218 protein-coding genes, 9 tRNA genes, 1 other RNA gene and 1 pseudogene (2 of these 229 cut by a window edge) are annotated in these 230,686 nt (G+C 39.9%); 121 read left to right on the top strand and 108 right to left on the bottom strand.

The features are described from left to right. Positions 1-888: the end of an ATP-dependent chaperone ClpB gene (clpB, locus tag NE848_RS02250; RefSeq protein ID WP_252110582.1), read on the top strand. It extends 1,728 nt beyond the left edge of the window; 888 of the gene's 2,616 nt are visible here — the last part of the coding sequence; the start codon falls outside the window, past its left edge; its stop codon occupies positions 886-888. A gap of 62 nt (positions 889-950) precedes the next feature. Here clpB and NE848_RS02245 read toward each other — a convergent pair whose 3' ends face one another. Beyond that, positions 951-1,136, bottom strand: a complete 186-nt coding sequence (locus tag NE848_RS02245; protein ID WP_252110581.1) for a CsbD family protein — start codon at positions 1,134-1,136, stop codon at positions 951-953. A gap of 119 nt (positions 1,137-1,255) precedes the next feature. On the opposite strand from NE848_RS02245, the gene NE848_RS02240 reads away from it, so the two are divergent. Together NE848_RS02240 and NE848_RS02235 are read left to right on the top strand one after the other, a co-directional pair. Then, positions 1,256-2,353, top strand: a complete 1,098-nt coding sequence (locus NE848_RS02240; RefSeq protein ID WP_252110580.1) for an esterase-like activity of phytase family protein — start codon at positions 1,256-1,258, stop codon at positions 2,351-2,353. 51 nt (positions 2,354-2,404) lie between these two features. Next, a complete protein-coding gene (locus NE848_RS02235) occupies positions 2,405-2,929 on the top strand; it encodes a phosphoglycerate mutase family protein (RefSeq protein WP_252110579.1) in 525 nt (174 codons plus the stop codon). A gap of 4 nt (positions 2,930-2,933) precedes the next feature. On the opposite strand, the gene NE848_RS02230 is transcribed toward NE848_RS02235, so the two are convergent. Further along, positions 2,934-3,680 (bottom strand): DUF6503 family protein, encoded by a 747-nt coding sequence (locus tag NE848_RS02230; RefSeq protein WP_252110578.1) that lies wholly within the window; start codon positions 3,678-3,680, stop codon positions 2,934-2,936. A gap of 113 nt (positions 3,681-3,793) precedes the next feature. Here NE848_RS02230 and smpB point away from each other — a divergent pair, with 113 nt between their 5' ends. After that, on the top strand, positions 3,794-4,249 hold the full coding sequence (gene smpB, locus NE848_RS02225) for an SsrA-binding protein SmpB (RefSeq protein WP_252110577.1): 456 nt from the start codon (positions 3,794-3,796) through the stop codon (positions 4,247-4,249). Between the two features lie 39 nt (positions 4,250-4,288). Beyond that, complete coding sequence (locus NE848_RS02220; protein ID WP_252110576.1) at positions 4,289-6,754, top strand: DUF5686 and carboxypeptidase regulatory-like domain-containing protein; 2,466 nt, start codon at positions 4,289-4,291, stop codon at positions 6,752-6,754. Between the two features lie 58 nt (positions 6,755-6,812). On the opposite strand, the gene NE848_RS02215 is transcribed toward NE848_RS02220, so the two are convergent. The 3 genes from NE848_RS02215 to ruvX are packed head-to-tail and all read right to left on the bottom strand — an operon-like array spanning position 6,813 to position 8,336. Next, complete coding sequence (locus NE848_RS02215) at positions 6,813-7,235, bottom strand: DUF5606 family protein (protein ID WP_252110575.1); 423 nt, start codon at positions 7,233-7,235, stop codon at positions 6,813-6,815. Positions 7,236-7,292: 57 nt separating this feature from the next. Next, complete coding sequence (def, locus tag NE848_RS02210; RefSeq protein ID WP_252110574.1) at positions 7,293-7,883, bottom strand: peptide deformylase; 591 nt, start codon at positions 7,881-7,883, stop codon at positions 7,293-7,295. A gap of 45 nt (positions 7,884-7,928) precedes the next feature. Beyond that, the gene (ruvX, locus tag NE848_RS02205) at positions 7,929-8,336 is read right to left on the bottom strand and encodes a Holliday junction resolvase RuvX (RefSeq protein ID WP_252110573.1); all 408 of its coding nucleotides are present in this window, start codon (positions 8,334-8,336) and stop codon (positions 7,929-7,931) included. An 86-nt stretch (positions 8,337-8,422) separates the two neighbouring features. On the opposite strand from ruvX, the gene NE848_RS02200 reads away from it, so the two are divergent. The 3 genes from NE848_RS02200 to NE848_RS02190 are packed head-to-tail and all read left to right on the top strand — an operon-like array spanning position 8,423 to position 11,299. Then, positions 8,423-9,238 carry a 2,3,4,5-tetrahydropyridine-2,6-dicarboxylate N-succinyltransferase gene (locus NE848_RS02200; protein WP_252110572.1) on the top strand — a complete coding sequence of 272 codons (816 nt, stop codon included), beginning with the start codon at positions 8,423-8,425 and terminating at the stop codon, positions 9,236-9,238. 17 nt (positions 9,239-9,255) lie between these two features. Beyond that, a complete protein-coding gene (locus NE848_RS02195; protein ID WP_252110571.1) occupies positions 9,256-10,227 on the top strand; it encodes a glycosyltransferase family 2 protein in 972 nt (323 codons plus the stop codon). Positions 10,228-10,231: 4 nt separating this feature from the next. Next, positions 10,232-11,299, top strand: a complete 1,068-nt coding sequence (locus NE848_RS02190; RefSeq protein WP_252110570.1) for a glycosyltransferase family 9 protein — start codon at positions 10,232-10,234, stop codon at positions 11,297-11,299. Here the strand turns inward: NE848_RS02190 and NE848_RS02185 are convergent. Beyond that, positions 11,296-12,051 carry a lipopolysaccharide kinase InaA family protein gene (locus NE848_RS02185; protein ID WP_252110569.1) on the bottom strand — a complete coding sequence of 252 codons (756 nt, stop codon included), beginning with the start codon at positions 12,049-12,051 and terminating at the stop codon, positions 11,296-11,298. The two genes, NE848_RS02190 and NE848_RS02185, sit on opposite strands and share 4 nt — an antisense overlap. A 125-nt stretch (positions 12,052-12,176) precedes the next feature. On the opposite strand from NE848_RS02185, the gene NE848_RS02180 reads away from it, so the two are divergent. Further along, entirely contained in the window at positions 12,177-13,304 is a 1,128-nt protein-coding gene (locus NE848_RS02180) for a CDP-glycerol glycerophosphotransferase family protein (protein ID WP_252110568.1), read from the top strand. 5 nt (positions 13,305-13,309) lie between these two features. On the opposite strand, the gene NE848_RS02175 is transcribed toward NE848_RS02180, so the two are convergent. Further along, the gene (locus NE848_RS02175) at positions 13,310-14,104 is read right to left on the bottom strand and encodes a glycosyltransferase family 2 protein (protein ID WP_252110567.1); all 795 of its coding nucleotides are present in this window, start codon (positions 14,102-14,104) and stop codon (positions 13,310-13,312) included. A gap of 180 nt (positions 14,105-14,284) precedes the next feature. Between NE848_RS02175 and NE848_RS02170 the strand changes: the two genes are divergently transcribed. The 6 genes from NE848_RS02170 (at position 14,285) to NE848_RS02145 (ending at position 20,160) form a co-directional block, all read left to right on the top strand. Beyond that, entirely contained in the window at positions 14,285-15,391 is a 1,107-nt protein-coding gene (locus NE848_RS02170; protein WP_252110566.1) for a glycosyltransferase family 4 protein, read from the top strand. Next, positions 15,378-15,947 (top strand): L-threonylcarbamoyladenylate synthase, encoded by a 570-nt coding sequence (locus NE848_RS02165; protein WP_252110565.1) that lies wholly within the window; start codon positions 15,378-15,380, stop codon positions 15,945-15,947. The genes NE848_RS02170 and NE848_RS02165 overlap by 14 nt, the downstream gene beginning before the upstream one ends. Positions 15,948-15,951: 4 nt before the next feature. Further along, on the top strand, positions 15,952-17,397 hold the full coding sequence (locus NE848_RS02160) for a CCA tRNA nucleotidyltransferase (RefSeq protein ID WP_252110564.1): 1,446 nt from the start codon (positions 15,952-15,954) through the stop codon (positions 17,395-17,397). Between the two features lie 36 nt (positions 17,398-17,433). Then, complete coding sequence (locus NE848_RS02155; RefSeq protein WP_252110563.1) at positions 17,434-18,447, top strand: COX15/CtaA family protein; 1,014 nt, start codon at positions 17,434-17,436, stop codon at positions 18,445-18,447. Positions 18,448-18,497: 50 nt separating this feature from the next. Beyond that, on the top strand, positions 18,498-19,010 hold the full coding sequence (locus NE848_RS02150) for a plasmid pRiA4b ORF-3 family protein (RefSeq protein ID WP_252110562.1): 513 nt from the start codon (positions 18,498-18,500) through the stop codon (positions 19,008-19,010). A 91-nt stretch (positions 19,011-19,101) separates the two neighbouring features. Next, entirely contained in the window at positions 19,102-20,160 is a 1,059-nt protein-coding gene (locus tag NE848_RS02145; protein ID WP_252110561.1) for a nucleoid-associated protein, read from the top strand. Positions 20,161-20,280: 120 nt separating this feature from the next. Here the strand turns inward: NE848_RS02145 and NE848_RS02140 are convergent, their stop codons facing one another. Then, the gene (locus NE848_RS02140; protein ID WP_252110560.1) at positions 20,281-21,345 is read right to left on the bottom strand and encodes a hypothetical protein; all 1,065 of its coding nucleotides are present in this window, start codon (positions 21,343-21,345) and stop codon (positions 20,281-20,283) included. Positions 21,346-21,440: 95 nt separating this feature from the next. Between NE848_RS02140 and NE848_RS02135 the strand changes: the two genes are divergently transcribed. The 5 genes from NE848_RS02135 to NE848_RS02115 all read left to right on the top strand — a co-directional run bounded on the left by NE848_RS02135 (position 21,441) and on the right by NE848_RS02115 (position 28,268). After that, entirely contained in the window at positions 21,441-22,346 is a 906-nt protein-coding gene (locus NE848_RS02135; protein WP_252110559.1) for an ABC transporter ATP-binding protein, read from the top strand. Then, the gene (locus NE848_RS02130; protein WP_252110558.1) at positions 22,346-23,182 is read left to right on the top strand and encodes an ABC transporter permease; all 837 of its coding nucleotides are present in this window, start codon (positions 22,346-22,348) and stop codon (positions 23,180-23,182) included. The genes NE848_RS02135 and NE848_RS02130 overlap by 1 nt, the downstream gene beginning before the upstream one ends. 18 nt (positions 23,183-23,200) lie before the next feature. Continuing rightward, the gene (locus tag NE848_RS02125) at positions 23,201-24,802 is read left to right on the top strand and encodes a T9SS type B sorting domain-containing protein (protein ID WP_252110557.1); all 1,602 of its coding nucleotides are present in this window, start codon (positions 23,201-23,203) and stop codon (positions 24,800-24,802) included. 150 nt (positions 24,803-24,952) lie between these two features. Next, positions 24,953-26,956 (top strand): excinuclease ABC subunit UvrB, encoded by a 2,004-nt coding sequence (uvrB, locus tag NE848_RS02120; RefSeq protein WP_252110556.1) that lies wholly within the window; start codon positions 24,953-24,955, stop codon positions 26,954-26,956. 94 nt (positions 26,957-27,050) lie between these two features. Next, positions 27,051-28,268: a hypothetical protein gene (locus NE848_RS02115; RefSeq protein WP_252110555.1), complete on the top strand. Its 1,218-nt coding sequence runs from the start codon at positions 27,051-27,053 to the stop codon at positions 28,266-28,268. A gap of 55 nt (positions 28,269-28,323) precedes the next feature. Here NE848_RS02115 and NE848_RS02110 read toward each other — a convergent pair whose 3' ends face one another. Next, positions 28,324-28,767: an Hsp20/alpha crystallin family protein gene (locus NE848_RS02110; RefSeq protein ID WP_131396208.1), complete on the bottom strand. Its 444-nt coding sequence runs from the start codon at positions 28,765-28,767 to the stop codon at positions 28,324-28,326. Positions 28,768-28,967: 200 nt separating this feature from the next. Here NE848_RS02110 and NE848_RS02105 point away from each other — a divergent pair, with 200 nt between their 5' ends. Next, entirely contained in the window at positions 28,968-30,287 is a 1,320-nt protein-coding gene (locus tag NE848_RS02105) for a DUF2254 domain-containing protein (protein WP_252110554.1), read from the top strand. Then, positions 30,271-30,525 carry a DUF1456 family protein gene (locus NE848_RS02100; RefSeq protein WP_252110553.1) on the top strand — a complete coding sequence of 85 codons (255 nt, stop codon included), beginning with the start codon at positions 30,271-30,273 and terminating at the stop codon, positions 30,523-30,525. Before NE848_RS02105 ends, NE848_RS02100 begins: the two co-directional genes overlap by 17 nt. A gap of 115 nt (positions 30,526-30,640) precedes the next feature. On the opposite strand, the gene ettA is transcribed toward NE848_RS02100, so the two are convergent. From ettA to NE848_RS02085, 3 genes are all read right to left on the bottom strand, one after another. Continuing rightward, positions 30,641-32,332 (bottom strand): energy-dependent translational throttle protein EttA, encoded by a 1,692-nt coding sequence (ettA, locus tag NE848_RS02095; protein ID WP_252110552.1) that lies wholly within the window; start codon positions 32,330-32,332, stop codon positions 30,641-30,643. A 67-nt stretch (positions 32,333-32,399) separates the two neighbouring features. Then, positions 32,400-32,879, bottom strand: coding sequence for a DinB family protein (locus NE848_RS02090; protein WP_252110551.1), 480 nt, complete (start codon positions 32,877-32,879; stop codon positions 32,400-32,402). A gap of 9 nt (positions 32,880-32,888) precedes the next feature. Beyond that, positions 32,889-33,068, bottom strand: coding sequence for a CAL67264 family membrane protein (locus NE848_RS02085; protein ID WP_252110550.1), 180 nt, complete (start codon positions 33,066-33,068; stop codon positions 32,889-32,891). Between the two features lie 186 nt (positions 33,069-33,254). Between NE848_RS02085 and NE848_RS02080 the strand changes: the two genes are divergently transcribed. The 4 genes from NE848_RS02080 (at position 33,255) to NE848_RS02065 (ending at position 38,823) form a co-directional block, all read left to right on the top strand. Continuing rightward, complete coding sequence (locus tag NE848_RS02080) at positions 33,255-34,883, top strand: acyl-CoA carboxylase subunit beta (RefSeq protein WP_252110549.1); 1,629 nt, start codon at positions 33,255-33,257, stop codon at positions 34,881-34,883. Positions 34,884-34,891: 8 nt separating this feature from the next. After that, complete coding sequence (locus tag NE848_RS02075) at positions 34,892-36,529, top strand: M1 family metallopeptidase (RefSeq protein ID WP_252110548.1); 1,638 nt, start codon at positions 34,892-34,894, stop codon at positions 36,527-36,529. A 56-nt stretch (positions 36,530-36,585) separates the two neighbouring features. Next, positions 36,586-38,334 (top strand): glycoside hydrolase family 13 protein, encoded by a 1,749-nt coding sequence (locus NE848_RS02070; protein ID WP_252110547.1) that lies wholly within the window; start codon positions 36,586-36,588, stop codon positions 38,332-38,334. A 66-nt stretch (positions 38,335-38,400) separates the two neighbouring features. Then, positions 38,401-38,823: a DoxX family protein gene (locus NE848_RS02065; protein WP_240100626.1), complete on the top strand. Its 423-nt coding sequence runs from the start codon at positions 38,401-38,403 to the stop codon at positions 38,821-38,823. 22 nt (positions 38,824-38,845) lie between these two features. Here the strand turns inward: NE848_RS02065 and NE848_RS02060 are convergent, their stop codons facing one another. The 8 genes from NE848_RS02060 to holA form a co-directional block, all read right to left on the bottom strand. After that, positions 38,846-40,171, bottom strand: coding sequence for a M24 family metallopeptidase (locus NE848_RS02060; protein ID WP_252110546.1), 1,326 nt, complete (start codon positions 40,169-40,171; stop codon positions 38,846-38,848). Between the two features lie 16 nt (positions 40,172-40,187). After that, positions 40,188-41,285 carry an AMP-binding protein gene (locus NE848_RS02055; RefSeq protein WP_252110545.1) on the bottom strand — a complete coding sequence of 366 codons (1,098 nt, stop codon included), beginning with the start codon at positions 41,283-41,285 and terminating at the stop codon, positions 40,188-40,190. 60 nt (positions 41,286-41,345) lie between these two features. After that, positions 41,346-42,287 (bottom strand): CPBP family intramembrane glutamic endopeptidase, encoded by a 942-nt coding sequence (locus tag NE848_RS02050; RefSeq protein WP_252110544.1) that lies wholly within the window; start codon positions 42,285-42,287, stop codon positions 41,346-41,348. A gap of 5 nt (positions 42,288-42,292) precedes the next feature. Then, on the bottom strand, positions 42,293-43,327 hold the full coding sequence (locus NE848_RS02045) for an o-succinylbenzoate synthase (RefSeq protein WP_252110543.1): 1,035 nt from the start codon (positions 43,325-43,327) through the stop codon (positions 42,293-42,295). A 99-nt stretch (positions 43,328-43,426) separates the two neighbouring features. After that, on the bottom strand, positions 43,427-43,789 hold the full coding sequence (locus NE848_RS02040; protein WP_252110542.1) for a four helix bundle protein: 363 nt from the start codon (positions 43,787-43,789) through the stop codon (positions 43,427-43,429). A 28-nt stretch (positions 43,790-43,817) separates the two neighbouring features. After that, complete coding sequence (locus tag NE848_RS02035; protein WP_252110541.1) at positions 43,818-44,498, bottom strand: metal-dependent hydrolase; 681 nt, start codon at positions 44,496-44,498, stop codon at positions 43,818-43,820. Positions 44,499-44,590: 92 nt separating this feature from the next. Beyond that, positions 44,591-45,493, bottom strand: a complete 903-nt coding sequence (gene menA, locus NE848_RS02030; RefSeq protein WP_252110540.1) for a 1,4-dihydroxy-2-naphthoate octaprenyltransferase — start codon at positions 45,491-45,493, stop codon at positions 44,591-44,593. A gap of 3 nt (positions 45,494-45,496) precedes the next feature. Further along, the gene (gene holA / locus NE848_RS02025) at positions 45,497-46,501 is read right to left on the bottom strand and encodes a DNA polymerase III subunit delta (RefSeq protein ID WP_252110539.1); all 1,005 of its coding nucleotides are present in this window, start codon (positions 46,499-46,501) and stop codon (positions 45,497-45,499) included. 82 nt (positions 46,502-46,583) lie between these two features. Here holA and NE848_RS02020 point away from each other — a divergent pair, with 82 nt between their 5' ends. The 4 genes from NE848_RS02020 to NE848_RS02005 all read left to right on the top strand — a co-directional run bounded on the left by NE848_RS02020 (position 46,584) and on the right by NE848_RS02005 (position 50,198). Beyond that, the gene (locus tag NE848_RS02020) at positions 46,584-47,033 is read left to right on the top strand and encodes a type I restriction enzyme HsdR N-terminal domain-containing protein (RefSeq protein ID WP_252110538.1); all 450 of its coding nucleotides are present in this window, start codon (positions 46,584-46,586) and stop codon (positions 47,031-47,033) included. Further along, a complete protein-coding gene (locus NE848_RS02015) occupies positions 47,030-48,022 on the top strand; it encodes a glycosyltransferase family 2 protein (RefSeq protein WP_252110537.1) in 993 nt (330 codons plus the stop codon). The genes NE848_RS02020 and NE848_RS02015 overlap by 4 nt, the downstream gene beginning before the upstream one ends. 98 nt (positions 48,023-48,120) lie before the next feature. Next, the gene (locus tag NE848_RS02010; RefSeq protein ID WP_252110536.1) at positions 48,121-48,966 is read left to right on the top strand and encodes an OmpA/MotB family protein; all 846 of its coding nucleotides are present in this window, start codon (positions 48,121-48,123) and stop codon (positions 48,964-48,966) included. 131 nt (positions 48,967-49,097) lie between these two features. After that, positions 49,098-50,198 (top strand): neutral zinc metallopeptidase, encoded by a 1,101-nt coding sequence (locus NE848_RS02005; RefSeq protein ID WP_252110535.1) that lies wholly within the window; start codon positions 49,098-49,100, stop codon positions 50,196-50,198. Here NE848_RS02005 and NE848_RS02000 read toward each other — a convergent pair. The 3 genes from NE848_RS02000 to NE848_RS01990 form a co-directional block, all read right to left on the bottom strand. Then, on the bottom strand, positions 50,193-50,816 hold the full coding sequence (locus NE848_RS02000; protein WP_252110534.1) for an L-threonylcarbamoyladenylate synthase: 624 nt from the start codon (positions 50,814-50,816) through the stop codon (positions 50,193-50,195). The two genes, NE848_RS02005 and NE848_RS02000, sit on opposite strands and share 6 nt — an antisense overlap. A gap of 64 nt (positions 50,817-50,880) precedes the next feature. Then, on the bottom strand, positions 50,881-51,093 hold the full coding sequence (locus NE848_RS01995; RefSeq protein ID WP_252110533.1) for a hypervirulence associated TUDOR domain-containing protein: 213 nt from the start codon (positions 51,091-51,093) through the stop codon (positions 50,881-50,883). A 67-nt stretch (positions 51,094-51,160) separates the two neighbouring features. Continuing rightward, the gene (locus tag NE848_RS01990) at positions 51,161-53,482 is read right to left on the bottom strand and encodes an ATP-dependent helicase (RefSeq protein ID WP_252110532.1); all 2,322 of its coding nucleotides are present in this window, start codon (positions 53,480-53,482) and stop codon (positions 51,161-51,163) included. A 159-nt stretch (positions 53,483-53,641) separates the two neighbouring features. Between NE848_RS01990 and NE848_RS01985 the strand changes: the two genes are divergently transcribed. The 5 genes from NE848_RS01985 to NE848_RS01965 are packed head-to-tail and all read left to right on the top strand — an operon-like array spanning position 53,642 to position 58,872. Continuing rightward, entirely contained in the window at positions 53,642-54,178 is a 537-nt protein-coding gene (locus NE848_RS01985; protein ID WP_252110531.1) for a DsrE family protein, read from the top strand. Positions 54,179-54,184: 6 nt separating this feature from the next. Beyond that, positions 54,185-55,456 (top strand): amidohydrolase, encoded by a 1,272-nt coding sequence (locus NE848_RS01980; protein ID WP_252110530.1) that lies wholly within the window; start codon positions 54,185-54,187, stop codon positions 55,454-55,456. A 4-nt stretch (positions 55,457-55,460) separates the two neighbouring features. Then, positions 55,461-56,741: an amidohydrolase gene (locus tag NE848_RS01975; protein WP_252110529.1), complete on the top strand. Its 1,281-nt coding sequence runs from the start codon at positions 55,461-55,463 to the stop codon at positions 56,739-56,741. A 1-nt stretch (position 56,742) separates the two neighbouring features. Continuing rightward, the gene (locus tag NE848_RS01970; protein ID WP_252110528.1) at positions 56,743-58,338 is read left to right on the top strand and encodes an FMN-binding glutamate synthase family protein; all 1,596 of its coding nucleotides are present in this window, start codon (positions 56,743-56,745) and stop codon (positions 58,336-58,338) included. A 12-nt stretch (positions 58,339-58,350) separates the two neighbouring features. Continuing rightward, positions 58,351-58,872 carry a DUF7935 family protein gene (locus tag NE848_RS01965; protein ID WP_252110527.1) on the top strand — a complete coding sequence of 174 codons (522 nt, stop codon included), beginning with the start codon at positions 58,351-58,353 and terminating at the stop codon, positions 58,870-58,872. Here the strand turns inward: NE848_RS01965 and NE848_RS01960 are convergent. From NE848_RS01960 to NE848_RS01950, 3 genes are read right to left on the bottom strand one after another with little or no spacing between them, the layout of a single operon-like run. Next, positions 58,856-59,779 (bottom strand): patatin-like phospholipase family protein, encoded by a 924-nt coding sequence (locus tag NE848_RS01960; RefSeq protein ID WP_252110526.1) that lies wholly within the window; start codon positions 59,777-59,779, stop codon positions 58,856-58,858. The genes NE848_RS01965 and NE848_RS01960 overlap by 17 nt on opposite strands. Next, positions 59,779-60,681 carry a patatin-like phospholipase family protein gene (locus NE848_RS01955; RefSeq protein WP_252110525.1) on the bottom strand — a complete coding sequence of 301 codons (903 nt, stop codon included), beginning with the start codon at positions 60,679-60,681 and terminating at the stop codon, positions 59,779-59,781. Before NE848_RS01955 ends, NE848_RS01960 begins: the two co-directional genes overlap by 1 nt. Position 60,682: 1 nt before the next feature. Continuing rightward, positions 60,683-62,797, bottom strand: a complete 2,115-nt coding sequence (locus NE848_RS01950; protein ID WP_252110524.1) for a M1 family metallopeptidase — start codon at positions 62,795-62,797, stop codon at positions 60,683-60,685. A gap of 126 nt (positions 62,798-62,923) precedes the next feature. Here NE848_RS01950 and recG point away from each other — a divergent pair, with 126 nt between their 5' ends. Further along, the gene (gene recG, locus NE848_RS01945) at positions 62,924-65,023 is read left to right on the top strand and encodes an ATP-dependent DNA helicase RecG (protein WP_252110523.1); all 2,100 of its coding nucleotides are present in this window, start codon (positions 62,924-62,926) and stop codon (positions 65,021-65,023) included. Positions 65,024-65,160: 137 nt separating this feature from the next. Continuing rightward, positions 65,161-65,946 carry a hypothetical protein gene (locus NE848_RS01940; RefSeq protein ID WP_252110522.1) on the top strand — a complete coding sequence of 262 codons (786 nt, stop codon included), beginning with the start codon at positions 65,161-65,163 and terminating at the stop codon, positions 65,944-65,946. A gap of 20 nt (positions 65,947-65,966) precedes the next feature. Here NE848_RS01940 and NE848_RS01935 read toward each other — a convergent pair whose 3' ends face one another. Then, a complete protein-coding gene (locus NE848_RS01935; RefSeq protein WP_252110521.1) occupies positions 65,967-66,134 on the bottom strand; it encodes a hypothetical protein in 168 nt (55 codons plus the stop codon). Positions 66,135-66,171: 37 nt separating this feature from the next. Between NE848_RS01935 and NE848_RS01930 the strand changes: the two genes are divergently transcribed. Both NE848_RS01930 and pheT read left to right on the top strand, forming a co-directional pair. Next, on the top strand, positions 66,172-67,071 hold the full coding sequence (locus tag NE848_RS01930) for a tetratricopeptide repeat protein (protein ID WP_252110520.1): 900 nt from the start codon (positions 66,172-66,174) through the stop codon (positions 67,069-67,071). 134 nt (positions 67,072-67,205) lie between these two features. Then, positions 67,206-69,632 carry a phenylalanine--tRNA ligase subunit beta gene (pheT, locus tag NE848_RS01925; RefSeq protein ID WP_252110519.1) on the top strand — a complete coding sequence of 809 codons (2,427 nt, stop codon included), beginning with the start codon at positions 67,206-67,208 and terminating at the stop codon, positions 69,630-69,632. A gap of 54 nt (positions 69,633-69,686) precedes the next feature. Here the strand turns inward: pheT and NE848_RS01920 are convergent, their stop codons facing one another. Together NE848_RS01920 and NE848_RS01915 are read right to left on the bottom strand one after the other, a co-directional pair. Then, positions 69,687-70,268, bottom strand: coding sequence for a DUF4136 domain-containing protein (locus NE848_RS01920; RefSeq protein WP_252110518.1), 582 nt, complete (start codon positions 70,266-70,268; stop codon positions 69,687-69,689). Positions 70,269-70,404: 136 nt separating this feature from the next. Next, complete coding sequence (locus NE848_RS01915; protein WP_252110517.1) at positions 70,405-70,971, bottom strand: fasciclin domain-containing protein; 567 nt, start codon at positions 70,969-70,971, stop codon at positions 70,405-70,407. A gap of 183 nt (positions 70,972-71,154) precedes the next feature. On the opposite strand from NE848_RS01915, the gene NE848_RS01910 reads away from it, so the two are divergent. The 3 genes from NE848_RS01910 (at position 71,155) to NE848_RS01900 (ending at position 72,400) form a co-directional block, all read left to right on the top strand. Further along, on the top strand, positions 71,155-71,880 hold the full coding sequence (locus NE848_RS01910; protein WP_252110516.1) for a hypothetical protein: 726 nt from the start codon (positions 71,155-71,157) through the stop codon (positions 71,878-71,880). 72 nt (positions 71,881-71,952) lie between these two features. Next, positions 71,953-72,198: a DUF2007 domain-containing protein gene (locus NE848_RS01905; RefSeq protein WP_252110515.1), complete on the top strand. Its 246-nt coding sequence runs from the start codon at positions 71,953-71,955 to the stop codon at positions 72,196-72,198. Next, on the top strand, positions 72,191-72,400 hold the full coding sequence (locus NE848_RS01900) for a hypothetical protein (RefSeq protein WP_252110514.1): 210 nt from the start codon (positions 72,191-72,193) through the stop codon (positions 72,398-72,400). The genes NE848_RS01905 and NE848_RS01900 overlap by 8 nt, the downstream gene beginning before the upstream one ends. Before the next feature lie 138 nt (positions 72,401-72,538). Here the strand turns inward: NE848_RS01900 and NE848_RS01895 are convergent, their stop codons facing one another. Next, positions 72,539-73,549 (bottom strand): 3-oxoacyl-ACP synthase III family protein, encoded by a 1,011-nt coding sequence (locus NE848_RS01895; protein WP_252110513.1) that lies wholly within the window; start codon positions 73,547-73,549, stop codon positions 72,539-72,541. A 135-nt stretch (positions 73,550-73,684) separates the two neighbouring features. On the opposite strand from NE848_RS01895, the gene NE848_RS01890 reads away from it, so the two are divergent. After that, on the top strand, positions 73,685-76,147 hold the full coding sequence (locus NE848_RS01890) for a S9 family peptidase (RefSeq protein WP_252110512.1): 2,463 nt from the start codon (positions 73,685-73,687) through the stop codon (positions 76,145-76,147). A gap of 122 nt (positions 76,148-76,269) precedes the next feature. On the opposite strand, the gene NE848_RS01885 is transcribed toward NE848_RS01890, so the two are convergent. Further along, positions 76,270-77,577, bottom strand: a complete 1,308-nt coding sequence (locus NE848_RS01885; protein ID WP_252110511.1) for an ABC1 kinase family protein — start codon at positions 77,575-77,577, stop codon at positions 76,270-76,272. Between the two features lie 13 nt (positions 77,578-77,590). Further along, positions 77,591-78,262, bottom strand: coding sequence for a TetR/AcrR family transcriptional regulator (locus NE848_RS01880; RefSeq protein ID WP_252110510.1), 672 nt, complete (start codon positions 78,260-78,262; stop codon positions 77,591-77,593). A gap of 216 nt (positions 78,263-78,478) precedes the next feature. Between NE848_RS01880 and htpG the strand changes: the two genes are divergently transcribed. Continuing rightward, positions 78,479-80,365 carry a molecular chaperone HtpG gene (gene htpG, locus NE848_RS01875; RefSeq protein ID WP_252110509.1) on the top strand — a complete coding sequence of 629 codons (1,887 nt, stop codon included), beginning with the start codon at positions 78,479-78,481 and terminating at the stop codon, positions 80,363-80,365. Between the two features lie 99 nt (positions 80,366-80,464). Continuing rightward, positions 80,465-81,280, top strand: coding sequence for a DUF6503 family protein (locus tag NE848_RS01870; RefSeq protein WP_252110508.1), 816 nt, complete (start codon positions 80,465-80,467; stop codon positions 81,278-81,280). A 2-nt stretch (positions 81,281-81,282) separates the two neighbouring features. Here the strand turns inward: NE848_RS01870 and NE848_RS01865 are convergent, their stop codons facing one another. Beyond that, positions 81,283-83,517, bottom strand: coding sequence for a tetratricopeptide repeat-containing hybrid sensor histidine kinase/response regulator (locus NE848_RS01865; RefSeq protein WP_252110507.1), 2,235 nt, complete (start codon positions 83,515-83,517; stop codon positions 81,283-81,285). 148 nt (positions 83,518-83,665) lie between these two features. On the opposite strand from NE848_RS01865, the gene NE848_RS01860 reads away from it, so the two are divergent. Beyond that, the gene (locus NE848_RS01860) at positions 83,666-84,025 is read left to right on the top strand and encodes a DoxX family protein (protein WP_252110506.1); all 360 of its coding nucleotides are present in this window, start codon (positions 83,666-83,668) and stop codon (positions 84,023-84,025) included. 2 nt (positions 84,026-84,027) lie between these two features. Further along, positions 84,028-84,612: an alpha-ketoglutarate-dependent dioxygenase AlkB family protein gene (locus tag NE848_RS01855; RefSeq protein WP_252110505.1), complete on the top strand. Its 585-nt coding sequence runs from the start codon at positions 84,028-84,030 to the stop codon at positions 84,610-84,612. Here the strand turns inward: NE848_RS01855 and NE848_RS01850 are convergent. After that, a complete protein-coding gene (locus tag NE848_RS01850) occupies positions 84,609-85,391 on the bottom strand; it encodes a S1/P1 nuclease (protein WP_252110504.1) in 783 nt (260 codons plus the stop codon). The two genes, NE848_RS01855 and NE848_RS01850, sit on opposite strands and share 4 nt — an antisense overlap. 122 nt (positions 85,392-85,513) lie before the next feature. Between NE848_RS01850 and NE848_RS01845 the strand changes: the two genes are divergently transcribed. The 7 genes from NE848_RS01845 (at position 85,514) to NE848_RS01815 (ending at position 90,909) form a co-directional block, all read left to right on the top strand. Next, on the top strand, positions 85,514-86,374 hold the full coding sequence (locus NE848_RS01845; RefSeq protein ID WP_252110503.1) for an SPFH domain-containing protein: 861 nt from the start codon (positions 85,514-85,516) through the stop codon (positions 86,372-86,374). 1 nt (position 86,375) lies between these two features. Continuing rightward, positions 86,376-86,852: a hypothetical protein gene (locus tag NE848_RS01840; RefSeq protein ID WP_252110502.1), complete on the top strand. Its 477-nt coding sequence runs from the start codon at positions 86,376-86,378 to the stop codon at positions 86,850-86,852. Position 86,853: 1 nt separating this feature from the next. Then, complete coding sequence (locus tag NE848_RS01835; protein WP_252110501.1) at positions 86,854-87,792, top strand: alpha/beta hydrolase family protein; 939 nt, start codon at positions 86,854-86,856, stop codon at positions 87,790-87,792. Positions 87,793-87,795: 3 nt separating this feature from the next. Continuing rightward, entirely contained in the window at positions 87,796-87,966 is a 171-nt protein-coding gene (locus NE848_RS01830) for a type II toxin-antitoxin system antitoxin (protein ID WP_252110500.1), read from the top strand. After that, a complete protein-coding gene (locus tag NE848_RS01825; protein ID WP_252110499.1) occupies positions 87,966-88,772 on the top strand; it encodes an HAD family hydrolase in 807 nt (268 codons plus the stop codon). The genes NE848_RS01830 and NE848_RS01825 overlap by 1 nt, the downstream gene beginning before the upstream one ends. A gap of 68 nt (positions 88,773-88,840) precedes the next feature. Then, entirely contained in the window at positions 88,841-90,106 is a 1,266-nt protein-coding gene (locus NE848_RS01820) for a DUF819 family protein (RefSeq protein WP_252110498.1), read from the top strand. Between the two features lie 53 nt (positions 90,107-90,159). After that, positions 90,160-90,909 (top strand): DUF4369 domain-containing protein, encoded by a 750-nt coding sequence (locus NE848_RS01815; protein ID WP_252110497.1) that lies wholly within the window; start codon positions 90,160-90,162, stop codon positions 90,907-90,909. 119 nt (positions 90,910-91,028) lie between these two features. Here NE848_RS01815 and NE848_RS01810 read toward each other — a convergent pair. From NE848_RS01810 to NE848_RS01785, 6 genes are all read right to left on the bottom strand, one after another. Further along, positions 91,029-91,102: transfer RNA gene (locus tag NE848_RS01810), tRNA-Thr, on the bottom strand. Between the two features lie 10 nt (positions 91,103-91,112). Then, positions 91,113-91,379, bottom strand: coding sequence for a hypothetical protein (locus tag NE848_RS01805; protein ID WP_252110496.1), 267 nt, complete (start codon positions 91,377-91,379; stop codon positions 91,113-91,115). A gap of 64 nt (positions 91,380-91,443) precedes the next feature. Beyond that, positions 91,444-91,896 (bottom strand): peroxiredoxin, encoded by a 453-nt coding sequence (locus tag NE848_RS01800; protein ID WP_252110495.1) that lies wholly within the window; start codon positions 91,894-91,896, stop codon positions 91,444-91,446. A 1-nt stretch (position 91,897) separates the two neighbouring features. Then, positions 91,898-92,308 (bottom strand): 6-pyruvoyl trahydropterin synthase family protein, encoded by a 411-nt coding sequence (locus tag NE848_RS01795; protein WP_252110494.1) that lies wholly within the window; start codon positions 92,306-92,308, stop codon positions 91,898-91,900. Beyond that, positions 92,305-92,823, bottom strand: a complete 519-nt coding sequence (gene idi / locus NE848_RS01790; protein ID WP_252110493.1) for an isopentenyl-diphosphate Delta-isomerase — start codon at positions 92,821-92,823, stop codon at positions 92,305-92,307. Before idi ends, NE848_RS01795 begins: the two co-directional genes overlap by 4 nt. A gap of 165 nt (positions 92,824-92,988) precedes the next feature. Further along, positions 92,989-94,497, bottom strand: coding sequence for an OmpA family protein (locus NE848_RS01785; protein WP_252110492.1), 1,509 nt, complete (start codon positions 94,495-94,497; stop codon positions 92,989-92,991). Between the two features lie 152 nt (positions 94,498-94,649). On the opposite strand from NE848_RS01785, the gene NE848_RS01780 reads away from it, so the two are divergent. Continuing rightward, positions 94,650-96,239: a peptide chain release factor 3 gene (locus tag NE848_RS01780; protein WP_252110491.1), complete on the top strand. Its 1,590-nt coding sequence runs from the start codon at positions 94,650-94,652 to the stop codon at positions 96,237-96,239. 150 nt (positions 96,240-96,389) lie between these two features. Continuing rightward, complete coding sequence (locus NE848_RS01775; protein ID WP_252110490.1) at positions 96,390-97,757, top strand: alanine/glycine:cation symporter family protein; 1,368 nt, start codon at positions 96,390-96,392, stop codon at positions 97,755-97,757. A 1-nt stretch (position 97,758) separates the two neighbouring features. On the opposite strand, the gene NE848_RS01770 is transcribed toward NE848_RS01775, so the two are convergent. The 21 genes from NE848_RS01770 to rpsU all read right to left on the bottom strand — a co-directional run bounded on the left by NE848_RS01770 (position 97,759) and on the right by rpsU (position 115,923). After that, complete coding sequence (locus NE848_RS01770; RefSeq protein WP_252110489.1) at positions 97,759-98,814, bottom strand: aminotransferase class I/II-fold pyridoxal phosphate-dependent enzyme; 1,056 nt, start codon at positions 98,812-98,814, stop codon at positions 97,759-97,761. Then, positions 98,811-99,824 (bottom strand): dipeptide epimerase, encoded by a 1,014-nt coding sequence (locus NE848_RS01765; protein WP_252110488.1) that lies wholly within the window; start codon positions 99,822-99,824, stop codon positions 98,811-98,813. Before NE848_RS01765 ends, NE848_RS01770 begins: the two co-directional genes overlap by 4 nt. Positions 99,825-99,924: 100 nt before the next feature. Beyond that, positions 99,925-100,239 carry a DUF3467 domain-containing protein gene (locus NE848_RS01760; RefSeq protein ID WP_252110487.1) on the bottom strand — a complete coding sequence of 105 codons (315 nt, stop codon included), beginning with the start codon at positions 100,237-100,239 and terminating at the stop codon, positions 99,925-99,927. Between the two features lie 51 nt (positions 100,240-100,290). Then, positions 100,291-100,746 (bottom strand): DinB family protein, encoded by a 456-nt coding sequence (locus NE848_RS01755; RefSeq protein ID WP_252110486.1) that lies wholly within the window; start codon positions 100,744-100,746, stop codon positions 100,291-100,293. Positions 100,747-100,815: 69 nt separating this feature from the next. Continuing rightward, complete coding sequence (gene rpoC / locus NE848_RS01750; RefSeq protein WP_252110485.1) at positions 100,816-105,117, bottom strand: DNA-directed RNA polymerase subunit beta'; 4,302 nt, start codon at positions 105,115-105,117, stop codon at positions 100,816-100,818. Between the two features lie 72 nt (positions 105,118-105,189). Continuing rightward, positions 105,190-109,002, bottom strand: coding sequence for a DNA-directed RNA polymerase subunit beta (gene rpoB, locus NE848_RS01745; protein WP_252110484.1), 3,813 nt, complete (start codon positions 109,000-109,002; stop codon positions 105,190-105,192). Positions 109,003-109,132: 130 nt separating this feature from the next. Beyond that, a complete protein-coding gene (gene rplL, locus NE848_RS01740) occupies positions 109,133-109,510 on the bottom strand; it encodes a 50S ribosomal protein L7/L12 (RefSeq protein WP_131396086.1) in 378 nt (125 codons plus the stop codon). Between the two features lie 59 nt (positions 109,511-109,569). After that, complete coding sequence (gene rplJ / locus NE848_RS01735; RefSeq protein ID WP_252110483.1) at positions 109,570-110,091, bottom strand: 50S ribosomal protein L10; 522 nt, start codon at positions 110,089-110,091, stop codon at positions 109,570-109,572. Between the two features lie 9 nt (positions 110,092-110,100). Then, a complete protein-coding gene (gene rplA / locus NE848_RS01730) occupies positions 110,101-110,799 on the bottom strand; it encodes a 50S ribosomal protein L1 (RefSeq protein WP_252110482.1) in 699 nt (232 codons plus the stop codon). Positions 110,800-110,818: 19 nt separating this feature from the next. Further along, positions 110,819-111,256 (bottom strand): 50S ribosomal protein L11, encoded by a 438-nt coding sequence (gene rplK / locus NE848_RS01725; RefSeq protein ID WP_252110481.1) that lies wholly within the window; start codon positions 111,254-111,256, stop codon positions 110,819-110,821. Positions 111,257-111,329: 73 nt separating this feature from the next. Next, positions 111,330-111,881 (bottom strand): transcription termination/antitermination protein NusG, encoded by a 552-nt coding sequence (gene nusG / locus NE848_RS01720; protein ID WP_252110480.1) that lies wholly within the window; start codon positions 111,879-111,881, stop codon positions 111,330-111,332. Between the two features lie 11 nt (positions 111,882-111,892). Then, positions 111,893-112,090 carry a preprotein translocase subunit SecE gene (gene secE / locus NE848_RS01715; protein ID WP_026933824.1) on the bottom strand — a complete coding sequence of 66 codons (198 nt, stop codon included), beginning with the start codon at positions 112,088-112,090 and terminating at the stop codon, positions 111,893-111,895. Positions 112,091-112,108: 18 nt separating this feature from the next. Then, positions 112,109-112,181 (bottom strand) — tRNA-Trp (locus NE848_RS01710). 57 nt (positions 112,182-112,238) lie between these two features. After that, a complete protein-coding gene (gene tuf, locus NE848_RS01705; RefSeq protein WP_252110479.1) occupies positions 112,239-113,426 on the bottom strand; it encodes an elongation factor Tu in 1,188 nt (395 codons plus the stop codon). A 57-nt stretch (positions 113,427-113,483) separates the two neighbouring features. Then, positions 113,484-113,555, bottom strand: a tRNA-Thr gene (locus NE848_RS01700). Between the two features lie 197 nt (positions 113,556-113,752). Beyond that, positions 113,753-113,825, bottom strand: a tRNA-Gly gene (locus NE848_RS01695). A gap of 123 nt (positions 113,826-113,948) precedes the next feature. Further along, a tRNA-Tyr gene (locus tag NE848_RS01690) sits at positions 113,949-114,031 on the bottom strand. A 202-nt stretch (positions 114,032-114,233) separates the two neighbouring features. After that, positions 114,234-114,307 (bottom strand) — tRNA-Thr (locus tag NE848_RS01685). Between the two features lie 103 nt (positions 114,308-114,410). Continuing rightward, a complete protein-coding gene (gene hpf, locus NE848_RS01680) occupies positions 114,411-114,713 on the bottom strand; it encodes a ribosome hibernation-promoting factor, HPF/YfiA family (protein ID WP_252110478.1) in 303 nt (100 codons plus the stop codon). A 33-nt stretch (positions 114,714-114,746) separates the two neighbouring features. After that, positions 114,747-115,637 (bottom strand): tyrosine-type recombinase/integrase, encoded by an 891-nt coding sequence (locus NE848_RS01675; protein WP_252110477.1) that lies wholly within the window; start codon positions 115,635-115,637, stop codon positions 114,747-114,749. A gap of 91 nt (positions 115,638-115,728) precedes the next feature. Then, the gene (gene rpsU, locus NE848_RS01670) at positions 115,729-115,923 is read right to left on the bottom strand and encodes a 30S ribosomal protein S21 (protein WP_252110954.1); all 195 of its coding nucleotides are present in this window, start codon (positions 115,921-115,923) and stop codon (positions 115,729-115,731) included. Between the two features lie 139 nt (positions 115,924-116,062). Between rpsU and NE848_RS01665 the strand changes: the two genes are divergently transcribed. Further along, positions 116,063-116,944, top strand: a complete 882-nt coding sequence (locus NE848_RS01665) for an MBL fold metallo-hydrolase (protein ID WP_252110476.1) — start codon at positions 116,063-116,065, stop codon at positions 116,942-116,944. A gap of 40 nt (positions 116,945-116,984) precedes the next feature. Here the strand turns inward: NE848_RS01665 and NE848_RS01660 are convergent, their stop codons facing one another. The 9 genes and pseudogenes from NE848_RS01660 to NE848_RS01620 all read right to left on the bottom strand — a co-directional run bounded on the left by NE848_RS01660 (position 116,985) and on the right by NE848_RS01620 (position 127,063). Then, positions 116,985-118,151: an acyl-CoA dehydrogenase family protein gene (locus tag NE848_RS01660; RefSeq protein ID WP_252110475.1), complete on the bottom strand. Its 1,167-nt coding sequence runs from the start codon at positions 118,149-118,151 to the stop codon at positions 116,985-116,987. A gap of 83 nt (positions 118,152-118,234) precedes the next feature. Next, positions 118,235-119,101, bottom strand: a complete 867-nt coding sequence (locus NE848_RS01655; RefSeq protein WP_252110474.1) for a ComEA family DNA-binding protein — start codon at positions 119,099-119,101, stop codon at positions 118,235-118,237. A gap of 17 nt (positions 119,102-119,118) precedes the next feature. After that, positions 119,119-121,209: pseudogene (locus tag NE848_RS01650) on the bottom strand (amino acid carrier protein). 148 nt (positions 121,210-121,357) lie between these two features. Further along, complete coding sequence (locus NE848_RS01645) at positions 121,358-122,368, bottom strand: potassium channel family protein (RefSeq protein WP_252110473.1); 1,011 nt, start codon at positions 122,366-122,368, stop codon at positions 121,358-121,360. Then, positions 122,365-122,595: a PspC domain-containing protein gene (locus NE848_RS01640; RefSeq protein ID WP_252110472.1), complete on the bottom strand. Its 231-nt coding sequence runs from the start codon at positions 122,593-122,595 to the stop codon at positions 122,365-122,367. The genes NE848_RS01645 and NE848_RS01640 overlap by 4 nt, the downstream gene beginning before the upstream one ends. A 9-nt stretch (positions 122,596-122,604) precedes the next feature. Next, positions 122,605-123,888 (bottom strand): DUF2851 family protein, encoded by a 1,284-nt coding sequence (locus tag NE848_RS01635; protein ID WP_252110471.1) that lies wholly within the window; start codon positions 123,886-123,888, stop codon positions 122,605-122,607. 49 nt (positions 123,889-123,937) lie between these two features. Continuing rightward, positions 123,938-124,636, bottom strand: a complete 699-nt coding sequence (locus NE848_RS01630; protein WP_252110470.1) for an SGNH/GDSL hydrolase family protein — start codon at positions 124,634-124,636, stop codon at positions 123,938-123,940. Between the two features lie 128 nt (positions 124,637-124,764). Next, positions 124,765-125,745, bottom strand: coding sequence for a PLP-dependent cysteine synthase family protein (locus tag NE848_RS01625; protein WP_252110469.1), 981 nt, complete (start codon positions 125,743-125,745; stop codon positions 124,765-124,767). A gap of 85 nt (positions 125,746-125,830) precedes the next feature. Further along, on the bottom strand, positions 125,831-127,063 hold the full coding sequence (locus NE848_RS01620; RefSeq protein ID WP_252110468.1) for an ABC transporter permease: 1,233 nt from the start codon (positions 127,061-127,063) through the stop codon (positions 125,831-125,833). Between the two features lie 6 nt (positions 127,064-127,069). Between NE848_RS01620 and NE848_RS01615 the strand changes: the two genes are divergently transcribed. Further along, positions 127,070-128,305, top strand: coding sequence for an exo-beta-N-acetylmuramidase NamZ family protein (locus NE848_RS01615; RefSeq protein WP_252110467.1), 1,236 nt, complete (start codon positions 127,070-127,072; stop codon positions 128,303-128,305). Positions 128,306-128,312: 7 nt separating this feature from the next. Beyond that, positions 128,313-128,504 carry a PLDc N-terminal domain-containing protein gene (locus NE848_RS01610; RefSeq protein ID WP_252110466.1) on the top strand — a complete coding sequence of 64 codons (192 nt, stop codon included), beginning with the start codon at positions 128,313-128,315 and terminating at the stop codon, positions 128,502-128,504. Here NE848_RS01610 and NE848_RS01605 read toward each other — a convergent pair whose 3' ends face one another. After that, positions 128,505-128,996, bottom strand: a complete 492-nt coding sequence (locus NE848_RS01605) for a YkgJ family cysteine cluster protein (RefSeq protein WP_252110465.1) — start codon at positions 128,994-128,996, stop codon at positions 128,505-128,507. It abuts the gene before it with no gap. Between NE848_RS01605 and NE848_RS01600 the strand changes: the two genes are divergently transcribed. Both NE848_RS01600 and NE848_RS01595 read left to right on the top strand, forming a co-directional pair. Continuing rightward, complete coding sequence (locus NE848_RS01600) at positions 128,996-129,697, top strand: class I SAM-dependent methyltransferase (RefSeq protein WP_252110464.1); 702 nt, start codon at positions 128,996-128,998, stop codon at positions 129,695-129,697. The two genes, NE848_RS01605 and NE848_RS01600, sit on opposite strands and share 1 nt — an antisense overlap. Positions 129,698-129,740: 43 nt before the next feature. Continuing rightward, positions 129,741-130,520, top strand: coding sequence for a hypothetical protein (locus tag NE848_RS01595; RefSeq protein WP_252110463.1), 780 nt, complete (start codon positions 129,741-129,743; stop codon positions 130,518-130,520). Between the two features lie 55 nt (positions 130,521-130,575). Here the strand turns inward: NE848_RS01595 and NE848_RS01590 are convergent, their stop codons facing one another. Then, the gene (locus NE848_RS01590) at positions 130,576-131,496 is read right to left on the bottom strand and encodes an FKBP-type peptidyl-prolyl cis-trans isomerase (RefSeq protein WP_252110462.1); all 921 of its coding nucleotides are present in this window, start codon (positions 131,494-131,496) and stop codon (positions 130,576-130,578) included. A gap of 80 nt (positions 131,497-131,576) precedes the next feature. Here NE848_RS01590 and NE848_RS01585 point away from each other — a divergent pair, with 80 nt between their 5' ends. Genes NE848_RS01585 through NE848_RS01575 form a run of 3 tightly spaced genes read left to right on the top strand, consistent with a single transcriptional unit; the run spans position 131,577 to position 133,052 of the window. Beyond that, complete coding sequence (locus NE848_RS01585; RefSeq protein ID WP_252110461.1) at positions 131,577-131,984, top strand: RNA-binding S4 domain-containing protein; 408 nt, start codon at positions 131,577-131,579, stop codon at positions 131,982-131,984. Further along, on the top strand, positions 131,977-132,558 hold the full coding sequence (locus tag NE848_RS01580; protein ID WP_252110460.1) for a TPMT family class I SAM-dependent methyltransferase: 582 nt from the start codon (positions 131,977-131,979) through the stop codon (positions 132,556-132,558). Before NE848_RS01585 ends, NE848_RS01580 begins: the two co-directional genes overlap by 8 nt. After that, on the top strand, positions 132,555-133,052 hold the full coding sequence (locus NE848_RS01575; protein ID WP_252110459.1) for a phosphoribosyltransferase family protein: 498 nt from the start codon (positions 132,555-132,557) through the stop codon (positions 133,050-133,052). Before NE848_RS01580 ends, NE848_RS01575 begins: the two co-directional genes overlap by 4 nt. Here the strand turns inward: NE848_RS01575 and NE848_RS01570 are convergent. Further along, the gene (locus NE848_RS01570) at positions 133,044-133,565 is read right to left on the bottom strand and encodes a shikimate kinase (protein WP_252110458.1); all 522 of its coding nucleotides are present in this window, start codon (positions 133,563-133,565) and stop codon (positions 133,044-133,046) included. The genes NE848_RS01575 and NE848_RS01570 overlap by 9 nt on opposite strands. Positions 133,566-133,692: 127 nt before the next feature. Here NE848_RS01570 and NE848_RS01565 point away from each other — a divergent pair. The 8 genes from NE848_RS01565 (at position 133,693) to NE848_RS01530 (ending at position 139,099) form a co-directional block, all read left to right on the top strand. Continuing rightward, positions 133,693-133,765, top strand: a tRNA-Lys gene (locus NE848_RS01565). A gap of 106 nt (positions 133,766-133,871) precedes the next feature. After that, positions 133,872-133,944 (top strand) — tRNA-Lys (locus NE848_RS01560). Between the two features lie 74 nt (positions 133,945-134,018). Beyond that, positions 134,019-134,102: transfer RNA gene (locus NE848_RS01555), tRNA-Leu, on the top strand. Between the two features lie 159 nt (positions 134,103-134,261). Beyond that, complete coding sequence (locus NE848_RS01550; protein ID WP_252110457.1) at positions 134,262-135,170, top strand: MerR family transcriptional regulator; 909 nt, start codon at positions 134,262-134,264, stop codon at positions 135,168-135,170. Between the two features lie 9 nt (positions 135,171-135,179). Next, positions 135,180-136,646, top strand: coding sequence for a phytoene desaturase family protein (locus NE848_RS01545; RefSeq protein ID WP_252110456.1), 1,467 nt, complete (start codon positions 135,180-135,182; stop codon positions 136,644-136,646). Between the two features lies 1 nt (position 136,647). Further along, complete coding sequence (locus tag NE848_RS01540; RefSeq protein ID WP_252110455.1) at positions 136,648-137,487, top strand: phytoene/squalene synthase family protein; 840 nt, start codon at positions 136,648-136,650, stop codon at positions 137,485-137,487. A 12-nt stretch (positions 137,488-137,499) separates the two neighbouring features. Beyond that, positions 137,500-137,949 carry a sterol desaturase family protein gene (locus NE848_RS01535; RefSeq protein ID WP_252110454.1) on the top strand — a complete coding sequence of 150 codons (450 nt, stop codon included), beginning with the start codon at positions 137,500-137,502 and terminating at the stop codon, positions 137,947-137,949. A gap of 13 nt (positions 137,950-137,962) precedes the next feature. Next, entirely contained in the window at positions 137,963-139,099 is a 1,137-nt protein-coding gene (locus NE848_RS01530; RefSeq protein WP_252110453.1) for a lycopene cyclase family protein, read from the top strand. Between the two features lies 1 nt (position 139,100). On the opposite strand, the gene NE848_RS01525 is transcribed toward NE848_RS01530, so the two are convergent. From NE848_RS01525 to NE848_RS01505, 5 genes are all read right to left on the bottom strand, one after another. Then, entirely contained in the window at positions 139,101-139,661 is a 561-nt protein-coding gene (locus tag NE848_RS01525; RefSeq protein WP_252110452.1) for a TlpA family protein disulfide reductase, read from the bottom strand. Positions 139,662-139,747: 86 nt separating this feature from the next. Next, positions 139,748-142,015, bottom strand: coding sequence for an aconitate hydratase (locus tag NE848_RS01520; protein WP_252110451.1), 2,268 nt, complete (start codon positions 142,013-142,015; stop codon positions 139,748-139,750). A 272-nt stretch (positions 142,016-142,287) separates the two neighbouring features. Then, the gene (locus tag NE848_RS01515; protein WP_252110450.1) at positions 142,288-143,238 is read right to left on the bottom strand and encodes an AAA family ATPase; all 951 of its coding nucleotides are present in this window, start codon (positions 143,236-143,238) and stop codon (positions 142,288-142,290) included. Positions 143,239-143,244: 6 nt separating this feature from the next. Then, the gene (locus NE848_RS01510; protein ID WP_252110449.1) at positions 143,245-144,693 is read right to left on the bottom strand and encodes a peptidylprolyl isomerase; all 1,449 of its coding nucleotides are present in this window, start codon (positions 144,691-144,693) and stop codon (positions 143,245-143,247) included. Beyond that, positions 144,656-145,516, bottom strand: a complete 861-nt coding sequence (locus NE848_RS01505; RefSeq protein WP_252110448.1) for a peptidyl-prolyl cis-trans isomerase — start codon at positions 145,514-145,516, stop codon at positions 144,656-144,658. Before NE848_RS01505 ends, NE848_RS01510 begins: the two co-directional genes overlap by 38 nt. Before the next feature lie 196 nt (positions 145,517-145,712). Between NE848_RS01505 and NE848_RS01500 the strand changes: the two genes are divergently transcribed. Both NE848_RS01500 and NE848_RS01495 read left to right on the top strand, forming a co-directional pair. Beyond that, complete coding sequence (locus NE848_RS01500) at positions 145,713-146,165, top strand: SRPBCC family protein (protein ID WP_252110447.1); 453 nt, start codon at positions 145,713-145,715, stop codon at positions 146,163-146,165. A gap of 71 nt (positions 146,166-146,236) precedes the next feature. Continuing rightward, positions 146,237-146,779, top strand: a complete 543-nt coding sequence (locus NE848_RS01495; protein WP_252110446.1) for an OmpH/Skp family outer membrane protein — start codon at positions 146,237-146,239, stop codon at positions 146,777-146,779. Between the two features lie 72 nt (positions 146,780-146,851). Here the strand turns inward: NE848_RS01495 and guaB are convergent, their stop codons facing one another. Further along, complete coding sequence (gene guaB, locus NE848_RS01490) at positions 146,852-148,324, bottom strand: IMP dehydrogenase (protein WP_252110445.1); 1,473 nt, start codon at positions 148,322-148,324, stop codon at positions 146,852-146,854. Positions 148,325-148,533: 209 nt separating this feature from the next. On the opposite strand from guaB, the gene NE848_RS01485 reads away from it, so the two are divergent. Continuing rightward, on the top strand, positions 148,534-148,776 hold the full coding sequence (locus NE848_RS01485; RefSeq protein ID WP_252110444.1) for a hypothetical protein: 243 nt from the start codon (positions 148,534-148,536) through the stop codon (positions 148,774-148,776). On the opposite strand, the gene NE848_RS01480 is transcribed toward NE848_RS01485, so the two are convergent. From NE848_RS01480 to NE848_RS01450, 7 genes are all read right to left on the bottom strand, one after another. After that, positions 148,766-151,231, bottom strand: coding sequence for a TonB-dependent receptor (locus tag NE848_RS01480; RefSeq protein WP_252110953.1), 2,466 nt, complete (start codon positions 151,229-151,231; stop codon positions 148,766-148,768). The two genes, NE848_RS01485 and NE848_RS01480, sit on opposite strands and share 11 nt — an antisense overlap. Beyond that, positions 151,212-152,573 carry an HTTM domain-containing protein gene (locus NE848_RS01475; RefSeq protein WP_252110443.1) on the bottom strand — a complete coding sequence of 454 codons (1,362 nt, stop codon included), beginning with the start codon at positions 152,571-152,573 and terminating at the stop codon, positions 151,212-151,214. Before NE848_RS01475 ends, NE848_RS01480 begins: the two co-directional genes overlap by 20 nt. A 4-nt stretch (positions 152,574-152,577) precedes the next feature. After that, positions 152,578-153,681, bottom strand: a complete 1,104-nt coding sequence (locus NE848_RS01470; RefSeq protein WP_252110442.1) for an imelysin family protein — start codon at positions 153,679-153,681, stop codon at positions 152,578-152,580. A gap of 53 nt (positions 153,682-153,734) precedes the next feature. Continuing rightward, positions 153,735-154,943, bottom strand: coding sequence for a DUF4856 domain-containing protein (locus tag NE848_RS01465; protein ID WP_252110441.1), 1,209 nt, complete (start codon positions 154,941-154,943; stop codon positions 153,735-153,737). A gap of 131 nt (positions 154,944-155,074) precedes the next feature. Beyond that, a complete protein-coding gene (locus tag NE848_RS01460) occupies positions 155,075-155,938 on the bottom strand; it encodes a hydroxymethylglutaryl-CoA lyase (RefSeq protein WP_252110440.1) in 864 nt (287 codons plus the stop codon). A gap of 122 nt (positions 155,939-156,060) precedes the next feature. Further along, a complete protein-coding gene (locus NE848_RS01455; protein WP_252110439.1) occupies positions 156,061-156,675 on the bottom strand; it encodes a LysE family translocator in 615 nt (204 codons plus the stop codon). Between the two features lie 13 nt (positions 156,676-156,688). Continuing rightward, a complete protein-coding gene (locus NE848_RS01450; protein ID WP_252110438.1) occupies positions 156,689-157,711 on the bottom strand; it encodes a quinone-dependent dihydroorotate dehydrogenase in 1,023 nt (340 codons plus the stop codon). 201 nt (positions 157,712-157,912) lie between these two features. On the opposite strand from NE848_RS01450, the gene pepT reads away from it, so the two are divergent. Both pepT and NE848_RS01440 read left to right on the top strand, forming a co-directional pair. Continuing rightward, positions 157,913-159,160, top strand: coding sequence for a peptidase T (gene pepT / locus NE848_RS01445; RefSeq protein ID WP_252110437.1), 1,248 nt, complete (start codon positions 157,913-157,915; stop codon positions 159,158-159,160). Between the two features lie 9 nt (positions 159,161-159,169). After that, positions 159,170-159,763 carry a YdeI/OmpD-associated family protein gene (locus NE848_RS01440; RefSeq protein WP_252110436.1) on the top strand — a complete coding sequence of 198 codons (594 nt, stop codon included), beginning with the start codon at positions 159,170-159,172 and terminating at the stop codon, positions 159,761-159,763. A 52-nt stretch (positions 159,764-159,815) separates the two neighbouring features. Here the strand turns inward: NE848_RS01440 and yajC are convergent, their stop codons facing one another. The 4 genes from yajC to NE848_RS01420 all read right to left on the bottom strand — a co-directional run bounded on the left by yajC (position 159,816) and on the right by NE848_RS01420 (position 162,761). Next, positions 159,816-160,109 (bottom strand): preprotein translocase subunit YajC, encoded by a 294-nt coding sequence (yajC, locus tag NE848_RS01435; RefSeq protein WP_252110435.1) that lies wholly within the window; start codon positions 160,107-160,109, stop codon positions 159,816-159,818. 8 nt (positions 160,110-160,117) lie between these two features. Further along, entirely contained in the window at positions 160,118-160,576 is a 459-nt protein-coding gene (locus NE848_RS01430; protein WP_252110434.1) for a DUF1573 domain-containing protein, read from the bottom strand. Positions 160,577-160,629: 53 nt separating this feature from the next. After that, positions 160,630-161,574, bottom strand: coding sequence for a transcription antitermination factor NusB (nusB, locus tag NE848_RS01425; protein WP_252110433.1), 945 nt, complete (start codon positions 161,572-161,574; stop codon positions 160,630-160,632). An 83-nt stretch (positions 161,575-161,657) separates the two neighbouring features. Then, the gene (locus NE848_RS01420; RefSeq protein WP_252110432.1) at positions 161,658-162,761 is read right to left on the bottom strand and encodes a Glu/Leu/Phe/Val family dehydrogenase; all 1,104 of its coding nucleotides are present in this window, start codon (positions 162,759-162,761) and stop codon (positions 161,658-161,660) included. Between the two features lie 131 nt (positions 162,762-162,892). On the opposite strand from NE848_RS01420, the gene NE848_RS01415 reads away from it, so the two are divergent. The 5 genes from NE848_RS01415 to NE848_RS01395 all read left to right on the top strand — a co-directional run bounded on the left by NE848_RS01415 (position 162,893) and on the right by NE848_RS01395 (position 170,365). Beyond that, on the top strand, positions 162,893-164,650 hold the full coding sequence (locus tag NE848_RS01415) for an ABC transporter ATP-binding protein (RefSeq protein ID WP_252110431.1): 1,758 nt from the start codon (positions 162,893-162,895) through the stop codon (positions 164,648-164,650). A gap of 73 nt (positions 164,651-164,723) precedes the next feature. Continuing rightward, the gene (locus NE848_RS01410; RefSeq protein ID WP_252110430.1) at positions 164,724-165,110 is read left to right on the top strand and encodes a PUR family DNA/RNA-binding protein; all 387 of its coding nucleotides are present in this window, start codon (positions 164,724-164,726) and stop codon (positions 165,108-165,110) included. A 78-nt stretch (positions 165,111-165,188) separates the two neighbouring features. Continuing rightward, entirely contained in the window at positions 165,189-167,705 is a 2,517-nt protein-coding gene (locus tag NE848_RS01405) for a M14 family metallopeptidase (protein ID WP_252110429.1), read from the top strand. 154 nt (positions 167,706-167,859) lie between these two features. After that, complete coding sequence (locus NE848_RS01400; protein WP_252110428.1) at positions 167,860-169,650, top strand: TrkH family potassium uptake protein; 1,791 nt, start codon at positions 167,860-167,862, stop codon at positions 169,648-169,650. 7 nt (positions 169,651-169,657) lie between these two features. Next, complete coding sequence (locus NE848_RS01395; protein ID WP_252110427.1) at positions 169,658-170,365, top strand: potassium channel family protein; 708 nt, start codon at positions 169,658-169,660, stop codon at positions 170,363-170,365. On the opposite strand, the gene NE848_RS01390 is transcribed toward NE848_RS01395, so the two are convergent. Further along, the gene (locus tag NE848_RS01390) at positions 170,366-170,704 is read right to left on the bottom strand and encodes a tRNA-binding protein (protein ID WP_252110426.1); all 339 of its coding nucleotides are present in this window, start codon (positions 170,702-170,704) and stop codon (positions 170,366-170,368) included. Between the two features lie 76 nt (positions 170,705-170,780). Between NE848_RS01390 and NE848_RS01385 the strand changes: the two genes are divergently transcribed. Beyond that, complete coding sequence (locus NE848_RS01385) at positions 170,781-171,338, top strand: thioredoxin family protein (RefSeq protein WP_252110425.1); 558 nt, start codon at positions 170,781-170,783, stop codon at positions 171,336-171,338. Positions 171,339-171,433: 95 nt separating this feature from the next. Continuing rightward, positions 171,434-172,078, top strand: coding sequence for a peroxiredoxin (locus tag NE848_RS01380; protein WP_252110424.1), 645 nt, complete (start codon positions 171,434-171,436; stop codon positions 172,076-172,078). Between the two features lie 23 nt (positions 172,079-172,101). On the opposite strand, the gene NE848_RS01375 is transcribed toward NE848_RS01380, so the two are convergent. From NE848_RS01375 to NE848_RS01365, 3 genes are all read right to left on the bottom strand, one after another. Further along, positions 172,102-172,647 carry a YfiT family bacillithiol transferase gene (locus NE848_RS01375; protein ID WP_252110423.1) on the bottom strand — a complete coding sequence of 182 codons (546 nt, stop codon included), beginning with the start codon at positions 172,645-172,647 and terminating at the stop codon, positions 172,102-172,104. A 65-nt stretch (positions 172,648-172,712) separates the two neighbouring features. After that, positions 172,713-173,645, bottom strand: a complete 933-nt coding sequence (locus tag NE848_RS01370; protein WP_252110422.1) for a peptidylprolyl isomerase — start codon at positions 173,643-173,645, stop codon at positions 172,713-172,715. Between the two features lie 36 nt (positions 173,646-173,681). Continuing rightward, entirely contained in the window at positions 173,682-175,313 is a 1,632-nt protein-coding gene (locus tag NE848_RS01365) for an amidohydrolase (RefSeq protein WP_252110421.1), read from the bottom strand. 147 nt (positions 175,314-175,460) lie between these two features. Here NE848_RS01365 and amrB point away from each other — a divergent pair, with 147 nt between their 5' ends. Together amrB and NE848_RS01355 are read left to right on the top strand one after the other, a co-directional pair. Then, positions 175,461-176,519 carry an AmmeMemoRadiSam system protein B gene (gene amrB / locus NE848_RS01360; protein WP_252110420.1) on the top strand — a complete coding sequence of 353 codons (1,059 nt, stop codon included), beginning with the start codon at positions 175,461-175,463 and terminating at the stop codon, positions 176,517-176,519. A 10-nt stretch (positions 176,520-176,529) separates the two neighbouring features. Continuing rightward, the gene (locus NE848_RS01355; protein WP_252110419.1) at positions 176,530-177,921 is read left to right on the top strand and encodes an amidohydrolase family protein; all 1,392 of its coding nucleotides are present in this window, start codon (positions 176,530-176,532) and stop codon (positions 177,919-177,921) included. Between the two features lie 3 nt (positions 177,922-177,924). Here NE848_RS01355 and NE848_RS01350 read toward each other — a convergent pair whose 3' ends face one another. Next, a complete protein-coding gene (locus NE848_RS01350) occupies positions 177,925-179,646 on the bottom strand; it encodes a TonB-dependent receptor (protein WP_252110418.1) in 1,722 nt (573 codons plus the stop codon). A gap of 26 nt (positions 179,647-179,672) precedes the next feature. Then, positions 179,673-182,693, bottom strand: coding sequence for a tetratricopeptide repeat protein (locus tag NE848_RS01345; protein WP_252110417.1), 3,021 nt, complete (start codon positions 182,691-182,693; stop codon positions 179,673-179,675). Positions 182,694-182,854: 161 nt separating this feature from the next. On the opposite strand from NE848_RS01345, the gene NE848_RS01340 reads away from it, so the two are divergent. Together NE848_RS01340 and ppgK are read left to right on the top strand one after the other, a co-directional pair. Next, the gene (locus NE848_RS01340) at positions 182,855-183,538 is read left to right on the top strand and encodes a cell division ATP-binding protein FtsE (RefSeq protein ID WP_131395959.1); all 684 of its coding nucleotides are present in this window, start codon (positions 182,855-182,857) and stop codon (positions 183,536-183,538) included. Positions 183,539-183,898: 360 nt separating this feature from the next. Further along, complete coding sequence (gene ppgK, locus NE848_RS01335) at positions 183,899-184,645, top strand: polyphosphate--glucose phosphotransferase (protein ID WP_252110416.1); 747 nt, start codon at positions 183,899-183,901, stop codon at positions 184,643-184,645. Here ppgK and NE848_RS01330 read toward each other — a convergent pair whose 3' ends face one another. Continuing rightward, positions 184,646-184,897, bottom strand: coding sequence for a PQ-loop repeat-containing protein (locus NE848_RS01330; RefSeq protein WP_252110415.1), 252 nt, complete (start codon positions 184,895-184,897; stop codon positions 184,646-184,648). 57 nt (positions 184,898-184,954) lie between these two features. Then, the gene (gene typA / locus NE848_RS01325; RefSeq protein WP_252110414.1) at positions 184,955-186,757 is read right to left on the bottom strand and encodes a translational GTPase TypA; all 1,803 of its coding nucleotides are present in this window, start codon (positions 186,755-186,757) and stop codon (positions 184,955-184,957) included. Positions 186,758-187,098: 341 nt separating this feature from the next. Between typA and NE848_RS01320 the strand changes: the two genes are divergently transcribed. Then, a complete protein-coding gene (locus tag NE848_RS01320; RefSeq protein ID WP_252110413.1) occupies positions 187,099-187,659 on the top strand; it encodes a superoxide dismutase family protein in 561 nt (186 codons plus the stop codon). Between the two features lie 43 nt (positions 187,660-187,702). On the opposite strand, the gene NE848_RS01315 is transcribed toward NE848_RS01320, so the two are convergent. Further along, the gene (locus NE848_RS01315; RefSeq protein WP_252110412.1) at positions 187,703-188,191 is read right to left on the bottom strand and encodes a DinB family protein; all 489 of its coding nucleotides are present in this window, start codon (positions 188,189-188,191) and stop codon (positions 187,703-187,705) included. Positions 188,192-188,322: 131 nt separating this feature from the next. Between NE848_RS01315 and kdsA the strand changes: the two genes are divergently transcribed. The 12 genes from kdsA (at position 188,323) to NE848_RS01255 (ending at position 197,912) form a co-directional block, all read left to right on the top strand. Next, positions 188,323-189,141: a 3-deoxy-8-phosphooctulonate synthase gene (kdsA, locus tag NE848_RS01310; protein ID WP_252110411.1), complete on the top strand. Its 819-nt coding sequence runs from the start codon at positions 188,323-188,325 to the stop codon at positions 189,139-189,141. An 83-nt stretch (positions 189,142-189,224) separates the two neighbouring features. Continuing rightward, on the top strand, positions 189,225-190,382 hold the full coding sequence (locus tag NE848_RS01305; protein WP_252110410.1) for a hypothetical protein: 1,158 nt from the start codon (positions 189,225-189,227) through the stop codon (positions 190,380-190,382). A 21-nt stretch (positions 190,383-190,403) separates the two neighbouring features. Beyond that, positions 190,404-192,029, top strand: a complete 1,626-nt coding sequence (locus NE848_RS01300; RefSeq protein WP_252110409.1) for a BCCT family transporter — start codon at positions 190,404-190,406, stop codon at positions 192,027-192,029. A 2-nt stretch (positions 192,030-192,031) separates the two neighbouring features. Continuing rightward, positions 192,032-192,886, top strand: a complete 855-nt coding sequence (locus NE848_RS01295) for a universal stress protein (protein ID WP_252110408.1) — start codon at positions 192,032-192,034, stop codon at positions 192,884-192,886. Positions 192,887-193,056: 170 nt separating this feature from the next. Beyond that, complete coding sequence (locus NE848_RS01290; protein WP_252110407.1) at positions 193,057-193,674, top strand: hypothetical protein; 618 nt, start codon at positions 193,057-193,059, stop codon at positions 193,672-193,674. Next, positions 193,674-193,994 carry a winged helix-turn-helix domain-containing protein gene (locus NE848_RS01285; protein WP_252110406.1) on the top strand — a complete coding sequence of 107 codons (321 nt, stop codon included), beginning with the start codon at positions 193,674-193,676 and terminating at the stop codon, positions 193,992-193,994. Before NE848_RS01290 ends, NE848_RS01285 begins: the two co-directional genes overlap by 1 nt. 62 nt (positions 193,995-194,056) lie before the next feature. Then, positions 194,057-195,301: a hypothetical protein gene (locus NE848_RS01280; RefSeq protein ID WP_252110405.1), complete on the top strand. Its 1,245-nt coding sequence runs from the start codon at positions 194,057-194,059 to the stop codon at positions 195,299-195,301. A gap of 24 nt (positions 195,302-195,325) precedes the next feature. After that, positions 195,326-195,610: a hypothetical protein gene (locus NE848_RS01275; protein WP_252110404.1), complete on the top strand. Its 285-nt coding sequence runs from the start codon at positions 195,326-195,328 to the stop codon at positions 195,608-195,610. A gap of 19 nt (positions 195,611-195,629) precedes the next feature. Continuing rightward, positions 195,630-195,920 (top strand): hypothetical protein, encoded by a 291-nt coding sequence (locus NE848_RS01270; RefSeq protein WP_252110403.1) that lies wholly within the window; start codon positions 195,630-195,632, stop codon positions 195,918-195,920. A gap of 10 nt (positions 195,921-195,930) precedes the next feature. Beyond that, on the top strand, positions 195,931-196,701 hold the full coding sequence (locus NE848_RS01265; protein WP_252110402.1) for an oxygenase MpaB family protein: 771 nt from the start codon (positions 195,931-195,933) through the stop codon (positions 196,699-196,701). 31 nt (positions 196,702-196,732) lie between these two features. Next, complete coding sequence (locus NE848_RS01260; protein ID WP_252110401.1) at positions 196,733-197,455, top strand: DoxX family protein; 723 nt, start codon at positions 196,733-196,735, stop codon at positions 197,453-197,455. A gap of 55 nt (positions 197,456-197,510) precedes the next feature. After that, positions 197,511-197,912, top strand: a complete 402-nt coding sequence (locus tag NE848_RS01255; RefSeq protein WP_252110400.1) for a ribosomal maturation YjgA family protein — start codon at positions 197,511-197,513, stop codon at positions 197,910-197,912. Here the strand turns inward: NE848_RS01255 and NE848_RS01250 are convergent. Next, positions 197,876-198,706: an endonuclease/exonuclease/phosphatase family protein gene (locus NE848_RS01250; RefSeq protein WP_252110399.1), complete on the bottom strand. Its 831-nt coding sequence runs from the start codon at positions 198,704-198,706 to the stop codon at positions 197,876-197,878. The genes NE848_RS01255 and NE848_RS01250 overlap by 37 nt on opposite strands. 63 nt (positions 198,707-198,769) lie before the next feature. On the opposite strand from NE848_RS01250, the gene NE848_RS01245 reads away from it, so the two are divergent. Beyond that, entirely contained in the window at positions 198,770-200,386 is a 1,617-nt protein-coding gene (locus NE848_RS01245; RefSeq protein WP_252110398.1) for a sulfatase family protein, read from the top strand. Positions 200,387-200,392: 6 nt separating this feature from the next. Here the strand turns inward: NE848_RS01245 and NE848_RS01240 are convergent, their stop codons facing one another. Continuing rightward, a complete protein-coding gene (locus tag NE848_RS01240; RefSeq protein ID WP_252110397.1) occupies positions 200,393-201,616 on the bottom strand; it encodes an NAD(P)-dependent oxidoreductase in 1,224 nt (407 codons plus the stop codon). Between the two features lie 111 nt (positions 201,617-201,727). Here NE848_RS01240 and ssrA point away from each other — a divergent pair. Then, positions 201,728-202,127, top strand: a transfer-messenger RNA (tmRNA) gene (gene ssrA / locus NE848_RS01235). A 169-nt stretch (positions 202,128-202,296) separates the two neighbouring features. Here ssrA and NE848_RS01230 read toward each other — a convergent pair. Next, on the bottom strand, positions 202,297-203,541 hold the full coding sequence (locus NE848_RS01230; RefSeq protein ID WP_279343948.1) for an NAD(P)/FAD-dependent oxidoreductase: 1,245 nt from the start codon (positions 203,539-203,541) through the stop codon (positions 202,297-202,299). Positions 203,542-203,855: 314 nt separating this feature from the next. Next, on the bottom strand, positions 203,856-204,308 hold the full coding sequence (locus tag NE848_RS01225) for a methyltransferase family protein (protein ID WP_252110396.1): 453 nt from the start codon (positions 204,306-204,308) through the stop codon (positions 203,856-203,858). Between the two features lie 163 nt (positions 204,309-204,471). On the opposite strand from NE848_RS01225, the gene NE848_RS01220 reads away from it, so the two are divergent. Then, on the top strand, positions 204,472-205,530 hold the full coding sequence (locus NE848_RS01220) for an NAD-dependent epimerase/dehydratase family protein (RefSeq protein ID WP_252110395.1): 1,059 nt from the start codon (positions 204,472-204,474) through the stop codon (positions 205,528-205,530). A 107-nt stretch (positions 205,531-205,637) separates the two neighbouring features. Here NE848_RS01220 and NE848_RS01215 read toward each other — a convergent pair whose 3' ends face one another. After that, positions 205,638-206,801: a serine hydrolase domain-containing protein gene (locus NE848_RS01215; protein WP_252110394.1), complete on the bottom strand. Its 1,164-nt coding sequence runs from the start codon at positions 206,799-206,801 to the stop codon at positions 205,638-205,640. A 261-nt stretch (positions 206,802-207,062) separates the two neighbouring features. On the opposite strand from NE848_RS01215, the gene NE848_RS01210 reads away from it, so the two are divergent. Then, positions 207,063-208,505, top strand: a complete 1,443-nt coding sequence (locus tag NE848_RS01210) for an exonuclease domain-containing protein (RefSeq protein WP_252110393.1) — start codon at positions 207,063-207,065, stop codon at positions 208,503-208,505. A gap of 32 nt (positions 208,506-208,537) precedes the next feature. On the opposite strand, the gene NE848_RS01205 is transcribed toward NE848_RS01210, so the two are convergent. Beyond that, positions 208,538-209,344, bottom strand: a complete 807-nt coding sequence (locus NE848_RS01205; protein ID WP_252110392.1) for an alpha/beta hydrolase — start codon at positions 209,342-209,344, stop codon at positions 208,538-208,540. Between the two features lie 203 nt (positions 209,345-209,547). On the opposite strand from NE848_RS01205, the gene NE848_RS01200 reads away from it, so the two are divergent. The 7 genes from NE848_RS01200 (at position 209,548) to NE848_RS01170 (ending at position 220,870) form a co-directional block, all read left to right on the top strand. Continuing rightward, positions 209,548-210,240, top strand: coding sequence for a DUF4097 family beta strand repeat-containing protein (locus NE848_RS01200; protein WP_252110391.1), 693 nt, complete (start codon positions 209,548-209,550; stop codon positions 210,238-210,240). A 186-nt stretch (positions 210,241-210,426) separates the two neighbouring features. Beyond that, the gene (locus NE848_RS01195; RefSeq protein WP_252110390.1) at positions 210,427-211,317 is read left to right on the top strand and encodes a YitT family protein; all 891 of its coding nucleotides are present in this window, start codon (positions 210,427-210,429) and stop codon (positions 211,315-211,317) included. Next, a complete protein-coding gene (locus NE848_RS01190; RefSeq protein WP_252110389.1) occupies positions 211,310-211,885 on the top strand; it encodes an HD domain-containing protein in 576 nt (191 codons plus the stop codon). The genes NE848_RS01195 and NE848_RS01190 overlap by 8 nt, the downstream gene beginning before the upstream one ends. 115 nt (positions 211,886-212,000) lie before the next feature. Beyond that, positions 212,001-214,871, top strand: a complete 2,871-nt coding sequence (locus tag NE848_RS01185) for a M16 family metallopeptidase (protein ID WP_252110388.1) — start codon at positions 212,001-212,003, stop codon at positions 214,869-214,871. 320 nt (positions 214,872-215,191) lie between these two features. Next, positions 215,192-216,532, top strand: coding sequence for a TolC family protein (locus NE848_RS01180; protein ID WP_252110387.1), 1,341 nt, complete (start codon positions 215,192-215,194; stop codon positions 216,530-216,532). A 12-nt stretch (positions 216,533-216,544) separates the two neighbouring features. Next, entirely contained in the window at positions 216,545-217,753 is a 1,209-nt protein-coding gene (locus tag NE848_RS01175) for an efflux RND transporter periplasmic adaptor subunit (protein WP_252110386.1), read from the top strand. Positions 217,754-217,756: 3 nt separating this feature from the next. Continuing rightward, positions 217,757-220,870: an efflux RND transporter permease subunit gene (locus tag NE848_RS01170; protein ID WP_252110385.1), complete on the top strand. Its 3,114-nt coding sequence runs from the start codon at positions 217,757-217,759 to the stop codon at positions 220,868-220,870. 211 nt (positions 220,871-221,081) lie between these two features. Here the strand turns inward: NE848_RS01170 and NE848_RS01165 are convergent, their stop codons facing one another. From NE848_RS01165 to NE848_RS01155, 3 genes are all read right to left on the bottom strand, one after another. After that, entirely contained in the window at positions 221,082-221,765 is a 684-nt protein-coding gene (locus NE848_RS01165) for an outer membrane beta-barrel protein (RefSeq protein WP_252110384.1), read from the bottom strand. Positions 221,766-221,927: 162 nt separating this feature from the next. Then, the gene (locus NE848_RS01160) at positions 221,928-223,148 is read right to left on the bottom strand and encodes a S8 family peptidase (RefSeq protein ID WP_252110383.1); all 1,221 of its coding nucleotides are present in this window, start codon (positions 223,146-223,148) and stop codon (positions 221,928-221,930) included. Between the two features lie 172 nt (positions 223,149-223,320). Beyond that, positions 223,321-223,635, bottom strand: a complete 315-nt coding sequence (locus NE848_RS01155; protein WP_252110382.1) for a rhodanese-like domain-containing protein — start codon at positions 223,633-223,635, stop codon at positions 223,321-223,323. 152 nt (positions 223,636-223,787) lie between these two features. On the opposite strand from NE848_RS01155, the gene NE848_RS01150 reads away from it, so the two are divergent. From NE848_RS01150 to trpB, 9 genes are all read left to right on the top strand, one after another. Further along, on the top strand, positions 223,788-224,240 hold the full coding sequence (locus NE848_RS01150) for a MarR family winged helix-turn-helix transcriptional regulator (protein WP_252110381.1): 453 nt from the start codon (positions 223,788-223,790) through the stop codon (positions 224,238-224,240). Continuing rightward, positions 224,224-224,874 carry an NAD(P)H-dependent oxidoreductase gene (locus tag NE848_RS01145; RefSeq protein ID WP_252110380.1) on the top strand — a complete coding sequence of 217 codons (651 nt, stop codon included), beginning with the start codon at positions 224,224-224,226 and terminating at the stop codon, positions 224,872-224,874. Before NE848_RS01150 ends, NE848_RS01145 begins: the two co-directional genes overlap by 17 nt. Positions 224,875-224,893: 19 nt before the next feature. Then, positions 224,894-225,463: a YceI family protein gene (locus tag NE848_RS01140; RefSeq protein WP_252110379.1), complete on the top strand. Its 570-nt coding sequence runs from the start codon at positions 224,894-224,896 to the stop codon at positions 225,461-225,463. Positions 225,464-225,684: 221 nt separating this feature from the next. After that, positions 225,685-227,079: an anthranilate synthase component I family protein gene (locus tag NE848_RS01135; RefSeq protein WP_252110378.1), complete on the top strand. Its 1,395-nt coding sequence runs from the start codon at positions 225,685-225,687 to the stop codon at positions 227,077-227,079. A gap of 55 nt (positions 227,080-227,134) precedes the next feature. Continuing rightward, positions 227,135-227,776, top strand: coding sequence for an anthranilate synthase component II (locus NE848_RS01130; RefSeq protein ID WP_252110377.1), 642 nt, complete (start codon positions 227,135-227,137; stop codon positions 227,774-227,776). A gap of 3 nt (positions 227,777-227,779) precedes the next feature. Next, a complete protein-coding gene (gene trpD / locus NE848_RS01125) occupies positions 227,780-228,775 on the top strand; it encodes an anthranilate phosphoribosyltransferase (protein WP_252110376.1) in 996 nt (331 codons plus the stop codon). 5 nt (positions 228,776-228,780) lie between these two features. Then, a complete protein-coding gene (gene trpC / locus NE848_RS01120) occupies positions 228,781-229,569 on the top strand; it encodes an indole-3-glycerol phosphate synthase TrpC (protein ID WP_252110375.1) in 789 nt (262 codons plus the stop codon). Position 229,570: 1 nt separating this feature from the next. Beyond that, a complete protein-coding gene (locus tag NE848_RS01115) occupies positions 229,571-230,284 on the top strand; it encodes a phosphoribosylanthranilate isomerase (RefSeq protein WP_252110374.1) in 714 nt (237 codons plus the stop codon). A 1-nt stretch (position 230,285) separates the two neighbouring features. Beyond that, positions 230,286-230,686 carry the start of a tryptophan synthase subunit beta gene (gene trpB / locus NE848_RS01110; protein ID WP_252110373.1) on the top strand. Its footprint extends 781 nt past the window's final position, so only the first 401 of its 1,182 coding nucleotides appear in the window; the start codon lies at positions 230,286-230,288; the stop codon falls past the right edge of the window.

Raw genomic sequence — 230,686 nt, 5'->3', positions numbered from 1 at the left:
GCCGTAAGTGACGCTATTCGTAGAAGCCGTGCCGGACTTCAGGATCAGAACAGGCCTGTTGGATCATTCCTGTTCCTAGGTACTACCGGAGTTGGTAAGACGGAATTAGCAAAGGCCCTGGCAGAGTATCTTTTCGATGACGAATCGGCCATGACGCGTATCGATATGAGTGAATACCAGGAAAGGCATTCGGTAAGCCGACTTGTAGGAGCACCTCCGGGATATGTGGGTTATGACGAAGGAGGACAGTTAACCGAAGCAGTCAGGAGGAAACCATATTCTGTAGTCTTGCTGGATGAGATTGAAAAAGCGCATCCCGATACATTTAATATTCTTTTACAGGTACTGGACGAAGGTAGACTTACAGATAATAAGGGACGTCTTGCCGATTTCAAGAACACCATCATTATTATGACCTCCAATATGGGAAGCCATATCATTCAGGAGAAATTTGAGAATATCAAGGATCTGGATACAGCCATGGAAGCCGCTAAGACAGAAGTTCTCGGCTTGCTAAAACAAAGTGTAAGACCGGAATTCCTGAACAGGATAGATGATATTGTAATGTTTAGTCCGTTGACTCAGAAAGATATCAGGCAGATTGTAGGACTTCAACTAAAAGGAGTTAAGAAAATGCTTAGTAAACAGAATATCGTTTTGGATGCCACGGAAGAAGCTATCAGCTATCTTGGAGAGAAAGGTTTTGATCCTCAGTATGGTGCCAGACCCGTAAAAAGGGTTGTACAAAGAGAGGTATTGAATAAACTTTCCAAAGAAATTCTTGCAGGTAAGATAAGTACAGACAGTATAATTTTGCTTGATGAATTTGATGGACAACTGGTCTTTAGGAATCAGGAAGAACTCGCCGGAAAGGACGACGAAAAGTAATAACCAATAAAAAAGGCGGTAGAGTGATCTACCGCCTTTTTCATTCTCTAATTCATCAATCATCACCATCTATCTATTTCTGCTTTTAATTCTTCTTTGGATCTTCCGGTTTTCTCCTGCAAACGACCAAGCATTTCGTCAAATTTGCCTTCTGAAAAGGTCACATCATCATCGGTTAGTCTTCCATACTTCTGCTTAAACTCTCCTCTGATCTGTTTCCATTTTCCTTCTAACTGATCCTCATTCATAATATATTGGTTTTAGGTGTTAATAGTTTAAAGATATTTATTAAACATTTTTTACCCTCCTAATAAACTCACATTTTTATCTTAAACATTTGTTATTTTTGACCACCTAAAATCACCCAATGAAGAAATTCCTTCTCCTAAGCCTTAGTTCATTCATTTTAACCAGTTGTGCGGTAAGCAGAAAGATCGAAAACCAGAATATTGAAGTTGCTTTTCTGGACGAATATGTACTGGACAAAAACCTTCAATTTAAAGACACTGAAATAGGTGGAATTTCCGGGATTGATTTCAAAAATGGATATTATTTCCTCGTCAGTGATCAGGCTTCAAATCCAAGGATCTACAAAACGAAGATCGAAATTCAGAACAATTCATTTGATACCATTTATATAGAGGACCTTTTAAAGATCGATAAGACAAAAGAGTTTTCAGAGATCGTACTGGACCTGGAAGCGATTCGGCTAGATTCCCAAAGTAACGAGATACTCGTTACCAGTGAAGGGAGTATTGATGAAAAAAGAGACCCGGGTATTTTTCGTCTTAATGAGAACGGAAAAATACTGGAATCTTTCAGTATTCCGGAGTATTTCCAGGCTAGCGGAGAACAAAAACCAAGGCATAATGGAGTCTTCGAAGGTTTAACCGAAACTTTCGACAAGTCAGGATTTTGGGTAGCGACTGAGCTACCTCTGGAACGAGACGGCGCAAAACCTAAAATATATCCAACAAGGTCCCATATCAGGCTCACCAAATTCGATAAACATACAGGAGAGCCCATTAAACAATACGCCTATAAACTCGATGGTATTTCAAAGCTACCTATCAATTATTTTGCGGTAAATGGAGTAACTGAAATTCTTGAATATGCCCCAGACAGGTTCCTCGTGCTTGAAAGAGCTTTTTCTGCCGGATATGGCTCTCATGGCAATACAGTAAAGATCTTTGATGTCGACGCTTCAAAAGCGACCAATACTCTGAATTTTGAAAACCTTAAAAAAGCAGATTATCAGAAGGTTAAGAAAAGTCTGATCTTCAATTTTAAATCGGTAGAAGATCAGCTGACTGATGAGATCATAGACAATATAGAAGGCATGTGCTTTGGACCGGAATTAAGTAATGGAAAGAAGTCTCTTATCCTGGTGGCAGATAATAATTTTAATACTTATGTAAAACAGCTCAACCAGTTCATTTTGCTGGCGATAGACTTCAAAAAATAGTGGTCTGTAACACTTCAGCAAAAATGACGTCAAACTAAAAATATACAGATCATGGCAAATATCCTAATTCTTTTTACTTCCTTAATTTTAAGTATTGGTAATCCTTCAGCAAAAATGAAAGAAAAGCTACAGGAAAATAAAGTCACTACTTATTATCTTATAAGGCATGCTGAAAAAGACAGGACACAGGCAGGTAACCGTGATCCCCTATTAAATGAGCAAGGCCAGAAAAGGGCTCAGAAATGGGCAGAAGTAATGAAAGATGTAGATTTTGATGCCATTTACAGCACGAATTACAAAAGAACCATAGAAACTGCAAAACCGCTGGCAAAGCTTAAAGAGCTTGAAGTTCTCAATTACGATCCAAGGAATTTATACAATGAGGATTTTAAAAAGGCTACTTCAGGAAAAACCGTGCTTGTGGTGGGTCACAGTAACACCACACCTCATTTTGCAAATGCCATCCTGGGAGAAAAAAGATACCAGGATATCGACGATAAAGAAAATGGAGCTTTATTCATCGTTCAGGTACAACCAGACGGATCGGCTACCTGCCAGGTTCTTTATATCAACTAAAAGATCAGGAACCTAAAGTAACCTCAACATCTTCGGTCTCGATCACAGAAAGAAGCTCCAGTTCCCGTGCTTCAAATAAACTATCCAGCTCTGACAATGGGGTGGAAAGATCTTCATATTTGTAGTTTTGATAATCCACAAACCTGATCCCCTTTATGATACGAGGATTATAAGCTTTTCTAAACCTTATCCCTCCATCATTGGTCTCAAAATTATAGGCCAGGTAATCTACCTTAAAGGTTTGTGTATCTATCCAGTATAGATATTCATCCTCGTGATCGGTTCCACCTCCATTTTGCGAAAAGGTCACCTTTACTTCGTAATATTCCCTTTCTCCTATGCTGTCCTTACCAACAAGCTTTTTATTCGCTGCAGGAGCATTAAGGCCAAAAGGAAGATGAACAAAATAATGAACAGAGTTCACCGAATTTCCAATAGGTGTCTTTAAGGAATCGGGAAGTTGTATAGCAGAATCATTTACATATCGTTCAAGTCCTTCATTATCCAGAATATCACGAATCTCATTTCCGGTAGAGTCGGTCATGATCCTTTCAAGTTGAAACTTTCCTCCTTCACGTTTGCTCCGGTACTTTCTTTTCCTGAAAACAAAATCGATTTCAGCATTATTATAGCGATCCCCCCCGGCATTTTCAATTGCCTTATCCACTATTTCATCTGCCGTAAGGTCTCCACTGTTATCAGCACAGGAGACTAACAGAAATGCAAATAATAATATTATAACATATTTCATAAGAGGCGATTTTAAAGGCGTACAAATATAATTATTTGCTCAGAAATTACACAGGCCTAATTTTAAAATCGCTTTAGTATGAAATTAGCTTAAAGCTTGTATTTTTGTGCTATATGAAGAATTCTATCAACATTAAAAACCGTAAGGCAAAGTTCAATTATGAATTCCTGGACAAGTACGTTGCCGGAATTAAACTGGCAGGGACCGAGATAAAGGCCATACGGGAAGGAAAGGCTAGTATTGCTGAAAGCTTTTGTGAATTCAATAATCATGAGCTTTTTGTGATAAATATGCATGTTGAAGAATATTCCCACGCCACACACTTTAACCATGACCCCAAGAGCGAGCGAAAACTTTTGCTACAGCGCAGGGAGCTTAGAAAACTTGAAAAAGAAGTAACGAATTCAGGTTTAACCATTATTCCGCTTAGATTGTTCATCAATGACCGCGGACTTGCGAAACTACAGATAGCCCTTGCCAAGGGTAAAAAGTTATACGATAAAAGGGAAACCATTAAAGACCGGGAAAACAAGCGCCGTTTAGATCGTATCCAAAAGGATTATCGATAATTTACCTTATCTTTTCGTTCATTCTAAACCCCTGATTGAATGCTAAAAAAGCTACTTAGCCTGATTCTCTTTTTTGCGGTTTTCCAGGTGCATTCCCAAATATCTGGCCTGGTAAAGGATGAGAACGGTACTCCCCTTCCCTATGTGAATATTTATACCGAATCGGGATCTACCGGCACCACTACTAACGAAGAAGGAATCTATGAACTGAAAATCAACCAGGAAGGCACTTATACCCTGGTCTATCAGTTCCTGGGATATAAAACTCAAAGGAAAAGGGTAGAGTTCATAGGCTCTCCTCTGAAAATTGATATTAGCCTTATCCCTGAAAGTACTACACTGGATGAAGTGAGTGTAAATAGTGGTGAAAATCCAGCCAACAGGATCATAAGGAATGTAATTGAGAACCGGCAGGCTAATTCCGAAAAACTTGAATCTTTTACTGCCGATTTCTACTCTCGCGGTCTCTGGCGTATTAAAAATGCTCCCGAAAAGATACTTGGCCAGGACGTGGGGGACCTTGGAGGCGGACTGGACTCTACCAGAAGTGGGATTGTTTATCTTAGTGAAACAATCTCGAAGATCGCTTATCAAAAACCGGATGACTTTAAAGAAAAAATTATCGCCTCAAAAGTAAGTGGAGATGATAATGGTTTTAGCCTGAATTCGGCTCAGGAAGCTTATTTTTCTTTTTACGAAAACACCCTGGATATTAACAGCGAGATCATCTCCCCTATTGCCGATTATGCCTTTAACTACTACCGCTATAATCTGGAAGGCAGTTTTTTTGACGATAAGGGCAAAATGATCAACAAGATTATGGTAACCCCAAAAAGAGAGAACGACCGGGTGTTTTCTGGTTATATCTATATAGTTGAAGACCTCTGGCAGATCTATGGCATTGAGCTTACCACTACTGGCCAGGCCGTTCAGGTCCCCCCGATAGAAGAATTAATATTTAAGCAGAATTATAAATATTCTGAAGAAAACGATCGCTATATCCAGATCTCCCAAAGCGTTGATTTCAGTTTTAAGATATTTGGCTTTGGTGGCGACGGAAGATTCACGGCGGTGTACAGTAATTACAATTTCAATCCTAATTTTGACAGAGGCACATTTGGCCCTGAGATCCTGAGTTTTGCCAGCGAGGCCAACAAAAAGGATTCTTTATACTGGGAAGAAGTAAGACCAGTACCGCTTACTACGGAAGAGATTAGGGATTATATTAGAAAAGATAGTATTCAGCAGGTTAGAAACACTAAAAAATACCAGGATTCGGTAGATGCCGCAAACAATAAATTTGAGTTGACAGATATCCTGTTTGGATATACTTACCGAAATTCATGGAAAGACCGAAGCTTTAGCATCAGTGCACCCATCACAGGGGTAGCATTTAATACGGTGCAGGGATGGAATATCGACCTGGATGTTGACTACACTCAACGAACCGGTGACGACCAGGAGAATTACTGGAAGTTCTACTCCAACCTCAACTATGGTTTTAGTGAAGAACGTTTCAGGTTAAGTGGAGGTTTCGAAAAGAAATTCAACAATTTCACACGGCCATATCTTAGGATAGAAGGTGGGATCGCAGCAGAACAAATAAATAACCGGGAACCTATTTCTACGATCCTAAATGATATTACCACCATTTTCTTTGAAAGGAACTATCTGAAGTTATACGAAAAAAGCTATGCTTCTATTGGTTACGGACAGGAGGTGCTTAACGGCCTGCGTTTATTTGGTAAATTTAGCTGGGAAAACAGGCAGGCACTGATAAACCACACCGATCATGTTTTTGTTGAATGGGGCGATAGAACCTACACTTCTAACAATCCATTAGAACCACAGAATTTCGGGAGCCTCCCATTTGAAGAACATTCCCTGGCAAAATTCGGCTTTGTTGCGGATATCACCTTTGGCCAAAAATATATGAGCTATCCAAATGGTCGCTACCGGGTTTATGAATCAAAATTTCCCAATCTTAAATTAGGCCTGGAAAAAGGATTTGGAGGCAGTGATGAAAAATACAATTTCGACCAGTTTAAGGCTGAAATAAGTCAGACCTTAGGACTTGGCAACAAAGGGGAATTCAGGTATCTCATAAATGGTGGGATCTTTTCCAACGCTGAAGATATAAGCCTGGTAGACTACCGGCATTTTGATGCCAACCAAACCAGGATAGGTTTTGGCAGTTATGTAGGAAAGTTCAATTTAATGCCCTATTACAGCTTCAGCACCAATCAGAATTATGCCGAGCTGCATGCCGAACACGACTTCCAGGGCTGGGTTTTGGGAAAACTGCCATTGATCAACAAACTTAATTTCAACCTTATTCTTGGAGCTCACAGGCTTACTTCTGAAGGAAGAAATCCATATTCAGAATATTCAATAGGAATAGACAATCTTGGCTTTGGCAAATACAGGATATTGAGACTTGATTATGTGGTTTCAGAATTTGGCGGAGAACGGGAAGGTGCTTTTATCTTCGGACTCAAATTCTAGAATAAAAAAAGCCGAAATCAAAATTTCGGCTTTTATATTTTTCGTTTTGAGGAGCTCACTATTCCTCTTCCTTCTTAGAGTCTTCTTTTTCTTCTTTCGAAAAATCAGTAAAACCGTTCTTGATCAAGATATTATACCACTGTACGATTTTCTTCATATCGCTGGCATAAACCCTGTCTTCATCATAATCTGGCAGTATCTCAGAGAAGAAATCTTCAAGCTCTTTCTTGGAAGATTTATGACTTATAGTCTCCTCTCCATTCTCCTTCTCCTTAATTTTTTCAAAAACTTCGCCCAGAGGAATCTCTTCGGTATAGGTATATATAGCAATTTCACTCAGGATACTCACATTGTGACGCATATTCACCGCGATCTTCTTTCCGTCAAGTAAAGATTTAGCAATAAACCCACCTCTTGTTTGTGCAGTAAGCTCATATAAACCGGGTTTTCCCGAAATAGCCAGAATTTTATCTAATCCCATAGTATTTTTTTATTTAGATTGGCAAATATCATTTCCCTGAATTAATTATCAAAACCCTTAACGAGCTTTTTTTGCCAGAGGAAAACGCATTTTATAATCTACCTGGACTTTGCCTTTAGAAATATTTGCCAGCTTGCTTTTTATAAGTCTCTTTTTCAGGCTTGAAAGTTTATCGGTGAAGAGAATACCTTCAATATGGTCATATTCATGCTGAATTACCCTTGCTGCCAGTCCTGAATATTTTTCGGTGTGCTTTTCGAAATTTTCATCATAATACTCTATGGTGATATCAGGCTGACGGAATACATCTTCCCTGATCTCCGGGATACTCAGGCAACCTTCACTAAATGCCCATTCTTCACCTTCTTCTTCAATGATCTGAGGATTGATGAAAACCTTTCGCATATTTTTTAACTCTTCCTGTTCTTTTTCATCCATCTCTTCATCTTCAGCAAAAGGTGCGGGATCTATAAGAAACAACCTGATTGGTAATCCAACCTGAGGGGCAGCCAGTCCGACACCATAAGCATTGTACATTGTATCCCACATATTGTCTATCAATTCCTCAAGTTTGGGATAATCCTTATCTATCTCTTTTGCCTTTTTCTTCAGCACCGGATCTCCATATGCTACAATTGGTAAAATCATTTTATATCAGTTTTCAGCTTAAAGCATTAAGCTTAAAGCTTTTTATTACTCGTAAAGCCAGGTTTGCAATATTATTGTTGCACTAATCTCATCAACCAGGGCTTTATCTCTTCTTTTTTTCTTTTTTAGACCGCTATCGATCATACTCTGAACGGCCATTTTACTTGTAAAACGCTCATCCACCCTTTCCACAGGCATACCAGGAAATTTTTCAGAAAACTTCTTTAAAAATTCCTGGATATATGATTCACTCCGGGAAGGTGAATCGTCCATTCTCTTTGGTTCACCGACCAAAACACGTTCCACTTTTTCATTTTTAAAATAATCTTCCAGGAAACTTATAAGCTCAGGGGTTTGAACAGTAGTAAGCCCCGATGCGATCATTTTGAGCTCATCGGTAACGGCGATTCCCGTTCTCTTTGTTCCGTAATCCAGTGCTAGAATCCTGGCCATTTCAAAAATTTACGCAAAGGTAAGGTTTATATCGGTTTGTCCATAAATATTGTCTTATAGCTGTTATATTTGAAAAAAAATTGAAAATGGACCAATTACAAGCGAAAATTGAAAATGCCTGGGAGAACAGGGACTTATTAAAAGATTCAGAAACCACCGATGCTATCAGAAAAGTGATCGACCTTCTTGATAAAGGTGAATTGCGCGTCGCTGAACCAACTGCGGATGGCTGGCAGGTGAACGAATGGGTTAAGAAAGCGGTAGTACTTTATTTCCCCATTCAGAAAATGGAAACGCTGGAAGCCGGAATTTTTGAGTATCATGATAAGATCCCTTTAAAGAAAGGATATAAGGAGAAAGGAATTCGTGTAGTGCCAAATGCCGTTGCGCGACATGGTGCTTATATCTCTTCTGGCGTGATCATGATGCCGAGTTATGTAAATATTGGTGCCTATGTTAACGAAGGTACCATGGTAGATACCTGGGCAACCGTGGGAAGCTGCGCGCAGATCGGTAAAAATGTACATTTAAGTGGAGGTGTTGGAATTGGCGGCGTACTTGAACCTCTACAGGCGGCACCTGTAATCATTGAAGACAATGCGTTTCTGGGATCCAGAAGTATCGTGGTTGAAGGAATCAGGGTAGAAAAAGAAGCTGTCTTGGGAGCAAATGTAGTGCTTACCGCATCTACCAAGATCATTGATGTGACAGGTGATGAACCTAAAGAATTTAAGGGTTATGTCCCATCGCGATCGGTGGTTATCCCAGGAAGCTATACCAAAAAATTCCCTGCAGGAGAATTTCAGGTTCCCTGTGCCCTGATCATAGGTAAACGTAAGGAAAGCACTAACAAGAAGACATCATTGAACGATGCGCTACGCGAATATAATGTAGCTGTTTAAAAACGAGATCGGTCTCTTTGGATATATCAGTCATAATAGTCAACTACAGATCATGGGATTCTTTAAAGGAATGTTTAGACTCCTTCAAGGAAATTGATGCTAAAAGCTATTCCTTTGAAATAATAGTAGTTGACAATGATTCAGCTGATGGAAAGCTGGAAGATTTTGAAAGTAAATATCCGGAAGTAAACTTCATAAAGAATTCTGGCAACAATGGTTTTGCCAATGGATGTAATACGGGAGCTTCCCATGCAAAGGGAAGCTTCTTCCTTTTCCTGAATCCTGACACAAAGATTGAAGAAGGAGTATTACAGGAATTACACCTTACTTATATAGACAATCCTGAAATAGCCATCCTCTCCTGTTTGCAGGTAAATGAAGTCGGTAATTACTATAAACAGAAGAACTCATTTCCTTCTTTCTCCAGATTCTTTGGACTGACAAGAGCAGCTTACCGGCTGTTCAACAAAAAAGCTATCGAGAAAAAGTTCGAATTGAAGAAAAACATTTTTTATCCGGATTGGGTAACGGGAGCCGTTGTTTTTATCTCAAAAGAATGGTTTGAAAAGATAAATGGGTGGAACGAAGATTACTGGATGTATCTTGAAGATGTTGATCTCTGTAAAAAAGCGGTCTCTTTTGGAGGGCAAGTGGCCGTAACTACCGAAGCCACCATTTTTCATAAACACGGTGGTGCCTCCAGGACCAATTACAGGACGAAGGCCATTACAAAGGGGGAAGTAATCATCTCAAAACATGTCTATATTTCCAATCATTTTTCAGGAATTAAAGGTGCACTATTACATCTGCTTTTGATCCTCGGGGTATTATCTGAAAAGATCATATTATCGATTTTACTTCTCTTATTTGTTCCATCAAAGGCAAAACTGAACTTTTTCATCTTAAAAAAACTTTTTGCTTATTATTCTAATGTGATAAGCAATAACACCTGGCTTAGCAAACGATCTGTGAATTATCAAAAATCATGAAATCTTGAAGATACTGGTAATACAACAGAAAATGATAGGCGATGTCCTTGTAAGCAGCATTCTTGTTAGCAATCTTCGACAAGCATATCCAAACGCACAGATCGATTATATGGTTTATGAATCCACTACTCCTGTGCTTCAGGGAAATAAGGATTTTGACAATCTGATACTTTTTAAACCAGAACATCGCAAAAATAAAATGGCTTTTTTCAGACTACTGAAAGCTATCAGAAAAGAAAATTATGATGTAGTTATTGATGCTTATGCGAAACTGGAAAGTTATCTTATCAGTACATTTTCCGGAGCTGGAAAAAGGATCACTTATAAAAAGACTATCACCGATATTTTATATACCGATACGGTTGAAAGGGAAGATAATCCCGATTCAGAAATTGGTTTGATTATTGAACATAGGCTTGCTTTACTTAAACCTCTCAATCTTAATGTAGAACTTGAAACCAGGCCAAAACTTCAGGTTACGGAAGAGGAAAAAAACTATGCCAGGGAATTGTTTAAGAAAAATGGAATAGACAATTCCAAAATGACCATTATGCTTAGCATAATTGGTAGTATGGATACGAAGACCTACCCTTTTGAGTATATGTCGCAATTAATAGATCATATTGCGAGCAAGGGAGAAATGAATCTTCTCTTTAATTATATCCCTTCCCAGAAAGAGCAGGCAAAGCAACTTCTATCCATGTGCAAAGAAAGTACTAGGGAAAAGGTATATTTTGATGTTCTAGGTAAAAGTCTTCGGGAATTCATCGCCATTATGAACCAGTGCGATATGATAATTGGCAATGATGGAGGTGCGATCAATATGGCGAAAGCTCTGGGTAAACCATCGTTCATTCTATTCTCTCCATGGATCGATAAAAAAGGATGGGCTACTTTTGAGGATGGAGTGAATAATATTTCTTTGCATTTGAAAGACTTCAGGGCGGAAGCGTTCGAGAACAAGTCTGCTTCAGAAATTAAAAAAGAAACTTTTGAATTATACAGGCAGTTCACTCCCGAACTCATAATCCCCGCACTCTCAGAGTTTTTAAAAACTCATCTAAAGACCTAGCTCTTTCCAGGCTTTAATAAGCTTTTTATCTTCTGTTTCTTCCAGTATTTTTTCTGAAACCTGTCTGTAAAAAACCACATTTTCGCGAAAACCTCCGAAGATGGCCTCTCGATAAGCTTAGCATATTCATCGGCCATTACCTCCACCATTTCACGCTTTGGTGTAAGCCGGGAAAAATTCAGATATCGTTCAGTATCGGTAAGTTCTTTGAAAACCATTCGATTCAGGTCCACCAGATAGAAGTCATAATCGCCATTATTTCGCCGGACAAGGGTATTCCCGGGCGAATGATCCAGAAATAGAATATCATTTTCGTGCAACGAATACGTGAAGCGTGTAAAGGCACGAAGTATTTCTTCGTGCTCGGGCAAATCAGGATCGTCTACCAGTTCACGAAAAGTCAGATCGTAGTCTACCTGTTGGCTTACATAAAAGCTCCTTTTAAATGCCAAAGCTGAAGTTTCTTCAAAATAGGCTATGGGATCTGGGGTCCCTATTCCTTTTTCCTTTAAAATACTGGCATATATAAATGATCTTTCGGCCTTGGATTTCCTGAAAAAGCGGTAGGCTATCTTATTGACAAGGTTGGGAATCCTGAAAGATTTAATATTGATTTTGATACCATTAACCTCAAAGGTTTTGATCATATTTCTCCCATCATAAAGGATCTCACCTTCTGAATGGAAGTTTTCAACACACTGTAAAATCCTCTCTTTCTGAGACTCGTAAGCCTGATTCCACTTAGCTTTCATACTGCAAATCTACTATAAATGGAATTATGGAAAGTTTAATTGTAAAAAGAAATAAAAGAAAGTGTTTACAAAGATTATTTCTTCCAAATTAATTTTGTAAAATCACAAAATTTGAGACTTAATATATGCAGCAAAAAAAGAAAAGAATCGGTTTTTTGTACCTGGATGAAATACATCATCTTTTTCATTTTATAAGTGTTGCTGCTGAATTGGCCAAGACGGAAGATGTAGAAATCCTGACCCATCCCCGATGCGATGACCTGTTATTTGAAAGCATTGAAAAGTTAGGAGATACAAATATTAAGGTAAGGCGGCTGGAAACCAAACGCTTCAGAAGATTTACTGACAAGCTAAAAAACAGGGACTTGCCAAGAAAAGGCTTCTGGATAAAGAAACATAAGAAATACCTGCTGGAAAATTTCGATGCGCTGATCTTTACCGATTATTTTCATCACTATCTATTAAAATGGAGAACCGGAGCTTATCCCAAACTTATCAAATTTGGCCATGGTCCTCCCGGAAGGGCCTATAGTTACAATAAAGACCTGTTGGATTTTGACGCTCAATTACTATACGGGCAATTTAATTATGACCAGTTTGAGGAGATGGGAATACTGGGACCGAAACCTATGACCATTGGATATCCCAAAATTGATGTTGTGGAAAAAGATGAAAAAAAGGAGTATTTCAGCAATCAAAAACCAACGGTGATCTACAATCCCCATTTTGATCCTGAATACACTTCCTGGGATAAGGAAGGACTAAAAGTGCTCGAATACTTCTACAATCAGGATCGTTACAACCTGATCTTTGCACCTCATTTGAATCTGTTCCAGGAATTAAAGGGAAACCGAAAATTAAGTGAAATCCCCGAAAAATACTTTAAAGCCGATCACATTCTGATCGATCCTGGCAGCGTTGATAGTGTAAATATGGCCTATACCAGGTACGCAGATATCTATTTAGGTGATGTCTCCAGCCAGGTATTCGAATTTATTATCGAGCCAAGGCCCTGCATATTCCTCAATCCTAACAATTTTGATTACAAAAATGATATTTCTTTCAGATTCTGGAAATTAGGAGAAGTTATAAGTGGAGCAGAAAAACTTGACCAGGCCTTAAAGAACACACAACATAACTTTAAAGAATATAAGCCGATTCAGGAAAAAATGACCGCTGAGAATTTTTATTCAGAAAAGGGCAGTACAGCATCCGAAAGGGCTGCAAAGGCTATAAGGGATTTTCTGAATTAAGAATGTTATTTTGGAGCAGACAGATATTGATCTATTCCATTTTCGCACCGGGTTAATTTATTCTCTATGGCTTTGGCCTGGATGCCGGAATTTATCACTTCTCTTTCCCGTGATTTTTCGATATGCCAGATATGATAGACTATTCCGGCATATCGAAGTCGTCGACCATTTATCCCATTATTCAAAAGTCTTACCACCATTTCAGAATCTTCTTTCCCCCAGCCGGTCATAGCTTCGTTATAACCATTAATGGCAATAAAATCTGACCTCCAGTAGGAAATATTACAGCCTCTTACTTTTTTGCTAAGAATATCAGTTTCCTTATAAAACGAGCTTAGAAATGGAACACGAAGATTCCTGGTTCTTTTCGATATTTTCCCTGAAAAGAAGCTGAATTTTATTTTTCTTTTAGGTAAGACCTTTTCAATAGCATCCTCTTTAATATTCACCCTACTCCCAAACAGAAAATTCCCTATTTCTGCATTTTGCTTATGATCTTCTACAAAGTTCCGGTGAAGTATACAGTCTCCGTCAACCTGAATTATATAATCTGATTTGGCACCAGCTATAGCCTTGTTCAGGATTTGAGATTTCCTGAATCCTTTATCTTCCTGCCAGAAATGTTTTATTGGAAGTCCCTCCTCTTGAAACTTCTCAATAAGCTTTTTTGTTATTTCGGTAGAACCATCATCGGCGATTAAAATTTCATTAGGCATTACAGACTGATTTTTCACGCTCCTGAGAACAAGATCAAGCGCTTCGGGCCAGTTATAAGTAGAAATCAATAAGGCTACAGTCATCCCTGTTTTTCAATCATATGTGAGATAGTGGTACAAGTTCTAAACTCAGCCAAAATTAAGAATAATTATGATCATAGATGTTTTTACTGAAAATCAGGAAAAGACGAAATTCTTTAATTTCTGATATTGGCTTACTTTTGCTCTTCTTAACTTCGTGATCACATTAATGATATTGTTAATATGAAAGTTCTGCATTTATCTGCTGTAAAAACCTTTGGAGGCGGGGAGAATCATATCCTTAACCTTTGCAGAGAAATGAGTGATTTTTCAGGAGTTGAGAATTTCATATTAACGGTGAAAAACTCTACTTTTTCTAATGTTCTAAAGGATCATGATATTAGACATATCAGAGCTCCGCTGAGCATAAAATTTGACCTCCGATATTCTATTAAGATCATCAGCATCTGCAAAAAGGAAAAAATAGATCTTATCCATATTCACGATCCTACAGCTCTTACGCTGGCCGTTTCAGCAACAAAACTGGCAAAACTTCCGCCTTTTATCTTAAGTAAGAAAACTTCCTTCCCTATAAAAAACAGGAAAAGAACTTTATATAAATACAATCACCAAAACATAAAAAAAGTTCTTTGTGTATCTGAAGAAACAAAAAGGATAACCAGCGAAGGGATCAAAGATGGCTCAAAGTTAGTGACCATCTATCACGGTACAACGAACAATAAACCGGGGACCGCTCCTTTCAGGCTAAGAGAAAAACTCAATATTCCTTCAGATAAGATCATCGTTGGGACTGTAGCTAACCATATTCGCGCTAAGAACCTGGAAACATGGGTTAAGCTGATAGATCACCTTATCAATATAAAGGAACAGAAACATTTTCATTTTATTCAGATAGGTAGTTTTACCAAAAGAACGAAGATCTACACTGAAATGATCAAAGAGAAAGGACTGGAAAACGCTATAAACTTCATGGGTTTCCTGCCAAATGGCTCTGATTTTATCCCACAATTCGATATTTCTTTACTCACTTCCCAGAGTGAAGGTTTACCCCAGTTTATCTATGAAAGTTTCTATCATAAGGTTCCGGTGGTAAGCACCAATGTTGGAGGTATCCCGGAGGTCATTAAAGATTCTGAAAATGGTTTGTTAACCAATCCATACGAAATAGAGAGTTTAGCAGATAAATTGATAGCTTTGTCGCGGGACAGGGAATTACAGCAAAAGTTTGCAGAAAAGTCATATAAAATACTTGAAGAGAACTTTACAACTAGCGTAATGGCCGAAAGAACCCTGTTTGAATATAAAAATGTGCTCTATGGAAAGAATTGATCAGGAGATAAGAAATTGTCTGGAAGTAATAAAAAAAGGAGGCATTATCCTCTACCCTACAGACACTGTATGGGGAATTGGCTGTGATGCCACCAATGCAGAAGCTATTGATAAGGTCTACAAACTTAAAAAAAGAGAAGAGTCTAAAGCACTGATCTGCCTGGTTTCCAATTTCAAGATGCTAGAGCAGTATGTAGAGGACGTTCCCGAAATGGCCTATGATATCCTGAAATATGCAAAAAAACCAACCACTGTGATCTATGATAAACCCATACGCATTGCAGAAAATCTTGTTGGTGAAGATGATACACTGGGCATAAGGGTAGTTAGGGATAAATTCTGTTCTGAACTCATTAAAAAAATGCGAAGACCGCTCGTTTCTACTTCGGCAAATATAAGCGGTCAGCCTACTCCACAATCCTTCGATCAAATCTCGCCTCAAATTTTAAAAGGTGTGGACTATGTAGTAAATTTGCAGCGTTCAAAAAAAACACCTCAACCATCGGCAATCATCAAATTGAGTAACGATGGCCAGGTGAAAGTGATACGCAAATAGACAGATGCCGAAATACCACAATTACAGTAAAGCTTTACACCACCAGATTTTCAATGTTATTTCAGAAGCTGCGGATGAACTTTCTGTGGATGCCTATGTGATTGGGGGCTATGTTCGCGATCATATTCTGGAAAGAGGGGAGCCTAAAGATATCGATATTGTCGCAGTTGGCAGCGGTATCGAATTGGCTAAAAAGGTTTCTGAAAAACTTCCAAACAAACCCAAGGTTCAGGTATTCAAGAATTTTGGAACTGCAATGCTGCGGGCAGATGATCATGAAATAGAATTTGTTGGAGCAAGAAAAGAAAGCTATCGCAAAGACAGCAGGAAACCTATAGTTGAAGATGGCACACTGGAAGACGATCAAAACCGAAGGGATTTCACCATAAATGCCCTTGCTCTTAAACTGAATAAAGACGGCTTTGGTGATCTGTTAGATCCCTTCAATGGTTATGAGGATCTTAATAAAAAGGTCATCAGGACACCCCTGGATCCCGACATTACCTATTCTGACGATCCTTTAAGAATGTACCGCGCCATTAGGTTTGCAACACAGCTTAATTTCATCATTGAAGCAGAATCCCTAAAGGCCATTAAAAGGAATCGCGACCGGATAAAGATCATTTCAAAAGAGCGTATAGTAGATGAGCTCAATAAGATCCTTCTTAGCGAAAAACCTTCGAAGGGTTTTGCCCTGCTTTATAAGACCGGCCTATTGAAGAAGATCCTTCCGGAACTTACGGCCCTGCAGGGAATTGATGAAGTGGAAGGCCAGAAACACAAGGATAATTTCTGGCACACCCTCGAGGTAGTAGATAATATTTCAGAAAACACAGATGACCTTTGGTTGAGATGGGCCGCCCTGCTTCATGATATTGGAAAAGCCCCGACCAAGAAGTTCCATAAAAAGATCGGCTGGACCTTTCACGGCCATGAATTTGTGGGCGCCAAAATGGTTTATAAACTTTTTAAAAGGCTAAGACTACCGCTTAATGAAAAGATGAAATTCGTTCAGAAGATGGTATTGCTTAGCTCAAGACCTATAGCCATTGCCGATGAAAACGTAACCGATTCAGCCGTCAGAAGACTAGTGTTCGATGCTGGAGATAATATCGAAGATTTGATGACGCTTTGTGAGGCTGATATCACCACAAAGAATCCAAAACGCTTCAAGAAATACCATAATAACTTTCAAAAGGTCAGGAATAAAATAGAAGAGGTGGAAGAACGGGACCATATCCGTAATTTTCAGCCTCCGGTTAGCGGTGAAGAGATCATGGAAACCTTCGATATAAAGCCAAGTCGTGAGGTCGGACTGATTAAAGATGCTATAAAAGAAGCGATCCTGGAAGGAGATATTCCGAATGAATATGGACCGGCCCGTGATTTTATGCTGAAAAAAGGAAAAGAACTGGGCCTAAGTGTCCCAAACAACCCAACCACCAAATAAGATGATTTTGAGTTTTTTATACTTAATATTATTTCAATGAAAGACAACAAAAAGGTAGTTTACTGGCTGCTAACCGGGTGCTTACTGATTTTTCTTATGGTGATCGTGGGCGGAATTACAAGACTTACAAATTCCGGACTCTCTATCTCGAATTACAAACTTATAAGCGGAACCATCCCTCCCATGAACGAACAGGAATGGCAGGAAGCTTTTGAGCTTTACAAACAATATCCTGAATATCAGAAATTGCATTATCATTTTGGCCTTGAGGAATTTAAGGACATTTATTTCTGGGAATGGTTACATAGAGTGATTGGAAGGTTTATCGGGGTGGTTTTTATAATTCCATTTCTGTATTTTCTTATCAAAAAACAACTTTCGCGTTCCACCATAAAAAAGTCTTTAATCCTTCTGGGACTTGGAGCCTTCCAGGGCTTTCTGGGTTGGTATATGGTGAAGAGCGGCCTGGTAGATATGCCCTGGGTGAGCCATTACAGACTTGCCATGCATCTTACAACTGCCTTTATCACTTTTGCTTATGCCCTATGGGTGGCGCTGGATATAATTTATCCTGAAAAGAAGAATATCGATTTCGGTTTCAGGAATCTTCTAAGATTAGGAATGGGGATCTTGCTCATCCAGATTATCTGGGGTGCCTTTGTCGCTGGTCTTGATGCCGGTTTTATCCATAATTTCTGGCCTATGATGACCGAAGGCAAGCTTATCCATGAAACCGTTTACACCGAGCAGAGTCCTGTATGGCGTAATTTTATTGAAGGTAAAAGCGGGGTGCAATTCGTTCACCGATATCTGGCCTATATTGTAGTAGCTGTGATTGGATATATCTGGTATAGATCCAGAAGTATACAGCTTACACATTTACAGAAGAACGGAATTAATTTCCTTCTGGCTATGGTATTTGTGCAATTCATTTTAGGAGTTTTCACCCTTATTTATGCGGTTCCAATCTGGCTTGGTGTATTGCACCAGGTAGGTGCATTTATGCTGCTGGCAGGGATGACCTACACGCTGCACAGATTTAGCAAATAACTTCAATTTCCCATCTAAAAACGTATCTTTGTAGTCCAAATTTAATTGTTATGGTCTATAGATTCAGAGTAATTCTCGATGCAGATGAAGATGTGTTCAGGGATATAGAGATGCTTCAGGAAAGTACCCTGGAAGATCTTCACAATACCATTGTGCAGTCTTTTGGTTTCGATGGAACCGAAATGGCCTCTTTTTATATTAGCGACGACGAATGGAACCAGGGTGAAGAGATCCACCAGTTCGATATGAGCGGTCATGATACTTCCATCAAACTGATGAATGAGACCACGCTGGATAGTGTACTTTCTGAATCCCAGACCAAACTTATCTATGTTTACGACTTTCTGAAAATGTGGACATTCTTCGTTGAGCTGGCACAAATAGCCGAAATCGAAGAAGGACGCGATTATCCAAATCTTATGTTCGTCCATGGTCAGATCCCTGAGAATGCACCCGATAAGGAGTTTAAAGGTGAGGATGACGGATTTCTTAACGGAGATTATGACGACGATTACGATCCGGATGATCTGGACAATATGTCTTTTGACGATCACTGGAATTAATTTCCCAAATTCATTTTTCTAATTTTTCTTCTGAAAAGCACTTTCAGAATTAATTTTTTTCTGCTTTATTTAGCCAAAATACAGGATATAAATGATCAATCTTTATAACGCTCAAATTGAATCCCTTTCCATTCACCGTGTTGGAAACAAAAGCCGTGGTGAGAACATTTTTCTTTCGGCCTCTACCTTTCATCTAAATGATGAGATAAAACCTTTGATCAAGGAATATTTTCTTAAGCCCTTCCGTGAAAAGGAAGAGTCTTATTATCGCTTTCAGCATGAGTCTGATCTTGAATTTCATGAGTTTTATAATCTTTCGAATTCAATTTTTGATGATCCGCTGAACACTCATGAGTATTCCAAGAGGATAGCCACTGTACTTTATGAGCAATCAAGCCATCCTCATATAAAAAGCGGGGAAGTCTATGTGGTTTACTTTGAAAATATGCAGATAGACAATGAAAAGGTTTCTGCTATTGGGATCTTTAAATCGGAATTGAAACATGACTTCCTTCAGTTTGAACAAAAAGCCAGTAACCTTGAAATGATCGTTCAGCAAGGAGTGAATCTAAACAAACTGGATAAGGGAGCGATCATTTTTAACATGAACCGTGCTGAAGGTTACAAGATTTTATCGGTAGATTCCAATCGCTATGATGCAAAATACTGGCTGGAAAACTTCCTGGGTGTAGATGTACTGGCCGACGAGAACTACTTCACCAAGAATTATCTGAATTTTGCCAAGAACTTCGCAAAAGATGTGGTTCTTCCGGCAGAAGACAAAAAGCAGGAAGTTCTTTTCATGAACCGAAGTATGGATTACTTTGCCAAGAATGATGATTTCGAGGAATCGAACTATATCAATTCGGTGATTGACAATCCGGCTTTGATCCCTGAGTTTCAGAATTACAAAACTGAAAAGGCTCCAAAATATAAGGTTGAAGATCTTACCAATTTCCCCATCGCCAACAAGGCGGTGACCGATGCCAGGAAAAAGATCAAAAACGTGATCACTCTAGACACCAATATCCAGATCAAAATGGACTTTGTGAATGCCGAGTCAGCCGATAAGTTCGTGGAAAAAGGCTGGGACGAAGAAAAGCAGATGTATTACTACCTGGTTTATTTCAATAAGGAAGAAAAGAAATAGTTATAAGCTATAAGTTTTAAGCTTTAAGCTCATTCGAACCGTCATTCCGAGCGAAGCGAAGGAATCTCACCTTGAGACTGCTTCACTATGTTCGCAGTGACTATCTGGAAAGGCTTAAAACTACTCCAGCATTCGCTGCATATTCACATTCTCATAGTTGCGCTTTACAAAATCCAGCGCCGTTCTTAGAATCTGCCCCATGGTGCTGGCGCGTTTGAATTTCATATCCTTAGAAAAGGCATAAAGATCGGTGCGCAATTCCTTTACATTTTCTTTGGTAGAAACGTGGTCATTGATCATACATCTTATAAGCTCCTTATACCTGCTTTTGGTGTTGATCATCCTTTTTGCCAGGAGAGAGCGTTCCTCTTTACGGTATTGCTCGATGGATGACTCTTCAAGCTTTTCAGAGACAAGCTTTACCATTTTGTAATTTTCCTTGAAGAATTGAGGTTGGTATACCTTCAGTTTACCTTCATAACATTGCTGGTCAAAATCTATAGCCCTTATCTGGTATTCAACATGATCAAAATCGTGGGTTGGGATCACCACATAATTATAAGAACGCATGTCCCCCAGAAGTCTGACGGTACAGCGTTCATTGAATTTCACAAATTGCTTGGCGATCTGCGTTTGCGCTCTCAGGTCACATTCAGGTAAATGATCTTCAATAAAAACATCTCCCGGAATCCCTGCTATATGTGCCTCAATAAGTGTGTCTTTATAAACTAGGAAGTTGATCCTGTGAGGGGAAAGCAAATGTTCAAACTCCAGCCCGTATAAGCGGGAAGCATCTGCCTTTTTTACATAAAAATAGGTAAAACTATCATTCAGGATGTTCCTCACCTTAATCCTGAAAGGTTTGGAATTTCCAAAAGTGCAATAATCAATTGCATCAACATTCAGCCATTCCAGCGAATCATCACTACCATCTGAATGCAAAATGGTATATACCTTTTTCAGGCTATTATCTATCTCAATACGTTCATGATCGGGATAGTAACAACGCACCCAGAATGTATCTTCGTCATGCTGATCATAAACCACTATGGATCCGGAAAACCTAAGAAGGTCATCATAGAATACCGGGATCCTGGTATTTCGGTTATATTTTGCCAGATATCGATTGAAGCGTTCATTTACAGGAAAAGAAGGCTTCTTTTTAGACATCAGTTTTTCTTCCATAGATATAGCTCGTTTTTCTCAAAATTAAGCTTATTATAGCGAAACATGTAACAAAATCCTATTTTAGACGTCGTATTTTAAACACTTCATCAATCTTGGAAACAATTTTAAGTTTAAATAACCTTACCAAAAGATTTGGCAAACTCACCGCTGTTGATAATCTAAGCTTTAGTATAGAAAAAGGGAATGTCTACGGAATTTTAGGCCCTAACGGAAGCGGAAAATCAACAACGCTGGGAATGGTACTGAATGTTGTCAACAAAACTTCGGGAGATTTTAAATGGTTTGACGGAACGCTTTCAACGCATGAAGCACTGAAAAAAGTGGGCGCCATTATTGAGCATCCCAATTTCTATCCATACATGACTGCTGAACAGAATCTTGCCCTGGTATGCAAAATAAAGGGAACCGATTCTGAAAAAATTCGTGAGAAACTTGAGATCGTTGGCTTACTGGACAGAAAAGACAGTAAGTTCAGGACCTTCTCCCTTGGAATGAAACAGCGACTCGCCATCGCCTCTGCCCTACTGAACGATCCGGAAATCCTGATCCTGGATGAACCGACTAACGGACTGGATCCTCAGGGAATCCATCAAATTAGGGAGATCATCAGGAAGATTGCAGCTGGCGGCACTACTATCCTACTGGCCTCCCACCTGCTTGATGAAGTTGAAAAGGTATGTTCTCACGTAGTGATCATTCGTAAAGGAGTGAAACTATACAGCGGTCCGGTTGATGAAATCGTAAACAGCCACGGATTCTTTGAGTTAAAAGCCCCTGATATGGAGAAGCTTGAGGAACTTCTCGAAGCACATCCCAAAATCGGTAAGATAAATCATAAAGATGGGGTGCTCACAGCATTTCTGGATGAACCCATGGATGCCGAAGAGATAAATGCTTATCTATTTAAAAAAGGTCTTTCACTTTCTTATTTGATCAAACGCAAAGAAAGCCTAGAAGAACAATTCCTTCAGTTAACCAATCAAACCGCTCAAGCCTAATGTTACGTTTACTCGATATAGAATATAATAAATTACGGTACAGCCGCTCGGCAAGGATACTTATTATCACCTATTTTATCCTCATCACTTTTATCGCCCTTATTGCCTCAATTGAATTCAATATTGGCCAAATAGAGTTTCGGGTAGCCGACCAGGGAATATTTAACTTCCCTTATATATGGCATTTTAACAGTTATATAGCTGCGCTTCTTAAATTGTTCCTGGCTATCGTGATCGTCTCGATGATGTCTAACGAATACAGCAACAGAACAATCAAACAAAACCTTATTGATGGGCTTAGCAAAAAGGAATTCATTATGTCAAAATTCCTTACAGTTCTTGTATTCTCAGGAATTTCCACTCTTTTCCTTTTAGTGGTTTCCCTAATTCTTGGCTATTCTTTTTCTGATTATACCGAATTCTCTATAGTTTTCTCAGACCTCGAATACCTTTTTGCATATTTTATTAAGCTCACCGGATTCTTCGCTTTTTGTATGTTTCTTGGGATACTTGTAAAAAGATCGGCTTTTGCCTTAGGTTTTCTTGTAGTCTGGTATATATTCGAAAATATCCTTTTTGCAGTACTTAATTTCAAGGTTTTCAAAGGCACCGATATTGCCGAAAAGATCATGCAGTTCTTCCCACTGGAATCCATGAGCAACCTGATAGTGGAACCATTTTCAAGATTGAATGCTGTACAGACAGCCGCCAGCCAGATAGGTTCGGTATTGAATAAAGACTATGGTATTCACTGGTACCAGTTACTCATAGTAATCATCTGGATCGCAATATTTGTTTATTTATCTTTAGGCTTGTTGGAAAAGAGAGATCTTTGATCTGTTAAGCCACTTCTGATGAGAATAAGCCTGGTCATTTTTCTTTTTTTGTTTAGTCTTCCATGTATTTCACAATCGAATGCGAACGACTGTAGCGGAGCAATTCAAATTTGCGGGAATGGCGCTATTTCCAGTAATGCGGATGGTATGGGACGGCAGGAGATCTCTAACCTGAATTCGTGTTCCAGCCAGGAACATAACAGCCTATGGCTTTTTATCAAGATCACTAAAGAAGGAACCCTGGGTTTTACGCTTAAACCAACCAGCAGTGATATTATGATAGACTATGATTTTTTTATCTATGGTCCAAACAGCAGCTGTGGTGATCTTGGCTATGCGGTTCGATGTTCCACAACCAATCCAAACGCTGCAGGTCTAACCAGCAATCAGACCGGGATGAGGGATAATGAATCAGATACCAGCGAGGGCCCTGGCCCTCATGGTAATAGTTATGTAAAATCCCTCGACGTCCTGCCAGGTGAGACGTATTTCATTGTTATTGACCGACCGATAGGGAATAGTCCGTTTGAACTTAAATGGACAGGAACTGCTACCGTTGGAGGTTTTCCTTTCCCCGAAGGTCCGGAAATTATGGAGCCTAATGACCTGCAAACCTGTAATTCAAATATAACAGCTGATTTTGATCTTAGTGTCCAGAACTCAGATATTACAAACCAAAGCAATACGACTTTAACCTATCATGAATCACTGGAAGACGCCTCAGACAACCTGAATCCTATTGACGGGACCTATACAAGCAACCAGTCAATAAAGACGATTTATGCACGGGTAGAGAATGATCTGACCGGCTGTGCAAAAATTACAGATTTCGACCTTATCATCAATGAAGGACCATTAATCCAGTCAAATTACACCTGGGAGAAATGTGACCTTGATTATTCCGGGAATCAAAACTTCCATTTAGATGATATTAATACAGATATCCTAAATGGTCTAAGTTCTGCCCAGTATCAGATTGAATATTTTGAAAATTCTTCAGATGCTATTGCTAATTTAAATCCTCTTCCTTCTACTTATATTTCCGAGGGAGACCAACTATATGCTCGTGTATGGGAAAATGGAAACCCGGACTGTTTTAATATTTCTGAAATTGAACTTATTCTAAATACTCCTCCTCAGATTCAGTCAATTTCCATTAACCAGCCTACAATAAATTCAAATACCAATACGGTAACACTCAATGTTGAGGCTGGGGCTAATTACGAATACTCAATTGGAAGCATCGATGGTCCCTATCAGACAAGCACCACTTTCCAGGAGGTAGAATCCGGTTTTCAGACTCTCTATATTCGGGATCTTGAAGGATGCGCAATCCTTGAGGCTGAAATAGCCATACTGGGCTATGATAATTTCTTCACTCCTAATGGTGATGGAATCAATGACTATTGGCAAATTAAAGGAATCCTGGCAGATACAGCTAGAGAAAACCTAATCTCTGTGTTTGATCGTTATGGAAAATTACTCTACAAAATGGATGCACTGGAACAGGGCTGGGATGGAACCTTCAAAGGAAAAGAAATGCCTGCCGATGATTACTGGTTTAGGGTCCTCTTACAAAATGGCCAGGAATTCAATGGACATTTCTCGCTGATCCGATAAAAAATTGATTTCGGTGCGATAATTGCTTAATTTCGTGAGGCTATGAAATGAGGCATTACAATTCTTCATAGTTTGCAGAATAATGAATGGTGAATTGCATCTGACCGCTAAATAGGGAATATTATAACAGATGAATATGAAAATTGCTGAATGAAGTTCAATATAGAATCAGATTATAAACCCACCGGAGACCAGCCTGAAGCGATAAAGCAACTGGTCACAGGAATCAATAAAAATGAACAGTATCAGACTTTACTGGGCGTTACCGGCTCAGGAAAGACCTTTACTGTTGCTAATGTAATTGAAGAAGTCCAGAAACCCACGCTTGTCCTGGCTCATAATAAGACTCTGGCCGCTCAGCTTTATTCAGAGTTCAAGCAGTTCTTCCCTGATAACGCTGTTGAATATTTTGTGAGTTATTATGATTATTACCAGCCCGAAGCATTTATACCCACATCTGGAACCTATATTGAAAAGGACTTATCGATAAATGAAGAGATCGAAAAGTTAAGGTTAAGCACCACCTCTTCCCTTTTAAGTGGAAGACGGGATGTATTGGTGGTTGCATCGGTATCCTGTTTGTATGGTATCGGAAACCCGGTCGAATTTAGAAAAAATGTGGTTTCCATAGAAAGAGATATGGAGATCTCCAGAACCAAATTTCTTCACAGCCTGGTTCAGAGCCTTTATTCCAGGACCGAAGCGGAATTCAGCCATGGAAATTTCAGAATAAAAGGAGATACGGTTGACGTTTTCCCCAGTTATGCAGATAATGCATTCAGGATACATTTCTTTGGGGATGAGATAGAAGAAATAGAAGCTTTTGATCCGGGCACCAATGATGTAATTGAAAAGTACGACCGACTGAACATTTATCCTGCAAATATGTTCGTGACCTCGCCTGATGTACTGCAGAATGCAATACATGAGATACAGGATGATCTTGTAAAACAGGTGAGTTATTTTCAGGATATAGGCAAAACCCTTGAAGCGAAACGGCTGGACGAAAGGACGAATTTTGACCTGGAGATGATCCGTGAACTTGGATACTGTTCAGGAATCGAAAACTATTCAAGATATCTTGACGGAAGGAAACCCGGTACGCGGCCTTTCTGCTTGCTGGATTATTTCCCTGATGATTACCTGATGGTGGTAGACGAAAGCCACGTAACCATTCCGCAGGTGCATGCCATGTATGGTGGTGACCGTTCCAGAAAAGAGACATTGGTGGAATATGGATTCCGACTACCTGCGGCAATGGATAACCGGCCTTTGAAATTCGAGGAATTTGAAGCCTTGCAGAATCAAGTAATCTATGTAAGTGCAACCCCGGCAGATTATGAACTTCAGAAAAGCGAAGGTGTGTATGTGGAACAGGTAATACGTCCCACCGGACTGCTTGATCCTGTAGTGGAAGTAAGACCAAGCCTGAATCAGATAGATGATCTTATAGAAGAAATACAAAAAAGAGTTGAAAAAGACGAAAGAATCCTGGTCACCACTCTTACAAAACGAATGGCAGAAGAGCTGACGAAATATCTGACTAGAATAGATATCCGCTGCCGCTATATACATTCAGACATTGACACCCTGGAAAGAGTTGAGATCATGCAGGATCTTCGTAAAGGCCTTTTTGATGTGCTGGTGGGAGTTAACCTTCTAAGGGAAGGGCTTGATCTTCCTGAAGTATCCCTGGTGGCCATAATCGATGCCGATAAGGAAGGTTTTCTTAGAAGCAACCGTTCCCTTACGCAGACGATTGGACGGGCTGCCCGTCACGTAGAAGGAAAAGCAATCCTTTATGCTGATAAGATCACAGACAGTATGCAAAAGACCATAGACCAGACTGAATACCGTCGTGAAAAACAAATCGCATATAACAAGGAAAACAATATTACTCCTAAACCACTGGTTAAGAAATTCAATAGTGTTCTCATCAAGGAAAAACTTGATATTTACGAGCATGAAAAGCGTCCTGACCTTAAAGCCGCTGAAGAGGAAGCCGAGTATCTTACTAAACCTCAGATGGAGAAAAAGATCAGGGAGAAGCGAAAAGCCATGGAAGCAGCGGCCAAAGAACTGGACTTTATGCAGGCTGCAAGGCTAAGGGATGAGATCAAAATACTGCAGGAAAAAATTAAGGAACTGGTATAAAATTTTTTGTTTTACGTATCAGAAATTAATATATATTTGACTGATCCTAAAGCATTTCACCCTTACTTAAATGGCAAACAAAATCTGTTTGTCAATGAGAAATTTTTATGTTTTTTTACTCGTCCTGCTTCCGCATTTTCTTTCTTCGCAAGTAGGCATTGGAACTTCAAATCCAAACGCGCAACTGGATATAGTTGCGACTGACAAGGAAAATCCTGCAAATATTGATGGAATTCTCATTCCCAGAATTGAAAAATTCCCTGCCGAGAATCCCGGAAATGAGCAACATGGGATGTTTGTTTTCTTGAATAAGAACATTCCCGGTTATAATTCTGGTTTTTATTACTGGAATGCACTAGAGACAAAGTGGAAGCCCATGCTTGCCGATGCATCTTCATCTAATTTTTACAAACCGGGTACCACCAGCAGTCCGAATAACCTCACCGATCTTATTTACAGGGATGCCAGTGTAGGTATAGGAACAGACCAGATAACTTCAAGATTACAAATCGCAATTGGTACAGGTAAAGATCTTGGCCTGAAAAAAGGTCTGGAAGTAGATAATGCCAACTCCGCCACAGATAATCTGACCACCTATGGAATTATTAATGACAACCGGAGCGCTACAAACGGAACCAAATATGGGATCAAGACCAATGTAGGCGGAGCCGGAACCGGAATTCACTATGGTATTTTTAATGAAACCTATCAGAACACAGGAACCAATGATATCTATGGAATTTTCAACCGGGTTGGACGCACTTTTGGAGCGAAGAGCAATAATTATGGGATCTATTCAGAAATTGGAAGCGTTCAGGGGGTTGGAAATATATACGGCATTTATAGTATTGCTTTGGGAGATGCCAATAGTAATGTATTCGCCGGATATTTCGCAGGAAGACTTGGAATTGGGCTGACTCCCGAAACAGAATATGTCTTCCCCACGGCGAGAGGGACCGAAGGCCAGGTAATGATGACCAATGCGAATGGGCAGGTTTCATGGGCAAATGCAGGATTTGAAAACTACTCCTCTACCACCAGTTCAACAGGAGATTTTACGATTACTGATGAAATAGGGACCCTGAGAATTAACAATCAGATATCGGGATTGATCATTCCTCCCTCGGCAGCCAATAAAGGAAGGATCATCCGATTGTTGAACTGGCCGGGGAATTCTGAAAAACCCTTTATTTTCCAGGGAGGAGATGATCTTTTCGATATAAGGACCAATTCCAAGGTGCTGAGCATCAAACCTCAGCAGGTTTTTACAATACAAAGTGCCGGGAATCGCTGGATATTGCTGGATTACTAAAATAAAAAAGCGTCCATTTGGACGCTTTTAATATAACTAATTAAACTTTTTCAGGTTAGGATATATCTATCATTCTCTTAGCCTGAACTTTCGCTTCTTCTTTTTTAGGAAGAGCAATTTCCAATACTCCATTATTATAGGAAGCGGAAATCTTTGAACTGTCTACCGAATCTGGAAGGCTGAAAGAACGTTTAAAGTTGCTGTAACTAAATTCTTTTCTTGTAAAACGGCCATTCTTATCGGTAGTTTCATTTTCTCTTTTTTCCTCAGCAGAGATTGTCAATACATCATTGTCCAGTTCAATATTGAAATCCTCCTTGGATTTACCCGGGGCGGCAACCTGTACATTGAAACTATCATCATCTTCCCTGATATTTACAGCAGGAATGCTGGTTCCAATACTGTTCACATTTGTAGTTCCACCAAGCCAGTCAGTTCTGAACATATCATCGAATACTGATGGCAGCCAATTTGTGTCGTTTCTCTTAATTAAACTCATAGCTCTATATTTTTTAGGTTATTAATCTATTTTTTGATTTCATTAATACTATAACAATTGAAATACCATTTGAAAAATACTGCCTTTTTGTCCTGTATTCTAACTAAAAACAAGACATTATGTCGTACTAAGCCAAATAAATATTAAAGTCTCCTGTCTTCTCAAAGTTTCATTAACTTTAAATAATTGAATGCATCCTCATGAAGCAGCTTTACAATCGAACTATCTCCTTCTTTAATGTACTGGAAAGTCGTATCGCGTTCTACCCAACTCTTTTGGCCTTTCTGGGTTTTTTATTCGCGGTATTCATGTTATTTCTTGAAAACAAGGGGATCTCCAGGTATCTGGTAGAACATGCCCCTATCCTTGTTGTAAATAACGGGGATACAGCCATGACAATTCTCAGCGCTTTGATTTCAGGGCTTATTTCTGTAGTGGTATTTAGCTTCTCGATGGTGATGTTGCTGCTTAGCCAGGCATCTAATAATTATTCGCCACGTCTTCTTCCCGGGTTGATAAGTGACCGCCGCCACCAGATTGTTCTGGGAACCTATTTGTTTACCATCCTTTACTGCATATTTATTCTGTTTTCCATCCAGCCTACAGGTGACAAATATCAGATCCCAGGTTTTTCAGTATTACTAGGAATCATTGAAACGGTGATATGCATCTATGCTTTTATCTATTTTATCCATAATATCTCTCAGAACATCCAGATAAGTAATATCCTGCAGCGGATTTTCAATACTGCTAAATCCAGACTCCAGGAACTAATTGACCAGGAAGAAGATGACCTGGAAGATTTTGGCGATACTTCAAGCTGGTATGAGTATCATTCTGAGAAAAGCGGTTACTTGCAAAATATGTCCTTTAAGAATCTAATCGATATTTGCGAAAAGGAAGAAACTCAGCTGCATATAATTCCCGTCAAAGGAATTTTCGTACTTCATGGAATCCCCCTTTTTAGATCTAAAAAGGAACTTGATGAGGATACTGTTCAGACCATATTGTCTAATTTCAATTTTGCTAGGGAAGAACTTGTCTCAGATAATTATACTCTTGCATTCAAACAGATCACCGAAATTATTGTAAAGGCCATGTCGCCAGGCATTAATGATCCTGGAACAGCCATCAATGGTATTGATTATCTTACTGAACTGCTTGCTTTAAGAATGCGCAAGAAGGACACCAGTAAGATAGCAAGAGATGAAAAGGTCTATATTAAAATAAATACGATTGATTTTGATGAACTCCTCTATTATGTCATGGCTTCTATACGTTCCTATTGCAAACATGATATTATTTTAATTCAGAAACTTCTTTTAATGTTTCACTACCTGAAGAAACAGGAACCCGATGATTCTAACTATATTGCCAGCCTTGAAAGGGAAGCCAACAACCTTCTAAAAGATGCTGAATTGGCTATCGATAATAAAAAAGATTTGCAAAGAGCGCAGGATTATGCAGCTAATCTAAACCTCAACATCAGTAATAAAAACAAAAATGGGACTAACGAATAACGATATTTTCAAGAAACTGAGAGTAGCGCATAAATTGACAAACGATGATATAGTAAAGATCTGCGCACTGGTTGATTTCAGGGTTTCAAAAAGTGAATTAGGAGCGATCTTCCGCAAAGAAGGACACGAAAAATATATGGAATGCGGAGATCAGTTCCTGCGGAATTTTCTGGATGGTCTCATCATACATCTTCGGGGACCTATGCCTGAAAAGAAGGCTAAAAGCTCTAAGCAGTAAGTTAGAAGCTGGAAGTTAGAAGTTAAAAAAGAGACTTTAGACAAAACTAAAAAAGGAATGATTTTCACCACTCCCTTTTTGCCTATTGCTTTAAGCTTTTAACTTATAGCTATTCTTATCTAACCAGCTTTTTATACTTAATTCGCTTCGGCATCACATCTCCACCTAGTCTTTTCTTCTTATTCTCCTCATAATCTGAGAAACTACCTTCAAAGAAATACACCTGGGAATCACCCTCAAAAGCCAGGATGTGTGTACATATCCTGTCAAGGAACCAACGGTCGTGAGAGATTACCACTGCACAGCCCGCAAAGTTTTCCAGACCTTCTTCAAGCGCACGAAGTGTGTTCACGTCCAGATCATTAGTAGGCTCATCCAGCAGAAGTACGTTTCCTTCCTCTTTCAGAGTCATCGCCAGATGAAGTCTGTTTCTTTCTCCTCCGGAAAGCATACTCACCTTTTTGTTTTGCTCACTACCACTGAAATTAAATCGGCTTAAATATGCCCTGGAATTTACCTGACGACCACCCATCATGATCAGCTCCTGTTCATCACTGAAGTTTTGCCAGATAGTCTTTTCAGGATCTATATTCGCATGGCTTTGGTCTACATAGGCAATCTTTGCAGTTTCACCAACTTCAAAACTTCCCTTATCAGGCTCCTCTTCACCCATGATCATTCTAAATATCGTAGTCTTTCCTGCACCGTTGGGACCAATAATACCAACGATCCCTGCCTGGGGCAGATTGAAATTCAGATCTTCATAGAGCAACTTATCACCATATGCCTTGCTTACACCTTTAGCTTCAATCACATTAGTACCCAGCCTTGGACCATTTGGAATATAGATCTCCAGTTTCTCATCCATCTGTTTCTGGTCCTGACTTAGAAGTTTATCATAGTTCTTAAGCCTTGCCTTTTGTTTCGTTTGCCTTCCTTTTGGAGACATTCTCGCCCATTCAAGCTCTCGCTCCAGGGTTTTCTGGCGTTTGCTCGCCTGTTTTTGCTCCTGGGCCAGTCTCTTCGATTTCTGGTCCAGCCAGGAAGAATAGTTCCCTTTCCATGGGATTCCTTCTCCTCTGTCAAGTTCCAGGATCCACCCTGCGACGTTATCAAGGAAGTAACGGTCGTGAGTTACAGCGATCACCGTTCCTTTATACTGTTGCAGGTGATGTTCCAGCCAGTGTACAGATTCTGCATCAAGATGGTTGGTAGGCTCATCCAAAAGAAGAACATCCGGCTCTTGCAGCAATAAACGGCAAAGAGCCACCCTTCTTCTTTCCCCGCCGGAAAGGACCGAGATCTTCTTATCAGATTCAGGAGTTCGCAGGGCATCCATAGCGATTTCCAGCTTGGTATCCAGTTCCCAGGCATTACTGGCGTCTATTTTATCCTGAAGTTCGGCCTGCTTATCCATTAGCTTCTGCATCTTATCGGCATCTTCATAAACTTCCGGCAAACCAAACATATCATTGATCTTGTTGTATTCATCCAGAACAGCAACCGTATCGGCCACCCCTTCTTTCACCACTTCAAGAACGGTCTTATCCTCATCAAGTTCGGGTTCCTGCTCGAGAAGCCCTACACTGTATCCAGGAGAAAAAACAACATCTCCCTGGAAGTTCTGGTCTCTCCCTGCGATGATATTAAGTAAGGTGGATTTTCCCGAACCGTTAAGCCCCAGAATTCCAATTTTTGCTCCATAGAAGAAACTCAGATAAATATTTTTCAAAACCGGAGTGTTCGCCTTCGGAAAGGTTTTGGTCACCCCAGACATTGAAAAGATCACTTTTTTATCGTCTGACATATATTAGTAAAATTTAATTTTCAATAATTAATTTAAGACTGCAAATATCCTGAAATTTTCAGAGAATTCAATTATTGTATACCCCTAATAATCTCTGAATTAACAGTAGCTGACCCGTATGATAAGCCGAATGTTCAATAACGAGAAGTATTTCCCTTAAGAGTGTATGCTCTTCAGAATTTCTGACCGGTGTATTCAGATCATTTTTGAGATCCAGGATAAATTCCCGTAATATCCTTCGGTCTTCAAAATATTCTGCCTTGAGATCTTCCCACTCGGCTTCACTCTCAGGCTCCAGGGCATTTGGCCAGTAATCATCGGGCCATTTTGCGGTTTCATATTCACCTGAAATGGTATATTCAAGTATATCCTTTTGAGCAAATGCTATATGAAAAAAAATCTCATAGAATGAATAAGGTAATCCCGGAGGCCTAATCCCAATCTTTTCAAAAGGAATATTATCAAGAAAACTATCAATTGAGGCAAACGCCATCCCACCATCAAGGTGTTTTGCAAGCTGTTCCCTTTTTGTTTTTTCAGCAGTCATAATATTATTTTAAACTCTTCCCTTAAGAGCATTGAATACCCAGGAGATAAAGAAAAATCCGATGCCGGTGGTTGAAAACCCAATAGCATAGTCTTTATACTTTAACACCCCTAAAAGCACCAATGCTGTTCCTACAAGAAACATTAAAAATGACGCCCAGCCAAAAATGGTATTTTTATTCATTTTCATTCTATATGGTTTAAGAGCAAATATCGGCTATTTTAATGATTCATATTATCGGTAAGAGTTCTCCCGATTTTGTATTTTAGCCGAAAGCCTTTTCTGAATTAAAACTCTCAAAAATTCTTCAGAAAACGGAATAATTTAAGATGAATCACATTAATTTGTTCAAATTATTGTAAAAAATTCAAACTAATGGATATTAACTTCAATAAAAATGAAGACCACAATAAGCTTTTGGCCTCTTCAATGAGACAAAGGCTCGCAAAAATAAAATTAGGAGGCGGGGAAAAGAGAATAGAAAAACATCACTCCAAAGGTAAGATGACAGCCCGGGAAAGGATCGATTTTCTGCTGGACGATTCAGAAAAATCTATTGAGATAGGTGCCTTTGCTGGAGATGGGATGTATGAAGAGCATGGCGGTTGCCCAAGCGGTGGTGTTGTTGTAAAGATCGGCTATATTTCCGGGAAACAGTGTATCGTGGTAGCGAACGATGCTACCGTGAAAGCTGGTGCCTGGTTTCCGATCACAGGAAAAAAGAACCTGCGAGCACAGGAAATCGCCATAGAGAACAAATTACCTATAATCTATCTGGTAGATAGCGCCGGAGTTTATTTACCTATGCAGGATGAGATTTTTCCTGATAAGGAACACTTCGGAAGAATTTTTCGAAACAACGCCGTAATGAGCAGTATGGGAATTACCCAGATCGCCGCGGTTATGGGAAGCTGTGTTGCAGGAGGTGCCTACCTCCCTATCATGAGTGATGAGGCGCTTATCGTTGAAAAGACCGGAAGTATCTTTTTAGCTGGAAGCTATCTTGTAAAAGCTGCGATTGGGGAATCTGTAGACAATGAAACTTTAGGCGGTGCTACAACCCACAGTGAGATCAGTGGAGTAACCGATTATAAAGCCAAGGACGATAAGGATGCGCTTACCCGTATTAAAAATATCATGGATAAGATCGGTGAGTTTGATAAGGCAGGTTTCAATCATTCAAAACCTAAAAAACCGAAAAAGAAAGAGGAGGAAATCTATGGAATCCTCCCCAAAAAGCGCAGTGATCAGTATGATATGCACGAGATCATATATCGCCTGGTAGATGGCTCGGAATTTGAAGAGTATAAAGAAGGATATGGCCAGACTATAATTACCGGCTATGCAAGAATTGACGGCTGGGCCGTGGGTATTGTAGCGAATCAACGTAAGATCGTAAGAACAAAGAAAGGTGAAATGCAGTTTGGCGGAGTGATCTATTCAGATTCTGCCGACAAGGCCACGAGATTTATTGCTAACTGTAACCAGAAGAAAATTCCACTGGTTTTCCTACAGGATGTGACCGGTTTCATGGTAGGCAGCAAAAGTGAACATGGCGGAATCATTAAGGATGGTGCAAAAATGGTGAGTGCAGTGAGTAATTCAGTAGTACCCAAATTCACTGTTATCATAGGTAACTCATATGGTGCCGGGAACTATGCAATGTGCGGAAAGGCTTATGATCCACGACTGATAGTTGCATGGCCAAGTGCAGAGCTCGCAGTTATGGGAGGAACACAGGCAGCTAAGGTGCTTGCCCAGATAGAGACTTCAGCTATGGAGAAAAAAGGAGAAAAAGTAGATAAGGAAAAAGAGAAAGAAGTATTTGATAAATTAAAGGCCCGTTACGATGAACAAACCTCTGCGTATTATGCCGCGGCAAGGTTATGGACAGATGCGATCATCGACCCTATGGATACCAGGAAATGGATCTCTATGGGAATAGAAGCGGCCAACCATGCACCAATCGAAAAAGATTTTAATCTGGGTGTAATTCAAACCTGATTATTTAAATGAAGAATATATTTTTAAGTCTGGCGACCTTCTTGATCGCCATTGCGACGAATGCCCAGATAGTAGGCTCAAATCATACTAATTATACCGAGGCGGACACTCTTAGAGGTTCACTTCGGCCTGAAAGGACAAATTTTGATGTTCATAAATACCATTTGAAACTCAGGATAGAGCCGGAAAGAAAATTTATTTCAGGGTCAAATACCATCACCTTTAAGGTTAAGGACGATTTACCGGTAATGCAAATTGATCTCTTCGAGAATATGGAGATCGACTCCATCATGCATCATGGTGAAAAGCTAAGCTATGAAAGAAAGTTCAATGCTGTATTTATAGAATTCCAGGAAGTGCTTAAAAAAGACACTCAGGATTCCATCCAGTTCTTTTATCACGGGAATCCGATAATTGCAGAAAATGCTCCCTGGGATGGCGGATTCGTTTGGACAGAGGACAAGGAAGGAAATCCATGGATCGCTGTTGCCGTGCAGGGAACGGGAGCCAGTCTCTGGTATCCTAACAAGGATCATCAAAGTGATGAACCTGAAGAAGCAAGAATGGACATAGCAGTTCCTAATGGACTCATGAACGTCTCGAATGGCCGTTTTGTAGGGAAAACTGACCTTGGAAATGGATTTACAGAGTGGAGCTGGAAAGTTGTTAATCCTATCAACAACTATAATATCATGATCAATGTGGCAAACTATGTCCATTTTTCAGATAAATACAAAGACCTTGACCTTGATTATTATGTTCTTCCCTATAATCTTGAGAAAGCCAAAACTCAGTTTGAGCAGGTAAAAGGAATGATGGAATGTTTCTATGAAAAAATGGGACCGTATCCATTCGAGGAAGATGGCTTTAAACTGGTGGAAACGCCTTACCTGGGAATGGAACATCAAAGTGCCGTAGCTTATGGAAACAAATATGAAAATGGATATCTAGGCAGTGACCTTTCAGGCACCGGTTATGGCCTGAAATGGGATTATATAATTATTCACGAGTCGGGCCATGAGTGGTATGGAAACAGCATCACCGCAGCCGATATCGCTGATATGTGGATACAGGAAGGCTTTACAAGTTATACCGAAGCTATTTATGTGGAATGTAATTGGGGAAAGGAAGCTGCTCTGGAATATCTTAAGGGTACCCGCAGAGGTGTACGCAATTACAGTACGATCATAGGAGATTATGGCGTGAATGCAGAAGGTTCGCCAGATATGTATTTCAAAGGTGCCAATCTTCTGAACACTATAAGAAGCATCTACAATAATGATGAGTTATGGTGGAACACTTTCAGGGATTATTCAGAAACATTTAAACATAAGACCATTTCAACAAAGGATACCGAAGCCTTTTTTGATCAGGCTATCGATGCTCACCTTTCGCCGGTATTTGATCAGTATTTAAGAAACCCTGCCTTACCTATACTTCAGTTGAAGGAAGAAGATGGTAATATTTTTTATCGCTGGAAAGCCGATGTAGAGAATTTCAAAATGCCGGTAGATATTTTTATTGATGAGAAAGAAATAAGACTGAATGCAACTTCAGAATGGCAAATTTTTAAAGATGAAGATGATCTTGATGAGATCAAAATTAACGACCTGGAATTCTATATAAATACTGAGATCCTGGATTAAGAGTACTTGATTGTAATAATTTCAGTATTTTACGCTGTAAATCAACATTCTAATCCATGAAACGTATACTCCTTCTTCTTGCCCTTCTAATTTTCACTATTTCCTGTGGAGATGTAGAGAAAAAGTCCAATAAAAATGACGACCTGAATAATGAAGTTCACCGAACCTGGTGGAAGGAGGCAGTTATTTACCAAATCTACCCGCGAAGTTTCAAGGACACTGATGGCGATGGAATTGGAGACCTAAAAGGCATAATAGAAAAGCTTGATTATATAGAGAGCCTTGGGGTAAACATGGTCTGGCTCAATCCAATTTACAGCTCTCCCAATGCCGATAATGGTTATGACATCAGTAATTATCGGGAGATAATGGACGAATTCGGTACCATGGAAGATTTTGACCTTATGCTCCGGGAAATGCATAAAAGGGATATAAAATTCGTCATGGATGTTGTGGTGAATCATAGCAGTGATGAGCACAGATGGTTTCAGGAATCGAGAAAATCCCGGGACAATCCCTACCGCGACTACTATCATTGGTGGCCGGCCGAAAAAGGAAAACCTAATTACCGTTACAGCCTCTTCGATCCCAAAGGAGAAGCCTGGAAATATGATTCCATAACAGATGCTTACTATCTGCATTACTTCTCCCAGAAACAACCAGACCTTAACTGGGAGAATCCAAAAGTACGCCAGGAGGTATACGATATTATGAAATTCTGGGCCGAGAAAGGTGTGGATGGATTCCGTTTAGATGCTTTTCAGTTCGTTTCAAAAGACACCAGTTTCCCTCCCCTTCCAGAAGGTTATGAAAAGGAAGTTATCAAATACTATGGAATGGGCCCTAATCTGCATAAATACCTGAAAGAACTCAATAAAGAAGTTCTTAGCCAGTATGATGTTTTTGCAGTTTCTGAAGGAGCCGGAAGCACTTTTGAAGATGCTCATTCCTTAGTGGACGCTGACAGGAATGAACTGCAAATGGCCTATCATTTTGAAGGCATGGATGTAGGCAATAGCCTGGATGGCTACAAATTATCTGAATTCAAAGAGGTTTACACTAAATGGGACAGTGCTTTCGCTGAAAAAGGCTGGCTTTCGATCTTCCTTGCCAATCACGATGTTCCCAGAATGGTGTCTAAGTTTGGCAATGACAGTCCTGAATTCCGTAAAGCTTCCTCAAAGATGCTGAACACCTTTATCCTGAGTATGAGAGGAACGCCCTACTGCTATTATGGCGATGAACTTGGAATGACCAATATTGGTTTTGAAAACATCGAACAGTATCAGGATATTGTTGCTAAAAATGGTTATGAGAAAACCCTGAACGAAGGTGGGGATATTTCGGAATACATGGCACGCCTTAAATTCCTATCCCGCGACAACGGTCGTACCCCAATGCAATGGAATGATTCAGAACATGCCGGATTCACAGATGGCACGCCCTGGTTGCCTGTAAATGACAATTACAAGACAGTAAATGTTGAAGCAGAAGAAAAAGATCCTAACAGCTGCCTGAATTACTTCCGGAAAATGGTCGACCTGCGAATGAATTATCCAGTGCTGGTTTATGGAGATTACAAACTTCTCTTCCCCGATCACAAACAAGTTTATGCTTATACCAGAGAACTTGAAGGACAAAAGATGCTAGTCCTGCTTAATTTTTCAGAACAAACTGCCAACCTTGAACTCCCGGATAATTTAACTTTAAATAAGCCTTTAATAAACAATCTTGAAGAACTGGTCCAGGAAGGTTCACAAATCGAGCTGCAAGCCTATCAGGCAGTGATCTTTGATCTTAAGTAATACAAAAAGCAGAGAAAAATATTCTTATAAGACTGTTTTTTAGTAACTTAAGGTAAATTTTCCATTATGTTAAGTATTAAATCACTTAATAAGTGGGCCAATGCGCACACTTACTACTGGTTAGACATTCTGAGAATCGCCCTGGGTGTTTTCTTCTTTATTAAGGGAATCCAGTTTATTTCCCAAACCGAAAAACTCGTTGAACTCATCGAGCCTCTCAGAGGTTTTGGCGGAATAATGCTGGTTGTTCATTATGTTGCACCCGCACATCTTGTGGGCGGACTGTTAATTGCTTTCGGCTTACTTACGCGGTGGGCTTTGATCGCCCAGTTACCAATTTTAGTGGGGGCTATCCTAATCAATTTCGTAGGTGTCATGAACCCCGGCGGTTTGATAGAGGCCGCAGTAGTACTTGTGTTTACCATTTTCTTCATTTTCTACGGATCCGGAAAACATTCGGCCGATTATAAGATGAAAATGGGTTATTAAGACTGGCCCTTTCTCAGCTTTTTTAATCTTGTTCCGAAGGAATAAGAATAAGTTCGTTTTGCCTTTTGTTTACATATCTAAAACCTTCCTCACCCCAGAAACCTGCTTCCTCAAGCATAATTCTGATACTTTTTTCCCATTCAGGGATCTCTACTTCGGTATTTAATTCAATAGCATACACCGTATTTTCATATAATGGATAATCACCAGTGCCCGGAACCCCACCCTGCTGATCCCACATACCTATGGTTGGCCCTGCTGAGTGCCCATAAAGCCCTAATGGATGAGTATAAATGGAAGCTTTTAAGCTTTGTTCTTTAGCTTCCTGAAGACTTTCTTTCAGGATTTCATTACCGGTAGCCCCGGTTTCAAAATTTGAAGTGAGTATATTCTGCAACTGATTCCCTTTATTGAATGCCTCCTGAAGAAATTCCGGTGCGGTTTCCTCTCCTTCTTTAAGCACATATGCCATTTGCTGGCAGTCGGTATTAAGCCGTAGATAAGTAATGCCAAAATCACAATGCAAAAGATCACCAGGAAGGATCACCATACTCCCGTTCTCATCTGAAAAAGCTGTAATATGATCTACAAGTTTCTCTTTGCTTCGCTGAATGTCCACTGTAGGATGAAACCAGGTTTCCAGCCCCATATTTGTGACCTTTTGCCTCATCCACCATACCACATCATCGGTTGTGGTAATTCCTGGCTGGATAACATTCGCACTAAAAGCTTCAGCAATTATATCATGAGTAATCTCTACCAGACTACTGTAAAGCACCATCTCCCGAAGGGTTCTTGTTTCAATCCAGCCTACGGCAAGATCTTCTGCAGAAACGATTTTATCCTTATATGTCTCAGGTAAGGCTTCCGTGAATTCGTCAAAATCGGTTTTAACAAGTCCGTCGGCGATCCCAAAATTTTCAGAAATATTAAGACCTATCTTTTCAGGATCCCTTTTTTTGATGATGTCTACCAATGCCTGCCACTGATCGGGCTCTTCTTCCTTATTCCAGGCCGACTCGATATTGTCACCAATATTATAGCGTGCTATCGCCAGCTTTTCAATGCTACCATTCTCCTGATCTCTGTAAAAAACCAGAATGGTCCTTCTCCGTGCATTCAGCCAGGTAGCGGGAAGCATAGTTTTTAAGACAGGATCTTCATTATACTCACGGGATATAATCACCCACATATCGATCTCCGCTCGATCCATTAGTTCGGGTAATACAGTATTGAATCTCTCTCCAAGTATCTGATCAACAATTTTAGCTCTCTCTCTTTCAGCCAGGACCTGACCTTGAACAATAAAATGGAATAGCAGTGCGCTTAGCAGCAGTAATTTTTTCATAAATAGATGGGGATTATTAACTCACCTTACTTTTAATGGTATTCTCGCGGTGAATTTTGCCATTGGGTGTTTCTTCAAACTTTTCGATAAGATAAATCTTTTTGGGCCTTTCATATTTGCTAAGAGACTTCATCTCACTGATTGTCTTTTCGAGCTCAGCCAGGGTTTCTTCAGAAAAATCATCTTCCACGAAAAGAACGAGTTTTTCTCCTAATGAATCGTCGGGCATGGAAGTAACAAAAAACCTGTGATCCAGTTCCGTATTCAGCTTTCTTTCTATCTCTTCAGGGTATAATTTAATACCTCCGGAATTTATAACATTATCGTACCTGCCTTTCCACAGGAACTTTTTATAAGTAATGATTTCAACCACATCATTAGTGACTATCTCTTCATCCAGGATATTCGGAGCCTTAATAATGAGGCAACCTCTTTCATCCTGGGATATACTGATGTTAGGCAGTAATTTAAAAGGGCGAGGAGACTTTTTCTTTTTTCTTGGGTTCAACCGCTTTGCAGCAATATGACTGGAAGTCTCAGTCATCCCGTAGGTCTCATATATTTTGGTATCGATATCAGACAGCATTTCTTTGATTCTTGGGGATACGGCTCCCCCGCCAATAATAAGCTTCCTTACCAAATGCAGGCGTGCGATCGAATTATCAAGCTGGAAGGGTGTCATAGCCGAAAAATCATAGACCTTGAAGACCTGATCAAGTGGATTGGATGATGGTGGCACCGTATCAAGTTGCCAGCCAAGATACATGGCTCTTAACAACATCATTTTGCCGGCAATATATTCTGCAGGAAGGCATAATAACGCAGTGGTCCCGGCAGGAAGATCAAAAAATCTTGAAGTAGCGATAGCCGAATTGATCATATGCTGCTTTTTCAAGCGTATTTTTTTCGGCTTTCCGGTAGAACCTGAAGTATAGACTTCAACGTATGCCGTAGGTTTCAACCAGTCTAAAAGAAAGGCACCTATTTTTTCTTCATAAGGCTCCCCTTCTTTTATAAAACTATAAGCCACCTGTCGAAGTTCAGAATTGGTGAAATGCTGTTTATTCAGTCTGAACTCCGGATGAGTCTCAGGTATTTTATATTTATTTGCCATACGTTATGTTAAGTTGAAAAAACGCTTGTTTCTTAAAGTTAACAAATTGATATGAAAGTCTTAATTCTCTTCAGAAACATTTAGGAGTTGTGGCTTATGAACTTTTCCCATTAATCTCTCTTTCCAGTTACTCCACTTATACTTTCTTCCCATGATATATAGGAAAACCGGATAGATTATAACCACCGGGATCAACACATCCCAGCCAACAGAAGGTTCTGAAACATCCTTGAATATCGAATTGGTCTGAAAAGCGGTCCAGTCAGCCGTGACAATTAAAGCAGTTAAAAGGTTATTTGCCGCGTGAAATCCAAGAGCCAGTTCTATTCCTTCATCCATTAAGGTCATTATTCCCAGCAAAAAACCGGTACCTATATAATGGATCATGATGATATTACCCAGCTTGGTAACTTCAGGATTAAAAAAATGTAATCCTCCGAATATCACGGAAGTTATAATGAGTGGAAGCCAGCGGTTTCGTGAAAGAGCTCCTATCCCCTGCATGAGATAAGCCCTGAAGAAATATTCTTCAAAACTAGTTTGCAACGGGACAAATATTACCGCTATCACTAACAATATAAGAAAAGGCTTTAGTTCAAAATTCAACACATAATCACCGGGATTAGTAAAGTAATCTCCAATAGTAGTGATGAGGATGAAAATGGAAACCAGGCCAAAAGCGAACCAGAAACGGCTCCAGTCGATCTTCTCTCTGGACGTAGTCAAAGCTCTAAGTGGCTGTTCATGAAGTTTCTTAACAATAAAAAGAAGGAACAACAATGCCACCGCATAAGTAAGAAGCATTAAAAAAAGAAAGTAATTGGAGTCCAAGGCCGTCATCATTTCCGAGTCGGTCATGCTTAAAACTTCATAGCCCTTCTCTGCAAATAAAGCAATGACCAAAGGAATTTGCCCTACTATGATTCCAGCAACTACGGTAACAACTCCTATGATATAACGCCAAAAATCGTGCTGATACTTAAAAACCTGACTTATAAACATCTGTTTCAATAATTAATTTCCCACTCCCTGGCGGGGTTATAATGAATATTTCCGTTTTTCACTTCCAGCGGACTCTCAAAATTATTGGTATACAAACTTCCTGTTCCCAGCCCCTGAGGCAATTCGGGATCAAGTTTATACGTCCACTGTGCAATCGCATTAAGACCTATATTGCTCTCCAGAGCACTGGTGATCCACCAGTCTACATTGTTTTCTTCGCAGATTTCCTTCCACTCTATTGTTCCCCTGAAACCTCCGATCAAACTTGGTTTAAAAATGGCGAATTGCGGGTTTATTGTTTGTATAAGCTTTCTCTTTTCTGTTACATCGGTTACTCCGATTAATTCTTCATCCAGCGCGATTGGAAGTGGAGTTCTTTTGCAAAGAGCTGCCATTTCCTCGATTTGTCCCTGCTTTATAGGCTGCTCGATACTATGAAGATCATATTTTGAAAGCTTGTCTAATTTTTCAAGAGCATTTTCAGGTGAAAAAGCCCCATTAGCATCTACCCTTAGTTCGATCTGCTCAGCCGAAAAATTTTCTCTTATCGATTTTAAAAGCTTCAGTTCGGTCTCAAAATCAATAGCTCCTATTTTCAGTTTTATACAATTGAAACCTGCCTGGATCTTTTCAGAGATCTGTTTCTTCATAAAATCTTTATCACCCATCCAGATAAGGCCATTAATGGGAATAGATTTCTCTCCGGAAGTAAAATCGGATGGAAAAAGAAGATAAGGATCTTTAGACTTCAAACTCTTAAAGGCAATTTCAACTCCGAACTGTATGCTCGGAAATTCCCGCAGTTCTTCCCAAAGTTTTTCTTCCCCGAGTTTTATATTGTCGCAGGCCCATTTCAATTTTTCCTCATACCCCGGCCGATCATCATAGCTCAGACTTCTCAGAATTCCACACTCGCCAATTCCAAAGTTTCTACCATCAGATATCTTTATAAACCAGGTTTCTTTTTCAGTAAGAACGCCCCGCGAAGTTCCGCTAGGGCGTTTGAAGTTGAGAATATACTTTTTATAACTGGCAGTCATTAGACTTTTGGATTATAGGATTGCTGGATTGCTGGATTGCTGGATTGCTGGATTGCTGGATAATTTAAAATTTAAAAATATACCAATAGCTTAATCATGTCATTTCTGGTTGTTTTTAAGACTAGTCCTGAATTTAGAAATCATTTTAATGATAGAAGTTAGCTTCAACTGTAATACACTTAGTTCCTCATCACTTAAAAAACCCAGATCGTTAGAAATTAATAATTGTGTTTCTATCTCATAACAGGAACCAGTCGCAATTTCAAGAAAACGATCAAAATCTCTCTGGGATTTCCTTGAAGCACCTTCTGCAATATTGGAAGGAACAGAAACACTGCTTCTTCTCAACTGATTTACAAGTCCGAATTTTTCCGCTTCAGGAAATTTAAGAGTTACCTGATAAATATCTATACAAAATTCGCGACTTTGCTTCCAAATCTCTAAATCCTTAAATCTGTGCATCTAAATATCCAATGATCCAAAGATCAAATTACAACTCTATAGATTCCCCAATCTCAAGCAACATAAGATCCTTACCTTTTTCGTAGAACTTCCTTTTTGCTTCCTCATGGTCTATCTCAATATAACCAAAGGTATCGTAATGGCATCCAAGGATCTTGTCACACTGTATAAAATCGCTTGCCACAATTGCATCATCCACTCCCATAGTAAAATTATCTCCTATAGGTAAGACAGCCAGATCCAGTTTGGTTTGCATAGGGATAAGCTTCATGTCCATGGTAAGAGCAGTATCACCGGCTATATAGATATTCTTATGCTCTCCTTCTATCACGAAACCTCCGGGTTGCCCGCCATAACTTCCATCAGGAAAGGAACTGGTATGAATGGCATTCACATATTTCACATTTCCGAATTCAAAATCCCAACTTCCGCCATGGTTCATAGGATGTACTTCAAAGCCTTTCGCCTCATAATGATTGGTGATCTCAAAATTGCTCACGATAACGGCACCCGTATTTTTAGCGATCGCTTCGGCATCCAGGGTATGATCCTGGTGGGCATGTGTTAAAAGAATATAATCTGCTTTAAGATCATTTATATCAACCTTATCCTTTGCGAGGTCATTGCCGGTAATAAAAGGGTCCACAAGGACATTTATGTCTCCTATTTTGAGCGCCAGTGTATTCTGGCCATAAAAAGTAATTATCATAATTCCAGTTTTTCGGTTTTTTATAAAAATAGAAATTAGTCTAAAAACCTTTTGTGCACACAGTATATAATTTTGTTAAAGCCCTAGAAAATCTACCATATAAGTCCTAAAGCAAATAAAAAGGAAATCCCGAAAGTCGAAAGAGCTACAATTTTTAATTCGGGATCAAGCAATGTAGGATTCTCATTATTAACCACTCTTTGAAGATGAAAAACAAGGGGAATAAAGGCAAACAGATAGATAAAGTCATTAAGATCCTGGGAAGTGATCACCGAATAAATGACCAGGCAGAATAAAGCTCCAATGATCAAAATATAATGATAATCCTTAGCCCTATTCTCACCCAGTTTGACCACCATCGTTATCTTTCCTGCTTTTTTATCTGAAATTCGGTCTCTAAGATTATTTAAATTAAGTACTGCTACGCTTAGAAGCCCAATGGAAATAGCGGGAAAAAGACTAATAAAACTATGGTCATGGCTATACAGATAATAAGACCCGTAAACGGCTACCAGTCCGAAAAACACAAATACGAACAGGTCACCAAAGCCGCGATAACCATATGCCGAATCTCCCATGGTATATTTTATCGCCGCGATTATGGCTCCCACTCCCAGAATGAAAAAAACAAGAGAAGTGAGCATCATTTCACTTCCAAAAGCGGCATAGATCAAAAGCACTGCTAACAAAAGGGTTGTTATTGCGGTGATTATAATAGCTAACAGCATATCTTTTTGGGTAATAAGGCCGCTTTGTATTGCCCGGGCCGGACCTATTCTTTCCTCATTATCGGTTCCTTTAACCCCGTCTCCATAATCATTCGCAAAATTGGATAAAATTTGCAGGCCTAAAGTTGTCCCCAGGGCAAGACTGAAGATAGCAATATCAAAATAACCTTCACTTCCTGCTATACTACTGCCAACAATGATTCCCGAAATAGATAAAGGTAAAGTTCTTAGTCTGGCCGCCCCGATCCAGGATGATAATTTGCTCATTCCTTAATTCATTATTTTAACCAAGAGTTCCTTCAGCAGGTCTCCATGTGAAACATTAGCTGCCCCAACCCCTTTACTTTTTACATCTGTTTCCTGAAGCAGACTTATAGCTTTACTTACCTTTTTCATCGGATAATTCCTCGCGGCCACAGCATAGTCACTCACGAAATACGGATTCACTTTCAACTGCTTTGCCACACTCCCTTTGGATTTATCGGTTAGGCCATGATATTGAAGTATCTGCGAGAAATAGGAAAAGAGAAGTGAAATTGTAACTACCAAAGGATTATCCTTAGGGTTTTGCGCAAAATAATTAATTATGCGATGAGCTTTCAACGAATCCCTTTCTCCAATTGCCTTACGCAATTCAAAATTATTGAAATCCTTGCTTATCCCTATATTTTCCTCAATAATCTCAGGACTAAGGGTAGTTCCCTGAGGACAGATAAGCTGTAATTTTTGAAGTTCATTATCGATCTTTCCGAGATCGGTTCCCAGGAATTCAACCAGCATCTGAGCGGCTTTAGGAGAAACCACGTAGCCCCTGCCCTTCATGGTCTTTATGATCCAATCACCAACCTGGTTTTCATAAAGGCGTTTTCCTTCAAAAATCACCCCGCTCTTCGAGATCGACTTATGCAATTTTTTTCGTTTGTCTATCTTCTTATACTTGTAACAAACAACCAGAACAGTGGTAGGCTGGGGATTTTCAGCATAATCGGCCAGTTTTTCGATGGTCCTTGAGAGGTCCTGCGCTTCCTTCACGATCACCACCTGTCTTTCGGCCATCATGGGATAACGCTTGGCGTTGCTCACAATTTCATCAATACTGGTATCCCTTCCGTAGATCAGCATCTGATTAAAACCCCGTTCTTCTTCGGTCAAAATGTTTTCTTCAATAAAATCGGAAATCTTATCTATATAGTAAGGCTCTTCGCCCATCAGAAAATAAATGGGTTTGATATTTCCCTTCTGAATTTCGGTTACAATTTGTCTTGCTTCATCCATATGGATCACTGCGAGGTTTTGAACAAGGGAAAACTTAAAAAGTAAATTGCAGGCCTGTAATATTCTTTATTACTTTTGAAGCATGCAAAAATTGAATTTTCCCCCATATTCGTTTCGGTTCAAAAATAATCAAAATAAAATAGCCGTTTTTGACGATCTGAGGAAAAAATTTGTGATCCTTACTCCCGAAGAATGGGTTAGGCAGCATTGCGTGAAATTTTTGCAAATTGAAAAGAAATATCCATTAAGTCTTATAAACGTCGAAAAACAGCTGAAAGTCGCCGGGCTTACCAAAAGATATGACGTAGTTGTCTTTGAACCTAACGGTAATATTCAGATAATTGTTGAGTGTAAAGCTCCTTCGGTTAAGATCACACAGGAAGTTTTTGACCAGATAGCCAGGTATAACCTAAGCCTGAAGGCTGATTTTTTAATGGTTACCAACGGTATGGAACATTACTTCTGCCAGATGGATTATGAGAATGAAAACTATATCTTTTTAAGAGATATCCCTGATTATTCCCGATCATGAAAGTAGCCGTTGTCATACTTAACTGGAATGGAAAGCAATTGTTGAAACAATTTCTGCCATCAGTTATTCGATATTCTGAAAAAGCTTCAATCTATGTCGCCGATAACGATTCAAAAGATGAGTCAGTAGAATTCTTAAAAAATGAGTTTCCGGAAGTAAAAATCATTCAGAATAACCGCAATGCTGGATATGCCGGCGGTTACAACTTGGCTTTGAAATCTGTGGAAGAGGAGATACTGATCCTTTTGAACAGCGATGTAGAGGTCACTGAAAACTGGTTAGAACCAATAATTGAAGTTTTTGAAAAGGAAACACAAACTGCCGCAGTGCAACCGAAAATACTGGATTACAAAAAGAAAGACCATTTTGAGTATGCCGGTGCCGCAGGCGGATATATCGATAAATACGGCTATCCCTTTTGTCGTGGACGTATCTTTCAGCACTTGGAAGAGGATCACGGGCAGTATAATGACGACCAGTATATATTCTGGGCCAGCGGTGCTTGTCTGGCGGTAAGAAGATCGGCTTATAGCGAAGTTGGAGGGCTGGATGAGGATTTCTTTGCTCATCAGGAAGAGATCGATCTTTGCTGGCGGCTTCAGAATAAAGGCTATAAGATCAAATATGTAAGTAATTCCCGCATATATCACGTTGGTGGTGCCACTTTGCAGGAGATGAATCCAAAAAAGACATTTTTTAACTTCAGGAATAGTCTTTTTCTTCTTCTAAAAAATGTGGAAGGTTTAAAGGTTTACCTGATTTTATTTATCAGGATGCTTCTTGACGGCCTGGCAGGAGTGAAATTTCTTTTTGAAGGAAAATTCAATCATTTCTTTGCGATTCTTGAAGCTCATGCCAGCTTTTACAGGCATTTTAGAAAGATGAGAAAAAAAAGGCCTAAAAAGTTCCTGATCGGGAAATATTATGTAATCCCCTCCGTTGTGTACTCTCATTTTATAAGGCAGAAAAACAAATTCAGTCAGCTTTAAAAATAAATAAAAAAGGAAATGTTAAAATAGCTTTTCGGCTTACTATTTTTTTGATATTTTTGGGCATTCTAACAATTTAAATTTATAAGAAACGAATTATGAAAAAAATCATGCTTTTGTCGGCTACAGCTGCCATTTTGCTATCTTCATGTGTTTCACAGAAAAAATACAATGAACTAGAGGCAAAGCAAAGAGAAACTCAAGATCAGTTAAACACTGCCACTGTTAAGCTGAACTCCTGTCTTGATGAAAAAGACAGAATGAACCAGGAAATCACCAGACTTAACAATACAAATGCTGCGTTACTGAACAATGTAGGAGATCTGGCTACACTTTCTAAGAAAGAAGCAGAAAACCTTGAGCGTTCATTAGAGAGCATCAAAGAGAAGGATCTAGCCATCCGTTCTATGCAGGAAGCTATGAACAAGAAGGATTCTGTAACTCTTGCACTTGTAACCAGCCTTAAAGGAGCTTTGGGTAACATGAGCGACGAGGATATCGAAATCAATGTTGAAAAAGGTGTGGTTTACGTTTCTATCTCTGATAAGCTTTTATTCGACAGTGGTCGTTACAACATTACTCCACGTGCTAAGGAAGTACTTGGAAAAGTTGCTACTGTTGTTAAGAACAAGCCAAATATCGAGTTTATGGTTGAAGGTCATACCGACAACAAACCTATCAAAACTTCTATGTTTGAGGACAACTGGGATCTTAGTGTGAAGCGTGCTACTTCTGTAGTAAGAGTACTTCAGGACGATTTTGGTGTTGAACCATCAAGAATGACTGCAGCTGGTAGAAGTTACTACATTCCTGTAGCCACTAACGAAACTGCTGAAGGACGTGCCAAGAACAGAAGAACAAGAATCGTTGTTCTTCCAAAACTTGATCAGTTCTACAGCATGATCGAAGAAGGAATGGAAAAAGCCACTACTGGTCAGGAATAAGAAAATAATTTTCCGAAATATCATGAAAAGCCCTGCATTTGCAGGGCTTTTTTATTTTTAAGACTCAATCGACTGACTAAGAGGTATTTATGCGTAAATTTACAGATCCTGATCACCAAAAGTTTTTAGCAATGAAGAAGAAATTCTACTGTTGGTGTATTGGTATGCTCATAAGTACATTTCTCTTTCTGGCTTGTTCAGAAGAAGAATTCAGCCTTAAAGACCCTGTATTTCATCCTTATCTTGAGCAATCTGTTCATCAATTAAAGAGATTACAACTTTCCTTGAAAATCCAGCAGTTTTCATGCGACCTTACCACACCGTATTTTAATGATGGCCTGGATATGCCAGCCTGCCAATTTACCGATTTTGCACGTATTTTGCTTGGTTATTTCGAGAGCTTTTTTAACGATAAATATTTCGATTTTGAATTGGCTCAGTATTACACAGAGCTACACAGGAAGTATGTAACCCATTATCGTGGTGAGAATTACTATGGAGCTAATGGAGAATATGACCAACTGGCAGCTAAGAGGATGCGAGAACTTACTTCTTTTTGGAATCTTGACCGTAAGATGGTCTTAAATGGTCAGCATACAGCATCCCTTGACGACAGGGAGATCCTTACTGATATGATAGAGAGTTTTGACCGGTCTGTTCGCAATCGCACTGAGGCTTATCGCAAAGCCGATGAACTCCTTGAAATAAATATGCTTTCACCAAGCCTTCCTGAAAGTCCCTATTTTGCGATGGATGCTTTTACGCTACCCAATGGTTTGCTTGTAATTGGGGACGGATTAATAGAGACTCTAATTGAGGCCGGAACCGATGGCCAGATAGCTTTTTCTGCCATTCTTGCTCACGAGTGGTGGCATCAGGCACAGTATGAAAATGCCGAGACCTGGACAGAAATTGATGAATATAGTGAAACCTGGCAAGTTTCCAGATTCATAGAACTGGAAGCCGATTATGCAGCTGCCTATTTTCTCACACATAAACGCGGGGCTACCTATAACTGGAAAAAAATAGAAGAATATTTTCGACTCTCATTCAACGTAGGTGACTGCCTCATGGAAAGTAACACTCACCACGGCACTCCGACTCAAAGAATGAATGCCGCAGAATTAGGATTTGAACTGGCCTCTTCAGAAAAAAAGAAAGGAATGATCTTAAGACCAGATGAGGTGCACGCTTTTTTCATCAAAAACCTAGATAAGGTTTTAGACCTATAATATATCAACACTTCCCTTACCTTCTCTTATAACTTCAGGTTCATCGGTTGTAAGATCTATAATTGTTGACGGAATATTGTCTCCATATCCACCGTCAATAACGATATCTACGAGATTATTCCATTTTTCCCTGATAAGTTCAGGATCTGTACCATATTCCAGCACCTCATCATCATCTCTTATAGAAGTAGAAACTATCGGGTTTCCGAGACCATTTACAATTGCCCGGCAGATATTATTATCCGGAACGCGAATTCCCACCGTTTTCTTCTTCTTGAACACATTTGGAAGGTTATTCCCTCCCGGTAAGATAAAAGTATATGGCCCCGGAAGGCATCGCTTCAGTATCTTAAAGGTGGCTGTATCTATTTGCTTAACATAATCAGACAGGTTGCTTAGGTCTTCACAAACAAAGGAAAAGTTTGATTTTTCCAGTTTCACATTCTTGATCTGTGCTATTTTTTCAAGAGCTGAAACATTCGTGATATCACATCCTAAGCCATAGATCGTATCTGTGGGGTAAATAATAAGTCCTCCTTTTTTGAGGACTTCCACAACTTTATTAATATGCTTTGGAGCGGGGTTTTCATCGTAAATTCTTATTAATTCAGCAGCCATAATAGTATTTTTTACTCATTAAAATTTACAATTTTAAAATGTAACCAGCTGAGGATTCAGAAACCTAATCAGCCTTTTCAACTTCTCTTTCCAGCTTTAAAACCTTACTTCCATCTTCCTGCTGATTTAACAAAGCCTTATTTCCTTCTTCGCCATTCCGTGTAATCTCACTTCCATCAATTGTTTTAGTGATTTTGCCTGTGTAGGCGGAGATCACCTCACCACTGGCTTTACCGTTTCCCCAGTTCCATTTTACTTTACTTCCTTCCCTTATCATCTTTTCATTTCAAGGTAAAAATAAAGCCGCTTTTCACGGTTCTAAATAACAGAAGTTTAACGGGGGGTTAGGATATCACTTTAAGCTTAGCAAACCGCAGTAATAGCTTTTTTATCCCGCCTTCGTCAAAATCGATTTCGGCTTTCTTATCCTGCCCAACGCCTTCAAGGCTCAACACCTTTCCCCTTCCAAAACGCATGTGCTCCACTTCATTACCTTCAACAAGCTCAATGGAATTTCTGGCTTTTGCAGGCTCACTCGAAGCAGGCTTCAGTTTCCTAAGTTTTCGCAATTGCTCTTCGGAAGGCTTATGGGAAGGCGGCGGAGTTCCATTCTTTGGTTTTGTTTGTCTTAGTTTACTCTTATCTACCTCATCTCCAAAAATATCTGTATCTACCAGTGGTTTATACTTATAGTCGTCCTGAGGCACCATCATATCCAGATACTGTTCATCTATCTCCTCAATAAATCGGCTTGGTTCAGCATCTACAAGTTTCCCCCAGCGATATCGAGATAAAGTATAAGTTAGGTATGCCTGTTTTTCAGCCCTGGTAAGAGCCACATAGAAAAGTCTTCGCTCCTCCTCCAGTTCGCTTCTTGTATTCATACTCATGGCCGAAGGGAAAAGGTCTTCCTCCATTCCTACAATATAGACATACGGGAATTCAAGTCCTTTTGCCAGGTGAATGGTCATAAGTGCCACCCGGTCATCATCTCCGGTATCCTTGTCCATATCGGTTGCAAGAGCTACGTCTTCAAGAAATTCAGAAAGAGAACCACTGGCATCTGCAAGCTCTTTTTGTCCTTCCACAAAGTCTCGGATACCATTCAATAATTCCTCGATATTCTCGATTCTGGCAATTCCTTCTGGTGTCCCGTCTTTTTTCAATTCCTGAACCAGACCGGTCTTACGGGTAACCGTTTCAGCTAACTGAAAAGCATCGGCACTCTCATTCATGATCGCGAAACTTTTGATCATGTTCACAAAATTCTCAAGCTTGGTTTGAGTTCCCTTATTGATCTTGAGATCAAGCCTGTCCAGATTTTCAATGATCTCAAAGATCGACCTGTTATGCTGATTGGCTGCCACAGATAACCTGTCCATGGTTGTCTGACCTATTCCACGGGAAGGATAATTAATTACCCGCTTGAGCGCTTCCTCATCTTTAGGATTTAGTATTAACCTGAGATATGCCAGTACATCCTTGATCTCCTTTCTTTGATAGAAAGAAAGCCCGCCGTATATGCGGTATGGAATATCCTTTTTTCTCAATGCGTCCTCCATTGCCCTACTCTGGGCATTGGTTCTGTAGAGAATTGCAAAATCACTGTTATTCAGTTGGTTTTGCATCTTATTTTCAAAGATGGAGCTTGCCACATATCTTCCTTCTTCCCCATCGGTAAGCAGCCTATTCACTATTATCTTGGGCCCATCATCATTTGCAGTCCAAACCACTTTTTCCAGTTTGGTCTTATTCTTATCTATGATTGAATTCGCGGCATTTACAATGTTCTTAGTAGAGCGGTAATTCTGTTCCAGCCTGTACATTTGCACATCTTCATAATCTTTCTGGAAGTTCAGAATATTATTGATATTTGCTCCACGAAAGGCATAGATACTCTGGGCATCATCACCCACCACACAAATATTCTGAAATTTATCGGAAAGCGCACGAACTATCAGATACTGTGAATGGTTGGTATCCTGGTACTCATCCACCAGTATATATTTAAACCTGCTCTGATATTTATGAAGTACATCCGGGAAACGATTCAGAAGCTCATTGGTCTTAAGCAGAAGGTCGTCAAAATCCATAGCCCCTGCCTTAAAACACCGGTCAACATATTCCTTATAAATTTCGCCCAGCCTCGGTTTTTTAGACATGGCATCAGCTTCCTGAAGTTCGGGATTCTGGAAATATGCTTTTACCGTAATCAAACTGTTCTTATATGAAGAGATGCGGTTATAGACCTGCTTATATTTGTAAACATCCTTATCCAGCCTCATATCCTTAATGATGGCCCTGATCACACTATGAGAATCCTGGGTGTCATAAATGGTGAAGTTCGAGGGATAACCAAGTTTATCGGCTTCGAATCTTAAAATTTTTGCGAAAACCGAGTGAAATGTACCCATCCAAAGATTTTTAGCCTCGCTATTACCCACGATCTTAGCAATACGATGCTTCATCTCCCGCGCCGCCTTGTTGGTAAAAGTAAGCGCCAGAATATTGAACGCGTCTACGCCCTGGTTCATCAAATAGGCGATCCTATAGGTAAGCACCCTCGTTTTACCGGAGCCCGCACCGGCGATAACGATCATTGGCCCGTCTTTTTGTAGCACCGGAGCCCTCTGTGCGTCATTCAATTCAGCTAAATAAGCTTCCAATTTTTCCTCCGTTTTTAAAAAGCTGAAAGGTAACCAAAATGAGCAAAAAAGTAAACCCGATTCCTTTCCTTTTTTGAACAAATCCCTTTTGCTAGTCCATCATTTGAAGTATAATTTAATATCTTTAAAATTCTGAACCCTAACTATCATAGTACCCCCATGAAAAAAAGTCTTTGGTTGCTTGCTTTCCTAATTTCATCTTTTGTTTTTGCACAGGATTACGGCCCGGGAAATGTTATCCCAGATTATGGCAAAACCTTTACTGTTGAATCTCCGGAATTCAAAACTAATACTTCAGGAGAATTAAAGGCGGTAATAGATGTGGACAGGAGTTTTGATCCGTCCCAGCCTAATAAGCTTATAGAAACAGCAGCCAGATATCTGAACATGCATGAAAAAGCAGGCGTGGATCCAAAGAATATGAAAATAGCCCTGGTACTTCACGGCAATGCGGTGTTTGATATAATGAAGGATGAATTTTATACTGAGAAATATCCGGAGGTAAAGAAAAACCCAAATCTTCCTTTGATCGATGCCCTTACAAACAAAGGAGTGCAGGTGATCCTGTGTGGACAAAGTGCAGCTCATCATAAGGTTACAAGGGAGAAAGCTGATGAAAATGCCCATTTCGCCCTGTCGGCAATGACGGCTTTGGTACAGCTTCAAAATGACGATTACAGACTTATTAAATTTTAATTGATTATGAAAAGTTATTTATTGGCCACCTCAATCTTATTTTGCGGATTACTTTCGGCGCAGACGGATATTCCCGCAGAAGAATTCGCAAATATTGAAGATAAGGTGATAGAATGGCGACGAGATATTCATGAGCATCCCGAACTCTCAAACCGGGAATTCAAAACAGCAGAAAAAATTGCCGAGCATCTTCAGTCGTTAGGAATAGAAACTAAAACAGGAATAGCCAAAACCGGGGTGGTAGGAATTCTTAAAGGAGCAAACCCGGGAAAAACTGTTGCTTTGAGAGCAGATATCGATGCCCTTCCGGTAACCGAAACCAATGATCTTCCGTTCAAATCGGAAGTGACTACCGAATTTTTAGGCCAGAAAACGGGCGTAATGCATGCCTGTGGCCATGATACTCATACGGCAATTCTTATGGGCGTGGCCGAGATACTTTCAAAACATAAGGATCAGATAAACGGGACCGTAAAATTCATTTTCCAACCGGCTGAAGAAGGACCTCCACCGGGCGAAGAAGGCGGAGCTTCTTTAATGATCAAGGAAGGGGTGCTCAAGAACCCTGATGTGGATGCCATTTTTGGTCTTCACATCAACGCCGCCACCCCTGTTGGGACCATTAAATACAAACCCGAGGGAACAATGGCAGCAGTTGAAAGGTTTGTGATCAATGTACAGGGAAAACAGGCACACGGCTCTGCTCCCTGGAGTGGAGTGGATCCAATTTTGATCTCGGCCAAGATCATCGATGGACTACAAACCATAGTAAGCCGAAATGCTGAATTAACCGAATCGGCTTCTGTTATCACTGTCGGAAAAATCACCAGTGGAGTAAGATTCAATATCATTCCTGAGTCGGCCGAAATGATCGGGACAGTAAGAACCCTTGATCCTGAAAGCAAAAAACTTATTCTCAAGAGAATGAGGGAACTGGTACCTGCCATCGCCGAAGCTTACGGTGGTGAAGCTACTATTGAGATTCAAAACAACACTGCGATTACTTTCAATGATCCAGGGTTAACCGAAAAAATGGTTCCTACCCTCAAAAAAGTAGCCGGTGAAGAAAATGTAAAGCTCATGAAAGCAACCACCGGTGGGGAAGATTTTTCATTCTTCCAGGAAGAAGTTCCAGGCCTTTACTTTTTTCTTGGTGGAATGCCGGTCAATGGAGAGCCCACAAGGCATCATACTCCTGAATTCTTTATTGATGACAGTGGCTTACTACTAGGAGTCAAAACAATGACACAGTTAACCCTGGATTATTTAAACAATTAATCATATGAACATTAAAAAAATCCTGTTCCTTGGAGCTGTCCTTTTTATTTCAGGACTTATAAATGCCCAGGCAACCTTAAAGGAAGAAATTAAGGAAATTGAACCTAAGGTGATTGAATGGCGACGTGATTTCCATCAACATCCCGAATTAGGCAACCGTGAATTTGAAACAGCTGAAAAAATTGCGTCACACCTGGAGTCTTTAGGTATAAAAGTGCAAAAAGGGGTCGCAAAGACAGGGGTGGTTGGTATCCTGGAAGGAAACAGGCCGGGAAAGGTAGTTGGACTTCGCGCAGATATTGATGGTCTTCCGGTAAAGGAGCGAACCGATGTTCCATTTAAGTCTGAAGCCACCGGTGAATTTCGAGGTGAAGAAGTACCTGTAATGCATGCTTGTGGGCATGATACCCATATTGCTATTTTAATGGGGGTAGCCGAAATTCTATCTAAAAACAAAGACTTTCCGGGAACTGTGAAATTCATTTTCCAACCAGCTGAAGAAGGGGCTCCCCCGGGGGAAGAAGGAGGCGCTGAACTAATGGTAAAAGAAAATGTTCTTAAAAACCCTGATGTGGATGTAATTTTTGGACTGCATATTTCAGCAGATCAGGATATAAATACGATAGCTTATAAGCCCGAAGGCATTATGGCTGCATCCCAAAGTTTTGAGATCATAATAAAAGGAAAGCAAAGTCACGGTTCCACACCCTGGACAGGTGTAGACCCCATCATGGCCGCCGTTAAGATAATTGATGGTTTACAAACGATCATTTCCCGGGAGTCCAAACTTACCGAAGAAGCAGCGGTTCTTTCCATCGGAAAGATTGAAAGTGGTGTAAGAAGTAATATCATTCCTGAAGAGGCCACTATCATTGGTACTTTAAGGACGCTTAATGTAGATATGCAAAAAATGATTAACAGGAGAATGAAGGAGATGGTTCCCGCCCTGGCAGCTGTTTATCGTGCCGAAGCTGAAATCGATATTGCTAAAGGTTACCCAATCACCTATAATGATCCCGAGCTAACAACTCAAATGCTACCTACATTTGAAAAAGTTGCAGGAAAAGAAAATGTAAAGCTTATTAAAGCAATTACAGGTGCAGAAGATTTTTCCTTTTTTGCCCAGGAAGTTCCAGGGCTCTATTTTTTTCTGGGAGGTAAAAAACCAGGTGTAGAAAATCCGGCTCCACATCATACACCTGATTTTTTTATAGACGAAAGAGGGCTGCTTTTGGGAGTAGAAACTATGACTCAACTCACTTTAGATTATCTAAATCAGTCCTAAAATGCAGGAGGCTTTTGATATAATAAAAGATATTCCATGGTGGGGATGGATACTGATCTTTTTGGCTATTGTTGCTATAGCGGATATCTTTTTTAATAAAAAGCATACCATCAAACATAATTTCCCTGTAGTAGGGCACTTGAGGTACTGGCTTGAAAGTATTGGCCCTGAACTCAGGCAGTACATAGTTGCCAATAACCGCGAGGAGCTTCCCTTTAATCGAAGAGAGCGAGGCTGGATCTATGCTTCAGCAAAGAACATGGACAATTACGAGGGTTTTGGAACCGACCAGGATATATTTTCAACCAACTATATCTTTATCAACAATGCCCTGTTACCTTATAAATTACCTGAAGGGCATCCAAATTTGAAAAATTCCGGATTTGTTCCATCGGCCAAATTAATGGGTGAGTATAATAAACGTCGCAGGCCATACAGACCAGCTTCTGTGATCAATGTTTCTGCGATGAGTTTTGGCTCCCTTTCTGCAAAAGCTATTGAATCCCTTAACAAAGGCTGTAAACTTTCAGGTGCATATCACAATACCGGCGAAGGAGGCTTTTCTCCCTATCATCAAAAAGGAGCCGATGTGGTTTTTCAAATCGGCACCGGATATTTTGGTGTGCGCGATGAAAATGGGAATTTCTCAATGGATAAGCTTGTGGAAATGGTGGATAGCAATCCTCAAATAAGGGCGATCGAATTGAAATTATCGCAGGGTGCCAAACCAGGAAAAGGAGGAGTTTTACCTGCCGCAAAAATATCAAAGGAAATTTCAAAAATAAGGGGTGTTCCCATGGGCAAGGATGTAATCTCCCCTCCCTATCATTCTGCTTTTAGTGATATGGATGATATGGTTGATTTCATCGAAAAGATCGCCGATGCGACGGGCTTGCCTACTGGTATAAAATCGGCTGTAGGACAATTGAACGATTGGGAAAACCTCGCAAGAATCATGGAGAAAAAGGACTGTGGACCGGATTTCATTACCATTGATGGTGGTGAAGGTGGTACCGGCGCGGCACCACCAAGTTTCGCCGATCATGTATCCCTACCCTGGATCTATGGATTTACCGACGTATATAAGGTTTTTCAAAAGCATAAACTTACTCACCGACTTGTCTTCATTGCCTCCGGAAAACTCGGATTTCCGGCTAAAGCAACCATGGCATTCGCCCTTGGAGCCGACCTTATAAATGTAGCAAGAGAAGCCATGATGAGTGTAGGTTGTATCCAGGCACAGAGCTGCCATACCAACACTTGCCCTTCCGGAGTTGCCACGCAAAACAAATGGTTGCAGGCCGGCATCAATGTGAAGGATAAAGCGATACGAACCAATTTTTATTTTACCAAATTCAGAAAGGAGCTTCTTCAAATATGTCATGCAAGCGGACATGAACACCCATGCCAGTTCAACACCGATGATGTGGATATCAATCTAAGCGATAAAAATCTGGCAAAAACTCTGGCGACCGCTTTTTCATACCATAAAGATAAAGTAAATTTCGCCTCTGTTCAGGAGCTTCTGGATTGTCCGCACTTAGGGGGGAACCTCAATCTGAAAAAAATGCGCAAGACAGAAGATGCCATAGATTAAACATTAAACCTGATGAACGAAACAGATATTCTTAATTTCTTATACGCCATATTACCTGCCGTGGTTGTTGGATTAGTTGCATTTTACTTTTTCAACACCTATTCGAAAAATGAGGAAAACCGCAGGAGATTCCTGATGCTTAGGGAAAACCGAAAAACCTCTTTACCTATCAAGCTACAGGCTTATGAACGCCTGGCCCTTTTTCTTGAAAGGATCTCCCCAGGCCAGATCCTTTTTCGTGTAAAACCAAATTCTGAAGATCCCGATCTTTATGCTAACCTTCTTATAGCTACGATCGAACAGGAGTTTGAGCATAACATTGCGCAGCAGATCTATATTACCAATGAATGCTGGGATTATATCAAAACTTCCAAGAATGCCACTATTTCTTTGATACGAAAAGCATCTGCCAAAGAAGATATAACCAATGCCGATCAATTAAGGGAGATGATCCTTAAAAATTTAATGGGCAAGCAGGCACCAACAGACACCGGACTTTCATACATCAAAAAAGAAGTTAGAAGCCTAATCTAAACCAGGAGGATTTATCGGCTTTTCGTTCCAGGTCCTTCTTTTCGGCATACTCATATCCCTGTTGCCACCACTGGGTCATTGCTTTTTTATTGAAGACCAGTGAATTTTCGGTGAGTCTAGTAGGAGTGTAGTAGATATTGAGCTTGACCTTTTTATTCATGGCTGCCAGCTTACCTTCCACAATATCATGATACTCCACCTGGTCCAGAAGGAAACCAAATAAATTTACCATAAGTGAGAAAGGGTTTTTCCCTAGTATTTTATGATACTCCATGTTTTCGGCTTCCAGGATAATCGCATCCACTTCGGTAGCTCCTCTTTTTATAGCTTCCCTGATGGGTACCACACACCCCAGACCGCCATCAGCATATTCAAATCCGTCCTTCTCGGCGAGACTCATAAAGGGAATATAATTACAGGATATCCAGATCCAGTCACAAAAATCGTCATATTCAAATTCATGAATAGACTTATACTCTACCCTGTTCTTGGACAGATTTGAAACCGTAACCACAACATCTTCCACCTTATTCCTAAGCTCATTAAAATCCTGGTGAGAGAAATTTTTTCTAATATTTCGCCTCAGCGCCTTACTTTCTCCAAAAGTTCGTCGTTGCCTGATAAATTGCCATATCGTATTTAAATAATTGATGGTCACATATTCCCGGCCTTCCTTTTTCTTTACTATAAAAGGATTAATACTGAAGATCTTGCGTTGAGTGACATTAGTGTAGATATCATAGATCTTCTGAATATTACCGGCTGCAAGGTGCGGGATAAGAAGACTTCCTGTAGATGTCCCCAGAAACAGATCGTAATTTCTCTTTTTTTCCTGGATAAGGTATTGAGCGACGCCACCGGCGAAAGCTCCTTTACTTCCTCCTCCAGATATTACCAATGCTCGCATTAGGGTTCTATTTGGTCTAATTCTTTATTCATATGTTTAGCAAATTCAAAGCCACTTTCCCACCATTCGGTCATTTTCTCTTCATCAAAAATAAGGGAATTAGTAGTTAATACCGTGGGAGTATAATAGAAATTCAGAATGGCATCGTGATGAGAAGCGGCAAATTTCCCTATCTGAATATTCTGACGTTCGATACGATCCAGCATAAAAGCAAAAAGATTGGTGATGAGCGAAAAAACATTTTTCGAGGGCAACCTGTTAAAATAGGTAACCTCTGTCTTAAGGATAATGGCATCTACCTCTGTGGCACCTCTTCTAATGGCTTCCTCTATAGGTACCATAGATCCAAGCCCTCCATCGGCATACTCACAACCATTTTTTTTAACGAGGCTCATGAAGGGTGTATAATTACAGGATATCCAGATCCATTCTATAAAATCTTCATATTCGTAATCCCTGATAGATTTATACTCCACCTCGTTCAAAGACAGGTTTGACACCGTCACTATGATATCCTTGGGGCCGTTTTTTAATTCTTCAAATTCTTCTTTAGAAAATGTTTTCTTCAGTAACTTTTTTAAATTAAAACTATCACCAAAGGTCTTCCTTCCCTTCAGAAAATTGAGCAATACATTAAAGTGATTTATGCTGATATTCTCGTAACCATGCTTTTTATGAATCAGAAAAGGCCTACTGCTAAAAATACTGGACTGGTTAACCGAAGTATATACTCGTTTTACCTTTTCAGCCTTATGCAGGGCCATATGCGAGATCAACAGACTGCCTGTAGAGGTACCGATAAAGAGATCGTAGTCCCTTTTCAATTCCTCGGTAAGATATTGAGCAACCCCGCCGGCAAAAGCCCCTTTACTTCCCCCTCCTGAAATGACCAGCGCACGCATATTACCTGTTGATTTTAGATCTCAGATATACTGTTTCCTTTTCAGTCATGACCTGAGAAAGATCTGTTAGTTCTTTCCTGTATTCTTCGTTCGTCAACAATTCAGAAAGCAACTGCCGACAAAAATTCCTAAAGCTGTAAGCATGATGATGTGTTCCTTTTATAAGATTTTCCAGGCTTTCCCGATCAAAAGCACCTAGCTGATATAAATAACCAAATGCATTTTCCCTCACCTGAAATGGCCTCCATTCATCCGTATAGCCTGCAAGTTCCTCATAATAAGAATTAGTTTTTTCAGGTTCAAATTCAGAAGTGACAAGATTCAGGGTAAGCCATAGCATCCTTATATTCTTATTATAAAAACCTTCCCATCTCTTTGTTTTGTTCAAATACTCTCCTCTTTGTTCAGGAAACTGCTCCCATAATTTATATAAGGCTCCCTCTTTTGTAAGATAGGAATCATCCTGTAGTAAAGATTCAAATTCCTTCTTTAGTTCCTGCGGAACACTTTCCATACTCATGGCTACGGCCTGTCTCACATAAACATTATTGGTTTCCATGGCTTTCCTGTACAACTGAATTGCCTGAGGAGATTGTAAACCTGAGAGCTGAAGTACTACCTCCTGCCCAATATAATCGTTCACCGGAAAGTCCAGTGCACTAGCCAGGAGTTCATATTTCTGATCAAGAGGAGTTTCCCGTAAAGCTGCTATGGCGAGATAATCCTTAATGAATTGGGATTTCTTAAGGGACTCAAGCGCTTCGGTAGCCTTAAATGCTGATTGTTCCAACCAGTTCTTTACGAAGTCTGAAAGATCCTGCCCCGATGCCAGTTCCATTTGTGCGATGAAATTATCGGTCTCCACATTCTGGAAACTATAAATTTCCAGGTATTTCCTTATTCCTTGTTTAAAGGCTTCATCTCCAATTTCATCTCTCAGGATATGCAGCGCCCAGGCTCCTTTCTGATAAAATGTAAGGGAACTTGCTTTTGGATCAAGCAACGCCTGCCCTTTTCCTGAATCGCTAAGTTGTTTTAGTTCTTCTGCAGTTTCAAAAAGTTTCCAGTAATAATAATCTTCACCAAAAATCTCTTTTTCCGCTAGCAGAGCATAATAGGTCGCGAAGCCTTCATGCAGCCAGTGATGTTTACTATTCGTTTCGGTCACCAGGTCTCCAAACCACTGATGCGCCAGTTCATGAGCATTCACATTTACATAGTTCCTGTCTTTAAAACCGATGGAATCGGTCATAAGAGACTGGGAAAATATGGTGGCCCCTGTATTTTCCATTCCCGCATACAGGAAATCCAGAACCGGCACCTGTTTATAATTCTGCCAGGGATAGGGAACCCCGATCTCTTTTTCCAGAAAATCGAAGATCCTTTTAGTATACCTGTAGGTAGGCTCGAATAAAAGTGAGTCTTCTGGTCGGTAAAAAAGCTGGATCTCATCGCCAGTTTCTGAAATTTTATTCTGAGATGCATATTTACCAGCAGCAACGGCTACCAGATAGCTACTCATAGGCTTTTGCATATCAAACTCCCAGCGAGTGAGGGTATCATTAATCTTTTCGGTATTTTTTAGGATGCCGTTCGATATAACTTCATATCCGGAAGGAAAATCAAAACTAAGATCGAACTCAGCTTTTTCCTCCATATCATCGAAACTTGGCAGCCATGTTGAAGTATACCTCCCCTGTCCCTGGGTCCATACCTGTTTTTGAGAGTCGTCCAAATCGGGAAATTCCCAGTTTATAAAATACATTCCAGATGCTGGCCTTACGGAATAGCTCAGGTCCAACTGATTATTTTGAGAAGGAAGAAAACCCGCGATTACATACAAACCTCTTTTATCGCTGAAAAACTCGACAGAATTTCCATTAAGACGAATATCGTTAAACTCCATATTTCTCCCATCTATATAAAGAGTATCGGTCTGGTTTAAAATTTCAAAACCAAATGAAACACTTCCTTCTACCAGTCCCGCTTCAGGCTGGATCATCACATTTGCCTCAACTTTTTTAAAATCGAAATATTGGGTTTGGGATACTTGTTTTTCCTGAGCCACCAGAACAACTGAGTATAAAATGACCAGAAAAGCTATAATTTTTCGCATGTAATCCTGAAGAATAACTTCTGCAAATTACAAAATAGGTGCTTCAATCCATAAATTTTATAGCTTAAACAACTATTCTTAAAATGGACGCTAAAGAAATTGATCGGTTTTAATATCTTCGTTTTTATGATGCAGAATCTGTTGCAAACCCCTATTGAGTATTTGAAAGGCGTTGGTCCCAACCGGGCCGAGCTGCTCAAAAAAGAGCTCAAAATTGCAACTTACCGGGATCTTGTCAATTTTTTTCCCAATCGATACATTGATAAAACCGCATTTTACAAAATATCCCAACTTCAAAGAAATTCTTCCGAAGTCCAGGTAGTTGGCAAGATAGTGCATATTAAAACGGTGGAGCAAAAACGTGGAAAGCGGCTTGTGGCCGATTTTGTAGACGACACCGGAAGAATGGAACTGGTCTGGTTTCGGGGACATAAATGGATCAGGGAAAATCTGAAACTAAACACACAATATGTGGTCTTTGGAAAGACCAATTGGTTCAATGGAATGTTCAGCATGCCGCATCCCGAGATGGAGCTGGTAGCAGATTACAAAAAGAATCTGCGCACCGCCATGCAGCCCGTATACCCGTCTACCGAAATGCTGGTAAAAAAAGGGATCACCAACCGCGTGATCATGAAGCTGATGCAGGAATTGCTCCAGCAAACCGGGTTAAAGTTCATTGAAAGCCTCAACAACGAACTGATAAATGAGCTCAAGCTGATCCCGAAATCGGAAGCACTTTTCAACATTCATTTTCCGAAAAGCCAGGAGATGCTGGCTAAAGCTCAATTCCGACTCAAATTTGAAGAACTTTTCTTCATTCAGCTACAGCTGTTAAGAAGGAATATGCTTCATAAACAGAAGATCAAAGGTTTCAATTTTGACAGGATCGGCGAAAATTTCAATAATTTCTTTCACGATCATTTGCCATTTAACCTGACGAATGCTCAGAAAAAAGTGATCAAGGAGATAAGGAGCGATATGGGAAGTGGCGCACAAATGAACCGACTTCTCCAGGGGGATGTAGGCTCAGGGAAGACCATAGTCGCATTAATGTCTATGTTCATAGCCCTGGACAATGGATTCCAGGCTTGCCTCATGGCTCCCACAGAAATTCTTTCAGTACAGCATTACAACGGACTGAAGGAGCTTTGCCAGGAACTTGATGTTAATATTCGACTCTTAACAGGTTCAACGAAAACTTCCGAAAGAAAAGAGATCCACGAAGAACTTGAAAATGGCCAGATCCATATTCTTATTGGCACTCACGCTTTGCTAGAGGATAAAGTGAAATTTCAAAACCTCGGGCTTGCGATCATTGATGAACAACACAGATTTGGGGTAGCCCAGCGCGCGAAACTCTGGAAAAAGAATGAGATCCCCCCGCATATTCTGGTGATGACCGCGACTCCTATTCCAAGAACGCTGGCCATGAGCCTGTATGGTGACCTTGATATTTCGGTAATAGATGAACTGCCGCCAGGTAGAAAACCGGTTAAAACGGTCCATAGATTTGACAGTAACCGCTTAAAGGTATTCAGGTTCATCAGGGAGGAAATTCAAAAAGGAAGACAGGTCTATATAGTTTATCCTCTTATCCAGGAATCGGAAAAAATGGACTACAAAGACCTGATGGACGGTTACGAAAGTATCGCCCGGGAATTCCCGGATTTTCAGATATCCATTGTTCACGGACAGATGAAACCTGCAGATAAGGATTATGAAATGGATAGGTTTGTACGCACCGAGACCCAGATCATGGTAGCTACAACCGTTATTGAGGTGGGAGTAAATGTGCCTAATGCCAGTGTAATGATTATTGAGAGTGCCGAAAGATTTGGCCTTTCCCAACTGCACCAGTTAAGAGGCAGGGTTGGTCGAGGTGCAGATCAGAGCTATTGCATCCTTATGACCGGTCACAAACTTTCTTCAGACAGTAAGACCAGGCTTGAAACCATGACCTCAACCAATGATGGCTTTGAGATCGCTGAAGTAGACCTTAAATTAAGAGGACCCGGTGATCTTATGGGAACTCAGCAAAGCGGTGTTCTTAACCTGAAGATCGCAGATATTGTGAAAGACAATTCTATCCTTAAATCGGCCAGATTTTACGCGTCAAAGATTCTGAAAGAGGATCCAAACCTTTCAATGGAGAAGAACCTGATGATCAAAAATGCCTATTCCCGCCTTGTAAAGAACAATACTATCTGGAATTATATCAGCTAGACAAGCCTCTAAAAACCAGTAATCTAAGTCCTACAACGATGTTTTCTCTTCGTACATCGAAAAGTTGGAACAAAAAATAAGGGATATCCCCCATTTCTGTACATTCATAGTCCTAATTTTTTAAATACTAACCGATTATGAAAAAAATAATTTACCTGATCGTCCTAATTTTAGGATTTTCAGGATGTAGCGTAGAATCATATGATTCAAATGAAGAACTTATTACTGCTGACGCAAGACCAACCGTACAGAATGTAGAAGAATCTTTGGTTTTTGGTGATCTCTGCGCAGGAGAAGAGGCGGAGTTTTGTTTAAATTTTCCACAAGCTACAATAGGAAATGGAAATCCAAAAACTACCAATGTTCAGGTACAATTGCTAAAATATGGTGATGATCCTGAAACTGAAGAGATTGAGCCTGAAGATTACGAGTATTACGAACAAATATTTCACACCTCTGAAAATACTCAAGCCTGCTTCTTTTATACCTTTGATGAAGCTAACACTTATGATCTTCGGTATTTTATAGGTTCTGGAGGTCATACTGATGTCCAGGCGGAAGTACTTGATTGCTCTGAATGTGAAGAAAGCTTTAGCTATATGGATAATAATGATGGGAGTTACACCTTTACCTATGTGCCTGCTGAAGACATGGAAAATGCTGAAATAATATTCACTTTGGCTCAATCTGTAGTTTCTTTGTGGGGTGAAAGCAGTGTTACAACAGAATGGTCTACAGCCGGACAAACCGAACATGCTTTTTTAGATTTAGAGGCCTGTGAAACATATTGGTGGACCGTGAGTCTGGAAAAAGACTGTAATGGTAGCACTCCAAATAACAATGTATGGACCGATTTTAAAGTTAATGACGTTTCTAAAAAGAATGAGTTAACACCTAATATTACTCAAAGCTGCGAAGATTAAACAACTCATAAAATTCATATCTAGAAAAGGGCTCCGGCCCTTTTTTTATTTCCGGAGCTAATCTTTAAAACATTTTTCATTATCTTTAAAATACTGAAAACCAAATGTTTTAAAGTTTTCAGATATTCATACCCCCTACTCTCCCTCCCCGCTTTTGCTTTTCCGAGCCCCCGGATTTTTGAGTTCAATTAATTATTTAAACCATAAAAATTCAGGATTATGAGAATGAAAAGTATCACAAAATTAGTTATGAGCTTAATGCTCCTTTTTAGCATGAGTTTTGCCTTTGCACAGCAAACAACTGAAAATGTAACAGAGAAACTTTACCAGGATTACAAAAAAAACGGGATAGACAAGACCCTTAAAAATTATGATAAGAATCCGGTAAAAGGCAACGAATACACATTCCTTTCGGAACCTCTGAATGTTCTGGGATACAGGCTGATGAGTGAAGGAGATCTGGAAGCTGCTGAAAAGGTCTTTTTAGCCCAGATAGATGAATATCCCAACGAGGCTAATCCATATGACTCTTATGCTGACCTATTGATGGAAAAAGGAGATGAAGCAAAAGCCAAAAAAAATTACAAAAAGGCGATAGATCTTTCAGCCACTATGGAGGATCTTGAAGAAAAAGCTCAAATGCTGGAGGCTTCCAAGACCAAACTGGCCAAGCTGGAAGGTGCAGGCACCGAACTCCAGTTCCTTGAAGGAAAATGGTCTAATAAGAATTATGGATTTGAGAATGGGGAAAAATTCCTGAGAAATGAAGGAAATGTTGTATTTACTACAAATGAAGATAAAACTGTTCTAACCGGAACTTTACATAGCAAATCTGGCGATTATATAGGCACCAGGATTTTGACTTATGACGCTGTAGATGAAGAATATGATATGGTTTGGATCGGAAATTCCCTTACAGGAATAGAGCCTTCAACGATGAAGATAGAAAAATCGACTCCCACTGAAATTGTCATGATAGAGAAATATGAAGAGAATGGAGAAAAAAGAAAGGTGAAGCACATTCTTAACAGAAAATCGGGTGAGATCGCCTGGGATATTCATGACCTTACTAACAGTGAAGCCAAAAATCCCGTTGCTCACATGGAGTTTAAAAAGCAGAACTGATATATCTTGAATCAAAAATCTGAGAGGGAAGTAAATTTACTTCCCTTTTTTTATAATTATACTTTTCAAAGTTGGCTTATAATTATGCTAAAAAAATTGGTAATACTATCTTTGCAGCCTGAAAAAGAATATTCATGAAGATTTCATATAACTGGCTGAAACAGTTTATCAAATTACCCGAAAACGCCGACAAAACCGGAGAGTTACTCACAGACCTTGGACTTGAGATAGAAGGTATCACGAACTTTCAAAGCATCAAAGGTGGTCTTAAAGGTGTGGTAGTAGGCCATGTGTTAAGTTGCGATAAGCATCCTAATGCTGACAAACTACAACTCACCAAGGTGAATATTGGTAATGGTGAAGAAGTACAAATAGTATGCGGAGCTCCAAATATAGGGGCAGGACAAAAGGTTCCCGTCGCAACTATAGGAACTGTACTATACGATGAAACCGGCGAATCCTGGGAAATAAAGAAAGGAAAAATTCGTGGAGAGGTCAGCTATGGAATGATTTGTTCGGAAAAAGAACTCGGCCTGGGGCAAAGCCATGAAGGTATTATGGTGATGGATAATGAACTGGTTCCCGGTACTCCGGTAGCGGATATTTTTGAGGTAGAGAACGATGAAGTTTTTGAGATAGGACTTACTCCTAACCGCGCCGATGCTATGAGCCACTGGGGTGTGGCAAGGGATCTAAAGGCCGGATACCAGCAAAAAGGTCAGCACCTGGAACTTATCACCCCATCGGTGAGCAGCTTCCATGTGGATAGTCGAAGCCTCAAGATCCAGATAAAAGTGGAAGATTCAGACCTCGCTCCCCGTTATTGTGGAGTCACTCTCTCTGACGTTAAAGTTGGTGAATCTCCAAAATGGCTTAAAAACAGGTTAAAAGCTATAGGAATTACACCTAAAAACAATATAGTGGACGCCACTAACTATGTGATGCATGAGTTAGGGCAGCCGCTTCACGCCTTCGATGCCGGTAAAATTGCGGGTAACGAAATAAATGTAAAAACCTTAAAGGCTGGCACTAAATTTACCACCCTGGATGAAGTGGAAAGAGAACTTCATGAAGAAGACCTTATGATATGTGATGCAGAAAAGCCATTATGTATCGCAGGAGTCTTTGGTGGAATAAGCAGCGGAGTTACCGAAAGTACCACGCAGGTATTCCTTGAAAGCGCTTATTTTAATCCGGTGAGTGTTAGAAAAACAGCTAAGAGACACGCACTTAATACCGATGCTTCCTTCAGGTTTGAGAGAGGAATAGACCCGAATTCGGTAGAGTACGCCCTCAAACGTGCGGCTTTACTTATAAAGGAGATATCAGGTGCAGAGATCACCAGTGATATAGATGACCTGTATTTCAAAAAAATTGAAGATTTTCAGGTATTCCTCACCTTTGAAAAAGTAAATAAACTTATAGGTGAAAACCTGCAACAGGAGACCATAAAATCCATACTTGCTTCTCTGGAGATCAGGGTGAACAATGTAACTGAAACCGGAATGGGACTTACCATTCCTTCATATCGTGTGGATGTTCAGCGTGAATCGGATGTGATCGAAGAGATCCTTAGAGTTTATGGGTATAACAATATTAAGTTTGGTGATAAGCTTAGTCTTTCGGTAGCCAATTCTTCAAAATTTGAAGATTATAAAGTTCAGAACCTGATTGCTACCCAGCTAATAGGCCAGGGCTTTTATGAAACCATGGCCAACTCACTTACTTCAGCAGAATACAATAAACTTAGTGAGGAACAGAAAGACGAATACCAGGTGGAAATGCTGAATCCGCTTAGCCAGGACCTGGCAGTTTTACGCCAAAGCATGTTATTCTCTGGCCTTGAAACTTTGAGTTATAACATCAACCGTAAAAGGAATAATGTTAAGATCTTTGAATTCGGGAAGACCTATCATTCCTATGTTAGCGGAAGAGAAGAAAATAAGCATCTTTCATTATTCATTACTGGAGAAAGAACGGCAGAGAGCTGGAACAGCATATCCGGGAATGGTAATTTCTTTTACCTGAAAGGCGTGATAAATTCGATCTTCGAAAAACTTGGGATAAATAACCTGAAAGCCAAAGCGACGAAAAGTGATATATTTTCTGAAGGCCTTCAGCTTAGTACCAGGAAAGCTAAACTGGTTGAATTCGGAGTAGTTAAAAAATCCATTCTGAAGAGATTTGATATTGAACAGGAGGTGATCTTCGCCGATTTTAACTGGCAGGAAGTGCTGGAAATGACCAAAAAGCAAAAGACCAGCTTCTCTCCTATTCCAAAATATCCTAGTATGAGAAGAGATTTCGCATTGCTTCTTGACAAGACGGTGACCTATGAAGAAATAGAGCAGATCGCAAGGCAAACAGAAAAGAAACTCTTAACCGAAGTAAACCTTTTTGATGTTTATGAAGGAAAGAATCTGCCGGAAGGGAAAAAGAGTTATGCGGTTAGTTTTGTTTTCCAGGATGAGAACAAAACACTTACCGATAAGCAGGTGGACAAAATGATGAAGAAACTGCAGCACAGGTTTGAAAAAGAACTGAAAGCTGAACTGAGATAAATAAAAAAACCGTGTGAACTTCACACGGTTTTTTTATTCAACCTAACTTAACCACTAAGGAAAGTCTTTAAATATCTCATCTATATATTGCCTGATCTCCCGCTGTAATCTTCTGGTCTCTATAGTTTCATCGGCAGTTCCTCTCCAGAGTATCTCATTGCTTCTACGATCTATAAAGTCTATGACAATAGATCTTTCACGGTAAGGGATTTGTTTTACCCTTGGTCCGTCAACTCGTTGTATGGTAAAATAATTATCATACATATAATCTTTATAATATGGGCCAATGTAAAATCCTGGTCGGTAATACGCATAATTGGTATATACAGGATTGGCATTTACCGCGATCTCCTCATCAAACATGGGGTGAACATATACCAGTACATCGGGCTGCCGCTTATCCAGAACATACCCCTCTTCATTCATATTGGCATTGATAGTCTCTATTATGGTCTCCTGAATCGTATAATTATCATAATCCCTGCTAATGATAGTATCCTTGTTGGGAAGATAGGCATAGGAGTCATAGGACTCCAGCTTCTTCAAATCATCTTTGGCCGTAGGACCACTGGACCCACATGCAACAAAGACAAGAGAAATACCTAGCATTAACAGTGTGGTTCGTACAAATTTCATAGCATTCAAAAAATTTTCAGTTTTATTCAAAATAACCGGAATATGACTAAATAAAAAGCCTATTAATAGACTTTGACTTTTATTTAACGGAAAAAGCGGCCTTAGGCCGCTTTTATTAAATTCTGTTTAAAAATTCCTATTTAGCTGGTAAAAGGACAGAATCTATCACATGAATAACTCCGTTAGACTGATCAACATCGGCAATGGTTACAGTCGCAACATTTCCAGCGGCGTCCTTCAGCTTCACCTCATCTCCATCTAACATGGCTGAAATTTTCCCTCCATTAACGGTTTCAAAACTAGCCTTACCATTCCCTTTCTTTATAGCACTTACAATGTCACTGGCTTCATAATCACCGGCAAGTACATGATAGGTTAGAACAGCCTGTAGTTTTTTCTGATTCTCCTCTTTTAAAAGTGTTTCTACCGTTCCTGCTGGGAGATCTTCAAAAGCAGTATTGGTAGGAGCAAATACGGTAAAAGGTCCGTCGCTCTTAAGTACATCCACAAGTTCAGCTGCTTTCACAGCCGCCACCAAAGTGGTGTGATCTTTTGAATTTACAGCATTTTCAACAATATTCTTTGAGGGATACATTTCTGCACCTCCTACCATTTTCGTATCGGCCATTTCATTCTGCCCGATAACCAAATTTACCGTAATAAGGAATAAACATAAAGTGGTAAAAATTCTTAGATTTTTCATAATTGTAGTTTTAATTAATTATCTAAGAAGTTAACGAGGAAACCACTTAAACGGTTTTTAAAATGTGGCTAATTGGCATAGAATTAACAGCTGTCTAGCTGCACTATTGTTAGTAATGTGCTCTTTTTCAATTGTTATTCTAAGCTTAATTGTCTAATTTAGTGTAGCTAAAGAGAAAGAAAAATGAAGCTGAGAATTCCCCGCACAAATATTGAACACCAACTTCTTAAAGTCAGAAATAAAAGTATTACCGAAGACCATATTCTGGAAGAGGTAGGGTTAATCTTTCGCGATACTGAGAAAAAGGATAAAGAGGTTCTTGATGAAATTAACCACGGAAGTAATGTTGCGAGGAACGATTTTAATCCGGATCTGCTTGATCCAGGAAAGGTCTTCCACCTGGATCAGATTTACCGAATATGCGTGAATTATCGCCTAAGATTCCTGGATTCAAAATTATTCAAAGGAGAGATTCCTTATGAAGCGCTCATAAAAATAAAGGAATTGGAAAAACAACACATTACGGCTCTTAAAGGTTTTAAGATCGTAGCTCCTTCCCACTTATTTAAACTTGAGAATGCCGACGACCCCCTGCTTTTTGCTCCTATTGGGAACGATTATTATTATCTGATTCATAAATGGGGGAATGATCTTCATCCTCTGCGAAAATTGATCATGTGGCCCTTCAAGACACTTGAAAATTTCGTGCTGCTTCTCCTGGTTACCAGTTTTTTAACTGCGTTGCTGGTTCCCGACGGTTTATTTAGCCCGGAACAGTCTACTACAGAATTCTTCATGGTCTTCTTCTTTATCTTCAAATGGTTTGCAGGCCTTTCCATTTTCTATGGGTTCAAAATGGGCAAGAATTTCAATACTGAGATCTGGAACAGCAAGTTTTACAATGCATAGAACGTTAATTTCAGTTTAAATAAGCCTGAAAGCTTATAGCTTATTCGTAATTTAGACATATAATATATTGATATGAGCGAAGAAGAAAGTTATAAACGAGTGTATACAGGTCCTGAAACCAATGTACAGTATCTTCAGGAATTATATGAAAAGGCAAGTATACATTCGCGTGTAAGAAATGATTTCGATTCGGGTCTTCGGGCAGGATTTGGTGGAGGAGTTCCTAATCAGGCACAGCTTTTTGTTATGCAAAATCACTATGACGAAGCTTTAAAGATCGCAAAATCAACCTTTCCGAAAGATTTCGAAAATGAATAACGAAGAAGCAGGTACCGAAGAGCAAAGCTCAAAAAGAAATATCTGGAACCTGGTTCTTGGGCTGGTATTCCTGGGATACGGAAGTTTCAGGCTTTACCAGAAAATGGAATCATCAGATTCGGATACCTTTGGGATCATACTGGCAATCGCCTTTATAATCTTTGGGATCTACGACCTCTATAAATACTTTACCGGCAAATAAAAGGAGGCTGTCTAAAAAGGCAGTCCAAACGTCATTACGAACGAAGTGAAGTAATCTGCCTTTTAAATACAAATAATGTAAAGATTGCTTCGTTCCTCGCAATGACAGGTAATTAACTTTTTAGTTAGCCTCTTTAATTTACCATTTTATAATTGCACTTCCCCAGGTAAAACCACTACCAAAAGCGGCAAGCACTACAATATCTTCATCTTTTACACGACCTTCTTCCCATGCTTCGGTAAGGGCGATTGGAATGGACGCTGCCGTAGTATTTCCGTAACGCTGAATATTGTTATAAACCTGATCATCATTCAATTTGAATTTCTGCTGAATGAATTGTGAGATCCTAAGGTTAGCCTGATGTGGAATTAGCATATCGATATCAGAAACCTCCAGCCCATTGGCCTGAAGACCTTCATTGATCACTTCTGAAAAGCGCTGTACGGCGTTCTTAAAAACAAACTGTCCGTTCATATAAGGATAATACGGGATATCATCACCCTGCGGATTATCCTTAATAATCTCAGGTACCCAGTAATTTGTACTTGGACCTTTCAGTGAAAGTTCAAGTGCATGTTTCCCTTCCGAATGCAAATGAGTAGACAGGATACCCTGGCCGTTATGATCGCTTCTTGTTAGAACCGCAGCTCCGGCACCATCTCCAAAAATCACCGAAACCGAACGGCCTCTAGTACTAAAATCAAGTCCTCCACTATGATTCTCACTACCAATCACCAGGACATTCTTATACATTCCGGTTTTGATGAACTGATCAGCTACCGAAATAGCATAGACAAATCCGCTGCACTGATTTCTAACATCCAGGGCCGGGCATGTATTAATATCCAGCATTTCCTGTACCTGAACCCCGCAGCCTGGAAAATAATAATCAGGGCTAAGGGTTGCAAAAACTATAAGATCTATATCATCCTTAGAGATTCCAGAACGTTCTATAGCAATTTTAGCGGCTTTTACACCCATAACGGCTGTAGAATTACCGTCACCTTTTTTTATATGTCTACGTTCTTTGATTCCTGTACGTTCCGTGATCCATTCATCATTGGTGTCCATTATCTTGGAAAGATCATCGTTAGTGACAACATTTTCGGGAACGTATTTTCCTAATCCTGCAATTTTGGTTTGATACATCGACAATTATTGTGATTTTAAAACTTATTCTTATTAAATTTAAGCAAATTGTAAAAAAATGGACGCGCAATATAATAAACATTAACATTCCTTCTGATTTTGCCGTCGATTAAATTTCAACTTAAAACTTACTTTATGAACCGAATTTTCATCTGCCTTTCGGGCTTATTATTTTTTGTTTCCAGTGCACTTGCCCAGGAAAATTTAGACTACCAGAAACCTCCAAAAGAAATACTTGAACTGGTTGACGTCCCTCTTGCTCCTTCCACCATTATAGACAGTGAAGGGGAAATGATGATATTTCTCTACCGTGATCAGTTTAAGAGCATAGCAGAATTGAGCGAAGAAGAGATGCGGCTGGCCGGTCTAAGGATAAACCCCGTTACCAACATAAATAGCCGGGCAAGATATTATAATGAAATCAAGGTGAAGCCTGTAGATGCCGATACCCCTACAGAGGTGACAGGACTACCTGAAGCTCCCAGGCTGACCAATTTTAACTGGTCTCCAGACGAATCAAAAATCGCTTTCACCCATACCACTGATAAAGGGGTAGAACTATGGATACTAGACGTTGAATCAGCTGCAGCTCGTAAATTAACCGGTGCCAATTTGAATGCCAACATGCGAAGCACGATTAACTGGTTCAGGGATAATTCGGCACTGCTTGTGAGCATGCTCCCTGCCGACAGGAAAGATTTGATAGACACCAAAACTTCGGTTCCTACAGGCCCAACCGTTTCGGTAAGTGATGGTAAGGAAGCTCAGAACCGAACCTACCAGGATCTGCTGAAAAACCCGAATGATGAATACAATTTTGAGCAACTAGCCAGAGCCGAACTGGTCAAAGTAAATCTTGATGGTACTTCATCAAAATGGATGGAACCCAGAATGTATAGTGGTATCTCATTTTCTCCAGACGGCAACTATGTAATGGTGACACATATCAAGAAGCCATTTTCCTATCTGGTTCCTTACTATAGATTCCCTTCGGAGACAAACATTTATGACAAAAATGGAAATCTTATCAGTATGATCAATGACGTGCCGCTCATTGAAGACCTTCCGAAAGGCTTTATGGCCGAACGTGAGGGGAAAAGAGATTTTGAGTGGAGAGATGATAAACCGGCCAGTCTCGTTTATGTAGAAGCCCTGGATGGTGGAGACCCGGAAGTTGAAGCGGAATACCGCGATGAGTTCTTTCAATTGGAAGCACCTTTCAAAGGAGAAGGAAGATCGCTGTTAAAAGTGAAAAACCGTGGAAGCAGAATCCTGTGGGGAAATGGTGAAATAGCAATAGCTACCGATTTCTGGTGGAATACTCGAAATACAAAGACCTACGTATTTGATCCTTCAGACTCTTCAGAAGAGCCAGAGATCATCTTTGATAGGAATTATCAGGATGTCTATAGCGACCCCGGAAGATTTGTAACCGTTAAAAATGAATTTGGCAGGAATGTTTTGAAACTTGATGACGAATATGCCTTTTTATTGGGTTCAGGCTTTACCGAAGAAGGTCAGTATCCGTTCGTTGATAAGATAGACCTGGAAGATGGAGATACCAAAAGACTTTACCAAAGTAAATTTGAAGACAAAAAAGAAACCCTGGTGGAAGCTTTAGATATGGAAGAAGGGAAAATCCTGGTTAGAATAGAATCCTCTGTTGAATATCCTAATTATTATATTAGAGATTTAGATTCAGACGATGCGCTTACACAGATAACTTCTTTCGAAAATCCGTTCAAAAGTCTTGAGAATGTTAGCAAAGAAGTGATCACATACAAACGTGATGACGGCCTAGAACTTAATGCCACTCTATATCTTCCGGCAGGTTATGATAAGGAGAATCCCAAAAAACTTCCAATGTTCATGTGGGCATATCCGAGGGAATATAAGGACAAGAATTCGGCTTCACAGAATACTTCAAATGCCAATGATTTCACCTATCCTTATTACGGCTCACCGATTTACTGGGTGAATCGAGGCTATGTGGTGCTGGACGATGCATCTTTCCCTATTGTAGGTGAAGGCGAAGAAGAGCCAAATGACACTTTTAGAAAACAACTGGTTGCGAATGCCAAAGCAGCTATAGACGCGGTAGACGAAATGGGATATATAGACAGAGACCGGGTTGCCGTTGGAGGCCATAGTTACGGAGCTTTTATGACCGCAAACCTCCTTTCTCATTCCGATCTTTTCGCAGCTGGAATTGCAAGAAGTGGCGCTTATAACCGAACTCTTACACCTTTCGGATTTCAGAGTGAAGAAAGAAATTACTGGGAAGCCCCCGAAGTTTACTACACCATGTCCCCCTTTATGCATGCCGAAAAAATGAAGACCCCCTTATTGCTTATTCATGGGGAAGCCGATAATAATTCTGGAACCTACCCTATGCAAAGTGAGCGCTATTTCAATGCCTTAAAAGGTCTTGGCGCTACTGCCAGGCTCGTTATGCTTCCTAAGGAAAGTCATGGATATAGTGCAAAAGAATCGGTATTACATGTTTTATGGGAGCAGGACCAGTGGCTGGAGAAATATGTAAAGAATAAAGAAAAGAATTCAGTAGAGATACCGGAAAAAGAAGATTTCGGAAATTAGAATGACTAAGAACCTTTAATAAATTTAAAAACCCGGCAATTGCCGGGTTTTTAAATTAAGGAAGCGCGGCCAGTGTAGGGTCCTAACCACGCTTCCTAACAACCTAACCAATAAATCAACCATTAGAGATACACTCTAAACTTATTAATGTTAACCTTCGCTTTAAGATCATGTAAAAGATTATAGAGGCCAAAAAAGGTTCTGCTCATATAGAGGAAATGTCGGCTTCCTCTATTTCCATTCATTTTTCTCAGTTCAGGATCTTTGGAGTATTTTTCACTGAGACGGGTAAGATTGTTCCAGAATTTTTCATCTGTAAAATCGAAATTTTCAGATTGAAAAGGTGTAGAGAACATCTCAAACATCTCATAGAACATACTGGAAAAGAACTCCCTTTCCTTTTGAGAATCGTTTTCATCGAGAATCTCCAGCTCTAATAATTTTTCGTGGAAGAATTCCTGATTATTTAAGTTCTCCCTGTTTGTAAGGGAGAAATAAGGATCGTAAAATTCCCGTGGAATTTGTTTTATGCATCCAAAATCTATCGCGATAAGTTCATCGTTTTCACTCACCATAAAATTTCCCGGGTGAGGGTCGGCATGCACCTGTTTTAATCCATGGATCTGGAACATATAAAAGTCCCATAATGCCTGCCCGATTTTATCTCCCAGTTCCTGGTCATTATTTTGTTTTGCAAAGTCACTCAGATGAACACCGTCCATCCAGTCCATGGTAATGATACGTTCACTGGAAAGCTCCTCATAATATTTTGGAAAACTGATATTTGGAATATGCTTGCAAGCTTCAGAAATCTCCCGACTCTGTTTCACTTCCAGAATATAGTCTGTCTCTTCCAGCAATTTCCCTTCTACTTCCTGAAAATATTTTTCAGAATCTTTCGGCTGTAGGTTAAACATCTTAAGTGCGATAGGTTTTACCATTGCAAGATCTGAACTGATACTGTCTGCAACCCCCGGATATTGGATTTTCACAGCAAGTTTTTTCCCGTCTTTTGTAGCCTTATGCACCTGACCGATGCTGGCTGCATTCACCGACTGGGTTGCAAACGTATCATATAAGTTTTCAGGATAATCTCCGTGATATTTTTTAAAAGTCTTTCTTACTAAAGGAGCCGAAAGCGGTGGCACACTAAACTGAGCCAGGCTGAATTTTTCAACATATGCTCCAGGAAGCAGGTTCTTTTCCATTGAAAGCATCTGCGCTACTTTCAGGGCACTTCCCTTCAAGCTCTTTAGTCCGTCATAGATATCACTGGCATTGTCTTCATTCAGCTCATCACGGGTAAGCTCCGGGTTGAAAGCTTTTTTACCATAATATTTCAGGTAATTGCCTCCTATCTTGACTCCGGTTTGAACAAGCTTACTAGTTCTTCCAATCTTGCCCGTAGGTATTTTGTCTATGGTCTTCATCTGCTATCCCGGCCTATGCCATTCTTTCTTTCCACAAAAACTTTCCAAAGTCTACGACTCTCTCTAAAGGCGTGTTATCAAAAACATCAAATACAGTGTTTACAGACTTCTCGATCGCAACATCGGTACTTTCAAATGCAGCTGAATTATCATCCATCCAGAATTTCAATAAGAAAAGAAACTGTATCCACACTCCCTCAGAAAATATCATCTCACTTTGCTGAAATAGTTTAAGCGATTTCTCTTTATTTCTTTCTTCAATAAGGCCTTTCGCATAGTTCTTTATGTTCTTCCTTAAAGATTTTAATTGATCCAGGTTCTTTAACGGCATGTCATGTTCGCTAAGAGTATAAAGAACATAACTCCTGTTGGCAGTTAGAACCTCAAAGAAAGTATAAAAGAAGGTGAGCAATTTTTCCCTATTAGAGAAGGAAGCATATTCCTTTGACTTTTCCATCACTTGCATACTATTCTCAAAGAACTTTTCCCAAATCGCCTTTCGTAAACCTTCAAAACTGCCGAAGTGCTTGTAAAAATCCTGCTCGGTCATATCGTTATCCTTAGCGAACTTATATACACTACGGGGAGTTTTCTCATTTTCCAGCACATAATCCATATAAATGGCTATCAGTTGATCTGCATTCGGCTTCTTCTTCACCTTACTATTACCTTTTGACTTTGCCATAACTCTAAATCTTTCGTTCAAAAATACATTTTTTGTTTAATTCTTTGCACAAAAGTTTAAACAAAGTTTTGTTAAATATTTTATTTCACTTTTGAATCACAGGATTTTAGACGGCGATACCCAATTTTAATTACAGAGCGTGTCAGTTTGGCAGCGAATCACTAATGGTACTTTTTTTGAAAAAAGGAGGGTGAATCAAAACTTAAAATTTTTAATATGGCAACCGGAAAAATAAATGTATCTGTAGAAAACATTTTTCCGCTCATCAAAAAGTTTTTGTACAGTGATCATGAAATCTTTTTGAGGGAGCTTATATCAAACGCAACCGATGCGACCCTTAAATTAAAACACCTCAGCAATCTGGGAGAAGCCAATGTAGAATATGGCAATCCAGTAATTGAGGTTAAGATAAATAAAGACAAGAAAACCCTGCATGTAATTGATCAGGGGATCGGTATGACCAAAGAAGAGGTAGAAAAGTACATCAACGAAGTAGCCTTTTCCGGAGCTGAAGAATTCCTTGCGAAGTATAAGGATTCAGCTAAAGACAGTGGCATTATTGGTCATTTTGGACTTGGTTTCTATTCTGCTTTTATGGTGGCAAACAAGGTAGAGATCCTTACTAAATCTCATAAGGATGAACCTGCAGCACACTGGGTTTGTGAGGGAACTACTGAATTTACCCTTGAAGAAGCTGACAAAAAAGAACACGGTACCGAGATCATCCTTCACATAAATGAGGATGACAAGGAATTCCTGGAAGAGAACCGTATCCAGGAGCTGCTTGTGAAGTATAACAAGTTCATGCCTATCCCGATCAAATTCGGGACAAAGGAAGAAACTCTTCCACTTCCCGAAGATGCCAAGGAAGATGCGAAGCCTGAAACCAAAACGGTTGATAATATCATAAACAACCCTGAGCCGGCATGGACCAAACAACCTACCGATCTTGAGGAAAAAGACTATAACGACTTCTATCGTGAACTCTACCCAATGCAGTTCGAAGAGCCGTTATTCCATATCCACCTTAACGTAGATTATCCGTTCAATCTTACTGGTATTCTTTATTTCCCGAGAATGACTCAGGATATGAACATTCAAAAGGATAAGATCCAGCTTTATCAAAATCAGGTATTTGTAACCGACAATGTGGAAGGTATCGTACCCGAATTCCTTACCATGCTTCGCGGAGTTATAGATTCGCCGGATATCCCGTTGAATGTATCCCGATCTTACCTTCAGGCAGATGGCGCTGTGAAGAAGATCTCAAGCTACATCACCAGAAAGGTGGCAGATAAGCTGAAAAGCCTTTTCAATAACAATCGTGAGGATTTTGAGAAGAAATGGAACAATATTAAGATCGTTATCGAATACGGTATGCTTACCGAAGAAAAATTCTTTGAAAAGGCAGATAAATTTGCTCTTTATCCTACTACCGACGATGAATATTTCACTTTTGAGGAACTGGAGGAGAAAATCAAGGAGAACCAGACCGATAAAGATGGAAAACTGATTGTTCTTTATGCTTCAAACGAAAATGAGCAGCACAGCTATATTGAAGCTGCCAAAGACAAAGGCTATAAGGTTCTTCTTCTGGATTCACCTATTGTCTCTCACCTTTTACAGAAACTTGAAACTTCAAAAGAGAATATCTCTTTTGTGCGGGTAGATTCAGACCATATAGACAACCTCATCAAGAAAGATGAAGAGAAGATCTCCAAACTTTCTGATGACGAAAAAGAAAAGCTGAAAGCTGATTTTGAAAAGGTAATTCCTTCTGAAAAATATACTATTCAATTAGAAGCGATGGATAGCAATGCCGCTCCACTTATTATCACGCAGCCGGAATTCATGCGTAGAATGAAAGAAATGCAGCAAACCGGTGGCGGCGGAATGTTTGGAATGGGCAATATGCCAGAAATGTACAATCTGGTTGTGAATACCAATCACGATCTTATTAGTACAATTCTCAATACCAAGACCGAGAAAAAGCAGCAGAGACTTATCAAGCAGTCTCTCGATCTTGCCAGGCTTTCTCAAAACCTTCTTAAAGGTGAAGAGCTTACGGCATTCATTAAGAGAAGTTTTGATATGGTAAAATAGATTGGAAGTACACTCCATATAAATAACCGCTTTTCTCAGGGAAAGCGGTTTTTTATTTTATCTAATTCAGCTTTTGTACTTTTATAGAAAATCCCGTCTATGAAAAAGATCATTTTGCTGTTCTGCATTTTTACGATTATAGGTTGTAAGGAAAATAAATCTGAAGAAAGAATTCCTGTAGAGCCCGATAACGGAATTGGGGATGGAGCCGGCCCTCCACCCGCACTTTCTTTTTCAGAAAACATTGAGGAAGCCCATAATAAGCCAGCTTTTAGAAACCATGAGGCGGTTTCTTTCGATATAATATTAAAATTTGGTGGTTCTGAAAGGCTGAATGCCAAAATAAGCATGACTACTAATTCGACAGGAGTCAGGGTTGATAAAGTGAATGGCACATCTTTGATTTATGATGGTGAAAAAACCCTTATTACACCTGATACAGCGAAAACCGATGGTGCCAGATTCGACATTTTCACATGGCAGTATTTTTTTGCCATGCCTTTTAAGTTAACCGATCCCGGGACAGTTTGGGACAAAGAGAAAACACGTAAACTTGACAGCCTTCAATATAATACTGCAAAACTTAGCTTTGAATCGGGCACGGGTGATTCCCCCGATGACTGGTACATTATATATCAGGATCCGGAAACGGAAAGATTAAAGGCTGCTGCTTATATAGTAACCTTTAGTAAAGAGAAGACCAAAGCCGAGGAAAATCCACATGCTATAGTTTATTCAGATTACATAATGGTTGAAGATGTGGCATTTGCAACAAATTGGAGTTTTTATAGCTGGAGTGAGGAAGATGGTTTGGACCAAAAACTGGGGGAGGCAGAAATAAGCAATATTACTTTCTTCAAACCAGAAAGTGGCTATTTCCAAGCTCCTGAAAATTCAAAGCCAATAAATAAATGATTTTATACTTCTTCCGGAAGACTTTTAAGGCTTAAATACTTGTAAACAACCTGGTAGAATTGCTGCACATCATAAGGTTTTACAATAATATCACTCATCCCGGCAGCAAGGATCTCTTCTCTTATTTCTTCAACTTCCACAGCAGTAAGTGCTAGGATAGGTATTTCCTTATTGAATTTCCTGATCTCCTTTGAGGCTTCAAGGCCCGAAATTCCAGGCATGTTTACATCCATAAGAATAAGATCAAAGTCATTTGTTCTTGCAAGCTGAATAGCTTTCTCTCCGTCACCGGCCACTGTACATTTAAAATCTTTTTTAGTTAAAACCCTTTTTGTCACCACCTGGTTAATACGGTTATCATCCACCACCAGTATTTTTCGCGACGAGTTAGAACTAGCGAAAACTTCCTGCTTAATTTTCGGAAGTTCCTTCTTAGAATTATCTATCTTAAAATTAATGGTGAAACTAAAAGTGGCCCCTTCTCCTTCTTTACTATCAAGCCTGATCTTAGAGTTAAAAAGTCTAAGAAGCCTTTTTACGATAGGCAATCCAAGGCCTGTACCCTGATAACTGTAATTTGAATTATTAAGTTGAGAGAATTCCTCAAAGATCACTTTTTTCTTACTTTCTGGAATTCCCGGGCCATTATCCTCTACTTCAAAATAGATTTTAGAATACTCCTCATCCCTTTCAATTTGACGAGTAACAATACAAATTGTTCCTCTCTCGGTAAATTTCATAGCATTACCTACAAGGTTCATCAATACCTGGGAAAGTCTTACGGAATCGCCAATCAGAAATGGTGGTATGTTCTCATCTATGTCAAGATGAATTTCATTTTTATTCTGGAGCCGTGTAAATTCAAAGCTATTCACAATACTCTTCATGAGGTCTTTAAGCTTAAAGGAAACATTTTCAAGCTTAACCTCGTTAGATTCCATTTTATTCATTTGCAGCACATCATTAATGAGTGCCAGTAAATAATCTGCAGAGAATTTTAACGACCTTAAATCCCCCTGGTGCTTCTTAAGGCTCTTATCTTCAAGAAGCAATGAGGTTAACCCTATTACTCCGTAGAGAGGAGTTCTTATCTCATGACTTACTGTGCTAAAGAAACGTGTTTTAAGACGGGATAGTTTCTCGGCTTCATCCTTGGCTTCTTTATACTGCTTGTTCTTATCTCTTAATTTACTAATAAGATTTTGACGATCCCGATTGACTTTATGCAGAAAAACGAGGATAAATATCAATCCTAAAGAAGAAAGCACCATAATGATCACTTTTTCTTTTGACTTTTCTATGATCTCCTCCTGATATTCCTGTTCTCTTTCTGCTAATTCAAGGTTTCGCCGATATTCGTTAAGATTAAAACGAGCATTGGCAATTTCCATTTGCCTAAGCTTTTTACTTTCAAAAATCTTGGAGTTATATTCTGTATATTTTTCCTGAGCTAAATATGCTTTTTCAAAATCACCTTTTTGCTCCAACATTTCCGCATATTCATAGTAAGCTTCTGCTGCAGGTAGGATCAAACTATCTTCCTCTGCAAGCCGTATGGAATTCTCAAAATAGTATGTTGCCGTATCATACTCCTTTTTATGGGAATAATACCTGCCATGAAGCATATAAAGCTGAGAATATAAATAATCAAGTCTTTCTTTCCTGGTATAAGATTCCTTTGTGGAATCTACGGTTTTAAGAGATTCATTTATATATGGATATGCTTTTTCAAACTGACCATTATCCAAATAGGTCCACCCAATATTTGCTTTTGGAACTACAGATTCAACAGGATCATTAATCTTTTCAGCGAGTTTAATAACCTTATTATAGTAATTTATCCCTTTTGTCTGGGTCTCGGGCATTTCAGAGTAAATATTACCCAAATTATTGTAAGACCGCATCAGGATAGTATCGTTACTGCATTTTTGAGCATACTCCAGACCAAGTGTATAATTTCTTCGGGCACGTGCTCTATCATCAAGATCCAGGTAGACATGCCCAAGATTATTATACGCCTTGGCAACAAAATACTGATCATCAGCATCTTTAGCCAGATTTATAAGGGAATGAGAGTCTTCGATGGCTTTTTCATAATTATACTCCTTTATAGATTCTTCTATACTGTCCAAAAGAGCATTTAAAGTATCCCGGCTAATTGAATTGGAATCCTGAGCCAGACTGATATTCCACAGTAAAAAAAATACGGGGAGGTAAAAAAAGTAATTTTTTTTCAAAAGTAGATCAGGTTTGAATTTAGATTTAGGCGGTTGAAAATTACTCTATTTAAAGGACTTACACAACATTTATTTAATATGAACATAAATTTTACTCACATTTAGTTAGAAGGAAAATTGTAGTATATTCAGAAAAATTAATTTTTCAATGATCTATCCCTGGCATCTTTATTTAATGGCGCTTATGTACATAATTGCGGGTATTTTCCATTTTTTAAAACCTAAATTATATATGAGAATAATGCCTCGATATCTCCCTAAGCATAGGCTATTGGTGCATTTAAGTGGAGAGGCTGAAATTCTTCTTGGGATACTTATTTGCATTCCCGCCACCAAAAACCTCGGAATATTTGGAATCATACTAATGTTACTTGTATTTCTATTGGTTCACTTTTATATGCTCTCTTCCGAAAAAGCAGGAGCCGGACTACCCAAATGGTTACTTATAGCAAGAATTCCCTTACAATTTCTTCTCATGTACTGGGCCTGGTATTATTTAAAATACTAGGCATGGAGCAAGAAGTAATACGATTACAGGATGCCTCCCTGATTTATTATGCTGACTTTTTCAGTATTGAAAAAAGTGATCATTTTCTTGAAAAGTTAATGCATTCGCTAAACTGGAAGCAGGACAAAATAAAGCTGTTCGGAAAGGAAATCTTACAACCCAGGCTAACCTCATTCCATGGAGAAACAGGTAAAAACTATACCTATTCAGGGCTCGAGATGAAACCTGAAGCTTTTAATAACGAACTGATTGAAATAAAAGAAAAGTGTGAAAAATATGCCGAAACCCATTTTAATGTCTGCCTTGCGAATCTATACAGGAATGGAGCTGACAGTATGGGATGGCATGCTGATGATGAGAAGGAACTGGGACCACGTCCGGTGATTGCTTCGGTTAGTTTCGGAGCTGAAAGGATTTTTCATCTAAAACACAAAACCAACAAAACTGCCCTGCATAAAATAAGGCTGCAACATGGCAGCCTTTTAATTATGAAAGGAACCACTCAACAGTTCTGGAAACATCAGTTACCAAAAACCAAAAAAAGAGTCGGTCCCAGGATCAATTTAACCTTCAGGAAAATCTATTAAGAATAGATTTCATTAAGAATTTTAGCAAGACGAAGCCCGCCTTTCTGAAGCTGAGCAAGTACGGTAGGCATATGGTGGTACATATATGTGTATCCCAGCTTGTCACCACTTTCAACACCATCATAAAGTTCTTCAGCCATCTCTCTGGATTCATATACCCAGTCCAGTAACTTCCCTTTTTGAATAGACTTTACCTGTGCTTTAGAAAGCTCTTTGGTATTTATAGCCAGCTCGGTATAGCTCATCTGATAAAAATCTATCATATCACTATCCCATACACGATGTATATTAGAACCTTCATTAAACCACCTAACCTGTATATCGTTTCCTCCTTTATCTGAGGCGTGCCCTACATGAAATGGCTGATGAAGATCGCCCATAAAATGTACAAGCATTTTTAAGTGAAACTGTTTTTCGGCTCTGGAAGCATTATCATCACTAAGCACCTCTTTACATTTTCTAATAGCCTGGACAAGATCTCCACTTTCACTAGCCTCTTCCACGATATATTTTTCAGCTTCAGGATGAATGTTCACATAATGCCATGGACCATATTTCCTGTATTCCGGATCACTTTTTATATCGTCAGCATAGTTAGCAACAAAGGCCAGCCCGTAGCCATCGAGAAGACTATCAATTGCCTTTCGGGCTTTTTGGGTTAGATGTTTTTCAGCTATCTCTGCAGTGGCACGATGCCCGGTTTTTCCCCATTCCGAGTCAGCTGCAAAGCCCGATACCGTAGTTGATATAAAAAATAAAACGAATAAATATTTTCTCATTTCTCTAAGTTTTGGACAAATATAACCAAGCCTTGAAAAATTTAATGTTAAGAATACAGTTTATTAAATTTTAATATAATATATTTATAATATCATTTTAATATCACATAATCTTTTCAATCATGACACAGGAAAAAACTATTAAAGCTTATAACGGCTATTTAATGCTATTCCTTTTCCTAATACTTTTTATAGGAAGTATAATAGCTGTTGCCACTACCGGAAACCCTCTTTGGGCAATCGCTACATTCATTGCCATAATTATCCTGTTCGGTCTAATTCTGGTCAACCCCAATGAATCACGTGTTTTGCTTTTATTTGGAGATTATAAGGGAACTGTAAAGGAAAACGGACTATTCTGGGTAAATCCGTTCTACACCAAAAAGAAAATCTCTTTAAGGGCGCGTAACTTTGATAGCGAACGACTAAAAGTAAATGATAAACTGGGGAATCCGGTAATGATCAGCACTATCCTTGTATGGCGCGTAATGGATACATTCAAGGCTTCCTTTGACGTTGATAATTTTGAAAATTTTGTGGTGGTACAAACCGATGCAGCAGTAAGAAAACTTGCCAGTCTCTATCCATATGATAATTTTGCAGACGAGGGCCTTGATGAAGATATCACCCTTAGATCCAGTGTTAATGAAGTAAGCGATGCTCTAGAAAAAGAACTCGAAGAAAGACTGAATATCGCTGGAATAGAAGTACTTGAAGCTCGTATAGGTTATCTGGCCTATGCTAATGAAATTGCAAGCGCCATGCTTAAAAGACAACAGGCAACCGCAATAGTGGCGGCCAGGCACAAGATAGTTGAAGGGGCCGTTAGTATGGTTGAAATGGCATTAGATGAACTCAGTAAAAAGGAAGTGGTCAACCTTGATGAAGAAAGAAGGGCCGCCATGGTGAGTAATCTTATGGTTGTGTTATGCGGGGACAGAGATGCTACTCCAGTGGTGAATGCGGGAACCTTAAACCATTAAAATGCGAGTCTTTGAAGAAGAACAGGCATTCAGGCAATGGTGGTTATTGCTTATTCTTAGCACTACTTTGATTGGGACCGGTATTGCCTTTTTTAGAGATTTAAGCGAATTCCCTGTAACAAACTGGAAATACCTAAGCTTTATCCCGTTATTCTTCATTGCAGGGATGTTTTGGATCACCAGGCTTCATACCAGGATTGATAAAGCTGGTATAAGCACTAAGTTTGAACCGTATGGTATTTTTAAACGCTCTTATAAATGGAATGATATTAGCAAGGTGTATGTTCGAAAATATAAACCACTTATGGAATATGGTGGTTGGGGAATTAGAGGTTTCAATAAGGCTAAGGCTTACAATGTTTCAGGAAATATGGGGATACAAATAATAACAAAGGATGGAGAAAGATTCCTGATTGGCACCAAAAAACCGTCGGAAGCCGAAAAAGTAATTAAAAGATATCATGAGAAAACTGATTAAAATGAAAAGTTATTTTGTTGCAGGTCTATTGTTGATCTTTTTTCAACTGGGTAAAGCCCAGGAATCAAAATTTATTGAAGAAGAGCTGCAAATAAATCAGGCTATTGAAGGAAGCCTTACTACTCCCAATTCTACCGAAGCCCAGAGCCTGGTGATCTTTATACAGGGTTCAGGCCCAACCGACAGGAATGGAAATCAGCCTATGATGAAAAATGACGGGATAAAAAAAATAGCCCATCAACTGGCTGAAAATGGTATAGCTTCCTTCCGCTTCGATAAGCGGATCTTTAAAATGAACGAACTCAAAATAAAGGAGAAAGATCTCCGGTTTAATGATTTCGTTAAAGACACAAAGGATATCTTAAAATATTTTGATGAAAGCGACCGTTTTGACAATCTCATAGTAGCAGGGCACAGTCAGGGCTCATTGGTGGGCATACTGGTATCTGAAGATCTGGCAGACGCTTTTATCTCTTTAGCCGGAGCAGGCCAACCCATAGACAATATTATCGTTGAGCAGGTTCAGAAAATGGCGCCTCCCCTCGCGGAAAATGCCAGAGTGGCCTTCGATGAAATTAGAGAAAATGGCAGGACCACCAACTATAGTCCCATGCTGGAATCCATGTTCAAACCTTCGATTCAACCCTTTATGCAAAGCTGGATGAGCTACGATCCCGCAAAGGAAATAGCCAAATTGGATATTCCTGTGCTTATCATAAATGGTTCAGCAGATATTCAGGTAGAAATAAAAGAGGCTGAAATGTTGAAGAACGCGAACGAAGATGCACAGCTTGTGATCATTGAAAATATGAACCATATCTTCCGAAAGATAGAAAGCGAAGACAGGCTTGTAAACACCAAATCTTATAATGAACCTAACCAGCCATTACATCCGGAACTGATACCGGTAATCACTGAATTCATCAAAGAAGTTGAATAAATTATGGGCAAGAAGAAAGCATTCGCCTTAAGAGTCGACGAAGAGATGCTCAAAGCCATCGAAAAATGGGCTGCTGATGAATTCAGAAGTACCAATGGACAGATTGAGTGGATGCTGAACAAAAGTTTAAAAGAAGCCAAAAGACACCCTAAATCAAAAAAGCAAGAAGATTAATGTTTAAGATTATTTTTTCAGATATAGACGGCACCTTACTTAATGCCGAGAGAGACCTTTCAGATTATACAATTCAAACCATAAAAAAATTAAACGGAGATATCCCGTTCATCCTTATCTCTTCCAGAATGCCGGCCGCAATGCGACATTTACAGGAGAAAATGGACATTACCCACCTCCCCCTTATAAGCTATAACGGTGGACTTATACTGGTAGATGATAAACCAGTAAGCTCTACAGAAATTCCAATTCATATCCTTGAAGAACTGCACGATTTCAATGGTGAGCATGATGTACATTTAAGTCTTTTTCATAATGACGAATGGTATGCTCCGAGAGATGATTTCTGGACGCAAAGAGAAATCAATAACACCAAGGTACAACCGGAATTAAAGATTAACCAGGAGGTTATAAATAAATGGCAGGAAGAGGATAAAGGAGCTCATAAGATAATGGCGATGGGCGATGAGGAAAAGATAGATTCCATCAGGGATTTTCTGGAAGATAATTTCCCGAACGAGCTTCATCTTTACCGTTCAAAACCTTCCTATCTCGAAATAGCTCCGAGGTCAATTTCAAAACTTACGGCAGTAGAACACTTACTTGATAATCATTTCAAACTTCCTCTTTCTCAGACTATGGCTTTTGGAGATAATTACAATGATATTGAAATGCTGAAAGGCGTGGGAATGGGCATCGCGGTAGGTAATGCCAAACCTGAGGTTCTGGAAGTAGCACATATGGTCACTACTCCGGGAAAGGAAGATGGCGTAGCCAAAAGCATCAAAGAAATATTAAAAATTTAAGAAAAGAACCTTCTCATAGCAGGATTCAATAAAAATTGTATTTTGCCGGCCAATCTAGTCTGAATTATATGGAAAATACAACCTTGTTCACCAACGATGCTATCGTATTTGGTTTATTAATGCTCGCCCTGGGCTTTGTTTTTTATACCTCATCACAAAAAGACGGCTTCTGGAAGAAATTCTATGCTGTTGTTCCCGCACTACTAATGTGCTATCTTATTCCGGCTATATTTAATTCCCTAGGGCTGATTGATGACGAAACCTCGCAATTATATTTTGTAGCAAGTAGATATCTTCTTCCGGCAGCATTAATTCTCATGACACTTAGTATAGACCTTAAGGCAATATTTAATTTAGGCCCCAAAGCTCTTATCATGTTTTTTGCAGGTACCATCGGCATTGTACTCGGAGGCCCTATTGCGATACTAATCATATCTGCTATTTCTCCAGAGACAGTTGGTGGAGTTGGTCCCGATGCGATCTGGAGAGGATTATCCACAATCGCCGGGAGCTGGATAGGCGGCGGTGCCAATCAGGCTGCCATGCTGGAGATCTACGAATACAATCCCGATCTTTACGGAGGGATGGTACTAGTGGATATTGTGGTTGCCAACCTATGGATGGCCATTATCCTTATGGGAATTGGAAAGAACAACTCTATAGATAACTGGCTGAAAGCAGATAATTCAGCTATTGAGGATCTAAAAGTAAAAGTGAGCAATTATGCCGAAAGTGTAACCAGAATACCTAAACTTCCCGATTTTATGATCATGCTTGCCCTGGCTTTTGGCGGGGTGGGTATCGCCCACTGGGGAGCCGATGGTATGTCGGCCTACCTACTGGATAATTTTGAAGTTTTCAATGATTCAAAAAGTGCCTTATCCTCTTTTTCATCCCAGTTTTTCTGGATGATCACTATTGCAACTGCAATAGGTATTATGCTTTCTTTTACAAAGTTCAAATCATACGAAGGAGCAGGTGCCAGTAAACTGGGTAGTATCTTTATTTATATTCTGGTCGCTACCATTGGTATGAAAATGGATCTTACTATGGTTTTTGACAACCCAGGACTTATCGCAATAGGCCTGGTTTGGATACTTATTCATGTGATCGTTCTAATAACTACTGCCAAATTGATAAAAGCACCTTATTTCTTTTTAGCCGTGGGAAGCCAGGCCAATGTTGGAGGAGCCGCTTCTGCACCTGTGGTGGCTGCAGCTTTTCATCCTTCTTTAGCAACAGTTGGTGTGCTCCTTGCAGTGTTTGGATATGTAGTAGGAACCTATGGCGCAATTCTGTGTACAATTTTAATGCAAATCGCTGCCGGCAGTTAGTATTAAATAGAAAAATATAAGATATTTGCGCTCCTAAAATCTGAATACAACAAATGAAAAAATTAGCTCTTCTTTTAGTGGTTTTGATCGGCTTAGCAGCCTGTTCTGAAAAAGAAAGCAATCTTATTGTAAGTGGTAAAGTAAAAGGCCTTAAGAAAGGGACTTTATACCTGCAAAAGATCGAAGACACCTTAATGGTGAATGTGGACTCCATGGTAGTTAACGGGGATCCGACATTTACATTAGAGGCTTATATAGAAAGCCCTCAAATGATGTACCTCTACCTTGAAAAAGTAGATAATAATCGTTTTGATGACCGTATAGATTTCTTTGCTGATGAGGGCCAGGTAACCATAAACACAAGTTTGGAGAAATTTGAGACCGATGCAAAAATCGTTGGTTCTGCAAACCAGGAGAAGCTTATGGAATACCGAAAGATGATCGGCAGGTTCAACGACCAGAATCTTGACCTGATAAAGGAAAGTTTTGAAGCCGAAAAAGCGGAAGATGAAGAGAAATTGATGGAAATCGATAAGAAGTATGACCGACTACTAAGAAGAAAATACCTTTATACCGTTAACTTCGCTATTAATAACAAGGATCTTGAGATCGCACCATATCTCGCACTTTCAGAAGTATTTGACGCGAACATAAAATACCTGGATACTATCTATTCTTCCTTAAAACCAAAAGTAAGAAAGTCCATGTACGGAAAACAACTGAAGGATTTTCTAGAGGAGCGCAGAAAGCAGGAAAAACTTGAAGAAAAAGTAGAAGAGCAATCAGTAGAAGATAATTCGTAAATTCTTTTCAAGCATAATATTTTAAAAAAGGAGCCAATTGGCTCCTTTTTTATTTCTTGTTTCATACACCCCCCAAAAAAATATAAAAAGCCCCTCCTTTCGGAGAGGCTTTTATACAGAGCCGATGGAGGGACTCGAACCCACGACCTGCTGATTACAAATCAGCTGCTCTAGCCAGCTGAGCTACATCGGCAACTTATGAATTACAGGGCATTTATCTTTTCAACTAAAGCATTCGCCTTAGTTTCAAGTTCAGCCTGAATTTCAGTAAAATGTTTCTTTTTATTCTCAACATCACGACGATTGATCTTTGTGATAATTTCGTCATAATCGCTAATTGCCTCATCTACGATTGCTTCCGACTTTGCCGGATCTTCTTTTGGATGAGCCATTTGATGAATATATGCGGCATCGATGATATCGGCAAACACATAATTCACATCTTTCTTCAATAGTCTTTTACTCGCCATTTTCAATAAATTTCGGCTGCGAATTTAAGCTATTTTTTAATATGAAAATGCTTTTAAATAAAAATTAATTCTGATTTTTTTCGAGGACAGTCAAAGCTTCTGGCATATGTCTCCCGGCATTCATGCTGTTGAATTTATGAAGCAGTTTCCCGCTCTTATCAAATACAAATGTTTCCCGTCCCGGTAGAAGGCCAAGCAGGTTTGGTTTTACCCCAAAGGCCTCCCTCGCCTTCTTATCCTCGTCAGAAAGAAAGATATAAGGCAGGTTGTACTTATCTGCAAATTTAGAATGAGACTCTTGTGAATCGGCGCTTATCCCGATAACCTCGGCACCCAGTTCCTTAAAATCTTGATAGCTGTCCCTGAAGCTACAGGCTTCCTTTGTACAGCCCGGAGTAAAATTTTTGGGATAGAAATAGACTACAAATGACTTTTCCCCAACGAGTTGTTCAAAACTAAAATCCTCTCCATTCTGATCGCTAAGTGTGATATCAGGAACCTTCTCTCCTACCTCCATATTATTCCCCTTTATAGCTCACGAAATTTCTTGGTGTTTCATAAAGCGTAACTTCCAGGTCGTGATCTTCCCTGATCTTATTTCGAAGTTTATTCCAGATCACCACCACAATATTTTCAGCAGTTGGGTTAAGATCCTTAAATTCAGGAACCTCCAGATTAAGGTTTTTATGATCAAAAGACTCTTCAACCTCTCTGTAAATTAATTCCTTGAGTATCTTAAGGTCCATGACAAAACCCGTCTCAGGATTGGGCTCCCCGGTCACCGACACAATAAGCTCATAATTATGACCATGATAATTGGGGTTACTGCATTTTCCAAACACCTCAAGATTGCGTTCATCGCTCCATTCTTTTCTGAATAGGCGGTGTGCAGCGTTAAAATGAGCTTTTCTATGTACGGTTATTTTCATTGCTGAATAGTTGAATAATACTTGTCAAAAATGATCTTGAACCATTCAGTATAAATATGCGGATTTTTTTTCATATCCTTCTTAAGATCTTCAAGAGAAACCCACTTCCATGCGGCCACCTCATCTGGATTCAAATCAGGTTCCCCATCAAATTTCCCTACCAGGATATGATCAAATTCATGTTCGGTAAGCCCGTTATCAAATGGAGCCTTATAAATGAAGGAAATAGTGTCCTTCAAATCTGTAGTAAAACCCATTTCTTCCATAAGCCTTCGTTTTCCCGCTTCAATATTGGTCTCCCCTTCCCGCTGATGACTACAACAGGTGTTGGTCCAAAGTCCTGGAGAATGATATTTGGAAAAGGCTCGTTGCTGGATCATCAATTCATTATGCCTGTTAAAGACAAATACCGAAAAGGCCCTGTGAAGCAGCGCTTTTTCATGAGCTTCGATCTTTTCCATAAGACCTATCTGCTCGTCCTTTTCGTTCACTAAAATTACTTTTTCCTCTGCCATTTTTTTGTTTGAAGCCCAAATGTACAAAAACGGTAATTTCTATCACAGGGAAGCTGATTAAGCAATTCCTAAAGTTTTAGTTTACCGGAATAGAGCTCACAGTTAATAGAGAGTATGAATTCAGATCTGCGGTTCATTTCATGGGAAGCTTCCGAACACGGAACACTATTTTCGGCAATTATTCACCAGTTCGGTTTCCCCATAGCCTCTTCCGGAGATCCTGGCTCCATCTACGCCCATATTTATCAAATAATCTCTGGTAACCTGCACTCTCTTCTGAGAAAGTTCAATGTTATATTTATCATCGGCCCGGCTATCGGTATGGGATCGTATGTCTATCAAAAGTTCAGGATATTCAATCATATAGGCGGCTATCTCATCCAACTGCTTAGCCGCTTTCGGTTTTATTTCGGCCTTATCAAGATCGAACAAAATAGGATCCAGATTGAGTTTCCTGGCAAGGTCATCCCCTACCCTGGCCGCGAATATCTTATCTCCCCTTATATTCTGAAATTGAATGATATTCTCCTTTCTTTTGATCTCTGCCGCATAAAAACTCCAATTCAAAAAAGCTCTTATCGCAGCGATATTTGGAGGAGCATCGCCCGAAAAATCATGAGAAACCTGGTACATGACCAGTCCGTTCTTTGGATCATCAAAACCATGCCCGTAAAGTAAGATACAACCGGGGCCGTGGGACAAGGATGGGACATCAGGAGCCGAATGATCAACAATGATCTTTCTTGTTCCTTTTCTCCACTGGTTCGCTTTCTTTGGATAGAAGATTCTTTCCGAACCATTGATCATCGCCATATCACTGCGACCAATATACTGAGAGATGGGATCGCCTGGCAGCTCATGGGAATAAGGCGGGGTTGCATACCTGTGGTCATAAAATGGAATAAGTCCGGTGGTTCTCGCCCCTGCTGAGCCTTCCGACAGAAAATTCAACTGGATTAGCTGGGATTTACCATCCTCTTCAGCCATACCATAAAGGTTCTCCAGTTCACTCCCGGCATGACATCCGGCCCAGATAGCTCCTTTAAACTTTCGGTTCCAGAAATAAAGGTTCTTATGAGTTTCAAATTTTGGTTCCGCATGAGGCATTACAAAAATATCATCGCATACCCCCAGTTCACCGGGCAGCTTCCAGTTATCCCTGTCGTCTCCCCCATAAGCTGAATCGGGAATACCCGCAGCTTCAAAATAAGCCAGAGCGATCTTACCATTCTGTTTATCCAGGGTCCATTTTGGAGCTACAGAGAGATCGGTAAAGACAGGCAGACTTATATCTTTAGGTAAATAACTTCCAACCACTCCTTTTTCTTCCCATTTTTCAATATCCTCTCTAAGTTCCTGAGTGATGTATGAAACAGGGATCACAAATGATCCTGACCGGAAATCCTCTTTACCAATACTAAAATCTACTCCATCTTTTTCCTTGTCGGGATTGATCACCCATTTGACCTCCATGGGATATTCCCTTAGCAGTTCATATATAAGACCGTATGGTTTAAGGGCGTTGTACCTGGTTTGCGGAGTTATTCCCATATTAATGGCATACGAACCCTTCACCAGAACTTCCGTTTTATACTGACCTACTGCGGTTAAGGAAAGAAGAATAACCATCGGGCAGATCAAAACATATTTCAGTTTCTGTAGGGAGAGAACCATTATTTCTTGAGAAAACTTTTTTTAAATATCTTACAATTTGGGCATATACCCAATTAACTTATCAATTAAAAGTTTGGCCTTGAAAATGCCTCTAAAATGAAAAAGGAAATTCCTTAAAATAATAGTATTTTTGCCGCTCCAATATCAGCAGAATGAAGCAGTATCAGAAAGAGATCAATAAAAGAAGAACCTTTGGTATCATTTCTCACCCAGATGCGGGTAAAACTACACTTACTGAAAAGCTACTTTTATTTGGTGGCGCAATTCAGGAGGCAGGTGCGGTAAAATCTAACAAAATTAAGAAGGGTGCTACCAGTGACTTCATGGAGATCGAGCGCCAGAGGGGGATCTCTGTTGCAACCTCGGTACTTGCGTTTGAATACCGTGATATCAAGATCAATATTCTGGATACACCAGGGCACAAGGATTTCGCCGAAGATACTTTCAGAACGCTTACTGCTGTAGATAGTGTCATCGTTGTAATTGATGTGGCCAAGGGTGTTGAGGAACAAACGGAAAAACTCGTGGAAGTTTGCAGAATGCGAAATATTCCTATGATAGTATTCATCAATAAACTTGACCGCGAGGGGAAAGATGCTTTTGAGCTACTAGACGAAATCGAACAAAAACTGAACCTTACAGTTACTCCTTTAAGTTTCCCAATCGGAATGGGGTATGACTTCAAAGGGATATACAATATCTGGGAAAAGAACGTAAACCTTTTTACCGGTGACCCGCGAAAAGATATCGAAGAGACTATCGAAATAGATGATCTCTCTACTAATGAACTTGATGAACTTATAGGTTCTGAAGCGGCAGAAACACTTAGAGATGAACTTGAACTTGCCCAGGGAGTTTATCCGGAATTTGACAGAGAAGCTTACCTGGAAGGACGCTTGCAGCCTGTTTTCTTTGGATCGGCTTTAAACAATTTTGGAGTAAGGGAATTACTGGACTGTTTCATCAAGATCGCGCCTCCTCCAAGACCTAAGGAAAGTGATGTACGGGTGGTAAAACCTGAAGAAAAGGATTTTACAGGCTTCGTGTTTAAGATCCATGCCAATATGGACCCAAAACACAGGGACAGGCTGGCATTTGTGAAGATCGTTTCAGGAAAGTTTGAAAGGAATAAGAACTACTTGCATGTTAGGAATAACAAGAACATGAAGTTCTCTTCACCAAACGCCTTCTTTGCTGAAAAAAAGGAAGTGGTGGATGTTTCATATCCCGGTGATATTGTCGGGCTACATGATACCGGAAACTTTAAGATAGGTGACACCCTTACCGAGGGTGAAAACCTGATGTATCGAGGAATCCCAAGTTTCTCTCCGGAACATTTCAGGTATATCAATAATGCCGATCCTATGAAATCAAAGCAGCTTGAAAAAGGTATCGACCAGTTGATGGACGAGGGTGTGGCACAGCTATTCACCCTGGAAATGAATGGAAGAAAGGTGATTGGTACGGTTGGAGCACTTCAGTTTGAAGTGATTCAGTACAGGCTCGAACATGAATATGGTGCCAAATGTACTTACGAAAACCTGAACGTTTATAAAGCTACCTGGGTGGAAACCGAAGATGAAAAAAGCGAGGAGTTCAAGGATTTCAAGAGAGTGAAAGCTAAATTCCTGGCCAAGGATAAATCGGGCCAGTTAGTATTTCTTGCTGATTCACAATTCTCATTACAAATGACTCAACAGAAATATCCTTCTATAAAATTCCATTTTACATCGGAGTTTTAATCTGAAAATTATATTTCTATCGCTCTGAACTAGTTTCATGGTTTCATATGCTGAACCAGGCTCCACATGACTATTGTATTCATATAATTTAAATCATCACCTAACAGAAAGGCTGATAAAATTTATTATTTTCGGGAACAAATAAAATCTATGTCCCAAATCGATCAGTTTATTGCAGATTTTGCCTCAGCCGTCTGGGGAATACCATTAGTTATCCTTCTCATTGGTGGAGGGATTTATCTTCTAATCTATTCAAGATTTCTACCGTTCAGATACCTGGGGCATTCTGTTGAGGTACTCCGCGGAAAATATAACAATCCCGATGATCCGGGAGACATAAATCACTTCCAGGCGCTTTCAACTGCTCTTTCCTCTACAGTTGGTATGGGAAATATTGCAGGTGTAGCCGTGGCAATAGCCCTGGGAGGACCAGGAGCGATCTTCTGGTTATGGGTGAGTGCTGTGGTTGGGATGGCCACGAAATTTTTCACCAATAGCCTTGCCGTTATGTACCGGGGAAAGGATACTGAAGGAAAAATTCAGGGAGGGGTTATGTATTTTATAGTTGAAGGTTTGGGCAGAAAATGGAAGCCTCTGGCTGTGTTCTTTGCAGTTGCCGGACTGGTGGGCGCTCTTCCGGTTTTTAACGTGAACCAGTTAACACAGGCCATTAATTATATACTCCTTGAACCTAATAATATAGAGACAGGTTTTACCTCAAGTCTAGTAATTGGGATTGTACTTACTATTATTACCACTATTGTAATTATTGGCGGGCTGGACAGGATAAGTAAAACTGTTTCAAAACTTGTTCCCGCCATGGTAGCCTTATATTTCATCTCTGTATTGATCATTCTTTTTGTGAATTACACTGAGGTTTTAAAATATTTCACACTGATATTCACCGATGCTTTCGCAGCCAATAACTATAAAGGGGATCCGCTGCTTGGAGGAGTGCTGGGCGGATTAATTCTTCTGGGAATAAGACGTGGAGCATTTTCTAACGAGGCTGGTATAGGTACGGCAACCATGGCCCATGGTGCCAGTAAGACCTCTGAACCTATCAGGGAAGGACTTATAGCAATGCTAGGTCCCGCGATAGACACATTAGTAGTCTGTACTCTTACCGCAATGGCAATTCTTGTGACTGGGGTCTGGCAAAGTACTGATGTTAATGGAGTGAGCCTCACGGCCGCGGCATTTGACAAGTCAATCCCTTATGTTGGGAATTATCTCCTTTTGCTTTGTATCCTTGCGTTTAGTATCTCTTCCCTTTTTTCTTACTCCTACTACGGAACAAAATGCTTATCATTCCTGATTGGGGCTGAGAATAAGAAATATTACAATTGGATCTATATTTTAAGTATCATAATAGGGGCAACAACCTCTTTAAGTTTTATCCTGAACCTTATCGATGGATTCTTTGCCCTGATGGCCATACCAACGATGATCTCAACGCTTATCCTTGCTCCAAGAGTGATGAAGGCAGCTAAGGTTTATTTCCAGAAATACAATTGATCTAGGCCTTTTCAAAAAAGGAATTTATAGCTTCAGTCAATTCAAGAATATCCTGCCTGCTGTGATCTGCGTTTAAAACAATTTTGCTGACCAGCGGAGATGTTTTGGTTGGATACCTGAAATTAGTTGTGATAATTCCTGCCTGTAACAAATGTTCGGTCAGGGCTTCACTATTATAACCAAACACAGGATGCTGATCCATTTTTATCATTTGAAATTTAGAAGTCACCGATCCAAGGAATGTTATAATATTTCCGCGAAGCTTTATGAGTTGAGAGTTTGAAATTTCTTCAGCTTCCATAAGGGTTTTGAGCGCTGCGGGAGATGGCGGACTACCACCGGCGAAAAAATCCATATTTCTAAATCCTTCAATTCTGTCTTTATTACCTAAAACCACTCCGCAGGGTGTTGCCAGCGCCTTACCTAAAGAGCCACATACGATCAATTCCTTGGCATGAATTCCCTTTAAAAGATCATAGATACCATAGCCATCCTCACCTATTAACCCGAATCCATGAGAGTCGTCGGCAACCAGGATTACATCCTCAAGAGGCAGTTCTTTTAAGGAATCAAAATCGGGATAATTTATTCCTGAAAAATCTACCGTATCAAGGAAAAGCACCAATTTATGCTGGTCTGAAGAGGTTGCTGATTTTCTTAGAAATTCACCCAGTTCTTCATAGTCCTGAAACAACCTGCTGTTCTCTTGTATCAGGGCCGGATGCGTGTTCGGAGCGCAGAGCAAATCATAACCCTTTTCACTAAAGTATCGGGCCAGCATCTGCCCGGCCATATAACCGGAAGAAACACACATACCATCCGGAGTGCCTGCTTTTTGAGAAAGATACTTCTCAAATTCTTCAAATATGGACAATCTGATATTCGACTTCCTAGAGGCTCCCCAGTTGGTGCCCAGCTTCTTAATATTCTTAAAAAGAAGTTCCTGAAACTCCGGATTCGTTTGTAGTCCCAGATAAGAGGTTCCTCCAAAATAAAGCAGGTCATGCTCCTCATTTATCATTCGGGAATCAGGGGCCTTGTCTAGATAATGGTTCATTTCAATAATTTTACTCCTGAACCATTTTCTTCAGGAAAGATGACTGTTCCATTTTCCCGAATTTCGACTCCTTCGGCAATATCATTCTTTAACAATAAAGCACCATCCATATCCACATAATCAAGCTGCGGAAGTAACTGGGCGATAGCCGAAATACCCACCGTACTTTCTGTCATACAGCCCACCATCACTTTAAGACCAAGCTCTTTAGCTTTTTTGATCATTCTAAGAGCCGGAGTTAGCCCCGCGCATTTGGTAAGTTTGATATTTATTCCATCAAAATAACCGGCACATTTATCCACATCCTCTTCTACTATACAGCTTTCATCAGCTATAAGAGGAAGCACCGCTTCTTTTTGAAGTTTTTTCATACCCTCCCAATCTTCTGCATGAAGAGGTTGCTCAATGAACTCTACCCCAAGTTCTTTTAATTCTCTGCAATATTGAATTGCCTGCGAAGCTTCCCAGGCACAATTCGCATCTACTCTGAATTTAGCATCGGTATGTTTTCTCAATTCCTTTACAATCTCAAGGTCATTATCTGTCCCGAGTTTTATCTTGTAGATAGGCCATGGCTGCTCCTCCATCTTCTCCACCATTTTACCAATACTGTCAAGACCAATGGTGAAATTGGTAATAGGATACTGATCATTACTGGTTCCCCATATTTCATACAAAGGCTTAGCCTGTAGTTTTCCGTAGAGATCATGAGCGGCAAGGTCTAAAGCACAGATACTGAAATTAGAAAGTCCTTTGGAAACTAAAAAGTCATGAAATCCCTCCGGCTCCTTAAAATCAAAATTTTCAATTTCTTCACGAATTGCTTCAATTTCTTTTTCCATACTCTCAAAAGTGATCTTATAATATGGATTTGAAGTAGACTCTCCATAGCCGGTATGACCGTCTATGCTTAGGCAGGTAATAAGTGTATCCTGGGTATCGTGAGATTCCCGGGAGATGGTAAAAGTATGCTTCAGTTCAAGCACATATTTTTTAAGTTCAAGTTTCATATGGGAAAGGTTTTATTACCTCAAGGTAATTTCCGTCTAAAAATAAAACATCCCAAAATAATATCGGGATGTTATATAAACTTAGCTAAAATTTTATGTTTTATGCCTGACCAGTAGGCCCAAAATTAAGTGGGATCGGAGCCTTGTCATAATCCCTTATCTCCCCGTGATCCTGTTCAAACTTATTAATATTATCACCTAAAGCCTTCAGCAACCTCTTTGCGTGCTGTGGAGTAAGAATAATCCTTGACTTCACCTTGCTCTTCGGCCTTCCAGGCATGATATTCACAAAATCCACTACAAATTCTGATACTGAATGGTTAATAATAGCCAGGTTTGAATACGTACCTTCAGCAACAGACTCATCCAGTTCTATATTGATCTTTCCGCTTTTATTTTTTTTCTCTTCGCTCATGATTAAATTTTTATTCAATTTAGTTATAATATTCCTATATAGGAAGTAAGACTAGTTTTCTCTTTTGTAGAAGATATAATCTGACACCACCGGTTCGAGGCCGCTTTTCCTTAATTCGGCAGCTATCTGGCCGCGATGATATGTAGAATGATTCACAATATGAAAAAGGATTTCGTGAATTGAGTTTTGGTACTGCTCTCCTTTGGAGTTTGTATAAGAAATCTTTTTGTTCAAATCTGATCTTTCACAAATACTAACTGATCTTTCAAAATTCTCATTCTCAATTTCCATCAGGTCTTCTTTATGATAAACCTTCCAAACATCCACTTTCTGATCATCTCCCTCGATCCTGAAATTCCAGATCTTCTGAGCATTCAGAATATGAGAAAACAATCTTAATGTGCTTTCAGGGATGGCCAGATGCAGGTCACCATCATTAAACTTTTTGATAAGCAGCGTGTTGAAATGATGTGAGTATTCTAAAAGATCTTTAAGGTGTTCCTTCATATCTCAAATATCGGGATAAATAAAAAAAGGCCCGCGATTGCGAGCCTTTTTTCTAAATATTACCAGGAATTAGTTATAGTTAACTTCCTGTTTTCTCTCAAGCATTTCGTCAAATTCTTCTTTAGAACCAACGATGATGCTATCGTATTTTCTCATACCTGTACCTGCAGGGATCTTGTGACCTACAATTACATTTTCCTTCAATCCTTCAAGTTCATCGATCTTACCGCTAACCGCAGCCTCATTCAGTACTTTGGTTGTTTCCTGGAAGGAAGCAGCCGAGATGAACGACTTGGTTTGCAACGATGCTCTGGTGATACCCTGAAGAACAGGATTTGCAGTCGCAGGAACTACGTCTCTAGCAGTTGCAAGGTTCTTATCTTCTCTTCTAAGAATAGAGTTCTCGTCTCTAAGTTCTCTTGGAGTGATAATTTTTCCTGGCTTAAGGTTTTCAGAATCTCCGGCATCTTCGATCACCTTCATTCCGAACAGCTTATTGTTCTCATCGATGAAATCATCTTTGTGAACCAACTGATTCTCTAAGAAGATAGTATCTCCCGGATCTACGATCTGAACCTTACGCATCATCTGACGTACCACAACCTCGAAGTGCTTATCGTTGATCTTCACACCCTGTAGTCGGTATACTTCCTGAACTTCGTTCACAAGGTACTGCTGTACGGCGTTAGGACCTTTGATATTCAAGATATCTTCTGGAGTGATAGAACCATCAGAAAGTGGCATACCAGCTCTCACGTAGTCATTCTCCTGAACAAGGATCTGGTTAGAAAGCTTAACAAGATATTTCTTAACCTCTCCAAGTTTAGATTCTACGATGATCTCACGGTTACCACGCTTGATCTTACCGAATGATACAACACCATCAATTTCAGATACAACCGCAGGGTTAGATGGGTTACGTGCTTCGAAAAGCTCGGTCACCCTAGGTAGACCACCTGTAATATCCCCTGCTTTAGAAGATTTACGTGGAATCTTAACCAAAATCTTACCAACACCGATCTTTTCTTCATTGTCTACCATTAGGTGAGCACCTACTGGCAGGTTGTAAGAACGTATCACTTCATCTTTCTTACCTAGAATATGAAGGGTTGGGATAAGTTTCTTATTACGAGATTCAGAAATTACTTTTTCCTGGAATCCTGTCTGCTCATCGATCTCAACCTGATAAGTTACACCCTGTTCAACGTTTTCGTACTTGATCTTACCGGCGAATTCAGAAATGATCACACCGTTATATGGATCCCATGTACAGATCACGTCTCCTTTAGAGACTTCAGCACCATCTCCAATATTGATCTGGGCACCGTATGGAATGTTATTATTACTTAAAACAACTCCGGTTTTCTTATCCTTGATCTTAACTTCAGCTGTACGGGAAATAACAATATCTGCTGTACCTCCATCAGGAGCTTCTCCCTTCACAACCTTAAGGTCTTCGATCTCGGCAATACCGTTGAACTTAGCTTCAAGTTTATTTTCTTCTGAAATGTTACCTGCAATACCACCCACGTGGAAGGTACGTAGTGTAAGCTGTGTACCAGGCTCGCCAATTGACTGAGCTGCTACAACACCTACCGCCTCACCTGTCTGAACGATCTTGTTCGTTGCCAGGTTACGACCGTAACACTTGATACAGATACCTTTTTTAGCCTCACAAGTAAGAGGAGAACGTACTTCCACACTCTCGATTGGCGCTTCATCTATTTTCTCAACGATCTCTTCGGTGATTTCCTCATTGGCTCCTACCAGTAATTCTTCAGTAGAAGGATCATATACATCATTTAATGCAATACGTCCCAGAATTCTTTCACCAAGAGATTCAACGATCTCTTCATTCTTCTTAAGGGGTCTAACTTCGACACCTCTAAGAGTTCCACAGTCATCTTCATTTACAATCACATCCTGAGAAACATCAACAAGACGACGGGTTAAGTAACCGGCATCTGCCGTTTTAAGAGCGGTATCGGCAAGACCTTTACGCGCACCGTGAGTAGAGATAAAGTATTCAAGAATCGAAAGACCTTCCTTAAAGTTAGAAAGAATTGGGTTCTCGATAATTTCACCTCCACCAGAATTAGATTTCTTAGGCTTGGCCATAAGACCACGCATACCGGTAAGCTGACGGATCTGCTCTTTAGAACCACGAGCTCCTGAATCAAGCATCATATATACTGAGTTGAATCCTTGTTTGTCTTCGCGGATTCTCTTCATAGCCAATTCGGTCAGACCGGCGTTGGTAGAAGTCCAGATATCGATCACCTGGTTATAACGCTCATTATTGGTAATAAGACCCATGTTATAATTACCAATGATACCTTCAACCTGCTCGTTAGCTTCATCGATCATGGTTTGCTTTTCTTCAGGAATGATAATATCACCCAGACTGAAGGAAAGGCCTCCACGGAATGCAAATCCATAACCCAATTGCTTGATCTCGTCAAGGAATTCAGAAGTTTCAGGTACACTTGTAATCTTAAGGATCTTACCAATAATCTCACGAAGTGATTTCTTAGTCAGTACCTCATTGATATAACCAGCTTTTTCTGGCACAGCCTCATTAAATAGAACTCTACCTACAGTGGTTTCAATGATCTGGTAAACAAGTTCACCTTTTTCGTTATAATCTTTAGTCCTGATCTTAATACCTGCGTTAAGATCTACTCTCTTCTGGTTGTATGCTATAATAAGCTCTTCAGCAGAATAGAAAGTAAGTCCTTCACCTTTTACAGGCTCATCATCAGTAGATTTCTTATGCTTGGTCATATAATAAAGACCAAGAACCATATCCTGCGATGGTACTGTAATTGGCGAACCGTTTGCAGGATTCAGAATGTTATGAGAAGCAAGCATCAATAGCTGTGCTTCAAGAATAGCTTCTGGCCCAAGTGGTAAGTGAACCGCCATCTGGTCACCGTCAAAGTCGGCGTTGAATGCAGTACACGCAAGTGGGTGAAGCTGAATCGCTTTACCTTCAATAAGTTTAGGCTGGAATGCCTGGATACCCAAACGGTGAAGTGTGGGGGCACGGTTCAATAATACCGGATGTCCTTTCAATACATTCTCCAGTATGTCCCAAACTACAGGTTCTTTTTTATCGATGATCTTTTTAGCTGACTTCACGGTCTTTACGATACCTCTTTCTATCAGTTTTCTGATGATGAAAGGCTTGTAAAGCTCTGCTGCCATATTCTTTGGAAGACCGCACTCGAACATCTTCAATTCTGGTCCTACAACAATCACCGAACGCGCAGAATAATCGACACGTTTACCAAGCAGGTTCTGACGGAAACGTCCCTGCTTACCTTTCAATGAATCTGAAAGTGATTTAAGCGGACGGTTAGAGTCAGTTTTAACCGCTGATGATTTTCTTGTATTATCGAACAATGAATCTACAGATTCCTGAAGCATACGTTTTTCGTTTCGCAGGATCACTTCAGGAGCTTTGATCTCCATTAAACGCTTCAGACGGTTGTTACGGATAATTACACGGCGGTAAAGATCGTTAAGGTCTGAAGTAGCGAAACGTCCACCATCAAGAGGAACCAATGGTCTCAATTCTGGCGGAATCACAGGAACCACCTTCATGATCATCCATTCAGGAAGGTTCTCGCGGTTAGCGTTTGCATCACGGAAAGCTTCTACAACCTGAAGACGCTTAAGTGCCTCAGTTTTACGTTGCTTGGAAGTTTCATTGTTAGCTTTATGTCTTAATTCATAAGAAAGCTCATCAAGATCGATTCTCTTAAGGATCTCGATAAGACATTCAGCACCCATTTTCGCGATGAATTTATTTGGGTCGCTGTCTTCTAAATATTGATTCTCCTGAGGAAGTTCATCTAAAATGTTCAGATATTCTTCTTCAGTAAGGAAGTCCATTTTCTTCAATGGTTTTCCGTCTTCGTCCTTCGCATTACCCGGTTGGATCACTACATATCTCTCGTAGTAGATGATCATGTCCAGTTTCTTGGAAGGAAGTCCTAACAAATAACCAATTTTGTTAGGTAATGAACGGAAATACCAGATATGAGCTACAGGTACCACAAGGTTAATGTGACCAACGCGATCTCTACGCACCTTTTTCTCGGTAACCTCTACACCACAACGGTCACAAACGATCCCCTTATAGCGGATTCTCTTGTACTTTCCACAGGCACACTCATAATCCTTTACAGGACCAAAAATACGCTCACAGAACAATCCGTCACGCTCTGGCTTGTGCGTACGGTAGTTGATGGTTTCCGGTTTAAGTACTTCACCACGAGATTCCGCGAGGATAGACTCTGGAGAAGCTAAACCTATAGAGATCTGGTTGAACCTCTGTACTGTATTTTTATCATTATTTCTAGCCATAATAAATGCTGCTAATTATTGTGAATATTCTGTTTAATTGGGTACGCCGTAGCGTACCCTATCAACAGAATGTTATTCTTCAAGTTTTATATCCAATCCAAGACCTTTCAATTCGTGCATAAGTACGTTGAAAGATTCTGGCAACCCAGGTTCTGGCATTGGCTCACCCTTAACAATAGACTCATAGGTCTTGGCTCTTCCGATCACGTCATCAGACTTCACGGTTAAGATCTCCCTAAGAGTACTGGATGCTCCATAAGCTTCAAGAGCCCAAACCTCCATCTCTCCAAATCTCTGACCACCAAACTGTGCCTTACCACCAAGCGGCTGCTGTGTAATAAGTGAGTATGGTCCGATAGAACGTGCGTGCATCTTATCATCGATCATGTGACCGAGTTTAAGCATGTAGATTACACCAACAGTTGCACGCTGGTCAAATCTCTCTCCGGTTCCACCATCATAAAGGTGAGTATGACCGAATCTAGGAATACCGGCTTCATCGGTAAGCTCATTGATCTCGTCAATGGTAGCACCGTCAAAAATAGGCGTCGCATATTTCTTACCTAATTTCTGACCAGCCCAACCAAGAACGGTTTCATAGATCTGACCAATGTTCATACGTGATGGCACCCCAAGTGGATTCAGCACGATATCAACCGGAGTTCCGTCTTCAAGGAATGGCATATCCTCCTGACGAACTATACGTGCAACAATACCTTTGTTACCGTGACGTCCTGCCATCTTATCACCAACTTTAAGCTTACGTTTCTTAGCGATATAAACTTTAGCCAGTTTAAGAATTCCGGATGGAAGTTCATCTCCCACAGAAATGGTGAATTTCTCTCTTCTTAAGTTACCCTGAAGATCGTTTTCCTTGATCTTGTAATTATGGATAAGATCTGCAACAAGCTCATTAAGGTGATCGTCTGTAGTCCAAGTACCACTTGTTAAGTGAGTATAATCATCTACAGCGTTTAGCATCTTAAGGGTATACTTCTTACCTTTTGGAAGAACTTCTTCCCCAAGGTCGTTAGATACTCCCTGAGCTGTCTTACCACCGATGATAGCGAATAACTTCTCTACCAGATTAGACTTAAGAAGAGCGAATTTCGCATCATACTTCTTCTCCAGTGCTGCAACATCTTCTTTATCCTGTGCTCTCTTGCGCTTATCTTTGATCGCTCTCGCGAAAAGTTTCTTATCGATAACAACACCACTTAATGATGGAGAAGCTTTTAATGAAGCGTCTTTAACATCACCGGCCTTGTCACCAAAGATCGCGCGAAGAAGTTTTTCTTCTGGCGTTGGATCACTTTCTCCTTTAGGAGTGATCTTACCAATAAGGATATCACCAGGCTTAACTTCAGCACCAACTCGAATCATTCCGTGTTCATCAAGGTCTTTAGTAGCCTCTTCAGAAACGTTTGGAATGTCATTAGTCAATTCCTCGTTACCTAGTTTGGTATCTCTAACTTCAAGAGAGTATTCATCTATATGGATAGAGGTGAAAATATCATCTCTAACCACTTTTTCAGAAATCACGATCGCATCCTCAAAGTTGTAACCTTTCCAAGGCATGAAGGCAACCTTCATGTTTCTACCAAGGGCAAGCTCACCGGCTTCGGTTGCATAACCCTGGCAAAGTACCTGTCCCTTAGTTACCCTGTCACCTACTCTTACGATAGGTTTAAGGTTGATACAGGTTCCCTGGTTAGTCTTTCTGAACTTGATAAGGTCATAAGTCTTGGAATCATCATCAAAACTTACCATTCTTTCCTCATCGGTACGATCGTACTTAATAACAATCTTATTAGCGTCTACATATTCTACTTCACCTTCTCCTTCAGCATTTATCAATACTCGAGAATCTGTAGCCACCTGTCTTTCAAGACCTGTTCCAACGATAGGAGAATCAGCTCTTAAAAGTGGTACTGCCTGACGCATCATGTTTGATCCCATCAGCGCACGGTTCGCATCATCATGCTCAAGGAATGGAATCAAGGAAGCCGAAATAGATGAGATCTGGTTAGGAGCAACGTCGGTATAATGAACCTCTTTAGGATCAACTACCGGGAAGTCACCTTCCATACGTGCAATAACACGATCTGTATCTATAGTTCCGTCATCTTTCAAAGGAATGTTCGCCTGAGCGATCTTCTTACCCTCTTCCTCTTCAGCACTTAGATAAATTGGCTCTTCAGAAATATTGATCTTTCCTTCAGAAACCGTACGATATGGAGTTTCTATGAATCCCATTCCGTTCACCTTTGCATAAACAGAAAGTGAAGAAATAAGACCAATGTTCGGACCTTCAGGAGTCTCAATCGGGCAAAGTCTTCCGTAGTGAGTATAGTGAACGTCACGTACCTCGAAGCCTGCTCTTTCTCTTGAAAGACCTCCTGGTCCTAATGCAGAAAGACGACGCTTGTGCGTGATCTCTGCAAGAGGGTTGGTCTGGTCCATGAACTGAGATAACTGGTTGGTACCAAAGAAAGAGTTGATCACAGAAGACAATGTCTTCGCGTTGATCAAATCGATCGGAGTAAATACCTCGTTATCACGAACGTTCATTCTTTCACGAATGGTTCTGGCCATACGTGCAAGACCAACACCGAACTGCTGAGACAACTGCTCACCTACTGTTCTAACACGACGGTTAGAAAGGTGGTCAATATCATCGATCTCAGCTTTTGAGTTGATAAGCTCAATTAAATATTTAACAATTGTAATAATATCTACCTTGGTAAGCACCTGCTTATCCATTTCAACATCAAGACCAAGTTTTTTGTTCATTCTGTATCGTCCAACTTCTCCAAGGCTGTATCGCTGATCTGAGAAGAAAAGCTTGTCGATAATTCCACGAGCAGTTTCCTCATCTGGCGGTTCAGCATTACGAAGCTGACGATAGATATGTTCTACCGCTTCCTTTTCAGAGTTGGTAGGATCTTTTTGTAATGTGTTGTGAATGATCGCATAGTCACCAGTAGAGTTATCTTCTTTGTGAAGAAGAATAGTCTTGGTTCCGGTTTCAAGGATCTCTTCTATATGCTCTTTTTCAAGCTCTGTGTCACGATCTAAGACGATCTCGTTTCTTTCAATTGAAACAACCTCTCCTGTATCTTCATCAACAAAATCTTCATACCAGGTGTTCAATACACGGGCGGCAAGTTTGCGCCCAAGAACTTTCTTAAGTCCTGATTTGGAAACTTTCACCTCTTCAGCAAGGTCAAAGATCTCCAGAATGTCCTTATCACGCTCAAATCCGATAGCACGGAAAAGCGTGGTTACAGGTAATTTTTTCTTACGATCGATATAAGCGTACATTACGCTATTGATATCGGTAGCAAATTCAATCCATGAACCTTTAAAAGGAATTACACGGGCTGAATATAATTTTGTTCCATTAGCATGGAAAGACTGTCCAAAGAATACCCCTGGTGAACGGTGTAACTGAGAAACAACCACACGCTCGGCACCGTTGATTACGAATGTACCACTTGGAGTCATGTAAGGGATAGTCCCTAAATATACGTCCTGTACGATGGTTTCAAAATCTTCGTGCTCAGGGTCGGTACAGTATAGCTTAAGTCTTGCTTTTAGCGGTACACTGTAAGTTAGTCCGCGTTCGATACATTCCTGAATGGAGTATCTTGGCGGGTCCACAAAATAATCTAAGAATTCTAGTACAAATTGATTACGGGTGTCCGTAATGGGGAAGTTTTCTAGGAAGGTGTTGTAAAGACCTTCATTTCCCCGCTCTTCTGATTTGGTTTCTAACTGGAAGAAGTCTTGAAACGACTTGATCTGCAAATCCAGGAAGTCAGGATATGCAGGCTTGTTCTTCACAGAAGAGAAACTCAATCTTTCAGTTTGCTTTGCTAACATCAATGGACGGGATTATAATTTATATAAAAATAGGCGCGAAAAGAGCAATGGCTCTATATACGCAAAAGGGTTTAGACCTTCAGGAGCGTATCCTGAGGCCTAAACCTAAATAATATTGCTTTCGTCAAGCTTATTTAAGCTCAACCTCAGCTCCTGCTTCTTCTAATTGCTTTTTAAGAGCTTCAGCTTCGTCTTTAGCAACTCCTTCTTTAACTGGTTTTGGAGCACCATCAACTAGTTCCTTAGCATCTTTAAGTCCAAGACCTGTAAGTTCTTTTACAAGTTTAACTACTGCTAGTTTAGATCCACCTGGAGCAGTAAGAATTACGTCGAATTCTGATTGCTCTTCAGCTTCTTCACCACCACCAGCGGCAGCACCACCAGCAACAGCTACTGCAGCAGCAGCAGGCTCGATACCATATTCTTCTTTTAAAATATCAGCTAACTCGTTTACTTCTTTTACGGTCAAGTTAACCAATTGTTCTGCGAAATCTTTTAAATCTGCCATTTTCTATCGTTTTTAAAAAGTTCTTTAAAATTTATAATTGTTAAAAAGTGCGTACTATATTATCCCTCTTTTTCTGAAAGAGTCTTAAGGATTCCTGCAAGTTTTCCGCCCCCTGATTTAAGTGCAGAAACAACATTCTTAGCAGGAGATTGAAGCAATCCAACGATATCCCCGATAACTTCTTCTTTAGACTTGATATTAACAAGTGTCTCAAGATAGTCATCACCTACATAAATAGCTTCTTCTACAAAAGCTCCTTTAAGTACAGGTTTCTCAGATTTCTTTCTAAATTCCTTAATTACTTTCGCCGGAGCATTTCCGGTTTCAGAAAGCATGATAGAGGTATTGCCTTTTAAAACTGAAGGAAGGTCACCGAAATCTTTTTCAGTCGCTTCCATAGCCTTAGCAAGCAATGTATTTTTAACTACCGATAACTTTACGTTAGCCTTGAAACAAGCTCTACGTAAGTTAGAAGTACTTCCGGCATCAAGGCCAGATATGTCAGCCAAATAGATAGTTTGAGTTTCGGCTAACTGGGCAGTTAAATCTTCTATAACTTGTGATTTTTCTTCTCTTGTCATAACCTTAAATTATTGCTCAGTAAACCTTTTAGTATCTATTGCAACACTCGGGCTCATGGTAGTAGACATGTAAATACTCTTAATGTATACACCCTTTGCTGCCTGAGGCTTCAATTTTACCAGCGTAGTTAATAATTCCTTTGCATTCCCTGCGATCTTCTCAGCATCAAAAGATGCTTTTCCAACAGCAGCGTGTACAATTCCTGTTTTATCCACCTTGAAGTCGATCTTACCAGCCTTAACATCAGAAACCGCTTTAGCGATATCCATGGTTACGGTACCGGTTTTTGGGTTAGGCATCAAACCCCTTGGCCCAAGAACACGTCCTAAGGGTCCAAGTTTACCCATAACGCTAGGCATGGTGATGATTACATCAACATCTGTCCAGCCACCTTTGATCTTATCAAGATACTCATCTAATCCAACGAAGTCGGCACCAGCTTCTTTAGCTTCTTCCTCCTTATCTGGAGTTACAAGAGCCAAAACCTTAACATCTTTACCAGTTCCGTGTGGAAGCGTTACAACCCCTCTCACCATCTGGTTTGCTTTTCTTGGGTCTACGTTCAAACGAACCGCAAGATCCACAGAAGCGTCAAAGTTCTCGTTGGAAACTTCTTTTATCAAAGCTGAAGCCTCAGCAACCGTGTAGGCCTTGCCGTTCTCGATCTTAGCCTGAGCTTCTTTTTGCTTTTTAGTTAATTTTGCCATTTTCTAATTTCTTTTTGGATTAAAACGGTGCATCACCTTTTACAGTTATTCCCATCGAACGAGCTGTTCCGGCAACCATTTTCATTGCAGATTCTACAGTAAATGCATTAAGATCCTGCATTTTGTCTTCTGCAATTGTTTTAACCTGATCCCAAGAAACACTTGCTACTTTTTTTCTGTTAGGCTCGCCTGAACCCTTCTTAGTCTTAGCTGCTTCCATCAATTGTACTGCTGCAGGTGGAGTCTTGATAACAAAATCAAAAGACTTATCTGAATAAACAGTAATCACAACTGGCAGTACCTTTCCTTGCTTATCCTGAGTTCTACCATTGAATTGCTTACAGAATTCCATGATATTTACCCCGGCAGCACCCAAAGCAGGTCCAACTGGTGGTGATGGGTTAGCAGCACCTCCGCGAACTTGTAGTTTTACAACTTTACTTACTTCTTTTGCCATTTTTCAAATTTTTGAGTGATAGTTTATTGAGTGGAAGCTGAAAAAACTATCAAAAAATATGTAACAGTTATTTTTATACTTTTTCTACCTGCATATAGCTTAGCTCAAGTGGAGTCTTCCTTCCGAAGATCTTCACCATCACCTCAAGCTTACGCTTTTCTTCATTAATCTTTTCTACCGTACCATTAAAGCCATTGAACGGCCCGTCAATAACCTTAATAGTCTCTCCAATAGTAAACGGAATCGCAACATTATCGCTCTTAACAGAAAGCTCATCAACTTTACCAAGCATTCTGTTCACCTCAGATTTTCTAAGCGGCACAGGATCTCCCCCTTTAGTTTCGCCTAAAAATCCAATAACTCCGTTAATTCCTTTTATAATATGAGGAATCTCTCCCCCAAGGTTTGCCTGAATCATTACATAGCCAGGAAAGTACACTCTCTCCTTATTCACCTTCTTACCGTTTCGGATCTGAATTACCTTCTCGGTAGGAACCAAAACCTGTTCAACATAGTCTTCAAGACCCAAATGAGCAATCTCTTTCTCTATATAGTCCTTAACTTTGTTTTCCTGTCCGCTAACGGCACGAACCACATACCATTTTTTATCCTTTGCTTCTGCCATTGCCGTTATAATTATGATTTAACCCATTCGAAGTACTGCTCTATCGCTCCACTAAAAAGCGTATCAACACCCCAAATTGCCAATGAGAATATAATCGAGAAAACAGCTACAAGAACTGTAAGCCTTTGAGCTTCTGTCCAGCTTGTCCAGGTAACGTGGTTTCTTAACTCGTTATATGATTCTGATATGTAATTAACAATTCCTGCCATTTTCTATAAAAATATTTGCACGGGTTGAGAGACTCGAACTCCCGACACCTGGTTTTGGAGACCAGTGCTCTACCAACTGAGCTAAACCCGTAAATATAAGTGAAGGTATCCCGCTCTTCACGGGATACCTTTTTATATTAAACGATTCTTAGTCTAGAATCTCAGTTACCTGACCAGCTCCTACTGTTCTACCACCTTCACGGATAGCGAAACGCAGACCAACATTCATTGCGATTGGCTGGATAAGCTCTACTGTAATAGTAAGGTTATCTCCAGGCATCACCATCTCTACTCCATCAGGAAGGTTGATAGTTCCTGTTACGTCAGTTGTACGTACGTAGAACTGTGGACGGTAGTTATTGTGGAATGGAGTGTGACGTCCACCTTCTTCTTTCTTAAGGATATAAACCTCTGCTTTAAATTTAGCATGAGGAGTTACAGATCCAGGCTTAGTGATTACCATACCTCTTGAGATCTGGTTTTTCTCAATACCTCTAAGAAGGATTCCAACGTTATCTCCAGCTTCACCTCTATCTAATATCTTACGGAACATCTCAACTCCAGTGATAGTAGAAGTAAGTTTTCCAGCTCCCATACCAATGATCTCTACAGGATCTCCAGTGTTAGCAACACCAGTTTCGATACGTCCAGTTGCAACAGTACCACGACCAGTAATAGAGAATACATCTTCTATAGGCATCAAGAAAGGCTTATCTACATCACGCTCTGGAAGTTCAATCCAGGTATCTACAGCCTCCATAAGCTCAAGAACAGTCTTTGACCATTTCTCATCACCTTCTAGAGCTCCAAGTGCAGAACCTGAAATTACAGGACCATTATCACCATCATACTCGTAGAAAGAAAGAAGATCTCTAACTTCCATTTCAACTAGCTCAAGAAGCTCCTCATCATCAACAAGGTCAACTTTGTTCAAGAACACAACGATTCTTGGGATACCAACCTGACGTCCAAGAAGGATGTGCTCACGAGTTTGCGGCATAGGACCATCGGTAGCAGCCACAACAAGGATAGCACCGTCCATCTGAGCAGCACCAGTTACCATGTTCTTAACGTAATCGGCGTGACCAGGACAGTCAACGTGTGCATAGTGACGGTTAGCTGTTTGGTACTCTACGTGCGAAGAGTTAATTGTAATACCTCTGTCTTTTTCTTCAGGAGCGTTGTCAATTTGATCAAAAGCTCTTGCTTCAGAATATCCAGCGTCAGCCATCACTTTAGTAATAGCTGCAGTTAAAGTAGTTTTTCCGTGATCTACGTGTCCAATTGTACCAATATTAAGGTGCGGTTTGGAACGATCATAAGTTTCCTTTGCCATAATTAATACTTATTTAATCTTAGTTATATATTAGTGTTCAATTTTATACAAAACTAGAGCCAACGACGGGAATTGAACCCGTGACCTCTTCCTTACCAAGGAAACGCTCTACCCCTGAGCTACGTCGGCCTTACAATTTGCTGTTTCTCAAACAGCAATAGCCATAAACCAAATACAGGTTTATGGAAAAAATCAGGATCGAGGTACAGTGCCGATATAACCCAATTGGATAATCTAACGAATAAGACATAAAAAGCAAAGGCAGGAAAACCTTTAAATTTCACTTATTCAGCGACCGGGGAATATCCTGATTCAAATTAATTTAGAGCGGGAGACCGGGTTCGAACCGGCGACATTCAGCTTGGAAGGCTGACGCTCTACCAACTGAGCTACTCCCGCCTTTTCATATATTTAAAGGATTATCAATAAATGATGATCCCGTAAGGGTGACCCCTTACAAAGATTTTATTTTCGCTCGCTTAAGAAAATGAATTTTCTACGCGATCTTTAAAAAAATCTTTGTGGGGAGAGCAGGATTCGAACCTGCGAAGGTAAAAACCAACAGATTTACAGTCTGTCCTCGTTGGCCGCTTGAGTATCTCCCCAAATCATTCCACTATTTCATAGAACCATAGCTACAGTAGCTAAGCTTCATGATGGTTTTAAAACGGCTGCAAATTAAAGCAAATTTGAAGCACCATCCAAAGCATTTTTCAAAATTTCAAAGGAAAAATTTTCAAGCTTTTAAACCCTAAGGCTTTAGCTATTGAAATTTCTTCGAAACTTCGGTGATTTCAGTATTTCAAGAGCCGATGGAGGGACTCGAACCCACGACCTGCTGATTACAAATCAGCTGCTCTAGCCAGCTGAGCTACATCGGCCTTTTCAGCTACTTTTTCAGCATAAAAAAGTCCGCTATTTCTAACGGACTGCAAATGTATATAAATTATTCCTTTATCAAAAAATAATTTTGAAAAAAATCAGCTAAACATGAGCACTCATTTTTTCCTTTCTTTTGATGAGTTGTCTTTGCAAAGAACTAACACACTCATCCACACATGCTTCAAATTTATTACAGGTTTTCTTTACCATTAAATCTCCTCCGGGAATGCTAAGTAAAATCTCAGTTATCTTGTTTTCCTTGCCGCTGGTATTTTGAACTTTAAAATAAACGTCGGCATAAATAATTTTATCAAAATAGGTTTCCAGTTTATCGAGTTTTCTTTGAGTGAAGTCAATCAGTTTACGATCGGCATTGAAGTTTACGGACTGCAGATTTACTTTCATATCCAGTAGAATTTAATTAAACAAAAAGTTAAGTTAATTCTTATTGTTCCGAGGGTGTGCCTGTTTGTGAATTTTGCTAAGTTCGGCAATGCTGTTATGAGTGTAGACCTGGGTCGCTGCCAGACTGGAGTGACCCAACAATTCTTTTACCGCATTTAGATTAGCACCCTGGTTCAATAAATGAGTGGCAAACGAATGCCGCAGGATATGCGGACTCTTTTTTAGTTTACCAGACACCTCACTAAAATAATTATTTATAATTCTATAAACAAAACTTTCATATAGTTTCTGTCCTTTGGAGGTCAAAAAAAGATATGACTTATCCCCTGAATCCTCGAAAGCCTCTCTAAATTCAAGGTATTTGCACGCGGTATCTTTCACCGATGCTATAAGTGGAATATATCTCTCCTTATTTCTCTTCCCCAAAACCTTCAAAACACACGAATCAAGATCCAGGTCGTTTAGTTTAATTTCTATTAATTCTATTCTCCTGATACCCGTTGAATAAAACAGCTCAACTATGAATCTGTCACGAATACCTTCAAAGCTGGAATCGTCCATATTATCCAGGACCCTGGTTATCTCATTTTCAGAAAACGGAATCTGCACCTTCTTAGAGGTCTTTAAGGCTTTATGCTTTGTTAGAGGAGTGTAATCTATTTCGCCTATTTTCATCAAAAAACGATAATAGGTCTTTAGAGAGGAGATTTTCCTATTGATGGTGCGGTTAGAAATTTGAGATTCCGAAAGTCTTACTATCCAGCTTCTTATTTGGGAATAATTTACCTTCAGCAAATCATCTTCATCAAAGGTTTCTTTTAAAAATTCCTGAAATGCGCTCAGGTCCGTTGAATACGCTTTAACAGTATGCACGGAATATTTCTTTTCGAGCTTAAGATAGTCTAGAAAGGCAGAAAAGGGCATAAAAAAACTGTTGATAAACAAAGTTACTAAACTTTAGCCTATCAACAGTCTTTAATATTGTCGACTGATTTTACAATCGCTTCAAGAGATACTAGATATCTTCCTGGTCTCTCAGATGCTGAATGTACTGAGCTTTTTGAATCTGAGCTCTTCTTTCAACAGAAGGTTTTGTAAAATGCTGACGATCTCTTAGCTGACGCATAGTTCCGGTTTTATCGAACTTACGCTTAAAACGCTTAAGAGCTCTATCTATATTTTCTCCGTCTTTAACTGGTATAATTAACATAGTGTCATCACCTCCTTTCTTTTGGAATCGGCTGCAAAGATAATTCATTTTAATTATCTACCAATATTTATTTCAGATATTTACTATAAGGAATTATTGTTATAATTTTCTGTAAATTAAGTTTCTAAAAGAAGAAATCATGAAAAATATTACCACTACCCTCTTTTTACTACTCCTTACCTGTTATCCCCTTTTTGCATTTCAAAATTTTGATGATGTTGAAATTGAAATAGTTCCAGTAAACAATAATGTTTACATGCTTAAGGGAGCTGGTGGAAATATTGGCATCCTTACCGGAGAGGACGGAGTCTTTATGATAGATGACCAATTTGCCCCACTCTCGCAAAAGATCATCGATAAACTGAAGACGATAAGCGATCAGCCGGTAAAATTTCTGGTCAACACCCATCACCATGGAGACCATGTGGGAGGAAATGCCAATTTCCGGGAAGAAGGTGCACTCATCTTTGCTCATGAAAATGTTAGAAAGAGACTAATAAAAAATGAGGAGATAAGCTCAGGCTTACCCGTAGTAACATTCGATCATACCATTAACCTGCATATTAACGGGAATGATATTGTAGTGGCACATGTACATAATGCACATACCGATGGCGATGCTTTAATATATTTCCCTCAAAGCAACGTCTTACATACAGGAGACACTTTTTTCAACGGGAGATTCCCATACATAGATTTGGAAAGTGGCGGCACAGTAAAAGGAGATATAGAAGCAGCCAGAACAGGGTTATCATTAATAAATCAAAATACCAGGATTATACCCGGCCATGGAAATATTGCAACTTATTCCGAATATGAGCAATACATGAAAATGCTTGAAGAAATAAGAGATAATATAGCTAAGGCTATTAGCGAAGGAAAAAGCGAAGAAGACATTGTTGGCAATGAGAGTCTCACCAGCAAGTTCTATAGTGATGAAGAAATGAAAGACTCATTCATCTCCGGTCCAAAGATCAGAAAGACCTTTTATAATGATCTGAAAAATCAACCCCGGGAATAGTCCCAGGGTTGATTTAATTTTTAAAAATCCACACAGTCACCTATTCAGCAGCCGGCTTGTATTCTTTCTTATCGATTATCATTTTGGCGATAATCTCTTTTAAGATTTCTGAGGTTCCTCCTCCTATTGGTCCAAGCCTGCTGTCCCTGAACAGCCTTGCCATAGGATAATCTTCCATATAGCCATAACCTCCTAACATCTGAAGACATTTATACGCGACCTCATCAGCGATCTTTGTGGAAAGCAGCTTAGACATACTAGCTTCTTTCACCACATATTCGCCATCATTAAGTCTTTGTGCAACTGAATAATTGAACTCTTTTATCACTTCTATCTCACTGGCCATTTCAGCTACCGAATGTCTCAGTGCCTGAAATTTATCAAGGGTCTTTCCAAAAGCTTCACGTTCCTTCATATATCCCATGGCATACTCCAGGGCAAATTCAGATCTTGCATGAGCATTGATTCCCATGATCAATCTCTCCATAGCAAAATGCTGCATGATATAACTAAAGCCTTTACCCTCTTCTCCCATCAGGTTTTCAGCAGGAACTTCTACATTATCAAAAGCGAGTTCAGCAGTATCTGAAGCTCTCCACCCAAGTTTATTGAGTTTGGTGGCCGATATCCCGGCGGCTTTCTTATCAATAAGGAAAATACTCATACCCTTATTCCCCTTTTCAGGATCGGTCTTGGCAGCCACAACATAGAAATCGGCATAAACTCCATTTGTGATAAATGTCTTGGAACCATTGATGATATATTTATCCCCTTTCTTTACAGCAGTGGTCTTCATCCCCGCCACATCGGAACCTCCAAAAGGTTCAGACACACAGAGACAACCTATTTTTTCCCCTTCAATAGCAGGCACAAGATATTTCTCTTTCAACTCATGACTGGCTTCAACTTTCACATGGGTCATCGCCAGGTAGGCGTGCGCCCACATGGCAGCGGCAAAACCTCCGGAGTTAATCTTTTGAAGTTCTTCAAGGAATATTACAGTGTAAAAAAGATCCAGGTCCATTCCGCCATATTCTTCCGGCTGATTAAGACCAAAATATCCCATCTCGCCAAACTTCTTCCATATGAAACGTTCAATGGTTCCGGTTTCTTCCCATTTTTCTATATGAGGCACCACTTCCTTTTGCAGGAATTCTTTAAAGCTTTTCCTAAATAATTCGTGCTCCTCTGTAAAATATCTGCTCATTTTTAACTTGTTTTGATTGATGTTTAAAAAATCAATCTCTCAATAAATTATTCTGAATTTGGGAATGGAATTTTCCCAGAATTTCATTGTAAGGCCAAATATAATTTAATTCTATCGATTTTATCGGAAGGAAAACCGTCGATTTTTGATAATTCTTCAAAGGAGGTAATCCCTTCATGAAGCTTACGATAATTTATCACTTTTAGGGCAAGTTCATAATTAAAATATGGAATTTCAGCTAGCTCCGAGACTGTTATATCATTTATATTTCTTACTTCAGAATCTGGCCTGGTTAGAATCTGAAAACTCTGAAGAATATTCTGAACAACTTCGGGAGTCAGCCCATAGACGTCATTAAGCTGGATATGGTTACGAAAGCCACCTATACTCTGGCGGTATTTCACGATTCTCCTGGACAGCACCTCTCCTACGCCTTTTACCTTTATCAGATCTTCTGCTGATGCCGAATTGAGATCGGTCACGTAGGCGGAAGTACCTGACGAGTCTTTAACTCCTGCTTTTATAGAAACAGGTTTCTGTATCCGGTTCGGGAATCGAAAGGATGCGCTGATAAGCCGTAACAAACTGTCTGAAATTCCAGTAACCTTCTGAAACTCTACGGCAGAATTGACCCATTTATCCGCGCTCCTGTAAGCCAGAAAACGATCTATCTCTTCCACACTCATCCCGAGCTGATAAGCTTTAAAATCTGTAATAAAATTGGGATTGAATGGGTAAATAGTATCCTTCTTCTTTGCTTGAATATTTTTTAAGGAATCCAGCTGCCTTTGATAAACCAACATTTGAGATTCAGGGATAGATTGAGTCTCACTAGGAGGATAAAAATCGAATAAGAGGATTGCCTGGAAGATAATTATCAGGAGTACTAAAACAAAAATCCCATTTTGCTGACTCCTAGAAAGCGCAAAATGGGATTTAAGTAATTTCATTTTTTATTGAGAAAGACCTAAGAAACGTCGGCCGTTTGTTCTTTTGGTTTTGATGACTTCTGGAACAATTCTCCCTTTTTAAGCCTATGAGAATATTCTTTAAGATCATCACTTACCTCCCCTATCATAATGTACAATCCAATTATATTAGGGAAAGACATCGCAAGAATCATCATATCTGAAAAATCCAGAACAGCTCCTAAACTTACAGATGCTCCAACTATAACAAACACAAGGAATAATGACTTATATATCATCTCATTTTTCTTGCTTTTCCCGAACAGATATGTCCAGGCTCTCATTCCGTAATAAGACCAGGAGATCATCGTTGAGAAAGCAAAAAGGAATACGGCAGTAGCCAAAACATAAGGGAACCATGAGATCACACTTCCAAAAGCCGAAGAAGTTAGCTAAACCCCTCCTACTCCTTCAACTTCATGCATCCCTGTAAAGATAAGCACCAAAGCGGTAAGTGTACACACTACAACCGTATCGATGAAAGGCTCTAACAAAGCCACGAATCCTTCAGATGGCGGATGATTAGTCTTTGCCGCAGAATGAGCAATCGCAGCCGATCCAACCCCTGCCTCGTTCGAGAAGGCGGCACGCTGGAAACCTACGATAAGAACCCCGATAATTCCACCTTTAAGCGCACTTGGGCTGAATGCTCCATCCCAGATAGCACCAAAAGCAGGACCGATATTTTCAAAGTTCACGCCAATTACCACAAAAGCTCCTATCACATAAATTGCGGCCATAATAGGTACAATCTTACCAGTAACCTTTGCAATACTGCTAATACCTCCAATAATAACAATCCCTACGAATATGGCAACTACAACCCCAAACCAGAATCCGTTTCCGGCAAGAAATGGAAATTCACCTGCAAGAATTGAGAAAGACTGGTTCGCCTGGAACATATTACCTCCACCAAAAGAGGCACCAATAGCAAGAACCGCAAAGAATGCAGCAAGGAATTTACCCAACCCTCTCTTATTTCTTTTCTCAAGACCATATCTAAGGTAGTTCATAGGTCCACCAAATACACGACCTTCAGAGTTTATAAATCTATATTTTACACCGAGTGTACATTCAACAAATTTTGAAGACATCCCAAGAAGCCCAGCGAGAATCATCCACATAGTCGCACCGGCCCCTCCTAAAGAAATAGCCACAGCAACACCCGCAATATTTCCAAGACCAACAGTACCTGAAACGGCAGTTGCCAAAGCCTGGAAGTGTGTTACCTGACCGGGAGCATTTGGATCATCAAACTTACCTTTAGCAAGTTGAAGTGAATGCCTGAAACCTCTAATATTGATAAATCCTAAACGCAATGTGAAGAAAAGTGCTCCAAGAACAAGCCACACCACAATAAAAGGGATATTCTTTGTTTGAGGATCACCATTTGGGTGGAGTAAAACCACTGGCTCATCATATTCGATACTCGCAAAATACTGAGCACCCTGTTCAATTACGTGCTGCTTATTTTCTGAATCATAAATCACTTCTCCCTCATCAAGAAAATGATTTAAATTACCTTTTGCGTTTGCATATACATCAAGATCTTCATTATTTTTCGTTACAACAGCAATAAGGTCCCCTTCGTTCACATGCTCTCCTTCGGCCACCTTCCACTCTTTAAGAGTGAACTTAGCATCTTCCTGAGCATTCCATTCAGGAGCTTCGACTCTCTTTACATCAGCATAAACTACAGGATCATAAAGGCCAGTTGCAGAAAATGGATCCCAGAAAAGAACACTTCCCATACCATCAACTATTGGAGCAAATGTTCCGTTGAAATGCTCTGTAATAGCTTCAGCTTCTACTGTATATTCCTTTTTTACAGAATTCCCTTCACTATCTGTAACGACAACGCTGTAAGATATACCTTCTGTTAATCCCTCAGTTCTGTTAGACTCAAGGCTCGTTGACTGATTTGACCATTTATACTGATATGGAGGAGTTCCTCCAGTGACATTGAGTTCAATGAACCCGTTATTGATCACCTTTGAAGGGTTACCAATTTTGGCTTTTACGTCCAGTTCTTGTGCAGACAATCCAAAAATTGAAAATAAAAAGAACATTGAAAGCAAATACTTTCTCATATAGAATTTCGGTTATTAATTTAACGTTAAAATTACAGCGGGTGAATATGCTAAAAAATTAGGCTATTTCAAACTTTTGGGAGTTAAATTGTGAATTATTTGTTAATGAAAACACCCATTATAATAGGAAACTACCAAAAAAAGCAAATCACACCGAATAAAACTTCTTCAAACTTTCTATCTGTTCTGGCCTGCCTATCATTATTAGCTTAGATTCTTTTTCTAATTTCAGGCTGGGCTCAGGATTAACTACATAGTTGCCAGATGGAGACTTATAGCCAATAATTGAGCAACCTGTCTTTTTCCTAATATCGGTCTCTGCGATGGTCTTTTCAATTCCATCTGAACAAACCTTTGAAAAGGGTATCTGTTCTACATTTATACTATCTTGTTGACCTGAAACAGAAAGGTTATCCAGGAATTCCACGAGGTCTGGAACCACAACCAGAGAAGCCATATGACTTCCTCCTATCCTATCAGGCATGATCACATTATCGGCACCGGCAAGTTTTAATTTCTTGTAGCTGTTTTCTTCGGTAGCACGGCTAATTATTTTAAGATCCTTATTTAACTGCCTGGCTGAAAGCACTATAAACAGGTTGTCAGCGTCTCTGGGTAGCGCACAGATCAAAGTGGAGGCTCTTTCTATTCCAGCATTGGTAAGCACCTCATCTTCTGTGGCATTACCTATAATATATTTCAACCTGTCATCTTCAAAACCTTGAAAAACTGCCTCATCCCTATCTATAATCACAAAATCCTTGCGGTAATCCACCAGTTTTTGAGCAGCCTGCTTGCCGTTCTGCCCATAACCACACACAATTATGTGGTCTTTAAAAGAGTCTATTTTCTTTTTCATTCTATTACGCTTTAGATTACCAATATTATTCTTATTCAAAATATGCTCCGTTATAGTGGAGAGACCAAAACCAAAAATAAAAAGGCCTGAAATGATAAAAACCGAGGTGAATATCTTCCCATATGCACCCATTGGCTGCACTTCACCATAACCAACTGTACTTATGGTTATAATAGTCATATAAAGAGCATTAACCCAGGAATAATCATACAGAAATCTAAATCCAACAATCCCGGTTATAAAGACCAGGATGATCAGAACAATAGCGAGTTTAATTCTTGAATCAATCAGTTTTCTCATAGGTCGAATACCGAAGTCCGCTTGGTATAGATAAGGTCTTTTAATTTAAGCCAGAAGGCAAGCGTTAGATAAACTATAAAACCTACACCCATAGTAAAGAAGGAGGCATAAATAAAGAAAAGTCTTACATTCTTCGCCCGCATCCCTAACTTATCAGCTAAACGGGAGGAAACATAGAAACCATGCTTTTCCAGATAATATCTAATATTGGAAACAATAGTTGTCATACTGCAAATTTAAATGTATTTCGGAGATTTCTTAAGAAGCGATGCCCCTAATTCACAATACAGGCATTTATCGAGATCACAATACTCCTTTTTTAACTCCAGAAGAGCCTGGGAGTGCATTGCGTTTTGAGCTGTACCTGGTCTTAAGACATTAAAGATATTAATTATTGAATTCTTCTCTACCGGAATTGCAGAAATAAGTTCCTGGATCAGGTCTTCATCGGCCTGTCCCATATATTTTGAATAATAGTCTTTAAAAGGAACCAGACAATTTATAAGAACAAGATCAATAAAAGCCCTGGAAGGTTTTTTCTGTCGTTTTGGATGCGATCTTCCAAAATTATAATGACAGGTCCAGTATTCAGAGGTTTCAGCCTCAAATAAAATATAGAGTTCTTCCAAAGCATTTGCATTGATAACCTGCTGAAATAAATTCGCATTTTTTGTATAAATAGCAGCCAGTTGAGCCAATCTTATGGTCGGGAAATTATCAGGCCTTAATCTGAAAAATTGCGGTTGAGGAATAAAACCATTATTCAAAGAGAATTTATGTTTTAAATAATCATATTCCCTGGCCAATTCCAGGGCATATTTATCATCACTCTTTATGATCCCGGCCTGTCCAAGAAACAAAGCCTCGAGCCGTAACCTGTCGTTTGCAAGTTTTTGTATAATTCTAAAGTCTAAGCTAGCTGCCATAGCTCTAAAAGCTTCACCATTGAGGTTAAGCCCAAAACTTCTACATAACATTACAAAAAAGGTCGCTTCCCAGTTATTTCCATTCCCTTCCAGCACATCCTGTATCTCTATCGAACGTTTCTCCAGTCTCTCAAAATATAGCCTTTCCAACCAGTGCTGCATCTGAAAGCCTTCAAACCCATCAAAATCCTTCTCACAATTAATTTTCAGGTGTTTCCTTTCAAGCAATTCTTTGTAAGATTCTAAAATTTCATGACTTACCTTATCATTCAATACTAATGTTGGAATAACCGAGCCATCCTTTCTGAATATATCTGCATCATGTTCCCAAACCACATGAAGAATCACATTATCATAATTTGGATCGGTCTCATGATGGTGAACATACCAATATGAGGATTTCAGATGTATCTCCACATTTCCGGCCCAAAGCTGTTCTGCTATCTGGATTTTTGCATTGAAGAAATCGGGGCCTGAATATTCGTTATGACTTCCAGGGTGAAGAATAAGCAGAACCTCTCCTTCTGAAGTTTTAAGAGCTTCAGAATTGAACTTCTGAAACTTCCATAAATGATATAGAAAATCCTCTCGCACCCATCAAATTTATCAAATTAAAGTTCTGAAAATGCGACGAGTAAAAAATTTATTCCGGTAATTTTTCGGCCACCTGATTTACGAACTGGTCTACCCAATACTGATACATCAGTCCGCTGGGATGAAGCCCATCGCTAGCCACCAGTTCAGGGTTATCAGCAGCATCCCTGGAGATAGGAGTAATATTGTAAAAATCTACATTAAATTCCTCGGCTACCCTTTTAAACACCGCATTAAACCTGTCTATCTCTTTACTTATCTCTTCCTGATTTGCCGCTCCAAAAGGAGTATAACCATAATCGGGGATGCTAACAGCAAAAACTCCCTTCTCCAAGGTTTTTGAATGATTGACAGCCTTTCTGAATACCTGCCTCAGTTCTTCCTCATATTCTGTGATAGATTTACCCTGATACTGATTGTTCACGCCAATAAGAATGGAAACCAGGTCAAAATCTCTCTGAACATTTAGTTCATTTTCTATTCCCCTTAAAAGGTCGGAAGTAGTCCAACCAGTTTTGGCGATAATTTTAGGAGCGGCCATTTTATATCCCCTATCCCTAAGCCGTTCAGCTAGCTGAACCGGCCAGCGCTTAGTTTCCATCACACTTTCGCCTATAGTATAGGAGTCACCCAGTGCCAGGTAGCTATATTTTGGATCTGCGGGCTCCGGGTTATCCCTAACATCCAGGGTAGAACTACAGGAGCAAATAAAGAGGAGGCCGATTAAGAGGAGGTAAATTTTCTTCATAATGATATTTTTCGCTTTGAAAATAAATCATTTCAGCCGATTCTGAAATTAATAAAAGGGCTTTAGTTTTTTCTTAGCATAAAAAAACCCCGCTAAATGCGGGGCTAAATTATTTGGAAAAGCAAGGCCTATTCCAAAAACCCCATTTTCTTCATCCACTCATCATTGTACATTTTCCCGACATATCGGCTTCCATGATCGTGGAAAAGAACTACCACCACATCATCTTTGCTGAACTTGTCTTTCAACTGTAACAGACCTTTTGCAGCAGCCCCGGCACTATTACCAAGGAAGAAGCCTTCTTCTTTAGCCAGTTTCTGAGTATAAATTGCAGCATCCTTATCGGTTACTTTAGTAAAACCGTCAATCACACTGAAGTCTACATTCTTTGGTAGTATATCTTCACCTATTCCTTCGGTAACGTATGGATAGATCTCATTCTCATCAAAAATTCCGGTCTCATGATATTTTTTGAATACCGAACCATAAGTATCAATTCCCCAAACCTTAATGTCTGGGTTTTGTTCCTTCAGGTATTTACCCACTCCCGAAATAGTTCCTCCGGTTCCAACACCTACCACAAAGTGGGTTATCTTTCCGTCGGTCTGTTTCCAGATCTCAGGCCCTGTTGTTTCATAGTGAGCCCGGGTATTGGAAAGATTATCATACTGGTTCACATACCATGAATTAGGGGTTTCCTCGGCAAGCCGTCTTGAAGTTGAATAATAAGACCGAGGATCATCTGGAGCAACATCGGTAGGACAAACGATCACTTCGCTGCCCACAGCTTTCAGAATGTCCATTTTCTCCTTGCTTTGTTTGTCACTCATCACACATACCATCTTATACCCCTTAACTATGGCAACGAGCGCCAGGCCCATTCCGGTATTTCCTGAAGTACCTTCAATGATGGTTCCTCCGGGCTTTAAAAGCCCTTTCCTCTCCGCATCTTCAACCATTTTTACCGCCATACGATCCTTGACCGAGTTCCCCGGATTAAAGGTCTCGTATTTTGCAAGCACCAAAGCGTCAATATCCTTAACGATCTTATTCATCTTCACTAAAGGAGTATTACCTATGGTGCCCAATATATTTTCAGCGTATTCCATTTTAAAATTTTAAAGACTGCAAATGTAAAAAATCCTGAAGCCTAAACCCAAGTATCGTATCAGCTTAATCTATTGGTCGTAACTATTACTCGAACTTTATGGCCTTAACCGGTGAAATTTTAGAAATTATAATCGAAGGAATCAGAAGCATGATCATACATAAAATAAGGGTGCCTACATTCACAAAAAGAATATAATCCCAGTGAAGATAAATAGGCACCTCCGTCACATAATAAGTACGTGGGTCCAGTGGTACCAGTTTAAAATATTTCTGAAGAGCCAACAGCCCTACTCCAATCAAATTACCCCAGAAAAGTCCAAGAATTATAAGATAGGCTGCATTGTAAAGAAATATTTTTCTAATACTCCAGTCGCCCGCGCCAAGTGCTTTAAGGATGCCGATCATCTGGGTTCTTTCAAGGATGAGCACCAGCAGCGCAGTGATCATATTTATCCCTGCGACCAGGATCATAATCCCAATTATGAGAGCAATATTAAAATCAAAAAGCGAGAGCCATTCAAAGATCGAGTAATACTTCTGACTGATGGTTTGTGTATCGAGAAAAGATCCGGTATTCTCATAAACCTCATTCCCCTTCCTATCCAGATCATCAAAATCATCAACGAAGACCTCAAAATTTCCAACCTCATCATCTTCCCATTTGTTGATACGCTGTATATGCCTTATATCAGCAATAAGGTAAAGCTCATCAAATTCCTGAAACCCCGAATCATAAATTCCCGTGATCTCAAAACCTCTTACAATTGGCCGTTCACTATCTTCACGAAGAAAATAAGTAGGCAGCTTATCTCCTACTTTTACCTGTAACCTGTTGGCGAGATATTCAGAAATAAGGATCTCATCATTAAGACCGGAAGAGAAGTCAGGAAGCCGGCCCCGGGTTATAAAATCTTTAAAGAAGTCCCATTTATAATCGTCGCCAACCCCTTTCACGATAACCCCTTCAAAATCGGTTTCGGTACGAATCACCGCGAACTTGGTGGCAACGGCCTGCACATGCTCAATTCCCTCTACTGTATTAAATTCAGGATAAAAATCCTGATTCGTTGAAACCGGGATAAGCGATACCTTGGAACTGTTATTATCGTAGCTTGAAATATTGATATGACCATTGAAAGCCGCTATCTTATCCCTTATTTTCTCTTGTAATCCCAGCCCTGTTGCGAAAGAAACAAGCATCATTATCACCCCGATAGCAATTGCAGTAATCGCTATTTTTATTATAGGAGCTGAAATGCTACTTTTATACTTTTTTGTGCTTATAAGCCGTTTAACAACAAAATACTCGAAATTCAAGATATCATGATTAAGGGATTGCCCAAAATTACATTTTTATTCCTTCTTAGCGGAATTCTTTCCTGCGGAAACAACAACAAACAAACTAAGGATCAATCTCAGGTCCAGGAAAAGGAAATTGAAAATCCTGTAAAAACCGAAATAATCACCGGCGCGAATAACACTGCAGAGTATTTGCCTCTAATTAAGGATAAGAAAATTGGATTCGTAGGGAACCAAACTTCCATCATAAAAAACGAAAATGGCAGTTATATCCACTTGGTCGATTCACTTTTAAATCATGATATACAGATCAAAAAAGTATTTGCCCCTGAACACGGCTTTCGCGGTACGGCCGATGCGGGAGAGGTAGTGAAAGATGGCATTGACACAAAAACAGGCCTGCCGGTTCTATCGCTCTATGGAGAAAATAAAAAGCCTACAGCTGAAGTACTTAAGGATTTAGATATGATCATTTTTGACATTCAGGATGTAGGAGCAAGATTTTACACCTATATCTCTACTCTACATTATATAATGGAAGCCTGTGCCGAAAATAACATTCCGCTGCTGGTACTGGACCGGCCTAATCCTAATGGATCTTATATTGACGGCCCTATTCTGGAAAAGGAGAATAAAAGTTTTGTGGGCATGCATCCTGTTCCTGTAGTTCACGGGATGACCATAGGAGAATATGCAAACATGATCAACGGACAGGACTGGCTTACCGATGGTGTAAAATGTGATCTTCAGGTAATAAAAATGAAGAATTATGATCATTCTCTTGCCTATTCCCTGCCAGTTAAGCCCTCTCCCAACCTGCCAAACGAGAAGTCCATCAATCTTTATCCAAGTCTCTGCTTTTTTGAAGGTACCAATGTGAATGCAGGCCGTGGCACCACGAAGCAGTTCCAGGTATTTGGCTCGCCATTTCTGGATAGTGAATATTACCCCTATTCTTACACTCCGCAATCAATGGATGGCGCACAAAACCCTAAACATAAAGGAAAAGAATGTTACGGGAAAGACCTATCGAAAAGCCCTGAGCTTAATTCCCTCAACCTCGAATGGCTGATTGAAGCATATAATCATACTTCATCAAAAGAAGATTTCTTTAATCAGTTTTTCACCAAACTCGCGGGCACTAAGAAACTTCAGCAACAAATCGAAGAAGGCTTAAGTGCTGAAGAGATAGAAAAAACCTGGCAGTCCGGTTTAAAAGAATACAGTGAAATAAGAAAGAAATACCTTCTATATAAATAGCCCGAGTATGGATGAATTTTTAATGAGTCTCATTTTCATCCTTATCATATTAACAGTGGTAATGGTGATCTGGGCAATAGTAGATATTTTTCAGAAAAATTTAAGCCTTACAGAAAAGCTATTATGGCTGATAGTGATCATTCTGGCGCCAATCATTGGAACATTGGTTTATTTTCTATTGGGAAGGAGAATTAGATAATCAACCGATTCTTTTTTTCATTTCTTCTACAATATTATAGGCGGCTGGACAGATAGCCGTATTCTTAATTGTAATATTTGAGATCTTATGAAAGTCCTTCCTATCGGTATGCGGATACTCCCTGCAGGCTTTGGGTCTTTTATCATACACCGAGCAATAGTTATCACTTCCTAAAAATGGACAGGGCACTTGTTGCAAAACATAGTCATTCTCCTCATCCAGCCTGAGATAAGTATCGATAAAATCTCCTGGCTTCATTTTAAAATGTTTGCTAAGCCTTTCAATATCTTTCTGAGTGAATAAAGGGCCCGTGGTTTTGCAACAATTGGCACATGTAAGGCAATCTGTACGCGAGAATTCCTCCTCATGAAGTTCCAGCATAATAGAATCAAGATCCTTTGGCGGTCTTTTCTTTAACTTTGAAAAGAACTTTCTATTCTCCTTCTTCTTATCTTTGGCCCTTTCTGGCAAACTTTTAAGAAACTCTTCCATTGGACAAAAATAAGGATATATTCGGCAAAGCCATTAAGGCTTTTTTTGAAGAAAATGATGAAACTAACATTATAGTTCACTCTCCCGATTTTGAAGATGACACCATCCCTGTAAAATATCTTTTCAGAGATTTTGATGAAATGCCTCCCCTTGAGCAAAAGGCACTTGAATTATGCAGAGGAAAAGTTCTGGATGTTGGCTGCGGAGCTGGAAGCCATAGTCTTTATCTTCAAAATTTGAAAGATCTTAAGTGTACCGGGATAGACACTTCTACCGGTGCCATCGAAATAGCTAAAAAACGCGGTCTTAAAAATGCCGAATGCAAGGATTTCTTCGAGTTAAAAAATGAAAAATTCGATACTATTCTTATGTTGATGAATGGTAGCGGAATTATCGGAAAACTTAAGAACCTGAAGAAATTCTTCGAACATTCGAGATCAATTCTGCAAGAGAATGGCCAGATCCTGCTGGACTCTTCAGACCTCATCTATCTTTTCGATGAAGAATTGCCAGAGCAGGAAGAATATTATGGTGAACTTAAGTTTCAGCTCAGCTATAAAGATTCAAGATCTGATTTCTTTGACTGGCTATATTTAGACCCGGTATTATTGGAAAAAGAAGCTTTAAAAAATAAATTTAGCTGTAAGATCATACAAAAAGGCAGGCATTTTGATTACCTGGCTATATTAAAACCTCTCTAACTCAGTATTTTTCATATTTTTGCCACAGCGCATAAAATTCATCATGATAAGATTTAAAAAACTACTTATAATTTTTGTTGCCATCGGCTTTGTATTTTCCTGTACCAAGGATGATCCAAATGATCCAAAGAATGGAGGTGTAAACCGTACAGCAAACCTTAAAACTCTTGGGGCTTCTGCGACCGATCTGCTAAGCGATGTAAAATTCACATCGATGAATCTCGAGATTGTGTATGTGGAAGGCAACAAACCTGCCGACGAAGCTATAAGTGAATTTCAAAGTTTCCTTCAGGAAAGAATATATAAACCAGATGGTATAAGCATTACTTTGCGATCTGTCCCCTCGTCAGGAAAGGCTCCCTTTACTATTGAAGAAATCGTCGAAATCGAAAAAGAGGAAAGAACAGCTTATAATGCCGGTGATGAAATAGCCGTATGGATCTATTTTGCTGACGGCAGTAACGAAAAAGACACTAATGAAAAATTCGTTCTTGGATCAGCTTTCAGAAATACTTCAATGGTGATCTATGAACAAACGATCAAAGAATTTGCAAATAGAAATGGTTCCCCTAGCAGGGCTATCATAGAAGCTGCTACCTTAAATCATGAATTCGGGCATTTATTTGGTCTTGTAGATCTGGGTACTGAACCGGTTTCTAACCATGAAGACTCAGAAAACCAAGGACATTGCAATGGAGATGGATGTTTAATGAGGGCCTCCATAGAATTTGGAAGTGGAGTGGTTGATGTTATCAATGGATCAGGCGTTCCAGAACTTGATGAGGCCTGTATTGATGATCTGCAGTCGGTTGGTGGAAGATAAAAACAAAAAATCCCCGGACTTCTTCCGGGGATTTTTATTTTATAATCTTTTTGATTTATTCGAAGATGTCAGGGTCCAGATAATCCGGAACTCCATCTTCATTCTTATCTCCTAACTCCTCTTTGGTAGGTTTCCCATCCCCATCATCATCAGGATCGGAATGATTGCTTAAACCATCTCCATCGGTATCATCATTAAATGGATTCCCATCTCCGTCAAGGTCCTCCAGATATGAAGGAACACCATCTCCATCATGATCAGCTTCATTTACATGATATAAATTAATGGTAAAAATAAGCGGAGAGTAAGCAGGGATAGAAGCCCTGGCATTAGCAAAATATCCTAGTCCTGACGGAATAAAGATCGCTCCTATTCCATAATCGTTATTCCATTTCACCGTATTATCAGCCTGAACCTCATATCCAGTAGCAGCTCGAAATTCTTCCAGGCCTTCAGCATAGCCTTTTATTACATTTCCAACAGTGGCAATAACTCCATTAGAACCTCTAATCTCATAACCCGACAGATTAAACCAGACAGGAGACTTAAGGTTACTATCAAAAACATTACTATTTAGAAGCTGACCGCGATAGGCAACAAGAGTAGAATCAGTAAAAGCAGGCTTAGCTCCTTCTCCTTCTCTCACCTTCAGTATATAAACCTGTTGATCAACTCCTTCATAATTCACCGTTTTTGTCATCAGTTTATCTGAGTCTATAATCGGCGTTTTATCTGAATTATCTCCGGCTATGGTATCAAAACGAACAACATAGTCGAAATCTTCTGAAGGGTTTTCAAACTCCTCGTAATTATAAAAGTGTGTATTAAGATATTCTATTATTTCCTGATCATCCTCAATGGCCACCTCTCCGCGGTCCCTTGGAGGAACTGTTTGAATACCGTTATCATCATCTTTATTACATGAAAAAACAAGAAAAGCCGTTAGGCAAAGAATTATAATTTTGTTTAATCTCATTCGAATTTTATTTAGGAGCCGCAAGATACAATAATCTTGTATTTTTGCTTCAATATGAACGGTGATTTAGAGGTCAAATTATGAGAGTTGATAAATTTTTATGGTGTGTACGTTATTTTAAGACCAGAAGCATTGCTACTAATGCCTGTAAGCAGGGAAAGGTAAGGCTTGATGACGAGATCTTAAAACCCTCTAAAGAGGTCTTTCCCGGAGATAAATTAAAGGTTAGGAAAAACCAGATAAATTATGAGTTGGAGATCCTTGATACTCCAAAGAGCAGAGTTGGTGCCAAGCTAGTGAATCTATATATACATGATATCACACCTAAGGAAGCTTTTGAAAAACTTGACCTATTAAAATATTCCAAGGATTATTACCGTAAGAAAGGTACAGGCCGGCCTACCAAAAAGGACAGAAGGGATATTGATGACTGGTTTGAAAATGCAAGGGAAAACCGGGACGAAGATAAAAGTAAGGACCATGAGTAGTGAATTCTGGTCTGCCAGATACAGGGAAAAGAGAACGGGATGGGATATTGGATATGTATCTACCCCGCTAAAAGAATATATAGATCAGCTAGAATATAAAGAATTGAAAATCCTGATTCCGGGAGCTGGCAATTCCTATGAGGCCGAATACCTGTTTAAAAATGAATTTAAAAATATTACTATTTGCGAAATCGCGTCTGAGCCTCTTCAAAACTTTCAAAATCGTGTTCCCGACTTTCCAAAAAATCAGTTGCTTCAACAGGACTTTTTTACTTTGAACCAGACTTATGACCTGATCCTGGAACAAACTTTTTTCTGCGCAATTCCCGTAGAAAAAAGACCTGATTATGCTGAACAATGCTTCAACCTATTAAAAACAGGAGGTAAGATTGCCGGAGTTTTCTTTGATTTTGAACTCAGGGAAGATGGCCCTCCTTTTGGAGGCACTAAACAGGAATATTTAACGTATTTTAGTCCGTACTTCAAAATTGATATTTTAGAGCGATGTTATAACTCTATCAAGCCAAGACAGGGAAATGAACTGTTCTTTAAATTCATAAAAACCAAGAAATGAAAAAGCACCCTATATTAAACCAGGAGCAGATAAAACATAAAATCCGCCGCATTGCATACCAGATCTATGAAAGCAATATTGAAGAAAAAGAAGTAATAATAGCAGGCATTGCAAAAAACGGATTTCAACTAGCAGGAAAAATAGAAGAAGAGCTCACTCAGATATCTCCTCTCAAGGTACACCTGTGTAAGGTTGAAATAGATAAAAAAAATCCTCGCGGAACAATCACAACTTCCCTGAGCTCTGACGAATATCAGGATAAGTCTATTATTTTAGTGGATGATGTACTCAATTCCGGAACCACTCTCATCTATGGGGTACGGCATTTCCTTGAAGTTCCGCTTAAGCAGTTCAGAACAGCCGTTCTTGTAGACCGTAACCATAAAAAATACCCTGTAAAGGCCGATTTCAAAGGACTCTCTCTTTCAACCTCGCTCAGCGAAACCGTGAAAGTCACTTTGGATGAGAGTAATGAAAAGGTGGAGTTATCCTAACCTGGATTTTATCTCCCTGATTATTTCCTCTGGAGAAAGTGAATCACAATTAATAATGTGCTGGCTCTGATTATAATAGAAACCTCTTTCAAAAAGATGTTTCCTAATGAATTCCTCCAGCTTTTCTTTGTCTTCCAGATGACTAATCAAGGGACGCTGATCCTTTTCCTTAAATAATCTTTCGGTGAGGTTTTCAACTTTCAACTTTAGATAGATGCTGGTTGAATTCTCTGCCTGTTTGATAAGTTCCATATTATCGCCATAGCAGGGAGTTCCTCCGCCAAGGGATATAATTAAAGAGGTCCCAGATTGGATGACCTCCTCCAGCATTTGTCTTTCTATTTTCCTGAAGAATACCTCTCCCCTTCTTTCAAAAATTTCAGGAATACTGGAGTTTTCCTTCTTTTCTATTTCTTCATCAAGATCTATGAATTCATAGCCAAGACTTACTGCCAGTTGCTTTCCTATATACGATTTTCCAGAGCCCATATAGCCCAAAAGAAAAATTTTCATGTTTTAATATGCTAATAATGAGACGAAGGCAAAACTATGATAAAATTATAGCAATTTAGCCTTGAAAAATAAATTAATGAATGTATATTTGCACCCGCATTCGCAAAACGACGGATGTTTTTTTATTGATCTGGTAGCTCAGTTGGTAGAGCATCTCCCTTTTAAGGAGAGGGTCCTGGGTTCGAGCCCCAGCCAGATCACAAATTGAAGTTTTGATCTAACTGGGCGAGAGTCTAAGCTAAGCTATCGAAGCGATGGAAACCCCAGCCAGATCATTTTTAAAGTTCATAATTTGATTTTGTTTTAGATCTGGTAGCTCAGTTGGTAGAGCATCTCCCTTTTAAGGAGAGGGTCCTGGGTTCGAGCCCCAGCCAGATCACTTTTTTGTATCACCCCAGATACAAATTCGAGCAGTTAAACCAACCTGGTTTTTGCCCGAAATAATAATCTTCCGCCCGGGTGCTGGAACTGGTAGACAGGCATGGTTGAGGGCCATGTGTCCATTAGGGCGTGCGGGTTCGACTCCCGCCTCGGGCACTTTTTTAATATTCTTCTATGAAAACCCGTAATGGGTTATTTTTTTGTCTAAAATTTATTTTGTTTAATTTTTTAACTCACAAATTAAACAATTTAACATTTTCATATAGTCATAATATTCCATTAATGTTTAGATTTGTTTAACTTCTATCAAATACTATGGAACATATCAAGCAAACATTTAGTATAAAAGACCTTGAACATTTAAGTGGAATCAAAGCCCATACAATCAGAATTTGGGAAAAGCGCTATGATATCCTGCGCCCTGAAAGGACCGATACTAACATACGCACATATAATGGTGAAAACCTTCAAAAACTTCTGAATATAGCTTTTCTCAATTCACATGGATACAAAATTTCGCGCATCTCCAAGATGAAAGAAGATGAGATTACCAGCCTGGTACAGCGTATCTCAGCTTCCGCAAGCGAAGAAAATCGTTCAAAAAACGCTTTTAAGCTGGCTATGATGAATTTTGATGAAAGCCTTTTCCAGCGAACCTATAACAAACTAAGAGAAACCAAAACCTTTAGAGAAGTTTTTCATGATGTGTTTCTTCCACTATTAAATGACATTGGCCTACTATGGCAAACTGATACGATCAAACCCATACATGAGCATTATATAACCGAACTGATAAAACAGAAAATATATCTGAATATTGCCGAGTTGAAGTTTACCAACCATTTGAATGGCGAAGGAGACAACAAAATGTTTGTGCTTTTTCTTCCCGATAATGAAATTCATGATCTCGGAATACTTTATCTAAATTATGAGCTTTTAGCTGCCGGAAGAAATGCGATCTACCTTGGTCCCAGCCTTCCTCTTGAAAACATAGATTACCTCCTGGACAAGCATAACAACCTTATCTTTATAAGTTATCTCACGGTATCACCAACTAACACGAATATCCATGAGTTTATAGATAAGTTCCAGGAGCAGGTATGCAAGGAGAAACAGCGAGAGCTGCTATTATTTGGACAACGTACCAAAGAAATAGAAACCGAAGATCTTTCAGACAACATAAAGGTTTATTCTTCTATCGCCGATTTTACAAACACACTTTAAATAGTTTTAATGTCTAAGAGCATAAATATAATCGGTTCTGGCTTCTCCTCTCTGGCTGCCTGCTGCTATCTGGCAAAAGCAGGACACCATGTAGAAGTTTTTGAAAAAAACAGCAGTGTGGGTGGCAGGGCCCGCCAACTCCATAAAAATGGTTTCACATTTGACATTGGACCTACCTGGTATTGGATGCCCGACGTATTTGAAAGGTTCTTCGCAGATTTTGGCAGGAAACCCTCAGATTATTATACACTTGAAAAACTTGATCCGGCTTACCAGGTCTATTTTGGAAAAGGACAGGAAGTAACCATCCCCGGAAATCTCGAAGCGATCTACAGAAACTTTGAAAAGGAAGAAGCCGGAAGTGCTCTAAAGCTTGAAAAATTTATTACAAAGGCTCAGGACAATTACAATATCGCAATTAAAGATCTTGTTTACCGACCTGGGGTTTCTCCACTGGAACTTGTAACCCCGGCAACCACAAAAAGACTTGGACGATTTTTCACCAATATCAGCTCAGAGGTTAGAAAGGAATTCAGGAGCACCAGACTTAGGCAGATCCTTGAGTTTCCAGTTCTATTTCTAGGTGCTAAACCAAGTGACACTCCTGCATTTTACAATTTTATGAACTATGCTGATTTTGGTCTCGGGACCTGGCATCCAAAAGGAGGAATGTACAAGGTTATCGAAGCCATAAAAGACCTGGCAGAATCACTGGGCGTGATCTTTCATCTCAACTCCCCTGTGGAAAAAATAATTACCGAAAAAGGAAAAGCCAGGGGGCTCTTGGTAAACGGGAAAGAGTATTATTCTGATGTAGTACTAAGCGGGGCAGACTATCACCATTCAGAGCAATTACTGCCCGAGGAAGCCAGACAATATTCAGAAAAGTACTGGGATAAAAAGACCTTTGCACCCTCGTCCTTGCTCTTCTATGTAGGGTTTGACCAGAAATTGCAGAATGTGTCACATCATACTTTATTCTTTGATAGCAGTTTTGAGGAACATGCAACAAATATCTATGATGTGCCCGAATGGCCTGAAGATCCTTTGTTCTATGCAAGTTTCCCTTCCAAAACCGATGATACTTGCGCTCCTGAAGGAAAAGAGGCCGGAATATTCCTTATTCCTTTAGCCCCGAATCTTGAAGATACTCCCGAGATAAGAGAACATTATTTTCAGATCATTCTAGACAGGTTTGAAAAACTGACAGATCAGAAAGTAAGAGAAAATATAATCTTTAAAGAGTCTTTTTGCGTAAATGACTTTAAGGAGGCCTACAATTCGTATAAGGGAAATGCTTACGGGATGGCCAACACCTTGTTTCAAACCGCTTTTTTAAGACCAAAGATAAAGAGCAAAAAAGTTGACCAGCTATACTTTACCGGGCAGTTAACCGTGCCCGGACCAGGCGTCCCACCCTCCCTGATCTCCGGGAAACTGGCCGCCGGCTTAATAGAAAAAAATGTAAAAAATTGATATGAAAGCTATTTTTGATGATGTTTCCAGATCCTGCAGCCGATTGGTGACCAATCGCTACAGTACATCCTTTTCGCTTGCCACAAAGATGCTCGCGCCGTCTATCAGGCAGGACATCTATAACATCTATGGTTTTGTTAGGTTTGCCGATGAGATCGTAGACTCCTTTCATGATTATAATAAGGAGGAACTTTTCAATGATTTTGAAAAGGAGCTTCATAGAGCCATAAAGGATAGAATATCTTTAAACCCTATCCTGAACTCATTTCAGGAAACGGTGCATAAGTATGGGATTGAAAAAGACCTCTATGAGGCTTTTATGGACAGCATGCGCCTCGATCTGCATAAATCTGAATATCTTAACATAGAAGAGTATCGCCAGTATATCTACGGAAGCGCCGATGTGGTGGGATTGATGTGCCTGAAGGTTTTCGTAAAAGGAGATAAAAAAAGATATGAAAAGCTGAAAAACTCTGCCATGAGTCTTGGATCGGCATTTCAAAAAGTGAATTTTTTACGAGACCTGAAAGCCGATTACGAAGATCTAAGCAGAAGTTATTTTCCAAATGTAGACCTCTCTCAGCTGAATGAAATGAATAAGGAAGAGATCATCAGGGAGATCGAGGATGATTTTCATAAAGGCCTGAAGGGGATCGCTCAACTACCGGTAGAGGCAAAATTTGGAGTTTACACTGCATATATTTATTATAAAAAATTATTACAGAAACTTAAAAAGGTGCCATCTTTGGAAATAAGGAAACGCAGGGTACGAGTGCCAAATTATGAAAAGGCCGGTCTGCTTGCAAAATCCTATATTTCTTATAGACTGAACCTTATATAAAGATCAGGAATTATGAATGTTTTACTTTGGATAGCGGTCTTTCTCGGAACCTTTATTATAATGGAAGGAATGGCGTGGTTCACTCATAAATATATCATGCATGGTTTCCTATGGAAGCTGCATAAGGATCACCATAAGAAAGACCACAGCAGCTGGTGGGAAAGGAATGACCTTTTCTTTGTTTTTTATGCTCTCGTGAGCATAGGCTGCTTTCTTCTTTGGAGGTATGATGATGTCTGGATCGGTCTGCCAATAGGGCTCGGAATACTCGCATATGGAATAACTTATTTCACCGTTCACGATATTTTCATACATCAGCGTTTCAAGATTTTCAGAAATGCAAATAACCGCTATGCCAAAGGCATAAGAAGGGCTCATAAGATCCACCATAAACATTTGGGCAAAGAGGACGGTGAGTGTTTCGGAATGCTTTTCGTACCTTTCAAATATTTCAGAAAATAAGAATCTCCAATAAATGTTAGTGCCAGATTATTACTACGTTATTGTGGGTGGTGGTCTGGCCGGTCTCCAGCTCGCATCACGCATCAATAACGACGTTTTTTTCAAGGGAAAGAAAATTGCCATAATCGAGCCTTCCAAAAAAATTGAGAATGACAAGACCTGGTGCTTCTGGCAGAACACTCCCGGAAAATGGGATCATCTAATTCATAAATCCTGGAATAAAGCCGCTTTTTTTTCTTCAGAAACCGAACAAACACTTGACCTGGGTGAGTATTCCTATAATATGATTCGCTCCTCAGATTTCTATGAAGATGTAAAAAAGGAATTGGAAAAATCTGAAGATTTTATATTCATTCAGGACAGGATCGAAAAGATCGACCCGGTAACCCGGACTGCAGTAGGCAAAAAAGCAAATTATACAGCCACTCATTTTTTTGACAGCCGGCTAACCGATAAATACAAAGAAGAGGTTAAACACACCGTGCTTTATCAGCATTTTAAAGGCTGGCTGATAGAAACCCAGGAAAATATCTTTGATCCCGGGAAATTTACCATGATGGATTTCAGGTTGAAATATAAAGACTCAACAAGTTTCACTTACGTACTGCCACTCACTGCAAAAAAAGCCCTGATAGAATTTACCTTTTTCACTCCTTTTCTTACTGCTGAAAAGGTATATGATGAAATGCTTGAAAGATACCTGAAGGAAATTCTCCAACTTAAGGACTGGAAAATTACTGAAACCGAAACCGGGATCATTCCCATGACCGATTTTCCATTCCACGAAAATAATTCAGCTTATATAACAAGGATCGGTACCGCTGGCGGATGGGTTAAGCCATCATCAGGATATTCATTCAAAAGTACCGAAAGAAAGGTTGAGCAGATCATCGAAAATATAAAAAGCGGGCTGGCTACTTCCGAGGGATTGTTTAATAAAAGTTTTGCCCGTTACGATTCGATATTCCTTGACGTACTATCCCGAAGAAATGATCTCGGGGAAAGCCTTTTTACCAAATTCTACACGAAGAATTCTATAGAGGATATTTTCAGGTTCTTGGATGAGGAAACAAGCTTTTCAGAGAATATAAAGATCATGCTGTCCCTTTATCATCCAGAATTTATCAAGTCTTTCTTTAGAAAATTATAAGCTATTCGGCGATAAGTTCATCCAGGGTTTCTCTGAAACCCTCACTGTTCCAGTCGGCTGCTCCTACCTTGTCCACAACTATACTTCCATCTTTTGAAATCACATAAGTAGTTGGGAGCGTCCTGCCGTCCATCGGTTCCGGAGCTTTGGTAAGCATTTTATAGGAAGGCAATGTGAACCTTTTTCGCTTCATATAATTCTCAATCGTTTCATGCTGCTCGCCAGAGACAAACAAAAAGCTCACCTTATCCTGATAATCTTCATACAGTTCCTGGAAACTTGGCATTTCAGCAATACATGGCGGGCACCAGGTAGCCCAGAAATTAACAATTACTACTTCATTTTCGAATTGAGAGAATTCGACCCTTTTCCCCCTATTATTTTCCAGTACCCAGTTATAATCTGCGATCTTCACCCGGTCTTCCTCATCATTCACCGAAGGGGCGAAAGAAATTACTTTGTTAACAAAGATCTGGATAGGTTTTCGCGTCTGCGGAATGATCATCGCAAGGATGATGACGATAATGATAATATTAGACCACTGATTCTTAAAAATCTTCATGAGATTGCTGCTGAATTTTGGCAAATTTAAGACATAAAAAAACTCCCTGAAAAGGGAGTTTCTTTTTTATAACTTCAGCTTAAAGATTAAGCCGCATTTTGCTTCTTGATAAGATTAAGCGCAGATCCATGCTTATACCACTCAATTTGTGGGTTATTGTAAGTATGGTTCGCCTTAATGGTATCCTTAGAACCGTCAGCATGAACGATCTCGATCGTCAACGGAGTATCAGGAGCGAAATTCTCAAGATCTACGAAATTGAAAGTATCGTCTTCCTGGATCAGGTCGTAATCATTTTCATTTGCGAATGTAAGCGCAAGCATACCCTGTTTTTTAAGGTTTGTCTCGTGGATACGTGCAAAAGATTTTACCAGCACAACCTTAACACCAAGGTGTCTTGGCTCCATAGCGGCGTGCTCTCTTGAAGAACCTTCACCATAGTTATGATCTCCCACTACAACTGTTGGAACACCTTTATCCTTGTATTCTCTCTGTACTGCAGGAACACCATCATACTCTCCCGTAAGCTGGTTCTTAACGAAGTTTGTCTTCTTATTGTAAGCGTTCACAGCACCGATCAAACAGTTGTTGGAAATATTATCAAGGTGACCTCTGTAACGCAACCATGGTCCTGCCATAGAAATATGGTCGGTAGTACATTTACCCCATGCTTTGATAAGAAGCTTGGCTCCGGTAAGGTTTTTACCATCCCATGGCTCAAAAGGAGTAAGTAATTGAAGCCTTTCACTATCTTCAGCAACCTTCACTTCCACACTGCTTCCGTCTTCTTTTGGAGCAACATAACCAGCGTCCTCAACAGCGAATCCTTTTGTTGGAAGTTCAATTCCCTGTGGCTCATCAAGCATCACTTCTTCCCCATCCTCATTGATCAGTTTGTCACGAGTAGGATCGAAATCAAGTCTACCTGAAATTGCGATTGCTGCAACCATCTCAGGAGAACCTACAAAGGCATGAGTATTGGGGTTACCATCAGCTCGCTTAGAGAAGTTACGGTTAAAAGAGTGAACGATAGTGTTCTTCTCTTCACCTTTTCTATCTGAACGATCCCACTGACCGATACATGGCCCACAGGCGTTCGTAAAGATAGTTGCATCCAGATCTTCAAAGATCTGAAGCAATCCGTCTCTCTCTGCAGTAAATCTAATTTGCTCAGATCCCGGGTTAATTCCGAAGTCAGATTTCGCTTTTACGTTTTTTTCTACCGCCTGTTTTGCAATAGAAGCTGCTCTGGTTAGGTCTTCGTATGAAGAGTTAGTACAGGAACCAATTAGACCCCAGTCTACATTGATCGGCCAGTCGTGCTCCTTCGCTTTCTCTCCCATTTCAGAAATCGGAGTCGCAAGGTCTGGAGTAAATGGCCCGTTCAGGTGAGGCTTCAATTCAGAAAGATTGATTTCGATAACCTCATCAAAATACTGTTCCGGGTTCGCATAAACCTCATCATCACCGGTTAGATGCTCACGAACTGCATTGGCAGCTTCAGCAACATCTTCACGATTTGTAGCTTTCAGGTAACGCTCCATAGAGTCGTCATACCCGAAAGTTGAAGTAGTTGCACCAACCTCAGCACCCATGTTACATATAGTTCCTTTACCTGTACATGACATTGAGCGTGCACCTTCTCCGAAATATTCAATAATTGCTCCGGTACCACCTTTTACGGTAAGAATTCCTGCAACTTTCAAGATAACATCTTTAGGAGCAGTCCAACCTGAAAGTTTTCCGGTTAACTTCACTCCGATTAGTTTAGGGAATTTAAGCTCCCAAGGCATTCCTGCCATTACATCAACGGCATCAGCTCCACCAACACCAATAGCTACCATACCAAGACCTCCGGCATTTACCGTATGCGAATCGGTACCGATCATCATTCCTCCAGGGAATGCATAGTTTTCAAGAACTACCTGGTGAATAATACCTGCACCCGGTTTCCAGAAACCAATTCCGTATTTGTTTGATACTGATTCCAGAAAATCGAAAACCTCACTACTGCTCTTGTTAGCAGCCTGAAGATCTATCGCAGCTCCCATTTTAGCCTGAATAAGGTGATCACAGTGAACCGTAGTTGGCACTGCAACCTTTTTCTTTCCGGCCTGCATGAACTGCAGAAGTGCCATTTGAGCGGTCGCATCCTGGCAGGCAATCCTGTCTGGTGCAAATTCTACATAATCCTTCCCTCTGGTGTAAGCTTCATTGGCTTCACCATCCCATAAGTGAGAATAAAGAATCTTTTCTGAAAGTGTCAAAGGTTTCCCTACAACCTCACGTGCCTTGTTCACACGATCGGCCATATGGCTATAAACCTTTTTAATCATATCAATATCGTATGCCATACTCTGTTTAATTTATGTTCTAAAAAAGTCTTGCAAAAATAGGGATTTTGGAGCGATTTTGAAAATTAGAAACGATACTAAGAAAATAGTATAAATAATTTCTGAAATTATAATTTAAGGCTTCAATTTTTCAATAAAACACAATATTCGAATGATAAAATGAGAATTTATCAATAACATTGAGGTTTTTTGAAAATTTGATTGTTTAGACCAAGTATGAATTAGCCAAAAACGCCAAAATCAGCTAAATAAACCTTTAAAAATTATGATTTTTAGAAGAGTTTTCGAATAATTTCTTCTTCGGTAATACCTTCTGCTTCTGCTTTGTAGTTTTTAATTATACGGTGCCTCAAGATTCCAAATGACACGGCCTGTACATCCTCAATATCGGGTGAGAACTTTCCGTTCACAGCCGCATTGGTCTTTGCTGCCATGATCAGGTTTTGAGAGGCTCTGGGGCCCGCACCCCAATCAACATAGTTTCTTACCAGTTCTGGCGCGTTATTGGTTGGCCTTGTCTTACCAACAAGCCTTACTGCATATTCAATGACGTTTTCGGGAACAGGAATCCTTCTTATAACATGCTGGATCTCTGAAATTTCCTCAGCATTGAATAATGCATCTACCTGCTGAAAATCATCAGAAGTTGTTGTTTTAACAACGTCAACCTCCTCTTCAAAGCTAGGATAATCAAGATTTATAGCGAACATAAACCTGTCCAGCTGAGCTTCCGGCAAAGGATAGGTTCCCTCCTGCTCTATAGGGTTCTGAGTAGCAAGTACAAAATAGGGAAGATCAAGCTTGTAGTGATGTCCAGCCACCGTAACCGCCCTTTCCTGCATAGCTTCAAGGAGCGCTGCCTGTGTTTTAGGAGGAGTACGGTTGATCTCATCAGCCAGAAGGATATTTGTAAAAATCGGACCCTTAATGAATTTGAACTTACGGTTCTCGTCTAGTATTTCAGCGCCCAGAATATCGCTGGGCATAAGATCTGGAGTAAACTGTATCCTCTTAAAGTTCAAACCAAGCGCCTGGGCAATGGTATTCACCATCAAGGTCTTCGCAAGGCCCGGCACACCTATAAGCAACGAGTGGCCACCCGAAAATATGGAAAGCAGGATCTGGTTGACCACCTCATCCTGACCAACGATCACCTTGGCGATCTCATTTTTAAGGTCACGATGCTTATCAACCAGCTTTTCTACAAGGGCCACGTCTGACATATATTCTTAGTTTTTCACCCAATCACTGGTGTAATCGCAATCCCGATATTTACCATTCACCTTGATATAGGTATCAGAAATTTTCTCTTTTTGCCATTCGGCGATCGCATCCAGCTGTTTATCTCTCAAAGCAAGTTCCTTGATCTTAAGATAATCTGTGGCATAATCTGCCTTATGCTCAGGAATCTTTTTGGTTACCTTAATTATTTTGAACTGAGGTCTTCCCGTTCTGTCCTGCTGGGTAAGCACCAGCGAAACCTCACCTTCTTCTAGACCTTCCACCTGTTTAAAAAGTTGAGGATCTATCTTGGTAAGTTCAAACCTGGTATCTCCGGTACGGGGATTAATAAGTTTACCTCCTTCATTTTTCGTCTCTTCTTCATCGGAAGCCTCTCTTGCCGCAGCTGCAAAATCGAGTTCTCCTGAAACCACTTTGCTTCTGATAGTATCGATTTCGGCACGTGCTGCTTCCACAGATGCATTTGTTACATCGGGGATAAGCAATAAATGCCTAAGCTCAACGGTTTGCCCCCTTATTTTATCTATCTGAATGATATGATAACCAAATTCAGTTTCAAAAGGATCGCTTATTTCACCTTCCTGAAGACTGAAAGCCACATCCTTGAATTCCTTTACAAAAGGATCTTTCCTGGTAAGAGTAATTCTTCCTCCATCAGAGGCAGTACCTGGATCCTGGGAATAAAGCACCGCTTTTGTTGAGAAACTTGCTCCGTTATCTTCTATATCAGCTTTGAATTCATTCAAACGATCAATTACTTTTTGTCTTTCAGATTCAGGAATTTCAGGCTCAATCACTATCTGAGAAAGTTCCACCTCGGTCCCAAACATTGGCTTCTCCTCCATTTCATCAAAATACTGTCTAACCTCCTCGGGTGTTACTTCAATATCTTCAATGATCTTTTGCTGCATCTGCTGGGCAAGCTGTCTTTGCTTATTGATCCTGAATAGCTCTTCTCTAAGCTCAGCTTCAGTTTCCTTATTATAGAATTCAAGAATCTTATCCATAGAACCCGCCTGCTGAACAAATCCCTGTAACTGCTGATCTATCATACCGTTGATCTGCGAATCGGGAATTATTATACTATCCTGTATTGCGTGGTGAGCATATAGTTTATTTTCCATAAGGGATCCCGCCAGATTACAGTCGGTCACCTCAGCAGTAGAAATACCCTGGCTCTGCATATCCTTATACATAAGATCTATATCGCTTTCAAGTATGATATAATCTCCTACCACTGCAGCAATTCCATCAACCTTTCTGCGCTGGCTGCCTTGTTTATTTTCTTCGGCTTTCTTCACTTCAGCATCAGGCTGTATGGAAGTACTATCTGTAACTATCACCTCCTGAGCCTGTATAAAAACAGGAAGTATCATTAAAAGGCCTGCGAGAACCGGTTTAATTGAAAATTTCAAATTCATTATTTTTAATTGCATCTTTAGTAATCTCTTTTTCTAATTCCTTTATTAACGCCTGTTTACGTTTATTTAGTAATATTTCCCGTATGGTTGCAGAAGCATATTCCAGAGGAGCCCGATCATTTCTGGTCAAGACATCATTTACGTATACAAGATACACATTTAGCGAATCCTGCAATTCCATAAAATTAGATTTCTTAAGCAGACTGGATCTGTCTTCTACTGATAATGGAGCGATCTTATTATAAACAGACTTGGTTTTTACCCAAACAGAATCGTTCATCGAATAATTCTTGAATTGCAAGGCAATGTCTGTAAGGTCGTTCTTATCTTCTTCATTGAACCTTATAAACTTTCGTTTTATTTCTTCAAGATTATTACTATTCTTACTCAAATTTATATACCTCAGTTTTACCAGGTCTTCATTGAGTATAAAATTCTCTTTATTCTGTTCATAATAGTTCGATATCTCTTCCTTATTCAGAGAAGTATCAAGATCTCTTGACACCACTGCCTCGGTATAAGCATTGGTATAAAGCTCGTTCCTGTAATTGTTCACCAGATCATTGAACTCTCGTTGCTGTGACTCGGGCAAATTTAGTTCAGCCCTGTCTATCAGCAATTGCTGTGTTGCCCAGCGAGTGATATAATTTGAAACTATAAGTGCACTATCTTCCGCCGAAGTATTTTCATTTATAAGCGATCTGATGTCATTCTCATATAAATAAGAGTCGTTCACTCTAACCACTACCTTTCGATCATCGGTTTGCTGAAAATAATCACAACTAACCAAAATCAGGGAGATTAGACCAAAAATGAATCCACTAAAATTTTGCTTCAAAATCAATTTTTTTAGCACCACACAATTTGAATGCCAGAAGAGGTCCTGATCAAGTCAAAAGCCTTCATCCGCGCAAAAATAAGAATTAGTTAAGGTTCTGCAAGCTAAAGGCATAACGAAAACAACAGATTTAAATTATAAATTTCCGGAATATTTAATTCCTCTGTATCTTTAAAACACGACAAATCAACTCATTATGAAATATCAACAGGAAATCACCATTGCATTGCCCCGAAATGAGGTAGTAGAAAAGTTCTCCAATCCTGATAATATGAAGCACTGGCAGGAAGGTTTCATCTTTATGAAGCCAATAAATGGTGAACCTGGAGCTAATGGTTCCCAGAATCTTCTGAAATATAAAATGGGAAAACGGGAGATCGAGATGACCGAAACCATACTTAAGAACAATCTACCACTTGAATTTGCTTCTACCTATGAGGCGAAGGGAGTTTACAATTTTCAGAGGAATAGATTCCTGGAAACACCGGAAGATCATACCCAATGGATCTCGGAGAATGAATTTCGTTTTAAAGGATTTTTGAAGGTCATAGGATTTCTTATGCCCGGTGCTTTCAAAAAACAATCGAAAAAATATATGGAAGATTTTAAGGCCTTCGCAGAAGACGGAAAAAGTGTACTGGACGACTAAGTTTTCATTTTTCCAAATTAAAATGGCTATATAAGCTTCAGGCTGTTATATTTGCGAAAAAATATTTCAAAATGAAACAATTAAGTTTAGGAATTCTATTATTATTCATCGCGTTTTCTGCAAATGCACAGTCTAAGATCGGAACTATAGATGCCGAGTACATACTTTCACAAATGCCTGAGAATACTGAAGTGAATGCAGGGCTGGATGCCTACAATAAGGAACTTCAGGGCGAACTTCAGACCAACATCAAGGAATATGAAGCCCTGGTAAAAGACTATCAGGATACCAGTGCCGATCTTACCGAAGAAGAAAAAAAGGAAAAGGAAAGCAAGATCATCGAACTTGAAAACAACATCAAAGGATTCCGCCAAAAGGCTTCCGTAATGATGCAAATGAAAAGAAATGAACTTACCGGGCCTTTGTATGAAAAGATAGATAAAGCAATGAAAGAAGTGATCGCCGAAGAAGGTTTCACCCAGATCTTTCATTCCGGAGCAAGCGGACTTGCTTTTTCAAGAGTTGAGGATGATATTACCTTAAAGGTAATGGACAAACTGGGAATTGAACCACAGGATCCACAACCAGAACCAGAAAATACTGTAGAAAACTAGAAAAGAAAGTTGATATAAACCAAAAAAGTCCCGCATGCTGCGGGACTTTTTTATCTATATTCTTTACTGATTTTATCTGCTATAATTAGGAGATTCTTTGGTAATGGTCACATCATGCGGGTGACTCTCATGAACTCCGGCAGCTGTAATCCTTACAAATTTCCCGGTCTCCTTAAGAGTTTCAATATCTTTTGATCCGCAATAACCCATTCCTGCTTTTAAGCCTCCAACGAACTGGTGTATGCTTTCCTCAAGATCTCCTTTGTATGGCACCCTTCCTACAATCCCTTCAGGAACCAGCTTCTTGATATCATCTTCCACATCCTGGAAATACCTGTCTTTAGAACCTTTTTCCATAGCTTCTACAGAACCCATTCCGCGATAAGACTTAAATTTACGTCCTTCATAAATAATGGTCTCACCTGGTGATTCTTTAACTCCCGCAAGCAATGAACCCAGCATCACACAATCGGCTCCCGCTGCAATGGCTTTGGGAATATCTCCGGTATAGCGAATTCCACCATCGGCGATCACAGGCACCCCCGAGCCTTTAATAGCAGCAGCTACTTCCAGAACCGCAGAGAATTGCGGAAAACCAACCCCGGCTACCACACGGGTAGTACAAATAGATCCAGGACCAATTCCTACTTTAACCGCATCGGCTCCAGCTTCTACAAGATATTTAGCTGCTTCGCCGGTAGCAATGTTACCCACTACCACCTCCAGATCTGGAAATTTGTTTTTTATCTCTTTAAGAACATACACTACGCCTTTTGTATGACCATGAGCTGTATCTATAATTATGGCGTCTACTCCAGAATTAACCAAAGCTTCAGCACGGTGAACAGCATCTGCGGTAACCCCCACAGCTGCCGCGACTCTCAACCGACCATAAGTGTCTTTATTGGCCATTGGTTTCTGAGTAAGCTTGGTAATATCCCGAAAGGTGATCAGTCCCACCAGCTTGGCATCCTTATTTACAACGGGAAGCTTTTCAATTTTGTTCTCCTGCAAAATATCTTCAGCATCATCCAGAGAAGTTCCTTCAGAAACGGTCACAAGATTTTCTGAAGTCATCACCTCAGAAATAGGACGATTAAGATTCTTTTCAAACCTTAAATCCCGATTGGTAACGATCCCTAAAAGCTTACCATTGTCATCTACTATAGGAATACCTCCAATACTATGTTCTCTCATGGATTCTTTGGCATCTCTCACTTTGGCAGAAACAGGGAGTGTTACAGGATCGATGATCATTCCACTCTCAGCACGCTTCACTTTTCTCACTTTCAGCGCCTGCTGCTCAATGGTCATATTCTTGTGAAGAACACCTATTCCGCCTTCCCTGGCCATAGCAATAGCCATTCTGGATTCGGTAACGGTATCCATCGCTGCTGAAACGATAGGAACGTTGATTGGTATATTTCGTGTGAATTTGGATTGGATACTTACTTCCCTTGGCAGAACTTCAGAATAAGCCGGAACTAACAGTACATCATCATAGGTTAATCCGTCTCCAAGTATTTTTGATTCGTGTGCGGTCATTGCAATTAAGGATTTAATTGCATGCAAATATAAGGCTAATAAGTGAGAAAACTTAAACTGAGTCTGTTAAGTATTTTTAACTAAAAAATATGGCACTGGCTCCAAAAATTCAAAGCACTCAAACAGCCCACTATAACTGTAAATCAGTAATTTATATTGTTTCTTATCATTTCCTGGCGTACTTTAATTATTTAAAAATCACCGCAATCATGAGTATAAGATTAGGAAACAGCTGTATGAACTGTGAAAAGTTCAGAAATGATTACTGCCTTAAGCACGAAACAGCAGTAAGCGTTCAGCATACCTGTGACAGTTTTAAAATGAAAGCCAGCCTGAAGGATGAGCCTAACTGCCTGAATTGTGCACGTTATCAGAATCCTACCTGTGCCAACCCACAAAAGGCGGCACCGGGAATGCTTTGCAATCACTGGGCACCCCAGGCTACAGCTTAAACTGAAGCGTGGTATACCAGGTTAAAGGCTGGGCAGGAATTATGCCGGGGCCGGGATATCCCGTTGCCCTCCTGGTAAAATATGTATTATTCAGAAGGTTATTTATACCTGCTTCCAGCTTAAATTTACCAAAGCTATAAGAGGCTGAAAAGTCAATTATTCCATAAGCAGGAATACTTCCCTCTATCCCACGCTGGTTATCGTTAACATCCTGTGGTGCATTGGTGGCATCGGTATATTGTTTAGACAGGTACGTATACTGTAGCCCCGCAAGGAAATTTCTATAACCAAAATTCAATCCCGTTTTTAGGTTTACTGCAGGGATAAATTCCACTTCGTTACCCTCTACATTCGTAGCCTCTGAAGATATATATTCAGATTTTGTAAAAGCGGCGTTCACGAAAGCGCTGAACCTGTAATCATCGGCCCACTGGAAAAACGCATTTCTAAGATTCACTTCCCCGAATGTTTCTAGACCATAAATAAACGCGTCCCCAATATTCCCGCGGAATCTTACAATTCTTCCAGTCTCTACCATTTCACCTTCAGCATTTTCACGAACTTCCGGTTTAAGGATCTCTCCTATCCTTTCATTATATTTTAAGGCAAACACACTTGCGTCGTAAGAGAAAACATCACTTATCCTTCCCCTAATTCCAAGGTCTGAAGTAAAACCTTCCTCGTCGCTGATATTTGGATCTACCTGGAATACCGGGTTGATCACGCGTATATCATTAAAGGTAACCGAACGGTAGTTTTGCGAAAAATTTGCGTAAAGTTCGTTGGTGGAGTTCAGGTTATAGCTGCTTCCCAACCCAAGAAGCACAAAGCTTCTTTCAAATTCCCTGTTATCTTCAATTGTCTTATTCTGAAGCACATTGCCGGCAAGGTCTAATATAACAGACTTATAATTCCCGTGCGCAGCGGTATTGATGTATTCAAATCTGAAGCCAGGGGTGACTGAAAGATTATTGGTGATATTGAATATATTTTCCCCAAAGATCGCTATGTTTTGATTAGGGAATTCAAATTCTGACTGCCGTGGATAATTAGGAAACTGCGAGGTAGCCAGTTCAAAATCGGGACCGGAAGTAGCACTACCAGGACCTTGTTGCTGGCTATTATCGGTTTCATAATATTTACTTCCTAACAGCAGGACCGATTCTTCTCCAAACAGCTTATATCTGGTAAGCAGCCTTGCCTCGGCGCCCCAGTTTGAAAAATTATCTATCAATAATTCCCTGGGAGTCGTGGGATCATCAGCCTGGGAAACACGGTTCTCCCTGAAACCAACAGCTTTCCTGGAAGCATCAAGCCCAAAAACATTCAGACTGAAATCAGTCTTTTCCGAAAACTTATGCTCCAGTTTCGCTGAATAAAGATTCCAGTTCACATCGAACCAGTTTCTCTCCCTGTTGCTAAAATCGGGATCCCTGTAAAACTGTGCATCGGTAAGTCCACCAGGTTGTTGAGCCAGATAGTCCAGAAATGTATATTCAAAACTCAGCTTCGTTTTATCACTAAGCTGCCAGCCAACATGGCCAAAAGCATTATGAGAATCATATTCGGAATTAGGTCGGAAACCATTCCCTCCCTTATAATTGTAATAGGTATAATAACTTACATCTCCCAAAGTCCCGCTCAGACTATTGAAACTCGTGAACATATTATAAGAGCCCACCGACTGACGGGTTAAAAATTCTATCTTTTTCTTTGAAGGTTCCTTAAACCTGAAATTGATAAGACCACCAAATTGAGTTCCGTACTGCAGGGAAGCGGCACCACGTACAACCTGGATCTCCCTTAGAGCCTCTGGTGGTGGGGTATAATAACTTTCAGGATATCCAAGCACATCGGCTGAAATATCATAACCATTTTGACGGGTGTTGAAGTTCTGAGTACGATTGGGATCAAGTCCTCTCCCTCCAATATTCAACTGAAGTCCGGCATCACCATTGTCATAAATATTCAATCCAACCACCTGATTATAGATCTGTCTGGCATTATTTGCGGCCATGTTAGCGGTCACCTTGTCCATTAGCACCACTTCGCTCTTCTTACCGGCATAGATTGAAGTACCTTCAACTTTCCTAAGTTTTCTTAAGGCAAACAATTGTTCTCTTCTGGCTGTTAATACAACTTCACTAAGGCTTTCAGACAAAGGGGTTAAACTAAAGTCTGCTTCAGCATCTGCAGAAATGGAAACCTCTTGTTCCATGATCTCATATTCATAACTAAACACAGCGATATCATAAGTTCCTTCCTGTAAGCCTCTTAATTCATAGAAGCCATTTTCATCAGCCACGGCCACCTTTCCGCCGGTCTTATTCCAGACCTCGGCACCCGGAACCGCTTCGCCCGTCTCTGCCGAAGTCACTTTTCCTGATAATTTAAATTGCTGTGCCTGGGCGACCAGACCTATAAAGAATAAAAAACTAAAGACCTTTAATCTCATCATCAAATGGTAAAATAAATGTTTTGTGCCTGAAGGAATCGTCGAAATTAAGCAAATTGACTTCAGGATCTATATATGGCCGGCTTTTCCGGCCATTAAGTGCTACATAACTCTCTACGTAGACCTCAATATTCTTATGCCCGTCCTTTCTGAAATGATCGGCGAGAAACTCAGCATATTCAAGAATAAAATCGGGTTGGGAGGCCATTTGCTTTTCCTGGAAAGGAGTAAGAAAATCTGAATTATCCACATAAAACCTTCGGCCTGTTTCGCCATCAACGATCTTGAACTGTGCATAGCCCACCTTCTCCATTAACATGACCCGCCATGAAAAGCGGAAGCCTTCCTCTGTCCAGAACAATTCCCCCGGATACAACAAATAGCGCCAGGGAAACAGGATCTGTATCATAAAAAAAATAGCGATCACCGAGGTGGTTATTTTTCTGGTTAAAGGAGCAAAAACAAGCTTTCTTGCATTATCAAACCTGGATTTATTTATTTTGAAAATTCCGGATACCACTTCAAGGATCCTGTGATGAGTTTGGGGACTAAAAAATATCAATGCGCTTACGATCATTATATAAGGGAACATCCCGATTGGGAATAATACTCTTGTTAGCACATGAAAAATGATCACAAAGAAAAAGGCCACCAATCTTGTTCGCCTCCATAAAAGAAAGAAGGGGATCAAAAGATCGTACAACATGCCGCTCCAGCTAAAGGCATAATGTATCCACTGCTGCTGAAGCAGATCACCAAGGAACGGGACATCATAATTAGCCGGAAGCCATATCTTCAACGGCATCGCCCTGAAAAGCCAGTCTGAATTGATCTTTGCAAGACCTGCATAGAAATAGACGATTCCGAGCAATAATTTGACGGAATCAACACACCAGCGGGGAATCTTTTGAAATATTTTATTCGGGTCTTTAAGAGCGTCTAAAGAAAAGTAAGCTGAGGCGGGTAAAAAGATCATTAGAAAACTAAGGATACTTATAAAGTAATAATGATTTAGATAAGTGGTCTTATCCATCAATTCTATATAAGTAAAGCTTAGAAAGAAAGTAATGATCGCAAGGCGGTATTTGTACCCCATTGCTACCATTAGTGCAGAAATACCGCAGATCACGAAAATAAAATAGGTGAAACCCCCAAGCGGTTTCACCCATTCAAATCCATAATATGAAAAGAAAAATTTAGGAGTTATGTATAGTTTCTCGATCCAGCCATTCAGCCAGAATCTAACTATACTGGCAAACATCATGATCCCAAAGAACAAACGAAAAACCGCGAGCGGGGCGGCTTCCGTATAAGAGTTCAGATATCTGCCAAGACGACCCATAAATTTAGTCACCGTCAGAATCTACATAATCAATACCTATATAAAGTGCCTGGATCATGTCAACTTTCAGTAACACAACTGCTTTTTGAAGCTCATCAAAAGCTTCCAGCATGCTTGTATTATTGGTCTCTACCTGCGATTTCAAGCTTGTATCAAGAGTTTCAGCCTGAGACAGGATCAAATCTAGCTGTGAATTGATCAAAGAACTAAGCTCAGTACTTTCTTTCATGCTTTCCATGTAATCCAGGTACTGGCTGTAGCTTTTGCCTCTCTCATTACTTCCAAAGTGTTTCCCATTAAAGAAATCCTGGAAGTTATCTAATGCTCTTATATATAGTTTTTTGGAAAGATCGCCGGCATAATAAGCTTCAACATTCTGAGGCAATGGATCACCTGTAAAGGCACCAGCCGGATAACCTATTTTTCCAGATCTTATGAACTTCTCAAAGTACATGATATAATCATTCGTAAAAACATCAATAGATCCGGTACTTGAAGAGCTTGTATTGCTTACGAAATTATCCCTAAGCTCACCCTGCCATGCAGCATTCACATCAATTGTAAGAGAATTAATCCTTGATGCCACATCCATAAGGTAGTTCTTGTATTTTTCAGAACTGTAAACCGAAACGATCTCCGCATCGGTTCCTGCTACTCCGAAAAGAAGGTAATCCAGTGCTGGAAAACCCTGCTCGGCATAGCTTGAAGGTAATGTAAGATTATAGTCTCCTGCTTCTATTTTGCTTTCAATATTAGAAACATTGGCAGGATAGGTATTAAGATAGTTCCTGAAATTAAGCTCCATGGCTTTCCCAACCTCGAACATAGACACCGTTTGAAAATCCAGGTAAGCGGTTTCAAAGGCAGCTCTTAGCTCTACAAGGTTTGCTTCTGAAGGGTCTGTCACGAAGGCATTTGTCCTATCCTCCAGGCTCTGGGTAGAGTTGCTAAAGTTTGCAAAAGCAGGAACTATAATATTATCAGCCCAGTTCTTAAGCATGCCTTCACGGTCAAAACTATCAGGATTTATCCCGCCACCTCCATCGTCAGAGGAACAGGCTGAAAAAATTAATGTTAATACCAATAAAAAACTTGAAATCTTCTTCATTTTCCAAAAAATTTAAAAAGCCGGAACCTGATGGCTACGGCTAATTTTTTTAATTATGCTTCCTCTACCGAAAAACCAAACGCGGTAGCTATCTCTTCTGAAATAGCATCCAGTGTTTCAGGAGTTACATCCCAGAAGCCATTACCGTCAAGCAGATCTTCTTTAAATGAGTCTACCTGGGATTTAGTTAAATATGGCGCTCCAGTAGCAGGATCGTTTGTAAATCTTAAACTATATACGAATCCGAAACCTTCAGAAAGTTCATGGAAAGCAGCACCATATTCCTGGCTTTCCAAAGCTGCCTTTCCTCCCTTAAGATAATGCACGGCTCTTATCGCGATTACTTTTGAAATATTCTCACGTATGATGGCTACCTGCTCATCACGGAGCTCATAATCTCCTGCAACGATAGCAGCACGCCCTGTTTTAAAAGCTTCAAAGGTTTCTTCAGCAATTCCTGAAAAATCATCATCTCCATCAACTCTACCAAGATAGTTGAACAACAAATGATCTTCGCTTTCATTAAGAACCGAATTAGGATCTGTTGTAGGAACCGATGGATCTCCATACAAATATCCGTAAGCTTCATCCCATTTATGTTCCATGGTAGTGTAGTTCTTACCTTCTTCGGTTATACCGGCTTCATTATTCGCCCGGTTTTCGCCTTCATCAAGAACAGGCTGAGACAGATAATTGTTCAGCATTTGATCTACGAGTAGCGCCCCGATAAGACCCTTCGCAAATGCCTGGTTCATTTCCAGACCTTTCGCGTTTACATACCTAAAACCATCACCATCAGCGATCTGCCCCGCCTTCCCGGCTTCAGCAACCTCGTTTCGGTTTGAATAAACCTCATTCATCTGAGTGGAGATATATGATTCAAAATCGGCTTTGATCTCACTGCTTTCAACAGTATTCGTTGAAAAATAAAGATTCGAGGCTGCTATCTTAGATTTAATATTTTTTGACGACTCGTTAAGTTCTGATTTCGAAAAAGGGTTCCCATCGTTAGAAAACATATTTAACAGAAGGGCTTCAGTTGAATTATCAAAATCATTGAAACTACCTATAAGTTCTGCAGACATTTGAAGCCGGGTAGTTTGCCCGCTATAAGAAACGGTGCTCATACCATCGCGCTCAAAATTATAAGTGTCAGGAATTTCTACAGAGTTTTCTCCTTCCTTTATTATTGAATCATCGTCAGAAGAACAGGATGCCAGGGTTAATCCCCCAATAACCAAAGCGAATAATTGCTTTTTCATGTTGTTTATTTAGACTGGTTTAAAATAATTTCTGCCGGCAAATATACAGTCCACTTTTGGGTACAACAAGTTTATTTAGATTAATTTTAAATAATATTTATATATAATAATATGCTTTCCCATAAATACTATTAATGATAGACATTGAAAATTTTGGATGCTTCGTTATAAGCTGACTCGAAACTGGTCATTTTTATATTAGCATCGGCCTTGGCAGAATTAAAATAAGAAAGCATCTTCTCTGAAGGCATATTTCCTGTTAATTCATCCTTAGCCATAGGGCAGCCACCAAATCCCTGGATGGCGCCGTCAAACCTGGAACACCCGGCCTTAAACGCGGCATCTATCTTCTCATGCCATTTTGAAGGAGTGGTATGCAAGTGAGCACCAAATTCGATATTCGGATATTCCGGAATAAGATTGGAAAAAAGATAATCGATGATATCTGGTGTTGAGGAGCCAACAGTATCAGAAAGTGATAATATCTTCACTCCCATCGCTGATAGTTTCTCTGTCCAGCTTCCAACTATCTCAACATTCCACGGATCCCCATAAGGATTCCCAAATCCCATACTCAGATAGGCAACTACCTCTTTACCATTCCCATCGGCGATATTAAGGATTTCCTGTAACACCTCAACCGATTCTGCAATGGTCTTATGTGTGTTACGCATCTGAAAGTTTTCGGAAATCGAGAATGGATACCCAAGGTAGTCTATCTCCTCAAATTGGGAGGCATCCTGCGCTCCGCGAACATTGGCCACAATAGCAAGAAGTTTGCTTGAGGTTTTTGAGAGATCAAGCTTCTCCAGTACCTGGGCCGTGTCTTTCATCTGCGGGATCGCCTTGGGAGATACAAAACTTCCAAAATCCACGGTGTCAAATCCACAACGCAATAATGACTGTATGTACTGGGCCTTTTTCTCGGTTGGAATAAATTCCCTGATACCCTGCATGGCATCCCTGGGACATTCGATCATTTTGATTTTCCGCATACGCCCAAAGATAGTATTTTAAGGAAAATTGAAAAAGAATAAGGATTTATTGATAATATTAAATTTTGGCTGGCTAGAAAGATGTTTAGGCGTTAATTCTTCAAGAGATTTAGACCCCTGTATTAAAGGAGGATTAGTATAGCGATCAGGATAAAGATCACCACCTGCATCCATTTGAGGAACCAGCCAGATTTAGGATGAGATTTTATAAATACCGAGATCTTATCGGCCATCATGGCTACCAGGCTGAAGATGATCAAAGCCTGTAGCATGAACAGAACCCCCAGGGTATAGAACTGAGCCACGGTATTTCCCTCGGGTTCCCACAAAAAACCGGGAAAGAATGCCAGAAAAAAGATGCTCACCTTGGGATTGAGAACGTTCATCACGAAGCCCTGTTTAAAAAGACTGAACATACCTTTGTTCCTGATCCCTTCAGAAGAAAAAGCGATTTCGGGATCGCTTTTATAAACCTGCCAGGCCAGATATAAAAGATAAGCAGCTCCGAATATCTTTATGATGAGAAATATATTTTCAGACTGCTTGATGACCGCCGAAACTCCGAAAGCCACTAGACTGGTATGTATCAGTATACCACTCACCAGCCCGAGTGCGGTGACCACCCCCTGCTTATATCCATACGCCATAGACCTCACAAGGACGTAAATGATGTCCGGACCCGGTGAAAATGTTAAAAGTATGGAAGCCGTTAGAAAAGGGATTATTTGATCAAGCATTCTTTAAGCAATTTTAAATGCCTTTTTCAAGTATCTTTTGATTAATATCCCTGATCAGTGCCGGACCTTCGTAAATAAAACCGGTATAGAGCTGCACAAGGCTCGCACCAGCCTCAAGTTTTTCAATAGCATCTTCTGCTGAATGAATACCTCCCACACCAATTATCGGAAAGGAGTTATTGCTTTTCTCCGAAAGAAACCTGATCACCTCTGTAGATCGTTTAGTCAGCGGTTTACCACTAAGCCCGCCCGTTTCATACTTATTTTCAGATTTCAGACCTTCTCTTGAAATAGTAGTATTCGTAGCAATGACACCCGCAATTTTTGTTTCCTGGACTATTTCAATAATATCCATCAGCTGATCATCTGTAAGATCAGGCGCTATTTTTAGTAATATCGGCTTTGGATTGGCCTTTGCCGCATTTCTTTCCTGAAGGGTATTCAGAAGATTTTTAAGCGGGTCCTTGTCCTGCAGCTCCCTTAGGTTAGGTGTATTTGGCGAGCTTACGTTCACCACAAAATAATTCACATGATTAAAGAGCGCCTCGAAACTGTAAACATAGTCATCTACCGCTTTTTCATTAGGAGTAATCTTATTTTTCCCAATATTACCCCCAATAATCACATTTTTATTCTTCTTTAATCGCTCCACCATCTGCTCAACGCCTTCATTATTGAAGCCCATACGATTGATGATGGCCGAATCTTCCCTTAACCTGAAAAGCCTTTTCTTTTCATTGCCGGGCTGGGGCTTAGGCGTGACCGTTCCAACTTCAATAAACCCGAAGCCAAGAGCTGAAAGTTCATTGTAAAGCTTAGCATCCTTATCAAATCCTGCCGCCAGACCAACCGGATTCTTAAATTTAAGACCGAAAATCTCTCTTTCCAGTCGGGGATCATCCACCTGAAATTTGGACCTTAAGAATGGAACTGCACCGGGCATCCTGCAAAATTTTCTTAAAAAATCAAAAGTGAAATAATGGACCTTTTCCGGATCGAATTTGAAAAGTGCGGGCCTTATTAATGATTTATACATACTGGACGGTTTGTGCAAAAATAAAATGAATTGGGAAATTGTCTATATGAAATTGGCTTAAATAAACACATCCATTTATCGATTATAAAACCAGGCGAATTGCATCTGACCTTAAATAATTAATAAAATTGCTTGATGAAAACTTAAAAGGTTTTGAAGCAGTAGTCTATATATGTATTTTTGAAGTCAAACCCAACCATAATGACCAATAAACAACATATAATTGACAGGTTCTTCAGTTATGTGAAGATCGATACTCAGAGTGATCCAAAAAGCTCCACAACGCCGAGCACTGAAAAACAATGGGATCTCGCCAATAAACTGGTTGAAGAACTCAAAGAAATAGGCCTTGAAGATGTCACCATAGATGACAATGCTTATGTAATGGCCACCCTGCCAGCCAATGTGGCTCACGAAGTGCCCGTGATAGGTTTTGTCTCACATTTCGATACAACGCCAGATTTTTCAGGAACCAATGTGAATCCGCAGATCATTGAGAATTATGACGGCAAGGATATCGTCTTAAACAAGGACAGGCATATAGTGCTTTCGCCAGATTATTTTGAAGACCTGCTTCAGTATAAAGGCCAGACCCTTATCACTACAGATGGCACTACTCTTTTAGGTGCCGATGATAAAGCCGGGATTACTGAGATCATGACTGCCATGCAGTACCTCGTTGACAATCCAGATATTCCGCATGGAAAAATAAGGATCTGCTTCACCCCTGATGAAGAAATAGGAAGGGGTGCACATAAATTCGATGTTCAGAAGTTTGGTGCAGAATGGGCCTATACCATGGATGGCAGCCAAATAGGAGAACTTGAATATGAAAATTTCAACGCGGCACAGGCAGTTGTACGAGTGGAAGGTAAAAGTGTACATCCGGGTTACGCCAAAGATAAAATGGTGAACAGTATGTATATCGCCCAGGATTTTATCAACTCCTTACCGAGACTGGAAACTCCCGAGCATACTGAAGGCAGGCAGGGTTTCTTTCATCTAACCAGTATTAAGGGAGATGTAGAGGAAACCGTTCTGGAGTATATCATTAGAGATCATGAAAAGGAACATTTTGAAGCCCGCAAACAGGTGATGCAGGACCTTGTTAGTGAGATTTGTTCCCAGTATGAAAGAGAATGCATAAGCATTGAGATCACAGACCAGTATTACAATATGCGGGAAAAGGTTGAACCTGTAATGCATATTGTGGAACTGGCCCAAAAGGCTATGGAAGAGGTAAACGTAAAACCTATAATCAAGCCTATTAGAGGAGGAACCGATGGTGCACAATTGAGCTTCAAAGGTTTGCCCTGTCCAAACATATTCGCAGGAGGACATAATTTTCATGGGAAATATGAGTATGTACCTGTAGAGAGTATGCAGAAAGCAGCCGAAGTTATCGTTAAACTGGCCGAACTTACTGCCAAGAAATACGAGGAATCTTAATTTTAAGCTATGCCAGTCAAGAACGTAGAAGAATATATTAACTGTCACTCTTACTGGGAAGAGGAGTTGAGACAGTTGCATGAAATGATCCTTACCACCGAACTTAAGCCTGAGATAAAATGGGGTTCACCCGTCTATACCCTGGATGGCAAGAACGTGGTTGGAATCGGAGCTTTTAAAAATCATTATGGCCTATGGTTCTTCAATGGAGCATTACTTAAAGAAAATACCTCACTTCTTGTAAACGCTCAGGAAGGAAAAACAAAGGCGCTAAGACAAATAAGATTTAAAAAGGGCGATGAAGTAAGAACTTCAGTACTGCTACCTTATATTAAAGAAGCAGTCCAGAATCAGAAAGAGGGTAAAGAAATAAAACCAGACACTAACAAAGAACTGGTTATTCCTGAAGAACTGAGCACCGCACTGGATAACGACCAGGAACTGAAGGATTCTTTCAACAGGCTTACACCTGGCAGGCAAAGGGAATATGCTGAATATATTTCTGAAGCAAAAAGAGAAGCCACAAAGTTGAGCAGGTTAGAAAAGATAAGCGCAATGATAAAAAACGGGGTTGGGTTAAACGACAAATACAAGAATTGTTAGAATAAAAAAAGCAGCTTGAAAAAGCTGCTTTTTTTATTAAAAACTGTTGTCTTTATTTTTTATCCTTTACAGGTTCATTCAGTTTTTTGCTCAATTCCATCGAAATTGATGAGCGGTCGAATGTAATTTTTCCTGCTCCGGTTTCTATGATCACCGCATTATTTTTTTCGCTAAAATCTACAATCTTACCATGCATTCCGCTCTTTGTTACTATGCGGTCTCCTTTTTTAAGTTCTGCGGCAAAATTCTTTTCCTGTTTAGCTTTTTTCATTTGTGGGCGTATCATAAAAAAATACACCACCACAAACATTAAAATAATTGGTGCAAACTGCGTTAATTGATCCATATATGCGTTTAGCTCTGGGTTTCGTCAGCTTCTACAAAAGCCTTGATTTTAATTTGTTCTTTTCCTGACTCGGTATTAGCACTTACTGTAACTGTCTTAGTCACCTGTCCGTTTCCTGAACCATTAAATTTTACAAGCATTTCACCACTTTCCCCAGGTGCGATAGTCTCATTCTTAGGATATGTTGGCACTGTACAGCCACAAGAACTTGAAGCATTGGTGATCACCAGGGGAGCTTTACCCGTGTTGGTGAATTTGAAGACATGCTCTACGTTAGTTCCTTTAGCAATGTTTCCAAAATCAAATTCAGTTTCCTCAAAGGTGATCTCTGGGTAAACGGTTTCCTGTGCGTCACGCTCTGCAGCGGTCTCTACATTCTCGGCCTTAACCTTATCTGAGGCATTATCTTTACATCCGGTGAACAGCATCGCCCCGACTGCTGCAAACATCAAAATTGCTTTTTTCATGGTGAAGTTATTTTGTTTAATTTCTAATCGATAAAAATAATAAAATTTCTTTACTACATAAGTCCCCGACCAGTTTTATTTAGCTTGTCTTCTGCCTGATACTCCTTGGAAAGTTTATCAAGAACTCCATTGATAAAAATACTGCTTTTTGGAGTACTGTACTCTTTGGCAATTTCAAGGTACTCGTTGATGGTAACTTTTACAGGGATGCTGGTGAATTTCAAAAATTCACAGATCGCCATTTTAATCAAAACCATATCAACCTCAGCGATACGATCTTTATCCCAATTTGGAGTTTTTCCCAGCATTTCTTCCGAAAGTTCCTCATCGTTGAGATAGGTCTTCCTGAAAAGTTTAAGTGCGAACTCCTTATCCTCTTCGTTCTTAAAAAGCTGAGTGATCTTCTTATCCCTCCCAGTCTTCTCCTTCAGTTTTTGAAGAAATTTAAGGATGGCCGTATTTACCAGAGGAAGGTCGTCCACCCAGGTTAACTTCTTATCTTCAAGATAATCGTATAATTTATCATTAGGAGCAATAATCTCCTTAAAGATGGAAATTATAAAATCCTTGTCCTCTTTAAAACTGGTTTCCCGGGTCTCCATGTATTCCTGGTAAGCCAGGCTGTTGCGAACTTCATTCCAGATTATAGAAACATATTCATCGTCCTGTTTCCATTGATTGATCTTATGTTTTTCCAGGGCATCCTGTATACTTTCATTCTCGTTGAGAATCTCAAAGATCTTGTTATCTACGAATTTCCGGTTAGGATCTTTTTCTTCGCTGGTAGCGAGATATTTTTGCTGGGATTTTTCCAGGTAGGTTTCTGCATGTTCTCTTATTTCGGTGATCAGACTTATCTGAAGAAGAAACAGATCATACATTTCCTGCATACTTTTAAGCAGGAACTTCTCTTCGGTGGCAAGGTTATCATTCTGGCTTTGGTTAAAGGCATAAAGCGACTGCATTACTTTAACCCTGATATGTCTTCTTGTCAACATAATTGTAAAAGAACTTTTAGAAATTAAAAAGGGCGAAAGTCATTTACTTTCGCCCTGCAAAAATATCAATAAATTGGAACTGGCTAATTCAAATTCTGTTTTTTTCTGTCTTCAATTCTCTGTTTTGCGATCTGCAAAGCAGCAAAATGCGTCGTAATCTCATCTTTTGCCGCCTTATCAAGTATCTTAAGAGTAGTATTATAAATATTTTCGGTCTTACGCATAATTTCCTGTTTATCGTAATTTTCAAGCTCGGCATATACGTTTATAATTCCACCGGCATTGATAAGGAAATCTGGAGCATATACGATTCCTTTCTTCTGAAGTATCTCACCATGCGCTACCTCATCGGCCAGCTGGTTGTTCGCAGCTCCAGCAATGATATCTACCTTTAACCTTTCAATGGTTTCATCATTTACTGTTGCTCCAAGTGCACAGGGAGCATAAATATCAACATCGGCAGAATAAATATCCCTTTCGGTAAAGATATGTGCTCCATATTTTTTGCTTACCTCCTGAAGTCGGTCTTCGTTGATATCGCTAATAAATACTTCGGCTCCGTCACCGGTTAGGTATTCTACCAGGGTTTCACCAACATGCCCTATTCCCTGTACCATCACCTTTTTACCTTCAAGGTTATCGGTTCCATACTTGAATTTAGCAGAAGCCTTTAGCCCCATAAAAACACCATAGGCCGTGATTGGAGAAGGATTACCTGCTCCACCTTTAGATTCGGAAATCCCTGTTACATAAGGAGTCACCTCTCTTACCGTATCCATATCTGAAGTCTCCATTCCCACATCTTCTGCAGTTATGTATTTTCCTCCAAGAGAATGCACAAACTCACCAAACCTTTTCATAAGTTCAGGGGTCTTATCTTTTTTGGCATCTCCAATGATCACCGCTTTTCCTCCACCAAGGTTCAAACCTGTGATCGCACTCTTAAAGGTCATCCCTCTTGAAAGACGTAAAACATCGTTCAAGGCCTCCCATTCACTGGTGTAATTCCACATACGGGTACCGCCAAGTGCCGGTCCTAAAACCGTGTTATGAATACCAATAATTGCCTTTAAACCTGTATCTTTGTCGTTGCAAAAAACGATCTGCTCATGATCGTCGAAAGATACCTGCCCGAATACCGGTGCAGATTTTTTTAGTTCTTTTGCATTTAGAACGTCAACTTGCATAGTTTGATGATTTTAAGTTTTAGGGATTTCTGAATATATCAAAAAATCCGCCACAAAAATAATAATATTTTAAATCGAAGGGTTTAAATACGTGTTAAATTACACATTCTTCAATAATCCAATATTTCTGAATGAAAAACCTTCAGCATCTTAATAAATATTTCTATAAGTATAAATGGAGGCTTTTAATCGGCCTTATCATTACAATAGCAGCCAGAATCTTTGCTATCTACTATATCCCTCTTATCGGCCAGAGTACAGTGGTGATAGAAGACTATATAAACGGTTCGATCACCGATATTTCAAAAGTGAAAAGTGAACTTGCCTACAATATCCTTTTAATTGTTGGAACCACGCTCATTTCAGCATTCTTCACCTTTCTGATGAGACAAACATTTATCGTGGTTTCCAGGCATATGGAATACGACCTGAAGAATGAAGTCTTTCAGCATTACCTTGACCTATCTCTAAACTTCTACAAAAAGAACCGGACGGGGGACCTTATGAACCGGATAAGCGAGGATGTTTCTAAGGTGAGATTATATCTGGGTCCAGCTATCATGTATAGTGTCACGACCTTTACTTCAACCGTAGTGGTTCTTATTTTTATGCTTCAGGCAGCGCCCATGCTTACGCTTTATACTGTAATTCCGCTCCCCATTCTGGCATATGCCATTTATAAACTTAGCGTAGCCATCCACCAGCGTAGTACTATTGTACAACAATACCTTTCTAAGCTTAACACTTTTACCCAGGAAAGTTTTAGCGGGATCGCGGTGATCAAGTCTTATGGCATTGAACCTCAAACCAACAATAACTTCACCGACCTTTCTAACGGAAGCAGGGATAAGAATATTGATCTCGTAAAGGTACAGGCATTCTTTTTTCCATTGATGGTACTGCTTATAGGAATCAGTAACATTATTGTGATCTATTTTGGCGGAAGACAGATAATCTCGGGACAGATTGAAAATATTGATGTCTTGGTAGAATTCATCCTATATGTGAACATGCTTACCTGGCCGGTAGCATCTATTGGGTGGGTAACTTCACTGGTACAACAGGCTGAAGCTTCGCAGGAACGTATCAATGAATTCCTGGGTGAAGAACCAGAGATCACGAATCCTAAAAGTGAACCTGATACGATAAATGGAAGCATAGAGTTCAAAAATGTTAGTTTTACTTACGACGATACTAACATCACCGCCTTAAAAAATGTTTCTTTCACCGTTAAGAAAGGAGAAACCCTGGCGATCATAGGAAAAACGGGGTCGGGCAAATCTACTATCCTGGAACTTATAGGAAGGCTATACGATATTGATAATGGGGAAATTCTTATAGACGGGCGAAATATCCACGAACTCAACCTGGAAAGCCTGCGTAAAAGCATTGGTTATGTACCTCAGGATGCATTCCTGTTTAGCGATACGATCAAGAACAATATCAAATTTGGTAAAACAGAAGCTGCTGAAAAAGAAATCATTGAAGCTGCTAAAAATGCTTCTGTACATAAAAATATTATAGGCTTTAGCAAAGGTTATGAGACCGTACTGGGCGAAAGAGGGATCACTCTTTCCGGTGGGCAGAAACAAAGAGTTTCCATAGCCAGAGCTATTATTCATGACCCCGAAATTTTATTGTTTGATGATTGCCTTTCAGCCGTAGACACCGAAACCGAGGAAGAGATCCTGAATAATCTTTTCCAGATCACGAAAAATAAAACTACCATTATTGTAAGCCATAGAATCTCATCGGCCAAAAATGCCGATAAGATCATTATCCTTGAAGACGGTCAGATCGTGCAAGAAGGCACGCACCAGCAGCTTCTGAATACAGATGGCTATTACAAGGAGCTCTATGCAAAACAGTTAAATGAAAAAGAAATGTGAAAATATTTTGTTAGATGTTAAAATTTTTTAGATTTTTGGACTCGACAATAACAACCATTAAAGAATCTATTTTATGAGCGACAAGGGAATGATGGAGAAAGAAGAAATATTCTCTAAAGTTTTAAGAGCCGGTAGAAGAACTTATTTTTTCGACGTAAGATCCACCCGGGCTGACGATTATTATCTTACCATTACCGAAAGTAAGAAGTTCACAAATGATGATGGTTCTTTCTATTACAAAAAACACAAGATCTATCTCTACAAGGAAGATTTTGATGGTTTTAGAGAGATCCTTGCAGAGATGACCGACTTTATCATCAACGAAAAAGGAGAAGAGGTAATAAGTGAACGTCATCAAAAGGATTTCAAAAAGGAATATGAAGATGACAATCAGGAGAAAACAACCTCTAATTCATCTAACCCGGAAAAATTTACTGATGTAAGTTTTGACGATATTTAATTAGAATCTTATCAGATATCCCGAACCGTCCCAAATAAGGACGGTTTTTTTTATCTTAGACATTCCAAAAATAAAACTATGAGAAACCTTATTATCTTCTTTATTCTTTTATCAACTACTATTATCCATGCTCAGCAGGAAGAAGTCTCTTTGGATTATTATCTACCAGATGATGTCTCCTATAATCCTGAAATCCCCACTCCACAGGAAGTGATTGGCTTTGTACCGGGCGAATGGCATGTGAGTCATGACAGGCTTTTGATGTATATGAATAAACTAGCCGAAGTTTCGCCGCGCATTCAAATTGAAAATCGTGGTTTTACTTATGAAGGTCGCCAGCTCGTCCTGCTAACCATTTCGTCTGAGGAAAATCTCGAAAATATTGAAGAGATCAGAAAAAACCATGTAGCCCTTGTAGAGGAAAATTCGGAATCAAAAAATACTGAAGAAATGCCCATTGTAATAAATCAGGGCTTCTCTATTCACGGTAATGAGCCCAGCGGTTCCAATGCTGCTTTGCTTTACACCTATTACCTTGCCGCGGCAGAGGGTGAAAAAATTGAAAATGCCCTGGAAAATACTGTGATCCTCCTTGATCCCTCCTTTAATCCGGATGGATTGCAGAGGTTCGCTTACTGGGCCAATACCAATAAAAGCAAGAATATCAATCCCGATCCGCAGGACAGAGAATATAATGAAGTGTGGCCAGGCGGGAGAACCAATCACTACTGGTTTGACATGAACCGGGACTGGCTGCCTGTACAGTTACCCGAATCCCAGGCTAGAATTGCAACTTTTCATAAATGGTATCCAAATATCCTGACTGACCATCATGAGATGGGATCTAATTCTACTTTCTTCTTTCAGCCAGGTATTCCTTCAAGGACACATCCTCTTACTCCCCAGAAGAACCAGGATCTGACCAAAGAAATAGGAACCTACCACGCTGCCGCCCTTGATGAGATTGGCTCACTATATTATACAGAAGAAAATTATGATGATTTTTACTACGGAAAAGGCTCTACTTTTCCAGATATCAATGGAAGTATAGGAATCCTTTTTGAGCAGGGAAGCTCAAGGGGCCATGCCCAGGAAACCGATAATGGTATCCTCACCTTCCCTTTCACCATAAGGAATCAGTTCACGGCGGCATTATCAACTTTGGAAGCTGCCCAGAAAATGAGAACAGATCTTCTTGATTACCAGAGAAATTTCTTTAAGAATGCACGTCAATCAGCTGGAAATGGCGCCTATGCTTTTGGCAATTCAAGTGATCCTGCAAGTGCATACAAGCTTGCTGAGATCCTGAAAAGACATAAAATAGAAGTGCATGAACTTGCAGATAATTTCAGTGAGAACGGAAAACAATTCGAAAAGGGTTCGGCATATATAGTTCCAAAGAACCAGCGCCAACACAGATTGGTAAAAGCAATGTTCGAAAGAAGAACAAAGTTTGAAGACAGTCTATTTTATGATATTTCAGCCTGGACATTTCCGTTAGCCTTCAACCTTGATTACACAGAGGAAGCATCTATGAGAAATGCAGGTGCAAAGATAGAGGAGCTAAAGATGCCTTCCCCACAATTGCCTGAAGAAAGCGATTATGCCTATCTCCTTAACTGGCACAATTATTTTGCTCCAAAGGCATTGAATCAGATCCTGGAAAAAGGTCTGCGTGCGAAAGTAGCAATGGAAAACTTTAGTCTTGATTCTAAAAACTATGGCTATGGTACCATTATGATCCCGGTACAGAACCAGAAACTTAACAAAGCAGATTTGCACAAGTTTTTAAGCAATGTTTCCAAAGAAACCGGTGTGAAGATTACAGCCATAGGAACAGGAATGACAGCTGGCATCAACCTTGGAAGTAATCAATTCAGGGCTCTTGAACCTCAAAAAGTAGCTATAGTTGTTGGAGGATCTATTACCCCTTATGATGCCGGTGAGATATGGCATCTATTCGATCAGCGCTATGACATGAAAATAACCAAACTGGACGTAAGGGAGCTTGACAATACCGATCTGCACGAATACACAGATATCATTATCCCAAATTCGCGAGGCGGAGGACTTGAGAAAGAAATAGCGAATAAGCTAAAGGACTGGACTAAAGCCGGAGGTACAATTATCGCTTATAGAAATGCGGTAAACTGGATGAAGAAAAACGATTTTATCGATTTTGAAACTAAAAAGAATGAAATCACAGCTAAAAATATAAGTTTTGAGGAACAAGGTGATTTCAAGGGAGCTCAACATATAGGGGGAGCCATTTTTGAAACAAAAATTGACAGAAGTCATCCAATCGCCTTTGGCTATAAGAATGACAGGCTTGCAATGTTCAGGAATACTACCATTTTTATCGAGCCAGATGAACAGAGCTACAACAATCCTATCCAGTATACGGAAAATCCTTTACTGAGTGGGTATATAAGTAAACCTAACCTGGACTCAATAGCCAATACAGTTCCATTTAAGCATAAAGATCTGGGACGAGGAGAGGTTATGTTATTCACAGATAATACTAACTTCAGGGCATTCTGGTATGGAACCAACAAATTACTTATGAATGCTATTTTCTTCGGAAAAGAGATGTAAAGCCTATTCATAGTTTAGGGAAATTTTAGCAGTCTTGTATCAAATTTGGATAACTTTGTAAAAGACTAAGCTGATTCAGGAAGTCCGAAAGTCTGTTTTTCGGACTTTCTGAGTTATTAGAAATAGCCTTCTGCATGCTAAAAACTACCCTTAAGTGAAATTTTCAGGATTCAAAAGCTGGTTACAGAACGAAAGGTTTTTAAAGTATTTGAGTGCTTTTTCCTTTCTGCTAAGTTTCATAATAATCCTGGTTGCCATATTTGACCTTGGCTTCAAACATGGAAAATATGAAGAACAACAGCTAAGGGATTTCTACTTTATCACCCTGTCGGCAGGGCTAGTTTTCATTCTTGTACGACATTTTATATTTAAATTAAGTCATCGACTAAAGGTAAAAATATTCGATTCCGCCTTCGGGATCCTATTTGGACTTTTATTGATTATGCGCATCGATGTCTTCAGGGAAAACCTTATCCTTCTTGAGTTCCTGAACCAGATGGGCTATGTGTATCTCGCCGTATTTATTTATTTTATAAGGGAATTTTCGACCTTTGAGCTTAGCTTTAACCGTACCTTGTTAAATCCCGCCCAGCTATTTATAGCCAGTTTTTTATCGCTCATCTTTATTGGAACCGCACTCCTAATGCTTCCTAAAGCCACTGAAGGGGATATTAGTTTTCTGGATGCTCTTTTTACAGCTACCAGTTCGGTTTGTGTTACAGGCCTTATAGTTGTGGATACCGGCTCTTATTTTACTGGGTTTGGGCAAACAATCATTTTGCTTTTAATGCAATTAGGAGGCCTGGGAATAATGACCTTCGCCAGTTATTTCAGTTATTTTTTCAGAGGCCAGACTTCGTATGAGAACCAGATCATGCTAAAGGATGTCACAAAATCAGAAAAGATCGGAGAAGTTCTGAGCGTGCTGAAAAAGATACTTTTCATAACGGTAATAGTAGAATTCATAGGTTTTATTCTTATATATTTCAGCCTCAGCAAAAATGAGATAGCCGCGATCTCAGACCGATTGTTCTTTTCTGTGTTTCATGCCGTAAGCGGATTTTGTAACGCGGGTTTTTCAACCCTTGAGCAAAGCCTCTACGATCCTGCCTTTAGGTTCAACTATCCTTTACATTTAATCATAGCTTCCCTTTTTATACTGGGAGGGATCGGTTTTCCAATCCTTCTTAACCTTTACCGCTATGTGATCTATTTGTTTAAGAATAAGATATTACACCTGACTAAAAAACGGGAATCGGTTCATTCGCCCTGGGTGATCAACCTGAATACGAGGATCGTGATATTTACCACCACAGTACTTTTAATGGTTGGTACCACGGTATTCTATTTTTTTGAGTACAACAATACCCTGGCAGAACATAACTGGTTTGGGAAAATAGTCACTTCCTTTTTCGGAGCATCTACTCCCCGAACCGCCGGGTTCAATACGGTAGATACCGGTGCATTGAACTTCAGCACATTGATGATAATTTTTCTGCTCATGTGGATCGGGGCTTCCCCCGCTTCTACAGGAGGAGGAATAAAGACAAGCACCATAGCTGTTGCAACGCTTAATTTTCTTAGTCTTGCCAAGGGAAAGAACAGAATTGAGGTTTATAAAAGGGAGATAGCGGAATCCAGTATAAGAAGGGCCTTTGCAATCATATCACTATCTTTAATGGTAATTGGGATTTCTGTATTTCTAATAGCCTCTTTCGATAATGACAAGAGTCTTTTGAGTATAGCTTTTGAAGCATTTTCAGCTTACAGTACGGTGGGGCTCACTACAGGAATTACCAGTGACCTCTCTTCTCCCTCGAAACTGGTAATAATTTTCACCATGTTCATTGGGCGTGTAAGTATGTTAACAATCATGATAGCGATGTTGAGAAGGGTACGGCATATGAATTACCGCTATCCAAAAGATGAAATCTTAATCAATTAATAAGAGAATGAAATATATAATCATCGGTTTAGGAAAATTTGGATCGGCTTTAGGAGAAAAGCTAACCGAAATGGGCAATGAAGTTATCGGTGTTGACATTAGAATGAATAAGATAGAAAACATCAAGGAAAAGATCACTCATGCCATAAATCTTGATGCGACCGATCCGGAAGCGGTAGGAAATTTACCTTTAAAGGATGCAGATGTAGTGATCATTGCTATTGGTGAAAATACCGGATCTAATATAATGGCCGGAGCCCTCATGCAGAAAATGCAAGTGAAAAGGATTATTGGCCGTGTGGTAGACCCTCTTCAGAAAACGGTACTTGAAGCCATGGGAATTAATGAGATCATCCATCCCGAAGAAGAAACCGCCGAAAGATGGGCCAAGAGACTTAATCTTGAAGGAGTGGTAGACAGTTTTGAGCTGGACGGCAGCTATAGTATTGTTGAAACCAGGATTCCGAAAGAATATCATGATAAGTCCATCAAGGAATTAGAAATAAAAGATCAATTCAATATCATTGTTCTTACCACTATGAAAGTGAAAAATGAAAAGAATGAAATGGGTGTGGATACCGATAAATCTACGGTTCAGGGTATTGCCAGGGCAGACACAAAGCTATATAAAGATGAGATCATGGTGCTTTACGGTCATAATAAAGACATAAAAAAGCTGCTGGATGAACATCGCAAGTTTAAGGAAGGTATGTAATTAGCCTATTTGAAGACCATTTGGAACTCTCTGATCCGGACTTAAGAGCACAACATCCTTGTTTTCTCCCATCACCCCAAGTACAAGGCATTCACTTTTAAAACCGGCTATCCTTTTAACGGGAAAATTTACCACGGCAATAATTTGTCTCCCATGCAACTCTTCCTGAGTATAACGGCGGGTGATCTGAGCAGAAGACTTTTTCTCTCCAATCTCATCCCCAAAATCAATTATAAGCTTATATGCAGGATCTCGTGCTTCAGGAAATGCTTCAGCAGAAATTATGGTTCCTACTCTCATTTCTACTTTTTCGAAATCATCCCATTGGATCTCTTCCATACTGATAATTTAAGACTATCAAAATAGAGAATATTCGGCATTAATTCGGCTTTAATCTTTAATTTTATGGAAAAAGATGGCGCGTACTGCTTCAAATATGATCCAACTGGGAACCACGGCCCCATGCTTTAAACTGATGGACACTATCACAGATCACCTCTATACACTGGATGAAGTAAGGGGTGAACGGGGAACTTTGGTAATGTTTCTTTGTAATCACTGCCCATTTGTTAAACATGTGAATGATGAAATAGTGCATTTGGCAAACGATTATCGCCCACTGGGTTTTGGCTCGGTTGCCATTATGAGCAATGATATTGAAAGCTATCCCGAAGACAGGCCAGAAAAGATGAAAGAAGTGGCTGCAAAACACCAGTATTCATTTCCTTATCTGTTTGACGGGACCCAGGAGATTGCAAAGGCTTACGATGCCGCTTGCACACCCGATTTCTATCTTTTTGATGATGAGTTAAAGCTTATCTATCGCGGGCAGATGGACGACAGCAGGCCTGGCAACGGTATACATCCCAGTGGTAGAGATCTTAGAGAAGCCATGGATGCCGTTTTGAACAACCGCAAGGTTTCAGATATACAAAAGCCAAGTATAGGCTGTAACATAAAATGGAAAAATTAATTTAACCAAATCTTTAATTTCCCGGAACTTATTTTTATTAACTTTAATATCCTATAGATTTAATAGGTTTTATTAATAACTAAAAATCATTGATTATGAGTGAGTTGAAATTAGGAGACAAAGCCCCAAACTTTGATGCCGAAACTTCCGAAGGAAAGATCAATTTCTATGATTACCTGGGAGATAGCTGGGGAGTGCTCTTCTCCCACCCTGCAGATTACACCCCGGTGTGTACCACAGAACTGGGAACGGTGGCAAACTATAAAAAGGAGTTTGAGAAACGCAATGTGAAAGTGCTGGCCCTGAGTGTTGACGGATTGGAATCTCATAAAGGCTGGATAAAGGATATCAATGAAACCCAGAACACCACAGTAAATTTTCCTATTATCGCCGATGAAGATAAAAAAGTATCAAATCTTTACGGGATGATCCACCCCAAAGCAGATGATACCCAAACGGTAAGATCGGTATATGTGATAGGGCCGGATAAGACAATCAAATTAATGATAACCTACCCTGCCAGCACCGGAAGGAATTTCGATGAAATTTTAAGGGTAATAGATTCTCTTCAATTAACAGCATATAACAAAGTGGCGACTCCCGCCAATTGGAAACATGGAGAAGATGTGGTGATAAGTCCATCGGTGACCAATGAGGAAGCCGATAAGATGTTCCCTAATGGCTATAAGACCCTGAAACCTTATCTTAGAATGACACCGCAACCTGAATTGAAGAAGTAAAGTTTATTATAAAAAGGCTGGATTTATTTCCAGCTTTTTTTAATTAAAATATTCTCGATATGAGCATAATGATGTTCACTATGCCAGGCATACATTCCCAGAAGCTTTAATAGCACGATCTTATTTCCTGTCTCCGGATGCACGAACTCCTTTTCAAAATCTGATGAACTAAGGCTTTTCAATAGAAACGCCCATTTTCCATGCAAGCCTCTAAGAAAATCAAGTGAATATTCAACGGGTGCCGATATGCTATCTTCTAGCTTTGCAAACAGATCCTGATCATAAGCTTTTATGGTTGGAGTATCTTCTGTAAGTGTCCATTTGAACCTGAGAAGAGCGTTCATATGACTGTCAGCAATATGATGAACCAACTGTCTTATGGTCCAGCCATCGGTACGGTAAGGTGTATCCAGTTGTTCATTATCCAGAGGCCTGATAGCCTTATCCAGTTTTCCGGGTAACTCTTCGATGGTTTGGATCCAATTCTCAATAACAGATTGAGAAACATCATCAGGAAATTCGTATTTCCCAATGGGATATTTTAAATTTTCAAGTTCTTCTGTGGTCATATATAAAAATAAAAAAACGCGCTGATTTCTCAGCGCGTTTCATTTCAAATTTTTAATAAGGAAGTCTATTTGACATCCATCAATTCTACATCAAAGATCAGGACCGCATTCGGAGGGATAACTCCTCCTGCTCCTCTTTCTCCGTAGGCAAGATGAGAAGGGATCACAAGCCTGGCCTTATCCCTTACTCTCAGTAACTGGATTCCTTCGTCCCAACCCGGGATCACATGGCCTACCCCAATAGGGAATTCGAGAGGTTGATTTCTCTTATATGAAGAATCGAAGACCGTACCATCGGCCAACTGACCTTTATAGTGAACAGAAACACTGTTACCTTTTTCGGCTTTCTTACCGTCTCCTTTTTGAATGATCTTGTAACGGAGTCCGCTTGAAGTCTTTTCAAAACCTGCGGCAAGTTTATCCAGTTCCTCTTCAGCTTTCCTTTTCGCTTCCTCTTCTCTTTTGGCTTTTTCAGCATTAAATTCCTCAAAAGCCTTTTCAGCATTAAAGTTTTCGGCTTCTGATCCTTCACGGATGATCTCAAGTTTCTCGATCTTATCTCCCTGCTGTATCTTATCTACCACTTCCTGGCCTTCTACCACATTTCCGAAAACCGTATGTTTTCCATCAAGCCAAGGGGTTTCCACATGGGTAATGAAGAACTGACTACCATTGGTTCCAGGCCCGGCATTCGCCATTGATAATTTACCCGGCGCATCATGCTTCAGGTCCGGATGGATCTCATCATCAAATTTATAACCTGGTCCTCCGGCACCAGTACCCTGGGGATCGCCACCCTGGATCATAAAATCGGGGATCACCCTGTGAAATTTCAGTCCATCGTAATATGGTTCTCCCTGGTCTTTTGCTTCGTTATTGATCTTTCCTTCGGCAAGGCCTACAAAGTTCCCAACCGTGCCCGGAGTTTTTTCGTATTCCAGCTCTACAAGAATCTCTCCTTTTGAGGTATGGAATTTGGCATATAATCCGTCGTTCATTTTATTGGTTTTATATAAAGTGCAAAGATACCCAGTTTAATTTTTATACACCTGCTCTCCGTTCACAAAAGTGTGCAGTACTTGGGTTTCGGGAACACTATCTATCTCAACCTCCATAATATCACGATCAAGGATCACAAAATCGGCAAATTTTCCTGGTTCTATACTTCCCTTTTCGTCTTCTTCAAAATTCGAATAGGCTGCCCAGATGGTCATACCCTTCAGGGTTTCTTCTCTGCTAAGCGCCTGTTCCTTCATAAAGCCTCCTTCCGGATAATTTTCGGTATCCTGGCGATCTACCGCAGCGTAAAATGTTAGAAACGGATTCACCTGTTCCACCGGAAAATCGGTTCCCAGAGCTACAAGACCAGCCTGGTCCAGCAATTTCTTATAGGCATAAGCCCCTTTGATTCGCTCTTCTCCCAATCTGTCTTCAGCCCAGTACATATCGCTTGTGGCATGAGTTGGCTGTACCGACGGAATGATATTCTTACTGAAATAATGAAAATCGGAAGAATCTATTACCTGAGAATGCTCTACTCTCCATCGGCGGTCATCCCCGGTATTTAAGAGTGAATCGTAAGTTTTGAGAACAAGGTAATTGGCAGAATCACCAATAGCATGAGTGTTCATTTGAAATTCAGATCTGGCGATCCTTTCAGCAGTGGCTTTAAATTCTGAAACAGGAGATAATAAAGCACCAAAATGCCCGGGCCTGTCGGAATATTCATCTTTTAAGGCTGCCCCCCTTGATCCAAGCGCGCCGTCTCCGTAGAATTTCACTGATCGTACATTCAACCTATCCGTCTTATATGGCCCTTTATCAAGGTAATAATCAAGATTCTCTTTAGTATTGCTCACCATAGCATAGATCCTGATCTTTAATTCTCCTGAATTGTTAAGACTGTCAATCAGTTCTATAATCTCCCTGTCTATTCCCGCATCATCCACGGTGGTTAGTCCGTAACCAAAACAGATCGCCTGGGCATCACGCAGCGCTTCCGCCTGGGTATCAAGGTCAACATCGTCGGTGATCTTTTCAATGAGCATCATAGGATTATCTACCAGGATTCCGGTGAGTTTACCGTCTTTTTGCTCGATATCCCCTCCTTCGAATTTAGTTTCAGTAGTAATATTCGCAGCATCAAGTGCAGCCTGGTTCACAAGCATGGCATGGCCATCTATTCTGGTAAGAGCAACAGGGGTATCCGGAAATAGGCGGTCAAGTGTATCCTTCACCGGGAATTCCTTGATCTCCCAGTCATTCTGATCCCAGCCACGTCCTACAATAAAATCTACGCGATTCTTCTGTTGAAACTCCACGACTTTCATTACGACCTCCTCGAAACTTTTAGTTCCAGTAACATCTACACGCTGTTGTTGCATTCCAAGACCGTAAAAGTGAGCATGGGCATCAATAAAGCCAGGATAAACAGCCTTACCACCAGCGTCTACCTCTTCGGTGAATTCATATTTTTCCCGTAAGGCATCTATTGGAGCAATTTCGAGAAATTTACCATCCTTTACCGCAAAGGCTTCTGCTTTTTCAAAATTACCATTAACCGTATAGACATTTGCATTGAAGACCAGCAGATCTGCTTTTTCTCTGTTTGATTCACAGCTGGACAACAAAACAATAAGACTTATTAAACCGATTAGTTTATTCATTTCATAAAATTTTAGCTAAAAATAAAGAAAGTGTTTCAGAACTATCGAGCGATGGCTGAAATAATCAGTTTTCTCTAACTATTTGGGAATAAATTGATATTTTAGAATGCTTCGTAGAAAAGCAGCATCTTTAAAAATCCCTTTTTAATGAAATTAAAAATCTGTGTATTCCTGTTCTTAACCTGCCTTAGCCTTTCCGCTCAACATTCCTCAGAATATCAAATAAGAGAATTTCATGATTCCATAGGCTTTGCCAAACATGGCTGGCAGATGGACAGCATCATTTCCAGAATAGATAATTCAGATAAAAAGCCGGTTAATGAAATCTATAAAGCAGTTATAAGTCCTCATGACGATTATAAATATGCAGCCGGTCTATACGCTAAAACCCTTTCCGGAATAAAAGCGAATACGGTGGTATTGATTGGTGTTGCTCACCGTGCGAGGAATTATGAACTACAGGACAAACTGATCTTTGGATCGTATGACGCATGGGAGGCACCTTACGGAAACGTAGATATCTCTCCATTAAGGGACAGACTTCTCGAAAAAATTCCCAGTGAGTCCTGTGTGGTTCATAACGATATGATGCAGCTGGAGCATTCCCTGGAAGCAATAGTTCCATTTCTGCAGTATCAGAACCGAAAAATTAAAATACTTCCTCTACTTGTGCCTTATATGAAGTTTGAGGACATGCAGAAATTTTCAGAAATGCTGGCCCGGGCTTTATCTGAAATAATGCAGGAAGAAGGCCTTAGTTATGGCGAAGATCTTTCAGTAGTGATCTCTAACGATGCGATACATTATGGAAGCGAGGACTGGGGTGGCAGTAATCTGGCTCCTTTCGGCACAGATGAAACCGGAAACCGGAAAGCTCACGAGAAAGATCTCAGGATAATTGACGAGACCCTGAAAGATGAACTTTCAGAAGAAAAAATAAGGGATTTTAACAATTACACAGTCCAGGAATATAATTATAAAGAATATAAATGGACCTGGTGCGGCAGATATTCAGTCCCTTTCGGACTTCTTTTCGCCAACAAGCTGAACAGGCTCATCAATAATGAGGATCTGCAGGGAAAAATTATCGATTACCGTTCCAGCCTCAGGAATGAACATATTCCTGTAAAAGATCTTGGAATGGGAACAACCGCTCCCTCAAAACCTACCCACTGGGTGGCATATTTAGGAATGGCTTATCAATAAAATACTTCAAATGAAAAAAATCATATTCAGCTGTTTTATTCTTTTTCTATTTCTTTCCTGCAAAGAAGAGGAAAAGAAAAGAAGTTTTGACCTGCTCATCACTAATGCGAGCATCGTAGATATAGCAAAAGATCAGATCTATGAAAAAAGATTCCTCGCTATTAGCAATAACACCATTCAACTAGTTGAGAATATGGAGGAAATTGAAGAGTATGAATCCTCCGAGGTACTGGATGCGGAAAATAATTTTGTAATGCCCGGACTCTGGGACATGCATGTACATTTTAGAGGTGGTGACAGTCTTATTCAAGAGAATAAGGAATTGTTAAAGCTCTTCCTTGCTTATGGAGTTACGACTGTAAGGGATGCCGGAGGTGATATTACTCCGGCGGTTCTTGATTGGAAGAAAAGTATTTTAGAAGGTAGTCTGGCCGGACCTCATATTTTCACGAGTGGCACCAAACTGGACGGGGAGAATCCGGCCTGGGAAGGTTCTATACCGGTTACAAATTCTGAAGAGATCGGTAAGGCCCTAGATTCCCTCGAAAAAATCAATGTGGATTATGTAAAGATCTACGACGGTAGTTTAACAGCAGAAACTTATTATGACATCATAGACAAAGCTGAAGCAAGAGGTTTAAAAACTACCAGTCATGTACCGATGAGTGCGCGTCTGCTGACTGCCGTAGATCATGGCCTGGATGGGGTAGAGCATTTATATTATATCGCAAAAGCAGGCTCTCCTCTGGCCGATAGTCTTTCCAGGGCCGGCGTGGGATACCAGATGATGCCTCAAATTGCTGAAAGCCATGATGAAGAACTGGCAAATGAAGTATATACGAAACTAGCCGCAAATGATGTGAGCGTCACTCTTACCCTTCATATTAATAAGGTTCTGGCCAATATTCTTAAAGACGACCATAGCAAGGATTCGCTAAGAAATTATGTAGGCGAAGGCATCCAGAAAACCTATCAGAAACGAATACAAGGTGCTAAAAGAGCTAAGGCCTCCGGCAGTAATTTCAAGGAAGGCCTGGACGAACTTTTTGCTTCCATGGTGGTTCCTATGTACGAGAATAATGTGAACATCCTGGCCGGATCAGATTCCGGGGCCTTTAATTCTTTTGTCTATTCAGGGGAGTCACTTCATCTTGAATTGGAGGCCATGGTTAATTCAGGATTAACTCCGGCGCAAGCTCTGGAAACTTCATTTATCAACGGACCCAAATTCTTCGGTCTGGAAGATAGTTACGGAAGTCTTGAAAAAGGAAAAATAGCCGACATGATCGTTTTGGAAAAGAATCCGCTGGAGGAAATAAAAAACACCCGGAGCATCAAGTTTGTCATTAAGAACAACAAAATTTACACCCCGGGTGACCTATTAAAGAATCTAAACAATTAGATCTTAAAAATCGAACTTGTAAGTGGCTCCTGCCAGAAACTGAATTCCCTGAACATCATAATCCAGCCATTTCTGATAATTATTATCTAAAAGATTGCTCCCTTTTACAAACGCTGAAAGCTGTTCGTTAAAGCGATACCCAAGATGGGCATTCGCATCAAAATAACTATCCAGGGTAACTACGGGATCATCAAAAACGAGACTAATAGAACGGGCCTCGTCCTTGCGCTCCCCTACGTAGAATAAATTAGCGCCTGTATACCATTTTTCAGTGATCTGGTAATCTGCATTAAGGCTGGCCTTCATATTTGGCAGGTTCCATGCCTCCGTCTCTTCATCTGTAGTATAATCAAAGACTTCAGCATTTATTCCTAATCTGAAATCACGATTCACATCCACATTCAGTTCCCCATAGAAAGAAAGAGTCTTTACGTCATCATAGACCACTTCAAAACTGTTTCCATAAGTATAAGCCTCTCCTTCCAGGGTTGAAGCATCATAATTCTTCTTGAACAATGCCTTATTGAATTGTGACTTATAGCTTCCCCTCAAATTATAGGAAACCGCATTGCTGAATTTTCCTTTTCCACCGATATATCCTTTATACTCATTATCGGTAGGCATTATATCCAGCGTTGGAGAGACGTATGGATTCTCCTGGAAAAAGTTGTAATAGGTGTTCTGCTGAAGATTTCCATCTATACCCGCGTAAGCCGTGAAGTAATCGCCGGCAAGCCTGTAACTGGCCGAAACTGCCGGATAGATATAAAAACTCCCGTCACTGGCTTCAGCATCCAGGCCATATACGAAATTCACTCCAAGGTCAATACTCAGATCATCTCTAAGGATTAAAAGGCTTGGATTAAAGTTGAAGTTCATAAATGTATAGTCATATCCTATATTGGAATCATACATTCTGTCGAACTTTCCATTCACAATATCGGCACCCAGTTTGGTTGAGATGAGTTCATCGGCGATCTCAATCTCAAAAAGGCCTTCCGCGTTAAAATGGTTTTCGGCGGTACTATAAGAGTCTCCCGAATGGCGGAAACGTGCCTTTGCACTATCAAAGAAAGAATCGTAAAGTTCAATTTCACTACCTACGTAAACTGAGTAGTAGTTCTGTGCAGGATCAAGTTCAGCCAATTCGGCAGGGGTGGAAACATTATATTCCGGCAGACCGTACCAGTTGAATAACTGGTGCTCTCCTCCTACTTCAGCCATCCAGCCAAGATCACGATTCCTGGTATTATAGCTCAGGTTCATTTCGGTATCGTAGAACTTGTCGTCAAGTTCTACCCCTTCTATTCCTCCCTGGGAGGAATTATGATTCAGGTAAATTCCAAAATTACTGCTTCGGTCTATTTCGAGATTCGAATAGAATTCGGCCAGGACATTTGAATAATTTCCGAATCCCAGCGTGGCATAGTTATCATAAACCTTTGGAGGTCTTTCTCTTTCCACCGTGGTCGCTCTTCCCTTTGCTGGAGTAAAGGTTGAAGCTACCGGCACTGAAAATATCGAATACTGTACTTCTTTCTTCTGAAGGCTTACTGAATCGTTCCTGCTGGGCGTTTCCTTTATTTTGTTCGCATCGCTTACCGATGGGGTATAGGGTTTTACTACAGTTACTGTTTCGCTACCAATTGGGTCCTGCGCATAGAGGATCCCGCTAAATATGAACAGACTAAAGAACAGATTTTTCTTGATTGCTTTAAATCGCATATAGCAGTGAATCTATTAGATTAAGTTTAGTTATTTGTTTCTACGGAAGAATTGGTTTTTGCTTCCTGGGCTTTGATTTTGGCTAATTCGGCTTTGGCTTCCTGAACGATCTCAGGATATTTCTGGAAGTTCTTGGTCACGTTCTCCAGAATATAGGTGGCCTGGTAGGCATCATCTAGAGCATAGAAATTTTTCGCCATCAATACCAGACCTTTCGCTCCCCATAATTTATAGCCTGAGAAATCTTTGGCCAGCACCTGAACAGCGGCGTTAGAAGCTTCGTAATTACCATCCTTGTGTTTGAAATAAGCATCGTAATAAAGCGCCTCTGCCCCAAGTTCACCGGTTGCGGTCTTCTGCACTTCCTTATAAGCTGAACGTGCCTTGCTGTCATTTCCAGCTTTTATCGCTGCCCTGGCAACCATGACCCGTGCATCATTTCTTGCTTCGGTCTCAGCGCTGGAGTTGTTCAGCACTTTTTCTGCATATTCATTCGCTTTGTTGAAATTACCGGTCTCATAATAAGACTTCATCAGGTTTTGCTGGGCAAATACTACATTCTGCTCATTATCGGCCTGCTTCTCCAGTTTTTCAAGTAACGGAAGCGCCTGGGCATAATCCTTTTTCTCAAGATATATCTGTGATAATCTTGCCAAAGCCTGTTCTGAAAATTCATTCTTTGGCTTGGAAGTCACATATTGATAGTTTGGAATCGACTTCTCAACTTGTCCGTTTCGGTAATATAATTGTGCCAGGTAGAAATTGGCATTTATCGAGTGAATTCCGTTCGGGAAGTTCTGAATGTATTTTTCAAAATTCGCGATCGCCTTTTCGGTATTATTGTTCAGATACTGATTTTCTGCAGCTTCATAGGTGGTATTATCAAGATCGGCATCACTTACCTCAACAAAATCGATATTTCTAACCCAGCTGGCATATTCATCGGTACGGCCAAGATCAACATACACATTTCTCGCAGTTGAAACTGCCTGCTTGGCTTCCGGAGTATTAGGATATTCGGCCACCACTTTTCTTAATCTTTCAAGGGCCTTGTTTCCTTCATTATTATTGTAATAAATAAGCCCCTGTCTAAGCATAGCTTTAGGCACAAGTGCACTCTTAGGTACATCTCTTATAAGTCGGTTATAAGACTGTATAGCCTGCGAGGTATTATTTTTAGAAACATAGGTATTTCCTAATTCGTACATGGCATCATCCCGATAAGAAGAACGAGGATATTTACTTAAGAAGCTATTCAGTTCGTCAATTTTGGTATCGTTACGCTCTACAAAACCATAACTGATAGCTTTCTGAAAAGCGGCGTAATCGGCATTGCTAACTCCATTGTTAATGGCGTTCTGATAGGCTTCCATAGCAGGCCAGTACTGACTTGTAACATAATAAGTATCTCCAAGTCTGAGCAGGGCGTCATTCTTTTTGGCTCCTTCAGCACTAGAGCTGGCAACATAGTTCTTGAAATAGTTTACGGCCTGTGAATAATCATTCTTCTTGAAATAAGCATATCCAATATTGTAATCCAGGTCATCATATTCATCGGTTCCTCTTGCAGCACTCATTCCTTTGAATTCACGGTATCCAAGAATCGCATCATCCATACGGTTTACGTTATATTCACTTTCTGCTTTCCAGAAAGTAGCCCTCGCGGTGATGTTCTGATCTCTTGGCTCTTTAAGTGCCTTATCAAAATTCTCGATAGCCCCGTAATAATCTCCTTCTTCATAAAGTTCCAGCCCGTAGAAATATGCAACTTTCTGATAGGCCTGTTTATCACTGAAGTTTCTGTTATTTTCCAGCAACCTCATCGCTTCCTCATAATTCTTGGAAGTGATGAAAGAGTCTATCAAAAGTGTTTCCATTTCCTGACGGTTCTCGGAGTCGGGATATTTGTTCAGGTAGTTTATAAGTACCTGCGACGGACTCTCATATGAATTCCCTATTTCATAGCTCAGTTTCGCATAATTCAGCATTGCATCCTGCTGGATCTTCGCATCGAATTCCATCTCGCTGGCATTCTTGAATGCGTTCAGCGCCTGTTGCTTCTGGCCTGACTCAAGATAAGATTGTGCCAGGTGATAATAGGCATTCTGTGCTATGGCATTCTTACCATCCACGATCTTGTTGAATTCGTTGATAGCCGCTTCATAATTACCCTGCTTGTAATAGGCATATCCCAGCTGGTAGTAATCGGTATTGTTCCATTTACCACGCATGCCGTTATATTCCTTTAAATAAGGGATAGCCTTGTCATATTCCTCAAGGTTGAAGTAGCTTTCTCCAATGATCTTATTAAGTTCTGAAAGTTCCTGCCTGTTAGATTTTGGCAACTGTTCAAGTCCCTGTTCTATGGCCTTTTCAAAATTCCCAAGCTTAAAGTTCATATCGGCCTGGAAATAGGAAAGATCTTCGGTATAACGTTCGTTCCCTTTTACTTCTTCAAAATATTCGTTAGCTTCTTCGTAATCGTCTCCTTCATAAGCAATATACCCAAGATAGTATTTAGCCTGAGCTCCATATTGCTTTGAATCCCTTACCCTGTTGAGATAGGTCTGAGCCTCATCAAACTGATTTGCGCGGAAATAAGCATAACCGTTATTGAAATAAAATCTTTCGCGATCCTTACGGCTCATGGCATTTTCATCCACTCGGTCATACCATCTTCTGGCAAGTGCATATTTCCCGGTCTGGAAATAATAATCGGCAACATCAAGGTAAGCTGAATTGGTCTTGGTACTGGTAGGATATCTCGTAACGAATTGCTCCATGAGCCTGTCGGCTCCGGGCTGATTAAGTCTTACAGCCGCATTGGCAATATAATATGCTGCATCGCCTTTGATCTTCTCATCATCGGTCTCGTCCATTACCTCATCAAAAAGGTTCTGAGCAGCCAGATATTGTTCATTATTGTACAATTCCAGTGCCCGGTTAAAGTCAGCCAGATCATGAGTGTATACGGCAGACTGCTGGCAAATCGCGGAAAATGAGAAAGATATAAAAACGACTAGCAGATAAGCTCTTTTAAGTGTCATTTATTGCATTTTAGATTGGAATTCAAAGATAATTTAAAGCTTGCTTCTATAACGCTCATTAAGTTCTATAATTATGTTAATACAAAAAAAAGTATGTAGCCCCCTTTTGAAAAATGTATATTTGGGAATAATTTTACAATCCGAATCAACGTTAGCTATCCATGTCTGAAACTGTTCTGGAACTGAAAAACGCGGCGATCTATCAACGGGAAGCCTTAATTTTATCTGAAGTAGATGTTACGGTGAACAAAGGAGATTTTGTTTACCTCATCGGAAAGACCGGAACGGGAAAAAGTAGTTTTATGAAAACTCTCTATGGCGATCTTCCGCTTACCGAAGGTGAAGGCCATATCGTTGATTTTAACCTCAGGACATTAAAGGAAAAGGATATTCCCTTTCTTCGCAGAAAACTGGGAGTCGTATTCCAGGATTTCAAACTGCTTACTGACAGGAATGTAAAAGACAACCTTCTTTTTGTACTGAAAGCAACGGGCTGGAAAGATAAAACTGCCATGGATCATAAGATCGATGAGGTGCTGAACAAGGTAGGAATGAAGACCAAAGGGTTTAAGTTCCCTTACCAGCTTTCAGGAGGAGAACAACAGCGCGTGGCCATTGCCCGTGCACTTCTAAATGATCCGGAACTGATCCTCGCCGATGAGCCTACCGGAAACCTGGATCCGCAAACTTCGGTTGAAGTAATGGAGGTACTCCAGGAAATAAGTAAGAATGGAAATACCATTCTTATGGCCACTCACGATTACGCGCTTCTATTGAAATACCCTTCCAAAACATTGAAATGTGACGGGCAAAGGGTTTTTGAGGTGGTTCAGAAATCGGTATAGTCCTTCGTCACCCTGAACTCTCTACCACAGAAACCAATAAGAGACTGCGTCGCTATGCTCGCAGTGACAGTTCAGGGAGATCGCTTCCCGACTACATAGGGATCGCAGTGACAGCTCAATACAGAATTCCGTTTAGCTTTTTTAACGTCTTTGCGAGGAGCAACGCAACGAAGCAAACTCATTCTTTTTTTAAGACACTTCTCTACTAAACTTTCAAGTCATACTCGGCGGAGCTTGCACTGAGCAAAGCCGAAATGCTCTATGTAACTTCTGAGCCCTGACTATAAACCTAAACATTCCCTAAAAGTCTTTTTTCACGGGCAGATTTTTGATAAATTGTAGATCATTCAATTTTACGGGATGGAAATATTAGGTATAGACATAGGAGGCTCCAGTCTTAAAGGAGCAATTGTGAATGTTGAGTCTGGTTCGCTAGTTACACCCTCGCATAAGATCCAAACTCCCGAAGACCGCGAACCCGAAGAAATGGCCCAGGCCGTTAAAGAAATGCTGGATCATTTTTCATATACTGGCATTGTGGGATGCGGATTTCCAACTATCGTGAAAAAAGGTATTTGTAAACACGAGGGAAACCTGAGCCGTAAGTGGCTGGATGTGGATGTGGATGGACTTTTCGAAAAAACCACCAGCCAGGAATTTACGGTAATCAACGATGCCGATGCCGCCGGACTTGCCGAAATAAAATTCGGGGCGGGTCGTGATGCCACAGGATTTGCTATAATGATAACTGTGGGTACAGGCCTTGGAAGTGGAGCTTACTTGCACGGAGAACTTATTCCAAATTTTGAACTCGGCCAGATTCCTTATAAAGAATATGAAAAGATAGAAGAATGGGCTGCATCTTCAGTAAAGACCGAAGAAAACCTAAGTTATAAGGACTGGGGGTATAGGTTCAATATCTTTTTGAATCACGTTTACAGGATATTAAACCCCGATGTGATAATAGTAGGAGGAGGTATTTCCAATGATTGGGACAAGTTTGAAGATTATCTGGATGTAGATACCAGACTTATACCTGCCCAACTGCGTAATGACTCCGGCATTCTGGGCGCCGCGATCGCTGCCAAAAGTAAATACAATCGCTGATCAGGCTTCAGAGGCAGGCTTTTTCCTTTTATTGATAAACAGGTAATAGAAATTCACACCCGCAATAGCAAGGTTTGTAATTATAATAGGCCAGCTGTTAAGTAAAACACCATAAACAACAAAGAAGGAACAGCCAATTATGTTCACAGAACGTAATGTTACAATATTTCTCATCAAAAATGATAGAAGAACAAATAAAGAGGCTGCATAACCAATCCACTCGGTAAGGGAAACACCTAAAATTTCAGTCATAACATAAGATAAAAAAGCCCGCCTTCCGGCAGGCTTTAGAATAATTGAATTTATTTTCTAAATAGCTTTAGCTCTTTTTCTTTCGTTCTCTGTAAGAAGAACCTTTCTCAATCTTAAATGATTTGGAGTAACTTCCACATATTCATCTTTCTGAATATATTCCAAAGCCTCCTCTAGTGAGAATTTAATGGCCGGAACAATCTTCGCCTTTTCATCGGCTCCGGAAGAACGAACATTCGAAAGTTTTTTGGTCTTGGTCACATTCACCACAAGATCATCCTGTCTTGAGTTTTCACCTATAACCTGGCCTTCATAGATCTCCTCTCCCGGATCTATAAAAAACTTTCCTCTCTCCTGAAGTTTATCAATTGAGTAAGGAATCGCCGTACCTTTTTCCATAGAAACAAGAGAACCGTTAGTTCTGCCGGGGATATTTCCTTTTAACGGCTGATATTCCTTATATCTGTGAGCCATGATCGCTTCTCCGGCCGTAGCCGTCAGAAGCTGGTTTCTCAATCCTATAATTCCTCTAGAAGGAATAAGGAATTGAATATTCATCCTGTCACCGCGCGCTTCCATACTCAGCATCTCTCCTTTTCGCATGGTCACCATTTCCACTGCTTTACCTGAAACTTCTTCCGGAAGATCAATAGTAAGTTCTTCAATCGGCTCGCACTTAACACCATCTATTTCCTTGATGATAACCTGCGGCTGGCCAATCTGAAGCTCATAGCCTTCACGTCTCATTGTCTCGATAAGAACAGATAAGTGAAGTACACCTCTACCGTAAACCATAAATTTATCAGCGCTATCAGTCTCTTCAACTCTCAAAGCCAGGTTCTTCTCAAGTTCTTTATAAAGTCTTTCCTTTATATGCCTTGAAGTCACAAATTTTCCATCTTTTCCAAAGAATGGAGAATCGTTAATGGTAAATAGCATACTCATGGTAGGCTCATCGATCGCGATGGTCTTAAGCCCTTCAGGATTTTCGATATCGGCAATGGTATCCCCTATCTCGAAACCTTCCAGTCCAACCACCGCACAAATATCACCGGCCTGAACTTCATCAATCTTCCTACGGCCTAAACCTTCAAAAGTATGTAATTCCTTGATTTTCGTTTTCTTAATGCTACCATCTCTTTTTACTAAAGAAACCTGCTGATTTTCCTTCAAAGTTCCTCTTTGTAAACGTCCAATAGCAATTCTTCCGGTAAAGGAAGAAAAGTCAAGAGAAGTGATAAGCATTTGTGGGGTTCCTTCCAGGTCCACCTTCGGAGCCGGTATATGTTCAATAACCATATCAAGCAAAGGCTCAATATTCTCGGTCTGGTGCTTCCAGTCTTCACTCATCCAGTTGTTCTTTGCAGAACCATACACGGTTGGGAAGTCCAACTGCCATTCTTCAGCACCAAGCTCAAACATCAGGTCAAAAACTTTTTCATGAACCTCATCTGGAGTACAGTTTTCCTTGTCTACTTTATTCACAACCACACAAGGCTTAAGGCCAAGATCTATCGCTTTTTGAAGAACAAATCGTGTTTGTGGCATAGGCCCTTCAAAGGCATCTACTAAAAGAAGTACACCATCGGCCATATTTAATACTCGTTCTACTTCTCCACCAAAATCGGCGTGACCTGGAGTATCTATGATATTGATCTTCGTATCCTTGTAGGTTACCGAAACGTTCTTTGAGGTAATCGTAATCCCTCTTTCCCTTTCAAGATCATTATTGTCAAGGATCAGTTCTCCGGTAGATTCATTATCACGGAAAAGTTCACAATGATGCATTATTTTATCAACCAGGGTAGTTTTCCCATGGTCAACGTGTGCGATAATCGCGATATTTCTTATAGCTGTCATATAGCCTTATTTTTAAGGCTGCAAATGTACAGCTATTTTTCGCTAAACCATCGCAGATTTGAAAGATTTTAACCTATTGAAAATCAGAGTGTTTAAATAATTTTATTTGGTAAAGGGTAGCCAGAGTTCAAATAATTAAACGCAGTATCTTTCTTTATTTATAAAAATTTACTAAAAATCCTGAAGTAAATGTTCTGTTAAAAGCTAATGATCGGGTGATAATCAGTTAACAATTATCATCTCTCATGTTAAATTAAGCAAATCCCGCTGTTAAACACCTTTAAAGAATTTGAGTTTGAAGGTATCGACACATAGTTTTGAAACCAAACAAAAAAATTATTATGAAAATCATCAAAACTTTATTCTTATCAATTCTATTATTAGGTTTCGTTAGCTGTGATGACGATGACGACAACCAGGTGATAGAAGAAACTTTCAATTTTACCGCTCAGTTATCTGAAATTAATGATTCCGGTGCCAACGGTACCGCAGCAATTACTGTAGAAGGTGACAACCTTACAGTGGTGGTAGAAGCTCAGGGAATGACTCCGGGAGAAGCTCACCCACAGCATATCCACGGCCTGGAGAATGGAGAGGAAAATGCGACCTGTCCACCAGAATCTGCCGATACAAATGAGGATGGAATTATTACAATCCCTGAAGGCGCACCTTTCTATGGAGACGTAATACTACCTTTAGGTGATTTCCCAACGGCAGATGCAAATGGAAATATCAGTTATGAAAAAACCTTCATACTTGGAGAAAACGGCAACCCAACCGCCGAGGATCTTGCTGCCCTTCAAAACAGGGTGATCGTTCTACATGGCATGAATGATAGTGATGACGCATATGTACCAACAACACCGGTAGCATGTGGAGAACTAGAACTTTCTATTCAGTAAACTATCATAGAAATATTAGAAAAACCGCTTTTTTAGCGGTTTTTTATTCCTGTTCATCAGCCGAAGGACCATAAGTGGCCGGAACCGAAATATCCAGTAGCCTGAAATAAACTCCGAGTTGAGCCCGGTGATGTGGAAACTGGTTCATCACGGTAGATTGAAGCACGTTAAATTTTGGCATTTCAAAGATGATCTCCCCATCATTGGTCATTTTCCACATCCTTTCAAATTCATCATCAGATTTTTTCAAAGACTTCTCTGCTTCCGCCGCATTCGCCTTCAACTCCTTTATTATTTCCTCTATGGTGGCATGATCTGTTGGCTTGTATGCTTTCATGTCCATTTCCCCGGCATTCATGGTTCCGGTTATCCAGGAAGGTATTTCACCAAGGTGATTGGCAAGCTGACGTATAGTCATGGATTTTTTATGAGGTTTCCAGTCCAGTTTATCCTCTGGTATCCTTTTTAGGAATTTTTCAGTCAGGGCCACTTCCTGCTGCAATTGAGGGATTAGGAATTCATGGATTTTCATAACTGAGAAATTTTTGGTTACACATGATTCTAATTTACAGAAAATAAGCTCCAATTATTTGGTTTTTTGAAATTTAGTGCAGATTGCAATGCGAGATTAATTAAGTTATCTTTGCAGCAAAATTGAACAGAATGGATTTAAGTAAAATTCCTAATATAAAACATACAAAATCTGATAATTTCTTTCTGCTTTCGGGCCCTTGTGCAATAGAAGGAGAAGACATGGCTTTGAGAATTGCCGAAAAGGTTGTTGGGATCACTGATAAATTAGAGATTCCCTATGTTTTTAAAGGCTCTTTTAAAAAGGCAAACAGAAGCCGGATAGACAGTTTTACTGGTATTGGCGATGAAAAGGCACTGAAGATTTTACGAAAAGTATCAGAGACCTTTAATATACCTACAGTAACAGATATACATGAAATCAGCGATGCCCAGTTGGCCGCTGAATATGTAGATGTTCTACAGATCCCTGCTTTCCTGGTAAGACAAACCGATCTTGTTGTGGCGGCAGCCGAAACCGGAAAAGCCGTAAATCTTAAAAAAGGACAGTTTATGAGTCCCGAAAGTATGAAACATGCCGTGACCAAGGTTACCGATTGCAATAATGAGCAAGTAATGGTTACCGATCGCGGAACCATGTTCGGCTACCAAGATCTGATCGTTGATTTCAGAGGTATCCCGACCATGCGTGAATTTGCACCAACTGTTCTGGATGTCACTCATTCATTACAGCAGCCAAATCAGAGTAGCGGAGTAACCGGCGGTCGACCTGATATGATCGAGACCATTGCACGTGCCGGAATCGTAAATAACGTTGACGGATTATTTATTGAAACCCACTTCGACCCTGCAAATGCTAAAAGTGACGGTGCTAATATGCTTAATCTTTCACATCTGGAAAAACTCCTAAGCAATCTTACAGCTATAAGAAAAACGGTGAACGAAATCTAAAAACTTTCACAAAATTTAAGAACGCTTTCGCCTAAAGAGAGATTTTCAGAGTACATTAAGAATTCATCTGATATTTCCCTTCCATGCGAAGTTATTTTTCGAAAATTGCCGGAATCTTACTGGCTGGATTTTTATTTCCGGTATTTTTACTGGTACCGGGAAATCAGGTTCAAGCTCAGGAAAAGCCTGAAATCCATGTTGGTGGTGCGTTAAGATTCAATTATAACCTGTCTTCCTGGAAAGACGGACAGAAAGAACGGGGAGGAGATTTTGGCTATGATATGTTTAGAATCAACTTCGACGCTGCATGGAAAGATCTTTATTTAAATGCTGAATACCGGCTTTACTCCGAAGCTTTTGGAGGTGGCTTCATGAAACAAGGCTGGGTTGGATATAGATTTAATGACAAGGATGAGATACAAATTGGATTAAGCCAGGTTCCCTTCGGGATACAACAATACAATTCCCACAATTGGTTTTTCAACCTTACCTATTATTTTGGTTTAGAGGACGATCATGATATGGGGATTAAATATTTACATACAGGTGATAATTTCGAATATGACCTGGCATTCTATAAAAATTCTGAAGAATTACGTTTTGGCGGAGATACCGAATCTTCTTCCAACAGATACTCCTATGATGTAGTTGGAAGAAATAAAGAAGTGAACCAGGTAAATGGAAAACTGATCTATAAGTTCGGGGATTCGATAAAAAACCGTCTGGGCCTTTCAGCTCAATATGGCGGATTATACAACCTGGATACTAAAGAAACCGGATCACACAACGGTCTGGCTCTACATTATGAATTAGATTTCAGGAACTGGAATTTCAAATTGCAGGGAATGATCATTAATCATGACCCTAAAAACCTACCGGAAGAGTCTGATGATGTGATTCAAATGGGGGCATATGGAGTTCCTTATGAAGTAGCATCAGATTTCAATATTTATACCCTGGCTTTTTCAAAAAGCATTCCTGTAAAATTAGGCCCAATAAGTAATCTTCAGTTCTATAATGACTTCGGATTTATGGACAAAAAGGTAAAATCATTTGAAGATTCATTTATGAATGTAACCGGCGTTCTGGTGAGTGCTGGACATGTATACACTTATATAGATTACGCAGCCGGATATAATCAATCCTGGCTGGGAGGAAATTTTGTAAACGATTTCTCCGTAGGTAATCCTGATGCAAAATGGGAAGCAAGATTCAATATTAATATTGGTTATTATTTTTAATAACTACCAGAAACTAGATTTATGGCAGAGAAAGTTACCAGAAGTGATGAGAAGAAATCCATATTCGGACTGGAAATTAACGGGCCGGTATTTTTCACCTCTTCCATCTTTATCATTATAAGCATAGTATTAACCTTAATTTATAAAAAACAGGCAGAAAGCTTTTTTGAAGATCTGCAGCACTCTGTAGCAGAAAATGCTGACTGGTTCTTTATCCTCGCGATAAATATCTTTTTCGTATTCCTCATTTATCTGGCCCTGGGCCGGTTTGGAAAACTTCGTATTGGTGGCCAGAATGCCAAACCGGAATTCAAAACCCTTTCCTGGTTCGCCATGCTCTTCAGTGCAGGAATGGGAATAGGACTTTTATTTTTTAGTGTTGGTGAACCGGTAATGCATTTTAATTCTCCTCCCATTGCAGAAGCCGGAACTGCGGCAGCAGCACAGGAAGCAATGAATTTCACCTTTTTACACTGGGGCTTTCATGCCTGGGCTGTTTATGCACTGGTGGGGCTTTCTCTAAGCTACTTCACCTATACCCGCGGGCTGCCATTAACAATCAGGTCTATTTTCTATCCTTTTCTCGGCGACCGTATCTACGGAAGAATTGGAGATATCATTGATATTTTTGCGGTGCTGGCCACGGTTTTCGGACTGGCAACTTCCCTGGGATTTGGTGTACAGCAGATCGCTTCAGGATTAAATCATGTGTTTGGATTACCTGACGGCACCACGACTCAAATTCTGATCATAGCCATAATCACTGCTATTGCAACCATCTCGGTAATTCTGGGTGTAGACAAGGGAGTAAAAATTCTTAGTGAATGGAATATGAGAATCGCGGTAGTACTCCTCATATTGGCAGTAATCCTGGGACCAACACTGTTTATATTCAGATCATTTGTCCAAAACACAGGAAGTTATCTTTTTAACTTTCTGGAGATAGCTACCTGGAGTGAAACCTTTACCAGTGGGAGCTGGCAGAACGCCTGGACCGTATTCTACTGGGGCTGGTGGATAGGCTGGTCCCCTTTTGTTGGGATGTTCATAGCACGAATATCTAAAGGAAGAACGATCAGGGAATTTATTTTAGGAGTATTACTGGTTCCTTCGCTGTTAACATTCTTCTGGATGTCTGCATTTGGTAGTGTAGCTATAGACCAGATCATGTCTGGAAATGATGTGATTAGCGAGGCCGTAAATGATGATATCGCTACAGCCCTGTTCGTTTTTTTCCAGGATTATCCATTATCTATGATCATTAATGTAGTCGCAGTTTTACTTATTGCCGGATTTTTTATTACCTCGTCCGATTCCGGATCTCTTGTAGTAGACAGTCTTACTTCGGGAGGAAAGATAGATGCGCCGGTAGGACAGCGAATTTTCTGGGCGGTAACCGAGGGAACCGTAGCCGCTGTGCTTCTGGTTGGTGGCGGTTTGCAGGCTTTACAAACAGCGACCATAGTCACCGGGTTACCCTTTGCTGTTATTTTACTCTTAATGTGCTATTCCCTATACAAAGGTTTGAATGAAGACCTGAAAAAACTGAATGAGAGAAAATCTGAAAAACAGATGGAAAATTATGAGGAGATCGTATCTGAAATAGTGAACAAAAGAAATCTTCAAGAATCAGGTAAAACAGAATAATCATGAAAAATATAGATAACATCCTTGTAGCCCTTGACCTTACCTCAACCGATACAGATATAATCCGGTATGCTTCATTTTTAGCGGAAACCTTAAAACCGAAAAAGATTTATTTTGTGCATAACATAAAAAAATATGAGATATCTGATCTGTTTCAGGAACAACTGAAGAATTTCAATCTGGAAAAATTGATCAGTGATGAACTTGATGAAAAGGTTGCAACTCTTTTTAAGGCTGAAACTCCTTCAAAGGTTCTTATTTCTGAAGACCCCTATACCGAATCCCTTATAAATTATATAGCTAACAAATATAAAATAGACCTGGTGATGGTAGGTAATAAATCCAAGAACCAGGGAACGGGAATAGTTTCTGATAAATTAATGAGATTACTCAAATGTGACATTCTATCTGTTCCCGAAAATCCGGGGCTAAGTATGGGTAATATCTGGGGTGGAACCGATTTTTCCAAGGAATCTGCCAAGGTGTTTCAACTGACTTCAATCCTCGCCAACCATACCGACGCAAAGATCACCGCAGTAAATATCTATAATGTTCCGGTACAATTCACCCCCTATCTCAATAAGGAAGAAATAGTACCTAAGATTGAAAAGCATACCAGGGAAAAATTTGAAAAATTCTTAAAAAAGAATAAAATTACCGACTGTGAAATGAAAGTAATTCGGGGCCGCGAAGCCAGTATTGCTGAGAAAATGACCATCGAAGCTGAAAAATCCGGTGCAGATCTCTTAGTGGTGGGTGATAAAGGCGGAAATGTTTTTTCTTCTCTTTTGGTGGGTAGTGTTACCGATGAACTTTTTGACCGTACACTTAAAATTCCACTTTGGATAGTGAAATAATTGCATTCGACCAATTTTAGTTTCCTGCAATTGGACCTATAGAATTTAAAAGCCATTCAAATTGAGGGGCTTTGTTATTATCCTTTTAGTCAAAGTGGAATTAAATTTTTAAAATTTATTATCAAAAATTGAAGTTTTTTATTTTACTTTGTTTTTCAAAGTACTTTAAAATGGAAAACGAAAAGTATCTTCGGGACATAAGTGAGATCAAACAGATGATGGATCGCTCGTCCCGTTTTATCTCTCTTAGCGGCCTGGCGGGAGTATTTGCCGGATGCTATGCACTCATTGGCGCAGTGATCGCAAGAAACATTCTTTCGGAGCACGACCTGGATTATAATTCTTCTCTGAACCCTGAGATAACTACAGAACTTTTTCTGGTAGCTATCGCAGTACTTGTCCTGGCTTTGGGCACAGCTATCTATCTTACCACGCAGAAGGCAAAAAGGAATGACCAGAAGATATGGGACAGTACTACAAAAAGACTGGTAATTAACTTCTTTGCCCCGCTGTTTTCAGGTGGTATTTTCTGCCTGGTTTTACTTCAATATGGCCTTGCAGGCCTCATTGCTCCCAGCATGTTAATTTTTTATGGTTTAGCCCTCATTCATGGCAGTAAATATACCTTTGGAGATCTTAAAAGCCTGGGCTATTCCAACCTTATCCTTGGACTTATCGCCACTCAGTTCCCAGGATATGGAATATATTTCTGGGCAGTCGGTTTCGGAGTCTTTCATATAATTTACGGCGTATGGATGTACAATAAATATGACCGAAAAAGTGCTTAATGAAAAATATAATAAGCAATATAAATAAAGCCTTTGATCACAGGGTACGCCTCGGTATTATGAGTGTGCTGATGGTAAATGAATTTGCCGATTTTAAAACCCTTAAAGAACTTTTAGGGGCCACAGATGGCAATATCGCCAGCCACACAAAAGCCCTTGAAAAAAAGAAATATATAAAAGTGGAGAAATCCTTCATAGACAGAAAACCCAATACCCGTTACCTGGCTACAGAAACGGGGAGAAAAGCCTTTCAGGCACACCTGGATGCTTTGGAAAAACTATTAAGTACCGATGTGAACATCAATAAAAAAGAAACCTAAATTTTTTTAATCTTCCACTTTGTATTTCAAAGTTCTTTAAGATTAAACAAAAAAATAAAATCATGAGAAGCGAAATTATTACCAACATAGACAACCCGGGTTTCCTTGAGAGACTATACAGGTCTGACAAAAAAGATTTTAAAAAGGAATTTCTTGAAATCTATACACAGGTTAAAGAAAGGCCGGTTGCCGGGTTCTGGTATGAAAGACTGAACTATGAATCGGATGAGATTTCCTGGGGAACCAAGAGCGAATGGGTGTTTGTTATTTTCGCTTCTCTGATCGCCGGTATATTGGCCAAATTACCTGATATCTTTACGATCAGTGAAGAATTCTATTACAGCCGGAATATAAGCTTTCTTGTTTTTCCGTTTTTAACGGCTTATTTCTGCTGGAAAAATAATTTAACCACTAAAAATATTGCGATCGTAACCTCAATATTCCTTGCTGGTCTTATCTACATTAATATACTTCCAGGTTCTGCTGAAACCAGTGACACCCTCCTGCTTGCCTGTATACATACTCCTTTACTATTATGGATGACATTTGGACTATCCTTCACAGCTGATAAGATTCATGATTTTGGGAATAGACTCAGGTTTTTAAGGTTTAACGGGGACCTTCTGGTGATGAGTGCAATATTAGTGCTGGCCGGAATTTTAATGAGTGGCATTACCCTCGGACTTTTTAATCTGATTGGCATGGAGATCGAAGAGTTCTATTTCCGATATATAGTGCTCTTTGGCCTGCCTGCAATTCCTATTTTTGCCACATTCCTAACACACACCAATCCGCAACTCGTGAATAAGGTTTCACCGGTCATTGCGAAAATATTCAGTCCGCTGGTTCTGGTGATGCTAATAATTTACCTGGGCGCCATAATTTATTCAGGCAAAGACCCTTACAACGACCGGGAGTTTCTTCTCATCTTCAACCTGCTTCTAACAGGGGTTATAGCACTGATCTTCTTTTCGGTTGCTGAAAGTATTAAAAAAGGAAAACTCTCCTCATTATGGGTTCTTCTACCGCTATCGGTTGTTACTATTATTGTAAACGCTGTGGCCCTTTCAGCCATTCTGTTCAGAATTTCAGAATGGGGATTTACTCCCAATCGGTTGGCCATTCTTGGCATAAATATTTTATTTCTAGTCCATTTAATTATAATCGCTTTAAGGCTCTTCAAGATCCTTTTTAAAAAATCAGAAGTCAGCATCGTAGAAAAAGCTATTGCCGCTTACCTGCCCGTTTACCTGGTATGGATATGCATAGTGGTATTCGTATTTCCGTTTCTTTTCGGCTTTAAATAAATAACCAATTAAAAATCATAGATTATGAAAACTAAAAGACTTTTAATTATCCTAAGTATTGTTGGGATCTTACTTTTGATCCCTATCATAGCAATGCAGTTCACCAATGAAATAGCATGGTCATTTACCGATTTCCTGATAATGGGTATTCTATTGTTGGCCACAGGAATGGGAATTGAATTAACGATTAGTATCGTTTCGTCTTCAAAGAACCGGGTAATTGCCATTGGCGCCATTCTTCTGATCTTTTTCCTTATCTGGGCTGAACTTGCAGTCGGCATTTTCGGGACCGTATTTGCCGGCACCTAATACTATTAAAGCTATGATTATGGCAGATTCTTTCAACATCGCGTCTATTGTTAGCTGGATATTTGCAGTATTTGTACTTCCTATAGGGCTATTGAATCTTTTTCGGGGCAATGATCCCGGTCTTGGAATGACTTATGTAGCTATTGCAGTAATATATTTTCCTCCGGTTAATATATTGATGAAAGATTTATTTAGATTCAGTATCTCTTATTATATCAAAGTGATACTCGGCCTTATTCTGATCTGGGTAACACTGGCAGGAAGGACTATTGCAGAAGGTTATTACCCCAAAATAATCGACTCACTTTAAAACTGAAATCATGGAGAAGGAAAATTTTGTAGCTAAAGATTCGATCGTCAGGGAGATCTGGGGTAAAAGTGATACGATCCTGTTCATTTTCGCGGGAGCCTCGGCAGAATTTGCCCTTAACAAGGCGGTAGACTGGCTCTATTTTACAGGAAAGCTCCCAAAAGATCCGCTCGGAAGGTTATTCTCCACGGTTTCCTATGCCAGGGAAATAGTTTTTTCCGATAAACATTCGGCCATTATGACTATTGAAAGGATGAACCATATCCATTCTTCAGTAGAAAATAAACGCGGAAAAAATATTCCTGACTGGGCTTACCGAGATGTACTATTTATGTTGATCGATTATTCTATCCGATCCTTTGAAATCCTGGAACGACTATTAAAGATTGAAGAAAAGGAAGAGGTCTTTAAAGTTTTCCATGAGGTGGGTCGCCAAATGGGCATCAAAGAACTTCCCGAAAATTTCACTCATTTTGAAAGAATGCGGGAACAACACATGGAGAAACACTTATACTATGGAAAATACACAGAAGATCTTTATTCCCAATACAGAAAGCATCTGGGTTTTATAAGGTATAACCTCCTGATTGAAACCCAGAAACTTATTACTCCCAAAACCGTAAGAAAGATGCTGGGCTTAAATCGGCTGACGTTGCTAAAACCCATAATTATAATATACAAATTCAGCAGGAGTTTTCATCTGGATAAATTACTGAAATCGCTTATTCTTCCATCGGACTATAAGAAAGAGATCAGATCGCTGGATCGCATAACTACCTGAAATTCCATTCCCAATATAACCTATCCAATAAATGAACATTACTACCATATTTGACCAGTTCCATGCCAATATAAGAAGGAACCGATGGGCTGGCTATTTTACTGTTTTTCTACGCATAGCCCTGGCATATGCATTTATTTTTGCAGGCTTTGTGAAAGTCAATGGTGAGCGTTTCACATCGCTTTCCAACAACCATCCCATGGGTCATTATTTAGAAGCCTTATTCCATACGGGCTACTATTATACCTTCATTGGCATCCTTCAAATGCTGGCAGGAATTCTATTATTGATCCCAAGGACTGCACTACTTGGTGCTCTTATCTATTTCCCAATTATCCTGAACATCTGTATCCTTTCCCTGGCGGTTAGGTTTGATGGTTCTATCCTTACATCTCCACTTATGGTAATGGCGAATCTTTATCTGATCTGCTGGGATTATCACCGGTGGAAGTTCATCTTACCGTTTAAAAGGTCAACGATCAGACAGATGCTGCCTGATTCTAACAGTAATTCCAGAGAATTTCCTTTTAAGTTTTTCGGGGGAATATTTCTAAGCCTGGCAGTCACCGTTTCTATTATCATTCTGGTAAATTTAAAAGCCCTGATGCCCCGTAATCATATTTCAGACTGCCAGGCTCAATGCCCTGAAAGTAGTGATGCTGTAGCCTGCAACCATTTTTGTGAATGCATACACGAAGAAGGCGGTTCACTGAACCAGTGCCTGGAGAAGTATGGCAGAACTGTTCAAAAATAAATGACTGAATTTTTGGGTTGCGGAATCACAAAAAATCATATTTTTCAATTTCAGAATGAAAAGACTAAATCGAAATAACCGGCTTAATTACTTTCTGGGATTTGTAATCCTCCTGATCATCGAAATTCTCATCGCGAAATATGTAAGGGATGATTTTGTCAGGCCCTACGTCGGCGATTTCCTTGTAGTCATCCTGATCTATTGTTTTTTAATGGCTATATTGAATATTTCAGTAATCAAAGGACTGCTGATCGTTCTGATATTTTCTTTTGCCGTTGAATTCTTCCAGATCATCAATATCGTAAAAGTAATGCAGTACCAGCCGCCGGAACCTGTAATGATAGTACTGGGCAGCAGTTTTTCAACATGGGACCTACTCGCCTATAGTCTGGGAATCATATGTACTGCAGCTATAGAATTTTACTCCAGTTCTGCCGTAATCAGAACAGGGAAATGATCTGATGGGTATTTCTGATCTTTTGAATCGGTAAGTACTCCATATTTCAAAACCTCAACCTTATCGTTCACAAAAATATAATCGATCCTTCGAGTTACCGGCTCATGAAATTTATAGCCGTTAAAAGTTCCCACTGAACCAAATGCTACATTTTTGGCAATTTTCCTGGAGTCCTTCAACTCTCCAGATATTAACTGAATAGGTTTTGTATCGGGCTCAAGGTTAAGATCTCCCATGAGTATAGCCGGAAGCCCAGCGGTGTTGATCTGCTCTATTTTATTTAAGATAAGCTTTGCACTTTCCCGTCTTGCCTTTTTCCCCCTGTGATCGAAATGAGTATTGAAAACCCAGAATTTTTTACCGGATCCTTTTTCCTCAAATAATGCATAAGTGCATATACGCGGAAATGCTGCATCCCAGCCTTTAGATGGTTTGGTAATATCTTTTGCCAGCCAGAAGGTACCGGAAATCAGCACGTCAAATTTACCGATCTTGTAAAGAATGGCACTAAATTCTCCTTCATCCCCACCATCGCGACCCTCTCCTATGAACTCATATCCATTAAGCTGTGAGGTGAAATGATTAAGCTGCCCGAGTACTGCCTCCTGAACTCCGAAAATATCAGGTTCGTAGAATTTCAGCTGATTTGTAATAAAGTCCTTGCGCTTGGACCAGCTGTTATCTCCATCATTTTCGTTGGCATATTTGATATTGTAAGTCATGAGGTTTACCTGCGCCACAGCATTGAGACTTAGAAATAAACCAAGTAATATAAGTAGGGGTTCTTTTCTCATACTAATAAATGTACTTTTTACGTATTTTGTATATATTCGATATTCTTATTAAAATCCTGATCGATGTCATCCTTCCGAATAAACATTATTCTTTTTGGTATTCTACTTATTTCAATTATTTCCTGTAAAACGGTTAAAAACGAAGATACCACCGAAAGTCCCAAACGACCAAATATAGTTTTTATGATGGCCGATGATCATGCATACCAGGCCATTAGCGCATATAGCGATAAACTTATAAAAACCCCCAATATTGACAGAATTGCCAGTGAAGGTATGCTCTTTACCAATGCCAGTGTGACCAACTCTATTTGCGCACCTTCCAGAGCCACAATTTTAACTGGTAAACATACTCATATTAACGGAAAAATAGATAATCTTCATCCCTTCGACACTACCAATGTAACCTTCCCGCAGATCCTTCAGAAAGCAGGTTATCAAACAGCCATGTTCGGAAAGCTTCATTTCGGTAACAATCCTAAAGGATTTGATGAATTCAAAATACTTCCAGGTCAGGGAAGATATTATAACCCAAAGTTCCATACCAATAAAGGCGACACCACCATTACTGGATATGTTACCGATATTATAACAGATCTCACGATCGACTGGCTTGATAACAGAAGGCAAAAAAACAAACCCTTTTTACTGATGTACCTTCATAAGGCCCCTCATCGCTCCTGGTTACCTGCTGAAAGACATTATAAAGAATTTACTAAAAAAGAATTCCCTCTGCCTGAAACCCTTTTTGATGACTATAAAAACAGGGGCGTAGCCGCAAAAACTGCGGAAATGAATATCCTGGATCACATGCTCATTTCTTATGATAATAAGATCACTAAGGAAACAGTAGATGAACTTGATATCAAAGAGAGAAGGTTTATAGACAGGACAAAAAGAATGACCCCGAAGCAGAAAGCGAGCTGGGATGCAGTTTATGGGCCTATAGATCGTGAATTTGCAAAGAATTATCCTACCATGAACGATTCCACCCTTATGGTCTGGAAATATCAGCGCTATATGCAGGATTACCTTGGTACCATCGCGGCGGTTGATGAAAATGTGGGCCGGGTACTCGATTACCTGAAGGAAAATGATCTTGACGAAAATACGATCGTAGTCTATACTTCAGACCAGGGTTTTTATCTTGGAGAACATGGCTGGTTTGATAAGCGATTCATGTATGACGAATCATTTAAAACACCTTTACTCATCAAATGGCCAAATAAGATAACTCCTGGCACTACAGAAGACGAGATGGTTCAGAACCTCGATTTTGCACAAACATTCCTTGAGATTGCAGGTGTAGAAGCTCCTGAAGACATGCAGGGCAAAAGTCTGGTTCCGCTTTTAAAAGGAGAAAAGGAGAAATGGGACAGGGAGGCTGTGTACTACCATTATTACGAATATCCGGGAGAACACGCTGTAAAGAGACATTATGGTATTGCAACCAAAGACTATAAACTGATACATTTTTATTACGATCGTGATTACTGGGAGCTTTATGATAGAAAGAAGGATAAACAGGAACTCAACAACGTGTATAACGATCCGGAATACCAGGATGTTGTAAAGGAACTTAAAACGAAACTCATCGAATTGCGGAAAAAATATAAAGATTCCAGGGAGCTGGATAACTATTACATCCAGCTATATGAAAATAAAAGGAGGAAAGGATAATATGAATTACTCAGCCTCTTCAATTTCCTTACCCTTTACATAATCTTGTAAATAGGAATATAACGGAGTAAGTTTTCCATCTTTTGTCATCCTCGCCCTTCCTAAAATACCCTCTTTATCATCATTAAAGAAAGCCGGCATCACATTTTCCAGAAACATCTCTCCAAATCCTTCACTCGCATCTTTAGGCAATTCACAGGGAAGGTTATCTACTGCCATCACTGCTATGGATTTAGGATCCATAAAAGCTGTTTCTGAACCGGTTTCGGGATCATAGCCGTAAAACGGATCGGCAATGGTTGAAGGTCTAATGGTACTTGCTATGGGACCGGCTATATCACAGGAGATATCTGCCACATATTTTATGCGGAAATCTTTATGTTTCACATCTTCCTTTGAGTAAAATACAGGAGCTCCCTGACCATAGAAATGCCCAGCAATAAACACATCGCTGGTTTGGGAAAATTTCATGAAGTCGGAATCATAATTCTCAGGGACCTTATAAAACTCTTTACGGCTACCTGTCGCTCCATCCTTTCTTTTTGCATAATCAAGCACATCAATATGACAGAAAACCGGTTCATCAAATTCGTTTTCCAGATAGGTATCCGGCTTTACCTGTTTTATTTTTAAATGTTCAAGGATCTCCCTTGCACCATGAGCGACCTTTCCGCTTCCGGTAAGCACAAATTTATAAGCAGGAATTTCAACTTTATCAAGTTCTGCCAGCATGGCATCAAGATCTGGTAGGTTATCAGCTTTAGGGAGTTCAAAAAGCTTTTCCTTTAGACCTATTCCTCTAATTCCATTGTAGGCACCCACCAGTCCCGCATATCTGCCAAAACCTATGAGCCGGGCGCCTTTCTGATCGATGATAACCTCATGATCATAGAGCTCGATGTTCTTTTCTAATATTTCCCTCAAAAGATCCCTGTTATAAGGCTGTTTCTTGATTGTATGCGAAAAAAAGAAATACTTTTTGTTCTCTATAAGCGCCGGAATAGGGACTTCCTTTACGCCTAATAAAACATCACAATCAGACACATCATCGCTTACTTCAAACCCGGCAGCCTTATATTCATCGTCCCTAAAAATCCGAATATCAGAACTCTCTATCTTGAAACTTGCTTCCGGAAATTTTTCTGCCGCCTCCTTTAAGGTCTTAGGAGAAAAAACAACCCGTCTGTCTGGTGGTGTCTTTCGCTCTTTGATAAGGGCAAATTTGATCATATTATGGTATAGCTTTTGTGTAGTTATGAAGTGTCTCAAAGATATAATTTATTATGTATCTTTGAAGCCGATTGAAGGTAAAAATACACCTTCTAGGATCATTGAAATTCTGGGGTCGACTTGGTTTTGACAGCGAGTCTAATTGAGTTGTAAGCACGTCGAGCGCTGGGATATAGCTCGTAAATCTCATATTTCAGACTTTTTTAAACGGCGAGAATAACTACGCCTTGGCTGCGTAACCGAATCATAGTAGGTTACTCTTAGTCCCTGTAAGACAGGGAGCCAAGATGTCTCGTGGAAGCCTTGATTTACGGCGTCCACATCAGAGGCACCGATAAAGTAAATATAGGGAGCTCAGGGCCTTGATGAGTTCCTGAAATTTAAGCGAGGATACGTGTAAAGTTGGTGGTCTTCTACCGGCTTTGCATCGACAATCAACTGAAGACTAAACGTGTAGAAAGCAGCTGAATTGCTTGTTTGGACGAGGGTTCGAACCCCTCCGACTCCACGATCATTCACAACTGCGTTGTGATTTAGAACAGAGAAATCCTGCCGAATTTATTCGTGCAGGATTTTTTGGTTTAAAGCACCCTGACCGCAGGGATGGGCAGTTGTAATTGCAGGACTGAATTTAATGGGTAAGCCGCCACAGGCGAAAGCCCCTCCGACTCCACTTTAATTTAAAACCGCCTTTCTGGTGAGAAAGGTTCCATATTCACCTCGGTTCTTTTTGAGGCTATTATATCACTGACCAATTTACCTGTTACCGGGCCCAGGCTCCATCCTATCATAGCGTGACCCGTGGAAATAATAAGATTATGATATTTACCAGGTCTTCCAATATAGGGCAGACCATCTGGAGACACGGGTCTAAGGCCGGACCGGGCAGCTTTTATCTCCGCTTCGGAAATCTCGACATCTTTATAATATGTGGTGGCAGCTTTGACTATCGCTTTAACCCTTTCGGCCCTGATAATCTCATTCTGTCCGGAAAATTCCATGGTCCCTGCAAATCTGGTAAAGCCGTCCATAGGGGTCACAGCTACCTTTGCTTCACATAAAATAGTAGGTATACTAATTTTATTCTCGTTAAACGCGTCAATACTGTAGCCTTTTCCTCCCTGCAAAACTATTTTAAGATCAAGCTTTCTCGCTAGGGCTGCAGTCCAACTTCCGGCACATAGAATAAATTCATCTGCGGTATAGAAATCCTTTTCAGTTTTAACACCAATCAGCTTCTCCCCTTGTTTTTCGAAATCACATACTTCTTCTTCCAGATTAAATTTGACTCCCTCACCCTTTAGCCACTCATATAAGCTTCTCATGAAAGTATTAGGAGTTGCATGGGAATTATCGATATAGTGTACTGCCCCGGTGACCTTATCTGAAAGAGACGGCTGTAACTCCAGTATTTCCTCACGGTTAAGCAAATCTACTTCCAGACCTTCCGCCTTAATTTTCCTGGCCTTTTCAATTTCTTCCTTAGCAGTCTTATTGGTGCTATAAACCGATAATAGACCTTTCTTTTCGTAATGAATGGGAAAATCCACTTCCCTGATCAATTCCTCAAAGAGGACCTGGCTTTTAGAAAGCAAGTCTTTGAGTATAGGAACTGATTTTGACACTTTTGTAGTGGTTGATGATTTTTTAAACTTCCAGGCCCAATCCAGGAACTCCGTATCCCACCTCGGTTTTATATAAAATGGACTGGACTTATTCCACATCATTTTCAACCCCTTATTGATCATTCCCGGAGAGGCTAAAGAAATGATATGGCTGGGAGCAATGAAACCGGCATTGATATTCGATGCGCCTTTTGTAAGATCCTCTTTTTCTATAACAGTAACTGAATATCCTTCCTTTAGTAGATAATAAGCGGAACAAAGTCCTATAATTCCTCCACCAATGACGATTACTTTCTTCAAGATCCTTAGATTTTAACTTGTTATAATACCCGCCCAAGGATACAGAACTGTTAGTGAATAATCAACAGCGACCTTAGCATCCATGACGTTCCCTCTATTTTTAATGATTTCAAATCCAACCTGCGTTTTTAGTTCATTGTAAGTTGCAAATGATCACGTTTGATTGGTTTGACTCCGAAAAGAAAATTACTAATTATATTTAAGTAATTAGGTCCTCCACCTTCAGTGAAGAAATAATGACCAATACATTTTTTTACTTCTACTCAGCTGCTGCCAGCATATATTCATTTTTTGGCCTTCCGGAATCTTTCTTGTCAAAACCTGGGAAAAAACCTGCCGGTCTTCCTTCGATACTCTTTATAATCCTTATAACGTTTTGTTAGAAGCTTTTCTTCATAATTTGATTTGATATCGAATAATATATATAACACTATAGTCAGCATTACTCTGTATCCAGAAGAAGTATAGATTGCAAAACCTGTGAGTGCGATCAGAATTCCTGAATAAATGGGATGTCTCACATATTTATATAAACCATTTTTCACCAGCTGTGAATTTTTTCGCGGGGAGGGAAATGGAGATAGGTTCTTATTTAGCTGTAAAATGGCCACCATAAAAATTAAAACTCCGAAGATCGATAGAATGAGAGCCACATTCTTTGCGATAGAAGGAAAACTTAGGTCGAGAATATGCAGATCGAATATATACAGGACAAAAAGAATTGCCTGCAATGCCACTAAAATAAAATCCCTAGACTGCAATCTCATTAAAATACTTTTTACGGATACAGGATTATTTAAGCTTAACTCTAAAATTTCAATTTAAGATTAGATTTCAAATATTCCCTCATTAAACCATATTTAAATTAATAGCTTACCTTAAAAGGTTCAGAATGAGAATAACGTATTTTGATTTAATTATAGAATTGAAATGAAAACTATTGATAACAAAAAACCAGTACTTGTAACAGGAGCAACGGGATATGTGGCCGGATGGCTGGTAAAAAGATTGTTGGAAGACGGACTTACTGTTCATGCAGCCGTAAGGGATCCTGAGAAAGAACATAAAGTTCATCACCTGAATGGGATTGTTAAAAATTCTCCCGGAAGCATCAAATATTTTAAATCAGATCTTCTGGATGAAGGTTCCTATGCAGAAGCCATGCAGGGCTGTGAACTGGTATTTCATACCGCTTCGCCATTTACTTCAGAATTTGATGATCCTCAAAAGGAACTGATAGAACCCGCGGTAAAAGGAACGGCCAATGTTTTGACTCAGGCGAATGAAACACCGGGCGTAAAAAGAGTTGTTTTGACGAGTAGCTGTGCTGCCATCTACACTGATGCTAAGGATGTTCTTGATACACCAAATGGAATTCTAACTGAAGAAATCTGGAACACAACTGCTTCGCTGGATTACCAGCCTTACTCCTACTCTAAGACCCTCGCCGAGAAAAAAGCATGGGAGATCAATAAAGAACAGAATGATTGGGACCTGGTAACGATAAACCCATCACTGGTAATGGGTCCTCCCCTGAATCCGCAGGCCACAACTTCAGAAAGCTTCAATTTATTGAAACAGCTGGGAGACGGAACCTTTAAGCAGGGAGCTCCTAAAATTGGAATAGGCCTGGTGGATGTACGAGATGTGGCGGAAGCCCATTACAAAGCAGGCTTCACTCCTTCAGCCAAGGGACGGTATATCACCTCAGCTCACAACACCAATTTTGTGGAACTAGGAGAAGCCCTGGAACCTAAATATGGCGATTCCTATCCCGTTCCAACCAAAGCCCTACCTAAATGGCTGTTGCTTTTGATCGGCCCATTCCTGAATAAAAACCTTTCCAGAAAATTCATTCGAAATAATGTGAATGTGGAGTGGCGAGCTGATAATTCAAAGATCAAAAATGACCTGAATATGAATTTCAGGCCAATGAGTGAAACTATGGAAGATTCCTTCCAGGTGTTGATAGATAATAATATTATCTAGTAATAAATCATCTTTTGAAGTAATAGAAAATCCTGTTCAATGTTTGAACAGGATTTTTTTCTCTTAAATCATTATATCTGGAAATTTACTATTTGAAAACTACTTAGTTAAAATCCCTCATACCTTTCTGCAATAACCTCAGCAAACCTCATCAAATAGCTATACGGACTTTCCTTAAGTATCTTAAAGTCATCTGTATTGAATTGTATGCTAAGGGCAAGATCTAATTCAGGGATATAGATCGCATCAGTAAGATAGCCCGGAAACCAACCACTATGCCCATAGCTGTATCCATATTCTGAAGGCCGAATCTGAACCCCAAGTCCGTACAAATGACCCGTTCCGGTTTTAGCGGGAACACCTTCTCTTATTTCCTTGCGAGTTTTAGGAGATACCCCATAAAAATAATAGAAACCTTTTGCCCAGGTTGCCAAATCCTTAACATTGGAAACAAAACCTCCCCCTGTCCATTCAAACTGCGGATTAAAAACCAGTTTTCCATCCTTCGCAATAGCCCCTTCAAAAGGAAACGGACTAAAGGAACCCGAATACCCCACAGCTAAAGCATCAAAATATCGCCTTATTGAAGGCGCAGTTTTATTAAGTTCATAGGGCCTTATAACCTTATCCTTAACCACCTGATAAAGATCCTTTCCGCTTATTTTCTCGACTATATAACCCAGAAGAAGATAATTAGTATCCGCATAACCCCAATCTTCCCCGGCAGAAAATAAAGGATCCTTGCCCAACACATAAGAAATGTTCTCCAATGGTTCCCACGCCCTGTCAGGATCATTTTTAAGGATTTCCATAAAATCTCCCAAAGTATAATACTCTTCCAGGCCAGAGGTATGATTCATCAGCATACGCATGGTAATACTCGAAGAATTCGGCAATTCCTCAAACCATTCTTCATCTGAAATATATTTCGCAATCCTGTCATCCAGATCAAACAAACCTTCTTCATGAAGCGCCAGAATAGCCGCAATAAAAAGAGTCTTTCCGTTGCTTCCCGAGAGCATTCGATGCTCTGGCCTCATCTTCTGGTGATGAAGACTATCAGCAATTCCTGTTGACAATTTGATAATTTCTTCATTCGGAAAAATAACGGCGAAAGTCGCTCCCGGAAATTTTCTGGTTTGCTGTAAAGAATCCAGTTGCCACTGAATTTCATTTACGATCTGCTCTCTGGAATCAGCAGCCTGAGATTGAACAAGATGAGACATCATGCACAATAAAAGGAATATACTATAATTTAAATATGCTTTCATTGTATGGATTTTAGAAGGAAAACTGCTGAAACAAATTTACCATATCAGAAATCATACAAAACCGATTTTTAAATGAAAGCCAAAAATTTCAGCCTGAAGAAGGAAAATATATAGATGAACAGGCTTCTTTGAGAAACCATTGTAAGGTGCCTTTCAATAATCCGACTTTAGAGAAGCTTCAATAAAACAAATAATTGGATAAAATCCATTAATTTGGATAATTTCCTTTTAAAACTTCCGAAAAACTTTTAATTTGCCGCCATGAAAGATGTCAAGTTCGCAATAACCGATATCGAAACTACGGGCAGTGGAATCAAGGAAAATAAGATCACCGAGATCTGCATCATGGTGGTGCAAAATGGAGAGGTGATTGATGAGTATTCCTCGCTGGTGAATCCCAGTCAGTCAATCCCGTTATATATTGAAAGTCTTACCGGCATCAATGATGAAATGGTTGGTAATGCTCCTCAATTCTATGAGATCGCTGAAGATGTGGATAAAATCACAAAGGATTGCGTGTTCGTGGCTCATAATGTGAATTTCGATTATAACATTATTCGTTCTGAATTTTCAAGCATTGGAAAGGAGTTCAAAAGGAAACGCCTGTGTACAGTGCGACTTACAAAAAAGCTCATTCCCGGCTTGTTTTCGTATAGCCTGGGAAACATATGCACCTCAATCAATATTCCCCATCCGGATCGGCATCGCGCCGGTGGAGATTGTGAAGCAACGGTGACCTTATTCCAGCGCTGCCTTTCCCTGGACCCTGAATATGAAGAGATTACAAAGCTTCTCAATCAGAGAACTGCGGCTTCTTATCTTCCGCCTAATTTCAAAAGATCAGATTTTGAAAAACTGCCAACCTCTACAGGTGTTTATTTCTTTAAGGATAAAGATGGAATACCTCTTTATATTGGAAAGGCTAAGAACATAAAAAACAGGATAAAATCACATTTTCAGGAACGCACCAACCGGAAATATAAACTTATGCAGGCCACTTACAGCATCGATTACGAACTTACCGGAAATGAACTACTTGCTTTGTTGAGGGAATCTGAACTGATCCTGAAATACTATCCGAAATTCAATAAAGCTCAGAAAAAACCAGGAAGGCCATATACCCTTACCTCCTATCACAATCAGAAAGGGATAGAGCAATTCGTTCTGCATAAGAATAGGATCGCACCGGTGAGTTGGATGAAGTTCTATACCCGGGACGAAGCCATAAAATTCATGGAATTCCTCTGCGAAGAATTTGAACTATGTCCAAAATACTGCGGACTGCAAAGCGGTGTTAAATATTGTGATCATTACAAGATCACTTCCTGCAGTGGTGCCTGCCGGAATGAGATCGATACTGAAGAATATAATGACCGTGTCGCTAAGGCCATAGATTACATTGGCCAATTCGATGATTCCTGTCTGTTAGTCGAAAAAGGAAGAACTTCAAAGGAGAAATCCTTTATCTATCTCAACCGGGGCCGATATGCGGGTTATGGTTTTATTGACCATTCATATGAATTCAAACATTCTGAAGAATTCAGGAATTTCCTCATTCCGCAGAAAAATTCCAGTTATGCCGACAGGATCGTGAGCAGATACCTGAACACAAAAAAAGAGCTGGTAAAAATCCCACTAAACGGGAGTGAAACTCCTGCTGAAAATGACACAGAGAAACTCTTTGAAAAAGCTTTCTATTTATAGGAAAGATAAAAAATAAGTCCAGTACAAAATTCTTATTTTTTTGTCCTCTCCTTAACAAAATCCACTAAAAGTGGAAAGCCCGGATAACTCATCAAATGCCCATAACCATCCATTTCGTATAGTTCAATATCATCCTGCCCTACAACTTTCATCATCCGGTAGAAATACGCGTTCTCTTCATAACGGCCCAGCATTTCCTTTTCACGGTCACCTGTAATTAGTAAAATTGGCGGCGTATCCTTCCGCACATAATACAATGGCGCCCATTCATCTATTATGGGTTGTTTTTCCGGAATTCCATTCTCTTTTCTAATGGTAAGATGTGTAATGGTGTGGCCACTAAACGGGATAAGCCCGGCAAAAATCTCAGGGTCCAGGTCATGCTCCGCCAGTAGAGATTTATTCATCACCGTCATTAAAGCCAGATAGCCTCCGGCCGAATGCCCAGAAATAAAGATCTTTTCGGGATCGCCATTATATTTTTCAATATTCCTAACCACCCAGGCAACCGAAGCTGCGGCATCTCTAACACTGGTTTCAGCCTTCACCCTGGGAGACAGCCTGTAGCCCACTCCAACAATGCATAAGCCTTTATTTTTAAGAGCTTCGGGAATCTGTTTAGATCCGGAAGTGAGGCCACCACCATGAAACCAGATGATCACAGGAACTTTTTCTTCAGTCTTTGGATAATAAATATCCACTAGACTCATCTGCTTCTGATAATCGTCTGTATTTTCAGAGTAATACGGAATGTCCCCTTTAAGTGCATATTCAACATCCTGACTAAACATGAAGGATGTAATAAAAAATAGGAAAAAGAGGCTAAGTTTTGTTTTCATAACAATCTGTTTTATGGAGCTTAAAATAAACAATTATTTAAACCTTCGATTACAGAAGTGAAATGATATACCCGGAAATATCTTTGGTCTATGTCAAAGATTTTTGCAACAAAGCTATTTCTTCAGCGTCTATTGTATAAACTAAAAATTTTACTGAAAGCCTTATGCTTCAGAAATAATTCATCAATCAAAAAACGAAAATCATGAAAAATCTATTCAGCTTCCTATTCTTACTAATGAGTTTTAGCATCTATGCTCAAAAAGAAATAACCAAAGAGGTAAAGTATGAAAACCAGTCAGTAAAGGTAGAATTTCCCTTCGCCTCAGACATTCAGATAAAGACCTGGGATAAATCAACGATCAGGGTTGAAGCGAAAATAGAAACCGAAGAAGAAAAATACACCGAAATGTTTGCCCTTCAGATTAACAGTGATGATTCTTCCATTAATATAGAATCTAATTCAAAGGACATGTTTGAGGCTTACCATGAAGAAAAGAAAGGTTCCGCGAAAAAAATTCATGGCATGTTAGATCACGAATTCAATTATGTGCTGTACATCCCTAAAAATGTGAAATTGAAATTAAACAGTATCACCGCTAAAGTTTTTTCTGACTTTCTGCAGGGGGATATTGAAGTTGAAGTTGTAAGTGGAGATATAGTGATCAAGGAACATAAAGGCAACTTGCAATTGAATAGCGTTGCAGGAAAGATAAATGTAGCCTGTAAAAATGCTTCCTTAAATGCTAAGACGCTTACCGGCGAAATTCATACCAGCGAAAAGCTTAAGCTAGAAAGGAAAAATAATTTTATTGGACACGAGGTAACTTTACAACCTGCCAATGCCGAAAATACTTTAAATCTTACCACCGTTAGTGGAGATATTTATCTGAATTAAGGTTGTTGGTTAAAGAAAGATAATTTGAGGCCCCTGAGATTATGGGGCCTTTTTGTTTAATTTAATATTTCTCAACGGAATTCTGTATAAGCCTCTCAGGAAACAAACCTAAAACCGTGAAAATCAAATTTTTAAAGTATATTGTTATATGCATTTCTTGGGTTCTAATCTTATAAATCATTCTCTATGGCGATTGCAACTAAAATTGAATGGAGAACTGTTTTTTCTCTTCGATCACTTGCATTCACCTTTATAGGTGTTTCCCTTGCCGTAATAGGTTTGCAGGGCTTTATGGTTCCAAATAATTTCCTGGATGGTGGGGTTACGGGACTCTCAATACTCATGAGCAGTTATGCAAAATTTCACATCAGCATATGGTTGCTTATTTTTAATATCCCTTTTCTAATAATAGGCTATCATAAGATCAGTAGAACCTTCGGCTTCCAGGCTCTAATCGCCATGCTGTTACTTTCGGCCGGAATGTACTTTATCAATATCCCTGTTTTTACAAATGACAAAGTCCTGATTGCCATTTTTGGAGGCTTTTTTATAGGCCTTGGCATAGGATGCGTGATTAGAGGGGGTGGCGTTATTGATGGTTTTGAAGTTATTGCCCAGTACACTGAACGAAAATCGGCATTTACTTCCGGAGAGATCATTCTTGCCCTTAATACTCTAATGATCATTGGCGCCGGATTAAGGTTCGGGATCGAAACCGGAATGTACTCCATTCTGGTATACTTCACAGCTATGAAGACAGCTGATTATGTAGTGGACGGGTTCGAAGAATACACTGCTTTAAATATTATTTCTAAAGAATCTGAAAAGATCAAATTTGAGATCGTCAATAATTTTGACAAGGCCGTAACCATTTACAAAGGAGAACGGGGCTTTCTCCCTGGCTCCTATGATATAAAGGCTGAGTGTGATATTATTATGACGGTTGTCACAAGACTGGAAATACATAGAATAAAGGTTGCGGTTTCAGCAATAGATCCGGATGCATTTATTTTTGTGAATAGCATTAAAGAAGTAAAAGGGGGAATCGTAAGAAGAAATAAAAAGACTTATGCATAAACCGGTTTTTAAAGATATTTATAAGCGTCTGGAAAATGACCTTCCCTCCTATCTGTTCTATCATGATGCGGCACACACAAAGACTGTAGTTAATCAGGCCAGGTTTATCGCAGAAAAGGAAGGACTTTCTTCTGAAGACATCGGTCTTATAGAAATAGCATCCCTGTTCCATGATACCGGTTTTTTATTTCAGGCTGAAGGACATGAAGAAAAAAGTTGTGAACTGGCATTAAAGGAACTACCACAATACAGTTTTTCGGAAATCCAGATCGAAAAAATATGTGGGATGATAAAGGCTACAAAAATTCCGCAAAAACCAAAGAACACAAACGAAAAAATAGTTGCTGATGCTGATCTTTTCTACCTCGGTACTTCGCGTTATAATTTTTTTAGCGGGAAGCTTTATAAAGAACTGAAATTTCTAAAACCGGAGATCACAGACCGGGAATGGTTCAATATCCAGGTAGATTTTTTAAGATCCCATACTTTTCACACTCCCTTTGCCATTAAAGTACTGGAACCGGTAAAACAGCAGAATTTACAGGAATTACTAAATTCTGATAATTAAATAAAATCTTTATTTTCTTTAATTATAACGTAACATATTTATCAAATTGTAGTCAAATTGATAAATATCAATTCCCTATATTTAAAATCTTTATACAACTAAAACTTTTTATCTAATGACAAACATCAGTTTTAAACCGATGGCATTTGTGCTATCGCTATTACTCATTTCATTTGTTTCCTGTGATGACAAAAAAGACAACAAGCAGGAATCTGATGATACCGCCCTATCAATCGATTACGAAAAGTATGAATTGGATAACGGCTTAAATGTAGTCCTCCATCAGGATAAATCTGATCCCATAGTTTCTGTAGCAATACAGTACGGTGTTGGGTCTAACCGTGAGAAAAAGGGCCGCACGGGGTTTGCCCACCTATTTGAGCATATGCTATTCCAGGAATCTGAGAATGTCCCGCAGGATCAGTTCTTTAAAAAAATTCAGGATGCCGGAGGTACTTTGAATGGTGGTACCTGGCAGGATGGAACCATCTATTATGAAGTGGTTCCCAAAAATGCGCTGGAAATGGTAATGTGGTTGGAGTCCGACAGAATGGGTTATTTAATCAATACCGTTACAGAATCTGCTTTTGCAAATCAGCAGGAAGTTGTTCAGAATGAAAAAAGACAGCGAGTGGACAATAACCCATACGGACATACCAACTGGGTGATCGACAAAAACCTTTATCCAGATGGCCATCCTTATAGCTGGCAGGTAATAGGAGAACTAGAAGACCTTCAGAATGCTACGGTGGAAGATGTGAAAGAGTTCTATGATAAATTCTATGGCCCCAATAATGCAACACTTGTAATTGCCGGAGATTTTGATGAAGAGAAAACAAGGGAAATGATCCAGAAGTATTTTGGTGAGATCAAAAAACGTCAGGAAGTTGAGCCTTTAGAAGTTCAAACCGTTTCTCTTGAAGAGACCAAGCGACTTTATCATGAGGATAATTTTGCCACTGCACCTCAACTCAACATGGTATGGCCCACTGTTGAGCAGTATACTGAAGACGCGTATGCCCTTGACTTTTTAGGAGATATCCTTTCCGATGGAAAAAAAGCTCCTCTTTACAAAGTGCTTGTTGAAGAAAAGAAACTTACCTCGCAGCCTTATGCTTTCAATAGTGCTGATCAGATCGCCGGTAAGTTCAGGATCCTGGTAACCGCCAATGCAGGTGTTGACCTTGACAGCATAGAAGCAGGGATAGAAGAAGCTTTCACCCTTTTTGAAAAAGAAGGTGTTACTGAAAGAGATATCGAGCGTATAAAAGCCGGACAGGAAACCGATTTCTACAACGGAATTAGCAGTGTACTGGGTAAATCTTTCCAATTAGCACAGTACGACGTATTCGCCGGGGATCCCGGTTTCATCTCTCAGGACATTGAGAATATCAAAGCGGTTACCAAGGAAGATGTAATGCGCGTTTATGAGAAATACATAAAAGACAAGCCATTTGTTCTTACCAGTTTTGTTCCTAAAGGCCAAATGGAGCTAATTGCTGAAAATTCAGAAAAAGCTGAAGTGGTTGAAGAGGAGATCACAGAAAATGTTGAAACTGAGATTGTGGAAGCAGACCAGGAGATAAAGAAGACTCCTTCAAGCTTTGACAGGTCAGTACAACCTGAAATGGGAGAATCACCACAGCTTAATATCCCTGAATCATGGTCTGTTAACCTGGATAACGAGATGGAGGTATACGGAATAGAACAAAACGAATTACCTCTTGTTAATTTCAGCCTTGTTATAGAAGGAGGTCATTTATTGGATGATCTTGATAAAAATGGAGTAGCCAATTTAATGTCTGATATCATGATGGAAGGAACTGCCAATAAAACTCCTTCAGAACTGGAAGAGGAAATTGACCTGCTTGGGGCCAATATCTATATGTATACTTCAGATGAAGCCATCGTAATACGTGGAAATACCCTGAAACGTAATTTTGACAAGACCATGGATCTGGTTCAGGAGATCATTCTTGAGCCACGCTGGGATGAAAAAGAATTTGAGAGGATCAAAACCAGTACCATAAATACTATTAAAAGATATGAGGCCGATCCAAACAGGATAGCAAATAAGGTCTATGATAAGATATTATATGGAGAGAACCATCCTTTTGCATATCCAACTCTAGGCACTGAAGAGTCTGTAAAATCTATTACAATAGAAGATCTTAAGAGTTATTATAACAATTATTTTTCACCAAGCGTAAGCCGTTTTCATGTAGTGGGAGATATTTCAAAATCTGAAGCCCTGGATGCCATTTCAGAATTCGAAACCAAATGGGATGCTAAAGATGTTCAGATTCCAGAATTTGAGATCAGCAATGATCGCGAAAAGGCTTCCTTATATTTTGTGGATGTGCCTAATGCAAAACAATCGGTTATCAATATTGGATACATCGCGTTACCACGTACCAGTGAAGATTTCTTCCCTGCCGAAGTGATGAACTATAAATTAGGAGGATCATTCTCGGGGAATGTAAACCTCATTCTTCGTGAAGAAAAAGGCTATACCTATGGAGCAAGATCCGGCTTCAGCGGATCCAAAATCCCTGGGACTTTTACTGCTTCGTCTAGCGTTAGAACAAACACAACCGGAGAATCTGTAGGTATCTTCAAGGATGAGATCGCAAAATATAAAGACGGAATTTCCGAAGAAGATCTTGAATTTACTAAGAACGCACTTATCAAATCGAATGCAAGAAGGTTTGAAACCCAGGGATCATTACTTGGAATGTTACAGGAGATGAGTGCTTATAACCTTGATTCAAAATATATCGAAAAAGAAGAAGATATCATCAGGTCCATGACTCTTGAACAGCATAAAGAGCTTGCTAATAAGCTTCTTGATGAGTCTAAAATGGCCTACCTTGTCGTTGGAGATGCTGCTACCCAGTTCCAGCAATTCAAGGAAATGGACTTCGATGAAGTTATATTGCTTGATAAAAATGGTGAAGAGATAAAACTTTCGGAAGTCAAACCATAATAAATTATTCTTTTGGCAAATAAAAACCCGCTTTCTGAGCGGGTTTTCTATTTTAAATTTTTAGGGACTTGAACTAATCATAAACTCTTGTAAATCCAACTATTAATCCCTTTAATAATTGGTATCTTCCATATTCTCAAAAAAATGTAACTTTAAAATACTGGTTCTCAAAGCGAAAGACGCAGTCATATACCAGTGCTTTCTGTGTAATTAAAACTAGGGTTATTCTGACAAAAATTTTCATTGAAAATATTGACGAACTTCATTCCCCTCCTTATTCATATTATAAGTGGTTGCTATTTTTCTGTTCTATTTTCTTTTTGCAGACAAGTTGTGCACCCAAGCTACAAGATGTTAAGGCTCCCATACAGGATCCACAGGAATTTTCAATTACCGGAACCGATTCTATCCCTGAAAAATGGTGGACTACTTTTAAGAATCCAACTTTAGATAGCATAATAAATCGAACCCTCGAAACCAATCTGCAGCTTGCCGGCGACTGGCAGCAGTTTCGAGCAGCTTTGGCCACAGTGCAGAGAGAAAAATCTTTTTTATGGCCAGATATTGAAGCTTCAGCGAGAACCGCAATAAGCCGGCCTGAGCCGGACTTTGCAGGAGGTGAAAATTTGCAGATTGGGCTATCTGCTTCCTATGAGATAGACCTCTGGGGACGCATCCGTTCGGGAATTGAAGCTGAAAGATTCAGGGCACAAGCATCATATTTTGATTATCAGGCTGCGGCCATGACACTTTCGGCTGAAACAGCCATCACCTGGTTTCAGCTCCTTTCAGCCAGGAAACAACTGGCTTTGATCAATAAACAAATAGAAACTAACGAGGATATCGTAAGGCTTATAAGGGCGCGGTTCACTGGTGGACAAATAAGAGCAGTAGATATTCTGCGACAGGAACAACTACTGGAAAGTACCAAAGATCAACAGATAGTGTACGAAACCAATATTCAGTTACTAAGCAATCAATTATCTGTGCTTATGGGCAGACCACCGCAGAATGATATTAGTATCCCGGCAGACAGTCTGCCACAGTTACCCGAATTACCGCAAACAGGCCTTCCCCTGGAACTTGTTCGGCGAAGGCCAGATGTAAGGCAGGCTTATAATCTTGTTCTGGCAGCAGATAGGGATATGGCCCAGGCGATACGAAATAAATATCCGCGGATTTCATTAAATTTAGAAGGGCAAATGCGCTCCAATAATTATAATTCACTATTTCAGGATTGGGCATATACCCTGGCGGGAAATATAGTAGCACCTCTAATTTACGGTGGAAGATTACGGGCTGAGGTTGACCGCACCCAGGCTATAAAGAACCAGGTATTATACGATTATGGGCAGACTGTTCTGATATCTTTCAGAGAAGTTGAAGATGCTCTAATAAGAGAACACAAACAAAAAGAAAGAATCAAAGTTCTGCAAGCCAGGCTGGATCTCGCAAAAAAGACCAGTGATCAGTTAAGGATCGAATTCCTGAATGGCCTAAGCGATTACCTTGATGTGCTTTTACAACTTGATGAACAGCAACAACTTCAGAGAGATATGATCGAAGCCAGACAAAACTTACTGGAAATACGAATCTCGCTTTACAGGGCTTTGGCGGGTGATTTTGGATATGAACCAACCGAAAGTTCTCAGGTAAATTAACGATACTTAAGTATGAAAACCCGAAAAATATTGATGATCTGCGGAATAATCCTGCTTGCAGCTATAGCAGTTACCCTTCTCATCTTTATGACCGAACCTAAAGCCCAACAGGAAGGAGCCACCAAGCAAATGGCCATGTTGGTGGAAGTAGTGAATGTTGAAAAAGGAGATTTCATTCCTGTAATTCAGGCCACGGGTACCGTTCAGCCAGTTGAAGATGTAATTATTAGCCCGCTGGTAAACGGCCAGGTAGTAAGGCGTGATCCGGCTTTTGTTCCCGGAGGATTTGTTAAAAAAGGAGAAATACTACTCCAGATAGATCCTTCAGATTATCGAAATGCACTGGAACTTAGAAAAAGTGAATTACTCCAGGCAGAAACCGATCTTGAAATGGAGATGGGTAGACAGGAGGTTGCGGAAAAAGATTTGGAACTGGTGGGAAGAGATTCATTGTCCCCAAAACAACGGTCTCTGGTTCTCAGGGAACCACAGTTGAATGCTGTAAAAGCAGACATCAAGGCTGCCAGAGCAGCAGTACAACAGGCGGAAACCAACCTTTACCGAACTACTTTGAGAGCGCCATTTGATGCTCATATTCTTGATCAAAATGTAACTGTTGGATCCCAGGTCGCTCCTGGTGATAACCTTGGACGTCTGGTGGGCACTGAATATTACTGGGTGACACTCACAGTTCCTGTATCGCAACTCAAATGGCTCAATTTCCCTGATTCTGAAAATGAGACCGGTTCTATGGTTAAAATCAGAAATCAAACCGCATGGCCAGAGGATAGTTACAGGCTTGGATATCTCGATAAACAGGTGGGGGCTCTTGATGAACAAACAAGACTGGCTCGAATTCTTATTAAAGTTCCAGATCCGCTTGTTCAGGATACCAAAGAAGATCTGCCTACACTAATGATCGGAACTTTTGTGGAAGCCAATATAGAAGCTAAAGAAATTAAAGATGTGATTAGGATAAACAGAAACCATATAAGAAACAATCAAACGGTTTGGGTCATGGACCAGGATGAGCTTTCCATAAGGAAAGTTGAAATAATCCTGACAGATTCAGATTATGCCTATATAGGAAAAGGACTGGAAGACGGTGAAAAGATTGTCACCACCAATTTGAGCACCGTGACCGAAGGAATCAAGCTGAGAACCCAGTCCAGTGATTCCAATTCCAATCCGGGTAGTGCAACTAAAGCTGGTGAAGAATAGAGCATGGAAAGATCCGAGAACAAAGAACCGAGAAAAGAAGGTGCCATTGCCTATATGGCCAGGAATTCCATTGCCGCTAACCTTCTGATGATAATCCTTATTGGAGGAGGGATTTGGACAATGTTCAAGATACAAAAAGAGGTTTTTCCGCAATTTCAACTGGATTATGTAAACGTGAATGTGGTATATCCCGGTGCTGCCCCGGCTGAAGTTGAGCAGGGTATTTTACTTCCAGTTGAAGAAGCTGTTCGCGGAGTCCAGGGAATCAAGGAAATTGTATCAACAGCTCGTGAAGGATCTGGAGAGGTAGTAATTGAACTGGTAGCCGGCACTAACAGGATGAAAGCCTTTCAGGAGATAGATCAGGCCGTAAGCCGAATACGCACCTTCCCGGATGATATTGAACAACCGCAGGTTAGTCTTCAATCCAGACAACAGGAAGTGATGGAAATTGGCCTCTATGGAAGTGCTGATATCTGGACCTTGCGAAAACTTGCGGAAAGATTAAGGAATCGTCTTTTAAGCAATCCTGAAATTACCCAGGTTGAAATAGGAAATGTACCAGATTATGTCACCCATGTAGAAATATCCAGACATAATTTGAGACAGTATAATCTGACTTTGGGACAGGTAGCCAATATTATTGCACAGTCGAGTGAAGATGTCCCCGCAGGTGCAGTAGAGACTGAATCTGGCGAGATTCTGCTCAGGATGCAGGAACGAAAGCAATGGGCTGAAGAATTCGGTAAAATTACTGTGGTCTCTTCCCCTTCGGGAGCGAAAGTAACTCTGGCCGATATTGCAAAGATCACCGATGGGTTCGAAGAAACAGGATTCCATGGTCAATTCAACCAAACCCCTTCTGTAGAACTGAATATTTTCAGGGTGGGCGATCAGTCACCCCTGGAGATCGCTGAGACTGTTCAGCAAATACTTGACGATTTTCAACTTCCGCCCGGAGCTAAATATCGAATAGACAGTAACAGTGCTGAAGATTACAAAGAACGCTTATCTCTTTTAACCGAAAATGGAATTTTGGCAATTGTAATCGTTCTAATAATACTAACGCTTTTTCTTGAATATCGTCTTGCATTCTGGGTAATGATGGGTATGGCCATTTCCTTTATTGGAGGTATGATTTTACTACCCGTGATTGGTGTAAGCATAAATATGATCTCAATGTTCGGATTCCTGGTGGTACTGGGAATTGTGGTAGACGATGCTATTGTGGTAGGGGAAAATATTTACGAATACCGCCAGAAAGGAATGAGCTATCTTCAAGCGGCCATTCAAGGCACAAGAGATGTTTCAAAGCCTGTGATTTTTAGTATTGTCACCACGATAATTGCCTTCGTACCATTGCTATTCATGCCAGGTGAAACAGGAAAGTTCTGGTGGCCACTGCCGGTGGTAGTGATTTTAATTTTAGCAGTATCACTTCTTGAAGCATTATTTATTCTGCCTTCACATCTGGCTCATTTAAAAGAAAAGAAAAGTACAGGATGGGTGGCAAAACTGGAAAGATGGCAGGAAAAATTTGCTACTAAATTTAATAGTATAATTCAAAATCAATATCGACCGTTACTTGATAAGTGCCTAAAATACCGGTATATAACCCTGAGTGCAGCCGTAGCATTACTTTTGATTGTTGGAGGCTACGGCTATAGTGATCATATGGGAATGATTATGATGCCCGAAGTTGCTGCCGATGAAATTGAAGCAGGAGTAAGATTACCTGTGGGCACTACCCCGCTACAAGCCGCAAAAGTAGCAGAGGATATTACCCAGTCTACCCGGGAAATGTTTGAAAAGCATAAACTATATGAAGTAGCTGAAGGCATTAAAACAAACGTTAGAGGTCAGAATTTTATTGATGTTGAAATAGTAATGCTCCCACCGGATGAAAGAGATATGTCTGCCAGGGAACTTATTGCCCTTTGGCGGGATAACATTGGCGAAATTGAAGGGGTTGATCAGATAACTTTTGAAGCAGAGAGGGGCCCTGGAGGATATCAGCAGGATATAAGCGTAGATTTAAGCCATTCGGATATTGATGTGCTTGAAAAAGCCAGTAACGCCTTCCTGAAAAGAATGGAAAAGTTTGAAAACACAAGGGATATAAGTGATAATTACAATAAAGGAAAATTACAATTTGACTTCAAGCTGCTTCCCGAAGGCCGTAATCTAGGTTTTACCTCTTCCCAGGTAGGCCAGCAGGTAAGGGATGCTTTTTTCGGCGCACTGGCTCTTAGACAGTTACGTGGAACTGAAGAAATAGAAGTTAGAGTAAAATTACCGCTAGAGGAAAGAAGAGATATCCAAAACCTGGAAAACTTCCTTATTCGAAATCAAAACGGAGTGGAGGTACCCTTAATGGATGTTGTAAAAGTTGAACAGAGAGAAGCTTTTACCAGTATTAACCGAAGAGACGGACGCAGAGTGGTAAATGTGGGAATGGATGTTGAACCGGCCAATGCTGTTACCCGGGTGCTCGAATCTATACAAACTGAGGTTCTGCCACAGCTAAGGGCCGATTTCCCCGGTATTACTTGGACCTTTGAAGGAAGCCAGGCCGATATGCGAGAGTCTACTGCGGTACTATGGAGTGGATTTTCGATGGCTATGCTTTTAATCTATGCTCTTCTTGCCATTGCCTTTAACAGTTATACCCAACCTTTAATAGTTATGATTGCAATTCCTTTCGGAATTGTGGGCGCTGTGATAGGGCATATTTTACTGGGCTACGATCTTTCACTGGTAAGCTTAATGGGTGTTATAGCTCTATCTGGAGTAGTTGTAAATGATTCACTCATCATGATAGATTACGCAAATAAATTAAGTAAGAGCACATCGGTCTATGATGCTATTCATGAAGCCGGCTTAAGGCGTTTCCGGCCTATCCTTCTTACCACTTTAACTACCTTTGGAGGGTTAACTCCAATCATTCTGGAAAATTCGAGCCAGGCCTATTACTTAATCCCAATGGCAATTTCTTTAGGATTCGGAATAGTATTCGCCACATCCATTATTCTGGTGATTGTTCCCTGTCTCTATCTTATTTTAGAAGATATAAAGTCCATAGAATACAGGAAAGTCATAAGGAAACTCAATGCGTGAAAGTTTGAAGCCGGTAGTATTTTTGGGTGATCTCCGAGGCTTAACCATAAATAGGAATATTGAAAAAATAGCTATAACTTTAAAATTCAAAGTTTTGGTTATAGAGTAAGCTTAAAGCATAGGCATATTTTCAACTTATTCTTTAACTAACCAACAAAAAAGGGATGATTTTATTCATCCCTTTTGTTATTTATTGAATTTCGAAAGGCTTTTAAAAGTAACAGCCTCCTTTTCTTCTGCCTGGATTAGCAGAACTATCAAATATTTTAAAACTCAAACTGATTAAAAATTGATTTAATCTGGTATCATCAAAAGTAGCACGATTAATTCCATAATCGCTATTGACTATATCTATCTCCATAGGTTCTTCCGAAGCAAGTGTCCGGTCGTAACGCAGATCTATTTCAAACCTGCCAAAACTCGCTTTTATCCCTGCCTGAGCGGCTAAAGGGGTATTTTGAGCAACAATTACCTGGTTTGGAGGCTCGGTTCCTTCTAATGAAGAGTCCAGAACATTCTGATACGCCGGCCCTGCATAGATATCTATAGGACCCCAAACATTGTATCCAAATAAAAGAGGAACACTTATTTTGTCAACTGCATATATAGAAGGTGCTGTAGGGAACTGAAACTCGGTTTCCATAGAGCTATAAATAAATTCAGGCCTGAGAAGAAACTTCCCAAATCTTACTTCAAAAAAAGCGCCACCGTGAAACCCGAATTTGGAATCAGCTTCAACGGTACCATCATAATAGAGTCCGTTAGAACTATTCCCGGTGATCTGACCTCCCATAACATAATTCACTCCTCCTTTAATTCCGAAACTAAATTCCTGAGCATTGGCAAAGGAAAAGCAAAAGAACCCAAGTACAAGTAGATAAAGTGCTTTATTCATAATCATAATGTAAATCGCGGACAATTGGGGTTAAATATATCAATTTAAAAAACCAATCAAATAGTTCGGCATATGTTTTTAACGTAAAAATTTTAATTTGAGTATATCAAAATAAAAAAGCACCAGAAATTGGTGCTTTTCAAGATCTATTATATTTAAATTTTAGTGTACAATAATAGGATCAGCATCACCATCTGGATCTCCATTTACGGTTCCATCGGTTCCTGCATTTCCAAGTAAAAGAATTCCCGCAGCATGTGGTGATGCCATGGATGTTCCACTAATAGTGTTATAACCTCCATTTTTCCATGAAGACTTTATAGCCACACCAGGGGCAGCATAATCTACCGGTGGATTGCCATAATTAGAAAAAGAAGCCCATGTATCGGTATCATCCATTGCAGAAATAGTTACAATGTTAGATCCATTGGCTCGCGCCGGAGAATGATTATTTGCATCATCGCTTTCATTCCCTGCAGCCAGGGCAAATTTGATTCCATTTTGAGAGGCGGCCACTACCGCATCATCCAGGGCCTGAGAAACCGGTCCGCCAAGAGACATATTGGCTACATCTCCATTAGAACCATTTGCTCCAACATGGTCAACACCAGCTATAACTCCAGAATAAGAACCGCTTCCTCTGCTGTCTAATACTTTCACAGGAATTACAGTAGCTCCAGCAGCAACACCAATAACTCCTACGCCATTATCTATTGCAGCAATGGTTCCAGAAACATGAGTTCCATGACCATGACCATCATCAAGGGATTTCCCATCTTTACCAGTTGTAAATGCATTAAACCCACGGGATGCATCTACATTAAGGTCTTCATGATCCAAATCGATACCGGTATCGATTACCCAGGCTACATTTGAACCAGAATAAGTTACACCACCGTTAACTCTCGTAATTCCGTAAGGCGTTTCCTGACCTTCGGAACCACCGCCGCCACCACCAGTACATGGATTAGTTGGGGTTCCACAAGGAGGCGCAAGTACTACAATACGGTCTTCTTCCAAATAGGCTACACCATCACTCTTACGAAGATTTTCTGCGTCATCATGGCTTAATTTTAAAGTAGCACCATTAATGGTTTTACTGTAAACGTTTAAAATTTCACCTTTAACGCCTGCATCTGTCATTAATTTTAGAGCTTTGGCTTTTACTCTATCCTGAGATTTCTGATAATTCTCGGAAGCTTTTCCCTCGTCAGTCTTATTAAATACGACTATATACTGCCCCGGAATAACCTGAGAGTCAGACGGAGCTACCATTTGAGATTCTCCTTCTTCCAAAGGTGTTGTTGAATCCTGATTACAGGAAAATAAAAATGCTGCAGCAAAAATAGCAGCACCTAAGATTTTGAGTGTTTTTAACTTCATTTATTTAAGTTTTAGGTTAAAAAAAGGTTAATAGATCGCTTAAAACTAAGATTTGTTAGTCAGAATGCAAATTTTTTTAACTTAAAACTTAAGCAAGGTAATATAAAACCCACACTGATAAATGTGGGCTTAAGTTTTTAGAGTACAATTACTTGTCTTTTAAAAGCTCCAATTAATCTGTCGTTTTATCTCCTTCCCATTCTGAGAAGCCGCCTAATAAATTATAGGTTTCACTAAATCCCATTTGATCTAACAAAGTGCATGCCTGTGAGCTTCTCTTGCCAGATCTACAATAGATATAATAATGTTTAGATTTATCAAGTTTTTCCACTTCATTAATAAATCCCTGTCCCTTATAAATATCAATGTTTTTGGCATTTGGGATATAACCTTCGTCGACCTCCTCTTCCGTTCGCACATCCAGAATCACGGCATCCTTATCATTTTTTAGCTTTTCCTGCCATTCTTCCTGAGTTAATTCTTTCATAGTAGTAACATTAAATTTTATTGGTTATGTAAAGATAGCCTAATTTTTTTTCTGAGGAAGACACAAAGTCCAGTCATCAAATTTTAACAGAAAATTAAAATTCGGTATTAAAAAAGCTTTTATATTTGTATGTACAAATGTTGTAGATACAAATGAAAATTGAAGAGCTGCTCAAGACGAAAGATAAGATGCCCGAATCCAGGAAACTGGTTTTGAACATCATAGTCACGGCCAATTATATTACCGAGAAAATTGCCGAAGCATTAAAACCTTTCGGAGTAAGCAATCAGCAATTCAATGTTCTGAGGATTCTGCGGGGACAAAAAGGAAAACCCGCAAACCTCTCCACCATTCAGGAAAGAATGGTTAGCAAAATGAGTAATACAACAAGGCTGGTTGACAAACTCGTAGACAAGAATTATTGTGAAAGGATTGTTTGTCCTTCCAACCGCCGTAAAGTTGAGATAAGGATAACCGAGGGCGGTCTGGAATTACTTCACAAGATAGATCCGGTTATCGATGAAGTAGAAAATGATATTGCTAAGAAAATAAATGAAAAGGAAATTTTATCACTAAACACAAATTTGAATGAACTTAGAAGTTAAGACCGAAAATTATATCGAAAATCTTTACTGGCGCTATGCCACTAAAAAATTCGATAAAGAAAGAGAACTTAGTGAAGAGGACCTGGAGAAGTTGCTGGAAAGCGTAAGGCTTTCAGCTTCTTCCTACGGGTTGCAACCCTATGAGATCTTTGTGATCAAAGATTCAGAAACTAAGAAAAAGCTCAAAGAAGCTGCCTGGAATCAGCCGCAGCTAACCGATTCATCTCTCGTTTTTGTATTCGCAAATTTCAGAAAAATTGAAGAGTCTCATATAGATGACTATCTAAATAATATAGCTGAAACCAGGAAAACAACAAGAGAAAATCTGGAGGGCATGGAGGATATGCTTAAAAATACTATTCTATCCTTCTCTGAAGAGGAACAAAGGATTTGGGGTGCCAAGCAAACCTACCTTGCCCTGGGAAATCTTCTTTCTGCCGCTGCAGAATTCAGAATAGACACATGTCCTATGGAAGGTTTCGATAATAATAAATTTGATGAAATCTTAGATTTAAAAAACAAAAATCTTACTTCCTCGGTAATTGCAACTGTAGGTTATCGAAGTGAAGAGGATAATGTTCAATACCTTGAAAAGGTAAGAAAAAGTAAATCAGAATTATATACAATTTTATAAATACTAAAAATTGAAAACTATGAAAAACAGATTTTTAAAAGGTGGAATAGCCACAGTAATTGTTCTAACAACATTAGCGTTTACGAACACAAAGAAAGAAGTAGATGTCGAATCAAGTGAGGTAACCTGGAGAGGCGAAAAAGTAACAGGTTCACATCATGGAACTATCGAACTTGAAAGTGGATATTTAATGATGGAAGACGAAAAGATCGTTGGTGGCGAATTTGTAATGGATATGAGCACTATTACCGTAACCGATCTTTCCGGAGAAAACAAAGGTAAACTTGAAGGTCACCTAAAGTCTGATGACTTCTTTGGGGTGAAAAATCACCCAACCTCAAAACTTGTGATCACTAGTGCAGCTTCCAAAGGGAACGGAGTTTATGGAATCGTGGGAAACCTTACCATAAAGAACGAGACTCACCCTATCACTTTCGATCTAAAAATGAATGAAGATTCAGCTTCAACCGAATTAACTATCGATCGTTCAAAATATAACGTGAGATATGGTTCTGGTAGTTTCTTCGATAATTTAGGAGACAAGACCATATATGATAATTTTGAGCTGGACGTAAACCTGAAATTCTAAAAATAAATCTCCCGGAATTTTATTTCCGGGATTTTTATTTGAAAAATGTTTGATTAGAATTATTTCGTTTCTATATTTGAAGCAATGTTTATAATGAAAGGACATAACTGGTGGTGGAATAACTTACGTCGAAATTCGTGAGCTAAAACGCCATTCATTTATATAAAATATAAGGCTTGTCTCACGACAAGCCTTTTTTTATTGCTTAAAATCAACAATCAATGTTCGAATTAAATACCAAATACAAGAAAATCCTGGCCGATACGATTACTCCGGTGAGTATTTATCTCAAATTGAGGGACAAATATCCTAACAGCCTACTACTGGAAAGTAGCGACTATCACGCTAGCGATAATAGTTTCTCTTATATATGCTGTAATCCTATAGCTTCATTTAAACTGGAAAATGACAGGATAACTGAAACTTTTCCGGATGGAAGTAATCAAACCAAACAACTGGACGATTCAGTTTCGGTTCCTGAAGCGATTCAGAAATTCTCTCAGCGGTTCAAGGCAGATTCTTCAGAATTCAAGTTTATCAATAATGGGCTTTTCGGGTATATCGCTTATGACTCTGTAAGGTATTTTGAGAATGTGGAAGTGAAGCGCAAAGAGAACGACCTCCAAATCCCAGATATTTATTACGCTGTTTACCAGAACATCATCGCCATCAATCACTTTAAGAACGAGGCCTATATTTTTGATCACAGTTATGATTCTGAAAATAAAATAGAAGAAATCGAGCAATTACTAAAGGTTAAGAATTTTGCGTCCTATAATTTCAGCAGATCACAAACACCGGAATCCAATCTCACCGATGACGAATATAAAGCTGTTGTAGAGACCGCCAAGGAACATTGTCACCGGGGAGATGTTTTTCAATTAGTGCTTTCCAGGAGATTTTCCCAGAAGTTCAAGGGAGACGAATTTAATGTATACAGGGCTTTACGAAATGTGAACCCCTCCCCTTACCTGTTCTATTTTGACTATGGGAACTTCAAGATCTTTGGAAGTTCTCCCGAAGCACAGCTAGTGGTTAATAAAGGAAGGGCTGAAATTCATCCTATCGCCGGAACTTTTAAGCGAACCGGGAATGATGAAAAGGATGCCGAAATAGCAAAAGAACTTGCTGCCGACCAAAAAGAGAATTCCGAACATGTGATGCTGGTAGATTTAGCAAGAAATGATCTGAGCCGAAATGGAAGTGATGTAAAGGTTGAAACTTACCGGGAAATTCAATTCTTTTCACATGTGATCCACCTTGTAAGCAAAGTGACGGGGAAAAAAGATCCTGAAGTTCCAACTCCTCAGATAGTAGCCGATACCTTCCCGGCTGGAACTCTGAGTGGGGCACCAAAACCTATGGCTCTAAAACTTATTGAGAAACTGGAAAATGTAAACCGTAGTGCATATGGCGGTGCTATTGGTTTTATGGATTTTGAAGGGAATTTTAACCATGCCATCATAATCAGGTCTTTTGTAAGTAAGAACCACGAATTACATTACCAGGCCGGAGCCGGAATAGTTTCAGAATCTAAACCCGAAAACGAATTACAGGAAGTTTATAACAAACTTGGCGCTTTAACCAAAGCCCTTGAAATCGCTGAAGAAATATAGTTCTCCCCAAACCCCTCTAAAGAAGGGCTTTGACTGGGTTATTAAAAAGAAAAAAATGAATAAAGATCAAATCATAAAAGGAAAGAAAATTCTGGTAATAGATAATTACGATTCTTTCGTGTACAACCTGGTTCATTACCTAGAGGAGTTGGATTGCCAGGTAGTAGTTAAAAGGAACGACAAGCTGGATCTGGAAGAAGCTGAAGATTATGAGAAGATATTATTATCTCCCGGCCCGGGAATCCCGGATGAAGCAGGATTGCTCAAACCAATAATTGAAAAATATGCCGCTACAAAAAGCATTCTTGGTGTTTGCCTGGGGATGCAGGCAATTGGTGAAGTCTTCGGTGGGACCCTGAATAATCTTGATGATGTGTACCACGGGGTAGCCACTAAAATTGAGCTTTTTGTGGACGATGAATATATTTTTGAAGGTCTCGAAAAGGAGCTCCAGGTTGGGCGTTATCATTCCTGGGTAGTAGATAAGAATTTACCTGATTCCCTTCAGGCTACCAGTTATGACAAAAAAGGCGAGATCATGTCTTTAAGACACAAGGAATTTGATGTTCGCGGAGTACAGTTTCATCCTGAATCGGTTCTAACTCCAGATGGGAAGAAGATGATAAAAAACTGGGTAGACCACAACCCTGAAGGAAAACAAGAAAAAACAGAAGCCAAACCTCAGTACGAAATTTAGGAAATGAAAGAATTATTAAACAGGCTAATAAGCCACGAGACCATTACCAGCGAAGAGGCCAAACAGGTTATCTTCAATATTTCTGAAGGTAAGTACAATGAAACCCAGATCGCAGCTTTTCTTACGGTCTATATGATGCGAAGTATTACCATTGAAGAGCTTGAAGGGTTTCGCGACGCACTTCTTGAATTATGTATCAAGGTTGATCTTTCAGCTTATGAAGCGGTAGACCTTTGCGGAACCGGTGGCGACGGGAAAGATACTTTCAATATTTCCACTACCTCATCATTTGTAACTGCGGGAGCCGGAGTTAAAGTGGCTAAACATGGAAACTACGGAGTTTCGTCGGTAAGCGGAAGTTCTAATGTGATGGAATTTCTCGGAATAATATTCAGCAACGATGCCGGTTTTTTAGAAAAATGCATAGATCAGGCTAATATCTGCATTCTGCATGCACCTTTATTTCACCCCGCGATGAAAAACGTTGCCCCGGTTAGAAAAAGCCTGGCGGTAAAGACTTTTTTCAACATGCTCGGGCCTATGGTGAATCCGGCTTTTCCTAAGAATCAGCTGGTAGGTGTTTTCAGCCTTGAACTGGCCCGGATGTATGCCTATCTTTATCAGAATACCGATAAGAATTATACAATTTTACATGCTTTGGATGGCTATGATGAGATTTCTTTAACGGGTGAAACTAAAAGCATCAGCAACAATTCTGAAAGAATCCTGAAAGCTTCAGATTTTGGAGTTTCAGAATTGAAACAATCTGAAATTGCAGGTGGCGGTTCTATAGAAAGTTCCGCTGAGATCCTAACCAATATCTTACAGGGCAAAGGAACCGAAGCTCAAAATAACGTGGTGTGTGCTAATGCGGGAATGGCGATTGCTACTTCAAGAAATTTGAATCCGCAGGATGGCTTTGCAGCCGCTAAGGAATCTCTTGAGTCAGGAAAAGCTTTTGAAAGTTTTAAAAAATTGCAGGAATTAAGTCAAAATTGAATTAGATGAATATTCTCGATAAGATTATTGCAGATAAGTTTAAGGAAGTTGAATTAAAGAAAGCGCTGATCCCGGTTTCTCAATTGGAAAAGTCTGTTCTGTTTGAAAGAAAATGCGTTTCTCTGGCAGAAAATTTAAAGATTGGTTCGGGTATCATTGCCGAGCATAAAAGAAGATCTCCTTCAAAATCGGTTATCAATCAAAGTCTGAATGTTCAGGATGTGTCCTCAGGATATGAAAATGCGGGTGCTTCGGGAATTTCAGTTTTAACCGACGGAAAATATTTTGGAGGTTCTCTGGAAGACCTTTTGTACGCCCGGGCTTCTGTAAATATCCCTATCCTCAGGAAGGAATTCATGATCGATGAATACCAGGTCCTGGAGGCCAAAGCCCATGGAGCCGATGCCATCCTACTAATCGCCGCGGTTTTAACTGAAAAACAAATGACTTATCTTGCAGATTCAGCAAAGAAACTTGGTATGGACGTGCTTCTTGAAATTCACAATGAAGAAGAATTACAGAAATCCCTGAAGGTAAATGCCGATATGATTGGAGTGAATAACCGCAACCTGAAAACTTTCGAGGTAGATATTGCCAACTCCAAAAAACTATCAGCTCTTATTCCGGATGAATTCGTAAAAGTATCCGAAAGCGGGATAAGCAATACAGTGGCAATAGCTGATCTTAAAAATTATGGATTCAAAGGATTTTTGATCGGTGAAAACTTTATGAAAACAGATGATCCCGGAGCTGCAGCCACCAAATTTATTAAACAACTAAAATCGATCGCATAAAATGAACCAGGAAAACATGGAAGAAAAAAACCTGATCACGCCGGCATCGGGGCAAAGTTCAGGTTTAAGTCTTAAGGTTTGCGGGATGAAACAGCCCGGGAATATGATACAGGTCGCCGAACTGCAGCCTGATTATATGGGATTCATTTTTTATGACAAATCTCCACGTTACTTTGATGGTGAACTTCCCGAAATTCCTGCCGAGATCAAAAAAACAGGGGTTTTCGTAAATGCTGGCCTGGATGATATCCTTCAAAAAGTTTCAAAATACAATCTAAATGCTGTTCAGCTTCATGGCGATGAAACTGCAGGATTCTGTAAATATCTGAAGAGCGAACTCCAAAAATTAGGAAATACTCCTGAGCTGATCAAAGTGTTTTCGGTTGGGGAAAGCTTGGATTTTCAGGTAATAAAAGCTTATGAAGGGATCGTGGATTATTTTCTGTTTGACACCAAAACCGAGCTAAGGGGAGGTTCAGGAAAAGATTTTAACTGGCAGATACTCAAAGAGTATCCTTCCAACACCCCCTTCTTCTTAAGCGGCGGGATTGGCCCGGAACACGGAAGTGCTATTTCAGAACTAAAAGACCACTTTTTAAGAATAGGAAAACCGGCCTTACTCTATGCGGTTGATGTGAACAGTAAATTTGAACTCAAGCCGGGATTAAAAAAATTAAAGGAATTGAAAGATTTCAAAACTCAGATAAATTTATAGAATGAGCTATCAGGTTGATGAAAAAGGATATTACGGAGAATTTGGAGGGGCCTATATTCCTGAAATGTTATATCCGAATGTTGAGGAATTGCGTTCGCGCTACCTTGATATAATGAAAGAAGAGAGCTTTCAAAAGGAATTCAAGGATCTTCTAAAAGATTATGTGGGGCGCCCTACTCCCCTTTATTACGCAAAAAGATTCAGTGAAAAATATGGTACAAAGGTTTACCTGAAACGTGAAGATCTTTGTCATACCGGTGCTCACAAAGTGAACAATACTATCGGACAAATCCTGATGGCACAAAAACTTGGTAAAAATCGAATTATCGCTGAAACCGGTGCTGGCCAGCATGGTGTGGCTACCGCTACAGTTTGTGCATTAATGGGAATGGAATGTATCGT

Source organism: Gramella jeungdoensis, from assembly GCF_023805255.1.
Classification (GTDB): domain Bacteria; phylum Bacteroidota; class Bacteroidia; order Flavobacteriales; family Flavobacteriaceae; genus Christiangramia; species Christiangramia jeungdoensis.
The sequence above is the reverse complement of the archived record's forward strand: the minus strand, read 5'-3'. Positions and strand labels throughout refer to the sequence as shown.

Bases quoted from the DNA above. Each gene is read 5' to 3' on its own strand.
- NE848_RS02245 (WP_252110581.1), bottom strand. From the start codon at position 1,136: ATGAATGAGGATCAGTTAGAAGGAAAATGGAAACAGATCAGAGGAGAG.
- NE848_RS02240 (WP_252110580.1), top strand. From the start codon at position 1,256: ATGAAGAAATTCCTTCTCCTAAGCCTTAGTTCATTCATTTTAACCAGT.
- NE848_RS02235 (WP_252110579.1), top strand. From the start codon at position 2,405: ATGGCAAATATCCTAATTCTTTTTACTTCCTTAATTTTAAGTATTGGT.
- NE848_RS02230 (WP_252110578.1), bottom strand. From the start codon at position 3,680: ATGAAATATGTTATAATATTATTATTTGCATTTCTGTTAGTCTCCTGT.
- smpB (WP_252110577.1), top strand. From the start codon at position 3,794: ATGAAGAATTCTATCAACATTAAAAACCGTAAGGCAAAGTTCAATTAT.
- NE848_RS02220 (WP_252110576.1), top strand. From the start codon at position 4,289: ATGCTAAAAAAGCTACTTAGCCTGATTCTCTTTTTTGCGGTTTTCCAG.
- NE848_RS02215 (WP_252110575.1), bottom strand. From the start codon at position 7,235: ATGGGATTAGATAAAATTCTGGCTATTTCGGGAAAACCCGGTTTATAT.
- def (WP_252110574.1), bottom strand. From the start codon at position 7,883: ATGATTTTACCAATTGTAGCATATGGAGATCCGGTGCTGAAGAAAAAG.
- ruvX (WP_252110573.1), bottom strand. From the start codon at position 8,336: ATGGCCAGGATTCTAGCACTGGATTACGGAACAAAGAGAACGGGAATC.
- NE848_RS02200 (WP_252110572.1), top strand. From the start codon at position 8,423: ATGGACCAATTACAAGCGAAAATTGAAAATGCCTGGGAGAACAGGGAC.
- NE848_RS02185 (WP_252110569.1), bottom strand. From the start codon at position 12,051: ATGAAAGCTAAGTGGAATCAGGCTTACGAGTCTCAGAAAGAGAGGATT.
- NE848_RS02180 (WP_252110568.1), top strand. From the start codon at position 12,177: ATGCAGCAAAAAAAGAAAAGAATCGGTTTTTTGTACCTGGATGAAATA.
- NE848_RS02175 (WP_252110567.1), bottom strand. From the start codon at position 14,104: ATGACTGTAGCCTTATTGATTTCTACTTATAACTGGCCCGAAGCGCTT.
- NE848_RS02170 (WP_252110566.1), top strand. From the start codon at position 14,285: ATGAAAGTTCTGCATTTATCTGCTGTAAAAACCTTTGGAGGCGGGGAG.
- NE848_RS02165 (WP_252110565.1), top strand. From the start codon at position 15,378: ATGGAAAGAATTGATCAGGAGATAAGAAATTGTCTGGAAGTAATAAAA.
- NE848_RS02160 (WP_252110564.1), top strand. From the start codon at position 15,952: ATGCCGAAATACCACAATTACAGTAAAGCTTTACACCACCAGATTTTC.
- NE848_RS02155 (WP_252110563.1), top strand. From the start codon at position 17,434: ATGAAAGACAACAAAAAGGTAGTTTACTGGCTGCTAACCGGGTGCTTA.
- NE848_RS02150 (WP_252110562.1), top strand. From the start codon at position 18,498: ATGGTCTATAGATTCAGAGTAATTCTCGATGCAGATGAAGATGTGTTC.
- NE848_RS02145 (WP_252110561.1), top strand. From the start codon at position 19,102: ATGATCAATCTTTATAACGCTCAAATTGAATCCCTTTCCATTCACCGT.
- NE848_RS02140 (WP_252110560.1), bottom strand. From the start codon at position 21,345: ATGGAAGAAAAACTGATGTCTAAAAAGAAGCCTTCTTTTCCTGTAAAT.
- NE848_RS02130 (WP_252110558.1), top strand. From the start codon at position 22,346: ATGTTACGTTTACTCGATATAGAATATAATAAATTACGGTACAGCCGC.
- NE848_RS02125 (WP_252110557.1), top strand. From the start codon at position 23,201: ATGAGAATAAGCCTGGTCATTTTTCTTTTTTTGTTTAGTCTTCCATGT.
- uvrB (WP_252110556.1), top strand. From the start codon at position 24,953: ATGAAGTTCAATATAGAATCAGATTATAAACCCACCGGAGACCAGCCT.
- NE848_RS02115 (WP_252110555.1), top strand. From the start codon at position 27,051: ATGAGAAATTTTTATGTTTTTTTACTCGTCCTGCTTCCGCATTTTCTT.
- NE848_RS02110 (WP_131396208.1), bottom strand. From the start codon at position 28,767: ATGAGTTTAATTAAGAGAAACGACACAAATTGGCTGCCATCAGTATTC.
- NE848_RS02105 (WP_252110554.1), top strand. From the start codon at position 28,968: ATGAAGCAGCTTTACAATCGAACTATCTCCTTCTTTAATGTACTGGAA.
- NE848_RS02100 (WP_252110553.1), top strand. From the start codon at position 30,271: ATGGGACTAACGAATAACGATATTTTCAAGAAACTGAGAGTAGCGCAT.
- ettA (WP_252110552.1), bottom strand. From the start codon at position 32,332: ATGTCAGACGATAAAAAAGTGATCTTTTCAATGTCTGGGGTGACCAAA.
- NE848_RS02090 (WP_252110551.1), bottom strand. From the start codon at position 32,879: ATGACTGCTGAAAAAACAAAAAGGGAACAGCTTGCAAAACACCTTGAT.
- NE848_RS02085 (WP_252110550.1), bottom strand. From the start codon at position 33,068: ATGAAAATGAATAAAAATACCATTTTTGGCTGGGCGTCATTTTTAATG.
- NE848_RS02080 (WP_252110549.1), top strand. From the start codon at position 33,255: ATGGATATTAACTTCAATAAAAATGAAGACCACAATAAGCTTTTGGCC.
- NE848_RS02075 (WP_252110548.1), top strand. From the start codon at position 34,892: ATGAAGAATATATTTTTAAGTCTGGCGACCTTCTTGATCGCCATTGCG.
- NE848_RS02070 (WP_252110547.1), top strand. From the start codon at position 36,586: ATGAAACGTATACTCCTTCTTCTTGCCCTTCTAATTTTCACTATTTCC.
- NE848_RS02065 (WP_240100626.1), top strand. From the start codon at position 38,401: ATGTTAAGTATTAAATCACTTAATAAGTGGGCCAATGCGCACACTTAC.
- NE848_RS02060 (WP_252110546.1), bottom strand. From the start codon at position 40,171: ATGAAAAAATTACTGCTGCTAAGCGCACTGCTATTCCATTTTATTGTT.
- NE848_RS02055 (WP_252110545.1), bottom strand. From the start codon at position 41,285: ATGGCAAATAAATATAAAATACCTGAGACTCATCCGGAGTTCAGACTG.
- NE848_RS02050 (WP_252110544.1), bottom strand. From the start codon at position 42,287: ATGTTTATAAGTCAGGTTTTTAAGTATCAGCACGATTTTTGGCGTTAT.
- NE848_RS02045 (WP_252110543.1), bottom strand. From the start codon at position 43,327: ATGACTGCCAGTTATAAAAAGTATATTCTCAACTTCAAACGCCCTAGC.
- NE848_RS02040 (WP_252110542.1), bottom strand. From the start codon at position 43,789: ATGCACAGATTTAAGGATTTAGAGATTTGGAAGCAAAGTCGCGAATTT.
- NE848_RS02035 (WP_252110541.1), bottom strand. From the start codon at position 44,498: ATGATAATTACTTTTTATGGCCAGAATACACTGGCGCTCAAAATAGGA.
- menA (WP_252110540.1), bottom strand. From the start codon at position 45,493: ATGAGCAAATTATCATCCTGGATCGGGGCGGCCAGACTAAGAACTTTA.
- holA (WP_252110539.1), bottom strand. From the start codon at position 46,501: ATGGATGAAGCAAGACAAATTGTAACCGAAATTCAGAAGGGAAATATC.
- NE848_RS02020 (WP_252110538.1), top strand. From the start codon at position 46,584: ATGCAAAAATTGAATTTTCCCCCATATTCGTTTCGGTTCAAAAATAAT.
- NE848_RS02015 (WP_252110537.1), top strand. From the start codon at position 47,030: ATGAAAGTAGCCGTTGTCATACTTAACTGGAATGGAAAGCAATTGTTG.
- NE848_RS02010 (WP_252110536.1), top strand. From the start codon at position 48,121: ATGAAAAAAATCATGCTTTTGTCGGCTACAGCTGCCATTTTGCTATCT.
- NE848_RS02005 (WP_252110535.1), top strand. From the start codon at position 49,098: ATGAAGAAGAAATTCTACTGTTGGTGTATTGGTATGCTCATAAGTACA.
- NE848_RS02000 (WP_252110534.1), bottom strand. From the start codon at position 50,816: ATGGCTGCTGAATTAATAAGAATTTACGATGAAAACCCCGCTCCAAAG.
- NE848_RS01995 (WP_252110533.1), bottom strand. From the start codon at position 51,093: ATGATAAGGGAAGGAAGTAAAGTAAAATGGAACTGGGGAAACGGTAAA.
- NE848_RS01985 (WP_252110531.1), top strand. From the start codon at position 53,642: ATGAAAAAAAGTCTTTGGTTGCTTGCTTTCCTAATTTCATCTTTTGTT.
- NE848_RS01980 (WP_252110530.1), top strand. From the start codon at position 54,185: ATGAAAAGTTATTTATTGGCCACCTCAATCTTATTTTGCGGATTACTT.
- NE848_RS01975 (WP_252110529.1), top strand. From the start codon at position 55,461: ATGAACATTAAAAAAATCCTGTTCCTTGGAGCTGTCCTTTTTATTTCA.
- NE848_RS01970 (WP_252110528.1), top strand. From the start codon at position 56,743: ATGCAGGAGGCTTTTGATATAATAAAAGATATTCCATGGTGGGGATGG.
- NE848_RS01965 (WP_252110527.1), top strand. From the start codon at position 58,351: ATGAACGAAACAGATATTCTTAATTTCTTATACGCCATATTACCTGCC.
- NE848_RS01960 (WP_252110526.1), bottom strand. From the start codon at position 59,779: ATGCGAGCATTGGTAATATCTGGAGGAGGAAGTAAAGGAGCTTTCGCC.
- NE848_RS01955 (WP_252110525.1), bottom strand. From the start codon at position 60,681: ATGCGTGCGCTGGTCATTTCAGGAGGGGGAAGTAAAGGGGCTTTTGCC.
- NE848_RS01950 (WP_252110524.1), bottom strand. From the start codon at position 62,797: ATGCGAAAAATTATAGCTTTTCTGGTCATTTTATACTCAGTTGTTCTG.
- recG (WP_252110523.1), top strand. From the start codon at position 62,924: ATGATGCAGAATCTGTTGCAAACCCCTATTGAGTATTTGAAAGGCGTT.
- NE848_RS01940 (WP_252110522.1), top strand. From the start codon at position 65,161: ATGAAAAAAATAATTTACCTGATCGTCCTAATTTTAGGATTTTCAGGA.
- NE848_RS01930 (WP_252110520.1), top strand. From the start codon at position 66,172: ATGAAAAGTATCACAAAATTAGTTATGAGCTTAATGCTCCTTTTTAGC.
- pheT (WP_252110519.1), top strand. From the start codon at position 67,206: ATGAAGATTTCATATAACTGGCTGAAACAGTTTATCAAATTACCCGAA.
- NE848_RS01920 (WP_252110518.1), bottom strand. From the start codon at position 70,268: ATGAAATTTGTACGAACCACACTGTTAATGCTAGGTATTTCTCTTGTC.
- NE848_RS01915 (WP_252110517.1), bottom strand. From the start codon at position 70,971: ATGAAAAATCTAAGAATTTTTACCACTTTATGTTTATTCCTTATTACG.
- NE848_RS01910 (WP_252110516.1), top strand. From the start codon at position 71,155: ATGAAGCTGAGAATTCCCCGCACAAATATTGAACACCAACTTCTTAAA.
- NE848_RS01905 (WP_252110515.1), top strand. From the start codon at position 71,953: ATGAGCGAAGAAGAAAGTTATAAACGAGTGTATACAGGTCCTGAAACC.
- NE848_RS01900 (WP_252110514.1), top strand. From the start codon at position 72,191: ATGAATAACGAAGAAGCAGGTACCGAAGAGCAAAGCTCAAAAAGAAAT.
- NE848_RS01895 (WP_252110513.1), bottom strand. From the start codon at position 73,549: ATGTATCAAACCAAAATTGCAGGATTAGGAAAATACGTTCCCGAAAAT.
- NE848_RS01890 (WP_252110512.1), top strand. From the start codon at position 73,685: ATGAACCGAATTTTCATCTGCCTTTCGGGCTTATTATTTTTTGTTTCC.
- NE848_RS01885 (WP_252110511.1), bottom strand. From the start codon at position 77,577: ATGAAGACCATAGACAAAATACCTACGGGCAAGATTGGAAGAACTAGT.
- NE848_RS01880 (WP_252110510.1), bottom strand. From the start codon at position 78,262: ATGGCAAAGTCAAAAGGTAATAGTAAGGTGAAGAAGAAGCCGAATGCA.
- htpG (WP_252110509.1), top strand. From the start codon at position 78,479: ATGGCAACCGGAAAAATAAATGTATCTGTAGAAAACATTTTTCCGCTC.
- NE848_RS01870 (WP_252110508.1), top strand. From the start codon at position 80,465: ATGAAAAAGATCATTTTGCTGTTCTGCATTTTTACGATTATAGGTTGT.
- NE848_RS01860 (WP_252110506.1), top strand. From the start codon at position 83,666: ATGATCTATCCCTGGCATCTTTATTTAATGGCGCTTATGTACATAATT.
- NE848_RS01855 (WP_252110505.1), top strand. From the start codon at position 84,028: ATGGAGCAAGAAGTAATACGATTACAGGATGCCTCCCTGATTTATTAT.
- NE848_RS01850 (WP_252110504.1), bottom strand. From the start codon at position 85,391: ATGAGAAAATATTTATTCGTTTTATTTTTTATATCAACTACGGTATCG.
- NE848_RS01845 (WP_252110503.1), top strand. From the start codon at position 85,514: ATGACACAGGAAAAAACTATTAAAGCTTATAACGGCTATTTAATGCTA.
- NE848_RS01840 (WP_252110502.1), top strand. From the start codon at position 86,376: ATGCGAGTCTTTGAAGAAGAACAGGCATTCAGGCAATGGTGGTTATTG.
- NE848_RS01835 (WP_252110501.1), top strand. From the start codon at position 86,854: ATGAAAAGTTATTTTGTTGCAGGTCTATTGTTGATCTTTTTTCAACTG.
- NE848_RS01830 (WP_252110500.1), top strand. From the start codon at position 87,796: ATGGGCAAGAAGAAAGCATTCGCCTTAAGAGTCGACGAAGAGATGCTC.
- NE848_RS01825 (WP_252110499.1), top strand. From the start codon at position 87,966: ATGTTTAAGATTATTTTTTCAGATATAGACGGCACCTTACTTAATGCC.
- NE848_RS01820 (WP_252110498.1), top strand. From the start codon at position 88,841: ATGGAAAATACAACCTTGTTCACCAACGATGCTATCGTATTTGGTTTA.
- NE848_RS01815 (WP_252110497.1), top strand. From the start codon at position 90,160: ATGAAAAAATTAGCTCTTCTTTTAGTGGTTTTGATCGGCTTAGCAGCC.
- NE848_RS01805 (WP_252110496.1), bottom strand. From the start codon at position 91,379: ATGGCGAGTAAAAGACTATTGAAGAAAGATGTGAATTATGTGTTTGCC.
- NE848_RS01800 (WP_252110495.1), bottom strand. From the start codon at position 91,896: ATGGAGGTAGGAGAGAAGGTTCCTGATATCACACTTAGCGATCAGAAT.
- NE848_RS01795 (WP_252110494.1), bottom strand. From the start codon at position 92,308: ATGAAAATAACCGTACATAGAAAAGCTCATTTTAACGCTGCACACCGC.
- idi (WP_252110493.1), bottom strand. From the start codon at position 92,823: ATGGCAGAGGAAAAAGTAATTTTAGTGAACGAAAAGGACGAGCAGATA.
- NE848_RS01785 (WP_252110492.1), bottom strand. From the start codon at position 94,497: ATGGTTCTCTCCCTACAGAAACTGAAATATGTTTTGATCTGCCCGATG.
- NE848_RS01780 (WP_252110491.1), top strand. From the start codon at position 94,650: ATGAAGCAGTATCAGAAAGAGATCAATAAAAGAAGAACCTTTGGTATC.
- NE848_RS01775 (WP_252110490.1), top strand. From the start codon at position 96,390: ATGTCCCAAATCGATCAGTTTATTGCAGATTTTGCCTCAGCCGTCTGG.
- NE848_RS01770 (WP_252110489.1), bottom strand. From the start codon at position 98,814: ATGAACCATTATCTAGACAAGGCCCCTGATTCCCGAATGATAAATGAG.
- NE848_RS01765 (WP_252110488.1), bottom strand. From the start codon at position 99,824: ATGAAACTTGAACTTAAAAAATATGTGCTTGAACTGAAGCATACTTTT.
- NE848_RS01760 (WP_252110487.1), bottom strand. From the start codon at position 100,239: ATGAGCGAAGAGAAAAAAAATAAAAGCGGAAAGATCAATATAGAACTG.
- NE848_RS01755 (WP_252110486.1), bottom strand. From the start codon at position 100,746: ATGAAGGAACACCTTAAAGATCTTTTAGAATACTCACATCATTTCAAC.
- rpoC (WP_252110485.1), bottom strand. From the start codon at position 105,117: ATGGCTAGAAATAATGATAAAAATACAGTACAGAGGTTCAACCAGATC.
- rpoB (WP_252110484.1), bottom strand. From the start codon at position 109,002: ATGTTAGCAAAGCAAACTGAAAGATTGAGTTTCTCTTCTGTGAAGAAC.
- rplL (WP_131396086.1), bottom strand. From the start codon at position 109,510: ATGGCAGATTTAAAAGATTTCGCAGAACAATTGGTTAACTTGACCGTA.
- rplJ (WP_252110483.1), bottom strand. From the start codon at position 110,091: ATGACAAGAGAAGAAAAATCACAAGTTATAGAAGATTTAACTGCCCAG.
- rplA (WP_252110482.1), bottom strand. From the start codon at position 110,799: ATGGCAAAATTAACTAAAAAGCAAAAAGAAGCTCAGGCTAAGATCGAG.
- rplK (WP_252110481.1), bottom strand. From the start codon at position 111,256: ATGGCAAAAGAAGTAAGTAAAGTTGTAAAACTACAAGTTCGCGGAGGT.
- nusG (WP_252110480.1), bottom strand. From the start codon at position 111,881: ATGGCAGAAGCAAAGGATAAAAAATGGTATGTGGTTCGTGCCGTTAGC.
- secE (WP_026933824.1), bottom strand. From the start codon at position 112,090: ATGGCAGGAATTGTTAATTACATATCAGAATCATATAACGAGTTAAGA.
- tuf (WP_252110479.1), bottom strand. From the start codon at position 113,426: ATGGCAAAGGAAACTTATGATCGTTCCAAACCGCACCTTAATATTGGT.
- hpf (WP_252110478.1), bottom strand. From the start codon at position 114,713: ATGAAAGTAAATCTGCAGTCCGTAAACTTCAATGCCGATCGTAAACTG.
- NE848_RS01675 (WP_252110477.1), bottom strand. From the start codon at position 115,637: ATGCCCTTTTCTGCCTTTCTAGACTATCTTAAGCTCGAAAAGAAATAT.
- rpsU (WP_252110954.1), bottom strand. From the start codon at position 115,923: ATGTTAATTATACCAGTTAAAGACGGAGAAAATATAGATAGAGCTCTT.
- NE848_RS01665 (WP_252110476.1), top strand. From the start codon at position 116,063: ATGAAAAATATTACCACTACCCTCTTTTTACTACTCCTTACCTGTTAT.
- NE848_RS01660 (WP_252110475.1), bottom strand. From the start codon at position 118,151: ATGAGCAGATATTTTACAGAGGAGCACGAATTATTTAGGAAAAGCTTT.
- NE848_RS01655 (WP_252110474.1), bottom strand. From the start codon at position 119,101: ATGAAATTACTTAAATCCCATTTTGCGCTTTCTAGGAGTCAGCAAAAT.
- NE848_RS01645 (WP_252110473.1), bottom strand. From the start codon at position 122,368: ATGAGAAAACTGATTGATTCAAGAATTAAACTCGCTATTGTTCTGATC.
- NE848_RS01640 (WP_252110472.1), bottom strand. From the start codon at position 122,595: ATGACAACTATTGTTTCCAATATTAGATATTATCTGGAAAAGCATGGT.
- NE848_RS01630 (WP_252110470.1), bottom strand. From the start codon at position 124,636: ATGAAGAAAATTTACCTCCTCTTAATCGGCCTCCTCTTTATTTGCTCC.
- NE848_RS01625 (WP_252110469.1), bottom strand. From the start codon at position 125,745: ATGGAATACGCTGAAAATATATTGGGCACCATAGGTAATACTCCTTTA.
- NE848_RS01615 (WP_252110467.1), top strand. From the start codon at position 127,070: ATGATTAAGGGATTGCCCAAAATTACATTTTTATTCCTTCTTAGCGGA.
- NE848_RS01610 (WP_252110466.1), top strand. From the start codon at position 128,313: ATGGATGAATTTTTAATGAGTCTCATTTTCATCCTTATCATATTAACA.
- NE848_RS01605 (WP_252110465.1), bottom strand. From the start codon at position 128,996: ATGGAAGAGTTTCTTAAAAGTTTGCCAGAAAGGGCCAAAGATAAGAAG.
- NE848_RS01595 (WP_252110463.1), top strand. From the start codon at position 129,741: ATGATAAGATTTAAAAAACTACTTATAATTTTTGTTGCCATCGGCTTT.
- NE848_RS01590 (WP_252110462.1), bottom strand. From the start codon at position 131,496: ATGAGATTAAACAAAATTATAATTCTTTGCCTAACGGCTTTTCTTGTT.
- NE848_RS01585 (WP_252110461.1), top strand. From the start codon at position 131,577: ATGAGAGTTGATAAATTTTTATGGTGTGTACGTTATTTTAAGACCAGA.
- NE848_RS01580 (WP_252110460.1), top strand. From the start codon at position 131,977: ATGAGTAGTGAATTCTGGTCTGCCAGATACAGGGAAAAGAGAACGGGA.
- NE848_RS01575 (WP_252110459.1), top strand. From the start codon at position 132,555: ATGAAAAAGCACCCTATATTAAACCAGGAGCAGATAAAACATAAAATC.
- NE848_RS01570 (WP_252110458.1), bottom strand. From the start codon at position 133,565: ATGAAAATTTTTCTTTTGGGCTATATGGGCTCTGGAAAATCGTATATA.
- NE848_RS01550 (WP_252110457.1), top strand. From the start codon at position 134,262: ATGGAACATATCAAGCAAACATTTAGTATAAAAGACCTTGAACATTTA.
- NE848_RS01545 (WP_252110456.1), top strand. From the start codon at position 135,180: ATGTCTAAGAGCATAAATATAATCGGTTCTGGCTTCTCCTCTCTGGCT.
- NE848_RS01540 (WP_252110455.1), top strand. From the start codon at position 136,648: ATGAAAGCTATTTTTGATGATGTTTCCAGATCCTGCAGCCGATTGGTG.
- NE848_RS01535 (WP_252110454.1), top strand. From the start codon at position 137,500: ATGAATGTTTTACTTTGGATAGCGGTCTTTCTCGGAACCTTTATTATA.
- NE848_RS01530 (WP_252110453.1), top strand. From the start codon at position 137,963: ATGTTAGTGCCAGATTATTACTACGTTATTGTGGGTGGTGGTCTGGCC.
- NE848_RS01525 (WP_252110452.1), bottom strand. From the start codon at position 139,661: ATGAAGATTTTTAAGAATCAGTGGTCTAATATTATCATTATCGTCATC.
- NE848_RS01520 (WP_252110451.1), bottom strand. From the start codon at position 142,015: ATGGCATACGATATTGATATGATTAAAAAGGTTTATAGCCATATGGCC.
- NE848_RS01515 (WP_252110450.1), bottom strand. From the start codon at position 143,238: ATGTCAGACGTGGCCCTTGTAGAAAAGCTGGTTGATAAGCATCGTGAC.
- NE848_RS01510 (WP_252110449.1), bottom strand. From the start codon at position 144,693: ATGCAATTAAAAATAATGAATTTGAAATTTTCAATTAAACCGGTTCTC.
- NE848_RS01500 (WP_252110447.1), top strand. From the start codon at position 145,713: ATGAAATATCAACAGGAAATCACCATTGCATTGCCCCGAAATGAGGTA.
- NE848_RS01495 (WP_252110446.1), top strand. From the start codon at position 146,237: ATGAAACAATTAAGTTTAGGAATTCTATTATTATTCATCGCGTTTTCT.
- guaB (WP_252110445.1), bottom strand. From the start codon at position 148,324: ATGACCGCACACGAATCAAAAATACTTGGAGACGGATTAACCTATGAT.
- NE848_RS01485 (WP_252110444.1), top strand. From the start codon at position 148,534: ATGAGTATAAGATTAGGAAACAGCTGTATGAACTGTGAAAAGTTCAGA.
- NE848_RS01480 (WP_252110953.1), bottom strand. From the start codon at position 151,231: ATGAGATTAAAGGTCTTTAGTTTTTTATTCTTTATAGGTCTGGTCGCC.
- NE848_RS01475 (WP_252110443.1), bottom strand. From the start codon at position 152,573: ATGGGTCGTCTTGGCAGATATCTGAACTCTTATACGGAAGCCGCCCCG.
- NE848_RS01470 (WP_252110442.1), bottom strand. From the start codon at position 153,681: ATGAAGAAGATTTCAAGTTTTTTATTGGTATTAACATTAATTTTTTCA.
- NE848_RS01465 (WP_252110441.1), bottom strand. From the start codon at position 154,943: ATGAAAAAGCAATTATTCGCTTTGGTTATTGGGGGATTAACCCTGGCA.
- NE848_RS01460 (WP_252110440.1), bottom strand. From the start codon at position 155,938: ATGCGGAAAATCAAAATGATCGAATGTCCCAGGGATGCCATGCAGGGT.
- NE848_RS01455 (WP_252110439.1), bottom strand. From the start codon at position 156,675: ATGCTTGATCAAATAATCCCTTTTCTAACGGCTTCCATACTTTTAACA.
- NE848_RS01450 (WP_252110438.1), bottom strand. From the start codon at position 157,711: ATGTATAAATCATTAATAAGGCCCGCACTTTTCAAATTCGATCCGGAA.
- pepT (WP_252110437.1), top strand. From the start codon at position 157,913: ATGACCAATAAACAACATATAATTGACAGGTTCTTCAGTTATGTGAAG.
- NE848_RS01440 (WP_252110436.1), top strand. From the start codon at position 159,170: ATGCCAGTCAAGAACGTAGAAGAATATATTAACTGTCACTCTTACTGG.
- yajC (WP_252110435.1), bottom strand. From the start codon at position 160,109: ATGGATCAATTAACGCAGTTTGCACCAATTATTTTAATGTTTGTGGTG.
- NE848_RS01430 (WP_252110434.1), bottom strand. From the start codon at position 160,576: ATGAAAAAAGCAATTTTGATGTTTGCAGCAGTCGGGGCGATGCTGTTC.
- nusB (WP_252110433.1), bottom strand. From the start codon at position 161,574: ATGTTGACAAGAAGACATATCAGGGTTAAAGTAATGCAGTCGCTTTAT.
- NE848_RS01420 (WP_252110432.1), bottom strand. From the start codon at position 162,761: ATGCAAGTTGACGTTCTAAATGCAAAAGAACTAAAAAAATCTGCACCG.
- NE848_RS01415 (WP_252110431.1), top strand. From the start codon at position 162,893: ATGAAAAACCTTCAGCATCTTAATAAATATTTCTATAAGTATAAATGG.
- NE848_RS01410 (WP_252110430.1), top strand. From the start codon at position 164,724: ATGAGCGACAAGGGAATGATGGAGAAAGAAGAAATATTCTCTAAAGTT.
- NE848_RS01405 (WP_252110429.1), top strand. From the start codon at position 165,189: ATGAGAAACCTTATTATCTTCTTTATTCTTTTATCAACTACTATTATC.
- NE848_RS01395 (WP_252110427.1), top strand. From the start codon at position 169,658: ATGAAATATATAATCATCGGTTTAGGAAAATTTGGATCGGCTTTAGGA.
- NE848_RS01390 (WP_252110426.1), bottom strand. From the start codon at position 170,704: ATGGAAGAGATCCAATGGGATGATTTCGAAAAAGTAGAAATGAGAGTA.
- NE848_RS01385 (WP_252110425.1), top strand. From the start codon at position 170,781: ATGGCGCGTACTGCTTCAAATATGATCCAACTGGGAACCACGGCCCCA.
- NE848_RS01380 (WP_252110424.1), top strand. From the start codon at position 171,434: ATGAGTGAGTTGAAATTAGGAGACAAAGCCCCAAACTTTGATGCCGAA.
- NE848_RS01375 (WP_252110423.1), bottom strand. From the start codon at position 172,647: ATGACCACAGAAGAACTTGAAAATTTAAAATATCCCATTGGGAAATAC.
- NE848_RS01370 (WP_252110422.1), bottom strand. From the start codon at position 173,645: ATGAACGACGGATTATATGCCAAATTCCATACCTCAAAAGGAGAGATT.
- NE848_RS01365 (WP_252110421.1), bottom strand. From the start codon at position 175,313: ATGAATAAACTAATCGGTTTAATAAGTCTTATTGTTTTGTTGTCCAGC.
- amrB (WP_252110420.1), top strand. From the start codon at position 175,461: ATGAAATTAAAAATCTGTGTATTCCTGTTCTTAACCTGCCTTAGCCTT.
- NE848_RS01355 (WP_252110419.1), top strand. From the start codon at position 176,530: ATGAAAAAAATCATATTCAGCTGTTTTATTCTTTTTCTATTTCTTTCC.
- NE848_RS01350 (WP_252110418.1), bottom strand. From the start codon at position 179,646: ATGCGATTTAAAGCAATCAAGAAAAATCTGTTCTTTAGTCTGTTCATA.
- NE848_RS01345 (WP_252110417.1), bottom strand. From the start codon at position 182,693: ATGACACTTAAAAGAGCTTATCTGCTAGTCGTTTTTATATCTTTCTCA.
- NE848_RS01340 (WP_131395959.1), top strand. From the start codon at position 182,855: ATGTCTGAAACTGTTCTGGAACTGAAAAACGCGGCGATCTATCAACGG.
- ppgK (WP_252110416.1), top strand. From the start codon at position 183,899: ATGGAAATATTAGGTATAGACATAGGAGGCTCCAGTCTTAAAGGAGCA.
- NE848_RS01330 (WP_252110415.1), bottom strand. From the start codon at position 184,897: ATGACTGAAATTTTAGGTGTTTCCCTTACCGAGTGGATTGGTTATGCA.
- typA (WP_252110414.1), bottom strand. From the start codon at position 186,757: ATGACAGCTATAAGAAATATCGCGATTATCGCACACGTTGACCATGGG.
- NE848_RS01320 (WP_252110413.1), top strand. From the start codon at position 187,099: ATGAAAATCATCAAAACTTTATTCTTATCAATTCTATTATTAGGTTTC.
- NE848_RS01315 (WP_252110412.1), bottom strand. From the start codon at position 188,191: ATGAAAATCCATGAATTCCTAATCCCTCAATTGCAGCAGGAAGTGGCC.
- kdsA (WP_252110411.1), top strand. From the start codon at position 188,323: ATGGATTTAAGTAAAATTCCTAATATAAAACATACAAAATCTGATAAT.
- NE848_RS01305 (WP_252110410.1), top strand. From the start codon at position 189,225: ATGCGAAGTTATTTTTCGAAAATTGCCGGAATCTTACTGGCTGGATTT.
- NE848_RS01300 (WP_252110409.1), top strand. From the start codon at position 190,404: ATGGCAGAGAAAGTTACCAGAAGTGATGAGAAGAAATCCATATTCGGA.
- NE848_RS01295 (WP_252110408.1), top strand. From the start codon at position 192,032: ATGAAAAATATAGATAACATCCTTGTAGCCCTTGACCTTACCTCAACC.
- NE848_RS01290 (WP_252110407.1), top strand. From the start codon at position 193,057: ATGGAAAACGAAAAGTATCTTCGGGACATAAGTGAGATCAAACAGATG.
- NE848_RS01285 (WP_252110406.1), top strand. From the start codon at position 193,674: ATGAAAAATATAATAAGCAATATAAATAAAGCCTTTGATCACAGGGTA.
- NE848_RS01280 (WP_252110405.1), top strand. From the start codon at position 194,057: ATGAGAAGCGAAATTATTACCAACATAGACAACCCGGGTTTCCTTGAG.
- NE848_RS01275 (WP_252110404.1), top strand. From the start codon at position 195,326: ATGAAAACTAAAAGACTTTTAATTATCCTAAGTATTGTTGGGATCTTA.
- NE848_RS01270 (WP_252110403.1), top strand. From the start codon at position 195,630: ATGGCAGATTCTTTCAACATCGCGTCTATTGTTAGCTGGATATTTGCA.
- NE848_RS01265 (WP_252110402.1), top strand. From the start codon at position 195,931: ATGGAGAAGGAAAATTTTGTAGCTAAAGATTCGATCGTCAGGGAGATC.
- NE848_RS01260 (WP_252110401.1), top strand. From the start codon at position 196,733: ATGAACATTACTACCATATTTGACCAGTTCCATGCCAATATAAGAAGG.
- NE848_RS01255 (WP_252110400.1), top strand. From the start codon at position 197,511: ATGAAAAGACTAAATCGAAATAACCGGCTTAATTACTTTCTGGGATTT.
- NE848_RS01250 (WP_252110399.1), bottom strand. From the start codon at position 198,706: ATGAGAAAAGAACCCCTACTTATATTACTTGGTTTATTTCTAAGTCTC.
- NE848_RS01245 (WP_252110398.1), top strand. From the start codon at position 198,770: ATGTCATCCTTCCGAATAAACATTATTCTTTTTGGTATTCTACTTATT.
- NE848_RS01240 (WP_252110397.1), bottom strand. From the start codon at position 201,616: ATGATCAAATTTGCCCTTATCAAAGAGCGAAAGACACCACCAGACAGA.
- NE848_RS01225 (WP_252110396.1), bottom strand. From the start codon at position 204,308: ATGAGATTGCAGTCTAGGGATTTTATTTTAGTGGCATTGCAGGCAATT.
- NE848_RS01220 (WP_252110395.1), top strand. From the start codon at position 204,472: ATGAAAACTATTGATAACAAAAAACCAGTACTTGTAACAGGAGCAACG.
- NE848_RS01215 (WP_252110394.1), bottom strand. From the start codon at position 206,801: ATGAAAGCATATTTAAATTATAGTATATTCCTTTTATTGTGCATGATG.
- NE848_RS01210 (WP_252110393.1), top strand. From the start codon at position 207,063: ATGAAAGATGTCAAGTTCGCAATAACCGATATCGAAACTACGGGCAGT.
- NE848_RS01205 (WP_252110392.1), bottom strand. From the start codon at position 209,344: ATGAAAACAAAACTTAGCCTCTTTTTCCTATTTTTTATTACATCCTTC.
- NE848_RS01200 (WP_252110391.1), top strand. From the start codon at position 209,548: ATGAAAAATCTATTCAGCTTCCTATTCTTACTAATGAGTTTTAGCATC.
- NE848_RS01195 (WP_252110390.1), top strand. From the start codon at position 210,427: ATGGCGATTGCAACTAAAATTGAATGGAGAACTGTTTTTTCTCTTCGA.
- NE848_RS01190 (WP_252110389.1), top strand. From the start codon at position 211,310: ATGCATAAACCGGTTTTTAAAGATATTTATAAGCGTCTGGAAAATGAC.
- NE848_RS01185 (WP_252110388.1), top strand. From the start codon at position 212,001: ATGACAAACATCAGTTTTAAACCGATGGCATTTGTGCTATCGCTATTA.
- NE848_RS01175 (WP_252110386.1), top strand. From the start codon at position 216,545: ATGAAAACCCGAAAAATATTGATGATCTGCGGAATAATCCTGCTTGCA.
- NE848_RS01170 (WP_252110385.1), top strand. From the start codon at position 217,757: ATGGAAAGATCCGAGAACAAAGAACCGAGAAAAGAAGGTGCCATTGCC.
- NE848_RS01165 (WP_252110384.1), bottom strand. From the start codon at position 221,765: ATGAATAAAGCACTTTATCTACTTGTACTTGGGTTCTTTTGCTTTTCC.
- NE848_RS01160 (WP_252110383.1), bottom strand. From the start codon at position 223,148: ATGAAGTTAAAAACACTCAAAATCTTAGGTGCTGCTATTTTTGCTGCA.
- NE848_RS01155 (WP_252110382.1), bottom strand. From the start codon at position 223,635: ATGAAAGAATTAACTCAGGAAGAATGGCAGGAAAAGCTAAAAAATGAT.
- NE848_RS01150 (WP_252110381.1), top strand. From the start codon at position 223,788: ATGAAAATTGAAGAGCTGCTCAAGACGAAAGATAAGATGCCCGAATCC.
- NE848_RS01145 (WP_252110380.1), top strand. From the start codon at position 224,224: ATGAACTTAGAAGTTAAGACCGAAAATTATATCGAAAATCTTTACTGG.
- NE848_RS01140 (WP_252110379.1), top strand. From the start codon at position 224,894: ATGAAAAACAGATTTTTAAAAGGTGGAATAGCCACAGTAATTGTTCTA.
- NE848_RS01135 (WP_252110378.1), top strand. From the start codon at position 225,685: ATGTTCGAATTAAATACCAAATACAAGAAAATCCTGGCCGATACGATT.
- NE848_RS01130 (WP_252110377.1), top strand. From the start codon at position 227,135: ATGAATAAAGATCAAATCATAAAAGGAAAGAAAATTCTGGTAATAGAT.
- trpD (WP_252110376.1), top strand. From the start codon at position 227,780: ATGAAAGAATTATTAAACAGGCTAATAAGCCACGAGACCATTACCAGC.
- trpC (WP_252110375.1), top strand. From the start codon at position 228,781: ATGAATATTCTCGATAAGATTATTGCAGATAAGTTTAAGGAAGTTGAA.
- NE848_RS01115 (WP_252110374.1), top strand. From the start codon at position 229,571: ATGAACCAGGAAAACATGGAAGAAAAAAACCTGATCACGCCGGCATCG.